Here is a 230,209-nt window from a genome sequence, read left to right as displayed (position 1 = left end):
ACGTCGGTACCTTTGCCTTTATCCTGTCGATGGAACGGGACGGGCAGCCGGTGACGGATATCGCATCGCTGAACATGTATTCGAAAAAGGAACCGGGCCGTGCGCTGGCCATGCTGGTGCTTCTGTTCTCGCTCGCTGGCGTGCCCCCGCTGGTCGGCTTTTTCGGCAAGCTTTACGTCCTGCGCGCGGCCTATGATGCCGGGTTCGCCTGGCTGGCCGTTGCGGGGGTTGTCGCCTCGGTCATCGGGGCGTTCTATTATCTGCGCATCGTGTTCTACATGTATTTCGGCGACGAGACGGACGAAGGTCTGGATTCGGGCGGATCGCCGATGCTCTGGGGGTTTCTGATGGCGTCGGCCTTTGTGATGGTCGCCGGGGTTGTGAACCTGTTCGGGATCGAAGGTGCCGCGGCAGCGGCGGCGGCGACGCTTGTCAACTAAAGCAGACCTCGGGCATTTGGAAAATTGTGACGCGCCGTATGGCGCGTCGCTTTTTCGTTTTACGCCCCTTCGGGGAGGCACCCTCGGCGTGAATTTGCATGGACAGATGAAACGGGGGGCTGCGCGTGGGCTGGCCTGAGGGATACGAACGCCGTGTGCTGGCCGAAATCGACAGCACCAATGCCGAAGCCGCGCGTCTGGCACCAACCCTGAGTGGTCCGACGTGGATTCTGGCCCTGCATCAGACGGCGGCGCGGGGGCGGCGCGGGCGGCCCTGGGCGATGCCAGCCGGGAATTTCGCAGCGACGCTGGTCATGCGCCCGACGGAGACACCCGAGGTTGTGGCGTTGCGTTCTTTCGTGGCGGCGCTGGCTTTGCACGAGGCGTTTGTGATGGCCACGGGGCGGACGGAGGGGCTGTCTCTCAAATGGCCCAACGATGTTCTGCTGAACGGCGGCAAGGTTGCCGGCATCCTGCTCGAATCCCTTGGGGTGCGGCAGGGGGTACAGCATCTTGCCATCGGGATCGGGGTGAACCTCGAGCGCGCACCCACGGCGCAGGAGGTCGAGCCGGGAGCGGTTCCGCCGGTGTCGCTGATGTCCGCGACGGGTGTGGCCATTGCCCCCGAGGCCTTTCTTGATATCCTCGCTGAGTGTTACGCCAGGATCGAACTGATGTTCGTGACCTATGGCTTTGCCCCGGTACGCGAGGCATGGCTGCAGCGCGCCGCGAGACTGGGCGAGACTGTGACGGCGCGCACTGGAACAACCGAGGTCACGGGCGTGTTCGAAACCGTAGACGCCACCGGGCATCTGGTACTGACCACCCCCAAGGGCCGCGAGCGCATCGCCGCGGCGGATGTGTTTTTCTGAAAGGCATGGGCATGCTTCTGGCCATCGACTGCGGCAATACCAACACCGTGTTTTCGATCTGGGACGGGCTGCGCTTTGTCGCGACCTGGCGTACCGCTACGGACCATTCGCGCACTGCGGATCAATACTATGTCTGGCTAAGTACGCTGATGGCGTTTCAGAAGATCGACGCGGTGATAACCGATGTGATCGTTTCCTCCACCGTGCCCCGGGTGGTTTACAATCTGCGGGTGCTGTCTGACCGCTATTTCAACACGCGGCCGATTGTGGTGGGCAAACCGGAATGCGCGTTGCCAGTGGCGGTTCGGGTGGATGCGGGCACACAGGTGGGGCCGGACCGGCTGGTGAACACGGTTGGCGGTTTCGACCTTTACGGCGGCGATCTGATCGTGGTGGATTTTGGGACGGCGACAACATTCGATGTGGTGGCCAGCGACGGCGCCTATGAGGGGGGCGTGATCGCCCCGGGCGTAAACCTGTCGCTGCTGGCGCTGCATCAGGCGGCCGCGGCGCTGCCGCATGTGGATATCTCAAAGCCGCAGAACGTCATCGGCACGAACACCGTGGCCTGCATGCAATCGGGCATCTTCTGGGGGTATGTGGGTCTGGTGAAAGAGATCTGCGCCCGGATCAAGGCCGAACGGGGCGTGCCGATGAAGATTATTTCGACCGGGGGCCTTGCGCCTTTGTTCCAACAGACCGAAGAGCTGTTTGACGACTTCAAAGATGACCTGACGATGCACGGGCTGACCGTGATCTACAATTACAACAAGACCAAAGGATAATTCATGAGCACTGAGCGTATCATCTACCTCCCACTCGGCGGAGCCGGGGAGATCGGCATGAACGCCTATGTCTACGGCTATGGCAAACCGGATCAGGAACGCCTGATCCTTGTCGACCTTGGCGTTACCTTTCCGGATATGGACGGCACTCCGGGTGTCGATCTGATTCTGCCGGACATCACATGGCTGAAGGAACGGCGCGACCGCCTGGATGCGATATTCATCACCCACGCGCACGAGGATCATGTCGGTGCCATCGGGCATTTCTGGGAACAGCTTGGCGCGCCGATCTATACGCGTGCGTTTACGGCCAATATCGCGCGCCACAAGATGGCCGAGCATGGCCATTCCGACCAAACGGTCAAGGTGGTGTCACCCTGGCCCGAAACCACCACGGCAGGTCCGTTCAAGGTGGGGTTCTTGCCGATCTCGCACTCCATCCCGGAATCCTCGGCACTGGTGATCGACACGCCTCAGGGTCGGCTCATCCACACGGGCGATTTCAAGCTGGACGAGACCCCCATCGTGGGAGAAGCCTATGATCCGGCGCTGTGGGCGGAGGTGTCCAAGGACGGCGTCAAGGCGCTGATCTGCGATTCCACCAACATCTTCAGCCCCCATGCGGGCCGTTCCGAAGTGACCGTCGGACCCGAGATTGAAAAGCTCGTGGCCGGTGCCAAGGGTATGGTGGTTGCGACGACCTTTGCATCCAACGTCGCCCGCGTGAAAACCCTGGCCGAGGCAGGCGATCGGGCGGGGCGTTCCATCGTTCTGCTGGGCCGCGCCATGCGCCGGATGATCGAGGCGGCGACGGAAACCGGCGTCCTTAAGGGATTTCCCAAGGTGGTATCGCCCGAGGACGCTCTGTCCCTGCCGCGCGAGAGCGTGATGCTGCTGGTCACCGGATCGCAGGGCGAACGCCGCGCGGCGTCGGCCCAGCTGGCACGTGGCAAGTATCAGGGGATCACGATGAAAGAGGGGGATCTGTTCCTCTTCAGTTCAAAAACCATCCCCGGAAACGAAAAGGGTGTGATCCGCATCATGAACCAGTTTTCTGAACTGGGTGTGGATGTGGTCGATGACAGCAACGGGCATTTCCACGTTTCGGGCCACGCCAACCGGCCTGACCTTGAAGCGATGCACGATGTGGTCAAACCACAGATCGTGATTCCGATGCATGGCGAACACCGTCACCTGCGCGAGCATGTGAAGCTGGCCCAAGCCAAGGGCCGCAGGGGCGTTCTTGCCATCAATGGCATGATGATCGACCTGTCGGGCAATGAACCGACTGTGGTGGAATACGTCGAGACGGGGCGGACCTATATCGACGGGTCCGTGCAGATCGGGGCCATGGACGGCGTCGTGCGCGACCGTATTCGTATGGCGCTGAACGGCCATGTGACAGTGACCGTGATCATCGATGAGGACAACAAACCCTTGGGTGATCCGTGGTGCGACATCATGGGCCTGCCCGAGCAGGGCAAGAGCCGTGTGCCGCTGGTCGATATACTCGAAGAGGATCTGAGCCAGTTCCTTGGTCGCAGCGGTGTCAAGACGATCCGCGACGATGACAAGCTGGAAGAGGGCCTCAAGCGTGTGGCGCGTCAGTCGGCAATGTCCGAAATCGGCAAAAAGCCGGAAGTGACAATTGTGGTCAGCCGTCTGAACTAGTCCGCACCGCTTAAACAGAATGCGCCGCTCCATCAGCACGCGGCGTATTCCGGAGTTCCTGATACAGAGCGCCCCGACGATTTTTCGTCGGGGCGCTTGTACACAGGCCGAAGGTTCAGCGCATTTCAGATATCTCCCAGAGCTGAGCTCCGTGGAAAAGCTATGGGCCATATAGAGTTCGGCGGGATTTCGGTGCCCCTAGTGATATCTTTTCGTCCCGAATTCGGTGCAGGCTCGGCCGCATAGCCGATGTGCGAAGGCCTAGCGCTTTTTCTCTGAATACGCCGACACAAGTTGGCAACTGGCTGAAGAATTCCAGTACCTCCGCGCGCCCCAGTTTCCTGCACACCACCGCGCGACCTGCGCCGCCGATTTCATGAACTTGCTACACATTCTTTGCCAGATTGAGCCCCACTGGAGGCAGCCCCGATATGACGGTCCTCCTTTGTGAAACATTGGTAGACTTACCCTGTAGCTTCGACGCCATGGGGGCACGGTCACATCACCAAAGGCAGATACGCGCTGAAGATTTCGGATTTTCGTCAAATTTGGAGCCTGGCACCTATGAGCTGGGGGGGGCGGCGTCGCTGTACCCCCAGCTTTTAGGCCCGCTGTAAAATCCGCCGAATTTCGCCGCTTCACGGCAGAATACCGAATGCGTTCAGACAGCCGGTAAGAAATTTTTAGCACTACGGGCGCACGCTTGGCATTCAAACAGCTGGGCATGCGGGCGACAATGAAATTTATCCTGATCGTGGTAACGACTCTGGTCCTTATGGTGGATCGTCCGGTCTGGGCCGCAATGGGTACGCCCCCTGTCCAGGGCGCACAAAAAATTGACCTTGCTGGCCGTCAGCGCATGCTCTCTCAACGCATGTCAAAGGCTTTGTGCATGGCCCGTGCGGGCATCCATAAGAATGCTCATCGTGACATGGCTGCCCGCACAATTGAACGGTTCTCTGAGACCTTGCACCAGGTTGCTCACGGCAATGTCAGCTGCGGTATGTCGTCCGAGAGAGACCCGGAAATCCTCGCCAGGCTGAACGACGTTTCGCTGATCTGGGAACCCTTTGCCGCCGCAGCCATGACCGGCACAGACAAAGACATGTCCGATGCAGAGTTTGCCAAAATCTATGAAGGAAATCTGCCGCTCTTGGTGGTCGCCAATGACGCTGTGACCCATTTTGAAAAGGTATACAGCAGCAAGACGATGGATCCTTTGCTTGCCAGCACGATCAACATCACCGGTGCGCAGCGCATGCTGTCGCAGAAGGCGGTGAAAGAGCTGTGCATGGTGCACCTTGGGGTTTCTAAGGACGCTGATCGCGCCGCGCTTCAAAGACGATTGAACAGTTTGACGATGCACTAACCGGGCTCATCCGGGGGGACGAATCCAGGGGCATCAAGGCGCCGCCAAGGCAGGTGATCGCCAGCCAGCTGGCTGTGGTGGCGGAGCATTGGGCCGAGCTCAAACCGATTCTGGTGGGCGTCGCATCCGGCGGTGTGATTGGACACAAGGCTCTGAGCAAGGTGTCGATCCAGTCCGAAGATTTGCTGAGGATGATGAACTACGCAGTGCGGCTTTATAGCCTTTAGGCTCAGCTTATCGGCGCGCCGAGGCGGCTGCGCTCCTCCTATGGTGCCGATCCGGCGTCGTAGCGCGGGGCAATGGACGAATTCGCCTTGCACGCTTGGCCTGCGGCGCATAGAAGACCCCGAAATATGAACACATCGGGGCAGCGGCCTCGCACTGAACTATGGGGTATTGCATGCAGGTCACCGAGACGCTGAACGAAGGTCTGAAGCGCGGTTACGCGATCACCGTGACAGCCGCCGAGCTGGACTCGAAGGTTGTGGAAAAGCTTGTCGAGGCACAGCCTGACATCGAGATGAAGGGCTTTCGCAAGGGCAAGGTCCCGATGCCACTGCTGCGCAAGCAGTATGGCCAGCGTCTACTGGGCGAAGCGATGCAGGAAAGCATTGACGGCGCGATGTCGAGCCACTTTGAATCCTCGGGCGACCGCCCGGCGATGCAGCCCGAAGTCAAGATGACCAATGACGACTGGAAAGAGGGCGAAGACGTCAAGGTAGAGATGTCCTACGAGGCTCTCCCGACGATCCCCGAGCTGGATCTGTCCGTCGTGACGGTGGAAAAGCTGGTCGCCAAGGCGGATGACGCGTCGGTGGAAGAAGCTCTGGCGAATCTTGCCGAGACCGCGCAGGATTTCAAAGACCGCGACGCGGGTGCCAAGGCCGAGGACGGCGATCAGGTCACTTTTGACTTCGTCGGCAAGGTTGATGGCGAAGCGTTTGATGGCGGCTCCGCTGAAGATTATCCGCTGGTGCTCGGGTCAGGCTCGTTCATTCCCGGTTTCGAAGAGCAGCTGGTCGGTGTTTCGACAGGCGACGAAAAGACCGTCGAAGTGTCGTTCCCCGAAGAATACGGCGCGCCGAATCTTGCGGGCAAGGCTGCAACTTTTGAATGCACCATCAAGGCCGTTAAAGAACCCGTCGCTGCCGAAATCAACGATGAGCTGGCCAAGAAGTTCGGCGCCGAAGATCTTGCCGCACTCAAGACCCAGATCACCGAGCGTCTGGAAGCCGAATATACCGGGGCAGCCCGCGCTGTGATGAAACGCTCCCTGCTAGATTCTCTTGATGGTCTGGTAAGCTTTGATCTGCCCCCAAGCCTTGTCGATGCCGAGGCCAAGCAGATCGCACATCAGCTTTATCACGAAGAGAACCCGGACGATCATGGCCACGACCACGGTGATATCACGCCGACTGATGAACACATGAGCCTTGCGGTTCGTCGCGTGCGTCTTGGCCTGCTTCTGGCCGAGCTGGGCCAGCAGGCCAAGGTCGAAGTATCCGACGCCGAGATGACCCAGGCGATCATGAACCAGGCACGTCAGTACCCGGGTCAGGAACGGCAGTTCTTTGATTTTGTGCGTCAGAACCAGCAGATGCAGCAGCAGCTGCGCGCACCGATCTTTGAAGACAAGGTCATCGATTTCATCGTCGAGCAGGCCAAGGTGACTGAGAAAGAGGTCTCCAAGGACGATCTGCAGAAGGCCGTGGAAGCGCTCGAAGACGAAGCGTGATCTGACACACAACGAATTTTTTAAAGGGCTGCCCTTCGGGGCGGCCCTTTTTCGTTTGAGCCTGACCTGGGGTTCAAAAGCGAAAAGCCTGATGACTTTGAAACGAAATCTCAACAGGAACCGGTCAATGTCCAGACAACGCCGCGCCGACGGAAGAGGTTTGGATGATTGTCAGAAGATTTGCTTTGGTTATGGCTACGTTTTGGTCGCTGTTGGTGCCGTTTGTCGCGCAGGCCGAGATTGTCTCGCTCTTTGACACGAACACCTTTCTTCAGGATCGGCGCGCCCTGATCCCGGCATCAGCACCGACGGAGTCGCAGACACAAGAGCCGCGCCGGGTTGCAAGTCTGTTTGCGGGGCAAGCGGGTGGCAGTTTGTTCGCCCCGTGGCCCGATCGGACAGTTGCCAAGGATACACCGTTCCTGCTGGGCCCGGATGCGAGCGTGGCCGAGCGTATCAGGCACCTCATCGGCCAGGCCGAATCCCGTCATCAGGGTTATAACGCAGTCCAGCATGGCGCCAAACGTCTTCCGCCCGCGCGCCCGACCGAGATGACGCTGGCAGAGATCTACCAGTGGATTTCCGACACTCCTGGACAGCCGCATGCAATCGGGCGTTACCAGTTTATTCCCGTGACCCTCAAACGGTTGGTAATCAAGACCGGCACCGACCTGCAGCAGGTATTTTCGCCCCGGTTGCAGGATCGGCTGGCCGATGTCCTGCTGGTCGAGGCCGGGCTGCACACCTTTGGCATGGGGAAGATTGGACGCGAGAAATTCATGAACAATCTGGCCGGAATTTGGGCCGGGCTGCCAACATCCAACGGGAAATCCTACTATCACGGATTTGCCGGCAACCGTGCAACAATGACCTGGGACAGGTTCGACCAGGAGATGGCGCGCATCTTTCCCGGCTGAGCATGCACGATCTGGCAGCGTGAAGGGGCAGGGTGCCCGGCCTTGGCAAGTACAGCGGAAAGAATGCCGCCCCAAACGTCGAGACACAAAAAAGCCGCGCGGGGTGGGCCCGCGCGGCTGACACGCACCCTAAGGCACGTGATGAGACTTCTGTCTCACTTATCTTCGTCGTCGCCTTCGGAAGCATCGGCGCGCGGCTGTTCGCGGTCATCGCCGTATTCGTCCATACCGGCGGCACCGATATCGTCGAACAGTTCCGAAATCTCGAACTCGGCGGCGGCTTCTTCTTCCGCTGCCAGTTCCTGGATGGACTTACCAGCGGCTTGCAGTTCGGCCTCTTCGGGCGAACGTGCAACGTTCAGCTCGATCACGGCCTCGACCTCGGGGTGCAGGTTCACGTGAACTTCGTGAATACCCAGCTCCTTGATCGGGGTCTTGATGATGACCTGCTTGCGGTCGACCGAGAAACCCTCGGCCGTGGCGGCCTCGGCGGCGTCACGGGTGGTGACGGAGCCATAAAGGCTGCCGCCATCGGATGCCGAACGGATCACGACGAACTGCTGACCGTTGAGCTTGTCGCCCAGGGCTTGCGCCTCTTGGCGGGTCTCGAGGTTACGCGCTTCGAGCTGAGCTTTCTGACCTTCAAATGCCTTGATGTTGGCATCCGACGCGGTCAGCGCCTTGCCCTGCAGCAGCAGGTAGTTGCGTGCGAAGCCGGGCTTGACGTCGACGACGTCGCCCATCTGACCCAGCTTGGCCACGCGTTCCAGAAGGATAACTTGCATGTCAGTCTCTCCTTATTTCACGGCGTAGGGCAGAAGGGCGAGGAAGCGGGCGCGCTTGATTGCACGGGCCAGCTCACGCTGCTTCTTTGCCGAAACGGCGGTGATACGGGACGGCACGATCTTGCCACGCTCGGAAATGTAGCGCTGAAGCAGCTTCGTGTCCTTGTAGTCGATCGCAGGTGCATTGTCGCCCGAGAAGGGGCAGACCTTGCGGCGGCGGAAAAACGGTTTTGCAGCCATGGTATAACTCCTTTTCTGACTTTACGGACGACGTTCGCGGCGTTCGCCGCCACGATCACCGCGATCACCGCGGTCGCCACGATCAGAACGCTCGTCGCGTTTCTGCATCTGCACCGAAGGACCTTCTTCGTGGGCGTCGACCTTGATGGTCAGAACGCGCATGACATCGTCATGCAGGCGCATCAGACGCTCCATCTCTTGCACGGCCGTCGCAGGTGCGTCGGTGCGCAGATAGGCGTAATGGCCCTTGCGGTTCTTGTTGATCTTGTAGGCCATGGTCTTCACGCCCCAGTATTCGCTTTCAACGAGCGTGCCGCCGTTGTCCGTGAGTACCGATGTGAAGTGTTCGACAAGGCCCTCGGCCTGTGTGTTCGACAGGTCCTGGCGCGAGATAAAGACATGCTCATACAGCGGCATGTGGTCTCCGATTCCATTGTGGCGCATTTCAAAGAGCAGGCTTTTATCCCTTCGCGCCTGCCCACGAGAGTCTGCGCGGTTCATAACGTGCGAAAGGAACGCCCCATATACACGGATTTCCCTTGTGCGCAAGGGCCGGTGCTGCGGTGGGTGGATAGCCGATCTTCTGTGCGATTCTGACGGCGCGAGTGTTCATCTGTCAACAGGGTCTGTGGGAATACAACAGGTTGAGTTAATAGCCTCGCTGGAACATTTCATGCCGAGTAACGCACCAACCTGGAGAGACGCGTAATGAAAAACCTGATGTTCGCCACGGCCCTTGCCGCACTTCCGCTTGCCGCTTTTGCAGCGCCCGAGAAATACACCCTCGACAGCAGCCACAGCCAGATCGTTTTCACCTACAGCCATCTTGGCTATTCGACTGGTTCGGGCATGTTCTCGGGCTTCGAGGGCGAGATCATGTTTGATCAGGAAGATCCTGCGAACTCTTCAGTCAGCGTTTCGATGCCTGTCACTTCGATGATCACGGGCTGGGAAGCACGTTTCCAGCATTTGATGTCTGCCGACTTTTTCGGTGCGACCGATGACGAGATGGTCACCTTTACGTCGACTGGCATCGAAGTCACGGGCGAGAGCACGGCCAACATCACCGGTGATCTGACGCTGAACGGTGTGACCAAATCCGTGGTGCTGGATGCCACACTGAATCAGGCAGGCAGCCACCCGATGGAGAACAAGCCATGGGCCGGGTTCGACGCAACAACCACCCTGCTGCGAAGCGACTATAATGTCGGCGCCTACGCGCCTTTCGTCAGTGACGAGGTTGAGGTGCATATCTCGATCGAGGCGATGAAGGCCGACTGACCGAGACTGACCAATGCGGGCGGTTGGGAACAGCTGCCCCGCATCCGGATCTATGCAGAACCCCGGTGGCGCGTGCCGCCGGGGTTTTTATATCTGGGAACCGAATGGCCGGCGGTGTCTGTCAATTCGGAAATTACCGCGGCACCACAAGAGCAGAAAGATCGTGGTACGCGCTGAGTTTATGGTGCTACGGGTATGATCACACAGTTTTTTTTGCCCAGTTTCCATCAGAGCCAAGGTGTGGGCGCGACATCCATTTTAATGTTCAAAACCGGACTCGGAAATTACGGCGAAAATGTGTCAAAGCCGCGATTCTGCGTTGCCGCGGGCGACTGTCTTTGGTATTCTGATCCGGTGTCCGCAGGTTTACGCGGCTTTTTAGGATGTGGTTAGAATGATGATGAGTATGCGCGGACTTGCCATTGCTGCAGTTCTTGCACTGGCCCCTGTAGTTGCTTCTGCGGCAACAGTAAAAACCGGTATCTTCGCGGCGGTGACGCCCCCGGTGATATTTGCGAACGGATCTGAACTGGGTACCGTTTCAGAAAGCAAAAACGATACATTTGCCAATCAAACCGCAACTTTTGTTGCGGGTGAGAATCTGAATGGCATCACGATCTCGGTCACGATCAACCCGTATCTGACCGTTACCCCCAGTTCCCCAACTCTGTCCAACAGCATTGCCTTGTCGTACTCGCTCAACGGTGGGGCGACCACGCCTATCACGATCACCAAGTTTGGTGCCGTAGGTGGAGCGACCATTGAGAATTTCATTATGGCGACAAATGATGTCTTCAGGTTCTTCGTGAACGGGGTTGCTGGCAAATCGGGTAACACCGTCACATTAAACGTGCTTGCGCCTGCTGTTCCGCTGCCTGCTGCTGGTTTGCTGCTTCTGGGCGGTATTGCCGGTCTGGCATCCGCTCGTCGCAAGAAGCGGGCTGCTACGACCGCCTGATACAACTGACGCCGACGACGACCAATCGTTGCACAAGCGCAGTATTCAAAAGGCTGGCCAGACATCTGGTCAGCCTTTTGTTTTGGAAGCTACCGATCTGGTGATGCCTTTCAGGACTCTGCCTCCCGCGTAGCGGTCAGATCCACGATCACGTCCACTGTATAGCCGAGCTGGCCGTCATCCTTCATGCTCTCACCAATACCGTAGTTGCGCCTGTCAAGCGTCGTGCGGCCCTGCATCCGGGCCGTATTGCGGTCTAGTGTCAGTTCAAAAGGCAGAGTGACAGGCACTTCTGTGCCGCGCAGTGTCATGGTTCCCTGCGCCTCATATCCTTCGGCAACCTTGATGATTTCCGCCGCAAAGATGGCCGTAGCGAATTGATCGACGGCAAGGAAATCCGCGCCAAGCGCTTGTGACGTGACCGAGCCTAGTGTCAGCGAGCCGATCGCCACGGTCACCGTAACATTGCCGACCTTGCCGGGATCGGCGCGTTCGTCAAAGGTGATATTGGCGGTCCAGTTGTCAAAGCTGCCGGTGACTTGGGAGCCAAGCTGCATCACGGCAATCGACAGGCTGCCCTCTTGCACGGTCCAGTCGCTTTCTACCTGGTCCAGTGCGGCCACGGGGGCGGCGTTGCCGTCGTGTTTGAACACACCTAAACCTGCGCCGACCCCCAGTGCTACGGTCCAGAACGCAACGGCGCTGACCAGCGGCACCAGAAAGCCGTGCCCATGGCGTGGATCACCTGCCTCAGTCGTGCCCGGCAGCATCCGGCGCAGAGTGGAATCACGGTCGATAAAGTGATGCTTGAGCGCGCCGACAACATGCAGAACGACCGAGATCAGCAAAACCCGCTCAAACACGATGTGCAGGGCTGCGGTGACATCGGCCAGACCTTCGGATTTGGGCACATAGGGCAGGGACTGGCCAAAGGGCCACCAGATCGGCGCAAAGCCGGAGGTTGCGGCATGATGCAGCCAGCCGGTCAGGGGCACGAGCACCAGGGAGCCATAAAGCAGCCAATGCACCGTCTCGGCCAGCCAGCTTTCCAGTCGGCGTTCGGGGTGCAGTGGGGCAGGCTTGGGCTGGTTGAGGGCCCACAGAATGCGGAGGATCGCGACGAAAAAGATCGTGACGCCCAAAGTCTTGTGCATCGAGAAAAGCCAGGCCTTTTGTGCCAGCTGCTCCCCGGTGGCATAGGGGGCGTCATTGGCAATGATCCCCAGCGGAATGGCGCAGAGGATGCCGAGGGCGGTCAGCCAGTGCAGCGTTTTGGTTACGCCGCCATATCGGGTTGCGGTGCTGGTCAGGGGCATGTTTGAAAACTCCAGATCTATACTGTGGTTCTGTCTAAAGTATCGGCTGATTCCGGCAACCCGCGCCGCTGCACAGCGCCCCTGCGCGTGGTCAGAGGTGCATGGCACGTTGCACGCCGCGCCAAGGCCGGATAACCAAGGCAGGCACTTAAACTGAGGCAGGGGAGGTCCCAGATGACCCGCGCATTCGTATTTCCCGGGCAGGGCGCCCAGACCATCGGCATGGGCCGCGATCTGGCCGAAGCCTACCCGGCCGCCCACGCCGTTTTCGATGAGGTAGACGAGGCGCTTGGCGAAAAGCTGAGCGCGCTGATCTGGGAGGGCGAGGCCGAGCAACTGCAACTGACGCAGAATGCCCAGCCCGCACTGATGGCGACATCTCTGGCAGTGATGCGCGCGCTTGAAGCCGAAGGGATCGAGGTCTCTTCGGCGGCTTATGTGGCCGGGCATAGCTTGGGTGAATATTCTGCCCTCACGGCAGCAGGCGCGCTGAGTGTGACGGATGCCGCCCGGCTGCTGCGTGCCCGGGGTCGTGCCATGCAAGAGGCTGTGCCGGTGGGTGTGGGTGCCATGGCGGCACTGCTTGGCCTGGACTTTGCCACTGTGGCGCAAATCGCGGACGAGGCTGCGGAGGACGAGATCTGCGCGGCCGCCAATGACAATGATCCCGCACAGGTGGTGGTCTCGGGGCATCGGGCCGCTGTTGAACGGGCCGTGGAACTGGCCAAGGCCAAAGGTGCCAAACGCGCCGTGATCCTGCCCGTCAGTGCGCCGTTCCACTGTCTGTTGATGGAGCCCGCAGCGAGGGTCATGGCCGAAGCTCTCGAAGCGGTCACCATTCGCCCGCCGGTGGTGCCGCTGGTCGCCAATGTGACCGCAAGCGCCGTGTCCGAGCCGGACGCCATCCGCTCGCTTCTGGTGACGCAGGTGACCGGCGCGGTGCGGTGGCGCGAATCGGTCGCCTGGATGGCCGGTGAAGGCGTCACCGAAATCTGGGAAATTGGCGCAGGCAAGGCGCTGGCAGGCATGGTGCGGCGCATCGCCAAGGACATCTCGACACGGTCCATTTCTGCTTCGGCAGACGTCCGCTCCGCAGTCGAGCAATAAATTTTTATGCCCTCGGGGCTCGCGCAAAACTTTTCAAAAAGTTTTGCCAAGAGTTTTCGGAAAACTCTTGGGTGCCCCATGGCAAAGGTTGAGGAAAGGAAATCAAATGTTTGATCTGACAGGAAAGTCCGCGTTGGTCACTGGCGCGTCCGGCGGCATCGGCGGTGAAATTGCGCGTACATTGCATGCTGCGGGCGCCACGGTGGGCCTGAGCGGCACACGCACCGAACCACTCGAGGCTCTGGCGGCCGAACTTGGAGAGCGGGTCTACGTCCTGCCCTGCAACCTGAGTGACCTGCCCGCTGTCGATGCACTGCCGAAAGAGGCGGTCGCGGCTATGGGTGCGGTCGATATTCTGGTGAACAACGCGGGTATCACCCGCGACAACCTGTTCATGCGCATGTCTGATGACGAATGGCAGTCGGTGATCGATGTGAACCTCACGGCGACATTCAAGCTCTGCAAAGGTGTGCTGCGCGGCATGATGAAGGCGCGCTGGGGGCGGATCGTGAATATATCATCGGTGGTCGGCGCCACCGGAAACCCCGGGCAGGGTAACTATGCTGCATCCAAGGCCGGCATGATCGGCATGTCGAAATCTCTGGCTTACGAGGTTGCCAGCCGTGGCATCACGGTCAATGCAGTGGCACCCGGTTTCATCACCACCGCCATGACCGACAAACTGACCGAAGATCAAAAAAGCGCGATCCTTGCCCAGGTGCCGACAGGCCGGATGGGTACACCGGAAGAGATTTCCGCAGCAGTTTTGTATCTTTCCAGCCAGGAAGCCGCTTATGTCACAGGCACCACCTTGCATGTGAACGGCGGCATGGCCATGCTCTGACTTAGCGCCGCCGGGCAAGGTGGAAGGATATGGGAAAGCGTTTGCCAACCCCTTTCCATGTGCTATAGGCGCGTCAGTTCCGGTTCGGGCCGCATTGCGGCGCGGCTCCGGTCCCGCCTAGCGGGCGCACGAACCGCCCGAAAGGGCACGACAGAAGCCACCCCGCTGGGGGCGAGGGCAAATCCGGGTCTGAAAGACCCGACAGTTGGATGAGGATGACAGAATGAGCGACGTCGCAGCACGCGTGAAAAAGATTGTGGTTGAGCATTTGAGTGTGGAAGAGTCCAAGGTAACGGACAACGCTTCGTTCATCGACGATCTGGGCGCAGACAGCCTTGACACGGTCGAGCTGGTGATGGCTTTCGAAGAAGAATTCGGCATCGAGATTCCGGATGACGCTGCAGAAAACATCCAGACCTTTGGCGATGCGGTGAAGTTCATCAGCGAAGCTTCCTGATCCGCAAACGATCAAAATAGAATCAAAAAAACGGCGCGCCCGAATGGGACGCGCCGTTTTTCTTTTGCGGGTTGTTGACGGTGGTTGATGGTCTTCGGGTGCGGGGGTTTTGCCCGCACCCGAAATAGCCTCAGCCGTCGAAGTCGATTTCTTCCATCAGTCGCAGGGCATCGCCGCGCAGCGCCGCAAGCTCGGTCAGATTCACCGGGTCGGGCGTGAATTCCCCCCAGGACGCCACCAGTTCAGAGCGGGGCGCATCGGGCTTGACCGGGAATTCATGGTTTGCCTCGGCGTAAATCGCCTGCGCTTCGGGGGAGGCAAGGAATTCCATGAATTTCAGAGCATCCTCACGATGCGGAGCGGCAGACGTCATCGCCACGCCCGACACGTTCATATGGGTGCCGCCGTCGCGGAACGTCGGAAAGACGATGCGCACGGAATTCGCCCATTCCGTCTGTTCGGGATCTTCCAGCATCTCGCCCATGTAATAGGTGTTGCCGAGCGAGATGTCGCACTCTCCGGCCCAGATTGCCTTGACTTGCGCGCGGTCATTGCCCTGGGGCTTGCGTGCCAGATTGGCCTTGAGACCAAGCGCCCATTCCTTGGCGGCCTCATAACCGTCATGTTTGATCACGGCCGACACCAGGGCGAGGTTGTAGGGGTGGGTGCCAGAGCGGGTGCAGATACGTCCCTTCCATTTGGGATCGACCAGATCCTCATAGGTCGTCACCTCGCCGTCGGCGACGCGTTCTTTGCTGGCATAGACGATGCGTGCTCGGGTCGTGACGCCGAACCACTGGTTGCCGGGATCGCGGAACTCGCTGGGGATGTTGTCGTGCAGAACCGCGCTTTCTACCGGCTGTGTGACCCCAGCCTCAACGGCCTGCGACAGGCGCGCGATGTCCACCGTCATGATGATGTCGGCGGGGCTGCGACTGCCTTCGGCGCTCAGACGTTCGGTCAGGCCCTGATCCAGATAGACCACGTTGGTTTCGATCCCGGTTTCCGCACTGAATGCTTCAGTGATAGGGGCGATCAGCTCGGGCTGGCGTTGCGAGTAGATATTAACTTCGGCGAGTGCGGGCGTGGCCACTAGCAGGGTGGTGAGAATGGGCGTGATACGCATTTTTTAAAATCTCCGTGCGATGTTTTGAGTAAATGAGTAAATCCGACTCTTTTTGTAGGGTCAACGCCTTAAAAAGTCGCGCAATGGCGACGGAGGGATCGAAGCTCAAGGCTTTTGAAAAAAGCCTTGGCAAAACTTTTTGAAAAGTTTTGTGTCTCAGCTCTGGCGTTCGGCGTTTTTGGCTGCGTCCCACAGCGCATCCATCTCGGCCAGATCGCTATCCTTCGGGCTTCGGCCTTGATCGGCAAGTGCAGCTTCGATCGAGCGGAACCGGCGCGTGAATTTGGCGTTGGTGGCGCGCAGGGCTTCTTCGGGGTCGATGTCCATGTGCCGGGCAAGATTGGCCATGACGAAAAGCAGATCGCCAAATTCTTCTTTGGCATGTTCGGGATCCGTCGCTTCGCGCAGTTCCTGGGCCTCTTCGACGATCTTGTCGATGACCTGATCTGTGCTGGGCCAGTCGAACCCGACGCGGGCAGCGCGTTTCTGCAGTTTGACCGCACGCATCAGTGCTGGCAGGCCAAGGGCCACGCCATCAAGGACGCCGCTTTCGGCCTTCTCGGCGCGTTCGGCGGCCTTGATCTTTTCCCAGTCGCGCGTCTGTTGTTCGGCTGATTTCTCGCGGGATTCGTTGCCGAAGACATGCGGGTGGCGCGCGACCATCTTGTCCGAGATACCGTTGGCCACATCGTCGAAGGTGAACATCCCGGCCTCGGTCGCCATCTGCGTGTGGTACACGGATTGCAGCAGCAGATCGCCCAACTCGCCTTTCAACTCGTCCCAGGCTTTGCGTTCGATGGCGTCGGCAACCTCATAGGCCTCTTCGATCGTGTAGGGCGCGATCGAGGCGAAGTCCTGTTCGATGTCCCAGGGACAGCCCGTTTTGGGGTCACGAAGGCGGGCCATGATTTCCAGAAGGCGGGGCAGGCCGCCCTTGGGATCAAAGATCAGGTCGTCGGACATTGCGGGGCCTTTCGATTTGGGTCAGGAACAGGGATGAGCCATGAGAACAGGAGTGTCCAGTCTTGCCAGTCGTGAACCGCATTGCCGAATTTGCCGAGGATATGAAGACCTGGCGCCACCATCTGCACCGTAATCCGGAGCTGGGGCTGGAGTGTCACGCGACGGCGGCCTTTGTTGCGGCCCGGCTGCGGGAGTTCGGTGTGGATGAGGTGCATGAGGGGTTGGCCGTAACCGGTTTGGTCGGCATCATCCATGGTCAAGGCGCGGGGCCGGTGACCGGGTTGCGGGCAGATATGGACGCGCTGCCGATGGACGAGGAAACGGGAGCCGACTGGGCGTCGGAGATGGGCGGGAAAATGCACGCCTGCGGCCACGACGGGCACACCACGATGTTGCTGGGGGCTGCGCGCTATCTGGCAGAGACGCGGAATTTCAGCGGATCGGTCGCGCTGATCTTTCAACCCGCCGAAGAAACCATCGGCGGCGGGCGGATCATGGTCGAGGAAGGCATGATGGACCGCTTTGGGATTACCGAGGTCTACGCCCTGCACACGGATCCCTTTGGCGCGCTGGGGCAGTTCCGCACCCGGCCTGGGCCGATCATGGCGGCTGTGGACGATTTCGAGATCACCGTGACCGGCAAGGGCGGGCACGCGGCCTATCCGCACGAATGCGTCGATCCGATGCCCTGTACGCTGGCCATCGGGCAGGCGCTGCAGACCATCGTTTCGCGCAATGCCGATCCTCTGGCCAGCCTTGTGGTGTCCCTGACGCAGGTGCATGGCGGGTCGGCATTCAACATCATCCCCGAAGAGGTGAGCATGGGCGGCACCGTGCGCAGCTTTGATCCGGCTCTGCGCGATCTGGCCGAAAAGCGTCTGCGCACGATCGTTCAGGGGCTGGCGCTGAGCTATGGGGTCAGCGCGCATGTCGATTATCACCGCAACTACCCGCCCACGGTGAACCACGCGGACCAAACCGGCTATGCCGTTCAGGTTGCGCGCGAGGTCGGAGCCTCGGTCATGGATGATCTGGCACCAGAAATGGGAGCCGAGGATTTTTCCTATATGCTCAACGCGCGTCCCGGTGCCTTCCTGTTCCTGGGGCAGGGGATCGGGCCATCGGTGCATCACCCGAAATTCGACTTTAACGACGAGGCGGCGCCCTATGGTGCATCGTTCTTTGTTCGGCTGATCGAGGCGCGCCAGCCGCTGGGGCAAGCCTTGCACCCGTCCCGCGATGGTGGTTGAGTGCCCGCGAACACACGCCTTTTGACCCGGTGACAGCGGTCACCACTGGGAGAGACCTATGCCTGTTATAAACCGAATTGCTGCCTACGGAGAAGAAATGACCGGCTGGCGGCGGTATCTGCACCAGCATCCCGAACTGGGGCTGGAGTGTCAGGAGACCGCGCGGTTTGTGGTCGAAAAGCTGCGGGAATTTGGTGTTTCCGATATCCACGAAGGTATCGCTACCAGTGGTGTCGTTGCTCTTATCGAAGGCAACAAGCCGGGCCCGACCATAGGGCTGCGCGCCGATATGGACGCGCTGCCGATGGATGAGACGAGCGGCGTTTCCTATGCTTCGACCATCCCTGGCAGGATGCACGCCTGCGGCCATGACGGACATACGACCATGCTGCTGGGCGCGGCGCGCTATCTTGCCGAAACGCGCAATTTTGCCGGACGGGTCGCACTGATCTTTCAGCCTGCGGAAGAGGGCGAAGGCGGCGGCCGGATCATGGTCGAAGAAGGCATGATGGAGCGGTTTGAGATTTCCAAAGTCTTCGGCATCCACAACGCACCGGGCGAACCCTTGGGGCATATTCAAACCGCGCCCGGACCGGTGATGGCGGCGGTCGACACCTTCTGGATCGATATTCAGGGCGTCGGCGGACATGGCGCGATGCCCTATCAGACCCGCGATCCGATCATGGCGGCCGTGGCGATGGTGCAGGCACTGCAAACCATTGTGAGCCGTAATGTCAACGCGCTGGAACGACTGGTTCTGACCGTCACACAGATCCATGCGGGTACTGGCACAAATATCATCCCCGATACGGCGCAGATCGTTGGCACGGTGCGCAGTTTCAACCCAGAGGTTCAGTCGATGGTGATCGAGCGGATGGAAGCCATTGTCCAGCATCAGGCAGCGAGCTTTGGCATGACGGCGGTCCTGAATTACGAAAAGGGCTATCCGGCGACAGTGAACGATGCCGCCGAAGCTGCCTTTGCCGCCGAAGTGGCGCGAGAAGTGGTGGGAGCGGAGCGTGTGAACGATGCCTGCGATCCGATCATGGCAGCCGAAGATTTCGCTTACATGCTGAATGCTCGGCCCGGCGCCTATCTGTTTCTGGGGCAGGGCGACACGGCATCCTGCCACCACCCTGCCTATGACTTTCAGGACGAGATTGCCCCGGTGGGGGCCTCGTTCTTTGCGCGGCTTGTCGAAAAGGCGCTGCCACTCTGATAAAACCGGGCGGTGGCAGACGCCTTTTCCGGCGTCGCCCACCCGCCCAGCCTGACGCCGGAAAGGGCATCCGATATGGCACTGGAAGACGCAAAGACCCAGGTAGATCAGGCGTTTACGCGCACGTCACTTGGTGGTCTGAGTTACGAGAACGCCTTTGGCGGTGCGCCGTCTTTCCTGCGGCGGCGCTATACCAAGGATCTGGGCGGCGTGGATGTGGCGGTGACCGGCATTCCGTTTGATCAGTCGGTGACCAACCGGCCCGGTTGCCGTTTCGGGCCGCGCGCGATCCGCGAGGCAAGCACATTGCAACCCTATGATCCGCCCTATGGCTGGGGTTTTGATCCGCTGGGCGATTTCAACATCGTCGATTACGGCGACATGGCGTTCGACTACGCCAAGATCAGCGCCTTTCCCGCCGCAGTGACCGAACATTTCCGCACCATCCTGAATGCCGGTGCTGCGAGTGTGACGCTGGGCGGCGATCACTTCATCACCCTGCCGATCCTGCGCGCCTATGCCGAGAAATTCGGGCCGGTTGCGCTGCTCCAGTTTGATGCCCACTCCGATTCCTGGGTCGATGACGATGCCGAGCGGATTGACCACGGCACCTTTGTCTACAAGGCGGTGAAAGAGGGGCTGATAATCCCTGAAAAATCCGTTGCTGTGGGGATTCGCACCGAAAATCCCGACACACTGGGCGTGAATATCATCGACGCCCCCGAGGTGCACCGCATCGGGCCGTCGGCGGTTGCCGAAAAGGTGCGCAGGATCATCGGCGACACACCCTGTTATCTGACCTTTGACATCGACGGCCTGGATCCGGCCTATGCACCCGGCACGGGGACGCCGGTCTGGGGCGGGCTGAGTTCGGCGCAGGCGGCGGTGATCCTGCGGGAAATCGCCGGTCTGAACGTCCTTGGCGGCGATGTGGTTGAGGTCTCACCGCCATACGATACAACCGGCGCAACCGCTGTTGCCGGCGCGCATGTGGCAATGGAGATATTGTGCCTCTGGGCCTGGACACGGCGCAAATGAAATCAGGGACGCGTGACAGGATGGGATCCTGTTGCCGTTTCAGCGCGTTGTGCAAACGCGTAGTGAAAGAGAAAGAGGCATCGTGCGTATGATATTCTGGATCATTGTTCTCGTGGTGGTGGGTGGTATCGCCTGGATCCGTCTTGCGCCTTCTGACCCGTCCGTCTGGAACGTTGATCCGATGGTGTCTGCGGATCAGGACCTTGCCGGTGGCGTGCGGCGGCGGCTGGACGGCGGGCGCGATATGTTCGAGGCGCTGGACCGGACCATCCTCGCGACGCCCCGCACCGAGCTTCTGGCCGGGAGCGTGGACGAAGGGCGGATCACTTATGTCACCCGTTCGCAATGGATGGCGTTTCCAGACTACACCACGGTGCAACAGAACGAAGACCAGGTTGAGATTTACGCGCGTGCGCGGTTCGGTCAATCAGACATGGGCGTGAACAAGGCGCGGGTCGAAGGCTGGCTTGAGCAGATTGGCGCGCAGCCCGAGAGCTGAGAACGCGACGGTTCTCGTCGTTGCACCATGCTGAAGGTCCCTCCCTGGTATTTGGGCGAATTCAGCGGCCAAGTCCGAACATGGCTGACATCGCCCAATGCAAGGGGCAGGCACGTTTGGAGGCAGGTTTCCGGGTCCGACATACCTCGGGGTCTTGACCGGCCTTGCGCAATAGGGGACAGAGCGGGCCATGGTTCCCAATGACAGACTTATCCAGATCCGCCAACGTTTCGAGTTTCTCGAAGCAAAGCTTGCTGCCGGTGGCGGCGATCTGGCTGCCCTAGGCCGCGAATACTCCGAACTGAAGCCAGTGATGGAGCAGATCGACGCTTGGGAGGCGTTGAAAGCCGGTATTACCGAAGCCGAGGCCATGCTGCGCGATCCCGAGATGAAGGCGCTGGCCGAGGACGAGCTATATGATCTGCGCGGTGCGGTGCCTGCCGCCGAAGAGGCGCTGCAACTGGCGCTGTTGCCCAAAGATGCCGCCGATGCGCGTCCCGCCATGCTTGAGATCCGGCCCGGCACAGGTGGCGAAGAGGCGGCGTTGTTTGCCGGTGACCTTCTAAGGATGTACCAGCGCTATGCCGAATCCCGTGGCTGGCGGGTCGAGATCATCGAAGAGCAGACGACTGAACTGGGCGGGATCAAGGAAGTGGTCGCCCATATCACCGGAGAGAATGTCTTTGCCCGGCTTAAATACGAATCCGGCGTGCACCGAGTTCAGCGGGTTCCGACAACCGAAAGCGGCGGGCGCATCCATACCTCCGCGGCGACGGTTGCGGTGCTGCCCGAAGCGGAAGACGTCGATGTGAAGATCGACGCCAATGACATCCGGATCGACACGATGCGGTCATCCGGCGCGGGCGGGCAGCACGTGAACACCACAGACTCGGCTGTGCGGATCACGCATATGCCCAGCGGGATCGTTGTGACCAGTTCCGAGAAATCCCAGCACCGCAACCGCGAGATCGCCATGCAGGTGCTGCGCACCAAGCTGTTTGATCTGGAACGGCAAAAGATTGACAGCGAACGATCGGCAAACCGAAAGGCGCAGGTCGGGACAGGCGATAGATCAGAACGTATTCGGACCTATAATTTTCCCCAGGGACGGCTGAGCGATCATCGCATCAACCTGACGCTTTATAAGCTGGATCAGGTGATGCAGGGCGATCTGGACGAAATCATTGACGCCCTGACCGCAGATGCACAGGCCACGATGCTGGCCGAGATGGGGGCATGACAGGCGCAGAGCTGCTGGTACGTGGGGCACGCACACTAAAGTTGGCGTCCGTCCCGGACCCCGCAACGGACGCGCGCCGACTGTTGGCACATGCCCTTGGGGTGCAGACGGGTCGGTTGACTCTGTTCCTGCCTGAAGACGTGTCGGTCAGTCAGACGGAGTTCTATGATGACTTGATCGCGCGCCGCGCACATCGAGAGCCGGTGTCCCATCTGACCGGGAAGCGGATGTTCTACGGCCGTGACTTCCGCGTAACCAAAGATGTTCTGGACCCGCGCCCCGAAACCGAGACGCTGATCGAGGCCGCGCTGGCCCAGAAATTTCAAAGGGTTCTGGACCTTGGCACCGGATCGGGCTGTATCGTGCTGACACTGGTGGCGGAATGCGATGGGGCGACGGGTGTCGGCACGGATCTGTCCGACGCGGCGCTGACAATCGCAAGGTCCAATCGTACCGCGCTTGGGCTGGATGACAGGGTCTCTCTGGAGACGGGCAGCTGGTTCGCAGCGCTCGGGAACCGGGGCGAACGGTTTGACCTCATCGTGTCGAACCCGCCCTATATCGCCGCTGATGAAATGGCCGACCTGGCACCCGAAGTCCGCGAGCATGAACCGCGTATGGCTTTAACGGATGAGGGCGACGGCCTTGCCGCATATCGTGCCATTATTGCCGAGGCACCGGCGCATCTTGCAGCGGGCGGGCGGCTGCTGGTCGAAATCGGGCCGACGCAAGGCGCGGAAGTCAGTGCGATGATGGTAGCTGCTGGTTTGGCGAAAATTACCGTTTTTCAGGATATGGATGGTCGTGATCGGGCGGTTCAGGGCTGTATGCCGAGGGTCTGAGGCTATGCTCGTCGCAAATCCGTCAATTATTTGTGTTTTTTGCTTGTGTGACGTGCCGGGACGTGGTTATTCAAAGGGGTCGAGACGGAGGATGCCTTTGGGCGGTCCCGCTGGACGCTAAGCCACACATGGAAGTGATCTGGTAGGCACGGTGCATATAGCGCCCAAATCGATCACAGGACAGTCACAGATAGGGCTGAAGCTCGGATATGAGATCATCAAAATCACGCTCGCGGTCGAAGAGTAACCGCAACCGCTCCACATCCTCCGTCGGCAATGTCGTCAATCGCGTTTTTGACAGCTCTGGTCCGGATGGAAAAGTGCGCGGCACGCCTCAGCAGATCATTGACAAGTACAACCAGCTTGCCCGCGATGCGCAGTTGTCTAACGACCGTGTTGCAGCTGAAAATTTCCAGCAGCACGCCGAACACTATCTGCGCATGCTGAGCGAAGCGCAGCGCGAACAGGATCAGCGCCGCGAACAGCAGGAACAGGAAAACCGCGAGCGTCAGGCGCAGCGTGACCGGTCTGACAACAGCAATCAGGGCAACAACCCGGGCGGAAACCAGAACAGTGGTGGCCAGAACAACGGCAACCAGAACAACGCTAACCAAAGCGATGGTGGCCAGAATAGCGGCAGTCAGAGCGATGGCGGCAACGGTCAGAACAGCAATGTTCAGGGCGGGGGCAATGAGAGGCGCCCATCCCGTCGCAATCAGAACCGCGAACAGAATGAACAGCCGCGCTATGTGGCTCAGGACGTCGTGGATCTTTCTGAAGGCGCGGACGACGACAGTGGTCTGGTAGAGACGCCCGAGAATGCGGCGCAGACGAGCGCAGTCCCGACGGCACCTGTACAGGACGCACCAACCGAGCAACCCGCTGCCGAGGCCGCTCCCAAGCCAAAGCCCAAGCGCAAGCCGCGTAAGAAGCCAGAGCCCAAGGCGAAGGTGTCTGATGCAGAGGCGCCGACCGCAGTCGAGGTTAACGGGGACAGCGCAGCAGACGCGGCTGAGTAGGCCATCGCGCGATCCATGCCTGAACGGATCGGCAACTTTTCATACCAAAATGAACGTAGCGTGTGCCCTTGGCGGGCCGTTACTGTGACTGCGCAGGGAAATTACACCCTGCGCAGTCATTTTCGTTATGAGGTACGTAGTTTCGCCAGGGCCAGTCCGAAGCCGGACGGCGCAGCATGCGTGCGACAGAACCGTCGGTCACAACAAGGCGACGCAAAGCGCCCTGAACGCCGGTCGCGTCAGGAGAATCTTCCGAATTCAATAAGGTATGTGTTATTCGCGTGCTTCTGCCAGCGCCCGCGCCAAAGCGCAGAACCCCTCAAGCGAGACCTGTTCGGCGCGCTCGGTCGGCGCGATTCCCGCCTTTTGAAGTATTATTTCGATATCCGGGTGCTGGCCCTTTAGTGCGGCGCGCAGCATCTTGCGGCGCTGATTGAATGCAGCGGCCACGACAGCTTCGAGAACTTTTGCATCGGCTGGAAAGCGTGGTTCCGGCAGGGCGGTAAGATGTACCACGGCAGAGGAAACCTTGGGCGCTGGGGAAAACGCCTCGGGCGGCAAGGAGAGCATGATCCGCGCATCTGCCCGCCACTGGGCCAGCAGGGCCAGACGGCCATAGGCCTTGGAGCCCGGGGTGGCGACAATGCGCTCTGCGACTTCGCGCTGGAACATCAGGGTCAGGGTCTGCCAGAACGGCGGCCATTCCTTGGGTGTCAGCCAGCGCACCAGCAGTTCGGTGCCGACGTTGTAGGGCAGGTTGGCCGCGATCGCGATCGGCGGCGTGAGGTGTTCCAGCGGATCGACCTTGAGCGCATCCCCCATCATCACCGTGAGGCGACCGGGATAAGCGGCGCTGATTTCCTCCAGCGCGGGCAGGCAGCGGCTGTCTTTTTCGATGGCAAGCACGTGGCGCGCGCCCTCGGCCAGAAGGCCACGGGTCAGACCGCCGGGGCCGGGCCCGATTTCCAGCACATCCATATTCCTAAGATCCCCGGCCTGCCGGGCGATCTTGGCCGTGAGGTTGAGATCGAGCAGGAAGTTCTGGCCAAGCGACTTGCGCGCGGTCAGCCCGTGGCTGGCGATGACGCGGCTCAGCGGGGGCAGGTCGTCAATGGTGCTCATGCGGCAGTTCCTTGCGCCATCGCCCAGGCCATGCGCAGTGCCGCGATGGTTGAGGACGGATTGGCCAGCCCCTTGCCCGCAATATCAAAAGCTGTGCCGTGGTCGGGCGATGTGCGGATGAAGGGCAGGCCAAGGGTGACGTTCACACCCTGATCGAAATCCAGCGTCTTGATCGGGATCAGGGCCTGATCGTGATACATGCAGACAGCGGCGTCATAGCGCTCGCGGGCGGCGGCATGAAACATGGTGTCGGCGGACATCGGGCCGATCAGGTTCATGCCTTCGGCACGCAGGCTGTCCAGCACCGGGATGATCAGGTCAATCTCCTCGCGTCCCATACGCCCGCCTTCGCCGGCATGGGGGTTCAGTCCTGCCACGGCGATTCGGGGGGCAGGGATGCCGAACTGGGTCTGAAGCGCCCTGTGCGTGATGCGGATGCGTTTTGTCAGTAGCTCCGCGGTCAGAGCCTGCGGCACCTCGGACAGCGGGATGTGGATCGTAGCGGGCACGACACGAAGCTGGGAGGAGGCGAGCATCATCACCACCTCGTCGACGTCGGCAAGATGGGCCAGAAATTCGGTATGGCCAGGGTAGGAAAAACCGGCACCCTCTTGCAGGGCTTGTTTGTGAATCGGCAGGGTGCACAGAGCTGACGCCGCCCCGGAACGGGCCAGAGCTACGGCACGGGCAATCACGTCGATCACGCCCTGCGCCTGCGCCGGTTGCGCCGTTCCGGGGGTGCGATCACCGGCAAAGGCATGAGGCAATACGGGCAGCCCCCCCTTGTGCCCTTGCAGTACTTCATCGGGGCTGTCGATCAGCCGATAGGCAGCCCCGGCTGGCAAATGCGCAGGGTCGCCGATCCAGAAGAACGGCACTTCCCCGCGCAGAATGTCCCACACCGCGACGGCAAGTTCCGGGCCAATGCCGGCAGGTTCGCCACAGGTCAGCGCAATTGGCGCGGGGATCATTGTTCGATGATGCGAGCGTCAGCGCGCAGCTGTGCAAGATATCCATCTGCAAGACCACTAAGGCGCCTGTTGCGCAACCCCAGCACCAGATCTTCGCGCGAGGCGTCTTCGCTGATGCTATTTGTGCGTCCGCAAAGCATGAGAAAGACCAGCGTTTGTCCGTCCGAGCGGGTCAGCGCGGTCGACACCTCGCCCGGATCCAGTTTGGACAGTTCCATCGCGATATCGGTCGGGATCTCTGATGGCGGCAGGCTGCCCCGGTCCAGCACGCTTTCCGGCTGGCCCTTGGCGACACCGTAAAGATCGTCACAGCGGTCGACCTTTGAGGCAAGAACGCGCGCGCGCGCCAGCGTTTCGGCGCTGCGTCCGCCGGGCATATAGTAGGCGGCGTATTCGATTGCGGCCACTTCGGGTGAAGTGAAGCCGGTTTCTTCTATGGCACGCATCTGGAAGAGGGCAACAGCATTGGGGATCGGGATCGGCGCGGTCACCTGTCCGGGCGACAGGGCCATTACCAGAGGGCGCAGGACCGGGGGCAAATCCGTGATGTTTTGCCAGGGCAGACGACCGCCGGCATCGCGGCTTGCGGTGGCGGAGTATTTGCGTGCCTCGGCGGAAAACGCGCTTTCTGAGGTGAGCTGCGCGATGCGATCAGCCTGCGCACGAACGGCGTCAGCCTCTTCCGGGGGAGCGGGAATGATGATTTCAGACAGCAGGACGCGCACGCTGCTGGTACCGGTCCCACCCGAGGACAGGGCGCGGTCCACCTCGGAATCGGTAACACTGCTTTGGCCTGCAAAACGGGCCTGTACCAGTTGACGCCATGACATCCCTGCAAGCACGAAGTCGCGGAAGGTCTGTTCTGAAACGCCTGCGCCGGCGAGGGCCTGAACGAATTCGGCGCGGCTCAAATTGGCGCGGGCAGCAAATTCGTCCATGCCACCAAGAACTTCTTCTTCCGTGGGACGAATTCCAACGTCCTGGCTGGCCTGAATGCGCAGGCGATCCTCGATCAGCTGTTCGCGGGCCAGTTTGCGCGGGTCACCCGGCGCATTCAGCACCTGAAGCATACGCTCGCGCTGTTCCAGTTCGTAAACGGTGATGACCTTTTCATTGACCTGGATTGCCGGGGCAAACAGCCCCTGCGCCTGTGCGGTCGTCGCGGTCGCTGTCAGGCCCGCGGTGCCCAGCAAAAGCGGCATTGCCACGGTCAAAGCGCGGATAAGTCGTGTAAATTCTAGCGGCATGATCGGCGGTACTCCCCGGCGCTGCCGCCTGTGCTGAATCCCTTCAGCGCGACGGTCAGGCCAAACTCTGTCGATGGTACGAGACTATCGGAAGAGGCATAGCTGCGCGAGGCCGAAAAGTTCACAACTGCGCATTCATTCTGGTACTCGATGTCCAGACCGGTCTTTGCAAAGCGCTGATCGGCAAAATCATAGCGCGTTTCCGCCGACGCAGCCCAGTTGTTGGTGAACTGATACTTGCCGTCAAAACTCCATTCCGACTGGGCCTGATCGCGGTCTTCGTCCGGGTCAGTAGGCAAAAGCACATAGGCGGCACCAAGATCCATGAGGCCTTTGCTCCAAATCGCGCGCGCCTCTGCCTTGGCCACACTCTGGTCTGCGGGATCAAACAAACTGCGTGCGGTCAACACGAGCCCGTTCGAGGTGTCGATATGCGCTGCGAGCAGATAGTCCGAGGTTGCCGTGGACAGACCCGAAGAGCGGGTGAAGTCGCTATCGTCTTCCTCGCGCCAGACGCGGCCAAGGGTCAGACCGGCAGTAAGCCCGGCCGGATTGTCACGAAGAATACGCAGGCCCAGTGCACTGGTATATCCTCTCTCGCGCCGGTCAGGTACGGGAAAGCGCGACAGGGACAGCAGGTTGCCTTCGTCGAATTCGGGTCGGGTGCTTTCGTCGTTGGTGACCTGAACCCGTTCACCGCCGATCCATCCGGCCTGTGCTATCGGTTCGATCAGCCAACGGGCGCCATTCACACCCGCCCGTGCCCACGGCCAGCGCAGATCCACCGCGACAGCCGGGGTTAGCTGACTCACATTGGCGGGGCGGGTCGAATCCTGACTGACCCAGAAACGGTCGATCCAGAGTTGGCCCAAGGCTCCTGCGCGGATGCCGCCCGCAAGCGTCCAGCGGTCGCGCCAGCTTATGTCGGCGTTGAGCCGCGTCACGTCCCGGCCATCAACAAGGGTGTCGTCATCGTCGCTGTCCACGTCCAGCGTTGAATAACGAAAGTGGTTGTGCAGCTCGGCGCCCAGCCGGATTTCGCCCCCGAAGCGCGGGAAATAGCGCCGCTCATATTCCGCGGAAGAGATGATCGACGGCTGGGTTGCGTTGCTTTCACTGTCGCTCAGGATTTCATAATGCCGCAGCGAAGCGGAGATCATCTCGTCCCGCCTGAAACGCGATACGGTGAGGTCGCTTTTTAGCCTGTTGGCACCGGAATAGTCATAGTCGTTGAGATAGGCGTCGTCGGTCGTGGTCTTGATGTTGAATTTGAGTTTGAAATCACGGGGCAGCGTAAAGGAGCCGGTTACGAAAAAATACCCACGTGCACCGTCACTGATCAGCGTGTCGCGGGTGATCGCACCATTCAATTCGATATTTCCATATCGGAAGGCCTGCCGGTAACGTGCTTCCAGCGTGCGGGTGACAGGTGAGAGGTACGGTGTAAGCGTGATGTCCTTGTCGTCCCCGATCGGGATGAAATACGGGACTTTGATGCCGAACCCGAGCAGAGTGGTCGAGCGGATCGACGGGATCAGAAAGCCGCGGGCACGATCCAGCGTCGGGTCGGGCAGACGCAGGTAAGGGAGATAGAACACCGGCACGTCAAGAATACGCAGCTGAGCGTTTTCAAAGTAGAGTTGTCGTTCGGTTTGATCGTGCACCACGCGGCTGGCGCGGATCGACCAGAGTGGCGCACTGTTGTTTCCACAGACCTGACACGAGGTGACAGCGACGCGGGACAGTTGCGTATAGCGTCCTTCGACCCTTCGTGCCTCAACCGAGGCGAGCTGAAGCTGTTGATCCAGCACCATACGCGCGCCGCGCAGAAGGCCGTTCCTCATCCCCGAATCGACCTCACCTGTTTCAGCCGACAGCACGTTGCCCTCCGGGTCAGTGATATAGATCGGCCCTTCCAAGGTAAGGGAATCGCTGTCCTGGTCGTAGATGATGCGCGCTGCGGTCAGCCGGGTGCCGTCGTAAAGCGCTTCAACATTTCCGGTGGCAATCAGACGATTGTCATTTTCGACCAGCACCTGATCGGCAACCAGAAGGGCGGCATCCTGGAGGGCTGAGTCGGTCTGCGCGCGGCTTGGTCCCGCGTGCAGGGAAAAGGCCAGAAGCAGGATGAACAGGGCGGGCAAGGCGCGGAACTGGCGCATCAGCCGTCCTCCATATGCAGGATAAGCCCCATTGCCAGCAGAAGAGCGGCGACGGGGGGGACCCAGGCGGCGAGATATGACGGGATCTGGCCGTTCTCACCCATGATCTGGGCGAAGTTACGAATGTAGTACAGGCCAAAGCCCAGCATGATCGCTGCGAGAACAGAAATACCGGTGCGCCCCAGACGACTGTGGCGCATGGTAAACCCAGCGCCGACCAGCAGAAGAGCGACCAGAAACAGAGGGCGCGCCAGCTCCATCTGGAGCCAGACCTGATGGCGGCGGGCGGAAAAGCCGGCCTGTTCAAGATCGCGGATAAAGTCCGGCAAATCCCAGATTGACACTGCCGAAGGGTTGCCGAACCGGTCGCGGATATTATCCTGGGTCAAGGTTGATGGCACGCGCAGTTCATCCTGCCGGGTGGCAGCAGTTTCCGGGTTCACACCGGATTCCAAAGGCCATGTCTTTGCGTTGTGCAGCACCCAGGCGCCGGCTTCCAGCGTCGCTTCGGCGGCTTCGATCCGCCGCATGGGACCGCCTTCGGGCGAGTAGGCCACAAAACTCACGTCATAGAGCGTTGTGGCGTCCGGATTGGCGCGGGCGGCGCGGATCACTGTCTGACCCATGTCGTCGCCCTGACGCAGCCACAGTCCTTCGGACCCGATGGACAGCACGTTGATGCCGCCGTTGTCGTAACGCTCAACCAGATCTGAAAACCGTTTTGAAGTCGCGGCCACGATGGGGTTGGCCATGCTTACCGCAATGACACCGATCAGTGCTGCCACCATCGCCGGGGCAAAAATCGCCGCCAGTCCCGAGCGGCCCGAGGCGCGTGTCACGACCAGTTCCGACGAACGCGACAGCGACAGAAACAGCGCGATCGACGCGAGTATCATCACCAGCGGCAGCATCTGGTACAGCGCCTGCGGCGTGTTCAGAAGTGTCAGTTGCAGGACCTGTCCAAAGGTCACCGAGGCATCGAACCGGCGCATCTGATCAACAAGATCGAGTAGCGAAACGAACAGGAAAAAGATCGCAAGCATGCCCATGAACACCCGCAGAAAACGGCGTGCAAAGTAAAAGTGCAAGATCATGCGGCGCCCTCTGCCATGCTCGGCGGCAGTGATTTTCCGGGTTTGAACGGGCCGGACGCGCGGCGCAACAACAGCCCGCTGATCGCAAGGCCGATGAGTGAGGGCAGATATATCAGCGGCCAGAGCGCCGCATTGTCGCGCACCGGGCCGGTGACGGCACTTTCGGCCAGCTTGATGACGACGAGCATGAAGATGGCAAAGACGATCTGCCTGCCAACGCCAAAACGACTGTAACTACCGATCATCAGCGCAGAATAACCAATCAGCGCCGCCACCACAGCGAGTATCGGCTGCTGAAAGCGGGAGTTGGCCTCTTCGAGTGTTTCGCCGATGGTGTCGTTCGCGGCCTCAGCCACCGCGGCCGTGTCGGTGAGCAGTTCGAGCGTTGGAACAAACTGGATCTTGCGGCGCGGCTGACTGTCGGCAGTGATCAGCCCGCTGATGTCATAGGTGAGGTCGGTGAAATTGGTGGTCGACAGCGTCTCTTTCGCGACATTCAGCGTCTGTGCCAACCCGCTCTGCATCACCAGTTTTGAGCCTACAGAGTCGCGCAAAAGAAAGGCGTTTTCCGCAGTATACGTGACCACGCGTCCCGGCTGGCGGCGATCCGACAGGAACACGTCACGCAATTCTCCTTCTGGGGTGATGTCCCGGATGTAAAAGGTCACGCCGCGCGTGGGATGCAGAAACGTGCCTTCGCGCAATAGCCGCGCGCTGACGGAACCGGAAATCTCGGCTTCGCGCAGGCGCAGTTGTTCCAGGCTTTTGGGCACCAGAAAATGCGTCAGCACTGACATCATCACAGCAACGATCAGCCCGAATACCAGAACCGGGCGTGCCAACCGCCAGGGCGAAAAACCACTGGCCTGCACCACGGTGAGTTCCGATTCCGAACTGAGCCGGTTGGTCACGTAAACAGCTGAAGCGAACGAGGCCATCGGCAACACCATGCGGATCACGTTCGGAAGGCTGAGCGCCGTGAATTCAAGGAAGACCCCGGCCGAATGGCCGTCCGCGATCAGCCGGTCGAACAGGACGACCGCCCGGTTCACCCAGTAGACTGAAATCAGTACCAGGGCGAAAAAGCCGAACAGCACCATGAGTTGCGACAGCACGTATCTGTCGAATCTGGCCAAGGCGATCCCCCAAGAACCTGTTACATCGGGTGTGATCCTACACGGGCCTGATCTGCGGGAAAAGGTGGCTCTGGTCAATGGGCGCTTAGCGCTTTACCTCTTTAGGCAGATCAGGAGAAACTGCACATGACCGAGTTGAGAGAGATCACCTTTGCATCCGTCGATCTGGAGGCGCTTGCCGGCGCCGAAGGGCGGATCGCCGTCTTCATCACCGCCGATGGCAAGATGAGCCCGGGCGCCCGGCGTCTGAACCGGCTGACAAAAGGCGCTGTGGCCCGCGCAGTCGAGTCCGAGCGTTGGGAAAAGCTCAAGGATGGCGATGTGCTGAGCCTTGCCTATCCGGTGGGCATGGCTGCGGAAAGTGTCGATCTGGTGCGGCTTGAACGGCGCGCGGATGCGGGTGCAGCCCGAAAGGCAGGTGGGGCGCTGGCGCGCGCCGCAGGTACAGCGGCGCTTACGGTACTGGCTGAATCCCAACGCGGGACCGAAGATATTGCACTGGGGCTTGCCTTGCGCGGCTATGGATTTGACGCATGCAAGTCGAAAAAGGCCGATCCGCTGGGCGCTGCGGTGTTTATGTGTACCAAGCCGGACGAGGTCGAAGCCGCAGCTATACCGGCGCTTGCTGTGGCCGAGGGTGTCGTCTTTACCCGCGATCTGGTGAACGAACCCGCCAATGTGCTGCACACGGAGGAGTTTGCCGACCGCCTGCTGGCGCTCAGGGATCTGGGGGTCGAGGTCGAGGTGCTGGAAGAAGCCCAGTTGGAAGAACTGGGCATGGGCGCGCTGCTGGCCGTGGGCCATGGATCCGAAAACCCGTCCAAGGTGGTGATCATGCGTTGGAACGGGGGAGAGGCGGGCGTCGCGCCGCTTGCTCTGATCGGCAAGGGCGTGGTTTTCGACACTGGCGGCATCTCGCTCAAACCCGCCGCGGGCATGGAAACCATGACGATGGACATGGGCGGCGCAGGCGTTGTTGCCGGCGTGATGCACGCGGTGGCCCGGCGCAAGGCCAAGGCGAATATCATCGGCCTGGTCGGGCTTGTGGAAAACATGCCGGATTCCAAGGCGATGCGCCCGGGCGACGTCGTGACCTCGATGAAGGGTGACACGATCGAGATCAACAACACCGATGCCGAAGGTCGTTTGGTGCTGTGTGACGTGATGTGGTATACGCAGGAACATATAAAGCCGAGCGCCATGATCGACCTTGCCACCCTGACCGGTGCGGCCATCGTGGCGCTGGGGCATGACCATGCGGCGGTCTATTCCAATGACGATACGCTTTGCGACAACTTCCTGAAGGCCGCTGGGGCCGAACAGGAGGGCGCCTGGCGTATGCCGATGGGCCAGCCCTACGCGGATCTGCTGAAATCCCAGATTGCGGATGTACGCAATTCGGGTGGCCGCCCCGCCGGGTCCATCACCGCGACCGAATTCCTCAAGCGGTTCGTGCAGGATGGCATGCCCTGGATCCATCTGGACATCGCCGGCGTCGCGCACGTCCCGCGCGATCTGACCCTGTCATCCAAAGGGGCGACGGGTTGGGGCGTGATGTCGCTCAACCGCCTTATCTCGGAGCAGTACGAGCGAGATTGATATGGGGGCCGCCTATTTCTATCACCTGACGCAGCGCCCGCTTGAGCTTGCTCTGCCGCAGCTACTGGAACGCGCGCTGGCCAATGGCTGGCGCGTGGTGGTGCGGGGGCGCGATGCAGGTCACATAAGCTGGCTGGATGAACAGCTCTGGCTAAAGCCTGATGACGGGTTTCTGCCGCACGGACTGGCGGGCGGCGCGCAGGACGCGGCGCAGCCGGTGCTGCTGACAACCGGGGCGGATGTTCCGAACAAAGCCGTCTGCCTGATGACGGTGGATGGGGCGGAAGTGTCGGCGCCAGAGGTAGAGACGATGGAACGGGTCTGCGTGGTGTTCGATGGCAATGACGCGGGTGCCGTGCAGGCGGCGCGGGTGCAGTGGAAGACACTGACCGATGCGGGCTGTTCGGCGCAATACTGGTCCGAGGAATCGGGGCGCTGGGAGAAGAAGGCCGAGAAGTGAGGCGAGGGCGCTATCGTTCCAGAAACATCTTTCCGCCCGAAATTTCCAGCCGATCAAAGCGCTGTAGATAGGTCATGCCCAGCAGCGACTGCTCCATCTCGCCATCGTTTACATAGGCGCGCACGTCGCGGTCACTGAACGGCCCCAGCGACACGGTTGCGATCTCGACCGGTGCGGTCTGGACCGGACCATTGGCGGTCATCGCCTGTGAATAAAAGGCCAGACCATCCAGATCCAGCCCGGCCTTTACCGCATCACCGCGCGTAAGAACCATGCCGCTGGCACCGGTATCCACGACAAAACGCACCGGCGCGCCGTTCAGCCCGACCGTCACATAGTAGTGCCCGTCCGGTGCCCGGGGCAGCTCGATCCGGCCCTGATCGGCAAACACCGCCTGTTGCGGAACGACGGTCTGGCGGATGTCATCCCAAAGGCCGATGGCGGCGATGGTACCAAGAAAGATCAGCCCCCAGGCCGCAGCGGCCTGTGCCTTTTTCCCAAGGGATTCGCGGTTCTGTACAAAGAGCCAGAACACTAGAATCGCCCCAAGAAGAAGCAGATAGCCGAGGTTTCCAAGTTGCATTGACGACATTTCCGGTCCTTTGGTGTTGCCCTGAATGTAGGCACGCAATGGCCCGGATGGTAGGGGTCAGCCCGCCAACCCGAAGGCGCGCAGCCCGTCGAGCACGAATTGAACCGAAAGCGCGGCCAGCAGCATTCCCAAAAGCCGGGTTACAACGGTGATACCGGTCTTGCCCATGGCGCGTTCGATCAAACCGGCGCTGAAAAAGAACATCAGCACGATCGCCAGCACCGCGATCAGGACGCCAAGAACCGAGGCCATGCCGACAGCACCTTCGGCCTGTCCGGTCAGCAGGATCACCGAAGCGATGGCGCCGGGCCCCGCGATCAGCGGAATGGCAATGGGAAAGACCGATGGATCTGGATAGTCGGCCTCGGCGCCCGCCTGATCCTCGCGCCGCTTTGAGCGGCGTTCAAACAGCATTTCGAGCGCGGTGAGGAACAAAAGGATGCCGCCCGCAATCCGGAACGCGGGCATGGATATCCCGATGAAACCCAACACCGATTCCCCGAGAAACGCGAACAGGAACAGCACACCCGCCCCGATGACGCAGGACCGTATGGCAACGGAGCGCCGGTGGGCGGTGTCGGTGTCCGCCGTCAACGCGATAAAGATAGGGGTAAGCCCGATCGGGTCGATCACCACAAAAAGCGTGGCAAAGGCGGTGATGAGAAACGCGCTATCCATCCCCATGGCTTAGGGGGAGAGCGTCGATGAGGCAAGCCATCGCGATGGCTGTCGCGCCAGATGACCCCGGAGCAAGGGGCCTGCGGCGCACCCTCGATCCGGAATATTGGCCGCGAGGTTTACTCTGGCAAAACTGGTGCGGGGAAGATGAAGAAGGACGCGCTCCTGCCCTTCTTCTCTTAGTAAATACGCCCGCCGGAGGCGAAAGGTGCACGCAGAACCACGTTTGGGGCGTTTGTCAGCGGTGGATCAGACCGTTTCGGCCTGATCCAGCTTTTCCAGAGCTGCCATCCAGAGGGATTCGGCGCGGCCCAGGGCCTCCATCACTTCGGCATATTTCTTGTTCCAAGTGGCCAACTCACCGGCGCGGCCATCTTCGTAGAGCGCGGGATCGGCAAGCTTTTTCGCCAGCTTGTCGCGCATCTCGTTAAGCTTGTTCACCCGCTCTTCGCCTTTGCGCGCGTCAGAACGCAGGGCAAGGATCGCGTCGCGCGACGGGCGTTTCGGCTTTTCCGGGGCCGGTTTCGAGGATTTGGAGGGCTTTTCCGAGGACAGAAGCAGTTTGCGGTAAGCCTCCAGATCGTCGTCATAAGGCGCGACCGTGCCGTCCTTGACCAGCCAGAGCCGGTCCGCGACCATGCTCAGCAGGTGCATGTCGTGGCTGACCAAAATCACAGCACCGGAATAGGCGGTGAGCGCGTTGACCAGCGCCTCGCGGGATTCGATGTCGAGGTGGTTTGTCGGCTCGTCGAGGATCAGCATATGCGGCGCGTCGATTGTCGCCAGAAGCAGCGACAGGCGGGCCTTCTGACCGCCGGATAGTCGCCCGACCTCGGTATCGGCCTGATCGGCGCCAAGTCCGAAACCTGCCAATTGTGCGCGCAACTTGCTTTGCATCGTGTCGGGGCGCAGGCGCTGCAGGTGGCTCAGCGGGGATTCGTCGATATGCAACTCGTCAACCTGATGCTGCGCGAAATAGCCGATGCGCAGCTTGTTCGAGCGGGTCATCTTGCCGTCCATCAGTGGCAGACGGTCCGACAGCAGTTTCGACAGAGTCGATTTGCCCTGACCGTTCTTGCCCAGCAGCGCGATGCGGTCGTCCTGGTCGATGCGCAGGTCGAGCCGGTTCAGCACGACGGTCTTGCCATAGCCGGTAGAGCCACCTTCGATGTGGATGATCGGCGGTGACAACTCATCCGGCTGCGGGAAGGTGAAGACGCGCTTGGCGGCCTCTTCCGGCGGGGTGATCGTGTCCATCTTTTCGATCATCTTGACCCGGGCCTGGGCCTGTTTGGCCTTGGATGCCTTGGCCTTGAAGCGATCGACGAACTTTTGCAGGTGATCCTTGCGGGCCTGCTGTTTCTTGGCCATCGAGGTCAGCACAGCGCGCTGTTCGGCACGCTGGCGGGCGAACTGGTCGTATGGACCGTTCCAATAGGTGAGTTTGCGTTCCTCAAGGTGCAGGATGCCGCCGACGGCGCGGTTCAGAAGGCCGCGGTCGTGCGAGATGATGATCACTGTGTGCGGATACTTGGCGAGGTAGTTTTCCAGCCAGAGCGCGCCTTCGAGGTCGAGGTAGTTGGTCGGCTCATCAAGCAGCAACAGATCCGGCTGGGCAAACAGCACGCCAGCCAATGCCACACGCATCCGCCACCCGCCCGAAAAGGCCGAGCAGGGCTGAAGCTGTTCGTCGTCATCAAAGCCGAGGCCCTTGAGGATCGAAGCGGCGCGCGCTTCGGCCGACCAGGCGTCGATATCGGCAAGGCGCGTCTGAATCTCGGCGATGCGATGCGCGTCCGTCGCGGTCTCGGATTCGGCCATGAGGCTGGCGCGTTCCGTATCCGCCGCGAGCACCGTGTCGAGCAGCGATGTCTCTGACGCGGGCACCTCCTGCGCGACGCCGCCGATCTTGGCGCGACTGGGAAGCGATATGGTGCCGGTGTCGAGCGTGAGTTCGCCACGTATCAGCTTGAATAGCGTGGTTTTGCCCGCGCCGTTGGCTCCGACGAGGCCCACCTTGTGGCCTTCGGGGATCGTCGCAGAGGCTTCGACCATAAGGGGTCGGCCTTCGACTGAATAGGATATGTCCTGAATCTTGAGCATGGGCGCGCCATAACAGAGGTCCCGGGCGGACGCCAGAGAGGCTGTTGCACAGATGCAGAGGTTCCTTAACCGGTGTGAGGTCCGCGTGGAAAACGGGCAGTTAGTTGGGTGCCCGCGCGAGACATACCTGCCGTTGCAATGTCAGGCTTTGGTGGGCCATCACCTGTTATTGTGCGACTCGTCCTGCGGGGACACCAGATTTTGCCCGGCGCGCCAGAGCCGTGAGTGCTGGATGCAACGTATGGCTGCTAGAGCGGCACCCGCTGCCTGACGGGTGCATATTGGGCCTGGGCCATGCCGCATCAGGCCTTCCCAACGCGATTGGCGCATGTTATCGGGGCGGCAATATGGATTGTGGCCGGGCAAGCAGCCTGGCCTTTGACTATGGAGCACGAAAAATGGCCATTGAACGCACACTCAGCATCATCAAACCCGATGCCACCAAGCGCAACCTGACCGGCAAGATCATTGCGAAATTTGAAGAGGCTGGCCTGCGCGTTATTGCGCAGAAGCGTATCCACCTCACCAAGGCGCAGGCCGGCACCTTTTACGTCGTGCACAAAGAGCGTCCCTTCTATGACGAGTTGTGCGAATTCATGGCATCCGAGCCGGTTGTCGTGCAGGTTCTGGAAGGCGAAGGCGCCATCTCCAAAAACCGCGAAGTCATGGGCGCGACCAACCCGGCCGACGCGGCCGAGGGCACTGTCCGTGCCGAATTCGCCGAGTCGGTTGGCGAGAACTCGGTCCACGGCTCTGACGCGCCCGAGACTGCTGCAGAAGAAATTTCCTATTTCTTCTCGGGTCTTGAGCTGGTCGGCTAAGCTTTCGCTTAACACCGGACACGAACGATCAAGGGCACCTTCGGGTGCCCTTTTTCATGTTCAGGCCATGGTTTGAACTGGCGGAGTGCTGCCGACTGGAACGTTCCGATATGCAGCGCTCGGATTCGGCGCATGACGCTGATCGACGTGCGCGCGCAAGAGGGCGGCGTTGCGAAGGTTGGATTTGAAGCCCACGTCAAAGATGTCGCCCAACAGCGGGATCAGACCGATCAACCAGTCAATGCCGGAATTCACTGCCATTCGTGCCATGGTTTTCCTTGGAACTTCAAGCCTTTGGGCGGTGTGGATGTGATAGGCGAGGGGGAGGAGGGTGACCGTGTCGCCGATGCCGGGGATGAAGCCGAGGATGCTGTCCCAGCCGATCCGGATGCCGGTCAGCGGCACCCGGAAGGCCGAGTCCATGCGGCGGGCGAGCGTTTCGGCCCGGGCCACGGCGCGGTAGTCGGAATCAATGTTCATGCCCGGGCAGGTCCGGTGCGGGCGATGATCCAGATGGCATGCACGATACCGGGGATATAGCCAAGCAGCGTGAGCAGGATGTTGAGCCAGAAATGTTTGCCCAGACCAACCTGGAGAAAGACGCCCAGAGGCGGCAGGATGACGGCGAAAATGATGCGGATCAGGTCCATGTGATTGTGCCCTTCGTGTGATGACAGTTACACAAAGAACGACAAAACAACTGAAAAGTTCCGATTTATCTGGGGGTAGGGGGATTAAGACCCATGTCGCGCAGGAACTTTTTCAGCGCCTCGGGCGGCTGATCCGGGTCTGCGGTGCGGGCGGATTTCAGGGCGTCAAACTGGACACGCAAGGCCGCCTTTTCATCGTCTTTGCAATCGTTCCAGGGGCGTCCCTGAAGGGCCATGTGCAGGACATAATAGCTGATGAAATGGGGCCGCGTACCGGTTGCCAGCAGCCGACGATAGGCTTCGTGCGCGCCGATTTCACGCAGGGTTTCGGCGCTGTCGATCCCGGCGCGGGCGCAGGATGCCTCGACCGCGGGGCCAAGGTTGCGCAAGGAGGAAACCGGCGTTTTGGCCATATGGAACCTGTATGGTTTGCGTATGGAAAGCGTATGGCTGACGTATGGCTGTTTGAAAAGATGGGCACCGGGCAAAATGCACCGCTCTGCGCAGGCAGAGGACCGGTCTGACAGGTGTCAAATCCGAGCCACCGGCCTGCCGCAGAGAGCAAGCCAGCAGAGAGCCAGCCACATGTGATGGCTGACCCGTCTTTCGCCCTGATCGTGCGTCAGGGGGCGACGTTCATTTGGCGACAGAAACCGCGACCGCAAATGGCCCCTTTTCGCCCTCTTGTTCGCGAAACCGCAGGCGTACGTCCTTTTCCAGACTGTCCCAGACATCCGAGGTGAAACTGTCGCGCTGGAAATACACCTCGCGTCCGTCATCCGCCTGAACATAGCCATAGCCCAGTTCGGGTTCGAGCAGTGAGATTTTGCCATGCAGGACAGGTGCGTGATGCTTGACCTCGACCGCCGCCATCTTTTTCTTATGGCGCTTGAGGTGCTTTTCGGCAGCGGAAAAGGCCCGGTTCACCGCAAGGATCAGATCGTCCCGCGCGCTTCCCTGAGCAACCTCACGCGAGACCGAGAAATCGGGCCCCGGTACGTGTACATTCAGGTGCACCCGTATGACGCGTCCGTGGAGCTTGCGTTTTTGCGGCGCGTCCAGCGTGACATCGCAACCGGTGAGATCGTCGCTGATCCGCTCCAACACAGCGATACGGCGATTTACAAGGTCTGCGACGTCCGGGGACGGGTCGATGTTGCTATAGCTGATGATCGGGGCGGTTTGCATCGTCTATTCCTCTGGGAGCACTGCGGGGATTGGCGCGTTACGGGCAGGGCGCGGTGTAATATGTCCCGTCGCCGCGGGCATAGGCGCAGTTGTTTGTCGCGCTGTTCTGCGCAACAAGCGTGCCTGCGGCCGCCCCTGCAAGCGCGGCAATCAAGCGCCAGTTGTTGTCGGCATTCAGTGCTTCGGCTGTAATAAGACCGGCCGCCGCGCCCGCCGTGACACCAACGATGGTCCGTTGTTCAGGCGTGAGGTTTTCACACCCGGACAGCGCCACGATGCCTGCGAGGGCCACGAACTTGAAATTCATGTAAGTCATCCTGATCTCCTTAAAGACGCACAGCTTTGCGTGCCTTGGTCAGCTTCGCATGTTTGGCGGGCACAGGTTGTTGACGTATGTCAAATTTCAACCGCTATGGTGCGCGCTCCGGACTGGTGCGGCGGCGCAGGTCGGCAAGCCCCCCTTTGGGGTGACGGTCTAAGATGACTTTTTTGGAGGTGTCCGATGCGTCCTGTTTGCGGGCCGTCATTTCTGACTTGGCCAGCAATGCCGGACGCCTCGCAGGACCGTGCCCGGTGGGCAGGTGAGACAGGTTTGATACCGGCAATCGTCTGCCCGAGGGAGCCCGCCAAATGCGATGGCGGGGTTGAATGGCTGCGCGGCGAATGGCGGTTTTGCAGCCAGCGGAATGGCCACAAGCGGATCCGGAGCCGCTTTCAGCGCAGATTGGCCAGCCATTGCAGTGTGTGCTCTGTGTGCCCCTGCGGTTTGTATTCCGCCCCCAAGGGGGCCGCGTAGCCCAGATCCGCGATGGTCCGAAAGATATGGGCGTAGTTGATTTCGCCATGGTCCGGGGCACCGCGATCCGGGACCGAGGCGAATTGGATGTGACCGATCCGGGGCAAGAGCGCCGCGATGCGGTGGGTCAGGTCGCCTTCCATCAATTGCACATGGTAACAGTCAAACATCAGCCTGAGATTTGCGGCACCCACCATGTCCATCACATCGAGTGCCTGCGCGGTCGTCGTAAGGAAATAACCCGGCGCGTCATATTTGTTCAGAGGTTCGATCAGGATCGTGATGCCATGCGGTTGTGCCTGTTCACAGGCGTAAGTCAGATTGGCCACGAAGACCTGACGGGCGTCATCGCCATTGGCAAATCCGGCCATGACATGAATGTTGGGCGTGTCGATGGCGCGTGCATAGGCGATGGCCTGATCGATGGCGGCACGCGCCTCGTCCTCGCGTCCGGGAATGGCGGATAACCCGTTGTCACCGGCCGGGACATTGCCCCGGAGGGTGTTGAGGCCAAGCATTTTCAACCCGGTTTCCTCAAGGGCGGATTTCACATCGCTGGGCGGGATATCATAGGGCCAGTGACATTCGACCGCGTCAAAACCGGCAGCCTTGGCGGCGCGGATGGCAGCGGGCAACGGGCGGTCATTCCAGAGAAAACCAAGGTTTGCCGAGAATTTCATTCATCCCACTCCACGTCGAATTTCGTTACCAATGCCCGAACCTGCGCGTCGGTCAGTGCGCGGGGGGCCATGCCCCGGGTCAGCATTGCCAGGCGGGCGGTGTCTTCCAGTTCTTCGATGGCGTTGCAGGCCGCTTCGATATCCTTGCCTGCCACCACCGGCCCGTGGTTGGCCAGCATGACCGCCGTGCGTTTGCCGGCAAGGCCGCGCACCGCTTTGCCCATTGCCGGATCGCCGGGCAGAAAGAAGGGCAGCAATGTCACCTTGCCCAGCTTCATGATTGCATAGGGGGTCAAGGGCGGCAGGAAATTATCGGGGTCCACATCCGGCATCATCGACAGTGCCACCGAATGGCAGGAATGCAGGTGCACCACGGCCCCCGCAGATGATCGGGTGTCATAAAAGGCCGTGTGCAGCGGCATTTCCTTGGTTGGCTGGTCGCCGCCAATCAGGTTTCCGTCGGCGTCGAAATGGCTGAGGCGAGCGGGATCAAGACGCCCGAAACTGGTGCCTGTCGGGGACACAAGCAATTCCCCATCAGAGGTGCGGGCAGAGATATTGCCGGTGCTGCCGCCAGTCAGGCCGCGATCGAACATGGATTTGGCAAGCAGGCAGATCTGTTCGCGCAGCCGGGTATTTTCGGTCATCTCGCCTCCAGTTTTTTCTGGGCGTCGCTGAAAAACGACTCGGTGCCGAAATTGCCGGATTTGAGCGTTAGCGCAATCTGATGTCCGCCCGATTGGCAATAGGTCCATGGCACGCCCGGCGCGATTTCCGCCCCGATGTCGAGCCGTTTGACACCGAGCGCCCGGGTCACGGCCCCCGAGGTTTCACCGCCCGCCACAATCACCCGGCGCGCGCCGGCGTCCCGCGCTGCGACGGCGCAGGCTGAGAGCGCGGCTTCGACAATCTCGCCCGCGCCTGCGACGCCAAGGCTGGCCTGCGCGGCGCGTACGCTATCGGGGTTTGCGGTGGCATAGATCAAGGGTCCGGTGTTCAGATCCTGGCGCGCCAGCCAGTCCAGCGCCTGTTGCGGGCCGTTTTCGGCCAGCGCCAGCGGATCCAGCTGAAAGGCAGGAGCGCCGCGTTTGACGTAGTCGGCCACCTGCGCATTGGTCATCGCTGAACAACTGCCGGACAGCAGGATCGTGCCGGTCCCGATCTGGGGTGGCTGCGCCGATGGGGCATCGGCAGACAGCGTGCCATCCGTCAGATAAAGCCCCGGCAGCGGCATGGCGACGGCGCTGCCGCCCGTCATCAGGGGCATGTCGCGGCAGGCCTCGGCAATGACCTCAAGATCGGAATTCGCCACCGCATCGAGTACGACATGGGCCACGCCCTGTTTCTTCAGCTCGGTCAGGGCCGCGCGCGTGCGCTCGGGCCCCTGCGCAACCGTCAGCCGGTCAACTAGCCCGACCGGCCGCGTCACCTGCGGTTCCAAAAGGCGCATCAGGTTGCTGTCGCGCATCGGCGTGAGCGGATGATCCTTCATCGGGCTTTCCGACAACGGCTGCTGCCCGACAAAGAGATTGCCCATGAAGATCGAGCGTCCGTTTTCCGGAAACGCCGGGCAATAGATTGTCTGATCCGTCCCCAGATCGGCCATAAGGGCTTCGGCCACCGGTCCGATGTTGCCTTGGGCCGTGGAGTCAAAGGTCGAGCAGTATTTCAGAAAGAACCGTTTTGCCCCGGCGGCCTGTAGCCATTTCAGCGCCGCGCGGGATTCGGACACGGCGTCCTTGACCGGTGCGGTGCGCGATTTCAGGACGATCACCTCAAAGGCGGCGGTGTCCGACGGCGGTTCGCAAGGCACGCCAATCCTGAGGGAAACCCGAACGCCGCTGCGCGCCAGCAGACCTGCCAGATCAGTGGCACCGGTAAAATCGTCGGCAATGCAGCCCAGAACGGTTGTCATCGGTTCATTCCTTTTCATTCAGTCCGCCGGATGTGCCGCCCGCAAGGACGCGCATATCGGTCAGCGCGCCCATAGCGAAACGGCGTCACGGGCGATGAGCGCGGTGCGAGCGGTCACGGCGGTTACGTTTCGCCCGGCAGGGTCAGACCCGCGTTGCGCGCATATACCTTCGCCACGGCGGCATCGTCTTCCAAGCCGTGCCCCATGCCCGCGGCGGCCACGAATTGCTGCAAGGCCGCGGCGGTGATCGGCGCGCTGAACTGCGCCGATTTGGCAATATCCAGCACGATGCCAAGGTCCTTGGGCCAGATATTGACCGAGCTATGGGGCGTGTAATCACCGGCGACGATGTGCGGCGCACGGTTTTCCAGCATCCAGCTGGTTCCGGCGCATTTGCTGATGACCTCGACGAACTTGTCCGGGGCCACGCCCTGCGTCATGCCAAAGGTCAGCGCTTCGGCCATGGTGGCGATATGGACACCGGCCAGAAGCTGGTTCACCGCCTTCATGGCGCTGCCGGCACCGGGGGCGTCGCCCAGTTCGAATACGGTTGCGGCGATGCTGTCGAGCACCGGACGCGCGGCGGAAAAAGCCTGAGGCGATCCCGAAGCCATGATCGAGAGCTGGCCATTGGCCGCCTTGAGCGACCCGCCCGAAATCGGTGCGTCAAGGTAGAGCACCCCGACTTCGGCGCAACGCGCGGCCATGTCGCGGGCAAAGGCCGGCGGCACGGTCGCGCAGGCCAGTACCACCGCGCCGGGTTTCAGGGACCGGGCGATACCCTCGTCGCCGAACAGCACGCTTTCGGTCTGGGCCGCGTTCAACACCGCGATGAGCACGGCATCGAGTTCTGCGACCACACCGGCCAGTTCTGTCGGTTCGCCGCCTGCGCTGCGGAATTTGGCGACCTGCCCGGGGTTGATGTCAACGCCCCAGACCATGTGCCCGCCGCGCAGGGCGGAAGCGGCCATGCCGTATCCCATGGACCCAAGGCCAATGGCTGCAACCTTGCAGGGGGTTTTTGTAGCGATGTTCAAGTCAGTCTCCTTTTACCCATTCCGGCAGCCACAGAGCGACGTCCGGAAAGAACAGAACGATTGCGAGCGCCACCACCTGGATGCAGATGAACGGGATCAGTGCCCGGAAAATCTCGGACAGGCTCATGTCCTTGGGGGCGACGGATTTCAGATAGAAGGCGGCCGGTCCAAAGGGCGGCGACAGATAGCTGACCTGCATGTTCATGGCGAACAGAATGCCAAACCATACCGGGTCCATCCCCAGCTTGATGATGATCGGCACAAAGATGGGCATGGTCAGAAGGGCGATGCCGATCCAGTCCATGAACAGGCCCAGAACAATCAGAATACCCATCATGATCAGCACGATGACAAGCGGGGATGCACCGCTGTCAAGGATGGCGGATTCGATGAAACGATTGCCGCCCATAAGGTTGTAAACCCCGACAAGAGCCGCCGCGCCAAGACCGATCCAGATGATCATCCCGCAGGTCTCAAGCGTCTGTTTCAGGCTGTCACGGATCAGGGCCCAGGTGACTTCGCCCCGAATAAGAGCCGAGACAAAGACGCCGATGACGCCCATCGCGGCGGCTTCTGTGACCGAAGCGATGCCCCCATAGATCGAGCCCAATACCGTGACCGCGACCCCCATGGGCAGGATGACGCCGCGCATCTTGACCAGTTTCTCGCGCAGCGGGATTTGCAGTTCTTCGTCCGAGATGGGCGGGCCCATTTCCGGGTTCAGATGGCAGCGGGTCAGGATGTAGATGATGTAGAACGACGCCAGCATCAGCCCCGGCGTGACGGTGGCAAGGAACAGGTCCCCGATCGAAACGCTTGCCGTCAGCCCATAGACGATCAGCACGATCGACGGCGGGATCATCGTGCCCAGCGACCCGCCGGCACAGACTGTCCCGATGGCAAGCGCCCGGTTGTACCCAAGCCGCAGCATCTGCGGCAGGGCGATCAGGCCAAGCAGGACGATCTCGCCGCCGATGATGCCGGAAATGGCCGCCAGAAAGACCGCTGCCACCAGCGTTTGCACCGCGACGCCGCCTTTGAGCCGCCCCGCGACAAGACGCATCGCATCATAGAGATCACGGGCCATGCCGGAACGATCCAGCAGCGAGGCCATGAGCACGAACATCGGAATGGCCACCAGAACGTATTCGTTCACAAAGGAATAGATCCGGCTGGACACCAGCGGCACGCCCATCGGGCCGAACCAGGCGATGGTAAAGATGATGGCAATCAGGCCTGTGACAAAGGCCAGCGGAATGCCGGTCAGGATCAGGATCATGATACTGCCAACCAGCAGGAACGATCCAGTCTGAATGCCAAGGCTCCTGCCATTGCTGAACAGCAGATAGCCGCCGATCAGCAAGAGACCAAAGACCAGGGCAATACCCAGAATCGCCCATTTGCTCGGCGCCTCGCCGGCGCTCTGGCGATATCCGGTGCCCTTCCAGGCGGTCCAGATGTGGCCAAGCGACTGGATCGCCAGGACGATTGCCGTCACCAAAAGCGCCATCTTGACCATGGCCGGCGTGACCGGGTTCCAGGCCGAGCCGGAACGTTCCAATCGCAGGTCGCCCTGCGGTGTCCACCATGCGTTTTCGACCATCGTGTAGGCCGCATAGGCAATGGCCACAGCAAAGAACAGCGCCAGCAATCCGTTGACGAAGTCCAGCAGGCGCCGGGTGCCGCCGCTGGTGCCGAAATAGATCAGCCCGATGCGGATATGCTTGTCAGCAGCAAGACATTGCATGCCGCCATAGAGGTAGCAGACGGCAATCAGGGCGATCACGGTTTCATGGGCCCAGATCGTCGGGGCATTAAAGAAATAGCGCATGATGATTTCGTAAATCGAAACCGCCGTGGCCGCTGCAAAGAGAAAGCTGAAGATGCCGCCAAACGAAATAATGCCTCGATCCAGGGCATTCTGCGGTCCGGCGCTGTCTTCCTCGTGTGCGCGCTTGAGGGCCTCAAGCTGCTCGTTGATTTCGGCTTCACTCAGCCCTGCAATATGTTGTGCCATCGCTTCCCCCGAACGCATGGTAAATTCTGTTAAAGAGGCCTGAGCGGCCTCTTTAATGTTTATCGCGGGTTGCGATCACTCGGTCAGGAGACCGGCCTTGGTCAGGTAGGCCGTGACGCTCTCATAGGCTTTGCCAGCCATTTCCGAACGTTCGGCCCAGTTGGCCCACTGAGTCTTGGCGATGCCGCGGAATTTGGCGCGCTCTTCGTCGGACCAGTTGATCACGGTGATCTTGGGATCGGCGTTGGCCTCGGCGACGGCCACGGCATTCTCGGCATCCAGACGCGCGACCATGTCTTGTGCGAAATCGCGAACCGAAACTTCGAGGATCGCTTTGAGGTCATCGGGCAGGTCGTCGTAGATGACCTTGTTCAGCGAGACTTCGATCACGGGCATCGAATGGAAGCCGGGGTAGAGCGGGTAGTTGGCAAATTCATGCATGCCCTGCGCGTGGTTGGTCGAGAACACGGTGTAATCCGCCCCGTCGATCACGCCTTTTTCCAGCGACGTATAGACTTCGGACCCCGGCAGGTTCACAGGCGATGCGCCCGCGGCGGCAAAGACTTCCTGCACCATGCCTTCGGGGGCGCGCATCTTGAGACCTTTCAGGTCTTCGACACCGTAGAGCGGGCGGGTGGACAGGAAGGCCTCGACACCTGTCGCGGATGCGCCGAGGAACTGGAGGCCATAGGGGTTCACCAGCTCGTTGAACAGATCGATCCCGCCGCCGTAGTTCATGTAGTTGAACATCTGCTGCGGGTCCGACCACGCGCCGACAAGGTTGCCCAGCATGGCAAAGGCCGGGTCTTTGCCCGAGAAGTAGGAGGGGTCGGTGATGTGGCCCTGCAGAATGCCCGCGCCGACCGCTTCGAGTGTTTCATTATGTGCGACAACGGTGCCGACGGGCACAACGGTGATGTCGATGCGTCCACCGGACATTGCATTGACGCGTCCGGCCCATTCTTCCTCGATCGGAAAGAAGTTGTCGCCCGCCTGAGCAGAGGTCTGGAACGTCCACTGATACTCTTGCGCAAACGCCGAGCTGGCGATCAGTGACGTTGCTGCGACCGCACCGCCCAGCACTATGGATTTCAGGTTATAAGTAGTCATGTTTCCTCCCTTAGGCACCCATTCGGGTGCTGTTCTGTACCCTTTGCGAGGTCCTCTTCACTCGCATGATCCGGTTTGGATACGCTACTGGTACCGATACCGGTACTGAGATGAGTAACGCGGGGAAGCCGGACCTGTCAACACGCGCGGTCGCTTTGCCTTCGCGGTCGGAACCGCATAGATTGGCGAAAAGCAGGGATGAGACACCCTTGTTCGGAACAGGCGAGAAGACCGCAAGTACATGAAAAAAAGAAAAACTTTGAAGGATGTCGCCGCCGCCGCAGGCGTGAGCAAGATGACCGCGTCGCGCGCGCTTCGCGGCGAAAAGGATGTGTCTCGGGCCAACGTCGACAAGGTGCGGCAGGCGGCACGCGACATCGGATACTACGGGAATCACCTGGCCGCATCGCTGTCCAGCGCGCGTTCGGATCTGATCGGTGTGGTTGTGCCCAGCCTGTCGAACATCGTGTTTCCGCAGGTCATGTCCGGGGTCACGGATGCCTTGGCAGGAACGGGATTTCAGCCGGTTTTCGGCGTGACCGATTATGATACCGGCAAGGAAAACGAAATCCTTCGCAGCATGCTGTCATGGCGTCCCGCAGGGTTGATCGTGACCGGTCTGGATCAGCCGGATGATACCCGAATGCTGCTGGCCGATGCGGGTATACCGATCGTTCAGATCATGGATTGTGATGGTGATCCGGTGGATGCCTGTGTCGGATTTTCCCATACTAAAGCGGGTCATGACATAGCCGAGGCGCTGATTGCAGAGGGCAGGACGCGATTTGGCTATGCCGGATGCAATATGCACAAGGACACCAGAGCGGCAAAACGCAAAAAGGGTTTCCTAGAGGCGTTGAAGGCACACGGGATCGAACTGAAAGCGATGGTGACAGATGTTGCGCTGTCCTCGGTCGTGATCGGGCGCGACCTGACCGCGCAGTTGCTGGCAAGCCACCCAGAGCTTGATTGCATCTATTATTCGAATGACGACCTTGCTGCCGGAGGGCTGTTCCACTGCATCGACGCCGGTATTTCCGTACCCGAGAGGGTGGTTCTGGCTGGCTTCAACGGGCTGGATATCATCGAGGGATTTCCGGGGAAGATCGCCACCTCCAGAACCTCGCGGCGTGAGATCGGCGAAGCGGCGGCGAAGATGATTCTGGACTCGTTGAAGAACGACAAGATCGAGTCGGGACGAAACGTTGTCGTCCAACCGACAATCTCGCTTGGACTTCTTTCAAAGGGCGGACAAGCCGTAGGTTGACAGGCGGTCAATCAAGCGGCGTTTGTGATGTTCCATGGGCCGGGATTCCCGGTTCGGGCTTAGCCCGCTGGGGCCAGGGTCCGGGCTTAGCCCGCTGGGGCTAACGTCCGGGCAAAGGCGCAGATCGTTCCAAGAGCCGAGGCAAAGGCGTCGTCCGCGACGGTCATGGCAACACGGATGTGTCCGGCGGCCGAGGTGCCAAAGCTTTCGCCCGGCATCACCGCGATACGGTGCCGGTCCAGCAGCGCATTGGCAAAGGCTTCGCCCGACAGGCCGGTACCGCGGATGTCGAGCATCAGGTACATCGCGCCCTGACAGGGGATGTGCCCGACAAGGTTCTGACCACCAAGGATGCCCAGCGCCAGTTCACGGCGACGGCGAAAGGGGGCCATGATCGCATCTTCCAGCGGGTCGCCCTGGGCGAGGGCAAAGACGGCGGCGTCCTGAATGTAGCCGGGCACGCCGTAGGTGGTGTTGGTGGCAAGATCGGTCAGCTTTTCGATCACCGGCTCGGGGGCCACAATCCAGCCGAGGCGGCTGCCGGTCATGGCGTGGCTTTTCGACATGGAGCCGACGACCAGTGTGCGCGCCTCCATCCCCGGCAGGGCGCGCGGAGAGATATGTGTGCCTTCCCAGATCTGGGTGTCATAGACTTCGTCCGAGATCACCCAGAGGTCATGATCCTGCGCCGCCTGAGCGATGCCTTCGAGCGCATCGCGGGGATAGACCGTTCCAGTGGGGTTGTTGGGGCTATTCACCAGCAGCGAGGTGGCATTGTGGGCAATGGCGGCATTGCTGAGGGTTTCGCGATCCGGGAGGAAATTATCCGCCGCGCGGGTCGGGATGGCGTGCGGCACGGCACCGGCGGCGCGGATCGTGCCGGGGTAGGTTGCATAATAGGGGTCGATGAACAGCGCCCGATCACCGGGATCGCAGCAGGCGACATGGGCTGCGAACAGCGCCGCCTGACCGCCGGGGGTGATCAGCACGTTGTCGCGCCCCGTGGGAATGCCGGTGTGCTGCGTTATCCGCGCCGCCACGGAATCGCGCAGCGCTGGGGTGCCGGGAACCGAGGCATAGCCGGTGTGCCCGGCGCGCGCGGCGCGGTGCATCGCATCAAGGATCGCCGGATCGGTGCCGATATCATGTTCGCCGATGGTCAGTTCGATCACGGGTTCACCGGCGGCGACCATGGCGCGGGCACGGTAGAACACATCCCAGCCATCAGAGCCGCCGCCATTGATCGAAGTGATGCGCGAGGAAAGATGGGGCATGGCACGGCCTTTCAGCAGGAGGGGGAACTACCAGCCTTGTGCCAAGCGCGCCGCCCCGGGGCAAGGGGCAGCGGTGTTCTGTGTGAGGTCCGGTCCGTTTGTCCGGGCAGGGGCATGTTGCAAGGGCATGTGAAGTGGCGGGAAAATAGCGCTTGACCTCAAGTGAGCTTGAGGAATTACCAAAGGCGCACATCCATGAAAAACAGGAGTGAGCAATGGTGGTACGTCTGGAACATGTGAACATCACGGTGTCGGACCCGGATGCGACGGCGGCCTTTCTGGCCGATGTCTTTGGCTGGTCCGTTCGCTGGAGCGGCCCGGCAATACACGATGGGTATTCGGTGCATGTGGGGGATGCGTCCGGATACGTGGCGCTTTACCGTCCGGGCGGTGACCGGGTCCGTGGTGGGGCGGAACGCTATGGCGCATGGGGTGGGTTGAACCACATCGGCATCGTGGTCGACGATCTGGCAAAGGTCGAGGCACGGGTCATCGCGTCAGGCCATGTGCCGCACAACCACGCGGATTACGAACCCGGCCAGCGGTTCTATTTCGACGGGCCGGATGGCGTTGAATACGAAGTTGTGTCCTACGGCTGAGCGGGGTCAGCTTTGGCCCCATGCGGGTCTGCGCGCATGGGGTCACGCTTGTCAGGCGATGGGCGGCGTGGTATTCGGGCGGCATGAACACCGCAGCCCCCATCATTTGTTGCATTACCTGCTGAATCTTCGGCGGGCCGGTATTCTGTTTCCTTCTTATGGGTGAATTGCTAAGTCCGCCGCGACCCCTCGTGAGGACGGACCTATGGATATCTTTCTGACCAACACGGCGACACGCAAGAAAGAGCTGTTCGTGCCGATCAATCCAGATGATGTGCGGATGTATGTCTGTGGGCCGACGGTCTATGACCGCGCCCATCTGGGCAATGCCCGCCCGGTCATCGTGTTCGACGTGCTGTATCGGCTGCTGCGGCATGTCTATGGTGCGGATCACGTGACCTATGTGCGCAACTTTACCGACGTGGATGACAAGATCAACGCACGCGCGGCCGCATCCGGGCGCAGCATTGGTGAGATCACCGCCGAGACGACGCAGTGGTTTCTGGATGACATGGCCGCGGTCGGCGCGCTGGAACCCGATCACATGCCGCGCGCGACGCAGTATATTCCGCAGATGGTGGCAATGATCGAGGATCTGATCGCCAAGGGTCATGCCTATGCGAAAGAGGGGCATGTGTTGTTCCGTGTCCGGTCCTATGAGGGCTATGGCAAGCTGTCGGGGCGGTCTGTCGATGACATGATCGCCGGTGCGCGGGTCGAGGTTGCCCCCTTCAAGGAAGACCCGATGGATTTCGTCTTGTGGAAGCCGTCGAGCGGGGATCAGCCCGGCTGGGAGAGTCCTTGGGGCCGGGGGCGTCCGGGTTGGCATATCGAATGTTCGGCCATGGCGTTTGAACTGCTGGGAGAGTCCTTTGACATTCATGGCGGCGGCAATGACCTGATGTTCCCGCACCACGAGAACGAGATCGCCCAGAGCTGCTGCGCCCACCCTGGCGGTGGGTTCGCACGCGTCTGGCTGCACAACGAGATGTTGCAGGTCGAGGGCAAGAAGATGTCCAAGTCCCTGAGCAATTTCTTTACCGTGCGCGATCTGCTGGATCAAGGTGTCCCGGGCGAGGTGATCCGCTTTGTGATGCTGAGCACGCATTATCGCAAGCCGATGGACTGGACCGAGAAGAAGCGCGACGAGGCGGAGGCGACATTGCGCAAGTGGTATGCGCAGGCTGGGACGGCAGAGGATGGCGGCAAGGTCGCGGCGGAGGTGATCCACACGCTTGCCGATGATCTGAACACCGCCGGGGCGATTGCCGAAATGCATCGGCTGTCGTCGGGCGGTGACGCGTCCGCATTGCGTGCGGCGCTGCAGTTTCTGGGATTGATGGGGGACAAGGTTCCGGCATGGTGTGCGGCCCCCGTTGCGGACCTTTCGGTTTGGGAGCTTCGCCTGTTCGAGGCCCGTGCGCAGGCGATGCAGAGCAAGGATTTTTCCGAAGTGGATCGCCTGAAGACCGTGCTGACGGGGGCGGGGGTCGAGGTGCGCATGAGCAAGACCGGCGTTGAACTGGTGCCCGGTGCCGGGTTTGATGCGGCCAAGCTGGAGTCTTTGACGTGAGCGCGGTGGCAACTGGATGCGTGACCGAGGGCAGCGCCGGGCCGTCGGGGGGGCGTGAAGCGCCCGCCCGGGGGGGCGGTCGGGCGCTGCCCGGGACGCTGTCCCGGGCGGAACTGGGGTGGAGCGGAGCGCGCCGTTGCGAAGGTGAGGGCCTTTGCCGAGCAGGGCACGGACAGGCCTTTACCCGCCTGAGTATTGTTGGACAGATGAAGGCGGGGGCGGTGTGATGTCGGACGCGACAACCGGGGCGGCGAAAGAACGCCTGTATCTATACGACACCACCCTGCGGGACGGGCAGCAGACGCAGGGCGTGCAGTTTTCCGTGGCCGAAAAGCTGCGGATCGCGGCGGCGCTGGATGCTTTGGGCGTGGATTACATCGAAGGCGGATGGCCGGGAGCGAACCCGACGGATTCGGGGTTCTTTGACGCGGCCCCTGCGACGCGGGCGCGGATGACGGCCTTTGGCATGACCAAACGCGCCGGGCGGTCTGCGGAAAATGACGATGTGCTGGCGGCGGTTCTGGATGCCGGAACGCCGGCGGTCTGTCTGGTGGGCAAGACGCACGAATTTCATGTGACCACGGCGCTTGGCATCACGCTGGAGGAAAACGTCGAGAATATCCGCGCCAGCGTGGCGCATTGTGTCGCGAAAGGCCGCGAGGCGTTGCTGGACGCCGAGCATTTCTTTGACGGCTATCGCGCCAATCCCGGTTATGCGCTGGAATGTCTGCGCGTGGCGCTGGACTCCGGGGCGCGCTGGGTCGTGCTGTGTGACACCAACGGCGGCACGCTGCCGTCTGAGGTTGGGCGCATCGTGGCCGAGGTGATTGCCGCGGGCGTGCCGGGCGAAAAGCTGGGCATTCACACCCACAACGATACCGAAAACGCGGTTGGCTGCACGCTGGCGGCGGTGGATGCCGGCGCGCGGCAGGTGCAGGGCACGCTGAACGGGCTGGGCGAACGCTGTGGCAATGCCAACCTTGTTTCGATCATCCCGACGCTGATGCTGAAAGCGCCCTATGCCGATCGGTTCGAGACCGGGGTTTCCGAGGAGGGGCTGGCCGGGCTCACACGGCTGAGCCGGATGCTGGACGACATTCTGAACCGGGTGCCGCTGAAACAGACCCCCTATGTGGGCGGCTCGGCCTTTACCCACAAGGCGGGGCTGCATGCCAGCGCCATCCTGAAGGACCCCACGACCTATGAACACATCGACCCGTCGCTGGTGGGCAACCGGCGGCTTGTGCCGATGTCCAATCAGGCGGGGCAAAGCAACCTGCGCCGCCGTCTGGCCGAGGCCGGGCTGGAGGTCGAACCGGGTGATCCGGCGCTGGGGCGCATCCTTGACTCGGTAAAGGCGCGCGAGGCGGAGGGCTATTCCTATGACACCGCCGAGGCATCCTTTGAACTGCTGGCGCGGGCCGAACTGGGGCGGCTGCCCGAGTTTTTTGAGGTCAAACGCTACCGGGTGACGGTCGAGCGGCGCAAGAACAAGCGCAATAAGATGGTGTCGCTGTCCGAGGCGGTCGTGGTGGTCAAGGTCGATGGCGAAAAGAAGCTGTCGGTGAGCGAGTCGATGGACGAGACCGGCAGCGACCGTGGCCCGGTCAACGCGCTGTCCAAGGCGCTGGCCAAGGATCTGGGCCGTTATCAGGAGGTGATCGAGGATCTGCGCCTGGTCGATTTCAAGGTGCGCATCACCCAGGGCGGGACCGAGGCCGTGACCCGGGTCATCATCGATTCAGAGGACGGGCAGGGGCGCAGCTGGTCCACGGTGGGGGTTTCCGCGAACATAGTCGATGCGTCCTTCGAGGCGCTGTTGGACGCGGTGCGCTGGAAGCTGATCCGCGATTGCGGCGAGGTATCATAGGCGGCCACTGGCGTTTTTCACCGGCAAAAGCCTGCCGCCTTCATCGGCCCGAAAGTAATCTTGGGGATGAATGCGCGCAGCACACAGAGGGGGCAGACAGCCCCCTTTTTCGCCACTGCAACACTGGTTGCGCGCGGTTGCTGCGGCGCGAAAGCCGCGCTAGGGGAACACATGGAATTTGACGACGATCTCATCGCCTGTGCGCAACTGGTTGAACGCGCCGACCCAGAGCGGTTTCGGTCGCTCATGGCGGCTCCGGTGCAGGCGCGCGCGAAACTATTCCCGATCTTTGCCTTCAATATCGAGGCCGCGCGGGCGCCCTGGGTCACGCAGGAAACGATGATCGCCGAGATGCGGCTGCAATGGTGGCGCGACGCGCTGGAAGAGATCCGCAGCGGCAAGGTGGTGCGTCGGCACGAGGTGGTGACGCCGCTGGCGCGGGTTCTGGATGCGGCTTCGGCAGAATTGCTGGACCGGGGGCTGGCAGCGCGGCGCTGGGACATCTACCGCGATCCGTTCGAGGATGCCGCGCATTTCGACCGTTACATCGAAGAGACCGGCGGCCATCTGATGGTTGCCTCGGCGCGTGCGTTGGGTGGGACGGATGATGCCGCGGCGCTGAATCTGGGCTATGCGGCGGGTCTGGCCGCCTATCTGTGCGCGGTGCCCGAGCTTGAGTCGCGTGGCCGGGTGCCGCTGGTCGATGGTCGCCCCGATGCGGTGGCAACGCTGGCGCAGCGCGGGCTGGAGCGACTGACACAGGCCCGGCGCGGTGATATCCCGAAGGCGGCGGCGCTGGTGGCCTGGGCGGCTGGTCCGTTGCTGCGCCTTGCCGCGCGCCAGCCCGGGCGTGTGGCTTCGGGGGATCTATATCTGTCGGGGCCGGTACAGCGTCTGCGGCTGATGTGGCAGGCGGCGACGGGACGCTGGTAGGCGGGGCCTACCTGCCGTGCTCATCCTTGGGGTGAAGCCAGAGCCAGATCAGAGCGCCACCCGCCAGCACAAGCGCCGGGGCCATGGCGAGGTTGACCGCTGTCCAGCCTTCCTGCGCCGAGCCGCCCGAACAGTTCATCAACCCGCCCGAGGCCAGTGAGGCGATGGTGACACCGCCAAAGACCAGCAGGTCGTTCATGCCCTGCATCCGGCCGCGTTCGCTTGGTGCATGGGCCCCGGCGAGCATGGTCGTCGCGCCGATGAAGCCGAAGTTCCAGCCGATCCCGAGCAGCACGAGCGCGATGAAAAAGTTTTCAATCTCGACACCGTTGAGCGCCACCACACCCGCCGCGCCAAGGATCACGAGGCCGATCGCGAGGATCCGTTCGACCCCGAAACGGTTGATCAGGTGGCCGGTAAAGAAGGACGGTGCGAACATCGCCAGAACATGCGCGGTGACCACATCCGCCGCATCGCCCTTGTCAAAGCCGCAGCCAACCACGGCAAGCGGAGTCGAGGTCATGACAAGGTTCATCATCGCGTAGGACACCATGGCGCAGATCACTGCAACGGCGATGCGGGGCGTGGTGATCAGCTCCCACCTTGTGCGGCCCTTGGGGGCATCGGCGGCGGGGGCGGTCGGTGTCGGGATATCCAGCATCAGGAACAGCAGCGATCCCACGATGTTCACGCCGATCACGGCAAGGTAGGTGCCAAGGAAGGGGATGACGTAGGCATCGGCGGTGAGTTTAACCAGCTGCGGGCCGACGATGGCCGAGACGAGGCCGCCGGCCAGAACGTATGAGATCGCCTTGGGGCGGAACTCTTCGGATGCAGTGTCGGCGGCGGCAAAGCGATAGAAACCCTGCGCGGACATGTAGATGCCGGTGAACAGGCTGCCGAGCAGGAACAGCGGGAAAGAGGCATGGTAAAGGCCGATGGCGCCGATGATGCCGCCCACGGCACCGCCCAATGCGCCCAGCATGAAGCCCGCGCGGCGGCCATAGCGCTGCATGAACCACGAGATCGGCGTTGCGGTCAGCATGGACCCCAGCACGATCAGCGAAATCGGCAGGGTGGCAAAGCAGATGTTGGAGGCCAGCGACTGCCCCGCGAGGCCGCCGATGGTGAAGATCATCGGCATCTGCGATCCCAGGATGGCCTGCGCCATGACAAGGACCGTGACGTTACGGCGGGTGCGGGTGTCTTGCGTGCTCATGCGCAATGGGTAGGCGGGATGCGGGGGCTTCGCAAGCGGGATATGTGCGGCCCCGTGGCCGGTGCCGGGGTGGGGGTTTTGCAGCCACGGACCCCCGGCGCGTATCTGTAAAGAGAAGAAGCCGGGGCGCGCGTTTGCTGTGGTCTGGGTGCGGTGGGGTCGCTATCACGGGGGTATGAAGGATTTGACGCAGGGCAAGGTTCTTATCGTGGGCGGCGCGACCGAGGCGCTTGCCCTTGCGCGGCGTGTTCCCGGCGCGACCGTCCTGCTGCCAGAGGCCGAGCGCGTGGCGCGGGACTGGGCGGGGCCTGTGCACCGGGGGGCGTTGGCGCCTGCGTGGTTGCGGGACCGGGGCATTGCGGCGGTGATCGAGGCGGCGCATCCCTGCGACAGTGCCACGGCAGCCATGGTCGCGGCGGCGTCGCGTGCGGCTGGTGTGCCGCATCTGCAGTTGGTTCGCCCGGAGTGGCGCCCCGGGCCGCGCGATACCTGGGTGCCGGTGCGGGATGTGGCGCAGGTGGTGGCCGTGGTGCCGCCCACGGCGCGGCTGTTCGTGACGGTCGGACGGGCGGAACTGCCGGGCCTGCGCGCCTTTCACGGAGAGGTCTTTGCCCGGGTCATCGGGCGCAAGACTGGCGTGTTTGCGCTGCGGCGGGGGCGGTTCGTGGCCGGCGTGGGGCCGTTTTCGGTGGCACAAGAGGTGGCACTGCTGCGCCGGTTGCGGATTGATTGGCTGGTGCTGCGCAATGCGGGCGGGCCGGGCGGTTGGCCCAAGCTGGCGGCGGCGCGGCAGCTGGGGGTGCCGGTTGTGATGGTGGCGCGGCCACGCAGGCCCGCGGGTCCGCGTGTCGCAACCATAGAGGAGGCCCTGAAATGGCTGAGCAAGAGACAGATATTGGCCGTGTGATCACCTCGGATGCCTGCGTGGCGGAAGGGGCGGATTGGCTGGCCGGGATCGAACCCCGGTTTGCGGCGGCGCTGGGGGCGACGGGGCCGCTGCCGCTGCGCCTGCGGGCGGACGGGTTTGGCCAGCTGTTGTCGGCGATCATCAGCCAGCAGGTGAGCGTCGCCAGCGCGCGCGCCATCTGGGGCAAGCTTGAGGCGGCGGGCATGGTCACCGGGGATGCGATCCTGTCGGTGAGCGAAGAGGATCTGCGCGCCTTGGGCCTGAGCCGGCAAAAGGCGCATTACGCCCATGCACTGGCAGAGGCAGGGCTGGATTTCGACGCGTTGCGCAGCGACCCGACGGCAGAGGTTGTGCGCAAGCTGACGGCGGTCAAGGGCATTGGCGTCTGGACGGCGGAAATCTATGCAATGTTTTCCTTGGGACGTGCGGATGTCTTTGCCCCCGGCGATCTGGCCTTGCAGGAAGGCGCGCGGTTGTTGTTCGATCTGCCCGAGCGGCCAAAGGACCGTGCGCTGCGCCAGATGGCCGAAGCCTGGAGCCCGTGGAGATCGGTTGCGGCACGCACGCTCTGGGCCTACTACCATGTGGTAAAACAACGAGAGGGGACCCTATGACGCGGGTTTTGCAGGCAGAACGGCGCGAGCCGGTATCGGGAGAGACGCGATCCTGCGTGGTTTTCCTGCACGGCTATGGCGCGAATGGCGCCGATCTTCTGGGTCTGGCCGATCCACTGGCAGAGCATCTGCCGGATACGCTGTTTGTGGCGCCCGATGCGCCCGAAGCCTGCGCCGGTGCGCCCTTCGGGTTTCAGTGGTTCCCGATTCCCTGGCTGGACCATTCCAGCGAGGAAGAGGCCGAGGCTGGCCTTATTCAGGCCTCTGTGGATCTGAACGCCTTTCTGGATGCGCTGATGGTGGACGAGGATCTGCTGCCGGAACAGGTGGTGCTGGTCGGATTTTCCCAAGGGTCGATGATGTCGCTGCATGTGGCGCCGCGTCGCGAAGATCCGGTGGCGGGGATCGTCGCCTTTTCGGGTCGGCTGCTGCAACCGGAACTGCTGGTCGACGAAGTTGTGAGCCGCCCGCCGGTCCTGCTGATCCATGGCGATGCAGACGAAGTGGTGCCGCCGCAGTCGCTGCCGCAAGCGGCCGAGGCGTTGCAGGAAGCCGGATTCAAGGAAATCTTTGGCCATATCATGAAGGGCACCGGCCACGGGATCGCGCCCGACGGGCTGTCAGTGGCGCTGGCCTTCATACGGGACAAATGCGGGTTGTGACCTGCGCCTGATATCTGGGGCGGGTTGGGGCGCTGCCCCCGCCGCCCTTTGGGCGAGACCCCCGGGATATATCGGGGCAGATGAAATGAGCGGGGCCTGGTTCGGATCAGGCCGCGCAGAGCCAGGCGCCGCCGTCGTTGCCGCAGCAGCGGCTGCGGGCGTATGGCAGCATCAGAGCCGTTGCCCCGGCGGATATGCCTGTCATATGGGCGTTACCTCTTGCACTTAATCCTTCGGGCGACACGCCATATTGCGGGGCTTGCCAGATACCTTCCGCGATATATAGTGATCTGAGGCTAGGGCAGGCTGTCCTGTTCTGGTGTCACGGAAACGGGCAGACAGTGCGGGAGAAGAGTCCTCCATGGATGGCGATTTCAGAACAGCATTTGTGCGGGAGCCGGGCGCTCTTCGACAACATCCGGCCCTTGTGCTGAATGCGGATTACCGGCCATTGTCGTATTATCCGCTGAGCCTTTGGCCCTGGCAGGAAGCGGTCAAGGCGGCCTTTCTGGACCGGGTCGACATCGTGGCGGAATATGACGAGGTGGTCCGAAGTCCGTCGATGACCCTGAGAATTCCCAGCGTTGTTGTCCTCAAAGATTACGTAAAACCCCAAAAGCGCGTGGCCTTCACGCGCTTTAATCTTTTTCTGCGGGATGAATTCGTCTGCCAATACTGTGGCGGCAAGGGCGATCTGACGTTTGATCACGTGGTGCCGCGCGCCGCTGGCGGGGTCACCAGTTGGGAAAATGTCGTGGCGGCCTGTTCGCCCTGCAATCTGCGCAAGGGGTCGAAAAGCCTGCGGCAGGCGGGCCTGTCCCTGCGCAAGCCACCGCGCCAGCCACGGGCGGAAGAGTTGCGCAACATGGGGCGGAAGTTCCCACCGAACCACCTGCACGACAGTTGGATGGATTTTCTTTATTGGGACGCCGAATTGCTGGCCTAGGTGCTGCGCGATTGGGCTTTCCGGACCTGCGACCGAACAATGCAGGATGCCGGAACACGAAAAAGCCGCCCCATGGGGCGGCTTTCGAATTTCAGGATCACAGGAAAATCTGCTGTGAAATCAGACGTCCTGCGCGGCCTTGGTCGGCGCGGGCTGCTGAGGGGCGCCGGTGGGCACCGGGCCGCGGCCCTTGCCGGAAAGCGGATCTTCCTGACGCTGAACCGAGCCTTCGAAATGGGCACCGGATTCGATGGCGATGGTCTTGTGAATGATGTCACCTTCGACGCGGGCGGTGGCGGTCAGGCGAACCTTGAGGCCGCGAACACGGCCCACGATGCGGCCATTCACGACAACATCGTCAGCGGTCACTTCGCCCTTGATCGTGGCGGTTTCACCAACGGTCAGCAGGTGCGCGCGAATATCGCCTTCGACGGTGCCTTCGACCTGAATGTCGCCGGTGGTCTTGAGATTGCCGGTGATGTGAAGATCACTGGACAGGACCGATGCCGGCGGCTTTGCCTTGGGGGCAGAGGGCTTGAAATCGCTCTGCGAGGGGCGAGGCATCTCGGGGGCTGCCGGTTTTGCGCTTTCGTCGGCCTTGTGACCGGGCTCATTGATCTTGCTTTTAGAAAACATCGTTTGCAGCCTTGATATAGATCATAGGATTGACGGCTTCACCACCGACGCGCACCTCATAGTGCAGATGCGTGCCAGTCGAGCGCCCTGAATTTCCCATATCACCGATACGATCCCCGCGCGAGACCCTTTGGCCGACCTTCACGCGGATTTTCGATTGATGGGCATAGCGTGTCTCGATCCCGAATTCGTGCTGGATCTTGACCAGACGACCGTAACCGGAGGACCAGCCGGCATGGGTGACGACGCCATCGGCGGTTGCATAGATCGGCGTGCCCATGGGGGCGGCGAAATCGGTGCCTGCGTGCATCCGGCCCCAGCGACGGCCAAAGCCCGAGGTAAAGCGGAACGCATCCTTGAGCGGCGTGGCAAAGGGCGCCTTTTGTGCGGCGATGCGATAAAGGTTCAGCCGGTCCATTTCGCCAAGGATATTATTGGCGCGCAGGGTATCGGCCGAAGAGGTGCTGCCCATGGTCGAGAGTGACAGCGGTGTGAGCGGTCCGCCCTGACCGGAATAGCCGCGGCGCACCTGATCGAGGATGCGGTCGGGGTCCATGCCTGCGGCGGTGAACATCTTGTCCAGCGGCTTGACCGAAACGGTCATCGCCTCTTCGAGCTGACGGAAGATGGTGTCGTTCTGATCTGCCATCTGGCGGATTTCGGAGGCCATTTCGTCGGCGCGTACCAGTGCGTCCTGCGCATCGGCGACGACCTGATCCCGTTCGGCAGCGGTGCGGGCAAGCGCATCGGCAAGGAAATCCATCGTGCTGTCGGTCTGCGCGGTACCGGCGCTGGCCAGTTCGGACGCTCCGTCGGCCTGCAGGGCCTCCATCTGTTCGGTCAGTTCGGCGCGCTTTTTCATGGTGTCGCGCAGGGTGGCCTGAACCACCTCGATGCCGGTTTCCATCTCGCTGCGGCGGGTTTCGGAATCGAGCAGTTGCGACTGCATGATCGAAACCTGCGCCAGTGCGGTGTTGAACCGGTCTTGTGCCGCGGCTGCTTCGGAGGCGCGGGCGTCGCGTTCATGGCTGAGGTCGTTGAGGCGTTGCTGATAGGTCTGCTGGTCGCGCTTGGCCTGTTCGCGGAAGTTACCGCCGCCGATGCTGTCCATCAGCAGGATGGCCGTGGCGATGATCGTCCAACCCAGGACGAGCGACCCACCGGCAAAGACAACGGCCTGTGTTTCTGATTTCAGACGGATAAATCTGGTGTCGGAATCCGACCGCAGAAAAAGCCGACGTTCTGGAAAGTAACGCTCTAGTAGCGCATGAGTTCTAATCGCGAGACGCGTTCTCACCAGTTTTGCCCCTTTTGCCGTCCCTGTTCCGACGCTCGGTTCCCCGTCCGGCGCCTTGCCAAGGGGCTTATCGGTCTGGTGACTTTTTCGCAACGATTTTGGCTCGGTGATTCGCGTCGGGCAGCGCAAAAGCGCCAAAGTGGCAAAAATCCGCCGATACGAAGGGGTTGTCAGTCGGCGGCACCCTCGGTCAGGGGCCAGTAGAAGTCAGGCGGCAGCCCGGCTTCGGCGCGCTTTTCTTCGTTGAAAGGAGGCTTGAGAAAGCCATGAAAGTGCTTGCGCACGAGATCGTGAAAGACCGGTTTCGGGTCTGCATTGTCCCGCCCACACAGGAAGTGGAACCATTTGGAGCCATAGGCCACATGAGCGACCTCTTCGCCATAGATCGTCTCCAGCGCCTCGACCGCCTGCGTTGCGCCGACCTTTTGGAACAGTGCAATCATGCCGGGGGTCACGTCCAGGCCGCGCGCCTCAAGCACCATGGGCACCACGGCCAGGCGGGCGTGCAGGTCTTCGGCGGTGTCTTCGGCGGCGCGCCACATGCCCGCGTGGGCCGGGAGGGCCCCATAAAAGCTGCCTTCAGCCTCGAGGCAGTCACTCATCAGGTTGAAATGCTTGGATTCTTCGTCTGCCGCCTTGACCCAGTCGTCATAGAACCCGGGCGGCATCGGGATATGCGCAAAGCGCGCGATGATGTCCCAATGCAAATCCACCGCATTCAGTTCGATATGCGCAACCGCGTGCAGCAGCGCGATCCGGCCCTGCGGGCTGCCGGGTTTGCGTTTCGGCATCTGGCGCGGGTCGAGCAGTTCTGGCTGATCCGGGCGGGCGGGTTGCATCGGGGGCGTGGCCTGTCCGATCGGCGGCAGGGTGCCAGCGGCGCGGGCGGCGAACCAGCGTGCGGCATGGGCGCGCGACAGCGCGGTCTTGGCACGGCCGTCGGCAGTGGTCAGAACCTCAACCGCCATGTCACAAAGCGTCATCGCGGGCGGGGGTGTTTGGGGGTTTGTCAAGGTAGGGATCACAGTGACTTGACGTAAGCCAGAACCTCCTCGGCATGGCCGGGGACCTTCACCTTGGGCCAGCTTTTGACGATTGTGCCGTCCGCGTCGATCACAAAGGTCGCGCGCTGGATCCCCATGAAGGTCTTTCCATACATGGACTTTTCTTTCCAGACACTGAACTTTTCGCAGACGTCCGAGTTTTCGTCCGAAAGCAGTGGCACGGTCAGAGCCTTCTTGGCCATGAACTTGTCGTGGCTCGCGATGCTGTCCTTCGAGATGCCAAAGACCTTGACCCCGAGGCCGTTGAATTCCGGCAACAGGGCGGAAAACGCCTCGTTCTCTTTTGTGCAGCCTGATGTATCGTCGCGTGGATAGAAGAACAGCACCACCGGCGACGGGCGCAGGGCAGAGAGTGTCACCTCGGCTCCGCCGGTCGCGGGCAGGGTGAAATCGGGGGCGGTTTGCAGCGCGTCGGTCATCGGGAGTTTCCTTGGAGTATTTTGAATTTGCAGCGTTTCGGCATAGAACGCGGATATACACGCAAGGGTCAGTATAACGCGATGGGATCAGGCTTCCAGTGACTGCGCCAGAAACACCGAACCCGCCGCGATCCCGTATGGGGCGCCGCCGAAAGGCGGGGCTGTGGCTGTTGCTGTCGCTGACGTTTTTTACGGCCACTGCTGCCGTGGCGATCTGGGCGGCCATCGGGCGGCCGCTGACCGCGCCGGACTGGCTGCACAACCGGATCGAGGCGCGGCTGGCCATGGCGGTGCCCGATCTGCAGATCCGTTTCGGCACCGTTGGCATGTTGGTGCAGCGCAACGGGCTGGCGCAGGTGATCCTGTCGGATGTGCGGGTGGCCACGGCGACCGGCGTGCCGATTGTCGAACTAAGCCAGGTCAGCGCCGGGTTCCGCCCCGGGGCGCTGTTGCAGCGCAAGATCGAGATGCGCGAGGCGCGGGTGTCGGGTGTCTTTGTCACGCTGCGGCGTGACCTGCAGGGGCGGCTGGGTCTGGCGCTGGGGCCGGCGTTTCAGCAAAGCGATGGCGGTATGCCGGATCTGCCCACGCTGATCGGGCAGGTGGATGATGCGCTGATGCGGCCTATGCTGGCCGGGTTGCGGTCGGTCGAGGTGGATGCACTGACCGTGCGGCTGGATGATGAGCGCGCGCATCGCGGCTGGACCGCCGATGGCGGCAGGCTGCAACTGGTGCGCGATGGCGGTCGGGTGCGGATGACGGCCGGGCTGGCGGTACTGGGGCGCGGTGACACGGCGGCGACGCTTGAGGTGAACGCCGCCAGCGATATCGGGCGGCGTGATCTGTCCTTCGGGCTGAACCTCAGCGATCTGCATTCCGAGGATATCGCGGTCCAGAGCCCGGCGCTGGCCTGGCTGCGGGCGTTGCAGGCGCCGATTTCGGGCGCGCTGCGCGGATCAATGGGCGCGGATGGCGCATTGGGTGAGCTGAATGCGACCCTTCAGATCGGCGCGGGCGCGTTGCAGCCCAATACCCGGACAAAGCCGATCCCGTTCAGCGGCGCGCGCACCTACTTCAGCTATGAGCCCGAGACCGCGACGCTAAGCTTCAACGAGATTTCCGTCGACAGCGAAGTCGGGCAGGTGACTGCCGACGGCACGGCGGTGATTCAGGGGCTGGATACCGGCTGGCCCAGTGCCATGCTGGGGCAGTTCACCCTGTCGCGGCTGGTTGCCAACCCCGGCAATCTGTTTGCGGACCCCGTGCATGTCGCGCGGGCCGAGACGGATTTCCGGCTTGAGCTCGAGCCATTCCGCCTGTCGGTCGGGCGGCTGCGGGTCGAGGCCACGCAAGAACCGATCTATCTGCGCGGATCGCTGGCGGCCGGCGAAGAAGGCTGGAACCTGTCGCTGGACGGGCAGTTGGCGCAAACCAATCCGCAGGAGGTCGCGGAATACTGGCCGCCGGTTCTGGCACCAAAGGCGCGCAAATGGTTTCTGGAACATGTCAAAAGTGGTCAGGTCAGCGATGCACAGTTCGCGCTGCGCAGCGAAAGGGGCGAAAAGCCGTCGCTCTACCTTGATTTCGCGTTTGACGAGGCGACGTCGCTGTTCGCGCGGACCCTGCCGCCGGTCACGGGTGGCTCCGGGCAGTTCACGCTGATCAATCACCGCCTGTCAGTGATGCTGGAACAGGGCACGATCACCCCGCCCGAGGGCGGACCGGTCGATGTCTCGGGCACCAGTTTCGCCATTGCCGATACGCGGATAAAACCGTCTCAGGGCCGGGTTGAGGTAAAGGCGCAGGGCGCAGTCACGGCGGCGCTTTCCTTCCTGGATCAGGAGCCGCTGAAGGTGATGCGGCGCGTCGGCAAGCCGGTCACGCTGGCCGATGGCATGGCCGATGTCACCGGGTTTCTGGAACTGCCGCTGCGCAAGGGCGTGCGCCTGCCGGACATGGATTTCGATTTTCACGGCAAGCTGAGCGATGTGTCGAGCGATGATGTGGTGCCGGGCCGCAGCGTCAGCGCGCAGGCGCTGGATGTGTCGGTCCAGCCGGATCAGTTGCGCATCGCGGGGCGGGCGCGGGTCGACGGGGTGCCCTTTGACGGCAGCTGGACCCAACCGCTGGGCGTGCCCGGCGCCACCAGCACGGTCGCGGGAACGGTCACGCTGAGCGCCGATGCCGCGCGTACCTTTGGCGTGGCCTTGCCGGAGGGGATGCTGAGCGGACAGGGGCCGGGCACGCTCGACATGCAGCTTGCCCGTGGCAAAGCGCCAGAATTCCGGCTGACCTCAAAACTGTCCGGTCTGGGTCTGGCGCTGCCCGCGATCGGCTGGCAACTGTCGCAGCGGGGCACAGGGAGTTTCGAGGTGGCAGGCACGCTGGGCGACGTGCCACGGGTCGACCGTCTGGCGCTGGACGCGCCGGGGCTGCGGACCGAGGGGCAGGTGGTGCTGAACGCCGACCGATCGCTGAACCGCATTGCTCTTTCGCGGGTCCGGGCGGGCGGCTGGCTGGATGCGCCGGTCACACTGACCGCGCGCGGACGCAATGCAACACCTGCCATCACCGTATCGGGCGGCAGGGTGGACCTGCGGTCGCTGCCTGCGCGGATGGGCGGCGGCGGTGCGGGCGGGTCCGGCGGGCCGATCACGGTCAGCTTCGACAAGGTGATCGTGACAAGCGGTATCGAACTGACCGGGATCAAGGGCGACTTTACCACGCAGGGTGGGTTTCAGGGCGATTTCACCGCCATGGCGGGCAAGAAGGCGCCGATTTCGGGGCAGATCAGGCCGCAGGCCGGGGGCAGTGCCGTTGTGATCACCGCGCCGAATGCGGGTCAGGTTCTGGCCGGGACCGGGCTGCTCAAGACGGTCAAGGGCGGTGCAATGACCCTGCGCCTGACCCCGGTGCCGGGGGCGGCGGGAAGCTATGATGGCCTGCTGGACATCCGGGAAGTGCGGCTTCAGAACGCGCCGGTCATCGGTTCGATCCTTGATGCCATCAGCATCGTCGGGCTGCTTGATCAGCTGAACGGCGTCGGGATCTATTTCACCGGTGTGAACGCCGATTTCCGCCTGACGCCGCAACAGCTGATCCTGCGCAGTTCCAGCGCGGCGGGGCCGTCGATGGGGATTTCGCTGGACGGGTACTACAACCTTGCCACCAAGGCGCTGGACATGCAGGGCGTAGTGTCGCCGATCTATATCCTGAACGGCATCGGCGCACTGCTGACCCGCAGGGGCGAAGGTCTGATCGGGTTCAACTTCAACATAACGGGAACAACCACAGTGCCGAGGGTTGCGGTCAACCCGCTTTCGGTGTTCACCCCCGGTATGTTCCGCGAGTTGTTCCGCCGTGCGCCACCAGAGCCCGGCAAGGTGCGGGCAACGCAATAGCCGATCTGACAGACAGGCCCGACGATGAAGTTACAGGATTTCGATTTCGATCTGCCCGAGCGGCTGATCGCCACCCGTCCCGCCAGCCCCCGGTCCTCGGCCCGTCTGCTGGTGGCGAGCGGCGATGTTATCACCGATGCGGTCGTGACCGACATAACCCGCTGGCTGCGCCCCGGCGACCGGCTGGTGCTGAATGACACGCGGGTCATACCGGCGCGGCTGTCCGGCGTGCGGCGGCGGGCTGGCCCCGAGGGCGAAACCGAGTCGCGCATCGAAGTGACATTGCTGGAACCGCGCGCAGACGGCTGCTGGGCGGCCCTGCTGAAGCCGCTCAAGCGGGTGCGCGACGGCGAGGTGATCACTTTTTCCGACGTGTTATCAGCGACTCTGGTCGCGCGTGATGATGGGCAGGGCCTGCTACGGTTCAACCTTACCGGGGATGATTTCGACGCCGCACTGGCGCAGGCCGGGGCGATGCCGCTGCCGCCCTATATCGCGGCGCGCCGCCCCGCGGATGAGCGTGACAAGGACGACTATCAAACCGTCTGGGCGCGCAATCCCGGGGCAGTTGCCGCCCCCACCGCGTCACTGCATTTCGACGCCGCGCTGCTGGCGGCGCTGGAACAGCATGGCGTGAAGTTCAGCCATGTGACACTGCATGTGGGCGCTGGAACGTTCCTACCGGTCAAGGTCGAAGATGTGACCACCCACCGCATGCATTCGGAATGGGGCGAGGTGTCGGAACAGGCCGCGCAGGAAATCATGGAGACCAAGGCCACAGGCGGGCGGATCATTCCCGTGGGCACCACGGCGCTGCGCCTGATTGAAACGGCGGCGCGCGACGGTTTTGGTCCGTGGCAGGGCGATACGGACATTTTTATCTATCCCGGGTTCGAATTTCGGGTGGCCGATGCGCTGATGACCAACTTTCACCTGCCGAAATCGACCTTGATGATGCTGGTTTCGGCGCTGATGGGGGCGGACCGCATCCGCAGGATCTATGCCCATGCCATCGCTCAGGAATACCGGTTCTTTTCCTACGGCGATGCATCGCTGCTGTTTCCCGAACGCGGCTAGGGCGGTTTCGGCGTGTCATCGCCGCCTTTGCGGGGCGGGCGCCACGGGTCATTGACACGGGGGGCATCAGGCGTGAAGAGGCCCGGGAATGTCGTTGGCAAGCGGGATTTTAACGGGTGCATGCGAGAGGATCGCAGAATAACCCGCCGATAGGTATTGGAGAGCGTCATGCTGCAAGTTCTGAGAAGCTCCTGGGCGTTGCTCCTGGGGATGCTGCTGCTGATGCTCGGCAATGGTCTGCAGGGTTCGCTTCTGGGCGTTCGCGGCGGGGCCGAAGGGTTTTCCGCCTTTCAGATGTCCATCGTCATGTCGGCCTATTTCGCGGGCTTTTTGTTCGCGTCGCGCATGACCCCCGCCATGATCCGCCGGGTCGGGCATGTGCGGGTCTTTGCGGCGCTGGGGTCGTTCATTTCGGCCGTGATCATCCTTTATCCGGCATGGCCAAACCCCTGGGTCTGGGCCATCGGCCGCGTCGCCATCGGGTTCTGTTTCTGCGGCGTCTACGTCACGGCGGAAAGCTGGCTGAACAATGCCGCCACCAACGAGAACCGCGGTCAGGCGCTGTCGCTTTACATGATTGTTCAGACTGTCGGCATCATCGCCGCGCAGGGCCTGCTGCTGATCCCGGATCCCAGCGGTTTTCTGCTGTTTGTGATCCCCTCGGTGCTTGTCTCGATCGCCTTTGCGCCGATCCTTCTGTCGATCAGCCCGACCCCGTCGTTCGAAACGACCAAGGGGATGAGCCTCGCGCAGCTATACAAGACCTCTCCGCTGGGCTGTGTCGGCATGTTCCTGCTGGGCGGCGTCTTCGCGGCGCAGTTCGGCATGTCAGCGGTCTATGGGACCGAGGCGGGGCTGAGCCTTGGGCAGATATCGCTTTTCGTGTCGTCGTTTTACGTCGGCGCGATGGTGATGCAGTATCCGCTGGGATACATGTCGGACCGTATGGACCGCCGTCATCTGGTGACGATTGTCGCGGCCATTGGGGGCGTTGCCGCCTGCGCGGCGGTGGTTCTGGCCGGTAATTATTACATCCTGCTCGGCGCGGCGTTTCTGATCGGCGGGGCGTCCAATCCGCTCTATTCGCTGCTCGCCGCCTATACCAATGACTTCCTCGCAACCGAGGATATGGCAAGCGCTTCGGCCGGGCTTTTGTTCATCAACGGGCTGGGGGCGATCACCGGCCCGCTGATCACCGGTTGGGCGATGCAGCAGGTCGGACCTGCGGGCTATTTCATCCTGATCGCGGTGCTGATGCTGACGCTGACCGCCTATGCCCTTTACCGCATGACACGCCGCCCGGCACCGGCAATGGATGGCACCAGCGCCATGGCGGTGCTGTCGCCCACGGGTTCGCCCGTTGCGATGGCCGTGGCGCAGGAATATGCAATCGAACAGGCCGAGGCAGCGGAAGAGGCGCGGGATGCCGCAGCCTGAGCCCTGAGTCTGTGACGTTCTGACACGAAAAGTTACTGTTCAATCAAAGTTCTGCAATTGTAACGTCAAATGGACATTGGCAGAGACTGATGAAGATGGAGGCCCAAAGTGACGCCCGAAGAGATTTTGACTTTCTGGCTCGATGAGGTTGGCGAGAGCGGCTGGTACAAGAGCGATCCGGAGCTAGATGCGACTGTACGCACCCGGTTCGAAGAAACATGGAAAGCCGCCATGGAAGGCCGCTTTGGTTTCTGGCTGACCTATCCCGGCGGTTCGCTGGCCTATACCATTCTCATGGACCAGTTTCCGCGCAACATGTTCCGCGGCTCGGGCGAAAGCTTTGCATCGGATCGCGTGGCGCTGGCCGTGGCGAAACAGGCCATCGGGCGTGGCTGGGACATGAAGATCGACGAACCGGCGCGACAGTTCTTTTACATGCCGCTGATGCATTCCGAAAACCTGAGCGATCAGGACCGCTGCATTCGCCTGATGAACGAACGTATGCCCGAATCCGGTGCCAACAACCTGCTGCACGCCCGCGCGCATCGCGAGGTCATCCGCCAGTTCGGCCGCTTCCCGACCCGCAGCGAGGCGCTGTCGCGTGGATTGACGCGCAACGAACAGGCTTATGTCGCCTCGGGTGGCTATGGGCGCACGTTCCGCGAATTGCAGGAAACCGCCTGAACCCTCGGCCCTCAACCGGCCCAGATTGAACCACCCGGGGGATGCGCCAGCCGTGCCCCGGGCAGGTGATCGGGGGCGGGACTGGCTACGCAAAGCTTTGACATGATGGTGGTTGGCGCCGGGCCGCGCGGCTATGTCGCCATCCGGGGCACGCAACGTGGCCTGCGCGCCGCCGACCCCCGCTGCTAAACCACGGGTCAGCGCATCCGTTCGAAAAAGGCCGCGACGCGCGGTTGCAGCCAATCCCAAAGCATGGGCGCCCCGTGCGCAATCTTGGAACCGACCCGCGCCACAAGCGTGTCGTACTGAACGTCATAGGAAATCCACGACCCGCCACCTGAAGCGAGGTTCTGGTTCGGCGGCTGGAACCGGTCGAGCGCTTTTGCGAATTGCGCGTCGGGGGTGACATTGCCCTCGAACTCGTCCCAGAGCGCGCGCAGGGCACGCCCCTGATCGCCGGGCAGCAGACCAAAGAGCCGCTCAGCGGCGGCGGATTCCTGTTCGGCCAGTGCGGCCGCGTCATGTTCGCCAAAGATCGGCGCGTCGCCCGCATCGATTTCAACCAGATCGTGCAAAAGCAGCATCCGGATCACCCGGTCGGTGTTCACACCTTCTGGCGCATGTTCACCCAGCACCAGCGCATAAAGCGCGACGTGCCAGCTGTGTTCCGCCGAATTTTCAGATCGTGAACCATCGGCAAGGGTCGTGGCACGGCTGACCGATTTAAGCTGGTCAGCCGTGGTCAGAAAATCCATCTGGGCAGAAATGCGATCCGAAGACATCATCCGCATCCTTTCTGACAGACAGCCGCGCTTAGCGCGTCGATTCGGTCAGTCGACGTTTCACGTAATCTGTGACCGTCCCGATCATCGTACCCATGTGCGGCTCTTCAAAGAAATGCCCGGCGCCCTCGATCTGTTCGTGGGTGACGGTGATTCCCTTTTGTTCCTTGAGCTTGCCGACCAGAGTGCGGGTATCGGCAGGCGGTGCCACGCGATCGTTCAACCCGTTGATGATCAGGCCGGAGGCGGGGCAGGGCGCAAGGAAGGAAAAGTCGTACATATTGGCGGGCGGGCTGACCGAAACAAAGCCGGTGATTTCAGGCCGACGCATGAGCAACTGCATGCCGATCCAGGCCCCGAACGAGAAGCCCGCGACCCAGCAATGCTTGGAATTGTTGTTCATCGACTGCAGGTAATCCAGCGCCGATGCCGCGTCGGACAATTCGCCGACGCCCTGATCATATTCGCCCTGGCTGCGCCCGACGCCGCGGAAATTGAACCGCAGCACGGTAAAGCCCATGTTATAAAAGGCGTAATGCAGGTTGTAGACGACCTTGTTGTTCATCGTGCCGCCGAACTGCGGATGCGGGTGCAACACGATGGCGATCGGGGCGTCGCGGTCTTTTTGGGGGTGATAGCGGCCTTCAAGGCGGCCTTCGGGTCCAGGAAAGATGACCTCGGGCATGGGGCGGGCAAGCTCCTTAACAGTGCGGGAATTCTTGACGAATTCTCTCAAGCACCTTAGAACGGTTCTAAATCCGGTTTACACCGGGATGCGCATCTGAGGCAGATAGGCTCAGTTGCGTCCAAGGTCAATCGGTCGCATTGGTGGGGGCACCATGTCATCCGGCAATCCGGATGGAAAAAGGGGGGGCTTATGAAGCTGAGTACAAAAGGTCGTTATGCGATGGCGGCGCTGGTGGATATCGCGCTGCAACCCGAGGGGGACCTCGTGACGTTGAGCGATATATCGCGGCGGCAGGATATCTCATTGCCGTATCTCGAACAGCTGTTCGTCAAACTGCGGCGGGCGGAACTGGTGGCCTCTGTGCGGGGTCCGGGGGGCGGATACCGGCTGGCGCGCAGGACACAAGAGATTCGTGTGGTCGATATCCTGGCCGCAGTGGATGAAACGGTGAATGCGATGCATCAGGGGGCCGGTGCCTCGGGCGGATTGTCGGGCAGCAAGGCGCAGTCCCTGAGCAACCGTTTGTGGCAGGGCCTGTCGGCGCATGTCTATGTGTTCCTGCACCAGACGCGGCTGTCGGATGTGGTGGAAAATGCGCTGGTGCCGTGCCCTGCGGTGCCAACGCTGTTTGCTGTGGTCGATGAGGCGTGATCGCTGATGCGACACGGGGGACGCTGTCTCTCGTGCTCTCTGGGAAATTTTTGGGCAGATGAAGGGAACGGCTGAGTGAAGCGGGTCTATCTTGACTGGAATGCGACGGCGCCTTTGCGCACCGAGGCGCGCGAGGCGATGATCGCCGCCATGGATGTGGCAGGCAATCCGTCGTCGGTGCATGCCGAAGGGCGCGCGGCCAAGTCGCTGGTCGAGGCGGCCCGGGCGCAGGTCTCGGCGGCCTTTGGCGCGGACGGCGCGGATGTGATCTTTGTCTCTGGCGCAACCGAGGCGGCGGCGCTGGCCTGTGCGGGGCGTGGATTGCTGGGCGCGGATGTCGAACATGACGCGGTTGTGGCCTGGGTTGACCCGGTGCTGCCGGTGGACCGGAACGGTGTCGTGACAGTGGCCGACCCCGGGCGTTGCGTGTTGCAGGCGGCGAATTCCGAAACCGGCGTGGTGCAGGATCTGCCCGACGGGCTGGCCATGGTCGATGCCACGCAGGTCTTTGGCAAGATGCCCTTTGCCTTCAACTGGGCGGGTTGTCAGATGGCGCTGATTTCCGCGCACAAGCTGGGCGGCCCCAAGGGAATCGGCGCGCTTGTGGTAAAGCGTGGCACCGACCTGTCGGCGCAGATTCGTGGCGGCGGGCAGGAAATGGGGCGTCGGTCGGGCACCGAAAACGTCATTGGCATCGCCGGATTTGGCGCTGCCGCAGCGGCAGCAGCACGCGATCTGGACGCCGGCGTCTGGGACGGGGTTGCCGAACTTAGAAATATTCTAGAAAAGGTTATTGAGGCTGCGGCCGGAGACACTATTTTTGTCGGGAATGAATCGCTGCGTCTGCCGAACACCTGCTGTCTGGCGGTGCCGGGCTGGAAGGGTGAGACGCAGGTGATGCAGATGGATCTGGCGGGCTTTGCCGTCAGCGCCGGAAGCGCCTGTTCCAGCGGCAAGGTGCGCGCCAGCCGCGTGTTGCGGGCGATGGGATACGACGACGCCACGGCAAGCGGTGCAATCCGCGTAAGCCTTGGCCCGGAGACGACCGAAGAAGACGTGATGCGCTTTGCCGATGTATGGCTGCGCCACTATGAAAAGTTTCGCGCGCGTGCCGCGTGACACGAGGGATTTCGCGCATGCATTGCGTGACGCACACAGGCGCGGTTGCGCCAGACAGATGAGAGTCACGCGCCGATCGCGTGACCAAAACGAAATTCGCGCGCGAACCGCGTGATTAAAAACGAAAGAGGGTCTGACATGGCAGCTTTGGACAATCCGACACCGGACACCGGTGTTATCGTCAAGGAAGGCGTCGACCAGGATACGGTCGACAAGGTTCAGCAGGTCGGCGGCAAGTACAAGTACGGCTGGAACACCGAGATCGAGATGGATTATGCCCCCAAGGGCCTGACCACCGATATCGTCAAGCTGATCTCGAAGAACAACGACGAACCCGAGTGGATGACCGAATGGCGTCTGGCGGCCTATGAACGCTGGCTGCAGATGAAGGAACCCGACTGGGCGATGGTCGACTATCCCGAGATCGATTTTCAGGACCAGTACTACTATGCCCGCCCCAAGAGCATGGCGGAAAAGCCCAAATCCCTGGATGACGTCGATCCCAAGCTGCTGGAAACCTACAAGAAGCTGGGTATCCCGCTGAAGGAACAGATGGTTCTGGCCGGGGTCGAAGGTGCCGATGCATCGCCCGCTGAGGGCAAGGAACCCGAGCGCCGGGTCGCTGTGGATGCGGTGTTCGATTCCGTTTCCGTCGGCACCACCTTCCAGAAGGAATTGCAGAAGGCCGGCGTGATCTTCTGTTCGATCTCCGAGGCGATCCGCGAACATCCCGAACTGGTGAAAAAGTACCTCGGATCGGTCGTGCCGGTGCAGGACAACTTTTATGCGACGTTGAATTCGGCCGTGTTTTCCGATGGCTCGTTCGTCTACATCCCGCCGGGCGTGCGCTGCCCGATGGAGCTGTCGACCTATTTCCGCATCAACGCGGAAAACACCGGTCAGTTCGAACGCACGCTGATCATTGCCGACAAGGGCAGCTATGTCAGCTACCTTGAGGGCTGCACCGCGCCGATGCGTGACATCAGCCAGCTGCACGCGGCCGTGGTCGAGATCATCATCGAAGAAGACGCCGAGGTGAAATACTCCACCGTTCAGAACTGGTACCCCGGAGATGAGAACGGCAAGGGCGGCATCTACAACTTTGTGACCAAGCGTGCCGATTGCCGGGGCGACCGGGCCAAGGTGATGTGGACTCAGGTCGAAACCGGGTCTGCCGTGACGTGGAAATACCCGTCCTGCATCCTGCGCGGTGATGACTCGCAAGGCGAATTCTATTCGATCGCCATCACCAACAACCATCAGCAGGCCGATACCGGCACCAAGATGATCCATCTGGGCAAGCGCACCAAGTCGCGCATCGTGTCCAAGGGCATCAGCGCGGGCGTGGCGCAGAACACCTATCGCGGGCTCGTTTCGATGCACCCCAAGGCAAAAGACAGCCGCAACTATACCCAGTGCGACAGCCTGCTGATCGGGGACAAGTGCGGCGCGCATACGGTGCCCTACATCGAGGTGCGCAACAATTCCTCGCGCGTGGAACACGAGGCGACCACCTCCAAGGTGGATGACGACCAGATGTTCTATTGCCGCCAGCGTGGCATGGGCGAAGAAGAGGCCGTCGCGCTGATCGTGAACGGCTTTGCCAAGGAAGTGCTTCAGGCGCTGCCGATGGAATTCGCGATGGAAGCACAGGCGCTTGTGGCGATCTCACTCGAAGGGTCGGTCGGCTAAGCGCCGGTCCGGCAGGGTAGGGAATTGATCATGGTAACGCTCTTGCTTTTGACGTTGGTTGGAACGGGTTTGCTGGGCGTCTATGCGCAGGCCCATCTGAAAAGGTGCAAGATATGAGCCTGCTTGGCTACCTGTTCGCGAAATCGGCGGGTGTCGGGGTTGGCATCTTTATCGGTTGCCTGATCGGCCTGAGCATCCGCAAGGGCAAGGGCCAGTCCGGCATGCTGGTGGGCGGCTCTGTGCTGCTCACCGCCGTGGTGGCGGCGGCGTTGGCGACGGCGGCCATGATGTTCTTTACCTATCTGGGATTGCCGAAATGATCCTGACCACCACGAACAGCATCGAAGGCCACCGCATCACCGCCTACAAGGGCATCGTGGTGGGCGAGGCGATCATGGGCGCAAACCTTGTGCGTGATTTCTTTGCCTCGATCACCGACATCGTCGGCGGCCGGTCCGGTGCCTATGAATCGAAACTGCAGGATGCCCGTGACACGGCCATGCGCGAGCTGGAACAGCGCGCCGCGGCCCATGGTGCCAATGCGGTTGTCGGCGTGGACTTCGACTATGAGGTGGTGGGCGACACCATGCTCATGGTTTCGGTTTCGGGCACGGCCGTTGTGATCGACTGATGGCCCGCAGAACACTTTATACCCGCCGTAAGGCGCGGATCAAAATCACCCCGCAGGCTGTTGCGCTGCGGATCATGTAATAGACGGCGCGCCCGGGCGCGCGCGCCACGAGACGGAAAAAGGACGAAAACATGTTGGAAATCAAAAACCTGCACGTGAAGCTTGAAGACGAGGATAAGCAGATCCTCAAGGGTGTGAACCTGACGGTCGAGGCCGGTAAGGTCCATGCGATCATGGGTCCGAACGGCTCGGGCAAGTCGACCCTGTCCTATGTCCTGTCGGGCCGTGACGGCTATGAGGTCACCGAGGGCGAAGCCACCCTGCTGGGCGAAGATATCCTTGAGATGGAACCGGAAGAGCGCGCCGCAGCGGGCCTGTTCCTGGCGTTCCAGTACCCGGTCGAAATCCCCGGTGTGGGCAACATGACCTTCCTGCGCACCGCCGTGAATGCTCAGCGCAAGGCGCGCGGCGAGGATGAAATGTCCTCGACCGAGTTCCTCAAGGTGATCCGCGCCAAGGCCAAGGATCTCAAGATCGACGCCGAGATGCTGAAGCGCCCGGTCAACGTCGGCTTTTCGGGCGGCGAGAAGAAGCGCAACGAAATCCTGCAGATGGCGATGCTTGAGCCCAAGATGTGCATCCTCGACGAGACAGACTCGGGGTTGGACGTCGATGCGATGAAGCTGGTGGCCGATGGCGTGAACGCCCTGCGGTCCGAGGGTCGCGGTTTCCTTGTGATCACGCACTACCAGCGCCTGCTGGACCACATCAAACCGGACGTCGTGCACATCATGTACGATGGTCGCATCATCAAGACCGGCGGCCCCGAGCTGGCGCTTGAGGTCGAAAACAACGGTTATGCAGACATTCTGGCGGAGGATGCGTAATGGCCCTGCCGCAAACAAAACAGGATCTGACGGAAGAGCGTATTGCCTCGCTTGACCTGCCATCGGGTGGCTGGGCGGATGTGGCGCGTGCCGATGCACTGGCGCGCCTGCGCATCATGGGCCTGCCGACACGGCGGGACGAATATTGGAAATACACCCGTCCCGACACGCTGACCCAGGCGGAAACGCCCAAGGCCGCAGTGTTCGAAGCCGAAGACACCCCGCTTTTCGGTGCGGTTGACCGGCTTAAGGTGGTCTTTGTCGATGGTGTGTTCGACGCCGATGCCTCCGATGATCTGACCCTTGAGGGGCTCACCATCGAACGCCTCGCGACAAGCACGGTCGATATCCACTGGGCCCGCGATCTCTATGGCAAGCTGGAAACCGACGGTCAGACCCCGGTGAACCGCCCGCTCGCCACGCTGAACACGGCCTTTGCGACGGATGGTCTGCTGATCCATGTCACGGGCAAGGTCAGCAAGCCGGTAAACCTGATTTATCACCGTAAATCAGATACTTCTGACGCGATCCTTCACCATGTGATCAAGCTGGACGCCGGTGCTGAACTGACAGTTCTGGAAAATGGCCCGGCGTCTGCGCGGTTCAACGGTGTGATGGAAGTCGACGTGGCCGACACCGCCCGTTTCCACCATGTCCGCGCGCAGGGTCGCGATCACGAAATTCGCACGGCCACGCATATCTTTGCGCGGCTTGGTACGGAATCGGCGTTCAAGAGCTTTACCCTGACGGTCAACGGCGTGATGACGCGCAACGATTGCATCATCGAACTGACCGGCAATGACGCCATTGCCCATGTGGCCGGCGCCTGCGTCGGGGACGGCGATTTTCACCATGACGACACGATCTTCATCACCCACGACGCGGTGAACTGCGAAAGCCGTCAGGTGTTCAAGAAAGTGCTGCGCAACGGTGCGACCGGCGTGTTCCAGGGCAAGATCCTGGTCAAGAAGGACGCGCAAAAGACCGACGGCTACCAGATCTCGCAAAGCCTTCTGCTGGATGGGGACAGCCAGTTCCTCGCCAAGCCCGAGCTTGAGATCTATGCCGATGACGTCGCCTGTTCGCATGGTTCGACTTCGGGCGCGATCGACGAAGAGGGTCTGTTCTACATGCGCGCGCGCGGCATCCCCGAAGGCACGGCAACCGACCTTTTGACCATCGCCTTTCTTGCCGAAGCGGTGATGGAGATCGAAGATCAGGATCTGGCGGACGAAATCAACGACCGCATCGAAGGCTGGCTCCTTCGTCGGCGCGGCTGACAGCGTGCCCGTCACACGCGATATCGCGGCCACCTACAGGGGGCCGGGCGCTGTCATGCGGCGGCTTCTGTCGCTTGGCAAACGTGAGGATCGCGCGCTTGCGATCCTCATGGCGGCTTGTGCGCTGGTCTTTGTGTCGCAATGGCCCGCGCTGTCGCGTCAGGCCTATCTCGAACAGGTCGAACTGAATTCCCTGCTGGCAGGCGCCTTGTTCGGCTGGATCTTCATCGCGCCGTTGCTGTTATATGGTCTCGCGGCGCTCAGCCATCTGATCGCCAAGGTCTTTGGCGGGCAGGGCGACTGGTACGGCGCGCGTCTGGCCCTGTTCTGGAGCCTTCTTGCGGCAACCCCGCTGATGCTGCTGAACGGCCTTGTGGCAGGCTTCATCGGCCCCGGCGCGGGTCTGAACCTTGTCGGGCTGCTCTGGTGCGCGGTCTTCCTGTGGTTCTGGGCCAGCAGCCTTTTGGCCGCCGAACGTCCGCAGGGGGCGGTGGGGGCATGAACCTGACCGCGTTCTTGCAGCTTAGCTGGAACAGTGTCGTGGCACCGCGCGACGTGGCGCGGCAGTTGATTTCCCTGCGCTTGGGCCAAGAGGCTCTCTTGCTGGCATTTGCACTGGTTGTGGTGCTGAACGCCTTGCTTTTCGGGCTCACGGTTCTTGCGACACCCACTTCGGGCGCGTCGCAATCTCTGCTCAGCAGCCCGCTGTTCTTCATGATTCTGCTTGGCGGCGCGCTGGCGATCACGATTGTGGCGCTGACCTGGGTTGGCAGGATGCTGGGCGGCGCGGGGCGGATCGAAGATATTGCCGTCCTGTTGATCTGGATGCAGGCGCTGCGCGTGCTGGTACAGATTGCCATGCTGGTACTCTTGCCGCTCAGCATGGCGTTTTCGGCAATTCTTGTGCTCGCCGCCTCGGTTGCGGGGGTCTGGATGCTGGTGCATTTCATCGACGAGGCGCATGGCTTTGGCAACCTGCTGCGCGCGCTGCTGGTGCTGATCCTTGCGGTGACGGGCACGGCGCTTGGCCTTGCTCTTTTTATGTCCCTGATTGGGGCCACGACAATGGGACTGAACGGATATGTATGACGTCACAGAAATCCGCCGGGATTTTCCGATCCTGAGCCGCAGCGTCAACGGCAAGCCGCTGGTCTATCTCGACAACGGGGCCTCGGCGCAGAAACCGCAGGTTGTGATCGACGCCATCACCAAAGGCTATGCCGAGGAATATGCCAACGTCCACCGGGGCCTGCATTTCCTGTCAAACCTCGCGACCGAAAAATACGAATCCACCCGTGGCGTCATTGCGCGGTTCCTGGGCGTCCCGGACGAAGATGAAATCGTGCTGAACAACGGCACGACCATGGGCATCAACACAGTCGCCTACGGCTGGGCCATGCCAAGGATGCAGCCGGGCGATGAAATCGTCCTGTCGGTGATGGAACACCACGCCAATATCGTGCCCTGGCATTTCCTGCGCGAACGGCAGGGCGTCGTGCTGAAATGGGTCGACGTGGACAGCACCGGATACCTTGACCCGCAGGCGGTGATCGACGCCATCGGCCCCAAGACCAAACTGGTCGCGGTCACGCATCTGTCCAACGTTCTGGGCACCGTGGTCGACGTCAAGGCAATCTGCGACGGCGCCCGTGCCAAAGGCGTGCCGGTGCTGGTGGATGGCTCTCAGGCCGCCGTGCACATGCCGGTGAACGTCAAGGACATCGGCTGCGACTTCTATGCCATCACCGGTCACAAGCTTTACGGCCCCTCCGGGTCCGGCGCGATCTATATCCGCAAGGAACGCATGGCCGAAATGCGCCCCTTCATCGGCGGCGGCGACATGATCCGCGAAGTCCACAAGGACGAGGTCAGCTGGAACGATCCACCAATGATGTTCGAGGCCGGAACACCCGGCATTGTGCAGACCATCGGTCTGGGCGTTGCGCTGGATTACATGATGGGTCTGGGGATGGACAACATCGCCGCCCATGAACGCACCCTGCGCGACTATGCGCGCACCCGGCTGGACGGGCTGAACTGGTTGCAGGTGCAGGGCACGACCGCCGACAAGGCCGCGATCTTTTCCTTCACGCTGGACGGCGCGGCCCATGCGCATGACATCTCGACCATCCTCGACAAGAAGGGCGTCGCCGTGCGGGCAGGGCAGCATTGCACCGGTCCACTGATGGATCACCTTGGCCTCAACGCAACCTGCCGGGCCTCGTTTGGCCTATATAACACGGTTGAAGAGGTCGACGTTCTGATCGATGCGCTTGAACTGGCACACGAGCTGTTTTCTTAAGTCAATTCGGTCAGTTTTGCGATTGCGAGCGGCGTCTGTTTGCCCTATGACGCCGCTTAGGCACCCGTAGCTCAGCTGGATAGAGCGCTGCCCTCCGAAGGCAGAGGCCACTGGTTCGAATCCAGTCGGGTGCACCATTATTACAACCCCTTGCGAAGTTGATGATCAGGCCGGGCACTATGCCTGTGCTGGCTGCACTCAGCTTTGGCAATCACCCAGACGCATGCAAAAACGCCCCCGGCACAGTGTACCGGGGGCGTTTTGTTTTGTGTCGCTGTTCCGGCCGGGGGGGCGTGTTCAGCCGAAGATCGCGCCAAAGCTGCCACGGTAGAGCGCCGAGAGTGCATCCAGTGGCATCTCGGATCCGCCCATCCGCACCGTGTCGCCGTGAAACTTGCCGACCGCGATGATCGGCACGCCCGCTGCCGTGGCCTTGCTCATCAGCGCTTCGGCCTCGTCAAAGGTGCAGGCCACCAGATAGCGCGCCTGATCTTCGCCGAACAGCGTCGGGGTGTCGTCCATTTCCAGCATGACGCCGACGCCCGATGCCTCGGCCATCTCGAATGCGGCCAGCGCCAGCCCGCCGTCCGACAGGTCCGTGCAGGACTGGATCAGATCGCGGTTATCGCGGATGAATTCACCGTTGCGGCGCTCAGCGGCCAGATCGACATGCGGCGCATCGCCGTCTTCGCGGTTAAACACCTCGGCCAGCAGGGCGGACTGACCCAAGTGGCCTGCCGTATCCCCGATCAGAATGGCGACATGACCATCGCGGGCATAGCCCAGGATCGGCTCTTCTCCGTCGGCAATCAGGCCAACAGCGCCAATCGTCGGGGTCGGCAGGATGCCAACGCCGTCGGTTTCATTATAAAGCGAGACATTGCCCGACACGATCGGCATATCCAGCGCGATGCAGGCCGCGCCGATGCCGCGCAGGGCGCAGACGAACTGACCCATGATCGCGGGCTTTTCCGGGTTGCCAAAGTTTAGGTTGTCGGTGGTCGCCAGCGGTTTGGCCCCAACGGCGCAAAGGTTGCGGAACGCCTCGGCCACGGCCTGTTTGCCACCCTCTTCTGGGTTGGCCTTGACGTAGCGCGGCGTCACATCGGATGTGAACGCCAGCTTTTTGCCGGTGCCATGCACACGGATCACACCCGCGCCAAAGCCCGGAATGCGGACCGTATCGGCCATGACCTGACTGTCGTATTGCTCATAAACCCAGGCGCGGGCACAGTAGTTCGGGCTGACCAGCAGCGCCTTGAGCCCGTCGAGGGCGTCAATCTGCGGCACGTCCGCCAGCGGCTCGGCGGGGGGCGTTTCCTCCCACGGGCGGTCATATTCCGGGGCATTGCCCGACAGCGCCTTGAGCGGCAGGTCGGCCATGACCTCACCATTCAGCATGACAAGGAAACGATCCTCGGCAATGGTTTCGCCGACGATGGCAAAATCCAGATCCCATTTGTCAAAGACCGCCTTGGCCTCGGCCTCTTTGGCGGGGTCCAGAACCATCAGCATGCGTTCCTGCGATTCCGACAGCATCATTTCATACGCGGTCATCGCAGTTTCGCGGCAAGGCACCTTTTCAAGGTCAAGCCGCACGCCCAGATCGCCCTTGTCGCCCATTTCAACGGCGGAACAGGTCAGGCCGGCCGCGCCCATGTCCTGAATAGAAATCACGGCGCCGGTCTGCATCAGCTCCAGCGTCGCCTCCATCAGGCACTTTTCGGTAAAGGGGTCACCAACCTGAACGGTGGGGCGTTTTTCTTCGATGCTCTCGTCGAATTCGGCAGACGCCATGGTGGCCCCGCCCACACCGTCACGGCCCGTCTTCGCACCCAGATAAACAACCGGACGGCCAACGCCACTGGCGGCGGAATAGAAAATCTTGTCCGTATCGGCCAGACCGGCGGCGAATGCGTTCACCAGACAGTTGCCGTTATAGGCCGAATGGAAACGCACTTCACCACCCACGGTGGGCACGCCGAAGGCATTGCCGTAACCGCCGACACCTTCGACCACGCCATGCACCAGGCGGCGGGTCTTGTGGTGCGCCGGTTCGCCAAAGGACAGCGAATTCATCGCCGCCACGGGCCGCGCGCCCATGGTAAAAACATCGCGCAGAATGCCGCCCACGCCGGTCGCCGCACCCTGATAGGGTTCGATGTAGGACGGGTGGTTGTGCGACTCCATCTTAAAGACCACGGCCTGACCGTCACCGATATCGACCACACCAGCATTTTCGCCGGGGCCGCAAATTACCTGCGGGCCAGTGGTGGGCAGGGTGCGCAGCCATTTCTTGGAGGACTTGTAGGAACAATGTTCGTTCCACATGGCCGAAAAGATACCAAGCTCGGTAAAGGTCGGCGTGCGCCCGATGATGTCGAGAATGCGCTGATACTCATCCGGGTTGATCCCGTGGGATGCGATCAGATCGTCGGTGATGGCCGGTTCTTGCATGAAGTCCCCCTTGGCGGTTGCGGGTTCTTTAAAACACCCGAAGAGGCTTGGAAAGGGAGCGGCGCAGTTGCGGGCCGCCTCTGGATGAATTTCTCGCAAAAAACCGGGTGTAGCGGGTGGCTTTGTGGCTGGGCGGTCTGGACCGATTTGCCGACGCACACCTCGGAAGTCGCGGCAGATTTTCGGGGCAGGTGGTTAACGATTCCCTGCGGAAAAACGTCCCGTGCCTGCCATGCCGATGGGCAAAAAAAAAGGCCGAGCTAAATAGCTCGGCCGAAGTCCAACAGGGAGGTATGCAGATGATGCGCTGGTGGGCGCTTCAAACTACATAAGGATGAATTAATAGCCGCCTTGTGAACGATCAAGTCTATTCGTGTCGCAGGCGCAGCATTACGGTTATGCGTGTGGTGCATACCACAGTGTCAAACCTGCCCCATGGATTTGAGATGCTTGCGGTGGGCAAAGATCTCTTCCTGCACAAAGTCGCGGAACGCCGCGATCCGTTTGGACTGCCGCAGCTCTTCGGGGTAGGCCAGAAACACCGGAACTTCGCCGGATTCCAGATCGGGCAGCACGCGCACGGCGCTTGGGAAATCCTCGATGATATAGTCAGGCAACACGCCGATCCCCAGATGCGAGATGACAGCCTGCAACACGCCGAAATAGTTGTTCACCGTCAGGGTCGAGCGGATGTCGTAGGTCATCAGCTCCTGCACAAGGCTCAGGCCGGCCATCACCTGCGCGGACCGCGTGTTCTGGCAGATCAGGCGGTGTTTGGCCATATCCTCAAGCGTTTCGGGCGTCCCATGTTCCGCCAGATATTCGGGCGAAGCATAGAGCCGCATCCGGATCTGCATCAGCCGTTTGCGGATCAGATCGGCCTGAGACGGCTCCTTCATCCGGATTGCCACATCGGCCTCTCGCATGGGCAGGTCAAGAACCCGTTCTTCCAGCATCAGATCGATGTTAAGGTCGGGATACTTCTCATAGAGTTTGGGCAGCCGCGGGGCGAGCCACAAAGACCCGAAACCGGTGGTCGTGGTCACCCGCAACTCGCCAAACACCTCTTCTTCGCTGTCGCGGATCCGCGCGGTGGCAGAATCGATCCGCTTGAGCATCGAAGACGTCGCATCGAACAACAGCTCACCCTGTTCGGTCAGAATCAGGCCCCGTGCATGACGGTGAAACAACGTAGTGTTGAGTGATTCTTCCAGCGATCTGATCTGACGCGAAACAGCGGACTGTGACAGGTGCAGTGAGTCGCCGGCATGGGTCAGGCTGCCGGCGTCGGCGACTGCGTGAAATATTCTGAGTTTATCCCAGTCCATGTAATCAACTTTCTGTTGCTCAGATCCTAATACACGAAACAGCTGCACCTTTAAGGCTAACGTGATGTAAATTTCGTTACCTTGGGAGAAAAGGCTATTCAGGTCAGCTTTTGTGACCTAAAATACAGGCAGGCACGATCATTGAACGACGGGAGACGTTAGATGAGCACCCACCAAATCACACTGAACGACCGCTTTGACCTTACCAAGGATCAGGTGCTGCTGAACGGCACACAGGCGCTTGTCCGCCTGATGCTGATCCAGAAGGCGCGCGATCGTGCCGCGGGGCTGAACACCGCCGGCTATGTGACCGGCTATCGCGGATCACCGCTTGGCGCGGTCGACATGCAGATGAACCGCGCGGCCAAATGGCTGACCGCCGCCGATGTCCTGTTCAAGGAAGGCCTGAACGAGGATCTGGCCGCGACCGCCCTCTGGGGCGCGCAACAGGCCGAACTGCGGGGCGAGGGCAAATATGACGGCGTGTTTGGCCTCTGGTACGGCAAAGGTCCCGGTGTGGATCGTTCCGGCGATGTGATGCGCCACGCCAATATGGCCGGATCGTCGAAACATGGCGGCGTGATCATGGCCATGGGCGACGACCATACCGGCGAATCCTCGACCGTGCTGCATCAATCCGAATGGGCGATGGTCGATGCCTATATGCCCGTGGTGTCGCCGGCCGGCGTGCAGGAAATCCTCGACTATGGTGTCTACGCTTTTGCGCTGTCGCGGTTTTCCGGTCTCTGGGTCGGCCTCAAGACGATGAAGGACACGGTCGAGGCGACATCGGTCGTCGATGGCCGCCCCGACCGGATGCAGCTGCTCCTGCCGGACTTCGACATGCCCGAGGGCGGCCTGAACATCCGTCTGGGCGACACGCCCCATGCCCAGGAGGCGCGGATGATCGACCACAAACGCTTCGCCGCCGAGGCGTTTTCCCGCATCAACGGCATGGACAAACGCATCTGGGGCAAACCCGGCGCCAGGATCGGCTTTGTCGCGGCCGGCAAGAACTGGCTTGATCTGGTGCATGCCATGTCGCTGCTGGGCCTCGACGCGGATGAAGCCGAGCGCCTTGGCATCACCACCTACAAGATCGGGCAGACCTTTCCGCTGGACATGCAGGGCTTTCACGACTGGGCCGAAGGGCTCGACCTGATCGTCGTGGTCGAAGAAAAGCGCAAGCTGATCGAGGTGCAGATCAAGGAGGCGATCTTCAACGACCGCCGTGGCCGCCGTGTCTATGGCTGGCACAAGGGCGGCGGCGCGGGCTCGATGCACGGTCCGGAACTCTTCCCGACACGCGGCGCGCTTGACCCGATCCTGATTGCCGAAAAACTGGGCGAGATCCTGATAGAAGAGGGGCGCGGCACCGATCGTGTCAAGGCGGGCATGGATATGCTCGACCGTGCGCGCCGCGCCGACAACGCCACCGAAATCGCGGCCCGGCTACCGTATTTCTGTTCCGGCTGTCCGCACAACACCTCGACAAAGGTGCCCGAAGGGTCGCGCGCCTATGCCGGCATCGGCTGTCACTATATGGTGCAATGGATGGACCGCGAAACCACCGGGTTCACTCATATGGGTGGTGAAGGCGCGAACTGGATCGGAGAGGCACCGTTTTCCACACGCGGCCATGTGTTCCAGAACCTTGGCGATGGCACCTACAACCACTCCGGCGTCCAGGCGATCCGCGCGGCGCTGCTGGCGGGCACGACGATCACCTACAAGATCCTGTATAATGACGCCGTGGCGATGACCGGCGGGCAAAAGAACGACGGCGGTCTGACCGCGCCCCAGATCGCGCGCGAACTGGTGGCCATGGGGGTCAAAAACGTCGCCGTCGTCTATGATGAGAAAGAGAATGTTGACCTGTCGGACTACCCCACAGGCGTCGAAACCCATACGCGCAGCCATATGGTTTCCATACAGAATACATACGCAAACCATACGGGCGTTTCGGCCATCATCTACGTCCAGACCTGCGCTGCGGAAAAGCGGCGTCGCCGCAAGCGCGGCCAGTTCCCGGACCCCGACAAACGGGTGTTCATCAACACCGACGTCTGCGAAGGCTGCGGCGATTGCGGGGTGCAATCCAACTGCGTCTCCATCGTCCCGGTCGAAACTGAGCTGGGCCGAAAGCGGGCCATTGATCAGTCTTCCTGTAACAAGGATTTCTCTTGCTTGTCAGGGTTTTGCCCGTCGTTCTTGACGTTGGAAGGCGCGGTATTGCGCAAGGGCGGCACAACGCAATTGCAACTGCCGGACCTGCCTGAACCTGTGCTGCCTGTGATCGACGGCACCTGGAATGTGGTGGTGACCGGCGTCGGCGGCACCGGCGTCGTGACCATCGGCGCGGTGCTGGCACAGGCGGCGCAGATCGACGGCAAGGGCGCTGGCATGATGGAAATGGCCGGCCTCGCCCAAAAAGGCGGCGCCGTGCACATCCATTGCCGTCTGGCCGAAAAGCCCTCTGATATCAGTGCAATACGGGTCGCAACGGGGGAGTGCGACGCGCTGATCGGCGGCGATCTCGTGGTTTCGGCCGGGGCAAAAACGCTCGGTCTGATGCGCACCGGCCAGACCGGCGGCGTCGTCAACAGTCACGAAATCATCACCGGTGAATTCACGAGAAATACGGAATTTGCGTTGCCTTTGGACCGGTTACAGATCGCTCTTGAAGCAAAACTACAGGACCGGTTGATCATGTTTGACGCCTCGGAACTCGCCCGGACGACGATGGGGGATTCCATATTCTCGAACATGATGATCCTTGGCGCTGCCTGGCAGCGTGGCCTCGTGCCCCTGTCCAAATCCGCGCTGGTGGCCGCGATAGAACTCAACGGCGCAGCGGTGGAAAAGAACCTGCGCGCGTTTGAGATCGGCCGCTGGGCCGCGCTGCATGGCGATGACGCCGCGCGGCTGAGCGCGCCGAAAGTGGTGGCCTTGCCCAAGACGCCTGAGGAAAAGATCGCCTATCGTGCGGCCCACCTACTAGAATATCAGGGTAAGCGACTGGCGAAGCGTTATCGGCGGCTGGTGGACGGAATCGATGATCCGCGGCTCAAAGAGGCCGTGGCAAAAGGCTATCATAAGCTGTTGTCTCACAAGGATGAATACGAAGTCGCCCGCTTGCTTTTGCAAAGCCAACAGAAGGCGGCGGAGCAGTTCGAGGACGGCTTCAAGATGACCTTCAACCTAGCGCCGCCGCTGCTGAGCAAGATCGGCCCGGACGGCCGCCCGCAGAAAAGGGCATTTGGGCAGGGGATGCTACGCGGCTTTTCCATTCTCCGTCGGCTGAAGTTTCTGCGCGGAACACCGCTGGACCCATTCGGGCGCACAGAAGAACGTCGGATGGAGCGTGCCTTGATCCGCGAATACGAAACGGACATGGCCGAGGTTCTGCCAAAGCTGACACCTGCAACACGTGACGCGATTGTGGCGCTGGCTGAGTTACCCTTGCAGATCAAAGGGTTCGGGCCGGTAAAGCAGGCCAATGCGTTAAAGGCCGCCAAGCGACGCGAAGAGCTTCTGGCATTGATCCGCACGGGCGGAACGCCCGTTGCAAAGGCAGCGGAATGAGCCGTCACACAGGATTTACGCAATTGTTACACTGTCTGGCGAGAACATCCGAACGGCGCTAGACAGGCGCAGATTTCGCAAGGATTCGTCAAAATGCAGGCGACGCGCCAGATTGCCCGGGACATCAGCTATTCCTTCTCAGCAAGCACCCGGGGCGGCCGCGCCCTCATCCGGCTGATGGAAAATGCCACCGGCCGTATCAGCCTGATCAGGCGGGCCCGGGGTTATGAACGCGAGGTGGCCGAAGGACGCGATTTCTGGCAGGTGATGGTGGACCGCTACGGCCTCAAGCTTGAGGTCATCGGCGGCGATCTGGCCGATATTCCCGTAACCGGACCGCTGATCGTCATTGCGAACCATCCCTACGGTATCCTTGACGGGCTGATGTTGGGCCACATCCTGTCGGTGGTGCGCGGCGATTTTCGCATTCTGGCGCACCGGATCTTTCGCAAGGCCGAGGATCTGGAACGCGTGATCCTGCCGGTGTCGTTTGATGAGACGAAAGAGGCCGTGGCGCTGAACCTCGAAACCCGCAAAGAGGCGCTGCGCTATCTGGCGGATGGCGGCGCAGTCGGCATTTTCCCCGGTGGCACGGTATCAACATCCCTGAAACCGTTTTCGCAACCCATGGATCCCGGCTGGCGCAGCTTTACCGCCAAGATGGTGGCCAAAAGCGGTGCGACAGTGGTGCCGATCTATTTCGACGGCCATACCAGCCGGTTGTTCCAACTGGCGAGCCACGTGCACAGCACGCTGCGCATGGGGCTTCTGATCAAGGAATTCCGCAAACGCGTCGACACACCGGTGCGTGTCGTCATCGGGCGGCCAATTCCGGCCGAGGCGTTGCAGGTCCATGCGAAAGACCCGCGCGCGATGATGGATTTCCTGCGAAAAGCCACATATGAACTTAGCCCAAGCCCAATCGCCTCGTATGACTATGGTTTCGAGTTCGAGGAACGGCACAAGATCAAGGCCTGAGAGCCTGCGAGCAGAGGAATTTGTGATGGCGGTTGGGGTATTCGATTCGGGGCTGGGTGGCCTCACGGTTCTGGACGCGGTGTCCAGGCGTCTGCCGGATGTGCCCTTTGTTTACCTCGCTGACAGCAAGAACGCGCCTTACGGCGTGCGCGATGCCGATGACATCTATGAACTGACATGCGCGGCAGTTGAACGGCTTTGGGCCGCGGGCTGCGATCTGGTCATTCTGGCGTGCAACACCGCCTCGGCCGCGGCATTGCGGCGGATGCAGGAAAGCTGGATCCCGCGTGACAAACGTGTGCTTGGCGTTTTCGTGCCCCTGATCGAGGCCATGACCGAACGGCAGTGGGGCGACAATTCCCCCCCGCGTGAAGTGGCTGTCAAACATGTGGCGCTGTTCGCAACGCCCGCGACCGTGCGCAGTCGGGCGTTCCAGCGGGAACTGGCCTTCCGTGCCATCGGCGTCGATGTAGAGGCGCAGGCCTGCGGTGGCGTGGTCGATGCCATCGAAGACGGCGACATGATCCTCGCCGAGGCGCTGGTACGCAGCCACGTGGATGCCCTGATGCGCAAGATGCCTAACCCTCAGGCCGCGATTCTGGGCTGCACGCATTATCCCCTGATGCAGGAGGTGTTCCAGGAGGCTCTGGGGGCGGATGTGAGCGTTTACAGCCAGGCAAATCTGGTTGCTGACTCGTTGGCGGATTATCTGGAACGTCATCCGGCGATGCTGGGGGCAGGGATGGAATCGAAATTCCTGACGACGGGCGATCCGCGCAGGGTGTCGGACCGGGCGACACAGTTCCTGCGACGAAAGATCGTGTTCGAGCAGGCTTGATCAACGGCCGAGACAGGGTTTCCCCTCATACGCATCAGAGATCTTGCCCCGCCTACGTTGCAGATACCTATGGCGACGACAGGGCAAGCCTTTGACCCCACGCGTCAATCCAGTACATAGTCCTACAAAAGCGGTGCGTGACGCCCGCACCCACGGAGAGACGACATGACCCACAAGATCGCGATCATCGGTGCCAGCGGCTATACCGGCGCGGAACTGATCCGCCTGATTGCCACGCATCCGAACATGGAGATCGCCGCCCTTGCTGCCAATTCCAAGGCCGGGCAGAGCATGGCACAGGTTTTTCCGCATCTGCGTCATCTTGACCTGCCCGATCTTGTGACCTGGGAGCAGATTGATTTTTCCCAGATCGATCTGTGTTTCTGCGCCCTGCCGCACAAGACCAGTCAGGAAGTGATCCGCGAACTGCCCAAGACGATGAAGATCGTCGATCTGAGTGCGGATTTCCGGCTGCGCGATCCTGCAGATTATACCAAGTGGTATGGCAACGCGCACGGCGCCGTCGAAATGCAGAAAGAAGCGGTCTATGGCCTGACGGAATTTTACCGCGAGGATATTGCCAAGGCACGTCTCGTGGCCGGGACGGGCTGCAACGCGGCGACGGGTCAGTTCATCCTGCGCCCGCTGGTGGCCGGGGCGGTGATCGACCTGGATGAGATCATCCTCGACATGAAATGTGCCGTGTCCGGCGCCGGGCGGAGCCTGAAGGAAAACCTGCTGCACGCGGAACTGTCCGAGGGATATAACGCCTATGCGGTTGGCGGAACGCATCGGCATCAGGGCGAATTTGATCAGGAATTCAGTGCTTTGGCGGGACGTCCGGTGCAGGTGCAGTTCACGCCGCACCTGATGCCTGCGAACCGCGGGATCCTTGCGACCACCTATGTAAAGGGCGATCCGCAGGCGATCTGTGCGACGCTGCAAAAGGCCTATGCGGACGAGCCGTTCATCGAGGTTCTGCCATTTGGCGAAACGCCCTCGACCCATCATGTACGCGGATCGAACTTTGTCCACATCGGCGTGACCGGTGACCGGATCCCGGGGCGGGCCACTGTCGTCGGGGTGCTGGACAACCTGACAAAGGGCAGTTCGGGTCAAGCATTGCAAAATGCGAATTTGATGTTAGGTGAGGATGAGACAGCAGGACTGATGCTGGTCCCGTGTTTCCCCTGAAGCCGGTCAGCGTCTGTGGGTGAGGAGAGACGTTCATGGCATTGAAATCGCTGAAAAAGAAGCGCCGCATTCAGGTTGTGGCGCTTGCTGCCGTCGCGCTCGTCATCTCGACTGGGCTGATCGGTTACGCGATGCGCGACGGCATCAACTTCTTTCGCTCACCCAGCCAGGTGATGGAGGAACCGCCGCGCCCGACAGAGGTGTTCCGCATCGGCGGGCTGGTCGAGGAAGGGACCCTGCAGCGCGGTCAGGGGCACGAAATTCGGTTCAGCGTTACCGATGGCGGCGCGTCTGTCCCCGTGGTGTTTGCCGGGGTTCTACCTGATCTGTTCGAAGAGAACCAAGGTATGGTCGGCACCGGAAGTTACATTAACGGAATATTTCAAGCCACTGAAATACTTGCAAAACATGATGAAACATACATGCCAAAAGAGGTCATTGACGCACTCAAGGAACAGGGCGTGTATCAGGAAAACGACATCGGGGCAGGTAGTTGACCCTTTGGCCTCACCTCAGGCGGTGAGATCGTACTCGAAATAGCACAGATGCCCCCGGGCGATGTCGGGCACGTCGTAGTATTCTCCGGTTTCACGAAATCCCATGGCGGCATACAGCGCCCGCGCGCCCAGCAGTGATTTCATCGTGTCGAGCCTTGCGGTCGCGTATCCAGCCGTGCGGGAACGTTCCAAAAGTTCCTGCACCATGGCGCGGCCAAGCCCCATGCCACGGGCGGCTTCATCCACATAGACGCGCTTGATCTCGCAGGATGAGGCGTCGAACCGATAGTACATGCCGCAGGCCAGCGCCTGATCGCCAGATTTCGCGATCAGCAGCGCGCCGTCCGGTTCTGCGTGAGCCAGTTCAAGACGGGCAAGAAGCGCGGCGTACTCGGGCTCGGGGTAAAACGTCTCGGTGAGACTGGCTATGGCACCTTCATGGGCCAGCAGATGCGCACGGTAGCGCCAACACAGATCTCGCACTGCGGCAAGGTCACTGGCGGATGTGGCTGTGTGAATTTTGATGTTCGACATCTTGAATTAGGTGGCGCGCGGATCCGAGCCCGCGCGCCAAACTATCATTTCAGGATTGAATTACCCGCGAACTCAGCGGTCTCGCCCAGAATTTCTTCGATCCGGATCAACTGGTTGTACTTTGCCAACCGGTCAGAGCGGGCCAGCGAGCCGGTCTTGATCTGACCGCAGTTGGTGGCCACGGCGAGGTCTGCAATGGTCGCATCCTCGGTTTCGCCGGAACGGTGTGACATGACGTTGGTCATGCGCGCGCGGTGGGCCATCTCGACCGCCTTCAAGGTTTCGGTCAGCGTGCCGATCTGGTTGACCTTGACCAGCATGGAGTTGGCGCAGCCCTTTTCGATGCCCATGGCCAGACGCTTGGGGTTGGTCACGAACAGGTCGTCGCCAACCAACTGGATCTTGTCGCCCAAAGCGTCGGTGAGGGCCTTCCAGCCGTCCCAGTCATCTTCCGACATGCCATCCTCGATCGAGATGATCGGATAGTCGGCACAAAGCTGGGCGAGGTAGGCCACGTTTTCATCCGAGGTGAGCGATTTGCCTTCGCCCTTCATCTCGTATTTGCCGTCCTTGAAGTATTCCGTCGCGGCGCAGTCGAGAGCGAGGCAGATGTCCTCGCCCGGGGTGTAGCCGGCCTTTTCGATGGATTTCAGAATGAAATCAAGCGCGTCACGGGTAGAACCAAGATCGGGCGCAAAGCCGCCTTCGTCGCCAAGACCGGTCGAGAGGCCCTTGGCTGAAAGCTCTTTCTTGAGCGTGTGGAACACTTCGGAGCCCATGCGCACCGCTTCGCGGATGTTCGCGGCGGCGACCGGCATGATCATGAATTCCTGAATGTCGATCGGGTTATCGGCGTGTTCGCCACCGTTGATGATGTTCATCATCGGAACCGGCAGCACACGGGCGGACGTGCCACCGACATAGCGGAAGAGCGGCATACCGTTGAATTCGGCGGCAGCCTTGGCGGTGGCAAGAGAGACACCCAGGATCGCATTGGCACCAAGGCGGGATTTGTTGTCGGTGCCGTCGAGTTCGATCATCGACAGGTCAATGGCGACCTGTTCGGTGGCATCCATACCCAGCAGTTCTTCGGCGATCTCGCCGTTCACGGCAGCAACGGCTTCTAGTACGCCTTTGCCCATATAGCGGGATGTGTCGCCGTCGCGGCGCTCGTTCGCCTCGTATGCACCGGTGGACGCGCCAGAGGGTACGGCGGCACGGCCCATTGTGCCGTCCTCCAGGGTTACGTCGACCTCGACCGTGGGGTTGCCGCGGCTGTCGAGAATTTCACGGGCGTGGATGTCGATGATGATGCTCATGGGTCCCAGTCTCTTTGAGGTTAACGGTTTCCCCTGCGTATAGCAGGGCGATGTAAAAAGTAAACTGCACCTGATAGCGCTAACGAGGGAGTCAGCCCGGGGCACCTGGCCAGCACGGATCGGGAACTGGTGCAATTTTCTTGTAAAGAAAATTGGCAAAAATCTTTAGAAGATTTTTGGCGTCGCCGATGCGGCCAGGTTGCTACCTTCAGGGCTTCTTGAGCGGGACTCCATAAAGTTCGAGCCGGTGCCCCTTGAGTCGATAACCGAGCTTTGCGGCAATCTTTTCCTGAAGGGCCTCAATCTCGGGATCCACGAATTCGATCACCTCGCCCGATTGCATGTCGATCAGATGGTCATGGTGGTCGCGCTCTGCGTCCTCATAGCGCGCGCGCCCATCGCCGAATTCCAACCGATCCAGGATGCCGGCCTCTTCGAACAGCTTCACTGTCCGGTAGATCGTGGCGATCGAAATCCGGTCATCTCGCGCCGAGGCACGAGCATAAAGCTCTTCCACATCCGGATGGTCGGTCGCCTCTTCCAGCACCTGCGCGATGGTGCGGCGCTGTTCGGTCATGCGCAGGCCTTTGGCTTCGCAGCGGCTGGTGATGGTATCTGTCATGGAATCCTCGCGGCCTCGGGTTCACAAGCTTTAGCCAATCCGGGGCAGGGAGGCCAACACCCGAAATGCGCGTTTACGTAGGGATGCATCCTTGACTTATCACCGGTTAGGCGCCATGTGCCTGTCAACGGATCTCTTCTGCCGCGTGAGCAGAATGACCGGCGCAGCATGCGCCGAGGGTCACTGAGACCGCGATTGCTTCCAAAATCACGCGTGGGGCATGGGGTGCAACGCCTATCGGACATTCGGTCTGAGGGCGGTTCTGTGCCTCTCCACCCGATGGGCTGACACATCAGCCTGTCGTGCGGCTGCGATACACGCAGCCCGAAAGGAACTGTTTTGACTGATTTTACCACAATGGGCCTGCCCAAGTCGCTTGTCACTCGTCTGAGCCAAATGGGCCTGACCGAGCCGACACCGATCCAGGCCGGTGCTATCCCATTTGCGATGGAAGGCCGTGATGTGATGGGCCTGGCCCAGACCGGAACCGGAAAAACGGCGGCGTTTGGCCTGCCGCTTGTGGCGCAGATTTCGGGATTGGGCCGTCCGGATCCCAAATCCGTTCGCGGCCTTGTGCTGGCGCCCACCCGTGAGCTTGCCAGCCAGATTGCTGAAACCCTGAAAGAGCTGACCCTTGGTTCGCCGCTGAAGGTTGCGGTTGTGGTTGGGGGCCAATCGCTGAATGCGCAGGCCAAGCGCCTGGAACGCGGCATCGACCTGCTGGTCGCGACCCCAGGTCGTCTGATCGACCTGATTGAACGCCGCGCCGTGCGGCTGAACGAATGCAGCTTTCTGGTGCTGGACGAGGCCGACCAGATGCTGGACATGGGGTTCATCCACGCCCTGCGCCAGATTTCCAAGCACCTGCCGTCCAAGCGTCAGACCATGCTGTTTTCGGCGACAATGCCCAAGCTGATGGAAGATCTGTCGCGCGAATATCTGAACAACCCCGAGAAGGTGCAGGTTTCTCCTCCGGGTAAGGCCGCGGACAAGATTGAGCAGTCAGTTCATTTCATCGCCAAGGCAGAAAAAACCAAGCTGCTGATCGAGTTGCTGGACAAGCATAAGGACGAGCTGGCGCTGGTCTTTGGCCGTACCAAGCATGGTTCTGAAAAACTGATGAAGACGCTTGAGAAGGCGGGCTTTGCAGCAGCGTCGATCCATGGCAACAAAAGCCAGGGGCAGCGTGATCGTGCGCTGAAGGCGTTCCGCGACGGAACTGTGCGGGTTCTGGTGGCGACGGATGTCGCTGCACGTGGTCTGGATATTCCGGCGGTACGGCACGTCTATAATTTTGAGCTGCCCAATGTGCCCGAAAACTATGTCCACCGCATCGGGCGGACGGCGCGCGCCGGTCGTGAAGGTGCTGCAATTGCATTCTGTGCACCGGATGAGATCGGCGAGTTGAAGGCCATCCAGAAAGTGCTCAAGATGACTATTCCAGTCGCTTCGGGCCGCGCCTGGGAAGGTCTGGACACGCCCGCACGGGGCGGCAGCAATGGCGGTCAGCGTCGCGGCAATGGCGGCGGTGGCGGCGGCAAGCCCGGCGGTTCCAAGCCCGGCAGCAACGGTCGTCGTCGGCGGCCTGCGGGCAACAGGTCGGCTGCGAAAGCGGCCTGATCAGGCGATCTGACTGAGCCGTCTGCGGGCGGCGTGGTCATTGGCAAGAAGATAGGCGGCGAGGCTGGTCAGTACCAGCGCGCCGCCTATCAGCATTCTGGGGGTTGGCACTTCCCCGATGCAGATCCAGACCCATAGCGGTCCGATCACCGTTTCCAGTAGCATCAGCAGGCTGACGTTTGCCGCCGCTGTATACCGCGAGGCAAGCGATAGCGCAAAGAACGACACCGGCAGGATCAAGGCACCTGTGAGCGCAATGGCCCAGACGGTCCCGTCCAGCATGCGTTCCGGGCCAGTCCAGATCAACCCGTTTATGCCTGCCATCAGGGCCCCGCATCCGATGCAAAGCAGGATCGGAACGTTCCCGGAATTGCGTAGCGTGACGAAATTCATCGCCAGAGTAAATGCCACGCCCAACCCGCAGAGTGCGCCCACAAAGGCCGAGGTGTTCAACGCCGCTTCGCCCTTGCCGCTGACTGCGATGGCGATACCGATCAACACTGCGACGATGGTGATCCATGTGGCGCGGCTGGTGCGTTCGCTATAGATCACCCGCGCCAGAACGGCGGACCAGACGGGCACCGTGGCAACAGAGACCAGCACAACCGAGACCGGAGCCAAAGCAATTCCGGTGGGAAACAGCGTTGCATTGACGAACTGGCAGGCGACGACGATCAGTCCCGTGCCACTTGCGAGAACGGTCAGATCAACGCGTCTGTGCGCCGAAGTCGCCAGCCAGACCAATAAGAACAGGCTGCCCATGGACAAACCGCGCCAACCCAGCATCTGCATCCCATCCATGCCGGAGATCCGCATGAACAGAGCATCGGGCGTAAGAACCAGTGCACCAAAGGTTGCGAGCAGGAGGCCGAATTGGGGGTGAGCTTTCATCTGCGATGTGTGATCGCAAACGCGTGCCATGGTCAAGGCCGCTTTGATCGTGCTTGCGACGCGGCACAGGACCGGAACATCGGACCCTTGCCGGATTTACGTTTTGCTATTTTTACACCCGCCAAGCGTTCGGGGCAGAATCCAAGGCTCCAATCCGAGCGCAGGCTTGGATTAGGCCTAGTTATATAGCGGTTGAACGCCCATCTGCATGTGCAACATGTTCACCGTGGGTTCATCCAGCGATAAAGCCTGAGCGAGGCTGTCGAGATATTCAGCCTCATCCTGCGTATCGACCCGGATGGTCATGAGCGACGCTGAATAGACCTGCATTCGCTGTGCCTCGGGTGTGTCTGCGGCCAGCTTTTTGACGTCCACGGGCGCGGCAAGTTCGGCTTTGACAAAGGCTATATCGGCGGGATCGGCATCCTCGCCCACGGTTTCAAGGATCTTGGCCTTTTCGGCCTTGTCGATGGCTCCATCCGCCTTGGCAGCCTGGATCATCGCGCGCAGCATCAAGCCGGCGCTTTTCTCGGAGTCAGGCGCGGATTCGGAGGCATTGAACTGATCAAGCAGACCGGCGACCCCTTTCCCCTGCATTGCGGCGGCGCCACCAGCCGCGGCAAGTATACCTGCCAGGCCTGCGCCACCCTGCGCTGCTGACGAAAGCAGGGGACCTTTGTCGGTCGAACCGCCGCTGTTTCCGCCGCCCATGAGGGAAGAAAGATCAAAGCCGCCCTTCTTCAACTGGTCCATCATCGCAGCCATGGGATTTGCCCCGCCGGTTGCGCCCGTAAAGGCCGACATGTCGATGCCAACCTCGGTCATCTTGTCGATCATGCCCTGCATGGTGCCACCGCCCTGTGGCGCCTTGCCAGAAAGCATGTCGCCCATCTGTGCCTGTGCGCTGCTGGCCGGATGCGCGCCCTTGATCTGGGCTCCGCCGCCAAGGAGCCCGCCAAGGCCCTGACCGCCCGCCATCTTGTCGACGCCGCGGGCCGCCGCGTATCCGATTGCCACCTTGGCCAGTGTTCCCATCAGTCCCATGCGTTTATTCCTCCCTAGAATAATTATCCTTTTGTCGGGCAGCATGCCACAAATGTGACCCTGTGACAGGGAAAACCGGCCCCCTTTAGAAGAGCCGCAAAAATCGCAGGATCAGCCAGACCAGCAAACCCATCGCCACAGTGCCAAGGGACAACACGGCAAAGGCATGCGGCATGTCCGTGCCCGGCATACCCGCCACGTTGACGCCGAACAATCCGGTCAGGAACCCCATCGGCAAAAACACCGCCGCCACCACCGATAGCGCGTAGGAATTTTTCGCCAGGCGCACGTTCTGTCGCGATTCCAGATGGTCGGTCAGGACGGTCAGGCGGTCGCGCACGGCGTTCAACTCTTCGACTGCACGCTGTGCGCCGTTGGCAATCTCGCCCAGATTCTCGCGCATGGCGGCGTCAATCAGTGGCAGACGGGTGTCCAGAAGGGCGTGCAGTGCCGCGGCCTGTGGGTTAAGAAAGCGGCCCAGACGGATTGTGGCGCGGCGCAACTCGGGGATACTTTCGGACTCCGGGGCCCGATCATCAAGGAACAGTATTTCCTCAAGATCGTCGAGCCGGTCTTCGAGTGCGACACCATTCTCCTCGATCCGGTCGGTCAGGTTCTCGGCCAGCGAGACAAGAAAGGCCGCAGGCGTGGGCGGCGCATGGTTAGCCTCGATTTTTCGGCGCAGATCCTCGGCGGCAAAGATGCGGCGGATCCGGGTGGTCACGATCAACCGTTCGGAAAACCAGCCCCTCAGGGAGACCATATCATCACGGTCTTCCCCGACGTTGAGGTTGAGCCCACGCAGGATGACGATGAGACCGCCATCATGGGCAAAGGCACGCGGACGGGTTTCGGCCTCCAGCAAGGCGTCTTTGGCGCGTCCAGGCACCTGAGCCGCGAGCCACGCGGGCAGACCGGGATCGCTCAGATCGCAGTGCACCCATCGGTAACCATTGGTCACGGGCGAGGATAGATCAGATGTAGGCGTTGACCGCCCGTCGGGCGAGATGTCCAAGGCAAAAATCGGGTTCATTTGGTCCTCGGGCAAGCAGTCTTTCGGCCAACAATGCAGCACGGGAGTTGGTTACGCCAACGCTTTGATCGCCAAGGGTCAATTAAACCAGGTGCCGACCGCGGTTGGGTAAAAGCGGTTCACGTCCCGCAGAATGTCGCCGGAACCACTTCGGACGGGGTCGGAGGACGGCGCAAATCTTCGGCCTCGGGGTTGTCGGCGAAGGGGTGCGCCAGAACCGCATTCAGGCGGTGGAACGGGGCGTCATCCCCGGCAACGGCGGCGGCGATCATCTGTTCCATGCGGTGGTTGCGCGGGATTACCGCAGGGTTGGTGCGCCGCATAAGCGCCTGCGGGTCGGGTTCGTCGCCAAGGCGGCTTTTCCAGCCGGTGGCCCAGGCATCAAAAGCGGCGGGGTCGGTGAACTGATCCCGCGCCGTTCCATCAGACAGGGCCCGGAACGTGTTGGTGAAATCTGCGCTATTGGCGTGCATCCGGGTCAAAAGGTCGGTGACCAGCTCCTTGTCCCCGGGGCGCGGATCCGAAATGCCGATCTTGGCGGCGAAGCGACGCTCGTACTCCGATTGGATCAGGGCAGGCATGGCATGAACCTGTTCCGTGAACTGCTCTACTGCCGCCTCTGGATCGGGCATCAGCGGGAGGAGCGCAGTGGCAAGCTGCGCCATGTTCCAGACGATCATGTCTGCCTGCGACGTATATCCGTAACGCCCGAACCGGTCTATCGATGAAAATACGGTCTGCGGGTCGTAGGCGTCCATGAAAGCGCAGGGGCCATAGTCGATCGTCTCGCCCGAAAGCGTGCAGTTGTCTGTGTTCATCACGCCATGGATGAACCCAAGGCTAAGCCAGTGTGCAACCAGCGTCGCCTGACGATCAATGACCTTTTGCAGCAGATCGCCCGGATCAGTGGCGTCTGGATAATGTCGCTGGACGGTGTAATCGTAAAGCTGTTCCAATGCGGCACCGTCGCGGCGGGCGGCAAAAATCTGGAACGTTCCGACGCGGATATGACTGGCCGCAACACGCGTCAGTACGGCACCGGGCAGCATGGTTTCGCGGATGACATCTTCGCCTGTGCGCACGGCAGCCAGGGCGCGGGTGGTCGGCACACCAAGGGCGTGCATCGCCTCAGAGACAACATATTCCCGCAGGACCGGCCCCAGCCAGGCACGGCCATCGCCCCGGCGCGAATAGGGAGTAGGGCCAGAGCCTTTGAGCTGGATGTCACGGCGTACGCCGTCCTGCCCGATGGTTTCGCCCAGCAGGATGGCGCGACCGTCACCCAGTTGCGGGTTGAACTGTCCGAACTGATGCCCGGCATAGAGCTGAGCCAGCGGCGCGGCTCCCTCTGGAACGACATTCCCGGAAAAAGTCCGTGCAAGTTCGGTGTCGTCTTTTGGCAGGTCAATCTTCAGGATTGCCGCCAGCTCGCGGTTCACCGCGATCAATGATGGGGCCGCCACCGGAGTCGGCAGCGTGCGTGAATAGAACCCTTCGGGAAGGGCGGCGTAGCTGTTGTCAAAGGGGATGTGTATAGTCATGACTGATAGATAATCATGCAGAGCCGGATTGCGAGAGTGGTTTTTCCATCACTATCGAAGTGATGCGATCATATCCGGGATGCGACCGTTCCGCCGTACGGACAAATCCGAGTGCGGCAAAGGCGGCGTGATTTCCGACCAGTTCTATCCGGGTTTCGAGGCGCAGACGGGGCAGACCAAGGCCGCGTGCCAGAATTTCTGCCTGTTCGATAAAAGCGCGGCCAAGGCCCTTGCCCTGTGCGCCCGAGGCGATCGCAAGTTTGCCAATATACAGCGCACCGGGCTGTTCAGCAAAAAACGCGCATCCGATGAGAGGTGGAGTCGCGAGGTAAAGATGCTCCGTTTTGGATCGTTGCCGCAATGTTTTGGGGGTTAGCGCATGTGCAGATGACGGCGGGTCGATCCTTCCGTCCATGTAAGCAAAACTCGCATGGATAAGGCCAAGAAGATCGTTCCAGTCTGTAAAGTCTGCTGGCGCAAGAGTGGGTCGCATCACAGCTTTCGGGACATGTACATGTAGCTGTCGCGCGCCTTGAAACCACAGCGCTGGTATAGGCTCGTCGCGGCTTCGTTGGAACGATCCACCTCAAGGTGAAGCGCCTTGATCGTGCTCTGTTTCAACGCCTGTGCCAACGCATTAATTGCCTCCCCCGCCATGCCACGCCCGCGCACAGCTGGGCGAATGTACAGTTCGTCAATGATGGCATCCATGCCGCCATATTCAATCGACCAGCCGAAACTGACGACGATGTAACCCACTGGCGCACGGCGAGGACCGATTAGCCAACTCGCGCCATGGGGAGAGCCCTCGAGCAACGGCAAGATAGAACGTTCCTGATGCGCAGCATCCGTCTTGAATCCCAGATCGACGTGTAGCGCCGCCACGAGGGGCAACAGCTTCGGCGCATCTTCCGTGGTGGCAAGGTGCAGAGATTTCACAGCAGACCCAGTCTTTCGGTCAGGAGGACAAAAAATCTTTCTGAATCAATGCCACCCATGAACGTCGCATTGGGTTGACGGCCCGAGACCTTCCACCAGTCGGCGACTGTCATGCCAAGGGTCAGGTCGGAAACAGTCTCGATCTCGACGTTGATATGGCGACCGGTGAAAAGATCGGGTTGAATCAGATAGGCAATCACGCAGGGATCATGCAACGGGGCGCCGTCGGAGCCGTATTTTTCCCGATCAAACCGTTCGAAGAACTCGGTCATCTGGGCGACGGCTTCGCCGACCGGCGTGTTCAGGGCACGGAATGCAGCGTTGCGCTTGGCGGTGACCAGTGCGTGATGGGTCACGTCCAGCGGCATGACGGTGATTGGTGCGCCGCAGGCAAAGACCAGCGCTGCGGCGTCGGGATCGACGTAAATGTTGAATTCTGCTGCTGGAGTTATATTTCCGACCTCGAAATAGGCACCGCCCATGAGGACGATTTCTTGAATCCGCTCTGCGATGTCCGGCGCTTTTTGAAGCGCGGTCGCAATGTTTGTCAGCGGCCCAAGAGGGCAGAGCGTGACGGTTTTTGGATCGTTCCTGCGCAGTGTCTCGATTATGAAGTCGACGGCGTGCTGGTCCTGCAGTGCCATGGTGGGTTCGGGCAGGGATGGTCCGTCCAAGCCAGTCTTGCCGTGCACGTGTTCAGCTGTGACGAGTTTGCGTTTTAGTGGTGTGTCGCATCCGGCAAAAACCAAGGTTTCAGGCCTACCAGCCAGTTCACAGACGATCCGGCTATTTTTTTGCGTCAAAGTAAGTGGCACATTTCCTGCCACGGCGGTGATGCCCAGCACTTCAATTTGTTCAGGCGAAGCAAACGCTAGAAGTATGGCGACTGCGTCATCCTGACCCGGATCAGTGTCGATGATTATTTTGCGGGGTGCCATGCATGCCTCCATTTTTTATCACCCTCGTCGCATGGCACTGTCTGGCGTTCAAGGGGATTGGCAATCTAGGAGGCCCCGTCTCAGCACTGTACGCGTCACAAAAAGGGGCACAAATAGGAAAAGAAACTGATGGGGCATGCTTATAACCGCGGGCTCGCGGACTGTTTAATTGATGTGAAATTCTGTCGCTGGCGGAAAATGCCTTGGATTTTGACGTTGTATGCGAATGCTTTGTGCCTTCGCTGTCTTAAGGTCCTGTTCAGTCGCTCCTTCAGAGGGCATTGTAGTGGCTGCAGTGAATGTTAGACTTTCAGAAAAAGCTGCGGTAAACATATCAAGTTAGCGCTAACGCACGAGCTGTTCACCCTAGATACCCGTGGCGCTCAAGAGACAAGAACGGAGCAAACCTGTCATGGTTTCGCGTGTAATTCCGGTCGATTCTTTCGACCTCGTTATTTTTGGTGGCACCGGCGATCTGGCCCGGCGCAAGATTCTTCCTGGCCTGTTCCGTCGCTTCTGTGCCGGGCAGATGCCGCCCGAAGCACAGATAGTGGGTGCTGCACGGTCCGAGATGGATGATAGCGGTTATCGCGAATTCGTCGCTGAGGCGATCCACGAATTCGCCGGGCCGCTATCTGAGGACGCTGCCCAGGTTGAAGGCTTTCTCGAACGGGTGTGTTATGTCGCCATTGATGCCAAGGGTGAAGCAGGCTGGGAAGAACTCAAGAGCAAAGTGCGGGAGGATCTGGTACACGCATTTTACTTTTCGGTTGCGCCGTCGCTGTTCGGAGATATCGCGGAGAGGTTGCATCTGCACGGCCTTGCAGGGGATGAAAGCCGGATTGTGGTCGAAAAACCCTTTGGCAAGGACTTGGATTCAGCCAGGGAGCTAAACGCCACGCTCGCCAAGCATTTCGACGAGCATCAAATTTACCGGATTGATCACTATCTGGGCAAGGAGACCGTCCAGAACCTGATGGCCGTTCGCTTTGGGAACGTTCTTTTCGAACCCTTATGGAATGCGCAATATGTGGATCACATCCAGATCACCGTTGCCGAGACCGTCGGCGTGGGCGGTCGCGGAAGCTATTACGACGCTTCGGGCGCGATGCGGGATATGGTGCAGAACCACCTTATGCAGTTGCTGTGCCTTATCGCCATGGAGCCGCCGGCCAAATTTGAACCTGACGCGGTGCGCGACGAAAAACTCAAAGTTATTCGCGCACTGGAGCCAGTCGAGCCATACCATATCGTTCGCGGCCAGTATGACAAATCCAAGGATGCGCCAGGATATCGGCAGGATGTGGAAAACCCACGTTCCTTCACCGAGAGTTTCCTGGCGCTGAAGCTGCATATTTCGAACTGGCGGTGGGCTGGCACGCCGTTCTATTTGCGTACCGGGAAAAAGCTGAAGGCGCGCACATCCGAAATTGTGGTGGTGTTCAAGGACGCACCGCATTCGATATTCGGCGCTGACGCGGGTCGCCATAGGAACGTTCTAGCAATCCGATTGCAGCCGAATGAGGGCATGACCCTGGACGTGACGATCAAAGAACCGGGGCCGGGCGGCATGCGTCTTGTGGATGTGCCGCTGGACATGACTTTTGCCGATGCGCTGGGACCGGAGGCCGAGCAGGCGACAGAGGCTTATGAGAGACTGATCATGGATGTGATCCGGGGCAACCAGACCTTGTTCATGCGCGGTGACGAAGTCGAGGCCGCCTGGGCATGGACCGATCCGATCATCGCCGGCTGGACCGCGCGCAGCGATGTACCGAAACCATATGATCAGGGTGGCTCGGGTCCTGAAGATTCGCTGATGCTGATGCATCGGGACGGGCGGCGTTGGCGGGAGCTAAAGGGATGAGTTTTACTCTGCTGGAATATCCGGACAGGGAAATCCTGGCCATGGATCTGGCCAATCAACTGGCTGGTGACCTGCGCGCAGCATTGGCCCAGGGTGATCGTGTGGCCTTTGCCGTGCCCGGCGGCACATCCCCGGGACCTGTATTCGATGACCTCTGCGCTGTAGATATAGCCTGGTCACGAGTCGATGTGCTGCTGACCGACGAACGATGGGTACCCGACGATAGCGCGCGGTCCAATACCCGGTTGCTACGGGAGCGGCTGCTGGTGGAAAAGGCGGCAGCCGCCCAATTGCTGCCAATGTATCTACCCTGCAAGGAGCCGGAAGAACGTATCGACGAACTTGCCGAAATGCTTCGACCCAGTCTTCCTCTGGATGTCGTGTTGTTGGGCATGGGGGCGGATATGCACACTGCCTCAATCTTTCCCGGGGCTGATCTGCTCGTTCAGGCGCTGGCCCCCGGCGCGCCGCTGCTGCTTCCGATGCGCGCGCCCGGCGCACCAGAGCCGAGGGTCACTCTTTCCGCCGAAGTGCTCAACGGAGCGATGCGCAAGCATGTGTTGATCTACGGGCAAGAGAAACGCGATGCTTTGGAACGATCCAAAATCTTGACACCGCTTGAGGCACCCATCGGGGCGGTTCTGGACGGCGCAATAGTACATTGGGCGGAGTGACCACATGTGGGACGACGTAAAGCTACTGGCAGACAGGATCGGGAACCGCCGAATCCTGGATCTGTTCGAGAATGCCAACCGCGCGGGCGAATTCAGCTTGAGTGCGCTGGGGATGCTGTTCGACTATTCCAAGACGCAGCTCGATGATCAAATTCTGGCCGCACTGCTGAAAATCGCTCAGAATACCGGCGTCGAGACGCGCCGAGACGAGATGTTTTCAGGTGCCAAGATCAACGAGACCGAGGGCCGTGCGGTCCTTCACACCGCGCTGCGCAATCTTGATGGCGAACCGGTGCTGGTCGATGGTCAGGACGTCATGCCCGGGGTGTTCGACGGCCTAAAGCGGATGACGGCCGTGGCAAATGACATCCGAAATTCGGACATTACGGACGTCGTGAACATCGGCATCGGCGGGTCGGATTTGGGCCCGAAGATGGCGACGATCGCGTTGTCACCCTATCATGACGGACCGCGCTGCCATTTTGTTTCCAATGTCGATGGAGCCGATATTTCGGACGTGCTGCGCCAGTGCGATCCGTCAACGACCGCCTTTATCGTCGCATCAAAGACCTTCACAACAATCGAGACGATGACAAACGCAGGCACTGCCAAGGCCTGGCTTGCGCATCATGGCGTATCAGATGCGGGTCGGTTCGTAGCGCTTTCAAGCAACGCCAAAAAGGCCGCGGAATGGGGCATTCCGGGCGACAGGGTACTGGGGTTTGAGGATTGGGTCGGCGGACGCTATTCCGTTTGGGGGCCGATCGGGCTGTCCCTGATGGTTGCCATTGGCGCAGATGCCTTCAAGGCTTTCCTGCGTGGCGCACAAGAGATGGACCGTCATTTCTGTGCAGCACCATTGCATGAGAATATGCCGGTGTTGTTGGCCTTGGTCGGGATGTTCCACAATCAGGTTCTGGGCCACGCGACACGCGCGGTGCTGCCCTATGATAACCGTTTGTCGCGCCTGCCGGCCTATCTCCAGCAGCTGGAGATGGAGAGCAATGGCAAGGGCGTGTCGATGGATGGCAAAGCCCTGAAGGTCAATTCGGGCCCGGTCGTCTGGGGCGAACCGGGCACCAACGGGCAACACGCGTTTTACCAGTTGATCCACCAGGGCACCCGTACCGTGCCTTGTGAATTTCTGGTTGGTGCGGCGGGCCACGAAGAGGATCTTCGCCAGCATCAGGATCTGCTTGTGGCCAATTGTCTGGCCCAGTCCGAGGCGCTGATGCGCGGTCGTTCGTTTGAGGAGGCGCGTGATTTGATGCGTGCCAAGGGGTTGGAAGGCGATGAGTTGGAACGGCAGGCGGCGCATCGGGTATTCCCCGGTGATCGTCCGTCCACCACGCTTGTCTATCCTCAGCTAACGCCAGAGCTGTTAGGGCGGATCATAGCTCTTTACGAACACCGTGTTTTTGTCGAGGGCGTCATTCTGGGCATCAATTCCTATGACCAGTGGGGCGTGGAGTTGGGCAAGGAGCTTGCGACCTCACTTGGGCCGGTCGTGACTGGCGAGGTGTCATCCGAAGGAAAGGATGGGTCGACCCGGCAACTGGTTGAATACGTAAGGCTATATCGCTGATATCTCCAGGCGTTTCTGGGGTTTGCGAACGCGTCAGAACGGCTGGAAGTTCCCTGCGATTTTCGAAATAAAAATGCGATATCTCGGGAACGGAAATCGGGGATGTTGGTTTCCTTTGCACAACTTTGAAGCAGTTTGCAAAGGAACGAAAATGACACGTCTGATCACAACTACCGCTCTTGCCCTGACCCTGGCTGCAGGTACCGCATATGCGGAAAGCCACTCCAATGGCGCCAAAATGGAGCAGAACCTGGAGAACGCAGGCGAGAACCTCGAGAATGCTGGTGAAAACGCCGCCCAAGCGACCGAAAATGCTGCAGAGAACGCAGCTGTTGCGACACAGAATGCTGCCGACGACGCGGCCCGCGCTATCGATGACGCGGCGACGTCCACGGCCAGTGCTGTTGACGGCATGACGGAAAATGACACCAACATGATCCGCGCACGCGATATTCTTGGTGGAACGATCTATTCCGCCAACTCCCAGGACGGCGTTGCCGAATTCCAGACCGTCACCTACGACAGCGTGGGTGAAGATTGGGACAAGATCGGCGAAATCGAAGACATCGTGCTTTCTTCCGACGGCAAAATTCAAGGCGTTGTTGCCGAAATCGGCGGCTTCCTTGGGCTTGGCGACAAACATGTTTTCCTAGAAATGGACAGCGTGAAACTCGTGCCGGTCGATGATGCAAGCATTTCGCTCGTCGTTGGGTTCAGCGAAGAGCAGCTGGAAAACATGAAGGACGTTGACGAGGCCTTCTGGGAATAATTTTTCCACCAATAGCCAGGGTTCCGACCATGGTATGTGTCACGCGCGTCCCTTTGCTGGGGCGCGCGTTTCTGTTTGGAGCTTCTGTTTGGATCTGCGTTCAAGTTGTGTTTGGCGTGAGAGACCGAGCGGTGGTGTGAGGTGGTATTAACTGATTTGGCAGACTTTCTGCTCCTAGGTTCAATCGAGCAGGAGACGACCGTTGTCGCGCACCACCATAAGCATTCGTCAGATCGCCGAAGAAATTGTTGCCCGTGAGGGGGGCTTTGTGAATGACCCAGATGATCCGGGGGGGGCAACGAATTTTGGTGTGACAATCCACACGATGCAAAGCCTTGGCTTAGATCTGACCGGGGACGGCCGGGTGACCGAAGCTGACGTGCGCAGTTTGACGCGGGCGCAGGCAGTTCAAATCTTTGTCGATCATTATTTCCTACGGCCCAGGATCGCACAGTTACCCGAGGCGCTGCATGCGTCAGTCTTTGACATGTATGTGAATGCCGGGGCGAATGCAGTGAAGATCCTCCAGCGGCTGTTGAAACAAATGGACCAGATCGTAACGGTGGATGGCGTGATTGGACCACAGACTGTGCGGGCCGCGTCCGCTGCTATGGCGGCGGCACCGTCGCATCTGACGGATGCCTATGGAATCGCGCGGCGCAATTATTATTTGGATATTGCGGATCAGCGGCCTGCGTCGCGCAAATTCGCGCGACGTCGGGACGGAGGTAAAGGCGGATGGATCATGCGTGCTGAAGAATTCATCACGCCGCGCTTTCATCTCAGTGAGCAGCAATTCAAGGCGAGGGTGGCAGGATGGGCTTGATCGAGCGTATGATGGGTTTGGTATTCGGGTCTGGCCGGAACGTTGTGGCTGAGACGGCCGAAGTATTCCGCGTCAATGCCGAGGCGCAGGCCGGTCGCGAAGCAGGCCTTCAGAGCGCGGCACTGCAGCAGTTCGGACAGGAATTTCGCCTTAGCCAGCGCGGCTGGTTTGACCGACTCATGGACGCGCTGAACCGGATTCCGCGCCCGGCAATGGCTTTGGGAACGCTGGCCCTGTTCATAGCGGCGATGGTAGATCCTGTGTGGTTTGCCGCCCGGATGACCGGAATTGCACTGGTGCCGGATCCGCTGTGGTGGCTTCTGGGGGCAATCGTGAGCTTTTATTTCGGGGCGCGATACCAAGCAAAGGGACAGGATTTTCGACGCGATCTGGCCGCTACCATTTCCACAGTACCGCAAGTGGTGCGCACTATTGGTGACATTGACGCGTTAAGAGATGTGACGCCGCGCAATGATGCGTCTGGCACCTTGCAGGGTGAGGAGGCTGAACATGTCGACAATCCGGCCCTGGCGGAATGGCGGCAGGCACGGTCTTGATCCACTGTTGAAACTGGGTTTCGACCTTGGCAGCCATATGGTCCAGTGGTCAACGCCCACCCACTGCGAACGGCCCCGTCGGCAAAGTCCATAAAGTGAACACGCGGGCAGAACGTTTCGAGACAACGTCTGTACCGTTCCATAGACCCGCGACAACGTGATCACTAGGGGCCGCGGAATTCCGTTGGCCCCTCTGGCCTGTCCGCGTATATGTCAGCTCATGATTACAGAGCTTGGCCACTTCGCCCTTATCCTCGCCTTCCTGGTCGCATGCGTTCAGGCGGTTGTCCCCCTCATTGGTGCCCACAAACGGTGGCCCGGCTGGATGGCCGTGGCGGAACCTGCGGCGACCGCGCAATTCTTTCTGACGGCCTTTGCCTTTGGCGCGCTGATGCACGCCTTCATCACCTCGGATTTCAGCCTCAAGCTTGTTGTCGAGAATTCGCATTCGGCCAAGCCGATGCTTTACAAGATCAGCGGCACCTGGGGGAACCACGAGGGGTCGATGCTGCTTTGGGTACTCATCCTGGCGCTGTTTGGTGCCATGGCAGCGTGGTTTGGCGGAAACCTGCCGCCGACACTGCGCGCGCGGGTGCTGGCGGTACAATCGTCGATTGCCCTCGCATTCTTTGCCTTCATCCTGTTCACCTCGAACCCGTTCCTTAGGCTTGTCGTGCCGCCATTTGACGGACAGGATCTGAACCCGCTGCTGCAGGATCCCGGTTTGGCGTTCCATCCGCCGTTTCTGTATCTTGGCTATGTCGGGCTTTCGATTTGCTTTTCATTCGCCGTGGCGGCGTTGATCGAGGGCCGCGTCGATGCCGCATGGGCGCGCTGGGTACGGCCCTGGACACTGGCAGCATGGATATTCCTCACCATCGGGATCGCGCTCGGGTCCTGGTGGGCCTATTACGAACTGGGCTGGGGCGGTTTCTGGTTCTGGGACCCGGTCGAAAATGCATCCTTCATGCCTTGGCTGCTGGCCGCCGCGCTGCTCCATTCCGCCATCGTGGTGGAAAAACGCGAGGCGCTGAAAAGCTGGACCATACTGCTTGCCATCCTCGCCTTCGGGTTCTCGCTGATCGGGACATTCATTGTGCGCTCGGGCCTGCTGACTTCGGTCCATGCCTTTGCCAATGATCCGGAACGGGGCGTGTTCATCCTGATGATCCTCGTGTTCTTTACCGGCGGAGCACTGACACTGTTTGCCGCGCGGGCCGGCGCAATGCAGGCAAAGGGCGTCTTCGGCGTCGTCAGCCGGGAAAGCGCGCTGGTGGCGAACAATATATTGCTGGCAGTCGCGGCCTTTGTGATCTTTGTCGGGACGATGTGGCCGCTGGTGGCTGAGATGTTCTTTGATCGCAAGCTGAGCGTCGGTGCGCCATTCTTCAACATGGCCTTCACCCCCTTCATGATGTTGCTTGGTTTGATCCTTCCGGTGGGCGCGATGATGGCTTGGAAGCGCGGCCGCGTCACCCGTACGCTACAGACACTGATGCCGGCCTTTGTCCTGGCTGTATTGCTGGCAGGTTTGGTCTGGACGATGCAGACGGGCCGCAGCCTGATGGGGCCGATTGGCGTGTTCCTGGGGGTCTGGCTGGTGGCAGGTACAGTCACGGATTTTCTGAGCCGCTTGGGCAAATCTCGGGATTTTTCCCGACTGTTCCGGCTACCGCGCGCAGACTGGGGCAAGCTGCTGGCGCATTCGGGTCTGGGGATCACCATGCTGGGAATTGCCGGTCTGACGGCCTGGCAAGAAGAAGATATCCGCGTGGCGCAGATTGGTGAGACCTTCTCGGTGGGTCAGTACGAACTCCAGCTGCTGAATGTTGAGCAGATCCGGGGGCCGAACTATTTCTCGACGATGGGCACGGTGCGTCTGAGCGAGAGCGGGCATGATATCGCCCTGCTGCATCCGGAGAAACGCAACTATCCGGTGGCGCAGATGCCGACAACCGAGGCGGCGATTGATTATCGCTTTATGCGGGACGTCTATGTTGTGATCGGTGATCCGCAGGACAACGGCGGCTATGTGATGCGGACCTATATCAAGCCGCTGGCAAACTGGGTCTGGGGCGGCTGTCTGATCATGGCGCTTGGTGGGGCACTGAGCTTGTCCGACAGGCGCTATCGTATCGCCGCTGGCGCGCGCAAGACTGTGCAGCCGCAGGGGGTTCCAGCAGAATGAGAGCACTTCTTCTGGTTCTGATGTTGGCGGGCAGTGCGTCCGCCCTGACGGGGGCCTTTGCGGGTGCCGCATGGGCGGTGCAACCAGATGAGGTGCTGGAGGATCCGGCGCTCGAAGCACGGGCGCGGGAATTGTCCAAAGGACTGCGCTGTCTGGTCTGCCAGAACGAGAGCATTGATGAATCCAATGCCTCGCTCGCGCGGGATCTGCGGATCCTTTTGCGTGACAGGCTGATGGCCGGCGACAGCGACGAAGAGGCTGTGGCCTTTATCGTTGACCGCTATGGCGAATTTGTTCTGCTGCAGCCAACCACGGGTGGCTGGAACTGGCTGCTTTGGGCCGCTGGACCGCTGATGTTGCTGGCCGCTGTCGCCGCCGGCGCGCTTTACATCCGGGGCCGTTCAACATCCACGACCGAGCGCGAAGAGGGGCTGAGCCCTGCCGAGCAGAAGAGGCTGGAAGAGATCCTCAAGGAGTGACGCCGCGTTTGGCTTTGCCAACCTGATCTTGCGGTGTTTGATGCGCTTCGAACCAGAGGAGACAGGCACATGATCTACGACACCATCCAGTACGATATCCGTGACGACATTGCCGTGGTCACGCTGAATCGCCCGGATGTGATGAACGCACTCAACACCCAGATGCGCGCAGAAATTACCGATGCGGTGACGCTGGGTGGTCGCGAGGCACGGGTGGTTGTGCTCACCGGCGCGGGACGGTCATTCTGTTCGGGCCAGGATCTGGGAGACCGGGCCAATGCCGCCAATCTGGATCTGGAGCGGACGCTGAGGGACGAGTACGTCCCGATGCTTCGGGCGATCTATGACTGCCCGGTTCCGACGATTTCCGCCGTCAATGGTGCGGCGGCGGGTGCAGGGGCGAACCTCGCACTTGCGGCGGATGTGGTGATTGCCACTGAATCTGCGTTTTTTGTGCAGGCCTTTACCCGCATCGGGTTGATCCCGGATGCTGGCGGCACCTGGTATCTTCCGCGTCAGATGGGTCTTGCAAAGGCGATGGGGGCAGCGCTGTTCGCGGACAAGATCACCGCACGTCAGGCAGACGAATGGGGAATGATCTGGGAGGCGGTGTCGGACGAAGCGTTCGAGGCACACTGGCAGGCGCGCGCCGCGCATCTGGCCAAAGGGCCCACCGCTGCCTATGGCCGTGTCAAGGAAGCCATCCGTGGATCCTTTGATAACGATCTGGAACAGCAGTTGGCGCTGGAGGCGAAACTGCAAGGCCAGTGCGGCAAGACCCGAGATTTCAAGGAAGGTGTTGTGGCGTTTCTTGAGAAACGGCCAGCGCAATACGAGGGTCGCTGACGCCGCTTCGCGAGGCGAGGCGGTCAGGGGCGCGCCTTTGCCAAGTCTCCCGGATTTCATTTAGCACTCCCCAGAGTATTTTGGGAGCGTATGAAGCAATAGTTGGTAGCCGGGTTACGGCGCAGAGAATCGGTTGGGGCGCGGATAAACCCGCGCCCCATTTATTTGCACCCAGATTTCAGCGGGTTTCGATATCAGTATAGTTGCGCGCGGTGGCGCCGAGGTAAAGCTGGCGCGGACGACCGATCTTGAGTTGCGGATCGCTGATCTGTTCTTTCCACTGTGAAATCCAGCCGACGGTGCGGGCAACCGCAAAGATCGGCGTGAACATCGACGTCGGAAAGCCCATCGCCTCAAGAATGATCCCCGAATAGAAATCGACGTTCGGGAACAGCTTCTTGTCGGCGAAATAGGGATCGGCCAATGCGGCTGCTTCCAACTCCTTGGCGACCTGCAGGATCGGATTATTTTCAACGCCGAGCAGATCCAGAACCTCATCGGCGGACTGTTTCATCACAGTCGCGCGTGGGTCGAAGTTCTTGTAAACCCGGTGCCCAAAGCCCATCAGGCGGTATGGATCGTTCTTGTCCTTGGCACGGGCGATGAATTCGGGAATGCGGTCGGGTGTACCGATTTCCTTGAGCATCTCGAGGCACGCCTGGTTTGCGCCGCCATGTGCTGGGCCCCAGAGGCAGGCAATGCCGGCCGCGATGCAGGCGAACGGGTTTGCACCCGAAGACGATGCAAGGCGCACGGTCGACGTCGAGGCGTTCTGTTCGTGGTCCGCATGCAAGGTAAAGATGCGGTCCATGGCGCGGGACAGGATCGGGTTGACCACGTAATCCTCTGCCGGGACGGCAAAGCACATGCGCAGGAAGTTCGACGCATAGTCCAGCGAATTCAGCGGATATACGAAGGGCTGACCAACATGATACTTGAACGCCCAGGCGGCGATGGTCGGCATTTTTGCGATCAGGCGGATAGAGGCAACCTCGCGCTGCCAGGGATCGGTGATGTCGGTGGAATCGTGGTAAAAGGCAGACATAGCCCCGACGACACCGACCATGACGGCCATAGGGTGGGCATCGCGACGGAACCCGCGGAAAAAGTTCTGCATCTGCTCATGCAGCATGGTGTGATTGGTCACACGGTTCTCAAAATCCTCAAGCTGCTTGCCCGACGGCAGTTCGCCGTAAAGCAGAAGGTAGCAGACTTCGAGGAAGTGGGATTTTTCGGCCAGCTGGTCGATGGGATAGCCGCGGTGAAGAAGTTCCCCGAGGTCACCGTCGATAAAGGTGATGGTGCTGTCGCAGGCCGCAGTCGATGTAAAACCCGGATCATAGGTGAACACACCCGCCTGAGCATAAAGCTTGCGGATGTCGAGCACATCCGGCCCCGCAGTGGGCGAGTAGATCGGCAGTTCGAACGATTTGTCGTCAATCGTAAGGGTCGCAGTCTTGGTGGTTTCAGCCATGGAAGTTCCCTTCGTCTCAATCCGCCGGGGCGGGCGCCCTGGCTAAGTATCTTGTTGCAGCTTGAGGAAGCGTTAACCGACGGCGGTTCACGATCCTTCGTAAGCTGCCGCCTGAGTCAGACGAAGAATGGTTTCGTCACGGCCCAGGACCAGCATCATGTCGAACACGCTAGGCGTTACTGTCCGGCCTGCCAGCGCGGCCCGCAACGGACCGGCCAGCTTTCCGAATTTGGTGCCGTTCTCATCGGCCACACGGTTCAGTACCGCCTCCAATTCGTCTTTGGTCCAGCTAACAGTTTGCAGCTGCGGCGTCAACGCGCGCAGTATACCACGGGATACCGGATCAAGCGTCTTTGCCGCTTTCTCGTCCATGGAAAGTGGTGGTGATGAAAGGATAAATTCTGCTTTTTCAAGGAGTTCAGGAAACATCTTCGCGCGGTCTTTCAAGCAGTACATTGCACGAAGTATGCCGTCTTGCTGGTTGCCGGTCAAAGGCGATTTTTCTGCAGCTGCGAGATAAGCCTGTATTTCATGCAGCAGTGCAGCATCTTCGGTCACGGCAATATGCTGCCCACACAGGTTTTCCAGTTTTTTGAAATCCAGACGGGCAGGCGATTTGTTAATTCCCGACAAATCGAACCACTCTTTTGCCTGAGAATCGTCGAAGAATTCATCGTTGCCGTGGCTCCAGCCCAATCGCGTCAGATAATTGCGCATACCCGCCGCTGGATAGCCCATGGCTTGATATTCCTCGACGCCCAGTGCGCCATGGCGTTTGGACAGCTTTTTGCCGTCCGGGCCGTGGATGAGGGGGATATGCGCCCAAACTGGAACGTTCCAGCCCATCGCCACATAGATCCCGATCTGTCGCGCGGCATTGTTAAGGTGATCATCGCCCCGGATCACATGGGTCACACCCATGTCGTGATCATCCACCACCACGGCAAGCATATAGACCGGCGTCCCGTCCGAGCGTAGCAGGATCATGTCGTCCAGCTGGTCGTTCCGGATGGTGACGTCTCCCTGCACCTCATCATGGATGAGCGTGCTACCTATCGTAGCAGTCTTTAGCCGGATGACGAAAGGTTCATCAGGAAAGGTCGAAGGGTCGGCATCGCGCCAAGGGCTTTGAAACAAGGTGGAGCGGTTCTCGGCCCGGGCGGACTCACGGAATGCCTCGATTTCCTCTTGGGTCGAAAAGCACTTGTAGGCGTTCCCCTCTGCCAGCATCTGATGCGCCACCTCGGCATGTCGCGCCGCACCGGCAGCTTGGCTGACGACCTCGCCATCATAGTCCAGCCCAAGCCATTCAAGGCCGCGCAGGATGGCAGCTGTCGCTTCGGGGTTTGAGCGCGCGCGGTCGGTATCTTCGATCCGCAGCAGGAATTTCCCACCTCGTCCCCGGGCATAGAGCCAGTTGAACAGTGCAGTGCGGGCGCCGCCGATGTGAAGATACCCTGTGGGCGACGGGGCGAAACGGGTGACAATCTGTCCGGACATGGGGAGTTTAACCTTTTGATAACCGTGGTGGGGCTAGCGTTGGTCATTCCATACCCATGCTCTTGGGGGAGGACAAGCATCGGGGCGAGGACAGGCATTGCTGCGAGGCGTCAACGCCATGATCGACGGCCTTCTGCTCCAGCGTGGACACCTGTTCCCCTGGACGCCGGTTTGCTTCGCAATAGGGATAGGCTGGTACTTTAGCTTGTTGTCGGAGCCCTCGCCTTGGCTTCTCTGTGCGGCCTTTACTTCCGGTATATTGATTCTGTTGTTCAGCCGCTTTCTGGGGGTTTTGGGAGGACCGCTAGCCTGTGGCACCGCCTTGGTGCTTTTGGGGCTGGCGCTCGCTGGGGCACGGACACATCAGGTTACCGGGCCGGTGCTGGCCTTTCGCTATTACGGCCCGATCGAGGGGCGGATCGTGAATATCGACCGCTCTGCCTCGGATGCGATACGTCTGACGCTTGACCGGGTGGTGCTGGAACGGATGGCACGAGAACGTACGCCGGAACGGGTGCGGGTTTCTCTGCACGGTGACGTACCTTTCGACCCAGAGCCGGGAGCGGTGATCATGACTACCGGTCATCTGTCTGCGCCGAACGGTCCGGTCGAGCCGATGGGCTTTGATTTCCGCCGTAACGCCTGGTTTCAGCGCATTGGTGCCGTTGGATATACCCGCGTTCCGGTGCTCTACCTGGAACGTGACAGCGGTGCGTTGCCGATTTTTTCTGCACGCATGGATTTGGCTTCGCATGTACGTGCCGCCATGCCGGGGGAAAGCGGTGCCTTTGCGGCTGCCATCATGACGGGCGATCGGTCAGGTATGGGGCAGGATACACTGCAGGCACTGCGCGACAGCAACCTGGCGCATCTGCTGGCCATTTCGGGTCTGCATATGGGCCTGCTGGCCGGTTTCTTGTTTGCCGGTTTGAGAATCCTGTTTCTGTTGGCGCCCCCGCTCGCCCTGCGATGGCCGATCAAGAAGCTGGCTGCCCTTGGTGCGCTGTTCGGCGCAGCTGGGTATCTGGCGCTATCAGGCGGCAATATCGCAACAGAGCGCGCTTTCATCATGGTCGCCGTTGCGCTGTTCGCCGCGGTGCTGGACCGGCGGGTGTTATCATTACGCGCGGTCGCAATGGCGGCGTTGATTGTTCTGGTGCTCTGGCCAGAGGCGTTGTTGGGTCCGGGTTTCCAAATGTCTTTTGCCGCCACGACGGCACTGGTGGCGGTCTTTGCCCTGGCAAGGGAAGTGCCGGAACGTTGGCGTGCGAAGGGGTGGCTGGCGCCAGTGCTGGCGGTTTGCCTGTCATCCTTTGTCGCGGGGGCGGCGACCGCGCCCATCGGCATGGCCCATTTCAACCAGATGTCACACTATGGGCTGCTGGCTAACCTCGTCTCTGTGCCTTTGATGGGTCTGGTGGTCATGCCGGCTGCGGTTCTTGCGGCGATCCTCATGCCTTTTGGCCTCGACTGGATTGCTCTTTGGCCCATGCGCTTAGGGCTGGACTGGATACTTGGCGTGGCTCACAGCGTGGCATCCTGGGACGGCGCTGTCGGATATGTTGCGACACCCTTGCCGGTGGTCCTGCCGCTGCTCACTTTGGGCGCGCTATTTATCATCCTCTGGCAAGGCCGCTCGCGTTGGCTGGGCGTGTTGTCCATGATTGCGGCGGCGGTTGTGTGGCAGCAGAGTGCTCGCCCCCTGGTGTTGATATCACAAGACGGCGGGTTGGTCGGTGTGATGACCAATTCGGGACGCGCGCTGTCCAAATCACGCGGCGCGGGTTTCGTGGCCCAGAACTGGCTTGAGAATGACGGGGACGGCGCGGTTCAGTCAGAGGCGGCCGCGCGGTGGAGAACCCAAGGCGGACAAGGCATCGCACGCTATGACCTTGGCGGTATAGAGCTGGCGCATGTGCAGGGAAAGCGGGCGCTCAAGCAGTTCAAGGGATGTGACAAGGGCGATATCGTGGTGGCCAGCACTACCCTTCCGGCCTCACTCCCCTGTCTGGTGCTGGATCCGAAAAAGCTTTCGGCGACCGGAGCGATGGCGCTGATCGACGGGTCGGAGGGACTGCAAATTCTGACCGTCCGCGACGTGTCAGGACACCGTCTGTGGCACGGCAGTGGCCAAGCGCCCGCCGCGCCGAACCCACCTCAGTATGTCCTGATCAGACCCACAAGCTTGCCCTGAACCGAAACATCGCCCATGGGAAGACGACGGGGTTCATACGCGGGATTAGCGGCTTCGAGGATAACGGATACACCATCCTTGCGAAAGCGTTTGAGCGTCGCCTCATATCCGTCGATCTGGGCCACAACAATGTCGCCATTGTCAGCCTGGCTGGTTTCGCGGATCACCACTACATCGCCGTCGTTGATCCCGGCATTGATCATCGAATCGCCCTTGACCTCAAGTGCATAGTGTCGGGACGATCCGGACAGCATTCCGCCTGGCACGGCAATCACGGGGGCGGGATCATTGATCGCTTCGATCGGAACCCCGGCGGCAATGCGCCCCACCAGCGGCAGCTCCATCGCGTGCAGGGTGTTAAATGGCATGGACTCGGGCGGAATGCTATCTGGTCGGTCGCCGTCGATCACGCGGGCGATAAAACCGGCGGGTTTTCCAGACATGCTGTCGGGCAGCTTGACGATTTCAATTGCGCGGGCCCGATGTGCCAGTCGGCGGATGAAACCGCGTTCTTCCAATGCCGTGATCAACCGGTGAATGCCGGATTTGGACCGAAGATCCAGCGCCTCTTTCATCTCGTCAAAACTGGGCGGTACCCCGTCGCGACTAACGCGCTTGTTGATGAACTCCAGCAAATCGAGTTGTTTCTTGGTCAGCATGGCGGCGGCCCTCAGTTTTGTTCCGCTTTGTTCTATCCATGTTCCCGTTTTGTGTCAATGGTTTGGCTTAAGCATTTGTCGATTGGGCGCATCAACGTTTTGCCAAAGAGGGCAAAGAAGGGCCGGGGATTACAGTGGGATATAGGCCATGTGATCGCCGACAGGACGCGCAGGGTCACTCGGGGCACGGACCAGCAACGCGTTGGCCTGTCCCAGCACGCTCAGCAGGGAACTGTCCTGGCGATCAAAGGCCTGCAAACCTTGTGGGCCCAGGTGCGCCCGCATGTAATGTTCACGCGGGCCGTTTGGCCCGATGTCCTGTGCCAGCCGCGCAAGCTGTCGCGGCGCGGCTTCTGCGGGAAGGCCCAGCATGGCGCGCACCACCGGGGCGACAAAGACATGGCCGCAGACCACGGCCGAGACCGGATTGCCGGGCAGGCCGATCATCATCGCGTTGCCATAACGCCCGGCCATGAGCGGTTTTCCCGGTCGCATCGCCACTTTGTAAAAGCAACGTTCCAGCCCAAGTTCCTGAGCCATGCGCCCCACGATGTCATGATCGCCAACGGACGCGCCGCCCACTGTTATAATCAGATCTGCACCATGGGTCAGATCCAGCGCCTGCGTCATAGAGGCGACGGTATCCCGCCCGATCGGCAACAGGCGTGGTTCGGCCCCCAACTGCTGCATCTGGGCATAAAGGCCGAAGGTGTTCGACGCGATGATCTGATCGGGCCCGGGCGCCTCTCCTGGCATGACAAGCTCGTCCCCGGTCGAGATCAGGGCCACAACGGGGCGGCGCGTGACCGTGACTGCGGCGATATTCATCGATGCCAGCAGCGCAATGTCATTCGGGGTCAGCCTGCGCGCGGCCTTCATCCGGAACCCGGCGGAAAAGTCGTTTCCAGCAGGCCGGATATGGTCGGATATGTCCAGATTTCGCCCAAGCGTGATGGTGTCGCCGTCGCGGGTCACATCCTCTTGAATGACCACGCGGGAGGCCCCCTTCGGCACAGGCGCGCCGGTAAAGATACGGACGGCCTGACCGGGTGCCAGCGTGCCGCCAAAGCCATGGCCAGCAGCGGATTCACCGACGACGGTCAGAGCCAGCCCCGGCTCGGCACGCATCACCGCATAGCCGTCCATAGCCGAGGCGGGAAAGGGTGGCTGGTCGCGCTGCGCGACCGCATCGGTCACCATCACACGATCCAGGGCGTGGCAAAGTCCAACCGTTTCCGTGCCCAGCGGGGCCACCAGCGCAAAGAGCTGGTCAAGGGCTTCGCCAACAGAAATCATTTTGCCTCGTAACGCCCTGATTTCCCGCCATCCTTGAGGCGAACACGGATGCCGCCTATCTCCATCGCCTTGTCCACCGCCTTAGCCATGTCATAGACCGTGAGGGCGGCAATGTTTACGGCCGTCAGCGCCTCCATCTCGACGCCGGTCTGGCCGGTCGTCTTGACCGTGGCCTCAATCCGCAGGCCCGGCAGATCGGGGTCCGGCGTCAGTTCGACAGCAACCTTGGTGATGGGCAGCGGGTGGCAAAGCGGAATAAGCTCTGGTGTCTTCTTGGCACCCATGATGCCCGCGATGCGGGCGATACCGATGACGTCACCCTTTTTCGCGCGCCCTTCCGTAATGATATCAAAGGTTTCCATCGCCATCTTGATGTAACCTTCGGCGACAGCCACACGAGAGGTCACCGCTTTGTCCGAGACGTCGACCATATGGGCATCACCCTTGACGTCGAAATGGCTGAGGCCGCTCATGCTGCCACCGGATTGGCAAGCAGGCTGCGCGTGGCCTCGATCACATCCGCCTGCCGCATCAGGCTTTCTCCGATCAGAAAACTGCGTGCTCCGTACCCGGCCATATCCGCAAGATCGGCAGGGGTGGAAAGACCGGATTCAGAAATCAGGATGCGGTCGTCGGGGATGTGTTTCGACAATTCCCGTGTCGTATCAAGAGTGGTCTCGAAAGTCTTGAGATTGCGGTTGTTTACGCCAATGAGGGGGGATTTCAACGCCAGCGCGCGATCCAGTTCCGCGCGATCATGCACCTCGATCAGCGCGTCCATGCCCCAGTCAAATGCACAGGCCTCAAGTTCGGCGGCCAAAGCATCCGAAACGCTGGCCATGATGATCAGAATACAGTCCGCCGCCAGACTGCGCGCCTCGGCAACCTGATAGGGGTCGTACATGAAATCCTTGCGCAGCGCGGGTAACTTGGTCGCGCCGCGCGCCTCGGGGAGAAAGGATTTGGCCCCCTGAAAGCTGGGCGTGTCGGTGAGGACCGAAAGACAGGTTGCGCCGCCTGCTTCGTAAGATGCGGCCAGCGACGCCGGGTGAAAGTCTTCACGGATCAGACCCTTGGAGGGCGACGCTTTCTTGACTTCGGCGATCAGGCCGTAGCCTTTGGACTGCGCGGCGATCAGGGCCTTGGCAAAGGGGCGCACGGCGTCGGCGGCCTTGGCGGCCTCTTCGATCGCGGCGTAGGGTGTTGTCGCCTTGTCCGCGGCGATTTCCTGCAGCTTGTAGGCCTTGATCTTGTCGAGGATCGTCTCGGTCATGGGTCTGTCCAGTGTATCGGGCTATCCCCTCTGGCTTTAAGCCAAGCGTTGATCTGCGAAAAGGGGCGAGTGCCGAAAAAACCCCTGTGTGCGGATAGCGGCGAGGGATGTGCCGTCCGAAGGACCAAGTGATCCGCTCCGGTGACGTATTTGGCAAACCCCTGGGCGTTGTTGCCCCAGAAAACAAAAGCGCGGGGACGATCCGACAAGGCAATCAGAACATCACGGGTCAGATGCGTCCAGCCGACCTTGGCGTGGCCAAGCGCTTTGCCTTCTGGCACGGTGAGCGCCGTGTTGAGCAAAAGCACCCCCTGTTTCGCCCAGTCGGTCAGATCGGTCCGCGTGCGGGACTGGCCAAGATCAGATTCTATCTCTTTGAAAATGTTCCCAAGGCTGTCAAGCCTTCCGCCAAATTCCTGTGGAATGGAAAAAGACAGACCATCAGCCTTGCCCGGCGTGTGGTAGGGATCCTGCCCCAGGATCACGACCCTCGTCTTGTCCGGCGGTGACAGGTCAAGCGCGCGAAAGACCAAGGCCGCAGGCGGATAGACCGTACGGGTTTCTTCGGCCAATTTGCCACGGATGACGGGCAGGTCGCGCTGGAAAAAGGGCAGGTGGGCCCATGCTTCCGGCGCCCTGAGATCAGGCATTCTGCGTGGCGCGGGCCAGGGCATCGATCTTTGCGCGGGCGGCACCGCTATCGATGCTTGCTTTCGCCATTTCAACGCCTTGGGGAAGGCTGTCTGCGTGATCCGCCACCACCAGCGCGGCGGCAGCATTCAGCAGCACTGCGTCACGATAGGCCGAAGGTTCGCCCGCAAGCAGCGCCCTGAACGCGGCAGCGTTGTATTCGGGGGTGCCACCGACGATATCCTCAAAGCGGTGGACCGGCAGCCCGGCGTCTTCGGGATGCAGTTCGCATTCCCTGATCGCGCCGTCTTCCAGTGCGGCCAGCCAGCTGATGCCGGTGATGGTCAGTTCGTCGGTGCCGTCCGATCCGTGCACGAGCCAAGCCCTTTCGGACCCGAGCTGAGCCAGCGTTTCCGCCATCGGGCGGATCAAATCGCGGGTGAACGCCCCAGTCAGCTGACGTTTCACACCGGCCGGATTGGTAAGCGGCCCAAGGATGTTAAAGATCGTGCGCGTGCCCAGTTCTGTCCGTACCGGACCGACATGGGCCATTGCCGGGTGGTGCATGGGGGCCATCATGAAGCAGATGCCAACCTCTTTCAGCGCCTTCTCAACACGGGCGGAATCCAGCATCACGTTGATGCCCATCTGAGTCAGCGCATCCGCAGCCCCGGATTTGGAACTGAGGTTGCGATTGCCGTGTTTGGCCACCGGCACACCAGCACCGGCCACCACAAAGGCTGTGGCAGTCGAGATATTGAGCGTTCCCTTACCGTCGCCACCGGTGCCGACGATGTCCATCGCACCTGCGGGGGCGGAAACCTTGTTGCACTTTGCGCGCATCACTGATGCGGCTGCGGAATATTCATCGACCGTTTCGCCCCGTGTCCGCATGGCCATAAGAAGGCCGCCGATCTGGCTGGGCGTCGCTTCGCCCGCAAACAGGATTCCGAACGCGGTTTCAGCCTCAGACCGGGTAAGTGGACGGTCGGCAGCCGTGCCGATCAGCGGTTTCAACAGATCGCTCATGCGGGGACTTTCAGGATATCGACAAAGTTTTTAAGCAGCGCATGACCATGTTCCGAGGCGATGGACTCCGGATGAAACTGTACGCCATGGATCGGCAAGGTGCGGTGCGACAGGCCCATGATCGTGCCGTCCTCAAGCTCTGCCGTGACTTCGAGGCAGTCGGGCAGGGTGTCGCGGGCGACGACGAGCGAGTGGTAGCGCGTCGCTTCAAAGGGCGTGGGCAGGCCGGCAAAAACGCCGCGCCCGGTGTGGTGAATCATCCCCATTTTACCGTGCACGATCTCGTCATGCTGAACGACCTGCCCGCCAAAAGCCTGCCCGATGGTTTGATGACCAAGACATACACCCATCAGGGGCGTGCCGGTTTCGGCGGCGGCTGTTGTCAGAGCAAGACAGATACCGGCGTGATCAGGATCGGATGGGCCGGGGGATAACAGGATCCCTGCGGGGCGCAACGCCATCGCCTCCTGCACGTTCAGGGCGTCGTTGCGGGCAACTTTCACCTCAGCTCCAAGCTCGCCCAGATAGTGGACAAGATTGTAGGTGAAACTGTCGTAGTTATCGATCAAAAGCAGCATCGGTGTTTCTTTTTTGCGGGGCTGGCCTGCTCGGCCCAGGTCGCGATATACATGCACAGGCAGGGGCCACAGCGTCAAGGGGCGCATGGACGCAAGCGGCACGTAGGAGGGGCAGGCCGCCGGGCCAATATGCCTCTGGGCAGGTAGAAGGACAGGAAGATGGCAACATGGCTGTTGTCAGGGGCCGTCTGCCGCGCAGCGTTTGCATCAACCACGGCCATAGCATTGTCGCTGTTGGCCGAGATGCCTTCGGGGTCAGCTTTGCCGATCGAGGATGCGATGCCGAATGGTGCCGCGCCTTATGGCGAGATGCCGCAAGATCCTGGAATTCAGGCCGAAGTGGTCAAGGTTCCCGCGCCGTGGCGAAGAGGCGATTCCCGAAGACAATGAGCCGCTCACCGCCTCCGACGGCGAGCCAGACGTTCCAGTGACATCTTGGCAATAGGTCATCGTAGCTCTGCGTACATCACGTGTTCGGGTTCGCTGGAAACTTCACGGCCCGCCATCAAGGTGCAGCAGATCGCAGGCGCGACGGCCGCAGACACGGTACCCTTGTCGGCAAGGACAGGGCGCTGACCCGCTTTAATGTTGGTGGCCCCAGTCGCCAGTTCTTCCGTTTTTTGTCGATTGTCATGATGAATGATGCGAACGGGCCAATAGCCCCCGGCGCGCTACCGCCATTCTCTGAGAACCTGTTGCACGTGCCTGAGGTTGTCGCTGTGATGCAGCCAGCGGTTATGCGGCATAGACCCATGCGGCGCAATTTTTACTGATGTCGGCTTCAAAGGCGGCGCTGACAGAAAGGGTGCCGGACTGATAATTACAGTTAGATCATGGCCGATTTCTACAAGTTCATCGAAATCATTGTGGGCTGGGTTTTTAGGTTTGCCCCCAAAGGAATCCTTGCTTCTCGGATGTCTGACACCTCAGTCCAGATCCATTTGTTCGGCCCACTGCGCCATTGATGCCTCCAGATCGCCATAGCCAGTTTGACGCCGCTCGAACGCCAGCCCAAGACGTTCTGCATGGCGTTGGGCCAGAGCCGTCAGCGCCGCATCTTCGGTTTGCGCCTGATAGACCAACTTTTCATAATTGCCAAAATACATTGCGCGCAGATCCGGGTGACGATCCAGGCCAAGTGGTTGCCACACAAAAGCATCGAACTGGCGAACAAGAAAATCTGTGAGATAGAAGGCGCTGATCTCGTCGCGCCCGGCAAACGCCGTGGTCCCCTCGAAGAAACTGTAGCAGTGGGGACCGGGTAACATCTCGAGCCCCATTTCGGCGCAGGCGGCCTGCAACAGCCCACCGGTGCCGCAGTCACCATAAAGGACGTGGATGGTCTCATATCGATCACGGTGCCGGGCGACGGCTTCCCGCACGGCTTGTGTGATTTTTTCCGGATGATTGTGGAGGATCGCCGGGAGACAGGTGAGATCCATGTGGTCCCAGCCGTTCTGCGCCTTAAGATCCATGATTTCGCGCGCAAGCGCGCCGCAGCCGATCAGCAGTATGCGACCGGTGCCCCCAGGAGCATGCCCCTGGCGGGTTAGCACCCTGTCGTCGGGCAGGATCGCAGGTCCGGATGAGGCCGTCTTAGGGGTGGCTGTCATCGTAGGGCACACGGCCCAAGGCCCAGCGGGCGATCAGCACGGCGGCCATCAACATGGGGAGTACTGTCAAAAAACCCCAAACTGTCATCGCCCAAACCGTCACTGCGGCGGCGAAGATCACGGCAAGAATCGTCAAAAAAAACGACGTTACAGGCATTCGAATCTCCTCTCACGCTTAATATGGGGTGGAGTGTGCAAAAGAAAAAGGCCCTGCCGTAGCGGCAAGGCCTTATATATGCGGATTCTTGCGACATTTAGCCAGCTTTGGAGCGATTATGCTTGCGCTGGACATGTTCTTTGGCCGTTTCGACCGCAACGGCAGCGTCGCGGCAATAGGCATCGGCCCCGATCGCCTTGCCAAATTCCTCGTTCAGGGGGGCACCGCCGACCAGCACAATGTAGTTATCCCGGATGCCGCGTTCGATCATCGTGTCGATCACCACCTTCATGTATGGCATGGTCGTGGTCAGCAGGGCCGACATGCCGACAATGTCCGCACCTTCCTTTTCGGCCGTGTCGAGATAGTTGTCGACCGGGTTGTTGATACCCAGATCGACGACCTCGAAACCAGCACCTTCCATCATCATCCCCACGAGGTTCTTGCCGATATCGTGGATATCGCCCTTGACCGTTCCGATCACCATCTTGCCGATCGTCGGCGCACCGGTTTCGGCCAAAAGCGGCTTCAGAATGGCCATGCCGCCCTTCATCGCGTTGGCCGCCAGAAGCACCTCGGGAACGAACAGGATACCGTCGCGAAAATCCTTGCCGACGATGGTCATGCCCCCCACCAGTGCCTTGGTCAGCACCTCGTAGGGTTGCCAGCCGCGTCCCAGAAGGATGTTCACGCTTTCCTGGATCTCTTCCTTGAGACCGTCGTAGAGATCGTCGAACATCTGCTGGACCAGCTCGTCGTCGTCGAGTTCCGACAGGATGATTTCGTCTTCGTCAGACATGAAGCGTTCCTTTGTACCGGCGTCGGTCTCGCGCGCGTATGGGCCCTATGACCGCCAGTTTTGGTCGCTTTCGCCCTGCATCAATTGGCAGATTGCGACATGACCGGCGCGTTCCCCGACTTTGACACTGGCCTAAGCAGAGGCGGGGGCGAAATGCAAGCCTATGGATTGCAGATGTTCGCATTATGTTCTAAATATTCTACATGACAGACCTTACCAACGTGTTCCCGCGTAAACACCGGCCCGGACGCGGCGCATCAAGCGCACAAACCGGGCGGTTTGAAAAACTTGCGCGGGTTACCGAGCCGGACGGCTGGGACACTCCCGAGGAGGTGTCTGTCCTGCGGACTGAAGTATCGCTGGAACGCCCAAGGAGCGTGATCAATTATGTGCGCTCTCCGGATCTGCCGTTTGACCGCTCACTCAATCCTTACCGGGGGTGTGAGCATGGCTGCATCTACTGCTTTGCGCGACCCAGTCACGCCTGGCTGGGTCTGTCTCCGGGTCTGGACTTTGAAACCAGGCTGATTGCACGGCCCGAGGCGCCGGATGTCCTGCGCCAAGAGTTGCGCGCGCGTAAATACAGCGTCGCGCCACTGGCCATTGGAACCAATACCGATCCCTATCAGCCGATAGAACAGAGGCATGGCATCATGCGGGCGTGTCTGCAGGTTCTGTCGGATTGCGGTCATCCGGTCGCAATTACAACCAAGGGCACCCTTATCGAACGGGACATCGACATTCTGGCGCCCATGGCGGCGCGGGGGCTGGTGCGGGTAGGGATCTCGATCACGACGCTGGACCCGGTGCTGTCGCGTCGGATGGAGCCGCGCGCACCCGCGCCACGTCGGCGGTTCGAAATGATCCGGCGACTGACCGCGGCAGGGATCCCGGTGCGCCTGATGGTGTCGCCCGTGGTTCCCGCGCTGACAGATCCAGAACTTGAGGCGATCCTGACAGAGGGGCAGGCGGCAGGAGCCGATGCGGCAAGCTGGATCATGCTGCGGCTGCCGCTAGAGGTCGCACCACTGTGGCGCGCCTGGCTGGATGAGCATTACCCCGACCGCGCCGCACGGGTGATGGCGCGGCTGCGTGAAATGCACGGTGGCAAGGATTACGATCCGTCCTGGCATCACAGGATGCGCGGCGAGGGGCATTATGCGCAGATCATCGCGCAGCGGTTCGATCTTACGGTGCGGCGGCTGGGGCTGGATGTTCGCACGGAGCCGCTGCGCCGCGATCTGTTCCGGCGACCGGAAAGTAAAGGCGATCAGATGGAACTGTTTTAGGCGAACTTTGCACCGACCGATCAGGCAGCAGTGGATTTCATGTGCAACTCGACAAAAAGGCCCTCCGAAGGGGGCCCTTGAGTAATTCTACCGGTCGAAAACCTCAGCTCTTGCGGCGGCCGCGGCGTTCGCGCTTGGGTGCCACATCGTCGCCCGTACCATCGTTATCAGAAGAAAACGGCCCTAACGCCTCGACAATCTTTTCCAACGTCGGACGCTCACCCTTGGGCCGCGTCTCAAGCGCCTCGCGCATGGCGCGCAGGTGTTCGGGCATGGTTCCGCAGCATCCGCCGATGATGCGGGCACCGCAGTTGCGGGCCAGGACCGCGTAATCCGCCATCAGCGCGGGCGTGCCGTCGTAATGGATGTGGCCGTCGTGATATTTTGGGATGCCGGCATTTCCCTTGGCGATGATCGGCATCTCGGTGCCCTGAGCGACAAAGCCCAGAACTGTGCGCAGGATGTCCGACGCGCCGGTGCCGCAGTTTGCGCCAAAGGCCAGCGGCGCATTTTCTATCGACGCGACCATCTGTACCATGTCCGAGGACGTGACGCCCATCATGGTGCGCCCCGCTGTGTCAAAGCTCATTGTGCCGCACCATGGCATGCCCGCCAGCTTAAAACCTTCGGCAGCCGCGCGGTATTCCTCGGGCGCCGAAATGGTTTCGAGCCAGAGCACATCGGCGCCGCCTTCCTTGAGGCCTTCGGCGGTTTCATGGAACATCTCGACCGCGAGCGCATGGCTGAGCGTGCCGACCGGCTCCATGATTTCGCCAGTCGGGCCGACCGACCCGGCAACCACGACGGGGCGGCCTGCCTTGTCCGCGATCTCGCGGGCGAGCTCAGCGGAAAGGCGCGAAAGTTCGCGGGCACGGTGCTGCGCGTTGTGCAGCTTGAGCCGTGAGGCGTTGGCGCCGAAGGAGTTGGTGAGGAAGATGTCGCTGCCCGAATCGACCGCGCCGCGATACAGCGCGCGGATCTTGTCGGGCTCGGATTCGTTCCAGAATTCCGGCGGATCTCCCGCGCCAAGGCCCATGTTGAACAGGTTGGTTCCCGTTGCGCCATCGGCCATCAGCCAGTCGTTGGTTTCAAGAAGTTTGCTCAGGGCATTTGTCATGATCCGGGTCCTGTCTGGCATGCGTCCTCGTCGGGTTCCGTGTCCCACAGATACCGCACTTAGGCAAATTCATTCCGCTTGCTTGGTTATGCGCAAGGCAACGGACGCGCGCCCGAGGGGCGCACGCCAACTCTGGCCACCTGCTGGGGTGGCTCAGGCCTCGTCCATCAGTTGCGTCTTTGCGACGATAGAGAATTCCGCCATCTTGTTGCGGATCTCGTCATCGCTGGCCTTGTCGCCCAGATCGGCCGACACCTTGCGGACCACATCCTCGTGCCCGGCTTCCTCAAAATCGGATTTTACCACTTCCTTGGCATAGGCTGCGGCGTCATCTCCGGATTTGCCCAGAAGCTCAGCGGCCCAGAGGCCCAGCAGCTTGTTGCAGCGTGCCTCAGCACGGAACTTCATCTCTTCGTCATGTGCGAACTTGTTTTCGAAGGCATTTTCGCGGTCATCGAATGTGGTCATGGCGGAGGTTCCCTAAATCAGACTGTCTGAGTGAGGATATGACGCCCCAGCCCCTTGCGCGCAAGGGTTGAGGTCCAAAAGTGCCAACGTAATGTGGGCCATCAGGGCAAAGCGGGACACAAGATCAGGCTTCTTCGGCAACCGCGCATCCGGAAGATGTGCAAAATCTGCGTGGAACCGCTGTTGGTGACAGGCATCGACATGGGCGGCGCTTGCGACAGCGCTGCCCATGGACTATGAGAGCCCAAACGGGCGATTTTTCGACCCCTATGCTCCCTACTGAAAGAGACCTCATGGCACGCCGCAAGAAAATCTATGAAGGCAAGGGGAAGATCCTTTATGAAGGCCCCGAGCCGGGCACGATTGTGCAGTATTTCAAGGATGATGCCACAGCCTTCAACGCCCAGAAGCGGGACGTGATTGACGGCAAGGGTGTGCTGAACAACCGCCTGTCCGAATTTTTCATGACCGGGCTGAACAACATCGGCGTACCGACCCATTTCATTCGTCGGCTGAACATGCGCGAACAGTTGGTACGCTCCTGCGAGATCGTGCCGCTTGAAATCATCGTGCGCAACTTTGCCGCCGGGTCGCTGTCCACACGACTGGGCATCGAAGAAGGCACGCCGCTGCCGCGCCCGATCGTGGAATACTGCTACAAGGATGACAAGCTGGGTGATCCGCTGGTCACTGAAGAGCATATTGCCGCCTTTGGCTGGGCCAGCCAGCAGGATATGGACGATATTCTATCGCTTGCCCTGCGGGTGAATGATTTCCTGTCGGGTGTGATGATGGCTGTCGGTATTCGTCTGGTCGATTTCAAGATCGAATGCGGTCGGGTCTATGATGGTGATTTCCAGCGCCTAATCGTGGCGGATGAAATCTCGCCCGATTCCTGCCGGTTGTGGGATATGGAGACAGGTCAGAAGTTTGATAAAGACGTGTTTCGCCGGGATCTAGGCAATCTTACTGATGCCTATACCGAAGTGGCGCGGCGCCTGGGCGTGATGCCCAAGAACACCACGCAGATGGCGAAGCCAACGCTTATCAACTGAGAGAGCGGGCCGGTTGCGGCGTCGTCTCTTTGCATATTTGGAAAGAAAAAAGCAGGGGCGCTTCCCTTGCCACTACCGGAGACGACACGATGAAAGCACATGTGCATGTCATGCTGAAGGATGGCGTTCTGGACCCACAGGGCGAGGCGGTACGTCATGCCCTGGGCGGGCTTGGGTTTGAGGGCGTCAATGGCGTTCGGCAGGGCAAAGTGATCGAATTGGATCTGGCGGAGGGGACGACCGAGGCCGCCGTGCGTGAAATGTGTGAAAAGCTGCTCGCCAATACGGTGATCGAGAGCTATCGCATCGAGATGGCCTGAGAGGCCATCGGTCACCGGTCGCAAGTGCGCCACTATTTAGCCAAAGGTGCCGTTCTGGCGGTGCCGTGCCGCAAGGAGCCAGTTCAATGAAAGCCGCTGTCGTCGTTTTTCCCGGATCCAACTGTGACCGCGATCTTGCCACCGCTTTCCGCAATGCCGGATGTGATGTCAGCATGGTGTGGCACAAGGATACCGACCTGCCTGCGGACGTTGATATCGTCGGCCTGCCAGGCGGCTTTTCCTTTGGTGACTATCTGCGCTGCGGTGCTATTGCCGCCAATTCGCCTATCTGTCGCGCGGTCAAGGCGCATGGGGACAAGGGCGGTTATGTGCTGGGTATCTGCAATGGCTTTCAGGTCCTCACCGAGACGGGGCTTCTGCCGGGTGCGTTGCTGCGCAATGCCGGGCTGAAGTACATCTGCCGGACTGTGCCGCTGACGGTTGCTACCTCGGACAGCGTTTACACGCGCGGTTACAACGCCGGTGACGTGATCCAGGTGCCTATTGCGCACCACGATGGCAACTATACCGCCGGGGCGGATGAGCTGGCCGCGTTGAAAGCCGAAGACCGGATCGCCTTTACCTACAATGCCAATCCGAACGGTTCGGACAGTGACATCGCGGGCATCCTTTCACCCAATCGCCGGGTGCTGGGGATGATGCCGCACCCTGAACGCGCAGCCGAGGCGGATCAGGGAAACACCGATGGTGCGCGCCTTTTCGCCCATCTGACCGAGGCGCTTGCACAGGCATGACTTGAGCCCGGCGTCGCCGCGCCTTAATCTGCGGCATGTCTGAAGACGAACACCTTCTAGCGCGAAATGTGCGGACTCGACGCGACAGGCGTGCGGGGCCGCTAAGTTGGCGTGTGAGATCTGCACTCTTTACGCTGTTCCTTCTGGCTGTCGCAACCGTTTGGGTCACCAACTCGCTTCTTACCAGTCGTTTTACCGAAACGACGCGCAACCGTGCCGAGCTGCGTCTGGCGCTATACAGCGGCAACCTTTTGTCGGAACTGCGCCGCAATGCCATCGTACCGCAGTTGCTCTCGCGCGACCCGGCACTGATCAGTGCGCTGAATTCTTCGGAATACAGCCAGAGTTCGCAGCGGCTGATTTCATATGTGGACGAAATCGGTGCGGCGTCACTTATGCTGTTGGATTCGGATGGGCGCACCGTCGCCGCAACGGACCGGAACCGTCTTGGCGAATCGCACCGCAATGCGCCTTATTTCGTGGATGCGCTACGGTCTAACGCGACGGTTTTCACCACTCTGCAGCGTGAGGCGGGTGGCTATTCCTTTACCTATTCGCGCAGGCTCGACAGCCAGGGCAGCGCCATCGGCGTGATTGTGGTCGAGGTGGATCTGGCCAAGTTCGAACGTGCCTGGGCCGGTATATCCGACGCGGTGCTGGTGACAAATTCCGAGGGAAATATCATCCTTGCCACCGAGCCGCGCTGGCGGGGTCTGACGCCTGCAACTGCGTTGCAGCGTGAACCACCGGACAGCGCGATCGAACGGGCCATTCAGGCGACAGCGGATTGGACGGCGCTGCCGGCCGACGCCTATGTTCAGGGCGAGGCGGTGATGCGCATCGATGGGCGCATTCCGTTCCGCGGCTGGTCCATGACAAGCTTTACCACGTATTCGAGTGTCCGCGAGCGGGTAAACGGCGTGCTGGCGCTGGAAATCATGGGATTTGCGATTCTGGCGGCGCTGGCCTTCTACGCGCTGTCCCGCAAGACCGCCCTCCGCATGGCGCTGTTTCAGAGGGAGTCGGCGGAACTACGCCAGCTCAACCTGCGTCTACAGCGGGAAATCGCCGAACGTGAACGGGTGCAAGAGACGCTTGCCGTAGCAGAACAGACCCTTGCACAAAGCTCCAAACTCGCCGCACTGGGCGAGATGTCGGCGGCCGTGAGCCATGAGCTGAACCAGCCGCTGGCGGCGATGAAGACCTACCTTGCCGGTGCGCGCCTGCTGTTGCGCCGTAACCGCCCGGACGAGGCGCTGTCGGCGTTCCACCGCATTGATGATCTGATCGAGCGGATGGGCGCCATTACCCGTCAACTAAAGAGCTATGCGCGCAAGGGGCAGGCCGAGTTTTCCCCTGTGGATATGGGCGATGCGCTGGCCTCGGCGTTGTCAATGATGGAACCGCAGCTGAAGTCCCGCAAGGTCAAGATCACCCGAATCCTGCCGGATGAACGGGTGCGCGTGATGGGCGACCGGATGCGTATCGAACAGGTCATGGTAAACCTCCTGCGCAACGCGCTGGATGCCACCAAGATGGTCCCCGATCCACAGCTGGACCTGATCCTGGCGAGCGGTGAAACAGCAACCCTGACAGTGCGCGACAATGGGCACGGGATCGAGGATCTGGGTGCCCTGTTTGAACCTTTCTACACCACGAAACAGCCAGGCGACGGTGTCGGGCTGGGGCTTGCCATTTCCTCGGGTATCGTGAACGACCTTGGCGGTAGGCTGATGGCGCGAAATGCCGAAGCGGGTGGGGCTGTATTTGAAATTCAGCTGCCCATATTAAATGACAAGTCCCAAGCGGCGGAGTGATTGACCTGCGTCGAAGCCGAGCGGAGAGAAAGACCAGATGTCCAAGGCGATGAAAATAGCGATTGTCGATGACGAAAAGGACATGCGCCAGTCCATCAGCCAGTGGTTGGCCCTTTCGGGCTATGACACCGAAACCTTTGCCAGCGCGGAAGAGGCGCTTGGCACCGTCGGGGCCGATTATCCGGGAATCGTGATTTCGGACATCCGTATGCCGGGGATGGACGGCATCCAATTGCTGCGCAAGCTGATGGGGCATGATTCCGCGCTGCCGGTGATCATGATCACAGGACATGGCGATGTTCCCATGGCCGTCGAGGCGATGCGGATCGGTGCCTTTGATTTTCTGGAAAAGCCGTTCAATCCGGACCGTATGTCGGAACTGGCCAAGAAGGCAACCAACGCGCGTCGTCTGACCCTGGACAACCGCGCGCTGCGCCGCGAACTGTCCGACGGCAACCAGATGATGCGCAAGCTGATCGGCAATTCCACGGCGATGGAGCGTCTGCGCGAAGATGTGCTGGATCTTGGGCAGGCCGACGGTCATGTGCTCATCGAAGGCGAGACCGGCACGGGCAAGACACTGATCGCCCATGCGTTACATGCTGTAGGGTCGCGCGCGGGCAAGAAGTTCGTGCTGCTGTCCTGCGCGGCAATGGACGAAGACACGCTGATACAGCGCTTGTTCGGACCGATGCAGCCCGACGACATGCGCCTGCCAGCCATTGAAGAGGCGCGGGGCGGGACGCTGGTTTTAGAGGATGTGGAGTCTCTTTCGGATTCGGCGCAGTCCCGCCTGCTGAGTGTGATCAATGATCAGGGAAACCCGCCCGAAACGCGCATAGTCGCCATTTGTAACATGCAGGACGAAGGGCGCACATGCGAGGACGCCTTGCGAGCAAACCTTTATTATCGGCTCGCCGCGCTTAAAATCACCGTGCCCCCTCTACGCCAGCGCGGCGAGGATATCCTGACGCTGTTCACACGGCTGTCCGAGCAATACGCCGAGGAATACGGCTGCGAAGCGCCGCAGGTAAGTGCACAGGAAGCGGCACAGCTACTGCAGGCGCCGTGGCCCGGGAATGTACGCCAACTGATCAATCTGGCGGAACGTGCGGTTCTGCAGTCGCGGCGCGGTTCGGGGACCATTGCCTCGCTGTTGATGAATGACCATGACGAGATGCAGCCGGTGATGACGACCGAAGGCAAGCCGCTCAAGGAATATGTCGAAGCATTCGAGCGGATGTTGATCGACAACACAATGCGCCGACACAAGGGATCCATCGCAGCGGTTATGGACGAATTGTGTCTGCCACGCCGGACACTGAACGAAAAGATGGCAAAATATACGTTGCAGCGGTCAGATTACCTCTGACTGCGCGGCCAACCCGCCTGACAAGGTCTGAGACTGCGTGGAGGTCCCGCTTAGTCTCAGACTGTCGTGGGTTCGCCCTGTTCGACGACTTCTACAGCGATCCGTGCCATTTCCACGATCGCTTCGCGCGTCTTTGCTACTGCGATGAAACGTCCGTTGTGGCAAAAGCTGGCCCCCTTGACGCCGCTTGCCTGCTCAAGCTCTTCGTTGGTGAGGCCAGCCCAAGTCACAGGCAGGTCGGCGCGCTGTTCGAACCCTTCCTCATGGCGGCGGATGCCCGTCAGTGACCAATCCTCGCCGCGCGGATTGATGACAAACAGTAGATGGTCTGCGCCCGCCTTTACCACGGTGGGACGGAACGGCATGCCCATCGGAAGCTCCAGGATACGGCTGTCACCGGCCCGCCGGATCGCTTGCCGCACCATACCTTCGGCGCGCATCTTGGCAGCGATGCGGGCTATACGCGCCTCCACAAAGCTTTGTGCGATCTGGCAGGCTGCGTGAAAGCCTCGATTTTCTGCATCGGGGTCATTATTATCAAAGACCGGTTTCAGCGACTCAAGCAGGGCAGGAAGGGTCATCCCCGCCATCGGACCAGCAACAGACGGGCTGATCGCGCCGTTGTCCAAGAGGTCGATCAGCAGCACAAAGCCCGCGTCGAAACTGGCATGAACAGTATCAAGGTCTTCCGGTGGTACCGACATAAGCCGCAGATAGTCATGGCCAAAATGCTTCCAGATCAGGCCAAAAGAACTGTAAGGCTGCCCGTCTTCACGCAGCGGTGCATCGCGCTGGTGATGGTCAAAGATGAACTGGTCGGGATCGTAATCCCCACCGACATCATAAACGATGCGGTCTGCGCCCGGAGTAATCCATTCTGGCGATCGGCTGCGCACAATCTTTGCGTCGGGAAAAATTCGGCCAAGAACCGCGCTGGACAGCAGTTCATCAGCATGAAAGCCACCAGAGTGGGTGACGAGATAGTTGGGAGTCATAAAAGATACCTTTGGAAAACCATAAGGGTTCGGCAGTCTTTTGCTGATAGCGGGTTGTTCCGAGAAAGATCAACCTTTGATTATTCAGCGCATTACAGGTTTGGGATGATCTGCGCCACATTGTGCGGCGCCCCTGTCCCCTTGTGCCGTTGCGGATTGTTACGATAGCTGAAGGCTTTGCACCTCAGGAGTCCGCGCCATGATCATTTACGGATTGACTACATGCCCCATTTGTCAGAAGGCCCGCAAGGCGCTGGACGCGAACCGAGCGGGCGTCCAGTTTCGCGACGTAAGGTCAGAACCACTGAATCCCGAGGAACTAGCCGAACTCATTTATGAATTTGGTGACAAACTCGTAGATCGCACATCCCATGACTGGCGGGGTCTAAGCGACTGGCTCAAACACTCCGAAGCTGAGGATCAGATCGCCGCACAGCCAAAGGTGATGGCGCGCCCGGTGATCCGGAATGGTGACAAGCTGTATCTTGGCTGGGATGAGGCAGTGCAGGCAACGTTGCTGACCGATTAAGCGCGGAGTTCACCCGCTGTAAAAGTGTGGTCAACTTATCGTTATTTTCTCGCTTTTACAGTTCCGCCGATTTTCTATCGAACCGGCGGAAAGCAGACTGGCAAACAAAAGAAAAGTAGTCTTGATGTAGCCTGCATGTCACGCAGTCCCGGTCAGGTCCAGTGCTCAACAGATCTGCATTGCCGAGCCTGATTTCGGGTAGGCGTAACCGAGTCAGGGTGTTAAGCGCAGGTTGATCGCGGCGCGGAGGCTGACAGATGAGTGACCTGACCGAAGACGGAAAAAAAACTGTGGCAGAACTTGCCATACGTCATGGCATAAGTGCGAATGCAGTCACACACATGCTGCGTGCGGTTGAGGCCGGGCAGGGCACGCAGGCGCAGTTCAACCATCCCGAAGTTGGCGGCATGGGTCAGTGGTCTCTGGGTGGCATGACGATGATAGGCGACATGTTCAACAACGGCCTGAAGGCGCGTGTCGATAGCTTGTGCACGGAACTGTCAGGAATTCTGCGCAACCAAAGTCCTTTCGCCTCATCACAATCTCAAAGCTCGGGTGAGCGCAGTGGACCCGGGTCAAGCCTTTTTGTGCAGAACACAAACGGATGGCCCGCTGAACTGGGGCAGCCAACATCGGTCGGGGCGCAGAACAACATGCGATATGCCTATTTTCCCAGCCAACGCCGACTTGCCATAGATATGGGCGGGCAGATGACCGTTTACGATACCGGCGATCACCAGATCGGGGGCTTTTCTCAGGCGCAAAGTGGTGGGCAAAGTCTGAGCTTTAACAGCCAACACGGTTTGGTGCGGATCTCTGATCTGCGCATTGTGACCGATACAACTGCGGCCGCGCCTGTCGCACCGTCGTCAGTTCCGACATCTCAGGAAGCAGTCGCGATCCAACCGATAGGAAACGCGCCGGAGGCAGCCAAAGCGCCCACTGACAAGACCCTGCCACCTCTAGAAATCAGCGACGACCAGATTTTTTCCCGGATCGAACGGCTGGCCGATCTGTTGGGAAAAGGGATCATCAATCAGGCGGAATTCGATGCCAAGAAGACAGAATTGCTGGCCCGGCTCTGATCGAACCGCGTATTAAATCGCCTTTCCGGCCTCGTTGAAAAAGCGCAGGTTATCGGGTGTGAAGTGCAGGCTGACGTTTTCGCCGGGTTTGAGGTCGGACTTGCCGATCACCCGCACCGTCACCTGACCCGCACCTTCGCAGGCGATGATGACAAATGTGTCGGCGCCCAGGTATTCCAGAACATCCACCACACCATCCAAATGACCTGCGCCGGGGGAAACCAGTTCGATATGTTCCGGACGGATGCCCAGGTGACGAGCCGATACGGGCGCTGCGACCTTGGGCGCGACGCTGACCTCCATCACGTTCATGCGGGGTGATCCGATAAACTGCGCAACAAAAAGGTTCGCGGGGTTCTCGTAAAGATCGCGCGGTGCGCCAACCTGCGCAATACGGCCCGCGTCCAGCACCACAATCCGGTCGGCAAGGGTCATCGCCTCGACCTGATCGTGGGTGACGTAGATCATCGTCGATTTCAACGTCTGGTGCAGCTTGGCGATCTCATAGCGCATCTCGACCCGTAGGGCGGCATCAAGGTTGGACAACGGCTCGTCGAACAGGAACGCCGTGGGGTCGCGCACGATGGATCGCCCGATGGCAACACGCTGACGCTGCCCGCCGGACAGGTCCTTGGGGCGGCGATCAAGGTAGGAATCGAGCTTAAGAACCCGCGCCGCCTCGGACACCTTGGCATCAATTTCAGCCTTGGGCAGGCCTGCGGACTTCAGCGGAAAGCCAACGTTGTCGCGCACCGACATATGTGGATACAGAGCGTAGGACTGGAACACCATGGCAAGGCCCCGCTTGCTGGGCGGTTCGGCCGTCGCATCCCGGTCACCGATCATGATCTGGCCGCGGCTGGTTTCCTCAAGCCCGGCGATCATCCGCAGGAGGGTGGATTTACCACAGCCCGACGGCCCGACAAAGATGATGAATTCGCCTTCTTCTATGTCGAGGTCCACGCCCTTGATCACCTGGACGTTGCCGTACCATTTTTCGACCGATTTCAACTGGATGGAGGACATCAGGCAGCTCCTTTTTCGGTGACGGGTTGCGGATCCTGTCCGGCCCATGTCAGCCAGATCGCGGCAGTCCATGTGAAATCGGCACCACCACAGGGGGTGGCGTCAATCGGATCGAAATATTCGTAGAACCCGTGTTTCCGGATGAGCGCAGCTGTTTCGGCGCGCAGCCGTTCCATCAGGTCGTGATGGCCGGAATCCTCAAGCCCGATGGCGATCAGGGCATTGACCACAGGCCATGTCGGCCCGCGCCAGTATTTGCGTGGGTTAAAGATCGGGGCCTCGGGATCGGCCGAAGGGATGCCGTAGGTAACCTTGTCCCAAGCACGCATCAGCTGCTTGTCGAGCTGTGGATTTCCGGCGCCCGCCAGATAGGCAAGAAAAGCGCCTGAACCCAGGACATTGGCAAAGGCACCGGTCCGCAGATCCCGCGCGTCGTATGCGCCCAGGGCATCGTTCCAGATCAACGGCAAGGAGGCACGCAGGGCGTTGGCCCAGCCTTCAATCTCGCTCACATCTTCGCCCAATTCACGTCCAATTGCAGCCAGATCGTCATGCGCGCGCAGCAGGATAAAGGTGATGCCCGGGTCTGCCATCAGGAAGGGACCTTCGGCCACGATCTTCTCCGGATTCCAGCCGACAGAGACACCGTATTTCACGATGGCAATGTAGCGGTCGTAATCTTCCTTGGTGGGGCGCATTTCGGGATTAACGTGGCCGGTGTCGCGGCGGGTGTATTCTCCCGCACCTGATCCATCGACATTGACCATGCCGATGTCCCAGTCGGGGCAGTTGTCGCGTCCACTTTCCCAGGGGTGGGTGATGGCGGCAGGCCCGTGGGTGCAGCGCGCCTCGTGCCACCAGCGGTGCCATTTCAAAAGCTTCGGGTATAGCGCGGCAATACGTGTCTGACCGGCATCGCGGTCGCTGTCCCAGATGCGCCGCGCCATGCTAGCGGCAACGGGCGGCTGGGTGATCCCGGAGGTCGCCGGTGACTGTCCCGTCTGCCAGACGTCCGGCCCGGGGAAATAGCCCGGATCGGGTTGGTGAAAGATGATATGCGGCACCATGCCGTCATCCCACTGGCTGGCCATAAGCGTGTCGAGTTCATCCCAGGCGCGGGCGTTGTCAAAGGTCGAAAACCCCCAGGCGGCAAAGGCTGAATCCCAGTTCCACTGATAGGGATACAGGCCATGAGTCGGCAGCGTATAGCCGCCCTTGTCGTTGCCGCGCAGGATCGCTTTTGCCTGATCGTCGAGAGAAGTCATGTGGTTCATCCTTTTACGCCGCCTGCGGTCAGGCCTTTGGTCATGAAACGTTCTAGCCCCAGGAACAGGACCATGATCGGAACAGTCGCAATCACCGAACCGGCCATCAGATGCTGACGCGGGATTTCAGATGAGTTGAGCGACGAGATGCCCCGTGTGAGGGTGAATTTGCTGGGATCGTCCAGCAGCATGAAGGCCAGCAGGAATTCGTTCCAGGCGATCATGAAGACATAGAGCGATACCGACGCCATCGCGGGCAGGGACAGCGGCAAGGTGATCTTCCAGATGACCTTCAGGCGGGACAGACCATCCATCAGGCCGGCCTCTTCGATTTCCGCCGGAAGGCCGCGGAAATAACCCTGAAGCATATAGAGCGCGACCGGAATGGTCGTCACCGGATAGATCATGATGATCCCGCTTAAGGAGTTGCGCAGACCGGTCATCGAGAAGGCAATGTAGATCGGCAGCGCAAGAACGATCATCGGCACCATGTAGATCAGCAGGATTGATCGTGAAAACGCGGCGCGGCCGGAAAACCGCAGGCGGGCGACGGCATAGGCACCAGGTACCGCAAACAGCAGGGTGATGAAGACGGTCAGCACCGAGATGAAGAACGAGTTGAGCAGATAGGTGCCAAAGTTGAACTGACGGAATAGTTCGTCATATGAACGGAACAGATCCCAGCCCTGTGACAGATCGATGGTGAAATCCAGCGGGTTCTGGATCAGTTCGGCCTGATTTTTCAGGCTGGTCATCAGCATCACGTAGAACGGAATGACGACGATCGCGGTAAAGAAAATATAGCCGAACCCGGTGAGGAATCGGATCACCGCCCCTTCGAATTCGTGCCGGTTGAGCGGCCCTGCCGGGCAATCGTCGAGGATCACCCAAAGAGAGACCGCCGCACAACCTGCCAGGATCAGCGCGCCGATCAGGACCGGCATCGTGCCCGCATCCGCACCGCTTAGTACCGGGCCAAAGCCCAGATAGGTCACCAGTGCAATGACCACACCCGCCCCGATCTGGGCCGCACGCAGCGCGGGCAGGGTGATGGCGAATGCGCCCAGCCCCGCGCCCCAGATCAGGGAAAACAGTATCGAGGGGCGGAAGGCATCGCCGCTGGCAAAGGACATCGTGACCGCGACCGTCGTGGCCAGCACAAACATCCACAGCGCACCGAGCAGCGGGCCGGTTACATATCCGTGACGCAGAAAATTCATAGCCCTTCCTCCTGGCTGATGAATTTCAGAAAGAAGATCGAAAAGGCCAGCAGGCAGGCAAAGATCACCACCGCCACCGCCGCCCCCGCGCCTATGTTGGACACAGCAAAGGCCTGTTCATAGACATTCACGGTCAGCGTGCGGGTGCCCGCATTACCGCCAGTCAGCAGGAAAATGTCGTCGAATTTGTTGAAGGTCCAGATGAACCGAAGCAGGAAAAGAACCGACAGGATCCCCAGCAGTTGCGGCACGCTAAGGTACCAGAACTGCTGAAAAGGCGACGCGCCGTCCATGTCCGCCGCTTCGTACATGTCGGTATCGATGCTTTGCATCCGGGCAAGGATGAACAGGAAGGACAGCGGGAAGTAACGCCAGATCTCGAACACCGTGACCATGATGAGCGCGAGCGGACGCTGGCCGAAGAAGTTGATCGCCTCGGTCGTGACACCCATCTGGATCAGCAGCGCATTGGCACTGCCCGAAAAGGGATCAAACAGCAGCACCCATGCAAAGGCCACCGCGATCACGGGCGACACATAGGGAAACAGGTAAAGCCCGCGCAGGATGCCCTGACCCCTGAACGATTTGTTCAGCAGCATGGCGGCGAACAGCCCGAACAGCAGCGCACCGACCGTTCCGAAGACCGCATAGAACAGGGTAACCCCAAGAACGCCCCAGAATTCGTCACCATCAAAAATCCGGGCGAAATTCTCAAATGTGAAATTGCCGCTGGTCAGGACATTGACCGCACGGCCCGCTGTGACAGGATCTGTCTGATCCGGCTCAATACCGTTGTCGAGATAGGTCTGATCCACCGTGACGGGGATCATCAGCGTGTCACGAAACCCACCCTCCCAATCGCCCAGATCACAGGCCAGCGCCGTGCCGTCGAGTGTGCAGCGGGGATCGAGTTCTGTCACCGTCAGGCCGTCCGGCAAAGTATCGCTGAAGCTCACCCCCCGGATCGGCTGTTCCTGCGAAGAGTTACGCAGCCGGTAGCGAATGCTTGGCGTGTCGCCGACCGCCTTGTCATCACCACGGAGATCTTCGCGCAAGACAACCTCGGGCGGACGCAGATCGGCAAGGCTGACGGGTTTGAAACTGATCCAGAAGATGGCGAGCAGCGGCAACAACACAACCAGCGAGACCGCAATGATCGTGGGCGACAGCAGGCCCCAGGCCAGCCGGGCTTCACGTCGGGCCAGGGGACCTGTGCCTTTTGGGGGTACAGCATCAGTCATAGCTGGGCATATGCTCCATCTAGATACGGGGACAGTCATGTTCGGGGCAGGGCGGCTCCGGAAAGCCGCCCCCAAAAGCACACGCTTTATTCGACCGAAGCGATAGCGTCGTTCAATGCAGCCACGGTTGCGGCAGCGTCACGCTGATCGTCGATGTATTCGCGCACCAGACGGTTGATCACCTGGCTGTTGATGATCTTGGAGGCCGTGGCAAGTTGGCCGTCAGCCGCGCCCCAACGCTGTGCTGCGTCCAGACCGGCAACGATTTCATCGATCATGGCCGGATCGTAGAGATCCTTCAGCGGCGCCTTGCGGTCAACACCCACATCCAGTGTGGCCCATAGATCCCGGAACTTGTTGGGCTCTTCTGCGGTGCCGCGGCGGGTGGGGAATTTGCCTTCGGGGGCAATGGCAAGGGTCTGCTCGTATCCGTCACCCAGCGAATATTCGACGAATTCCATCGCTGCATCGGTCTGCGCATCCGAGGTGATACCAAAGAAGCGCAGATCGCCCCAGGCCGCGCCATCCGGGTTGGACGGCCCGGCAAAGGTGGTGACGATGCCGGTGGCTGCAGCCAGATCGCGGCTGGTCGGATCGTCGTTGATCGTGGGCGGAGCGGAATCACGCAGGCCGGCCAATTCGTCAAGAATGAAGGGGGACCAGATGATCATCGCCGCATTGCCCGAGAAGTAGAGCGAACGGGACTGATCCCAGAACAGATCGCCCGGAGGCGATGCCTTGGCGATGGCCTTGTAGAATTCCAGCACCTCGATGGTCTTGGCTTCGTCCAGCGGCTGTACGCCGTCCGGTCCGACAGGCGAGACGCCATTGGCAAGGAAGACATGCTCCAGTACCTGGCTCATGAAGTTTTCGTCCACCTTGGTGGCGGCGACAAATCCATACATCTCCGGCGGGTTATGCAGCGCATCGACGGCGGCCAGCACACTGGCATAGGTGGTCGGTGCGGCAAGCCCGGCAGCGTCAAACAGGTCCTTGCGGTAGATGATCATCTGGGTCCAGCCATCGACCGGCACGGCTGCATAGCCATCGTCCATCTGCGCCATCGCCAGCGCGCCGGGTGCAAAGCTGTCACCGCCCAGGTTTTCGATCACGTCAGTGGCGGCGTCCATGTCCAGGATGCCGGCCTCTGCCCAGGGGAGGGAGTATTGCAGCGTGTGATAGATCACGTCAGGCAGGTCGCCAGCCGCATAGGCAGCAGTGGCACGGGTGCCCAGATCATTTTCGGTTACCGGGATCACTTCGACCGTATGGCCGGACTGTGCAGCGAAATCGGCCGCCATCTGCTGCTGACGCGCCAGACGCTCGGGCTGTTCCTCGGTCGTCCAGAAACGCAGATCGTCGGCGCTCGCCGAGATGCCGGACATCACCAGAGCCGTGGCGGCTCCGGTCAGCAGGATGGTTTTTCTGTTTAAGGTCATGGTCGTCCTCCCTTGGGTGTTGTGTAATTGATTCGTTAAAGGTGTTGCGCGATGGTCTGCGCCATCTGCGTTGATGTCTGTGCGGGTGATCCCGCTGATCCCCGGTTCAGAAACTTGGCCTGAACGGTTTCTCTCAGTGCCTCGGGCGCCTCACCCTTGATCCGGCGGATCAGCAATGCGCTCAGTTTTCGGCCCGCCGTGGTGTAATCCACGGCATAGGTCGCGAGGGGCGGCACCACATGGGCACCGTCCTGAATTCCGTCATAGGCGATGACGGAAAGATCCGATCCGATCCGCAGGCCCAGCCGCGCGGCGGTCCGGTATACCCCAAGCGCTGACATATCGACGGCACACAGGATGGCGGTGGGCGGCTGTTGGGTCGACAGGATCGACATGGCTGCGGCGGCCCCGTCATCCATCGTCACGGCGTCCTGCGCCATATGTTGGGGGATCACCGGCAGACCGGCCGCCTCCATCGCGGCAAGATATCCGTTCAGACGCAGCGGCCCGTAGGTATACTGCATACCGCCGTTGATGAATCCGATAGACCGGTGCCCGAGCCCGACCAGATGCCTCACTGCATCCTGCATCGCATCTTCGCCCAGAACGTCGTGCCAGGCACAATCACTTGGGTCAGGGCTACGACCGAACAGCACAAACGGCACCCGTGCGTCCCGCAGCAAGTCGATACGAGGATCATCAACCTGAGTGCGAGGCAGGATAAAACCGTCTACCTTTCGGTCACGGATCATGCTCTGGAACATCTCGAGCGTCGCTTTTGGGCCGTCAGCAGCTGCGATGGTCAGTGTCCAGCCCAGTGCGCTGGCGCCCTGCGACAGGCCGGACAGGAATTCCGCGAGAAAAGGACGCTGCGCATCATGATCGGCCACCTGGATCACCAGACCCAGAGATTTGGATAGGCCGGTCCGGATGGATTGCGCCGAACTGAGCGGCTGGTAACCCATCTTGTCGGCCATGCGGCGCACCCGATTGCGGGTATTTTCGGAAATATCGGGATAATCGTTCAGTGCCCGAGAGACGGTCGATTTTGTCAGACCCAGAGCCTGGGAAACATCCGAAATCCGAACGCGCGCCCGGTTTTGCACAGCTGCCTTCTGATCCATGTGAATGGCCAAATTCCGTCCTCCCACCTATCAAACTGATCACCGAAACCGGTTTCGGCAAGCGTTTTCGCAAATTTTTTCAGTTCGCTCGCGGTGAGCGCGTGCAGGCAGCCAGCGCACGCCGCAATATTCGGCAGGCCCGGGTGGCAGACCGCATTCTTTCGGGAATGCAGTTTACGGGTCTGACTGAGGGGATTGAGTGGGAACCATTTTGGGCACGTCACCATGCCTCTGCCCATCGGTCAGAGGCAACTCTGCCCCGCCGCTAAAATCAAATTGAAACACAACGGCAGATTTCAACCCGCCGAAAATGCGAATGCGTCAGGAGCGGGCGATATAGCGGTCCCGGCGATGGTTGATGGTAATGATCATATTCACGATGACTGCCCCCATCAAAGACCAGGCCACTGTAACCCAAGGAAACAGAAGCAAGGCGAGCGCAAAGACGAAAAGATCGAACAACAACTGCGTATTGCCGGCCTTGAATCCGTTCCTGTCCTGAAGCCAGAGCGCGACGATTCCAACACCGCCCAGAGTGGCACCGTGCCGGAACAGCGACAGCAACCCGATACCGGCGAGGATGCCGAACAGGATCGCACCAATGGCCGGATGCACAGGGTGGATTTTCAGAACATATGGCATGGCGTCTACAAGCGTGGACATAACCGCCACGGCGCAGAAATTCTTGATCGTGAAGCGCCAACCAAGCTGCTTGATCGCCAGCCAGTAGAACGGCAGGTTCAGCACAAAGAAGGTGATGCCAAAGGTCCAGCCCGTCGGGTAGGATAAGATCAGCGCCAGCCCCGCGATCTGCCCGGTGACCAGTTCGGATGCACGTAAGAACTGGATCCCGAGGGCCACCAGTGTACAGCCTATAAGGATACCCTGCACATCTTCGGAAAGAGTGTGGTTCTCGGCGGGGGGGGAATCGAGTAGCAGCATGACCTTGGCAATCGGCTCTTGCCGTGGCCTTGTCAACGACGCTTGCTTAGCAAACGGCCTGGAATTCCACTATGCTCAAAGCTCTGCACGCAAATTCTACAAGTCCGCTGGTGTGACTGACCTGTACAAAGCATGGATCATTTTTATTTTTGTCTCTCTGTCATGTTAATCATATCAACAAATTCGACCTACGGATCGCAAGATATTCCAATCATCCTTTACATTATAAACTGTCTTTTTGTGTGCGTACCAACATTAGCCTTTTTTTTAGCACAATCTCGATGTATATCCGCCTAAATTATATGTGTAGCGAGTCGCCATGAAACTCAGAATTCTCCTCCGTGCTGTTATTGCCTTTATGGCCATACCTGCTTTCTCCCTTTCCGTAGCTGCTTCGACAGTTAACGAAACTTCAGTTTCCGGCGGAGATTTCTCGGGTTTGTACAATGACGCGACTGTTGTCGGGTTCGGATCTGATACCATTGCCGGGACTTGGTACGGCTCGAATGACTACGACTTTCTCGCGTTCACTGGTCTGGCCGAAGGCTCGCAAACCGTGACGCTGACCTTCAGCCCGATCGGGACACAAGATTATAGTTATTCGGCTGGCGGGCATGTTTTCTGGCAGACGACCGCGTTTGATTGGGCATGGCAGGGGACCAGCCTCGGCCAAATTCAGTTTGGGCATTACAACCAGTCGACGCCGCAGACCCTCACTCTCTCGTTGGGTGAAAGCTTTGACGGCACGCTTTATCTTGCGCTGCTCGGAACCAACTCCGGCATCCTGCAATACGCGATTTCTGCCCCGGGTAATGCCCTTGTAAGCCTGCCTGTTTCTGGCGGCGGTGGCCTCGCATCTGCCGTGCCGCTGCCATCCTCAGTTCTTGGGCTTCTGGCCGGTCTGGCGGCGCTTGTGGGTTTCAGGGCCAGACGGCGCCGCCAAATCGCCTGAAGTCAAAGCTGCTGGATGTCACTCAGAACTGACCCAGCAGCAGTCGAAATTTTCACTGAGAACTGACCCATGTGGAACCTTGCCCCTGACGGGATTTGTCGGGGGTTATTGGAGTGATCGACATGGAGTTTTTAAGCGTCATTCGACGTTGGACATTACGGGACAAGATGGCCATTCGCGATATTTTTCGACGGACCGGGCTGTCTCGCAACACCATCAGGAGGTGTCTGCGCGCGGCACCGCTGAGCCCAAGTTCCAGGCAACATCAAGGCCAAGCAAGCTGGCCCCGATGCCGAGAAGCTGCCAGACTGGCTGGTGACGGAGCAGCGCAAGTCGCGCAAGGACCAGCGCACCGCGAATCAGATGCACGCTGATCTGGTTCAGCTTGGCTATGACGGCTCGTATGAGCGGGTCGCAGCCTTCGTGCGGGTATGGAAGAGGGATCGGCAACGTGCGCAGCAGACCACTGACTGCGGCACCGATCTGTCACTGTCGTTTCGCCCGGGCGAGGCATTCCAGTTCGACTGGAGCGAGGACTGGGGTCGCGCACGATCTGCGCGCCTTCGGCATGGCGTCGGCGGCGAGCGCTACTCTTGCCTGCCAGCTTCGCAAACCGGCCAGTCAGTCTGTACATCGACCCTGAGCTGCTGGTGATCGTCATGCTAAAAGCATGCCTGCGGCATGACGCCGAAGGGCACATGATCTGCGAGCATCAGCGCATCATTGAGCGGTCACACCGGCAACCTGGCCGCGTCATCTATGACTGGCGACATTACCTCGCCGTGGTCCAGCGCAAGCCGGGCGCGCCACGCAATGGTGCGCCCTTCGTCGAGATGCCAGAGGCGTTCCGTCAATTGCAGGGGCAGATGCTGCGCAAGCCCGGCGGCGATCGCGAGCCTCCCGGCGATGCATGCATCGCCTGCCAGCCAATGGATGGTCGAGATCCTGTCCTTGGTGCTGCATCATGACGAACAGGACGTGCTGTGCGCCGTGGAAATGGCTCTGGAGGCGGGCGTGCCGACCAAGACCCTTGTGCTCAACCTGCTCCATCGGCTGGTGGATGGCACACCAACCGACCAGCCCGATGTGAAGCCGCCTTCAAGCCTCGCCCTGAAGAAGGAGCCTGAGGCCAACGTTGCAGGCTACGATGGACTGCGGGGAGGCACACGCCATGCGTCATGATCCCGCCCGTTCAATCCTGCGCGCCTATGGCAGGACGCCGCAATTGTCATCATGCTTCGCAACCTGAAGATGCGTCACGCCGAAGGCGTGCTTCCAGCACGACGCATGGCGCAGGCAGTGCATGACCTCATGGAACAGGGCGCGCCTGCATTTGACGCGGCAATCCCGATTCTGTCGCAACTGCTCAAGGCTGAAATGGCCGAACGCGAGGTGCGCTCCAGCCACTGCCCGGCAGTGCATGTTTACATGCACGAGAGGGGCCTATCACATGAAGGCCGCGCGCTTCCCGGCCTACAAGGTCGACTTCGCCGCCAGCGAGGTCAACGAACCCCTCGTGCGCCAACTGCATCGGTGCAAGTTCATGGACGCGGCCGAGAACGTGGTCCTGTTCGGCGGACCCGGAACTGGGAAAAGCCACGTTGCGGTCGTGCTGAAAGCACGCCTTTGGCGTGACATTGGGCATTCAGGCCATTGAGCATCATCGCAAGCGGGTGCGCTACTTCTCGACCGTCGAACTGGTGAATGCGCTGGAACAAGAAAAGGCCCAGGGAAAGGCTGGAAAGATCGCCGAGGCGCTGGTGAAGACCGAATTGGTGATCCTCGACGAGCTCGGCTACCGCCCGTTCAGTGCCTCGGCGGTGCGCTGCTGTTCCATCTTGTCAGCAAACTATACGAGCGCACCAGTGTGGTCATCACCACCAACCTCCGCTTCAGCGAGTGGGCCAGCGTTTTTGGCCCCTCTCGAACATTGCTTTGCAATGCTCTGCCGGGCAGTGGATGCAAAGATGACCACGGCACTCCTCGATCGCCTCACCCATCGCTGCCACATCCTTGAGACTGGTAATGACAGCTATCGGTTCAAAGCCAGCTCCGAGACAGCAAAAAACAATCAGAAGGAGACAGTGGCATTGACCACGTTAGCAACCGGCAGACACAACAAGCTGCCGGGTCAGTTCTGAGTGGAATCCACCAGTCGAAACCATCGTTTCGTGCAACAGCCGACCTGAGGGTCGGCTGTTTTCGTTTCAATGCAGTGGTGCTGCGCTTTATAGCGACAGCACCTTGTTCAGATTCTCATCTACCTTTTCCAAAAAGCCCATGGTGGTCAGCCAGCTCTGATCGGGTCCGACCAACAGGGCGAGATCCTTGGTCATGAAACCGGATTCGACCGTATCCACCACAACCTTTTCCAGCGTGGTTGCAAAGGTCATCAGCTGATCATTGCTGTCCAGTTTGGCCCGATGCTTGAGCCCACCAGTCCAGGCAAAGATCGACGCGATCGAGTTGGTCGAAGTCTCTTCTCCGCGCTGGTGTTGACGATAGTGGCGGGTGACGGTGCCGTGCGCGGCCTCTGCCTCGACGATAGAACCATCCGGCGTCATCAACTGCGAAGTCATCAGTCCAAGCGATCCGAAACCCTGTGCCACAGTGTCAGACTGCACGTCGCCGTCGTAGTTCTTGCAGGCCCAGACAAAACCACCGGACCACTTCATGGCGCTTGCGACCATGTCGTCAATCAGGCGGTGCTCATAGGTGATGCCTTTAGCCTTGAACTTGTCGGCGAACTCTTCCTCGTACACCTTCTGAAAGATGATCATGAACTGACCGTCATACTGTTTGAGGATCGTGTTCTTGGTCGACAAATAGACCGGCCAACCGAGGTTGAGGCCATAGTTCAGCGACGCACGGGCGAAATCCGTGATGGAATCATCAAGGTTGTACATGCCCATGTAAACACCTGACGAAGGTGCCTTGTAGACCTCTTCCTCGATCACGGTGCCGTCGTCGCCGACGAACTTCATCGACAGGGTGCCGGGCCCGGGGAATTTCATGTCTGTTGCGCGATACTGATCCCCAAAGGCGTGGCGGCCGATGACGATAGGCTTTGTCCACCCGGGAACAAGCCGCGGCACGTTCTTGCAGATGATCGGCGCGCGAAAGACGACGCCGCCCAAAATATTGCGGATGGTGCCGTTGGGGCTGCGCCACATCTTCTTTAGGCCGAATTCCTCGACCCGCCCTTCGTCCGGCGTGATGGTCGCGCATTTGACCGCAACGCCGACTTCCTTGGTTCTTTCCGCAGCATCGATGGTGATCTGGTCATCGGTTGCGTCGCGGTTTTCCATGCTCAGGTCATAATAGAGCAGATCCACGTCGAGATAGGGTATGATCAGCTTTTTCTTGATGAAAGCCCAGATGATCCGGGTCATTTCATCCCCGTCCATCTCGACTATGGGGTTCTTTACCTTGATTTTCGACATCTAAGGGCCCTTTCCTAGGCTCGTCCGATTGCAGCTGATTTAGCCCACTTATGTATTACATGGAAGTGTGGTATGCGATTGTATACCACGCAAGGGGTATTTTTAGTCTTACCTGCTTCGAGATAACCTTTTCTGAACAGTCCTGCGTTTATCACAGGCGTATGAGCTACAAAATGCGCCTGATGATTGACGGGGTCATGTTGACTGCGGCCTGCCTGATTTGTGGCAGCCTGCTGATTTCTGCATCCCTCGGATCCGATATTCCAGTCGTCGGCAAGCCGGTTCTGGTCGTGGCACCGCCGTGGGATGGCGGCGCTGCGGCTATCGTGCGCGCAGTTGGTGGTGTGGCAGTGGGGCCGGTGGCCGCGCCTTTTGCCATGTTTGCGGTGTTTGAACACAAGGGTTTTGCGGAGGCTGCCCTAAAAGCCGGCGCCTGGACGCTGCGCGATGCAGGCGCGCTTTCAGCATTTTGTACAACGGGGGAAACGACATGAATATTGATGCCGCAGGCGACAACGACGCAACTCGCGACTGGTCGTTCGTGCTCTGCCTGCTACTGGCACCTCTGATGCCGCTTGCGGCGCTCTTTGCTGGTAATCCTGCCCTGCCCATCCTTGCGGTCTCGGGCGCTCTGGCGGCTCTGGCAGTCGTATCGCGTAACTTGCAGACGGCGCTTTCACCTTATGTAATTGCGACTTGTGTGATGGGTCAGGCTATGTGCCTGACCGCCGCATTTTCCGGGCATCCCTGGCAGATCGATACACATATGGTGTATTTCGTTCTCCTCGCCGTGGTTTCGACCCGCTCCCATGCCGGTGTCCTGATCCTGGCTTGTGCTGTTACAGCGGTCCACCACCTGTTGCTCAGCATATTGCTTCCCTCCCTGATTTATCCGTCGTTTGATATAGTCGAGAACCTGCAAAGGACGGTGCTGCACGGTCTGTTGGTCGTGCTGGAAGGTGGCGTTCTGACCATGACGATCCTGCAGCGGACCAAGCTTTCCCGCGACATGAAGTCTCAGGCCGAAGATCTTCAGGACAGCAGTCATGCCGCAGCTGAGGCGCAAAAACGCGCCGAACGCGCCCAGTCCGAGGCTGAGGGGGTTGTGTCGGCGTTCCGAATTAGTTTGCAGCGTCTGGCAGACTGCAACCTTGATTGCGCTCTGACCGACAGCTTTCCCGAAAGTTACGAAGAATTGCGCGCAGACTTCAACGGCGCGATCGAGATGCTTCGCGACACACTTCAGAATGCTGCGGCTACCTCGCACGACTTTGACGCTGAGGCGCGTGAACTCTCTGCTGCCACATCGGATCTTTCCACCAGAACCGAACGGCAGGCTGGTGCCTTGTCAGGTGCCGCGGGTGCCATGCAGCACCTGAATGCATCGCTCAGCGAAACCGCAGACGGGGCACGGAACGCTGCCGAAATGGCCGCGGCGGCACGGGAAAGCGCCGAAACGGGCACGGAAGTGACCTTGCAGGCGATCGAGGCGATGAAACTGATCGAGACTTCCTCGAGAGAAATCCTCAAGGTGATCCAGCTGATTGATGACATTTCATTTCAGACCAACCTGCTGGCGCTTAACGCGGGGGTTGAAGCCGCGCGGGCCGGAGAGATGGGTAAGGGCTTCGCTGTCGTGGCTTCCGAAGTGCGCCTTCTGGCCAAAAGCACCTCAGACGCGGCAAATGGGGTCAAGTCGCTTATCCACGACAGCGCTGATCAGGTATCACACGGGTCTCGGCTGGTGAATGACGCTGGTAAGCGGCTGGAAGCCATCGTGATGCAGGTCGTGTCGGTAACGAAGCTGATCGAACACATTTCGGGTGAAAGCCAAAGCCAGGCCACCTCACTCCGCGATCTGAATGGAACGGTGACCACGTTGGACCAGGAAACCCAGAGCACGGCCGGCCTGAGCGAGGAAATGACGGCGATGAGCCTGCGCATTACTGACAACGCCTCGACTCTGGCGCAACGAATGAACGTATTCTCGATGTCCGACGATACGCGCGGCGGCGGAACCAAGTCATTGCGGGCCTGACGCAAGGCATCAATTTTCGGCCCGCGGTCAGATCCGTCGTTAAGGTATACCCCAGCTCTGACTCTAAGAAAGCGCCCCTATCAGGACCTTTTGCGTGGCACAAATTCCGCGTCGTGCGGCAACCAGTGACAGGATAAAAAATGAGATGATGGCGTCGCGAATTGCGACCCCTAATGATTTCGACTAGGAGATTGCGCCGTCACATTCGTCGAGGTTCGTAGGGGGTGTTGACGCACCTGCCGGAACGGCGGGGTGCGCCACTACGGATTAGTCCGCGGCTTCACTCAGTTCCGCCAGAACCTTTATCCAAAGTTCCGTCGGCTGCGCACCCGGTACTGCGTGCTGTCCCGCGACGATAAAGGTCGGCACCGAGCTGATCCCCATGTTCCGCGCAGCAGAGTCCCGTGCCCGTATATCGGCGATATCTGCGTCCGAGCCAAGCAGACGCTGGATGATCGACGCATCCAACCCGATGCCATCAGCAATGTCGCTTAGAACTTCGGTTTCGCCTATATCCCGGCCTTCGTTGAAGTAGGCTCGGAACAGGGCCGATACGGCGGCAGACTGCCGCCCCTCGATCCCGGCCCAGTGGATCAACCGATGCGCGTCAATGGTATTGGGCGTCCGCGCGATATCGTCGAGCTTGAGGTCAAGTCCGGCTTTTTCACCATGCTCCACCACCGGCAGATATGCCTGAACCGCCGCCGCCTTGCCTCCGAATTTGCCTTCGAGATAAGCGCGGCGGTCCATACCCTCGGCAGGCATGTCGGGGTTAAGCTGGAATGGGTGCCATTCAATGGTGAACGGATGGTCCGGCATCTGGGCCAGAGCCCGGTCGAGATAGGTCTTGCCGATATAGCACCAGGGGCAGATCGGGTCGGACATGATGTCGAGTTTCACCATGAAAATGTGCCTTTCGAGGAATTTGCCCCTGTCTAGCAGCACGGACAGGTGATTGCACCCCGATCATTCGTCCGGTTGCGTGCCCAAGGCCCGGCGCATCAGTTTGCCGTTTGAATTCTTCGGGAGCGTATCGCGATGGAAGAAAAATCGCGGCTGCTTGTAACGGGCCAGCCGCTCGGCGACCCAGGCGGTAAGGTCTTCCGGCTCCAGCACTCGGGGGCCGGTATAGTAGGCCGCGATCAGGCGGACATCCGCTTTGACCGCGATATCCGTGACACCGACCTCGGTGATGCCGGGGTGCGAGAGAAGGGCAGCTTCCACCTCGATCGGCGAGACGCGGTAGCCGCCGGCATTCATCATGTCATCGTCGCGGCCCAGATAGGTGATCTGGTCGTCGCCGTGCATCACGCCCATGTCACCGGTCAAGAACCAGTCACCCTGAAATTTAGCAGCGGTTTCCTCGGGCGCGCCGATATAGCCAAGCATCAATCCGGGGTCGGATCGGTGTATCGCGATCACACCGGCCGTACCGCGCGGAACCGGGCCTTGCGGTCCGAGGATGCCCACATGGCGACCGGGCTGCGGACGACCGAGTGCGGGCCCTTCTGCGGGCAGACCGGGAGATGATGACAGGAAGGTTGAACATTCAGACATGCCGAAAGCCTCATAAATTGCTGTGCCCGTCGCAGTTTCCCAGGCGGCACGCAGAGTCGGGCTAAGCTTTTCGCCGGCCGACAGCCCATGGCGCAAGTGGGGCATCCTGGCGGGAGCAGATTTGAGGATATTGCGATAAACACCCGGAGCAGCGGCAAAAATCGTTGTCTCATGGGCGTTCAAAAGTTGGGGGATCTGGCTGTGATCGACTCCGGCGGCAGGGATCAGCGCAGTGGCGCCCATGGTCCAGGGATCCATCAAGCCGGTGCCCAGCGTATAGGTCCAGTTGAACGCCCCGGCGTGCATCAGCCTGTCTTCTCCTGTCAGACCGTACCATCCTTGCATCATCATCTGCCGCGCCCAGATTGCACGGTGCGCATGGCCAACCGCGCGCATCGCGCCAGAAGTGCCAGAGGTGAAGATGATATAGGCCAGCCTGTCGGGATCACCCATGTTGTATGGGGCCGGCGGCAGGCTGTGCCACATTTCCATATCGCGGGTCGAATGAACGGGCAGGTCGGTCTGGGGACAGGGCAGGCTGTCCCCCAGCAGGATGGCCGATGGGGCAAGACCTTCGATGATGGCCTCCACCTCGGGTCCTGTCAGCTGAGAAGAAGTGGGCACGGGAATGATCCCGGCAGCAATGGCCCCCAGATAGGCAATCGGGAAGTCGACAGTATTTCCAAGACGCATCAAAAGGATATCGCCCGGCTGCATTCCTGTTTGCAGCAACCCGGTGGCGGTACCACGGACGGCACCTTCAAGCGCGCCGTAGCTCCAGTTTTCGGCCCCGTCGGGCGAAACCACGCTAAGCGCGGTCTTGTCAGACAGCTCTTGTGAGCGGCCCAACACGAAAGCGGCCAGATTGAAGGGTGTGGGGCAGGGCGCATGTGCCCCGTGATCAAAGACAGACAGCATGATCAGAGGCTTACGCCGCCCCTTGGATTCTTGCAAGCCTGCGCAAGCCGGCCTATGACGTTGCCATGACGTCCAGTGACCCCAAATCTCCGATCCGACTCAGCCGGGACACCGGAACAGAGGAAAGCGCCGAGCCGCTGAACCTTGGCACGCGTGTGCGCGAGTTGCGCAAGGCGCGCAACTGGACGCTGGAGCAGGCGGCGCGGCAGGCGGGGCTGGCACGTTCCACCCTGTCCAAGATCGAAAACGGGCAGATGTCGCCAACCTACGATGCGCTCAAGAAGTTGGCCGTGGGGCTGCAGATTTCCGTGCCGCAACTGTTCACTCCGCCGCAGCGCGAGCAGGTGAACGGGCGCCTGGCAGTTACAAAGGCAGGGGCCGGAACGCACCTCGCGACCACGACTTATGAACATGAGCTGCTGGCCGAGACCTTGACCAAAAAGCAGATGGTGCCATATCGCGCGCGCATCAGGGCGCGCGATATGAGCGAATTCGACGGCTGGGTGCGGCACGACGGCGAAGAATTCCTTTATGTGCTGACCGGAGTGATCCAGCTCTACACAGAGTTTTACGAGCCTATCGAGATGCGTCGCGGCGACAGCGCCTATTACGACGCGACCATGGGGCACAACGTCGTGTCGGTCAGCGAAGAGGATGCCACCATCCTCTGGGTAACATCGCTGCCGTAGGGCGGCAGACGGCGCAGTTGTCTAGAACCAGCTTTGCACGGTCCGCGCACCACCCGATATGTCCTGCCCCACGCCATCCACAGTGGCGCAGCCCGCAAGCAGCGCCAAAACCATCGTTACCGTGATTTTCTTCACCATTTGCTCTTACTCCTCATACCACCAGACATCCGGGTGCCAACCGGACCAGTCGCCGTAGATCGGCAATCTCTCTGGATATTTCAGTTCTTTTGCATGGGCAATCCGGCTCACGTTCCACTGATAGATCGGGATCACATAGCGCCCTGTCGTCAACACCCGGTCAAGCGCCTTTGTGGCCGCGACAAAGTCATCCCGGTCACGGGCGTTCAGCAGCACGTCGATCAACGCCTCTGCCGCCGCAGAGTCCATTCCCATCAGGTTGCGCGAACCCGGCTCTGTCACGCCACGCGCCCCCCAGTAAAGCTTCTGTTCGTTTCCTGGGCTCAGGGACAGGCCGCGCCGGTAATAGGTCATGTCGAAATCGTAGCTGTTCGTGCGCTCCTGATACTGCGCAGGGTCGATGGTGGTGATCGTCGGTGTGATCCCCATCCGCTCAAGCGCCTGCACGTAGAGGTCGATGATCGACTGTTCCTCAGTCATGCCCTGCGGCAACAGGATGTCGAACGCAAAGGGATTGCCATCGCCGTTCACCATCCGGCCCGCATCAATCGACCAGCCAGCTTGCTCCATAAGCTCCATCGCCTTGCCGATATTGGCCCTGTTGCGCAAACTGCCGTCACCAACTGGCAGGGCATAGCCCTCCATCGCGCCGGGCAAAAGCTGGTCAGCAAAGGGCGTAAGCAATTCTTCGACCCGGCCCGTTGCGGGACCATCATCCATACCCAGCACAGAATTCGAGAAATACGAGGTGATCCGTGGCTGTTTGCCACCGGTCATTGTCTCGTTGATGAATTCAAAGTTGAAGGCATGGATCATCGCGTCACGAACGCGCCAGTCCTTGAACGCATCGCGGCGGGTGTTCATCACAAACCCTGTCATGCCTGACGGGCGTTGGTGCGGGATCACCGATTTCACCACATCGCCCTGCTCGACCGCCGGAAAGTTGTACTGGGTGTCCCACTTTTCGGCGTTGTTTTCGCGCAGTGAATTCAGCTCACCGGCCTTGAACGCCTCGAACATCACCTGGCTGTCGCCGTAGAATTCCATCCGGATCTCGTCAAGATTGGCCTGTCCCGCCATGAACGGCAGGTCGCGGCCCCAGTAATCCGGATTGCGCTTTAGCGCGACGTAGCGGCCCGCCTCAAAGCTGTCGATGACATAGGGTGAGGTGCCAATGGGGATCATGTCGATACCCGAGGCGGCAAAATCGTGCCCCTCCCACTGTGCCTTTTTCAGGATCGGACGCATTCCGATGATCAGCGCAAGTTCACGATCCTCGACCCCAAAAGTGAACCGCACGGAACGCGGGCCGGTCTGCTCCATGGACGCAACCTTGGCCCAGGTCCCGGCATAGCGCGGGTGGCCCTTGGTGCCGAGTGTTTCATAGGACCACAGCACATCTTCGATGGTGACCGGGGTGCCATCGGAAAACCTCGCCTCCGGACGCAGGGTAAATTCGGCCCACTCGCGATTCGGCCCGACGTCGATTGATTCGGCCAAAAGACCGTACAGCGTAAAGGGTTCATCCCAGGACCGGCCCATCAGCGACTCGTATCCCAAGGACGCCAGTTGCCATGGAACAGTGCCTTTCAGGATGTGCGGATTGAGGCTGTCAAAACTGCCGACCTCGCCATTTACGATACGCCCACCTGTCGGGGCATCCGGGTTTGCATAGGGAAGGGACACAAAATCCGGTGGTAGGGCAGGATCGCCATACATAGCTATGCCATGCTGTGGTTCAGCCGAGGCGGACGCACCCGTGCAAATGAGTGCGATAACGGCGCAACTGCGCCGGAGGATTGAAAAAATCTCTGGGGCCATTCTGGCAACCGTCCCTGTCTGCTCTTGTTTTCATTGCCAACAGAATAGCCGGGGATTCTTTCCTTTTCAAACTTTTAGCTTGGCCAGCAGCGGAGAAAGGCCTATAACAAGCTCACTGCTCGATAGGTTTCTTGCCTGTATGAAACCTGCCTCAATAACTTAACGCCCGCTTCGCGCGGGCGTTTTTTTTGGCCTGATTTTCATCGGCCGGGGAGCATTAATACTTCATTAACACCTTATTTTGCTAAGTCGGCGTGCTATGCTGCACGTGCACAGTCCATTGGAGCGTCCCACATGACATTGAAAGACAAGACCGCCATCATCACTGGTTCCAATTCGGGAATCGGGCTGGGAATCGCCCATGAGCTTGCCCGCGCCGGGGCGGATATCGTGCTGAATTCGTTCACGGATAGCGACGAGGATCACAAACTGGCCGAAGCGATGGCCAAAGAACACGGCGTAACGGTGCGCTACATCAAGGCCGACATGTCCAAAGGCGCCGAGTGTCGCGCGCTGATCGAAACCGCCGGGCGCTGCGATATTCTGGTCAACAACGCCGGGATTCAGCATGTGGCCCCGATCGAGGATTTTCCGGTCGAAAAATGGGACGCGATCATCGCGATCAACCTGAGCTCGGCCTTTCACACGACGGCAGCTGCCTTGCCGATGATGCGCAAGGCCGCATGGGGCCGCGTGATCAACATCGCCTCGGCACACGGCTTGACGGCAAGCCCGTACAAATCGGCCTATATCGCGGCCAAGCACGGCATCGTCGGCTTTTCCAAGACAACCGCGCTTGAAACCGCGCAGGAGCATATCACCTGCAATGCGATCTGCCCGGGCTATGTGCTGACCCCGCTGGTCGAGGCGCAGATCCCCGACACGATGAAGAAATACAACATGGGCCGCGAAGAGGTGATCAAGAAGGTGATGCTGGACCGCCAGCCCTCCAAGGAGTTTGCAACCGTGCAGCAGCTGGGCGGGACGGCGGTCTTCCTGTGTTCGGACGCAGCGGCACAGATCACCGGCACGACGATCAGCGTGGATGGTGGCTGGACCGCGCTTTGACGCGTGTCGGTGTGGAGGGCAGCGCCCCCGGCACAATTCGAGAAAAAGAAGGACAGGCCGTGGATGATGTAAAACGGATCAATCTGGCCTTGCAGGGCGGCGGCGCGCACGGCGCTTTTACCTGGGGTGTGCTCGACAGGCTGCTTGAGGACGAGGGGATCGAGATTGCAGCGATTTCCGGAACCTCTGCCGGAGCCCTGAACGCGGCCGCGCTCAAGGCCGGGCTCATGTCTGGCGGGCGGGAAGGCGCGCGCGAAAATCTGGACTGGCTCTGGGCACAAATCGGCGCAATCGAACATCCCGGGCTACCCGAATGGCTCAACGCCTGGCTGCCAGAACCATCCTTTGTCAGTCATGGCCTGTCACATTCGCTGCCCTACCTTATTGGCGACTCCCTCGGGCGGAACATGTCACCCTACGCCTGGGGACCACTTTACAAGAATCCGCTTGAACGCATCGTCAGCCAGTTCACCTTTGACAGGGTCTGTTCCGAAACGGGACCCGAGCTACATATCTGCGCCACCAACGTGCGCAACGGCAAGGTCCGTGTCTTTTCCCGCGACGGGATCACCGCGGCATCAATCATGGCTTCGGCCTGTCTGCCGACCCTGTTCCAGGCGGTCGAGGTTGAAGACCCCGAAACCGGGCTGACCGAAGCGTTCTGGGACGGCGGCTATACCGGTAACCCGGCCCTTTTCCCGTTGTTTGCCCGCCATCTTCCAGAGGATATCGTGGTGATCAACATCAACCCGCTGGTCCGCGACCATGTGCCGGTTACCGCGACTGAAATCCAGAACCGCATCAATGAGATCAGCTTCAACTCTTCGCTGTTGCGCGAACTTCGTGCCATCGAGTTTGTCCAGCGTCTGTTGGGGCAGGGCACCTTGCACCATGGGGCGATGAAGCAGGTTCTGGTGCACATGATCGCGGATGATGAGTTGATGAACGATCTGTCTGTCGCGACCAAGACGATCCCGGTGCCTTCGGTGCTTGCCCAGCTGAAAGAGGCCGGGCGGCGCGCGGCTGGCGCGTTTCTAAAGGATCACCGCGCGGATCTGAACGTGCGCCAAACAGCCGATCTGCGGGCCAAGTTCCAGTAGGGCCGGAGCCTAAGACACCAGCCGGGCAGGTGGCTGACTGGGGTCTTTGGCATTCGGATAAACAAGGCCGGCCGAAATCACCAGTTTGGCGGCATCCTCTATGCTCATATCAAGTTCGATCACATCTTCGGCGGGGAAGAACAGCAGAAACCCCGAAGTCGGGTTCGGCGTGGTTGGCACAAAGACCGAAATGAGCTCGCCACCGACCTCGGCCCGACGGGCAATTTCGCCACGCGCCTGTGTCGACACAAACCCGATGGCCCATATCCCCTTGCGCGGATACTGGATCAGACAGGCCTTTTCAAAGCTGCGGTCGGACTGGACAAACACCGTTTCGGCGATCTGCTTGACCCCGCTGTAGATCGAACGGACGACCGGCATCCGGTTTACCAGGCTTTCGGCAAAGCGGATCAGCGACCGACCGATCAGCCCCTTGGCGATCCAACCCACCGCAACAGTGAACACCAGGAAAAAGATCACCCCGATGCCGCGCAGGTTGATGCCGATATATTCTTCGGGATTGAAGCGCGCCGGCACCAGCGGCAGAACAAATCCGTCGATCCAGCCGATCACAGTCCAGATCAGCCAGATGGTAAGCCCTACGGGCGCGATCACCACGAGCCCGGTCAGAAAGCTGGCGCGAATCTTGGCCAGCAGCCCGGGGCGCCGGGGGGTCGTCGGATCGAAGGGAGTGTTCATGCGCGCGCTTTCAAGGATTTACGCGCAATCTAGGGAGTCGCGCGGGCTTCTACAATGGTCGCGCGACCTTCACTTGCATCCAAGGCAGGCAGTTGGTCGTTTCATGTGCAACTCCGCTGGTTTGCGGTGGCAAAGGGTTCAATCCTTGGCAAGTTCGCAGGCGATTTCGGCGCCCAGACGCGCATTGTTTAGAACCAGCGCGATATTCGCGTCAAGCGAACGACCATCTGTCAACTCGTAAATCCGTTGCAGCAGGTAGGGTGTCAGATCCTTGCCGGTGATGCCGTGGTCGGCCGCATCCTGTGTCGCCTTGGCAATCACGGGGGTAAGTTCGGCGCGCGCAATCTCGGCCTCGTCGGGAATTGGGTTGGCAATCAGCTGACCGCCCGGCAGGCCAAGGGCGCCGCGCATCCGATGTGCCCGCGCGATAGCCGCAGCCGAATCCAACCGCAGCGGCGCGCGCAGCCCGGCAGAGCGCGACCAGAAGGCCGGCAGCTGATCCTGACCATAGGCGATAACGGGCACACCCAGGGTTTCAAGCACCTCAAGAGTCTTGGGCAGGTCAAGGATGGCCTTTGCGCCGGCCGCAATAACCGTGACAGCGGTCTGGGCCAGTTCACGCAGGTCCGCAGATATATCAAACGACGATTCCGCCCCCTTGTGAACGCCGCCGATGCCGCCGGTGGCAAAGACCTGAATACCTGCCAGCTGCGCCGCAATCATCGTGGCCGCGACCGTGGTGGCGCCGGTGCGCCCTTCGGCCATGCAGACCGCCATATCGGCCCGGCTTAATTTTGCAACGCCGCGCGCCTGTGCCAGCGCCTCGATCTGGGCATCCTCAAGGCCAATGCAAAGCCGCCCGTCGATCACCGCAATGGTGGCAGGTTCGGCACCGTTCTCGCGCACGACAGATTCGATCTTGCGGGCAACCTCAAGGTTCTGCGGCCAGGGCATGCCATGGGTGATGATTGTGGATTCCAGCGCGACAACGGCGCGCTTTTCCGACAGGGCTGCGGCGACGGCGGGGGAGAGATGGAACAGCGGCATGGATGGGTCCTTTTATCGGCACGCAGAAGTTAAGGGGGGATACCCCGGTTAGTGCAACGGTGTCGAGGTGGCGGATGGTGCCATTTGGCTTGCGGCCTTGCCGACAGCAGAGCCTGTGTGTCAGGACGGTGTATCACCCGAAACATAGGCCGCCGCCGCATCCAGCGCGCGCACGAGCGCCGTGTCGCGGTCCGCTCCGCCAAATTCGGCGGCGATATGCGCGGCCATGAAGGTGTCACCGGCACCGGTGACGCGTGTCACAAGAACTTCGGGCGGGCGGCGCGACAGGATGCCGTCGGGGTGGCCATCGCAGGTGACCTCGCCTCCGTCGGTGACCAGCGCGCGCGCCGCACCGCGGGATAGCAGGGCCGCCGCCGCCTCGGGCGCAGTGTCAAAGCGGTTCTGGCACAGCAGGCCTGCCTCTTCGAGGTTGACATAAAGCGTGCCGCGACCCGAACGCAGAAACGGTAGCAGCCGTTCGGCTTTGCCGGGGGACGCAGGTGCGATGCGCAGATCGGCGGCGCAAAATGCCGGACTGCGGGCGATTTCATCCAGCAGGGATTCGGTGAGGTTCCCATCGAGCGCAATCGGCCCGGGGTAGGGCGCATCGCTGCTGCCCAGCGGGCCATTTGTCAGCGGACGCAGGATCTTGGCCCCGGCCGCCTCCAGCGAATGGGCATCGGCAATGGCAGCGATCAACCCGTTGGCACCCTCGACCGCCATGTAACGGTCAGTCGGCAGATCCTCGGACCGATAGATATGCGCCGTGTCCAGCCCCAGATGCGCGCAGGCGTCGGTCAGCTCGTCACCTTCGGGGTCGCGCCCCACAGCGGACAAAAGACCGGGTCGCAGGCCAAACCGCACCAGTGTCATTGCTATGTTCAGCGCCACACCGCCGGGCAGTCGGATGATGCGGCCGGGCACATCACTGCCCCGGGCCATGACGCTGGCGGATCGGCCGATCACGTCCCAAAGGACGGAACCGATGCAAAGGATATCTGGGGGCTGGCTCATGAGACGGTTTTGGCGCGGATGCCGCCCGCGCGCAAGTCCATCCGTCTGCCAGCCAGTCTCTTGCCCCCCGGCAGGGCTTGTGCCACCAGTTGCGCAAACTTCGAGGAGCCTGCCATGAAACCCACATTGATGCGTCCCGTCGGCCTACCGCTCAGCGCCTCGACCCCCGTGGTCACCCCGCTGATGCCGTCGGTCGTCTATGCCAGCGAAACTCCGGATGCGCTGGATGCGCAGTACGAGGGCCGTGTAAAAGGCTACACCTACGCCCGCGAAGGCCACCCCAATGCCGATGTGCTGGCCCAGCGGATCGACGCGCTTGAGGGCTGCACCGGCGGCATCGTCACCGGTTCCGGCATGGCCGCCGTAACTGCGGCGCTGCTGGGCCTGTGCAAAAGCGGCGATCACGTGGTCGGGGGCGATCAGCTCTATGGTCGCTCACTGCGGATGATGAAGGACGATCTGCCCCGGCTCGGCATCGCAACCACGCTGGCCGATCCGACGGATGTTGCCGCCTTTGCCGCCGCCTTCCGCCCCGAAACAAAGCTCGCGCTCGTCGAAGTCGTGTCCAACCCGACCCTGCGCATCGCCGACCTGGCCGGGATCGCAGAGCTTTGCAAGGCAAAGGGCGTTCTGCTGGTTGTCGACAACACCTTCACCACCCCGGTTGCCGTGAAGCCCTTTGAATGGGGCGCGGATGTGGTCATCCATTCGGTGACCAAACTGCTGGCGGGCCATTCGGATGTGACTCTGGGCTGGGTCGCGGCAAACACCCCGGAACTGACCAAGCAGCTCTATGATTTCATCGTGACCACCGGCATGACGCCCAGCCCGTTTGACTGCTGGCTGGCTGAACGCGGCATGATGTCCTTTGGCCTGCGCTTTGCCCATGCACAGCAGACCGCCCGCAAGCTGGCGGATCACCTCGCCGGGCAAAAGGGGGTCAAGCGTGTGCTGTATCCCACCCGCGACGACCACCCTGACCGTGCCCGCGCGCAGTCTGTTTTGCGTGGCGTGGGCGGCAATATGCTGAGCTTTGAGCTCGACGGCGGGCGCGAACAGGCCAATGCCTTTGCAGCCGCCGCCAAGGGCATCGCCTTTGCACCGACGCTGGGCGATGTAGGCACGACCCTGTCGCACCCCGCATCCAGTTCGCACCGCGCGCTTGGCGCCGAAGGCCGGGCCAAACTGGGCATCACCGAAGGCTTCTTTCGCGTATCAGTCGGGCTCGAAGAAACCGAGGCACTGATGGCAACCTTTGACGACGGGCTGCGCGCCGCCGGTGCCGTAAAATGAGTTTCACGCCGCAGGCGGTGATCGACGCACTGCCCATGCCGGCGGTGATGATCCGGCGCGATGAACGGATCGAAGGCGCGAACGCAGCGGCGATGAAATTGCTTGGGGATGGCATACAGGGGCGACATTTCATCACCGCCCTGCGCCAGCCCGCACTGCTGGATGCGATCGAGGCGACGCTGCGCGACGGCAAGCCGCGCCAATCCCGCTATCTGACCAACGACGGGCGGCAGGACACCACGTTTCAGGTGTCCTGCCGCGCGGTGCCTTTGGCGCAGGGGCCGGGGGCGCTGGTGGTGTTCGAAGATGTGACCCATCTGGAACAGGCCGGCCAGATGCGCCGCGACTTTGTCGCCAACGTCAGCCACGAATTGCGCACGCCCCTGACCGCGCTGATGGGCTTCATCGAGACCTTGAAAGGCCCCGCGCGCAACGATGCCGCCGCCCGCGACAGGTTCCTTGGCATCATGGAAAGCGAAGCAGGCCGCATGAACCGTCTGGTCGGGGATCTGCTCTCTCTCAGCCGGGTCGAGGCGGACGAGAGGGTGCGGCCGACCGAACGGATGGATCTTGGGGAACTGGTCGAATCGACCGTGCATCGCCTTGCTCCGCTGGCAGCCGAGGCAGGCGTTCACGTGAACATGGACCTGCCGGAGCCGTTCGAGATGACCGGCGATTCCGATCAGCTGCGTCAGGTGCTGACGAACCTGCTTGAGAATGCCATCAAATATTCCGGGCACGACTCCGAAGTGACGGTGCGCGTCTCGGCCCCGGGATTCGAACCCCGGGTGCGCGGTCAGGGCGTCACGCTCGAGGTGCGCGACAGCGGTCCGGGCATAGATCCCATCCACTTGCCGCGTCTGACCGAACGGTTCTACCGCGTCGACAGCCATCGCAGTCGCGAAATGGGTGGCACCGGGCTTGGCCTCGCCATCGTCAAGCATATCGTGAACCGCCACCGCGGGCGGCTTCAGATTGAAAGCGCCCTGGGCAAGGGCAGCGTATTCAAGGTCGTGTTGCCGGTCTGAAAACCGGGGGCGCGATCCGGTTGCACACCGCGTCGCAGTATGGAATCTTGGCACCCGTCATTCCCACCGACGGAGTTCAGATCATGCCCCTGACCGCCCGCCCGAATATACCTTTCGACCTTGTCCCCCTGTCCAGACTTCTGACGGACGCGGCAGATCTCGCGCTGGTCAATCCCAATGCCAAGTTCCCCTTCGACCCGCTGGAGTGGCAGGAAAAGTGGCTGGGCGAGATGGACGATGCGTCCTTTTACCTGACAGACGACGCCGGTGCTGATGTCGGTTTTTTCGCGCTGCGGGTCGGGGTCGGACCCGAAGTGCGCCACCTGACCTACGTCTTTGTAGCCGAAGAGGCCCGCGGCGGCGCGGGTGAAGTGCTCGCGAATGAGGTCGAAGCAGCCGCGCGCGCCCTTCAGGCGCTGACCATCACGCTGAAATGCGAAACCGAAAATGACCCGGCGATGAGGGCCTATGCCTCGGCCGGGTATGAAATTCTATCGGAACGCAATGGCATGGCGACGATGCGGCTGGAACTGGACTGATCCTCAGCGCCCGCGCGGCGTCAAACCGGTATGTGGAAAGCCCCCAGCGCGATGGCCCCGTAAAAGCAAGCCGAGGCGCAGACCACGAATCCATGCCAGATCGCTTTTGAGAATTTGAGCGCCTTCCATTTGTAGAACACGACACCAACACTGTAGAGCAGGCCGCCGGACGTGATCAGGATGATCGTAGCAGGCGGCACCAGCGGCCACAGGGACCAGATCAGCAGCGGGCTGAGCCAGCCCATGAACAGGTAAAGCAGCGGATCATAGCGCCCCGGCGCGCGCCAGAAAAAGATCTTTTTGACCACGCCAAAGGCCGCAAGCGCCCAGACCACGCCCAGCACAAGATAGGACCCGAGCGATCCGATCATGACCACCAGCGGAGTGTAAGTTCCCGCGATCTTGACGAAAATGGCGGCGTGGTCGATGCGGCGCAGGGTAGGGCGCAGGGTTTCCCATGGGGTCATGTTATAAAACGCCGATGCCACAAAGGTCAGGACAAGCGCCACGCCATAGACGGCCAGGGCAAGGCTCTGGGAATCGCTTACCCGGTCCAGCGACCACACCATCAGCAGAATCGCACCACAGCAGGCGCCAATGACGCCCAGCAGATGCATGGCACCATCGGCAATCCATTCGGACCGGGCGTAGGCAGGGTAACTCATCAGATCGCCTCCTTCGTATTCCGGGGCCACGTTGGGGCCCGATGGTGAAGATTCTGTCACACTTGGCTGCCAATCACTCTATTCACCCCGGCCTATTGGTGCCAACGGCTATGTACCAAAGCAACGCAGCGTCCCATGCCTGGAAATATGGCGCTCCAGCCTTTCGGCCCATCTTGTGGAAAACCCCCGAAAATCAGGGGTGGCCCTGCCGGAGGTGGCGAAATTTGGCGCGTTCGTAGCGTCACCTTACCGGCTGTCTTAAAACTGTTACACTAACGTCACAAAAGCATAGCGTGGCGTCGATAGGTCGGCGGCAAGGTCATCGCGACGATGATCGTCATTCCGTCTCTAACAGGAGCTACCCATGACAACCGTGAAACTGACCGCCTCTGCCCTGGCGATCGCTGCCGTATCCGCCTCCGCAGCTTATGCCCGTGACAACGTGCAGGTTGCCGGTTCCTCGACCGTTCTGCCCTACGCGTCGATCGTGGCCGAAGCCTTTGGTGAAAACTTCGACTTCCCGACACCGGTCGTGGAATCGGGCGGCTCTTCCGCCGGCCTCAAGCGTTTCTGCGAAGGCGTGGGCGAAAACACCATCGACGTCGCGAACGCATCGCGCGCCATCAAGGAAAAAGAGATCAAGGCCTGCGCCGAAAATGGTGTGACCGACATCATCGAAGTCAAGATCGGTTATGACGGCATCGTCTTCGCCAGCCAGATCAACGGCCCGGCCTTCACGGCCTTCACCCCGACCGACTGGTTCAACGCCCTGTCGCCCAAAGTCGTCGTAGACGGCGCGCTGGTCGACAACCCCTACACCAAATGGTCCGATTTCAACGCCGATCTGCCCGACGTCGAAATCGCTGCCTTCATCCCCGGCACCAAGCACGGCACCCGTGAAGTGTTCGAGGAAAAAGTTCTGGCAGCAGGCTGCGAAGCAACAGGCGCCGAGGCACTGCTCGAAGCTGCTGGTGTTGAAGATGGCTGCATCGCAGTGCGCACCGACGGCAAGTCGGTCGACATCGACGGCGACTACACCGAAACTCTGGCACGCATCGACTCCAACCAGAACGGCGTCGGCGTCTTCGGCCTCGCATTCTACGAGAACAACACCGACAAGCTGAAAGTCGCAACGATGGACGGCATCGCGCCGTCGACCGAAACGATCTCGACCGGTGAATACCCCGTGTCGCGCCCGCTGTTCTTCTACGTAAAGAAAGCCCACATCGGCGTGATCCCGGGCCTCAAGGAGTATGCCGAATTCTTCGTCTCGGATGAGATCGCAGGCCCCGACGGCCCGCTGTCCACCTATGGCCTCGTTTCCGACCCTGAGCTGGCGAACACCCAGTCGATGGTTGCTGACGAGCAGGTCATGGGCTCGAACATGTAAGCCAGCAGGCTTACAACGGGGGCGGCAGTTTCTGCCGTCCCCATTTCTTTTTGGACCTTTAAGAACGAACGGAGCGATCATGCCCACTCTTTGGCTTGTTCTCATCGTGGTTGCGCTTGGTGCCGTCGGCTACGTGCTGGGACGCGCCCGCGCGCTGGCCACCGCCGGTGGGGACAATCGCAAACTGCATTCGCTGCCGACCTATTACGGCAGCAACGTTGCGATGAAGACAATTGTCCCCGCAATGGGCGTCCTGGTCCTCTGGCTGCTGGTGCAGCCTTTTGTCGTCAATTCAACCGTTTCCGGAATGATGCCGGACAATGCCGTGTCTGAGGATACGACGCTGGGTCTGGTCATGTCGGACGTCCGGCGCGTGGCAGACGGTCTGGACGCGGCCGTTGCCAGTGGCATCATGTCAGCAGATGAGGCGCGCAACCTGCGCACCGAATTCACCGATGTGCGCGCACGTCTGGGTGCTGCTGGTGTCGCGCTGGGTTCCGATGTCAGCCCCGAGGTGCTGCGTGCAGCGCAGCGGTTTCGGTCCCTCAACGGAACCGGCCGTCTGTTGATGACGGTTCTGGTGCTAGGTGCGGCCATCGCCGGCGGCATCTGGTCCGTGATGCAGTCGCACATGGACTACCGTGCGCGTAACGTCGTCGAAGCCGGGATCAAGGCTCTGCTGGTCACCGCCGCGTCGCTTGCGGTCCTGACCACCATCGGCATCGTCCTCAGCCTGATCTTCAACACCATCGAATTCTTTCAACGCTACCCCGCCAAGGAATTCTTCTTCAGCCTGGTATGGTCGCCCAGCTTTGGCGGTGGTTCCGAACTTGGCATTCTTCCGCTGCTCTGGGGCACGCTCTATATCTCGCTGATCGCGCTGCTGGTGGCGGTGCCCATCGGCCTGTTCGCAGCAATCTACCTGTCGGAATATGCCGGACCCAAGGTACGCGCGATTGCCAAACCGCTGCTTGAGGTCCTCGCCGGTATCCCCACCATCGTCTACGGTCTTTTTGCGCTTCTGACGGTCGGCCCGCTGCTGCTGTCGGTCTTTGGCGCAGATGGCGCTGGCTGGATGAAGGCCGGGACGGCGGTCATGACCGCGGGCCTTGTCATGGGCATCATGCTGATCCCCTTTGTCAGCTCGCTGTCGGATGACATCATCAACGCGGTGCCACAGTCGATGCGCGACGGCTCTTATGGCCTTGGCGCAACCAAATCCGAAACCATCCGCCAGGTCGTGGTGCCTGCGGCGCTTCCGGGCATCGTTGGCGCGATCCTTCTGGCCGCGTCCCGCGCCATCGGCGAAACCATGATCGTGGTTCTGGGGGCAGGGGCCGCAGCCCGCCTGTCGCTGAACCCGTTTGAGGCGATGACCACGGTCACCGCCAAGATCGTCAGCCAGCTGACCGGGGATGCCGACTTTTCCAGCCCCGAGGCGCTGGTGGCCTTTGCCCTGGGCATGAGCCTGTTTGTCATCACCCTCGGGCTCAATGTCTTTGCCCTCTACATCGTGCGGAAATACCGGGAGCAATACGAATGACCGACGCAACCCTCGCCACACCCGGAGCGAACCCGCCCAAGGGCAAATCGCTGATCACGCTGGATGCGCGCACAAAGAAACGCAACGCCGCAGAGGCCCGGTTCAAGGCCTACGGCATCGCCGCAATCGCCGCCGGGATATTCTGTCTGGTCGTGTTGCTGACTGCGATCCTGTCAAACGGGGTTGGCGCTTTCCAGCAGACATTCATCCACGTGCCGGTCTATCTGGACCCGGCCAAGCTCGATAAGGCGGGCAACCGCGATCCCGAAGAGATGAAAAAGGTTTCAACCTTCGGCTACGCGCCGCTGATCGAAAATTCGCTTTGGGCCACCGTGCAAAAAACCGGCGTGGAAACACCACTTACCAAGGCCAAGGACATGAAACCCATGATCTCGGCCTCGGCTGCGGCACAGGTCCGGGATGTGGTTCTGGCCAATCCCGATCTGGTCGGTGACACGGTTGATTTCCGTATCCTCGCCTCCAGCCGGGTGGATGGCTACCTCAAGGGCCGCGTCAAACGCGACGACGTGGCGCGCGACAAGAACATCAACGTCGAACAACTGGATCTGACCGACGCCCTGCGCGAAAAGGGCATCGTTGTCCGTGAGTTCAACATGGATTTCATCACCGGCGCGGATGCCTCGGAAAGTCGCGCGGAACAGGCCGGGCTTGGTGTGTCCATCCTGGGGTCGTTCTTCATGATGCTGGTGGTGCTGCTGCTGTCGCTGCCCATCGGGGTCGCCGCGTCGATCTATCTCGAAGAGTTCGCCAAGAAGAACCGCTTTACCGATATCATCGAGGTCAATATCTCGAACCTCGCCGCGGTGCCGTCGATCGTCTTTGGTATCCTCGGTCTTGCGGTGTTCATCCAGTTCATGCACCTGCCGCAATCCGCGCCTCTGGTCGGTGGTCTGGTGCTGACCCTGATGACCCTGCCGACGATCATCATCTCGACCCGCGCCTCGCTCGCCTCCGTTCCGCCGTCGATCCGGCAGGCGGCCCTGGGGGTAGGGGCGTCCAAGATGCAGTCGGTGTTCCATCACGTGCTGCCACTGGCCATGCCCGGTATCCTGACCGGCACGATCCTTGGTCTGGCACAGGCACTGGGCGAAACCGCGCCGCTGCTGCTGATCGGCATGGTGGGCTATATCGCCACCAACTATCCCGACGGCGTGGCCAGCGGTTTTCTTGACCCGAACTCGGCCATGCCCGCGCAGATTTACGAATGGGCCAAACGTGCCGACCCCGCCTATTACGAACGCGCCTGGGGCGGCATCATCATCCTGCTCGTGTTCCTCATGATCATGAATATCATCGCTATTCTCCTACGCCGCCGATTTGAGCGTCGCTGGTAATGACAGCCGCTTTGAACGCAGACGGCAAGAAAGGTATACCCATGTACGACGCCCCAAATTCGGAGAGAGACGTGGAAGTCAAGGACATCAAGATCGCGGCCAAGGGCGTGCAGGTCTATTACGGCGACACCCATGCCATCAAGGACGTGAGTGTCCAGATCGAAGACAAGACAGTCACCGCCTTCATCGGCCCGTCGGGCTGCGGGAAATCCACCTTCCTGCGCTGCCTGAACCGCATGAACGACACGATCGACATCTGCCGCGTCGAAGGGGACATTCGCATCGACGGCGAAGACATCTATGACAAACGCGTCGATCCCGTGCAGCTGCGCGCCAAGGTCGGCATGGTGTTCCAGAAACCGAACCCGTTCCCCAAATCGATCTACGACAACGTCGCCTACGGCCCGCGCATCCACGGTATGGCCAAGAACAAGACCGACCTTGACGAGATCGTCGAACGCGCGCTGAAGCGCGGTGCCATCTGGAATGAGGTCAAAGACCGTCTTAATGCGCCCGGCACCGGCCTGTCCGGCGGCCAGCAGCAGCGTCTGTGCATCGCCCGCGCCGTTGCAACCGAACCCGAAGTGCTGCTGATGGATGAGCCGTGTTCCGCGCTTGATCCCATCGCGACCGCGCAGGTCGAGGAGTTGATCGACGAACTGCGCCGCGATTATTCGGTGGTGATCGTCACCCACTCGATGCAGCAGGCCGCACGCGTCAGCCAGAAAACCGCGTTTTTCCACCTTGGCAATCTTGTCGAATACGGCGTTACCGACAAGATCTTCACCAACCCGCAGGACCCGCGCACAGAAGCATACATCACCGGACGGATCGGATAGAGCCATGACAGAGATGACACAGCACATCGCCTCGGCCTTTGACCGGGACCTTGAAGGCATCCAGGCCAAGATCATGAAGATGGGCGGGCTTGTCGAAGCCGCCATTCGTGACGGCGCAAAGTCGCTCGACACCCGCGACGAAGAACTGGCCGAACAGGTCCGCATGGGCGACAAGGCCATCGACCTTCTGGAAGAGCAGCTGAACGACGAAGCCGCGCGCGTGATCGCAATCCGTGCGCCCACGGCGATTGACCTGCGGGTGATCCTGTCGGTCATGCGGATGTCGGCCAATCTGGAACGCATCGGCGACCTGTCCAAGAACATGGCCAAGCGGACCGGTGTTCTGGCCCAGCTCACGCCGATCCAGGGATCGCCCGCAGCGCTGCGCCGCATGGCGCGCGAGGTCGAACTGATGCTGAAGGATGCGCTCGACGCCTATATCCAGCGCGACGCCGAACTGGCCAGGGACGTCATCGAACGCGACCGCGATGTCGACCAGATGTACAACACCTTGTTCCGCGAATTCCTGACCTTCATGCTCGAAGATCCGCGCAACATCACCGCCTGTATGCACCTGCATTTCATCGCAAAGAACATCGAACGGATGGGGGATCATGTGACGTCGATCGCCGAACAGGTGGTGTTTCTGGTCACCGGCGCCAAGCCGGGCCAACCACGTCCCAAGGGCGACATGACCTCGTCTGATCCGCGCTACAGCGTCGACGCCAACAGTGACGAGGACTGAGCATATGTCAGCCGATCAACCCGTGGTTCTGGTGGTCGAGGATGAGGCCGCACAGCGCGAAGTCCTCAGCTACAACCTTGAGGCCGAAGGCTTTCGCGTGGCCCGCGCCGAAAATGGCGAAGAGGCCCTGATGCTGGTCGCCGAGGAACAGCCCGACATCATCGTGCTGGACTGGATGCTGCCGAACGTGTCGGGGATCGAGGTCTGCCGCCAGCTCAAGACCCGCCCCGAAACCCGCGGCGTGCCGGTGATCATGCTCTCGGCGCGCTCCGAAGAGGTGGACAAGGTGCGCGGGCTGGAAACCGGGGCGGACGATTATGTCGTCAAACCCTATTCCGTGGTCGAATTGATGGCCCGTGTGCGCGCCCAGTTGCGCCGCACACGGCCGGCGGCGGCGGGGCTGCGTCTGGAATACGAAGACATCGTTCTGGATGCCGAAACCCATCGCGTGACACGGCATGGGGATTCGCTGAAGCTTGGCCCGACCGAATTCCGCCTCCTCTCCACCTTCATGGAAAAGCCCGGCCGCGTCTGGTCGCGCGAACAGCTGCTGGACCGGGTCTGGGGGCGCGATATCTACGTCGATACGCGCACCGTGGACGTGCATATCGGGCGCCTGCGCAAGGCGCTGTGCCAGCATGGCGGCGGCGATCCGCTGCGCACCGTGCGTGGGGCCGGCTACGCGCTGGGGTAAGCTCAGCGCCGTTGACATCACAGGACCGGGGGCGCTGCCCCCGGAGTGCTTTCAGGTACTTGAAGCAGGTCAGCGCGGAAGGTTTTCCTCTTCTTCCGTCTGAAAGGTCAGCCAGTCGCGGAACTTTGTCACGGCGGGCGTCGCGGGCCTGTCGGCGGGCCAGACCAGATGATAGGCGCCAAGGCTGACCGGGGCCGTGTCCGCCGCACGCACCAGCTGCCCTGACAGCAGTTCACTGTCGATCAGGTAGTCAGGCAGCAGGGCCACGCCCAACCCGTGCAGCGCGCCCTGAATGATCGTGGTGAACTGATCAAAGGTCGTGCCGGGCAGGGCGCCCGGCTCAAACCCCTGCAATGTGAACCAGTTACGCCAGGCTTCTGGCCTTGTCTGGATGTGCAGCAGCGGCATCTTTGCCAGCCGGTCTATCGCTGCCGCGCCATCAGGCAGCAGCGTTGGCGCACAGACCGGCAACACCTGTTCACGCATCAGCACAAGGCTGTCGGTTCCGGGCCAGTCGCCGCCGAAATGTATCGCCGCATCAAAAGGTTCGCTGGAAAAGCTGAAAGGTTTCAGGCGGGTCGTCAGGTTGATCGTCACCTCTGGATGGCGGCGGGCAAAATCCGGCAGGCGGGGCACCAGCCAGCGCATGCCAAAGCTCGGCAGAATGGCAAGGCTCAGGCTCCCCCCGACGGGATTGACCCGCAATGCCATCGACGCATTGGCGATGCTACTCAGCGCTGCGCGGATCGTAACGGCATAATCCTGCGCCGCTGGTGTCAGCCGCAGACTGCGCTTTTCCCGGATCAGCAGCACCGTGCCAAGATGATCTTCAAGCGTCTGCAACTGGCGGCTCACCGCGCTCTGGCTCAGCGCGAGTTCCTGTGCGGCGGCGGTGGCGCTGCCCAGCCGGTCAAGCGCTTCGAGCGCGCGCAGGGCGGCAAGCGGGGGCAAAAGTCGGCGCGCAAGGGGCATGTATGAGGTTTCCGCATGAATACTTGCGCTATTGTCGATTTTACTTGCGCAAGATGCAAGTTAATCTGCGCGCAACAACAGGAGATCCGCTTTGAACGAGATGACAGCAGCCACACCGAAACTGAAACCCAAGGATGCACCGGATATGGGCTCCTTTGACTGGGCCGACCCATTCCGGCTTGTCGATCAGCTGTCCGAGGACGAGCGCATGATCGCCGACAGCGCCCGCGCATATGCGCAGGAAAAGCTGCAACCGCGTATCATCGCCGCCTATAACGAGGAAAAAGTCGAACCCGAGATCTTTCGCGAGATGGGTGAAATGGGCCTTCTGGGCATCACCGTGCCCGAGGAATACGGCGGGCTAGGGTCCTCCTATGTCGCCTACGGGCTGGTCGCGCGCGAAATCGAACGGGTGGACTCCGGCTATCGATCGATGATGTCGGTGCAATCCAGTCTCGTGATGTATCCGATCTACGCCTATGGCTCGGAAGAACAGCGGCAGAAGTACCTGCCCAAGCTTGCCAGCGGCGAATATATCGGCTGTTTCGGCCTCACTGAACCCGACGCCGGATCGGACCCTGCGGGCATGAAGACCCGCGCGGTCAAGACCGACAGTGGCTATCGGATTTCCGGTTCCAAGATGTGGATTTCGAATTCCCCCATCGCCGATGTCTTTGTGATCTGGGCCAAGTCCGAGGCACATGGCGGCAAGATCCGCGGCTTTGTGCTGGAAAAAGGCATGACCGGTCTGTCAGCGCCGAAAGTGGGCAACAAACTGAGCCTTCGCGCGTCGGTCACGGGTGAAATCGTGATGGACAATGTCGAAGTGGGCGAAGACGCACTTTTGCCGCATGTTCAGGGGCTTAAAGGTCCGTTCGGATGTCTGAACCGGGCGCGCTACGGCATTTCCTGGGGCGTCATGGGGGCCGCAGAATTCTGCTGGCAGGCGGCGCGGGGCTATGGCCTTGACCGCAAGCAGTTCGGCAAGCCCCTGGCACAGACGCAGCTTTTCCAGAAGAAACTGGCCGATATGCAGACCGAGATTTCGCTGGGGCTGCAGGCATCCTTGCGGGTTGGCCGGTTGATGGACGAAGCCAAGGGCGCGCCCGAGATGATCTCGCTCATCAAGCGCAACAACTGTGGCAAGGCGCTAGATATCGCGCGGATGGCGCGGGACATGCATGGTGGCAACGGGATCTCGGCCGAATTCCAGGTGATCCGGCACATGGTGAACCTTGAAACGGTGAACACCTATGAAGGCACGCACGACGTGCACGCCCTGATCCTGGGCCGCGCACAGACCGGTCTGCAGGCGTTTTTCTGATCAATTGCAGCGTGATACATGAATGACTGAAAGTGCGGCGCTTGTCTTGGGTGCCGCACTTTGCGTAGTTTAAAAGAGAATAAACGGGGGGCGTTGACATGGATCGGGCAGAGGTGGTGCACGAGGCATTTCTGGCACGCGTGGGTTCGGGGGATGTCCCCGAGGTCACAGCGGGTCTGGAGGAAAGTGGTCTGAGCCTTGCGGATCTGCAAGGATTGTTCCGCGCACAGGTCATGTCACGACAGCTCGACCGGATGGCGCGAGAACTGCAAAGGCGCGGGCAGGGGTTCTATACCATCGGATCGTCCGGGCACGAAGGCATGGCAGGCGTTGCCGCGGCGCTGAAGCCGACAGATCCGGCCTATCTGCATTACCGCGACGCCGCATTCCAGATCGCCCGCGCGGCGCAGGTGCCCGGACAGGACCCATTGTGGGATATGCTGCTGTCCTTCACAGCCGCAGCCGAAGATCCCATCAGCGGAGGGCGCCACAAGGTGCTGGGATCAAAGGCTCTTTGCATTCCACCGCAGACCTCGACCATTGCGTCCCATCTGCCAAAGGCGGTCGGCGCCGCCTATGCCATGGGCCTGAAGCGAGAGCGTGGCGTCGTGATGTGCTCCTTTGGCGATGCATCAATGAACCATTCAACCGCGCAGGGCGCGCTGAACACCGCAGGCTGGACGGCATGGCAGTCTGTGCCTTTGCCGCTGATGTTCGTCTGCGAGGATAACGGCATCGGGATCTCGGTCAAATCGCCCCCGGGCTGGGTCGCGGCGAGCCTGAGCCAGCGCCCAGGGTTGCGCTATCAGCCCTGTGACGGGCAGGATGTGGTGGCGACTTTCGCCGCAGCCCGCGAATTGGGTGATTGGATCCGAAAGCACCGCAAGCCGGGCGTGCTGCATCTGTCCTGCGTGCGGCTTTATGGTCATGCCGGACCGGATGTGGAAAGCGCCTATCGCCCCATGCCCGAGATCGAGGCTCAGGAGGCGCAGGATCCATTGCTTTTCACCGCGTCGCATCTTCTGCACGCGGGTGTGGCTAATGATAAAATTATCGATGTCTATCAATCTGTTCGCGCCGAATGCGAAGCCAAGGCCGACCGTGCGGTCAAGCGGCCCAAGCTGAAGAGCGCGACCGAAGTGATGGCTGCGATCACGCCACCCAAACGCGATATGCCGAAACCCAACGAACCGTCGCCAGCGGACCGCGCGACCACATTTGGCACGGCCGACATGCGTGCGCTGGACCAGCCGCAACCGATGAACAAGCTGGTGAATCTGGGGCTGTCCGACCTGATGATGACCCATCCCGAGATCGTCATGGCAGGCGAGGATATCGGTCGCAAGGGCGGCGTCTATGGCATCACCAAGGGGTTGCAGGCCCGGTTTGGTCCGACGCGGGTGATGGATACGCTGCTGGATGAACAGAGCATCCTTGGGCTTGCCATCGGCCTTGGCCAGAGCGGGTTCATCCCGATGCCTGAGATCCAGTTCTTGGCCTATCTGCACAATGCCGAGGATCAGATAAGGGGTGAGGCGGCGACCTTGTCCTTCTTCTCGGACGGTCAGTTCACCAACCCGATGGTGTTGCGGATTGCCGGTCTTGGCTATCAAAAGGGCTTTGGCGGGCATTTCCACAACGACAATTCCCTGGCCGTTCTGCGCGACATCCCGGGCGTGATTATCGGTTGTCCGTCAGATGGTTGCGAGGCTGTCCTGATGTACCGCGAAGCCGTGAGACTGGCCCGTGAAGAGCAGCGTGTTGTCGTGATGATCGAACCGATCGCGCTGTATCCGATGCGCGATCTACTGGCCGAGGGCGATGGAGGCTGGATGCGCCGCTATCCCGATGCGGGGCTAAACGCGCCGCTGGGCAGCCTGAACGTGACAGGCAAAGGCAACGATCTGGCCATCGTGACTTACGGAAACGGGACGTATCTGTCGCAGCAGGCCAAGGCGGATCTTGAGGCGGCCGGTCATGCAGTGCGCATTGTCGACCTGCGCTGGCTGGCACCTCTGGCCGAGGACGCCATTCTGGCGGCCTGCGAAAGCTGTGGCGCTGTACTTATCGTCGATGAATGCCGCCGCACGGGCTCGCAGAGCGAGGCGCTGGTGACCTTGTTTCAGGAAAGATCTGCACACAGGGTGGCGCGGGTGACGGCCGAGGATAGCTTTATCGCAACCGGACCAGCATACGCCGCAACGCTGCCATCGCGTGAAGGGATTGTTGCAGCAGCCATGTCACTTCTGCAGTGATCCAAAGCCGAAAACAGTATTATATCAGGTAGATACAGGTCATTTCTGGCCATCCCTTTAGGATGCGCAATATAACGTATAATCAGTATTATGTAAAATATAGAGGCGTAGATAAGAACGGATCAAGCTGTTGCTCTGCTGTACCGCAACGAGGCCTATTCAGTTCAAAGCCTTTGTTCGCGCCGCTTGATCATGCCCATGCCCATCAAGGCGAAGAACATGAGGTAACCCCCAGCCGGAAGCGGAACTGACGCCGCCAAATCGGTGTAGATGGTGGTGTAACCAAGGTCTGCAAAGCTCGCGATCGTGGTGGCGGATACTGTGCTTCCCGAGTTGAGCCAGCCGGTCATCAGCTCTTTCTTGCCGCCGGCAAAGAGACCGTCGGCAGAGCCGTTGTTCGCCTCATCCCAGTGCGCGTTTGCCGTTCCGGCCCCACCTTCGAGTTCGACCGGTATAAAGGTGGCCGAAGGCAAACCAAAATCGGCTTGGTATTGCGCCAAACCATAGGCCCCGGTGTACTGGCCTGTTCCGGCCACATAAAGCTCCTGGTAGCCAGAATAGCCCAGCTTGGAGCCGCTCCACAGTGTGCCAAATCCGATCACATGCGCCATCTCATGGGTGATAATGGCAAGCGCGTTGGCTTCTGAAACCGTGTCCAGATCCACCGAGTCAAAATTCATGCTCCCGACACGGGCATAGAGGTAATTCGCCGTGGTCACCCCCAAGGTCGGCCCCGCAGAACCGAGCGCGCCCCCCGAAGCCCCCACAAAAGTATCGGCAGCGATGACAAGACTGGTGATGCCCGGGGCCTGCTTGTACCCTGTGATCACACTTTCCCAAAACGTCTTGGCCACCGTGAAAATGGTTTTCTGCGACTCCGAAATCGACGAGCCAAAGTTGAGCTGAATGTTGAAGGTCGATGCCTCTGCGCGGGCTGACGTCAAAAGAAAGACCATTGCGCATACGTACAGAAATGGTTTTGATTTGACGCCTGTCATGGAAATTTACCCTAAAAGATGCCAATTATTCATATGACAATGATTGTTACTATTTTGTTAATTTCAGGGATTTTTGGCGTGAGGTCAATGAATTACCGACCTGCGCCGGATAATCGCAACGTAAGCCTGAGCAGGTTTGCACGCGTTACCGCCTAGGATGTCCTTTCCCATGACCTTCGCCATAAGGCGAGCCTCGGCATCTGGACACAGGGCAGCTACGCGGTCACTATGAGTGAAAAACCAGGACCAAAAACATGCAGTCGATGCTGATCCTCAACGGACCCAACCTCAACCTTCTTGGCACCCGCCAGCCCGAGATTTATGGAACGACCACTCTGGCGGATGTCGAAGACATGTGCCGCGCCCATGCGGAAAAGATCGGTGTGACGCTGGATTTTCTCCAGAGCAATCATGAAGGTGTTCTGATCGATGCGCTGCACGCCGCGCGCGGGACAAAGGGTGGCGTGATCCTCAATGCCGGGGCGTATACTCACACCTCGATCGCGCTGATGGATGCGATTCGATCTGCCGAAGTACCCGTGGTTGAACTGCATCTGTCCAACATCCATGCGCGTGAAAGTTACCGGCATCTGTCATATATCTCTCCCGTCGCCATCGGGCTGATCTGTGGCTTTGGTGCGCGGGGGTATACTCTGGCCATGGACGCGCTCTTTAGCTATCTTGAGGGAACCGGATGACACCGCAATTTCGCACCGAACTGATCGAGCTGACCAACGCGAACAGCATCGAACAGCTTTGGGCGAAACACTGCGATTATATGGCTCGTTACGGGTTTGACCGGCTGCTTTACGGCTTCACCCGGTTTCGGACGCCAAATTCTCTGGGCGATCCAAACGACTTTCTCATGCTGACCAACCATCCGCCCAGCTATACGGACGTCTTTGTGGGTGAACGTCTGTACTATCATGCGCCCATGGTGAAATGGGCCCTGGAACACGAAGGTTCGTGCAGCTGGCAGGTGCTTGCGGACATGGTCCGGGGTGACGCGCTCACCCGGGACGAACGTCGGGTCTTTGAATTCAATGTATCCCAAGGCGTGACCGCGGGATATTCGATCAGCTTCAAATCCGTTTCCGCCCGTGCCAAAGGCGCCATCGCACTGACAGCGCCCATCGGGGTGTCGCAAAAGGAAATCGATGCGGTCTGGACCCATCACGGCGAAGATATCGTGCTGATGAACAACCTTGTCCACCTCAAGATCCTCACCCTGCCCTACACGCCGCCCAACCAGTCGCTGACCCGCCGTCAGCGCGAGGCGCTGGAATGGGTTGGGGATGGCAAGACCATGCAGGATATCGCGCAGATCATGGGGCTGACGCAGGCCACAATCGAAAAGCATCTGCGCCTGGCGCGGGAAGCGTTGAACGTGGACACCACAGCCCAGGCAGTGATGAAAGCGACGTTTCAGAATCAAATGTTCGTGCTTGAGGCGTGATCTAAGGGTCAACCGCAGTGTTCTGCGTGAATCCACCGTGAAAAACTTAACGCGTCAGGCGCCTTATGTCCAAGTCAGGAAATCCTGACTTCCATCACAGCCCAAATATTGCCACAATCAACATGTTCCGTGAGTGGTGGCAGTTTGCCCAGGAATTCAGATCATTAACCCCTTGTAATTTCAGGGCTCTTTTTGATCTTCGGTACGAACAGTGGTTGGTTTGATGTGGCTATTTTGCTACGGGGATCGACCCGCCTGGTGACGCCCTCCGTGCATCCCCATGTCTCAAGGGGGCGTCTATGGTCTATAACGGAGCTGCTTTAACGGGCAGCTCCGTTTCTTCGTTAATACCCCCGGATGACTAAGGTCAGTAGCGCAAACAGTGCCGTGGAACGAAAATGCGCGCCGACACGGGATGTGCGGCGCGCATTTCTGATATCCGGACAGGGTGTCTGGCACCCTGCCCCATTTTGATCGGGCTTAGCCCTTGGCAGTCTTTGCGACTTCGGCGGCAAAGTCCTCGACGACTTTTTCGATGCCTTCGCCAACTTCAAGGCGTACGTAACCGGTGATCTCGGCACCCGCTTCCTTGGCTGCCGCAGCAACGGTCAGATCGGGGTTGACGACAAAAGCCTGACCAAGAAGCGTGACTTCGGCCATGAACTTCTTCATCCGGCCAACGATCATCTTTTCGATCACGGCCTCGGGCTTGCCGGACTCGCGGGCGATTTCGATCTGAACCAGACGCTCTTTTTCGACAACGGACGGGTCAAGGTCTGCTTCGGACAGCGACGCCGGGTTGGCGGCAGCGATGTGCATGGCAACCATACGGCCGAATGCTTCGTCACCACCGGTCATGGCGACCAGAACACCGATCTTGCCCATGCCGTCAGCAGCGGCGTTGTGCACGTAGGACACAACGGTATCGCCTGTCAGCTTGGACATGCGGCGCACCGACATGTTTTCGCCGATCGTTGCGATCTTCGAAGTGATCTCGTCCTGAACGGTCTTGCCGCCCATGTCCGCAGCCATCAGTGCCTCAAGGCCGTCGACCTTCAGCGCGGCGGCGGAAATGCCCGCAACCATCTTCTGGAAATCGGCGTTCTTGCCAACGAAATCGGTTTCCGAGTTCACTTCGACGGCGACGCCGGTGTTGCCTTCGACGGCGACGGCAACAAGGCCCTCGGCAGCGGTACGGCCGGCCTTCTTGGCAGCCTTGGCAAGACCCTTGGTGCGCAGCCAGTCAACGGCGGCATCGGTGTCGCCGTTGGTTTCGGTCAGCGCCTTCTTGGCGTCCATCATGCCTGCGCCGGTCATTTCGCGCAGTTCTTTCACTTGGGATGCTGTGATCGCCATCTGCGGCTCTCCTCATCTGGAATTGCGATTTGGGACAGCCCGTCCGGGCCATCCCGGGACAGCCCCAGGGGCTGTCCGCTCATGTCACGTCTGCATGTCGCTTTTGCGACACAAGGCCTCAGGCCTCGGCGACGGCTTCTTCCATGGGCGCATCTTCAAGCGCGCCGATGTCAACACCAGCCGCACCCATCTGGGCGGTCATGCCGTCAAGCGCCGCACGGCTGACCAGATCGCAATAAAGCGAGATGGCGCGCGCCGCGTCGTCGTTGCCGGGGATGATGTAGTCAATGCCATCGGGCGAGCAGTTGGTGTCGACGATTGCGACAATCGGAATGCCCAGCTTGTTGGCTTCGGCGATGGCCAGCGCTTCTTTCTTGACGTCGATGACGAACAGCAGGTCAGGTACGCCGCCCATTTCGCGGATCCCGCCAAGCGAGGCCTGCAGTTTGGTCTGGTCGCGCTCCATGCCAAGACGCTCTTTCTTGGTCAGGCCTTCGGAACCGTTTTCCATCTGCTCGTCGATCTGCTTGAGACGCTGGATCGACTTGGAAACAGTCTGCCAGTTGGTGAGCGTGCCGCCCAGCCAACGGTGGTTCATGTAATACTGTGCGCACTTTTCAGCGGCTTCGGCGATCGACTGCTGTGCCTGACGCTTGGTGCCGACAAACAGGACACGGCCGCCCTTGGCGGTGGTGTCGCGGATGACGTTCAGCGCGGCGTCCAGCATGGGGACGGTCTGCGTCAGGTCCATGATGTGGATGCCGTTACGCGCGCCATAGATGAACTCGCCCATACGGGGGTTCCAGCGCGGTGTCTGGTGGCCAAAGTGTACGCCTGCTTCAAGCAGTTGACGCATGTTGAACTCGGGAAGAGCCATGGTCTTATCCTTTCCGGTTTACGCCTTGGCGGGGGTGTGAGAGCGGATGCTCCAACCGGTGGACTGTTGGGGATGTCTCCCCCAATGGCCCGACCCCGCCTGCGGGATTAAGTGGGGCGCTCTTACCGGGGTTTTGATCGGTGTGCAACCCTCGACCTGCCGGCCACTTGGGCCGTACCCCCTACGGCCTGCCTTTTCCATGCCGCCCAAGACAGCAAACGGCCCGCACGCATCAAAGAAAGACCCGCTCAACGAACCAGTAAAACCCGACCAGCGCGATCCCCACCGATACCGGGATCGCGACATAGGTTCGATAGGCCTCCAACCGGTCCACATGGGTGGCCGACAGCACGCAGAACAGCGATACCATCGCGAGCGGCCACAAAAACACCGGCGCAGGTGCGCCCATCACGGACACAAACCCCGGCCCGTCCAGCAGCCAGCCAAGGGCGACAAACGCCAGAGCGAGCACAGTGTAGAACGCCTGGCCAGTGTGTTCGGGCACTTCGTTTTCATCCACCCGCAGGGCCATCCAGACCAGCAGAAAGGCCAGCGCGATCACCGTCAGCTGCCCCAGTTCAACGCCGACGTTGAACCCGATCAGGGCCGGGATGAACTGATCCTGCGGCAGGCCGAACTCCCCCAGGACCGAGGCAAAGCCAAGCCCGTGCAGCAGCCCGAACACAAAGACCACAATGGGGCGCCAGCGGCTCAGCCCGTCGCTCAGGATATTCTCGACCGCGACAAAGACGATCGACGCGGCAATCAGCGGCTCGACGATGCTGGCTGGCACCGTGACCCAGCCCATCGCCCCCAGCGCAAGCGTGACCGTATGCGCCAGCGTAAAGGCCGACACCTGCCAAAGCAGCGGGCGGATATGGGTCGACAGAAAGAACAGCCCCAGCACGAACAGGATATGATCCAGCCCCTTGGGCAGGATGTGATCGAAACCGACCGGGACATAGCTCAGAAACGCCTCTGCCGCCGTGTCCTGCCCGCCACCGCCTAGCGCGATCTCGTCGCTGGGCGTGCCGTTGTCGAGGTACCCCGTATAGGGCTCCTCGACCCCCTGCTGGCGCAGGATCAGCGCGCCATATTCCGCAGGCCAGCGGACCTGCAGGCTGTGCGCCCCCTCCGGGACCGCGCCCGTCAGGGTCACCAAGGTATCGCGCGGCAGATCGACATTTCCGACCGGACCCACGGCGATGCCGCCCATCTCCAGCGGCACGGGCGATCCATCCGCCGTCACGACAACCGCCCCGGCGATCTGCGCGGCGTCAGCGCGCAGCCGTTCGGCAAAGGCGTCAGGTTCCAGCGCACGCAGGGCATCAACCTGTTCGGCCTGCGCGGTTTCGTTGGTGTCGGCCACGCCCTCCAGATCAACGCCCGCCACAATCGCCTCGGCGTTCAGGGTGATGTCCAGCGTCAGGATGCCGCCCGCAACGGTCATGTCACCGATGGCCGGGCGCACTTCATGCGCCCACGCCAAAGCAACACATGTCGCCCAGAACAGGGCCGCCCCCAGAACCGAAATAATTGCGCGCAAGACCCTGTCCCCCTCGTCCGAAGCTACCCGCCAATACTGCCGCTAATCCCGCCCACCTCAAGAGCCACGGCGCGGATTTTCCAAAAGATTTGTGGCCTGCGCTTTCGGCGGCAATGGCCCGCCGACAAATGCACCCTGAACACGCATACGAAAAGAGGCGCCCGAAGGCGCCTCAGTTTCGGTGACAAGGCCCTGATCGTTTTTCACCCGTAATTTCTCTTGGCGGACTTACATGCGTTCGGGGCAGGTACACCGGCCCCGAATATTTTTTTGCCAGTCTTTAGCCAAGATTGTTGCTGTCGCTGCCGTCAGGATTTGAGCGCGGAATGCGTCGACCATCCGGGAGCTTTTGTACGTGATAGTCAGGATGCTGCCCTCGTTCAATTTGATCGGCGAGCCGACCACGAGGAACTTCACCTTGGCCTGGCACAAGGAAGTGCGTATTCAGACCAGTAGCGCTCTCACGGCTAACCGTGATTTTTTTGCCAGCCATAGCTGGTACTCCTTCTATCCACAGGTACCCCCAGATTTCTGTGGGTAAAGCCTGTATTTTCGAGCACGCTATTGATCACCAGAACGTGGCATGTTTCTCCAAAGTCATTCGACCTTTAGAGGTCGATCTGGTCTATCCCGCAGCGTACTAGGCCAATGCGGAAAGGCCGGAGGGAGGTGTTGCAGCACCTCCCTCCAACCCTCAATTTCTTCAGCTACACCCAGACGTTCCGCCGCAGGTGTTGCACTTCATGCAGGTGCCGTTGCGCACCAGCGTGTAGTTGCCGCATTCGCCGCAAGCCTCGCCCTCGTAGCCCTGCATCTTGGCCCGTGACGCCGCGTTGATCGCCATGCCACTGGTCGACGAAGACGTGGTCGTCGAGGTCGCAAAGGCCACCGCCGCGCCGCCACTTGCCACCGCCTGCGGCATCAGCGAATTCAGCGCCGTAACCGAATCTGCCATCCCGCCCTGCAGCACCACCAGATCCTGGGGCAGACGCTTGCGCAGATAGCCGGTCGAGCTGATCTGTTTCAGCACCTCAAGGCTGCGCGACGCCGCCGTATCCGAGATTTCCTTGACGTTGGACACGCCCTCTTCCTCGCCCCGGCCCAGATCGTCAAACGACGCGCCGGACGGTTTCACATGGGCAAGGTCGGTCCGGTCCAGATAGGAAACGGCCAGTTCACGGAAGATGTAGTCAAGGATCGAGGTCGCATTCTTGATGCTGTCGTTGCCCTGCACCATGCCGGCCGGTTCGAACTTGGTGAAGGTAAAGGCATCCACGAACTCCTCAAGCGGCACGCCGTACTGAAGACCAACCGAAACCGCGATGGCAAAGTTGTTCATCATGGCGCGGAAACCCGCACCTTCCTTGTGCATGTCGATAAAGATCTCGCCCAGCTGGCCGTCCTGATATTCGCCGGTCCGCAGATAGACCTTGTGACCGCCGACAACCGCCTTCTGGGTGTAGCCCTTGCGCCGCTCGGGCAGCTTTTCGCGCATCGAATTGCGCACTTCCTTGATGATGACCTTTTCGACCACCTTCTGCGCCAGAACCACGGCCTTTTCCTGCATCGATCCGTTTTCCAGAACCTCTGCCGCCTCGTCGTCATCCTCGACCAGCGACGCCGCCAGCGGCTGCGACAATTTCGATCCGTCACGGTACAGCGCGTTCGCCTTCACACCCAGCGACCAGCTCAGCTCGTACGCCTTCTGGCAGTCGGTGATCGTCGCGTCGTTGGGCATGTTGATCGTCTTGCTGATCGCACCCGAGATGAAAGACTGTGCCGCGGCCATCATGTAGATGTGGCTGTTGACGCCCAGATACCGCTTGCCCTTCTTGCCGCAGGCATTGGCGCAATCGAAGATCGAGTAATGCTCTTCCCGCAGGTGCGGCGCACCTTCCAGGGTCATCGTGCCGCAGACGTGGTCATTGGCAAGCTCGACGTCCCTCTTGGAGAAACCAAGGTGGCGCAGCAGATCAAAGGTCGGATCGTTCAGCTTTTCGGTCGGGATGCCCAGCACGCCGGTGCAGAACTCTTCGCCAAGGGTCCACTGGTTGAACACGAACCGGATGTCGAAGGCCGAGGCAAGCGCGGCCTCAACCTTTTGCAACTGTGCCGGACCAAAGCCGTGACCGGTCAGCGACGTGTGGTTGATCCCCGGCGCATTGCCGATGGACCCGTGACCAACCGCATAGGCGACGATTTCCTCGATCTGGCTGGACGAATAGCCCTGTTTGTCCAGCGCGGCAGGCACCGACTGGTTGATGATCTTGAAATATCCGCCACCGGCCAGCTTCTTGAACTTCACCAGCGCAAAGTCCGGCTCGATCCCAGTGGTATCGCAATCCATCACCAGACCGATGGTCCCGGTCGGTGCAATCACCGATGTCTGCGCGTTGCGGTAGCCGTGCTTTTCACCCAGACGCAGCGCCTCGTCCCAGGCGGACATAGCAAGGTCGATCAGCGTCGCATCGGGGCAGCCGACATGGTCCAGCGGAACCGGACGTGTGGCCAGCCCTTCGTAGCCGGTCATTGCGCCATGGGCCGCGCGCCGGTGGTTGCGGATGACCCGCAGCATGTGATCGCGGTTCTTGTCGTAGCCGGAAAACGCGCCCAGTTCTGCGGCAATTTCCGCCGATGTGGCATAGGCAACGCCGGTCATGATGGCGGTCAGGGCACCACACAGCGCGCGGCCCTCGTCGCTGTCATAGGAATATCCCATGTTCATCAGCAGCCCGCCGATGTTGGCATAGCCCAGACCCAGCGTGCGGAAATCATAAGACCGCTGCGCGATCTCCTGGCTCGGGAATTGCGCCATCGTAACGGAAATTTCCAGCGTCAGCGTCCAAAGACGTGTCGCATGCATGTATTCCTCGGACTGGAACTCGCCGTCCTTGAGGAAGGTCAGCAGGTTCATCGACGCAAGGTTGCAGGCGGTGTCGTCCAGGAACATGTATTCCGAACACGGGTTGCTGCCACGGATCGCGCCATCTTCGGGACAGGTGTGCCAGTCGTTCACGGTGTCGTGGAACTGGATGCCCGGATCGGCACAGGCCCATGCCGCGTGGCCAACATCTTCCCACAGGGCACGCGCCTTGATGGTCTTGGCGACCGACCCGTCGGTGCGACGGATCAATTCCCAGTCACCGTCGTTCTTGACGGCCTTCAGGAAGGCATCCGTCACCCGGATCGAGTTGTTGGAATTCTGGCCTGACACGGATGCATAGGCCTCGGAATCCCAGTCGGTGTCATAGGTCGGGAATTCGATCGACCCATAGCCCTGCTTGGCGTAATCCAGCACGCGCTTGACGTATGTTTCCGGGATCGCAACCTTCTTGGCCGCGCGGATCGCGTCCTTCAGGGCGTCATTCTTCTTGGGATCGCAGGCATCTTCGGCTGTGCCGTCCCACTGGCGGATCGCGGAAAAGATCAGGTTCAGCTTCTGCTCGTGCATCTTGCTGCCGGCCACGATCGACGCGACCTTCTGCTCTTCCTTGACCTTCCAGTTGATGAATTCCTCGATATCCGGGTGGTCGGCATCGATGATCACCATCTTGGCCGCGCGGCGCGTGGTGCCACCCGACTTGATCGCGCCGGCAGCCCGGTCACCGATCTTGAGGAAACCCATCAGGCCAGACGATTTGCCGCCGCCCGACAGCGGCTCGTTCGCGGCGCGCAGGCTGGAAAAGTTGGTGCCGGTGCCGGAGCCATATTTGAACAGACGCGCCTCGCGGACCCACAGGTCCATGATGCCGCCCTCGCCCACAAGGTCATCCTTGACCGACTGGATAAAGCAGGCATGGGGCTGGGGGTGCTCATAGGCGGACTTGGATTTGGTCAGCTTGCCGGTCTTGTAATCAACATAGTAGTGGCCCTGGCCCGGACCATCGATGCCATAGGCCCAGTGCAACCCGGTGTTGAACCACTGCGGGCTGTTGGGGGCCGCGCGCTGGGTGGCCAGCATGTGGCGCATCTCGTCGTAATAGGCCTGAGCGTCGGATTCCTTGGTGAAATAACCACCCTTCCAACCCCAGTAGGCCCAGGCACCAGCCAGACGGTCAAACACCTGCTTGGACGAACTTTCGCCAACGGTCTTGGTCTCAGCCGTGGCCGGAACCGACCGCCACAGGAACTCGGGCACGCCCTTTTCGGCGACCTTCTTCAGCTCGACCGGCACACCGGCCTTGCGGAAATACTTCTGCGCGATGACGTCGCTGGCAACCTGGCTCCACTTGGCGGGCACTTCGACGTTATCAAGGCGAAAGACGATCGTGCCATCCGGGTTCCGGATTTCCGACACGGTCGAAACAAAGTCGATCTCGGCGTAAGCATCCTGCCCGGCCTTGGTGAATTTTCTTTCGATTTTCATAGGTACTGCCCCAATAACTCAGCTTTTCATCGCTCGCCGTTACCCCGACGCGGTTGCCATGTCGCAAGGTCAGACATGCCCACATCCGCACCCTGAAGGCGGATTGCAGGACTATCCTGCGGTGCGGACGCAATGATCTGTATCCCTGCGCGGTCCGGCCACTACATGTTGTGGCTCTCTGCCCGGCCTGCACAATTTGACGTATGTTGCCGGGTTGGGTCAACGAAATTTTTACGCGAATGGCGCTATATTTTGTGTTGACCTACAGGTGCCGCCCATAGCTGTGGGGTTGCCCGCGATTCATGCACAGATAAATTTTCCTGTAATAAAAAGGAAACCGGGGCATATCACGCGGTTGTCCCTGACTTATTCACAGGACTGTCACAAACCGGCCTGCGGTGCCTGCGCGGCGATAGCGCCACAGTTTCCGTTGCGACAATCGCCGTTTGAACGGGCTTTGCCACCGTTCAAACGTTAAAATATCGCATTTTGGACACGATCAGACCGCCACCGCGATAGAATCGCCCCTGCCGGTTTAGTCGTCTGTGCGCGGCAAAAGCATCCCCTGCGCCCAGATCGGCAGATGATCGGACGCAAGCGCCGTCATCGCGTCGTGCATCACCCCGGTATCGATCAACTGCACCAGATCGTTGGTGGCGAACCGGTCCAGCGCGGCAAACGGCCTGCGGGCATGAAACGTCCGCCCCGGCGTGTGGATCTGAAATGTGGGCACCAGCCGCCCCAATCCGACCGAGGTCGAGAATTCGTTCAGATCGCCAGCCAGGATCGTCGGACAGGGCGGCAACTCGGCCAGCCTTTCGCGGATATGCAGAACCTGCGCCCGCCGTGACCGCCGCAATAGCCCCAGATGCGTGCCGACCACCCGCAACGGCCCCGCCGACAGGGCCAGATCGACAATCACCGCGCCGCGCGGCTCAAGCCCGGGCAGATCCATTGTCAGGATATCCGTGATCGAAATACTGGGCCGCGTCAGCACCGCAATCCCGTGCCAACCCAGACTGACGTGACTGCGCGCCAGCGGCACGGGCACCAGACCGGTGTGCGCCTCGATCAGCTCACCGGGCAGGGCCGCCTTGCGCGCGCCCAGACGCAGATCGGCCTCTTGCACGATGACGATATCGGCCTTCAGCGCGGCAATCACCGCCATCACCCTGTCGGGATCACGCCGCCGGTCCGTGCCCAGCGCCTTGCGGATGTTGTAACTCGCAATACGAAAATCTGCCGTTTCCTCAGTCATCACAGGATCGGCGCCCCCAGACGAAACACCCCTTCGACCAGCCTGCGCACCAGCCCCGCGCTGGGGGCACCGGTCTGGCATTCCGGCACAAAGCGACAGACCCAGTCCGCCATCTGCCCGACACTTTTGTCATCATACAGAAAGAGCATCATCTCAAAATTCAACAGCATGCTGCGCACATCGAAATTGGCCGACCCGACCGCCGCTGTATCGTCGATGACCCAGGCCTTGGCGTGGTTCATGCCCGCCTGAAACCGCAGGATCCGGCAGCCCGCGGTCTCAAGCCCGCGCAGATAGGCTCCCCGGGCAAAGTCCGCAGTGTACTGGTTGCTCTTTTCCGGCACCAGAATGCGCACATCCACGCCCCGCCGCGCCGCGATCATCAGTGCATGCCACAGATGGTCGGTCGGCAGGAAATAGGGCGTGACCACCCAGACACGATCTTGGGACGCATGGATCGCCCGCACCAGACCGTCGTGCATCGGATCGTCAACCATGTCCGGCCCCGACGGCACCAGCTGAACCTGCGCCGCGCCATGGTGGGCAATGCAGACCTCGGTTTTCGTGTCGTCCCGGCCGGTCGCCGCCCAGTCGGATTCAAACACATCGACAAAGCTCTGCACCACAGGCCCTGCCAGCGCATAGGACAGATCGATCCAGCGGTGGTCACCCGGCCCGGGCCCAAGGTATTCGGCACCAATGTTGCGCCCCCCCGAAAGAACCCGCGCGCCGTCCGCAATAATCATCTTGCGATGGTTGCGCAGGTTCAGATGCCCCTTGGCCGGCATCTGGATCAGCGGCGAAAAATCATGCAGCAGCCCCCCGGCCTGCCTGAATTCCCGCAGCGCCCTGCCCGGCCGCACAAATCCCCCCAGCCGGTCGATGATCAGCCGGACCCGCACACCGGCCCGCACCCGTTCTGTCAGCGCCTCGACAAAACTCCGCCCCACGCCGTCATTGGCCACAAGGTAAAAGGTGATATCCAGCGTCTGGGTCGCAGTCCGCACGATGCGCAGGGTTTCGTCCCAGCACTCTGCCCCGTCCGCGATAAAATGCACCGCATTCCCCTCCGACGAAGGCGGTATACCGTAATGCGCAAACAGGCTGTCCATCTCGTTGACCGGAACAGGGGCTTCCTTGACCGGGTGAAAGCGCACAGCGGTAAATGTCGACCTGCTCTTGCGGAACCCAAGCGCCAGAAACAACGGCAGCGCCAGATAAGGCGCCAGCAGAAAGAAAGATAGCCAGGCCACTGTCGACTGCGGCGTTCGGCGCTGCTGCAACACAATAACAGCCGAGAACAGGGTCAGCGCCACGGAAATAACGACCGCGATATGGGCTTCAAACCAGATCATTTGACACTGTCTCCCGGCGCTGTCCTGTCGGCGTCATGCGATCCTACGCTGATGCTTTTCCTAGCGGCCAATGCCGTGTGACGCAATGAATGGATAAACTGCGCCCGCGCGGGTGCGCCGCCTTCGGATCCCTGAATCCTCAGCGCGGCGCCAGCCTTATGGCACCGTCAAGGCGGATCACTTCGCCGTTCAGCATCGGGTTTTCGACGATGTGACGTACCAGCGCCGCAAACTCCGCAGGATCGCCCAGCCGGGGCGGATACGGCACCTGCTTGCCCAGCGATTCCTGCACGTCTTCGGGCAATCCCGCGACCATGGGCGTCTTGAACAGCCCCGGCGCGATGGCGCAGACGCGGATGCCAAGTGGTGCCAGATCGCGCGCCATGGGCAGGGTCATTCCGACCACGCCCCCCTTGGACGCACCATAGGCGATCTGCCCCACCTGCGCCTCATAGGCCGCGATGCTGGCAGTGGACAGGATCACGCCGCGCTCACCGTCCCGGCCCTGCGGCGCGTTGCGCGCCATATGGGCGGCAGCCTGCGATGCGACGTTGAAGCTGCCGATCAGGTTGATCGCGATCACCTTGGAAAACAGCGCCGGATCATGCGCCACGCCCCGCGACACGGTCTTGGCCGCCGGCGCGATCCCGGCACAGTTCACCGCGATATGCAACGCGCCGTGGGTCTGCCAGACGGTATCCAATGCAGCGGCAACCGACGCCGGATCAACGACATCGACCTGCAAGAACCGCCCGCCAATCGCCTCTGCCTGGGCGGCCCCGCGTTCCGCGTCCAGATCCAGCAACGTGACCTGCGCCCCGGCCTGCGCCAATGCCTGCGCCGTCGCCGCGCCAAGCCCCGAAGCCCCCCCGGTGACAACCGCCACCGTGTCCTGACTGATCTGCATCCCATACCTCCCGTTGGTCTAATCGCCGTCTCCGGGCACCTCCCCCCGCAGACGCCGCATCCTCTCAACATCACCATCCCACCGCAAGGCACATGCCCAAACGCAAAGCGCCCCCGGCCCGCGTCAGGGCCGGGGGCGTTCGCAATGCCACGCTCAGATCACTTGGCTGCGGCGACCGCGCGCTTGGCCATCACCGCCACCAGATGCGCCCGATAAGCCGCCGTTCCGTGCAGATCCGCAATCATGTCCTGCGCAGGCACGGACAACCCGTCCAGCGCCCCGACCGAAAAGTTCGCGGACAGCGCCGTCTCTGCCGCAGTCCAGCGGAACACGCCGTTGTTGGACGCCCCCGTCACCGCAACCCTCACCCCTTCGGCGAACTTGGCCACAAAGACGCCGACCAGCGCAAAGCGTGACGCCGGCTGCTCGAACTTGATGTAGCAGGATGCCTCGGGGATCGGGAACTTCACCTCGGTGATGATCTCGCCCTCTTCCAGCGCGGTGGTGAACATCCCCTCAAAGAAATCATCCGCCGCAATGGACCGCGTATTGGTGACGATGGTCACGCCCGACGCCAGCGCCGCCGCCGGATAGCAGGCCGACGGGTCGTTGTTGGCAAGCGATCCGCCAATGGTCCCGCGGTTGCGCACCGCCGGATCACCGATATGCGCCGCCAGATCGGCCAGCCCCGGGTAATGCGCCACGGCCCCCTTTGCGACGGTCCCGTGCGTGGTGCCGCCACCGATGCACAAAAGGCCCGCATCGTTCATGCAGATCCCCTTCATCTCAGCAATGCCCGCAAGGCTCACCAACACCGACGGCGCCGCAAGCCGCTGCTTCAGCGCGGGGATCAGCGTCTGACCGCCGCCCAGCGCCTGCGCCTCTTCGCGCCCCAGTGCTGTCACGGCATCCGTCAGGGATGTCGGTCGTTCTATGTCAAATGCATACATGTCTCTGTCCTCCAGAACAGATCAGACCTCTGGTCTTCATCTGCCCAAAAATATGCCCGGGGTCCGGGGGCAGCGCCCCCGAAATCCCCCCTTTCAAATCAGCCCTGCATCGCGGCCCAGACACGCGACGGCGAGGCCGGCATGTCCATATGCGCCACCTTGTGACCACCGGAATTCAGCGCATCGATCACCGCGTTGATCACCGCCGGGGGCGAGCCGATCGCACCGGCCTCGCCGCAGCCCTTTACGCCCAGCGGGTTGTGCGTGCAGGGCGTCTGACAGGAATGATCCACCGTGTAGAACGGCACATCAGTGGCACGCGGCATCGCATAATCCATGTAGGACGCGCTCAGCAGCTGACCGTTTTCGTCATAGGCACAGTTTTCCAGCAGCGCCTGACCAACCCCCTGCGCGATCCCGCCATGCACCTGCCCCGACACGATCATCGGATTGACGATATTGCCGAAATCATCCGCAGCCGAGAAGCGTTCGATCGTCACCTTGCCGGTTTCGGGGTCAAGCTCGACCTCGCAGCAATAGGCGCCCGACGGGTAGGTAAAGTTGCTTGGGTCATAGAACGCCGTCTCCTCCAGACCCGGCTCGATATCCTCCAGCGGATAGTTGTGCGGCACATAGGCGGCCAGCGTCACATCCCCCCAGGCCACGGACTTGTCCGTACCCGCGACGGTGAACTTGCCGTCCTTCAACTCGATATCGCTGTCAGAGGCTTCCATCAGGTGGGCCGCGATCTTCTTGGCCTTGTTGATGATCTTCTCGGTGGCACGCACCATGGCCGACCCACCAACGGCAAGCGAGCGCGAGCCATAGGTGCCCATGCCCATCGGGCCACGTCCGGTATCGCCGTGGACGATGTCGATCATGCTGGCATCAATGCCCAGCATTTCCGCGACAACCTGCGGGAACGCGGTTTCATGGCCCTGCCCGTGGCTGTGGCTGCCGGTCATCACGCTGATGGACCCGGTCGCATTCACCCGCACAGTCGCGGATTCATACAGACCCGCCCGTGCGCCCAACTGCCCGACAAGGTTGCTCGGCGCAATCCCGCAAGCCTCGATATAGCAGTTCACGCCCAACCCGCGCAGCTTGCCCTTTGCGACAGACTCGGCGCGACGTGCGGCGAACCCGGCCAGATCGGCAATCTCTTCCAGCTTGTCCATGGTCGCCGGATAATCACCGGTGTCGTATTCCACCGCAACCGGAGTCGCATAGGGGAATTCGGTGATGAAGTTCTGACGCCGCAGGGCAATCGGATCGACGCCCAGCTCTCGGGCGGCCATGTCGATGACACGCTCCAGCTGATAGGTCGCCTCGGGGCGCCCGGCCCCACGATAGGCATCGACCGGCACGGTGTTGGTGAACACCGCCTTCACGTTCACATAGATGTTCGGCGTCTTGTAGTTGCCGGCCATCAGCGTGCCATGCAGCCATGTGGGAACCGACGGCGCAAAGGTACTAAGGTACGCCCCCATGTTGGCATAGGTTTCCGTGCGGATGGCGGTAAAGTTGTTGTCCTTGTCCAGCGCCAGTTCGATCTTGGTCACATGGTCACGCCCATGGGCGTCCGACATGAACGCCTCTGACCGGGTCGAGGTCCACTTGACGGGGCGCTTGCAGGCCTTGGCGGCAAAGGTGCAAAAGGCTTCTTCGGCATAGTGGAAAATCTTGGTACCGAAACCGCCACCCACATCGGGTGCCACGACGCGCAGCTTGTGCTCGGGGATGCCCAGCACGAATGCGCCCATCAGCAGCCGGATCACATGCGGGTTCTGCGACGTTGTATAAAGCGTGTAGTCGTCGCTGGACTTGTTCCAGTCGCCGACGGCCACGCGCGGCTCCATCGGGTTGGCAACCAGACGGTTGTTCACCAGTTCAAGGGTCGTGACATGCGCGGCGTTCCTGATCGCCTCGTCCACGGCACCCTTGTTCTCTTCGACAAAACCCCAGTCATAGCAAAGGTTGTCGGACAGATCGTCATGCACCTTGGGTGCGCCGGGCTCCAGCGCGGCCTTCATGTTGACGGCGGCGGGCAGTTCCTCGATGTCAAAGACGATCGCCTCGGCGGCATCACGCGCCTCTGCCAGCGAATCCGCCACAACGGCAGCAATCGGATCGCCCACGTGGCGTACCTTGCCCTGTGCCAGCACCGGGTGGGCCGGCTCTTTCATCACCTCGCCGTGGCGGTCAGTGACCTGCCAGCCGCAGGGAATGCTGCCGACGCCCTCAAAATCCTTGCCGGTGAACACCTTGACCACACCGGGCATCGCCGCAGCGGCCGAAGTGTCGATGCTGATGATCCGACCATGCGCCACGTCCGAGCGCAGGAAATGCACATAGGCCTGGCCGTGGATGTTGATGTCGTCAGTGTAATTGCCGTTGCCGGTCAGGAAACGGACGTCTTCGCGCCGCTTCGTGCTGGCGCCGATGCCGGTACCGGCTACCGAATCTTTTGGCATTGTGTTTTCCTCCCTCAGGACGGTGCGCATGAATACGCACCCTACAAACGCTCCGTAGGGCGCGCATTCATTGCGCACCCCGGGTTCAACTCACTCCGCCGCGATCGCCGGGATCTCCTGGCCACTTGCCGCCATGATCGCCTTGATGATGTTGTGATACCCGGTGCAGCGGCAGATATTGCCCTCCAGATACTCACGGATCTCCTGCTCGGTCGGCTTGGGGTTGTCCTTGAGCAGCGCCGTCGCCGACATCACCATACCCGGCGTGCAGAACCCGCACTGAAGCCCGTGATAATCCTGAAACGCCTGCTGCACGGTGTTCAGCGATCCGTCCTCGTTCGCCATCGCCTCGATGGTCGTGACCGAGGCACCCTCGGCCTCGGCTGCGAACATCGTGCAGGATTTGACCGCCTCGCCGTTCACATGCACCACGCAGGCTCCGCACTGGCTGGTGTCACAGCCCACATGCGTGCCCGTCAGGCGCAGATCATCCCGCAGAAACTGCACCAACAGGGTGCGCCCCTCAACCTCGCGGCTTACGGACTTGCCGTTCACCGTCATCGCTACCTTGGTCATGAATCCCTCCCTCGGATTTCTCGATATTCGTTGTTGCCCGGCTCAAACGCCGCAGGTCCGTCAGCCCCGCCAAATCCCCTCAGAACACGCCAATCCGTGCCCTCCGGACACGCATTTCGCTGTCCTCAGGACACCATGCGCTTGAACCAGCCCTTTTTCTTTCCGTCTTCCGCTTCCGGCGCGGCATCGGGGTCGGCAGGACCCTCAACAGCCTCCTGAAAGTTCTGAAAGAACTTGTCGGCCATGTTCTTGGCAAAGCCGTCGATGATCCGGCTGCCCAGCTGCGCCAGCTTGCCGCCAACACTGGCCTCGACGTCATAGCTCAGCAGGGTGCCATTCTCGCTCGGCTCCATCCGCACATCCGCGCCGCCCTTGGCAAAACCGGCAGCCCCGCCCTTGCCCTCGCCCGACAGCTTCAGGCTGTTGGGTTCGTCCCTGTCGGAAATCGTCACCACGCCCTTGAAGGTCGCCTTTACCGGTCCGACCTTCTGGGTCACCGACGCCTCGAATCCGTCATCGGCATTTCCGGCCATATCGGTGCAGCCCGGCACACAGGCCTTGAGCACCTCCGGGTCCAGAATTGCCGCCCAAACGACCTCAGGGGGTGCCTTTATTTCGCGGGAATCGCTCATTTTCATGGGTGTCGTCCTTTATCTCTGGTTGCAGCCTATGCAGTCTGGCACATCGGATATATTAGACCAATGGCCTACGCCCCCCGAACCCCGCGGGGCATCCCGCCCGGACAGGAGACCACCCCATGACGCTGCAATCCGGAACCGATCCCAAACCAGTCGTCGCCGTCACCGGCGCCAGCCGTGGCATCGGCCATGCCATCGTGCGGCACTTCTACAAACAGGGCTGGGATGTGATCACCCTCGCCCGGACCCCGTTTTCCGAAATCTGTCCATGGGCCGACGGCATCGTGCAGCATCTCAAGGTCGATCTGGCCGACACCCAGTCAGTTCTGACCGCCGCCACCGATCTGAAAAAGCTGCTGAACGGGCGCGGGTTGAACGCGCTGGTCAACAACGCCGGGATTTCACCCAAATGCCCGGGCGGCAAGCGGATGAGCGCGATCCAGACCCCCGTCGCCACCTTCCTCGATGTGCAGCACGTCAACCTCGTGGCCCCCTTCATCCTGTGTCAGGAACTGCTGGAACCGCTGAAGCAGGCCGGCGGGTCCGTGGTCAACATCTCCTCCATCGCCGCAGTCCGTGTGCATCCCTTTGCCGGTGCCGCCTATGCGATATCCAAGGCCGGCCTTTCGGCCTTCACCCGCGAACTGGCGCATGAGCTGGGCAATTCCGGCGTGCGCGTGAACACCGTGGCCCCGGGCGAAATCCAGACCTCAATCCTGTCGCCGGGCACCGATGAACTCGTCGAAAGCCAGGTGCCGATGAAACGCCTTGGCCGCCCCGAAGAAGTGGCCGAGGTGGTCTATTTCCTCGCCAGCCCGCTGTCGTCCTACGTGACCGGCACCGAAATCCCGATCAACGGCGGTCAGCACACCTAACGCTCCGAAAGTCGCAACCCGACCCTTGGTTTTCAGGTTTGCCAAACCGCGCCCCCCCTCTATGCTCGGACACAACGGCCGGGGGGGCAGATTGGACAGCGTAAGTAATTCAGGCCTCTCGGTCACATCGGTCAGCTACAGCTACGGCACCAAACAGGCGCTTGACGATGTCTCGTTCGACGTCGCTCCGGGGCAGTTCGCCGCCCTGCTTGGCCCAAATGGCGCCGGCAAATCCACGCTGTTTTCCCTGCTCACCCGGCTGTTCACCACCCGCGATGGCACCATCCGCATTGCCGGTTTCGACATGGCGAAATCGCCAAGGCAGGCGCTGGAAAAGATGGGCGTGGTGTTTCAGTCCCAGACGCTCGATCTTGATCTCACCATCCGCCAGAACCTCAGCTACTTTGCCGCGCTGCACGGGCTTTCCGGGCGCAACGCCCGCACCCGCATCGACCGCGCGCTTGACCGGCTGCAAATCCTCGACCGCGCCGGTGAAAAGGCCCGCAACCTCAACGGTGGCCACCGCCGACGCACCGAAATCGCCCGCGCTCTGATCCACGACCCCTCGGTGCTGCTGCTGGACGAGGCAACCGTCGGCCTTGATGCCGCCGCGCGCCAGTCGATCACCGATCACGTCCACCGCCTCTGCGCCGAAGAAAACCTGACCGTCCTCTGGGCCACGCATCTCACGGATGAGGTGTTCGATACCGACCAGCTTATCGTCCTGCATCAGGGCCGCATTCTGGATCAGGGGCTCTGCGCCGATCTGCGTGGGGATCTGCCGCTCAAGGATTACTTCCTCACCACCACAGGCATCCCGGCATGACCGCCTATCTCACCGCCCTGCGCGCCATCGTCCTGCGCGAAGCCCTGCGTTTCGTGCATCAGCGCGAACGCTTTGTCGCCGCCCTCGTGCGTCCACTGGTCTGGCTGCTGGTCTTCGCCGCCGGCTTTCGCGCCGCACTGGGCCTGTCGATCATCCCGCCCTACCAGACCTACATCACGTACGAGACATACATCGTCCCCGGCCTCTGCGGCATGATCCTGCTGTTCAACGGCATGCAAAGTTCGCTCAGTCTGGTCTACGACCGCGAAACCGGCTCCATGCGCCTGCTGCTGACCGCGCCCCTGCCGCGCGGCTGGCTGCTGTTCTGCAAACTGCTCGGCTCCACGATGATCTCGGTGCTTCAGGTCTACACCTTCCTGATCATCGCCGGGCTGTTCGGCATCCAGATGGACCCGCTCGGCTACCTCGCCGCCCTGCCCGCGCTGCTGATCTCGGGGTTGATGCTGGGCACCCTCGGCCTCGCGCTCTCAAGCTTCATCAAGCAGCTTGAGAATTTTGCCGGAGTGATGAACTTCGTCATCTTCCCGATGTTCTTCCTCAGCTCGGCGCTCTACCCGCTGTGGAAGATGGCCGAAAGCAGCTCCACCCTGCGCGACATCTGCGCGGTGAACCCCTTTACCCACGCGGTCGAACTGATCCGCTTCGCGCTCTATGGTCAGTTCAACGGCTGGGCGCTGCTCTGGACCCTGCTCGCCACGGTGGTCTTCATGGCGCTGGCGCTCTGGGGCTATGACCCTGCGCGCGGGTTGGTGAACCGCAAGGGCTGAACACGCCCGAAACCAGCCATACGCCCAGCCATACGGTTTCCATACCAAAACCATACGCTTGCCATACGCCGCAATCAGCCACTTTTTACCCGTTTCACCGGCCCGAAACTAATCTCGGACCGGGGGGCCGTCAGCCCCCCTTCCACACCCGGATTCCTCAACGTGCCTTGAACAAACTGCCCAGAATCCCGCGCACGATCCGCCGTCCCGTGGTGCCGCTCAGCTCCTTCATCACCATACGGCCCATCGCCTCGCCAAAGCCCTCATCCTTGGCCTTCCTGCTCCGCGCCCTCCGTGTCGGCTGCGACGTCGACCGCCCCACACGCGTGCCGGAATAGCGCCGCCCGGCGCTGTATTCGCGCTCGGCCACCTCCATATCCTCCTGCTGCGCCTCAGCTTTTTCAGCCTCTAGCGCTGCCTTTGCCGCCCGCTCCTTCAGCATCTCATAGGCCGATACCCGGTCCACCGTGGTCGTATATTTGCCCCCCAGATCGGAGGCAGTTATCAACGCCTCCCGCATCGTCGCATCCAATGGTCCCAGCTGCGATGACGGCGGCCGGATCAGCGTCCGCTGCACCACCCCCGGCACGCCCTTTTTCTCAAGCATGGATGTCACGGCCTCGCCCACGCCAACCTCGCGAATGGCGGCCTCAGTATCGAAGGCCGGGTTCTCGCGATATGTCTCTGACGCCATCCGCAGCGCCTTGCGATCCCGCGCCGTAAACGCCCGCAGCGCGTGCTGCACCCGGTTGCCCAACTGACCCAGGATATCCTCGGGGATGTCATCGGGGTTTTGCGTCACGAAATACACGCCAACCCCCTTGGAGCGGATCAGCCGCGCCACCTGCTCGACCTTGTCCACCAGCGCCTTGGGGGCATCGTCAAACAACAGATGCGCCTCGTCGAAAAAGAACACCAGCTTCGGCTTGTCCGGATCGCCAACCTCCGGTAATTCCTCAAACAATTCCGACAGCAGCCACAGCAGGAATGTCGCATATAACCGGGGCGAATCCATCAGCGTATCGGCCGCCAGAATGTTGATCTGCCCGCGCCCGTCCGCGCCGATGCGCATCAGGTCCGCCAGTTCCAGCGCCGGTTCCCCGAACAGCTGCGCCGCGCCCTGGTTCTCAAGCACCAGCAGCCGACGCTGGATCGCGCCCACCGACTGAACCGAGATATTGCCATACCGCAGCGACAGCTCCTCGCGGCTCTCCCCGACCCAGACCAGCAGCGCCTGAAGGTCCTTCAGATCAAGCAGCGCCAGACCGTCTTCATCGGCCAGCCGGAATGCGATGTTCAGGATGCCTTCCTGTGCCTCGGACAGGTCCAGCAGACGCGAAATCAGCAGCGGCCCCATCTCGGCAACCGTGGTCCGTACCGGATGCCCCTGCACCCCGAACAGATCCCAAAACGTCACCGGGAACGCGCTGTAGGCATAGTCCTTGAACCCGATCTTTTCGGCCCGTTCGGTGAATGGCGTGTGTAGCTTGACGGTTTGCGATCCGGCAGCAGCAAGCCCCGAAAGGTCGCCCTTCACATCCGACAGAAAGACCGGCACGCCAGCCGCCGAAAACTCCTCGGCCAGGATCTGCAGGGTCACCGTTTTGCCCGTGCCCGTCGCCCCGGCGATCAGCCCATGGCGGTTGGCGTACTTCAGGCTCAGCCATTGTTTTTCGGTGTAGGCCGCACCGCCGCCCCCGACAAAAATCCCATCATCCATCCACTGGATCCCCTTCCGTATTGCATAGTGACACGCAAACATACTCTTTTAACTATTTCCTGTCAGAGTGAAATGGTTCGATACCACATGTCCTCTTCGGTATCGGGCGGACTTCCTCCCTGTTAGACTGGCCGCGCCAACAGGCGCGGCTTTTTTATGTGGATCGACCTTGCGCAGCGGGTTGCCGGGCATCCCCCCCATTCCGGGCCTACGTCCACTCAATTCACCCATAGGGCGAGTAACCTAAAAAACACTCTCGCAAATGGCAGCGCCGTGAGAATAAAAGTCAGGTAGACCAATACCATATGGCCCAAATACCCTGTTGACCGATTGGGAGAGTTCTCGTAGCTTTCGGATCATAAAATAGTCGGCCGGTCCGACAGGGAGAGACGATTGGGAAAGGGGCCGTATGGTCCCTTTCCTTTTTTGTCGCCTGCCATCTGCGCGCAGGTTTTTGCCACTCCTCCCGCACAGCGGTACAGATTGCCCCTGACACTGCGCTTTGATCATGGTAACCGCCTGACTTGATACTGACCGGGCTCAAGGGGCTTATCTTATGACACGATCCATTCTTCTTCTTTCCACGCTCGCCATCATGGCCGCGCCCATGACATGGGCGCAGGACACAGCCACCCCAGAGGCAGCCGCCACTGAGACAGCCACACCAGAAACAGCCGCGCCAGTGGCAACCGCAGATGTACCAGAAGCCGTACAAATGCCGGCGGAAAATGTGCTGGATACCGGCGAACCCGCCGATGGCGCAACCAATCCGGCACAGAACGACAAAACCTACACCAAAACCACATCCGGTGCCTGGGACGTCCAGTGCCTAAGGGTCGAAACAGGCGAAGAGCCCTGCCAGATGTACCAGCTGCTCAAGGACGCTCAGGGGTCCAACGTGGCCGAAGTCAGCCTGTTCAAGGTCGCCGGTGGCGGTCAGGTTGTGGCCGGCGCCACCTTTGTTGCGCCGCTGGAAACCCTGCTGACGCAGAAGCTGACCATCGCGGTCGATACCGGTCCGGCCAAGCGTTATGATTTCTCGTTCTGCACACAGGTTGGCTGCTATGCCCGCGTCGGGTTCACCGCTGCCGAGGTCGCCGCATTCAAGGCCGGCGCCGAAGGCAAGATCACCATCGTGCCGGCACTTGCACCCGATCAGAAGGTCACAGTGACCATGTCGCTGAACGGCTTCACCGCCGCCTATGACCAGATTTCGTCGCTTCAGCAGTAAGCGCTGAATTCGGCCGGGGCGGTATCACGCCCCGGCCTTTACGATCCGTTCATGCCGTCCAGAACGGCCCGCGCCGCGCGAATACCCGGCGCCTCGCCGCCCAGACCAAGCCGGTCCATCGTCAGCGCCATCGCGCGCGCCTGATCCTGCGGGGCGTCCAACACTTTCAAAAGCGCCTGCGCAATCGGCCCCGGCAGGCAGTCCTTGCCGATGAATTCCGGCACCGCGCGGGTCTGCGACACCAGATTGACCAGCGTCACGGTGTCGACCTTCAGCAGCCGACCGATGATCTGGCGGCTGATCCAGTTCATGTCATAGGCAATCACCATCGGCGTACCCGCTGCGGCCAGTTCCAGCGACACGGTCCCCGACGCCGCCAGCGCCAGATCGGCCGCCGCAAAGGCGCTGCGTTTGATCAGTGCGGCATCGCCCTGCGTATCGCGTGGGTCCAGAACGATGGGCGCCCCCGGCCAGTCGGCCACCAATTCCTGAACAAGTCCGGCAACCGGCCCGGCGGCAGGCAGCACAAAGCGCAGATCGGGCCGTTCTGCGGCCATAATGCGGACGACCTCGCCGAACACCGGTGCCAGCCGCGTAACCTCTGAGCGGCGCGACCCCGGCAGCACCAGCATCATCGGCGCGTCGCCCAATCCATGCGCCGCGCGGAACTGTGCCACATCCTCCGGGCCCGCCTGCGGGTCTGTCACCACCGGATGCCCGACAAAATCACAACGCATCCCCGCCGCTTCCATATAGGGCGGCTCAAACGGGAAAAGCGCCAGCACCTGATCCACATGCGCCGCCATCTTGGCCGCGCGGCCCGGACGCCACGCCCAGACCGTGGGGGCGACGTAATGCACGACGCGAATGTCGCTTGATGCCTTGACCAGCTTGGCCACCCGCAGGGAAAATTCGGGCAGGTCGATCGTCACCAGAACGTCCGGCTTTTCCCTCAATACGGTCTCGGCCGTTTCGCGGATCCGTCGTTTCAGCGCACGGTACTGCGACAGAATTTCCGATATCCCCATGACCGAGATTTCGTCCATGTCGAACAGGCTATCAAGCCCCTCTTCAATCATCCGTGGTCCGCCGATCCCGCGAAAACTCAGCTCCGCAGGACCCACAGCGCGCAGCCCCTGCATCAGCGCCGCACCCAGCTTGTCACCCGACGGCTCTCCGGCAATCACAAAGACACGCATCAGCCACCCGCCTTTCGCGACCACAGGAACAGCCCGGCCCGGTCCAGATCGGCCAGCAACTGTTGCCGATCCAGGACAATCACACTCTCGGCCTCAATCACGATTCCCGCCAGCCCCGCACCCGCCACGGCCCGAACGGTGCCGGGGCCGATGGTCGGCAGATCGGCGCGCCGGTCCTGTCCGGGCTTCGGGCCCTTGAACAGGACGCCCAGTCTTTGACCTTGGCCGGGCGTGCGCTCCAGCCGCGCCAGCATCGCGTCGGTGCCGGCGTCATCCTCGCGCGCGACGACCTGCCCCGCCACAACCACACAGGCCTGTCCCAGATCCGCCCGCCCCATGTCCAGCAGGGCCGCCTCGCCCGCCAATGCATCTGTTTCGGTCCCCGCAGGCGGTTTTTGCGCCGTTGGCACACCAACCGACATCAGCAGATCGGGCGCTGCCTCATGCGCGGCCAGCACGCTAAAACCTGCGGATTCGAACAGGGTAATAACCGCGCGCAAGGCACCATCGTCGCCCGCGCTCAGCGCCTCGTGCAGGACCGGGATCAGGGGCATGGTCAACTTGTCGATCAACGCCGGATCAATCTCAGGCCGACGGATCGATCCGCACAGACAGACCTGTCTGACACCGCGTCGGCGCAGATCGGCCAGCAGACTGCCAAGGGTTTCAAGCCGAAAGGGGATATCCACCGCCAGCCCGTCCGGCGCATGACCATCCAGCGCACAGACCAGCGGCAGCACATCCTGCGCCCCGGCCACTGCGGCCGGCAAGGCCCCGCTCCCTGCGATCAGAGCTAGCAACCGCTCAGCCCGGCGTCAGGAAATGCCGGTCGGTATCGGCGAGGATAAAGCTCACGATCTCGCGGACATAGTCGCTCTGGGTTTCGTCGCCCAGCCGCTGTGCGCGTTCCTGAAACGATCCTTCGCCCTGTGCCAGCATCTGGAACGCCGCCCGCAGCGCGGTGATATCGGCGCGCGACACGCCCCTGCGTTTCAACCCGACAAGGTTCAGCCCATCCAGCACGCCACGCGGCCCCTGCACAAGGCCAAAGGGAATCACGTCGTTCGTCACCATGGTGACCGCGCCGATGATCGCGCCCCGCCCGATGCGCACCCACTGGTGTACACCCGACAACCCGCCGACAATCACGTCATCCTCGATGATGCAATGCCCGGCCAGAGCGACCGAATTCACCAGAATGACCCGGTCGCCGATCATCACGTCATGGGCCACATGGCAACCCGCCATGAACAGGCCATCGTCGCCAACCTTGGTCAGGCCACCACCCGCAGCAGTCCCCGCATGCATCGTGACGTGTTCCCGGATGCGGTTGCGCGCACCGATCACCAGCCGGGTCTTTTCACCCTGAAACTTCAGATCCTGCGGCACCTCGCCGATGACGGCAAAGGAATATATCGTGCAATCGTCACCGACGACAGTGTCACCCGTCACAACCACATGGCTTTTCAGCGTCACCCCGGCGCCCAGACGCACTTCTGGCCCGATGTGGCAGAACGGGCCGATGGTACAGCCGATGCCAATAACGGCCCCGTCCTCGATCACGGCGCTGGGGTGAATACCGCTCATTTCGGCAGATCCATCATGGCGGTGAATTCGGCCTCGCAGGCCAGCTCACCATCAACCTCGGCCACGCCCTTGAACTTCCAGACCTTGCCGCCGGGCTTGCCGCGCAGGGTCGTCAGCCGCATCCGCAGCTGGTCGCCCGGCACAACCTTGCGGCGGAACTTGCAGTTGTCGATGGACATGAAATAGATCAGCATATTCTTGTCAGCCAGATCTAGCGCGACGCCAACCATCACGGCTGAGGTCTGCGCCATCGCCTCGATGATCGTGACGCCCGGCATGATCGGCAGGCCCGGAAAATGGCCCTGAAAATGCGGCTCGTTCATCGAGACATTCTTGATCCCCAGGGACGAGGACGTTCCGTCAATCTCGATCACCCGGTCCACCAGCAGGAAAGGATAGCGATGCGGCAAAAGCCGCTGGATCATCTGGATATCGGCACTCTGAAGCGTGTCGGTCATGCGGTTTCCTTTGCTTTTGGCTGCCCGGCTTCCAGTGCCTAGCAATCCCGCGCCCCGGGGGCAAGCGTGTCAAATGGCCGACCTGTTCAGGGCTCCAGCTCCAGAAGCCCGGCACCGTCGCCGATGGCCGCGTCGATCCGCTCAACCGCCATGTCGGTGATATCCACCGCATCGGCGCTGACGATCACGATACGCCGCTCGACGATCAATGCCGCACCAGTTTCCCGCAGAAGCGCGGAAATCTCGGGGCGCGCGGCCAGGATAAACACCCGGCGCGCCTCTTCGTTGCGGCTGTCAAGCGTGCGCGCCTTTTCATCCTGTTCGTCGCGGAACCGCTGCACCTTTTCGTCAAAGGCATCCGCCAGCACCCGGAACGCCGCCGGGTCCATGCCGCCCCGCCTGTCGGTCAGATTTTGTTCTTCTTCGGTCAGTTCGGCGGTGATCCGTTGGTTCTCGGCCACCAGCGCGTTACGTGCGGCCTCAAGCTCGGTCTGGATGCGTCGGCCAAAAGCGCTCTCGGCAAAAAGCCTGTCGGATTCCAGCGTCAGGATCGGGCTCGCCGCCTCTCCGATCACCAGCGGCGTGTTGATCGGACGGCCTTGCGCCATGGCCGCCACTGGCAGGGCCAGCAGCGACAGCACCAAGGCAAAGCGCGCGCAGAACGCCAGCGGGGGCATCAGAACTCGGTCGAGATCGTCAGCTCGAATTCCTGCGGGATGTCATACTTTTCCTTGACCAACGCCTGGGAAAAGTTGAATCGCAGCGGCCCGATCGCCGTGTTCCAGAACAGCGACACCCCCACGACCTGACGGGCCGCAAAGTCATCATAGATCACGTTGGCGTTGGTCTGGTCCAGATCCCACAGCGATCCGATGTCATAAAACGCACCACCCGATATGCCGTATTCATCCGGCAAGCCCAGTGGGAATTCGGCCTCGAACCGCGCCACGGCAAACAGGTTCCCGCCAAGCGCATCGTCGATATCATTACCGGAATCCCGTTCGCGTGGGCCGATGCCGCCGGCCTCAAACCCGCGCATCACCGAAGACCCCATGAAGAAGCGGTCCGTCACCCGGCTGCCGCCCTTGGAATAGTTCACTGACCCGGCCTCGAAGCTCGCACGCAGGGTGACCTCTTCGCTCAGCACCATCTTTTGCGCCACAGCGCGCAGGTTCGTGCGGACAAAGGTTGTATCACCCCCAAGCCCGCCAAAGTCCTGACCGAACTCCAGCAGCACACCCGCCGTCGGATCAAGGCCCGTCCGCCGCGTGTCATAGCTCAGAGTATAGCCCAGCGAACTGTCCCAACGCGGGCCTTCGGCGGCTTCCGCAGCGACCAGTTCACCGATCTCCGTATCCGTCTCGCTGATATCGGAATACTTGGCGCTGTAGCGCGCGGTCAGCTCGCCATTCTCGGAAATGGGAAAGGACAGCGACGGCGAAAACCGCCCGATGGTCGTGTCGTAGTCGGCGTTATCGTTGTCGGTCTCGGTGTAGGATATCCCGACGCCAAAGCCCAGATTACGGCCCAGCAGGGCCGGTTCGCGGAACCCGAAACTATAGGCCTTGGACGAAGACGCCGTGTTGAAGGCAAGGTTGATGCCCTGCCCGCGCCCCAGAAAGTTGCGCTCGCGGAATTCGATGGCCAGACCAATGCCGCTGGACGACGAATAGGAACCGCCGAAACTGATTGATCCGGTCGGCTGCTCTTCGACGTTCACATCCACAACAACCTGCTGCGGTGACGATCCTTCACGCGCATCGACTTCGGCGTTTGCAAAGAACCCCAGCGCCCGGATGCGTTCGGCGCTCTCGCGGATTTCGCGCGGGTTGAAGGGGTCACCCTCGACGATCCTGAACTGGCGGCGCACCACCCGGTCCAGTGTCGTTGTGTTGCCCTCGATATCGATGCGTTCAACAAAGATGCGCGGGCCACGGGTCAGCTGGAATTCGATATTCAGTGCCAGATTACGTTCGTCGCGGGTCACACGCGGCTCCACCCGGACAAAATTCAGCCCCTCGCGGATCGCCAGCCGTTCCAGCCGGGCGATTTCGCTATCAACCTTTGCGGGCGAATAGACGCGACCCGGGCGCAGACTGATCGCGTCCTGGAACAGATCCACATCGACCTCGGCAAGATCGGACGAAACAGTGACCGCGCCGAATTTGAACTGCTGGCCTTCCTGAACATTGAAGGACAGGAAATAGCCGTCGCGTTCCTGGCTGATCTCTGCATTCACCCCGGTGATGCGGAAATCCACATAGCCGCGCGAGGTGTAGAAATCCGTCAGAACCTGACGGTCGAACTGCACCCGGTCCTCGATGAATGTATCGGACGAGATGATGGCCCGGAAGATACCGGCCTGCTTGGTCCCCAGTACACGGCGCAGGCGTCTGTCGGAATACTGATCATTGCCAACAAAGGCGACGCGCTCGACCTCGGTCACGCCACCCTCAAAAATTTCAAAAACCAGATCGACGCGATTGTCGGACCGGCGAATGATCTTGGGCTGCACCCGCGCGGCCAGACGGCCTTGCTGCGTGTATCCTTCGGTGATCAGACGGGCATCAGCTTCGGCTGTGCGCGGGTTGAATACGCGGCGCGACTGCGACTGCACCAGCGCACTCAGGTCTTCGTCCTTGATCCGGCTGTTGCCCTCGAACGAAATCGCGTTGATCGTCGGAAATTCCACCACCTTGATCACCAGCCGGTTGCCCTCGGGCACGATCTCGACCGACTCGAAGAGGCCAGAGGCAAGAATACGCTGATAGGCATCGTTCAGCTCTGCCGCCGACACGGTCGCGCCACGGGCGATTCCGGCATAGCTCAGGATCGTACCGGCCTCGATGCGCTGGTTGCCCTCGATCTGGACGTTGCTAAAGCTGTAGGACTGGGCCTGCAGCGTTTCCGGCAAAGACGCGAAACCCATTGCAAAGGCCAGAGAAATTGCACCGGCCATCTGCCGGGTGCGGGTCTTCCCACTGTTTTTGCGCTGCTCGAACGCTGCCGTTTTATCGGTCATTATGCCTATCCATCCAAACATCCCGGTTGCGATGTGAGTATCGGGATTGTCTAAAGTTGTCAAAAGCCTCTGACACCAAATCAGGCGCTTTATGCCGCCGGTGCCCGGCGGGCAACGCGACCACCCCCAAAACACTCCCGGGAACGGGGTTGCGCCGCGTTCCCCACTCCCAAATGAACGGCGGTGTCGCAGCCGCAAATGAAAACGCCGCGCCCGTTTTCCGGGGCGCGGCGCAATACCTCTGCCTCAGCCGCAATGGCCTCAGGGGCAGAAAATATCGTTGGAGAGCGAAAACACCATCAGGCCCAGAACAAGCGTCAGGCCAATGGACATCAGCACCCGAAGCGCGCGGTCGCTTGGCGGACGGCCCCGCACGGCCTCGTAGGCAAAGAAACACAAATGCCCGCCATCCAGCACCGGCACCGGGAACAGGTTCAGCAGGCCGACCGCCGTGCTGAGCACCGCGATGAACCAGATAAAGCTTGCCGTGCCCGCACTTGCCATCGCGCCGGATGTTTCGGCGATGCCGATCGGCCCGGACAGGTTGCAGGTGCTGATCGCGCCCGTCACCATATGCCATAGCCCCGAAAGCGACCCGCTGATGATGGTGCCGGTCTGGCCCACCGCGGCTGTCACTGCGTCCCACGCGCCCGGGGTCGTGGTCGCCGGTTCAAAGAAGATTCCCCCGGCGATGCCGATCCGGTAGACCGTGCGAAAGCTGTTGTCGGGCTGCGGTTCGTCCGTGCGGCGCGGGGTCAGGGTCATGTCCAGAACCTCGCCATCGCGCCAGACCTCCAGCGCGAGCGGTGCCCCGTCTGACCCTTCGACCACATCCTTCAGCTCTGCAAAGGCAAAGATCGGCGCGCCGTTGATGCTTTGAATAACGTCCCCCGCCTGCATCCCTATATCGCTTGCAGCAGACCGTGGCACGACCTGACCGGCCAGCGGCGGATAGACATAAGGCCCGCTCACGTCGCGTTCGGATCCCTCGCGCACCACGGTATAGGTCAGCTGTTCCTGCACCGGCAAATTGTTGAGAAAGGAGTTGAACGCCACCGGATCATCGAATGTCGGCGGTGCGACCCCCTCGATTTCGACAATGACATCGCCGACCTGCAACTCCTGAGCCGCCGGAAGCGGGCGCAGATCCCCCACGGTCAGCGGTTCCGACACCACCCCGCGCACCAGAAAGATGCCGGTAAAGACCACGATCGACAGGATAAAGTTGAACACCGGCCCCGCAGCAACCGTTGCGGTCCGCGCCCACAAAGGTGCGCCGTTCATGGTGCGGCGGCGTTCTGCTTCGGACAGTGTCGACATGGCGACCTCGTCCTTGCCGCCGGATTCGTTGCTGTCGCCCTTGAACTTGACGTATCCGCCAAGCGGCAGCAGCGCGAACTGCCAGCGTGTGCCGCGTTTGTCGACCCGCGAAAACAGCACCGGGCCGAACCCCAGCGAAAACACATCCGCGTCGATCCCGGACCAGCGCCCGACGATGTAGTGACCGTATTCATGTATCGCGACGATCACCGACAGGGCCAGAACAAAGGCCAGAAGCGTCCATAGAACGCCCCCGAACTGCGGGATCAAAGTGGTCATATCCAAAACGTCTGCCCTTATCCGTTACGCATGTAGTCGTCGGCTGTCACTCTGGCCAGATGGTCCGCCTGCCGCACATTATCAAGTGAAATCACTGCATTCATGTTACCCGCATGGGCAGAAAGCCGGTCCAGAACCGTCTCGACCACCTCCGCCATCTGCAAAAACCCGATACGTCGGTCGATGAAGGCATCCAGCGCCTGCTCTTTCGCGGCGTTGAACACCGCCCCCGCCAGACCGCCCGCCGCCATCACCTCACGCGCAAGCCGCAGTGCAGGCCAGCGTATCTCGTCCGGGGCGCGGAATGTCAGCTGGCCGATCGCCACCAGATCAAGCCGTTCCACCGGCAGCGCGCGGCGTTCGGGGTAATGCAGCGCATAGCCGATGGCGTGGCGCATGTCGTTGGGGCCGACATGGGCCATCAACGCGCCGTCACGGAACCCCACCAGCGCATGGATGAGCGATTCCGGATGCACCACGGCCTCGATCTTGGCGGGGTCGATCTGGAAAAATTCATGGGTTTCAATCAGTTCCAACGCCTTGTTGAACATCGACGCGGAATCGATGGTGATCCGCTGCCCCATGTCCCAATTGGGATGCGTCGCCGCCTGTTCCGGTGTCGCCTGCGCCAACTGCTCCAGTGGCCAGTCACGAAAGGCACCACCGCTGGCGGTGATGATGATGCGTTCCACATCCTCGATCCGTTCGCCCACCAGCGCCTGAAACACCGCCGAATGTTCGGAATCCACCGGCAATACCGCACCGCCATGGGCGCGCGCCGTCTCCATGATCAGCGGGCCGGCGCAGACCATGCTTTCCTTGTTGGCCAGCGCCAGTGCCGCGCCCTGCTGCAAGGCGACCAACCCGGGGGCGAGCCCCGCCGCACCGACAATCGCCGACATCACCCAGTCGGCTGGGCGCGCCGCCGCCTCTGTCAGCGCGGCCTCGCCAGCGGCCACTTCGATGCCCGTTCCGGCCAGCGCCGCGCGCAGATCCGGCAGGCATTCGGCGTAGGCCGTCACCGCCACCTCTGCGCGCAATTTTATTGCATCTTCAGCCAGTTGCGCGACGTTCCTGCCACCGCTCAGCGCGACGACATGATAGTCGTCAGGCGCCCGTGCGATCAGATCAATCGTATTCTGACCGATGGAGCCGGTGGCCCCAAAGATCGAAACTCGTTTCATGGCGTTCCTGTCGGCAGATCCACAAGCTGCCCCGCGATCACGATGAACAGCGCAGCCCCCAGCATCCCGTCAAACCGGTCCAGCAACCCGCCGTGCCCGGGAATAAGGTTCGAGCTGTCCTTGACCCCGGTGCGCCGCTTGATCGCGCTTTCGGCGATGTCACCGATCTGGCTTGCCATTGCGACGGCAATGCTGATGCCCATCAGCCCCACACCGGCCCCGGTTGTGGCGGCAAAGGCCAGACCGACGAACGCCGCCCCGACCCAGCCCGCAGCCGTGCCGGACCATGTCTTTTTCGGGCTGACACGCGGCCAGAACTTTGGCCCGCCGATGATCCGCCCGGCGAAATACCCGGCCACATCCGTCACCACGACAACCACCACCAGCCAGGCCATCCAGGTCAGGCCAAAATCGTCGCGCAGCGCCATCAGGCCATAGCCCGCCAGCAGGATCACGGCAGTATAGACCGCATAGGTGACCCCGCCGCGTTCCATCCGGCCAAGGCCGACCATCGACGGCAACATGATCAGCGGCAGCGCAAATGACACCGGCACCTCGATCGCCAGCATCAACGCCGATCCCGCCACGACCCCCAGCACAAGCGACGATTTGCTGCGCTTGGAATCCAGCATGCAGACCAGTTCCCAGACCATGACGCCGCTGACCAGAACCACCAGCGCATGAAACACCAGCCCGCCTTGCCAGATCGCCAGCAATCCGACAGCCACCATGATCACCGCCGATATCAGGCGGGGTAACAGATCGTCCCAACGTGATGTGCTCATGCCTTGACTGCTCCGTACCGGCGGTCGCGTTCGCCATAGGCCTTGGTCAGCCGCCCGAATTCTTCGGCGCTGAAATCCGGCCACAGCGTGTCGACGAATTCGTATTCCGCATAGGCCGACTGCCACAAAAGGAAATTTGAAATCCGCGCCTCGCCGCTGGTGCGGATCACCAGATCCGGATCGGGCAAAACATAGGTATCAAGGTACTTTGGCAATGTCTCGACCGTCACGCTGTCGGGGCAAAGTGTGCCCGCAGCCACATCCTGCGCCAGTCGCTTGGTGGCGCGCGCCACCTCGTCGCGGCCGCCATAGTTCAGCGCGATCGTCAGGTTCACCCCATCACAATGTTCGGTCATGGTTTCCATTTCGTCCATCAGACGGATCAGCTTGGCATCCAGCCGCTCCCGGTCACCGATGAACCTCACACGCACGTTCTCTTCGCGCAGGGCTCTGGTTTCCTTGGCAATATAGCGGCGAAACAGGCTCATGAGGCCTGCAACCTCGCTCTGGGTACGCTTCCAGTTCTCGGTCGAAAAGGCAAAGATCGTCAGGTACTTGACCCCGAATCCCGGGCAGGCCTCGACCAGTTCGCGGATACGCTTGGCCCCCGCGTGATGGCCGAACAGACGCGGTCGCCCGCGCTGCCGCGCCCAGCGGCCGTTGCCGTCCATGATGACAGCGACGTGGCGCGGACCATTGCCCTCGCGGATCGGTTTGGCCATCATGGCTCCCCTTTCGGTCAGACCTTCAGGTCGGATCGGCCTCAGACCTGCATGATCTCGGCCTGTTTGACCTCTAGCAGATCATCAACCTTTGAAATGTAGCTGTCTGTCAGATCCTGCACTTCGGATTCCCAGAACTTCTGGTCGTCCTCGGACAGCGAACTGTCCGCTTTGGCCTTCTTGATCTGATCCATACCGTCGCGGCGCAGGTTGCGCACCGACACACGCGCACTTTCGGCATATTGTGCGGCAACCTTGGTCAGCTCGCGACGCCGTTCTTCGTTCAATTCGGGGATCGGCAGCATGATGATCGTGCCGTTCAACTGCGGATTGATGCCAAGGCCGGAATTGCGGATGGCCTTTTCGACCTTGCCGACCAGCCCCTTGTCCCAGACGTTGATCGTGACCATCCGGCTCTCGGGCACGTTCACCGTGCCCACCTGGTTGATCGGTGTCATCGACCCGTAGGCGTCCACCATCACAGGCTCCAGCATCGAGGCAGAGGCCCGCCCGGTCCGCAGACTGGCAAACTCCGTCCGCAGGTTCGCCATCGCGCCATCCATGCGACGTTTCAGATCGTCGGTATCAAGTTCAAAGTCGTCGGCCATCTGCTCTGTATACTCCGGGATTTCCGTTTTGCATGGGTTTAGTGCACCACAAGGGTCATGTATAGACCACGGCTGCATTTCGCCGAACGCAGCCCCCAGAGGCGCCGCGCGGCCCCGGCTCCCCGACCAAAAACCGCGCCGCCTTACTGTTGAGTCCGTTCTCAATATGTCTATCGCACAGCTTTCCGTAGTTTAATTTAGGATTAATTTTTCACCTAATTTACATCAAAGTTGATTTTTGTGCCTATTTTGTGATACCAAAAACTCGTTCTCTATATTTTTAGACAAGTTTGGAGTAGTTATGAAACCTCAAATCCTTTGCTTTGTTGCCGCAATGGCGATTGGCACTTCTGCCAACACTGCACTTGCCGCAACGACGCAGTATTTCGATTTTGCCACCTTTACGTCTGCCGTCGGTCCCGTAAAAGTGCTGGAAGATTTCGACACCGGGGTTGGCCCCGCGCCGGGTCCATTTTCCGCAGGTGTACCTGTTGCCTTCGACGAACTTTCGATCACCTACAACGACGCCCCCAGCAGCCTGCAAACCGTCGGTGTGGCCACCCCGGCGCAGATTGATGCTGCCTCTGGCACCAGCATAAATGCAACAAACCAACTGTCGTGGGGCGAAGAGGACCAGTTCTCCCTCGGCTCACCTTTCGATGGCGACGGTCCCGCGATCACATTCACTTTTGACACGGCGTTAACAGCCTTCGGGTTTGATTTTTCGGATAGTGATTCTACAGACACCTACGAAATCACCCTGGGCGGTGAGACCTTTCTGCTCGACAATGCATCGAGCACATTCATCGGGTTTTTCGGGTTCGTGAGCGACGTCGCTATATCCAGCTTTGTCCTGACTCAGGCCACAACCGGTGGAATAACCGAGACCTTCGCGCTCGACAACATCGTGGCTCCGATTCCGCTGCCGGCCAGCATTGTGCTGCTGCTGGCGGGGCTTGGTGGTCTCGGTTCGCTGCGGCGCTTCAAACGCAGCTGATCGACACCGTCTGACAAACGTAAAAACGGCCGCGCCATTTGCGCGGCCGTTTGCATTTCGGGGGCCGGTTTCAGACCGCTATCAGCCCTGCACCCGCGTATAGGTGCCCTGCCCGGCAAGGATGCCCTTGAACCCGCCGGGTTCATCCAGCGAAAACACGATGATCGGCAGGTTGTTGTCGCGTGCCAGCGCAATGGCCGTCGCGTCCATGACCTTGAGGTTCTTTCCCAGACAATCATCATAACTCACCGTGTCATAGCGCACGGCGTCGTCATGTTTCATCGGGTCCTTGTCATAGACCCCGTCCACCTTGGTGCCCTTGAAGATCGCCTGACAGGCCATCTCGTTGGCGCGCAGCGTCGCCGCCGTGTCGGTGGTGAAATACGGGTTGCCCGTACCGGCGGCAAAGATGCACACGCGCTTTTTCTCAAGGTGGCGCACGGCGCGGCGGCGGATATAGGGTTCGCAGACCTGATCCATCGGAATCGCCGAAATCGTCCGCGTGTGGATCTTCAGCTGCTCCAGCGCGGCCTGCATCGCCAGCGCGTTCATCACCGTGGCCAGCATCCCCATATAGTCCGCCGTGGTCCGCTCCATCCCCTGTGCAGACCCCTGAAGCCCGCGGAAGATGTTGCCGCCGCCGATCACCATGCAGATCTCGACCCCCATATCGTGCACGGTTTGCACCTCGCGCGCGATGCGTTCAACGGTTGGCGGGTGCAGCCCGTACCCCTGGGGGCCCATCAGCGCCTCTCCGGAAATCTTCAGCATGACCCGCTTGAAGGTCGTCTCGGGGGTGTCTAGTTGGGCCATGTTGCGCTCCGTCGGATGTCAGGTTTAGGATCACCGGCATAGATGTCGCAAATCCCGTTCCGGGGCAATGCCGCGCCGCGGCTTGGACATGGAAAACAGGCAAAACCACCCCCGACCCGTCCAAACGACAGGCGCGACACTGGGGAACGGAGGACACCAGAGTGACCGCGCCAGCCACATTCGACCTTTCGCAACTGGATCCGGACCGTCCGGTGCTGATCGCCGGCGCGACCGCCAGCGGCAAATCAGCGCTTGCCCTGCGGATCGCGCGCGAACAGGGCGGCGTGATCGTGAATGCCGACGCGCTTCAGGTCTATGACAACTGGCGCATCCTCAGTGCCCGCCCCTCAGCGGCGGACGAAATTCAGGCCCCCCATGCGCTTTATGGTCATGTCGACGGGAACACGCCCTATTCCGTCGGTGCCTGGCTGCGCGAGGTGGCGCCGCTGCTCCACACATCGCAACGCCCAATCATCACCGGCGGCACCGGCCTGTATTTTTCCGCCCTGACCGAAGGGCTGGCCGACATCCCCGCCACCCCGCCCGATCTGCGCGCCCGGGCAGATGCCTTTCTGCGCGACAGCGGGCTGGATGCCATGCGCGCCGATCTGGACGCCGAAACCCTGTCCCGAATCGATATCCGCAACCCGATGCGCGTGCAGCGGGCGTGGGAGGTGCAGACCCTGACCGGTCGCGGCATTTCGGCCTGGCAGGACGACACACCGCCGCCGCTGCTGCCACTGAACCAGACACAGGCCTTTGTGGTCGATCTGCCCAAGGATATCCTCAACACCCGCATCGCGAACCGCTTTGCCCAGATGATCGACCAGGGCGCGCTGGACGAGGCCCGTGCCAACCTGCCCGGCTACGACCCGGCGCAACCCTCGGCCAAGGCCATTGGGGCTGGCGAACTGATTGCACATCTTAAAGGCGATTTGCCTTTGGATCAGGCGATTGAACGTGCAACAATCGCCACACGCCAGTTTGCCAAGCGACAGCGCACATGGTTTCGCGCCAGAATGTCCACCTGGAACAAGATAACCCCCGACAGGCTAAGCGCATGACCCAAAGACCCGCCTTTCTCAGCCGCTCGCGGATGAATGAAAGCGCCCAGCCCGATAGCCGCAACATCCGTTGCCAGTCGCTGGCGCAATATGCGCAGGGCGCGCCCTGGCGGCTGACCCATCTGCACGATCTGCAACGCAACCTGCTGGTCTGGATCACCCGTGGTCAGGGCCGGGTGATCGTCAACGGCGTGCGTCGCGGCGTCGGCACGCACAATGCGCTCTTCCTTCCGGCGGGGACGCTGTTTGCCATCGACCTTGGCGCGCAGGGCTTTGCGCAGGTGGTCGAAAGCCCGGCAGGCCTGACCGGGCGCCTGCCACAGACCTCGGTTCATCTGCGGGTGCGCGACAGTCTTGCCCAGGCCGAACTCACCGCCGAAATGGAGGCGATGCAGCGCGAATTGTCACGCGAACGCCCCCTGATGCAGGACGCGCTCGAGGCGCATGTCGGCCTGATCGCCGTCTGGATCGCCCGCCAGCAGGCGACCGGCAGCAGCGACATACCCCGCGATACCGCCGCCCAGCGTCTGGTCCGGCAATTCTCGCGGCTTGTCGTGCGCGACTTCCGCACCGACCGGCCGATGGCCGACTATGCCACCGCGCTTGACGTGACGCCGACGCACCTCAGCCGGGTCTGCCGCGAATGCTGTGGCAAGACGGCTGCGGACATGCTGACCGAACGCCGCCTGAACGAAGCGCGCGTGCTGCTTGCCACGCCCGATCCGACGATTCAGGATGTGGCCCGCAATCTTGGATTCAACAGCCCGGCCTACTTTACCCGGTTCATCCAGACCCACACGGGCAAGACCCCCAGCGCCCTGCGCAAGCTTAGCCTTGGCACCTCGACGCGCTGATTTTGCCATGGCGCAGGATTCGGCGCAGCCGCGCGCCACACCTCATTTCCGCGCTGTCCGCTTTCCACCTGATCAGAAACGGAAAAAATCGCACCGCCATGCCTGCTGTGTCGTTTCTGAATGAAACAGATGTCGCAATATGACACGTAAATGCCGAAACCAGCCGTTGACGCGCCGGGTGAACTCGTGCCGAATGTCTGGGCACCCGGCATGCGCGCGACCGCGCAACTGTCGGCGGATAATAACAAAACGGCCCATGCACGAATGACATGGGTCACAGGGAGACTAAAATGTCGAAACCGATGACCAGCCAGCGGATCCACCCCGCGGCACAGATGTATGCAAACGAATTCAAGGCCGGCCAGATGGACCGCCGCGAATTTCTGACCCGTGCCACCGGCCTCGGGATCGGCGTCGCCGCCGCCTATGCCTTGGGTGGCCTTGGCAGCCCGGCGCAGGCTGCGGCCCACGCACAGGAAGGCGGCACACTGCGGATCGAATCCTATGTCCGCGCCGTCAAGGACCCGCGCACCGCCGACTGGACCCAGATCGCGAACTTTACCCGTGGCTGGCTGGAATACATGGTTGAATACAACCGGGACGGCACCGTGCGCGGCATGCTTCTTGAAAGCTGGGAGGCAAACGACAACGCCACCGAATACACCCTGCATGTCCGCCCCGGCGTGACATGGAACAACGGCGATGCCTTCAACGCCGATGACGTCGTGCGGATGATCGACTACTGGTGCGACAAGGACGTCGAGGGCAATTCGATGGCCGGGCGCATGTCCAGCATCATCGACCCCGCCACCAATGCGATCTACGAAGGTGCGGTGCAAAAGATCGATGATCTGACGGTCAAACTCACCCTGCCGGCCCCCGATATAGCCATCGTCGTGAACATGGCCGACTACCCCGCCGCCGTTGTGCATTCGTCGCACAACCCCGACACCATGCTGGAAAACCCCATCGGCACCGGCCCCTTTGTGCCGGAATCGCTCGAAGTCGGGATCAAGGGCGTGTTGGTCAAGGCGCCCGGTCACACCTGGTGGGGCAAAACCGCCGAAGGCATCGGCGGCGCCTATCTCGACCGGATCGAATATATCGACTACGGCACGGACCCTTCGGCCTGGATCGCGGCAATCGAATCCGAAGAAGTCGACATGCTCTATGAAAACGTCAACGAATTCATCGAAATCGGCGACGCCATCGGCTGGGAAAAATCCGAAGTCATCACCGGCTCGACCGTCGTTCTGCGCTTCAACCAGCAGACGCTGGTCGGGGACAAACCGCCCTATGCCGATCTGCGGGTCCGCAAGGCGCTTCAGATGGCGGTGGACAACGCGGTCTGCCTCGAACTCGGCTATGCCGGCCTTGGGGTGGTCGCCGAAAACCACCACGTCGCACCGGTGCACCCGGAATATGCCGATATCGGCGGTACGGAAATCAATCCCGACGGCTCGCTCGCGCTTCTGGAAGAGGCGGGAATGGCGGATTACGAATTCGAGCTGATCACGCTCGATGACGGGTTCACCAAGAACACCGGCGACGCGGCCGCCGCGATGATGCGCGATGCCGGCATTTCGATGAAACGTACCGTGCTGCCGGGCTCGACCTTCTGGAACGACTGGGCGAAATATCCCCTGTCGATCACCGAATGGAACCACCGTCCGCTGGGTGTGCAGGTCCTGTCGCTGGCATACCGGTCGGGCGAGCCGTGGAACGAGGCGGGATACGCCAACCCCGAGTTCGACGCCAAGCTGAACGCTGCCCTGTCCATCGCCGACGCCGACAAGCGCCGCGTTGTCATGGCCGAGGTCGAAAAAATCATGCAGGACGACGCGGTGATCATCCAGCCCTACTGGCGGTCGCTCTATCGCCACTTCAAGCCGGGTGTGATCGGTGCCGAAATGCACCCCAGCTTTGAGATCCACCCCTATAAACTGGGTTACGCGGCCTGACGCGGCCCGGGGCCGCAGCTGACTGTGGCCCCATCCCCGCACCGGGGCAAAAAACGACCTGACTAAAGGCTGCGCAGGCGCGCAGCCTGCAGGCCGACGCATCCCAGAGGGGGACCGCAATGGGCATGTTCATTTTCCGACGCCTCTGGGTCATGCTGCTGACCGCGCTGGCGCTGACCTTTATCGTCTTTTACCTGACCAACCTTGCGCCCAACCTCGAAAAGCTGGCCAAAAGCCAGGGCAACTTCCGCATGACCGATGGCGAGGTCGAAACATGGCTCGGCAACCGTGGCTACATGGAACCCACCGTGTCGAAATATGGCCAGTGGCTTGGCGTCCTGCCCGGCCATGTGATCACCGGCACCGATGGTGAAACCCGCGCCCGCTGCGCCCTGCCCGGTCAGCCCGCATCTGAGGCGCGCGCCTACTGCGGCATCCTGCAAGGGTTCTGGGGCCACTCCACCGTCTTCAAGGATGACGTCATAACGATCGTCGGCACGCGCCTTGGGCTGACGGCCAAACTGATGTTCTGGGTCATGGTGCTGATGGTGCCATCTGCCCTGCTGCTGGGCGTTCTGGCCGGAATGCGCGAAGGGTCGCGCACCGACCGCGCCCTGTCCACGGTCGCGATCACCACCACGGCAACTCCGGAATATGTCTCGGGCGTGATCCTGATCGCGGTCTTCACCTCCTCCGCCGTGGGCCTGAAATGGTTCAAGGGCACCGCGACCAGCGCGATGGACGACGCCAATTTCACCAACTTCTTCCTGCCGGTCCTCACCATCGCGCTCTACGGCATGGGCTATATCGCCCGCATGACCCGCGCCAGCATGGCCGAGGTGATGACCGCGCAATACATCCGCACTGCCCGGCTCAAGGGTGTGTCCTTTCCCAATATCGTGATGAAGCACGCCCTGCGCAACGCACTGATCGCGCCCTTCACGGTGATCATGTTGCAATTCCCATGGCTGCTGAACGGCGTCGTGATTGTCGAAACCCTGTTCAACTACAAGGGCTTTGGCTGGACCCTCGTGCAGGCCGCCGGGAACAATGACATCGAACTGTTGCTTGGCGTCTCGGTCGTGTCCGTCGTCGTCGTGCTGGTCACGCAGCTGATCTCGGATGTGGGCTATGTCTATCTCAACCCCCGCATTTCAGTGTCCTGAGGAGACAACCAATGGACACTCTCACCTGGGCCGAGATCATCTCCCGCATCCTGCTGCAACTCGCGCCGGTCTGGATCGCGCTGGTGCTGACCTTCACGGTCTCGATCCTCTACAAACGCAGGCTTGGCCTTTACGGCAAACTCTTTGATTCCGTCATCGGCATGATCGGCTTTGCGCTGGTGATGTTCTGGGTCTTTACCGGCATCTTCGGCGCGATGGATATGGTGGTGACCCATGACGCCCTGAACCAGATCCCCGCGATGAAGAACAAGGTCCCCGGCACCCCCGTCACCGGCGCTGACGACGTTTACGCCTACTATCTGCTGGGGGGCGACAACCTCGCCCGCGATGTGTTCTCGCGCATGGTCAAAGGGGCCTGGGTGGTGGTGCAGATCGCCCCGCTGGCCACGCTATTTGCCTTTATGGTCGGCATCACCCTTGGCCTGCCCGCCGGGTTTTTCGGCGGCCGTCTGGATACGCTGCTGTCCTTCCTTGCCAACCTCATCCTCGCCTTTCCGGTGATCCTGCTGTTCTACCTGCTGGTCACACCCGAAATCATCGCCACCGGCATTCCGAACTACATGGCGACGGTGCTGTTCATCTTCCCGCTGGTCTTTGTCACCGTTCTGCTGAATTCGCGCTACCATACCCAACCAAAGCTGCGCACACCGCTGATGATCGGCGTGTTGGGCGTGCTGGGGTGGCTCTACCTGTCGCTGATTTCCGAAGTCGGGTCCAAGGTCGATGTGATCCCCGGCTTTGTCGATCTCTTCGATGTGCCCGGCGGCATCCTTGTCGTCTTTGTCTCGGTCGTCTTCGTGAACGCGCCCACGGTGTTCCGCATCGTGCGCGGCCTGACCATGGATATCAAGACGCGCGATTACGTCGCCGCCGCCCAGACCCGTGGCGAAGGTCCGTGGTACATCATGCTCTGGGAAATCCTGCCCAATGCCCGTGGGCCGCTGATCGTCGATTTTTGCCTGCGGATCGGATATACGACGATCCTGCTCGGCACTCTGGGTTTCTTTGGCCTTGGCCTGCCGCCTGAATCCCCGGACTGGGGCACCACGATCAACGATGGCCGTCGCCTGCTGTCGATCTATCTGCACCCGGCCATGGTACCTGCCGTGTCACTTCTGTCGCTGGTGCTGGGTCTGAATTTGCTTGCTGACGGGCTGCGCGAGGAATCGCTCAAGGATTGACCGGCGCCGCTTCTGGGGGCCCGGGCTATTTTGCATATTTGGAAAGAAAAGAAGCAGGGGGTCGGATCATGCACAAGCGCCAAGGGATATGGCCGCCAGCCATACGCGAACCATACGCTTTCCATACGTCTGCCATACGCCGTTTTCAGGTCATTTTTGTAGGAGGTTCGGATGCCCAAGGATAGCTATGACGGCCCGATCCTCGAAATCGACCTGCTGTCGATTTCCTTCTTCACCCGGCTGCGTGAAATCCCCGCCGTGATGGACTTTTCCGTCAAGGTGATGCCGGGCGAAGCCGTTGGATTGGTTGGGGAATCCGGCTGCGGCAAGTCCACAGTGGCGCTGGGCGTGATGCAGGATCTGGGCAAAAACGGCCGCATCACCGGCGGGACAATCAAGTTCAAGGGTCAGGACCTTGGCCAGATGTCCCAGCACGAGCTGCGCAAGATCCGCGGCTCGCAAATTGCCATGATATATCAAGAGCCTATGGCATCCCTAAACCCCGCCATGAAGGTCGGAAAGCAGTTGATGGAGGTCCCGATGATCCATCAGGGCGCTTCTGAGCGAGAGGCATTCGCCCGCGCCCTTCAGGTCGTCACAGACGTCAAACTCCCCGATCCCCGCCGCATCCTGGATGCCTATCCCCACCAGCTTTCCGGCGGCCAGCAACAGCGCATCGTCATCGCCATGGCCCTCATGTCCGAACCCGCCCTGCTGATCCTGGACGAGCCGACAACGGCGCTGGACGTCACGGTCGAGGCGGCGATTGTCGACCTTGTGAAAGAGTTGGGGCGCAAGTACGGCACCTCAATATTGTTTATTTCCCATAACTTGGGCCTCATTCTTGAGACATGCGACAGGCTCTGCGTGATGTACTCCGGCGAGGCCGTGGAACGCGGCAGCATCAAGGATGTCTTTGACGGGACGCGCCATCCCTATACTCAGGCGCTGTTCCGCTCGATCCCGCTGCCCGGCGCAGACAAGAACGCCAAACCCCTGATCGCCATTCCCGGCAATTTTCCCCTGCCGCACGAACGCCCCCCGGGGTGCAATTTCGGCCCGCGCTGCGATTATTTCGAACAGGGCCGTTGCGATGCGCAGACAGTCCATATGGCCCCCGTCGCGGACAGCGACCGGCATGAAAGCCGCTGTCTGAAATTCAAGGAAATCGACTGGAACGCCGCGCCGCAACTGGCTGAAGTCAAACAAAAAGGCGCAATTGGCGACGTGGTCCTCAGGATGCAGGATCTCAAGAAATACTATGAGGTCAGCGCCAATGCCCTGTTCGGATCCTCCGGTGCCAAGAAGGTCGTCAAGGCCAATGAAACCCTGACGTTCGAGGCGCGGGAATCCGAAACCCTGGCCATTGTCGGTGAATCCGGTTGCGGAAAATCCACCTTCGCCAAAGTGCTCATGGGGCTGGAAACCGCGACCTCGGGCCAGATCCTGCTCGACAATGTCAGCATCGGTGACATCCCCATCGAAAAGCGCGACACCAAGACGATCTCGGACGTGCAGATGGTGTTCCAAAACCCATTCGATACCCTCAATCCATCAATGAGCGTCGGCCGCCAAATCATTCGTGCGCTTGAGATTTTCGGGATCGGGTCTAGCGAGGCCGAGCGCCGCGATCGCATGCTCACCCTGCTCGATCTGGTCAAACTGCCGCGCGCCTTTGCAGACCGGATGCCGCGCCAGCTGTCGGGCGGGCAAAAGCAGCGCGTCGGCATCGCCCGCGCCTTTGCCGGGGATGCGCGGATCGTGGTCGCGGACGAACCCGTTTCGGCGCTGGATGTCAGCGTTCAGGCCGCTGTGACCGATCTGTTAATGGAAATTCAACGCGAACATAAGACAACGCTCCTGTTCATCTCGCACGACCTGTCCATCGTTCGCTACCTGTCGGACCGCGTTATGGTGATGTACCTTGGCCATGTGGTGGAGCTGGGCACGACTGATCAGGTCTTCGCGCCGCCATACCACCCCTATACAGAGGCACTGCTTTCCGCAGTGCCCATTGCTGACACGCGCGTGCATAAAAAACGTATCGTGCTTGAGGGGGATATCCCTTCGGCGATGAACCCGCCACCGGGCTGCCCGTTTCAGACGCGCTGCGGCTGGAAATCACACGTTCCGGGAAATCTGTGCGAAACAGAGGTGCCACCAGTGCGCGCGATGGCAGAGGGCCACCAGATCAAGTGTCACCTGCCGGACGCAGAATTCGCCGGGATGGAACCGGTGATCAGGATGGCGGCGGGTTGAGGTCTTGACCTCACAGGCCTGACAGGCGGCTCAGCGCCTTAGCCACCAGAAATGACTTTCACATAGTTTCGCGTCTCGGTGTATGGCGGGATTCCGCCATGTTTTTCAACGGCTTCTGGCCCGGCATTATAGGCCGCCAGCGCCAGTTTCCAGCTTCGGAACCGGGAATATTGCTGGCTCAGGTAGCGTGCTCCGCCCTCAAGATTCTGCTGCGGATCGGCTGCATCGACGCCCAGCCCCCGGGCGGTGCCCGGCATCAGCTGCGCCAGCCCAAGCGCGCCCTTGTGGGATTTTGCGCTGGGATTCCAGCCCGATTCCTGCTGCACAAGCCGCAGGAACAGATCCTCAGGTACGCCATGTTTGCGCGCCGCGTTGCGCGCCATGCCCAGATACACACCCTTGTAGCGACCGCGATAGACCGGCGATGCGCCGTCCGTGCCGGTGTCCCACTTGGTCGGGGTGATCACACGTGCGGGCTGCAAGCGTATGGAATTATTGTATTGTTGCGCCGCGCGGCTATCCAGAACGCGGGTCTGCGTGGAAAACAGATGTGATCGGCTCTTGGTCGACAGCACGTCCGCCTGCGCCGCACCGCAAATGACAACTGACAGGGCAGCCGCAGCTGCTGCACTCATCCCGGTAAATCGCATGTTCCCTCGATCCGTTCTTTTCGTTGTGCGAAACTATATTCATTTTTATGCGTAGCGCCACCCACGGCTGCGATCATCGGCTCACCTATGGTCAACCACGATTGTTTCCCGGCCCGCCCGTGGTGTAGGGTCCCCCAAAGCGCCTGGCGCAGATTCGAGATATCGCGAACAACGAAAGAGGTTTCCATGGCCGGCTCCGTGAACAAGGTCATCCTGATCGGCAATCTGGGTGCAGACCCAGAGGTGCGCACCTTCCAGAACGGCGGCAAGGTGTGCAATCTGCGCATTGCGACCTCCGAAAACTGGAAGGACCGCAACACTGGCGAGCGTAAAGAGCGGACAGAATGGCACACCGTTGCCATCTTCTCCGAACCGCTTGCAAAGATTGCCGAGCAGTATCTGAAAAAAGGCTCGAAGGTTTACCTCGAAGGCCAGCTTGAGACACGCAAGTGGCAGGACCAGTCCGGTCAGGACCGCTATTCGACCGAGGTTGTTCTGCGCCCCTTCCGCAGTGAACTGACACTGCTCGATTCCCGCGGCGGCGGCGGCGCTGGCGGTGGCGACTACGGTGGTTCCAGCGGAGGTGGCTATTCGGGTGGTTCCGGCGGCGGTGGCGGATACGAGGACAGCCGCGGTGGTGGCGGTGGTTATTCCGGTGGCGGTTCCGGCCCCTCGCGCGCCCCTTCACGCGACATCGACGACGAGATCCCCTTTTGAGGACTACCATCGTCAAAAATGTAAGTATTAACGGGGAAGCACATGTGTTTCCCCGTTTTTTTTAAAATACTTCACTTTTCTTGTAAACTGCTGCTATCGTGAACTGACACCACAAAATTCGGTAAACACGTGGCCCTATTCAGAACAAAGAATCTGGTTTTTGACGACGGCGAACGCTACCCGATCCTCTTGGCTCGAGATGGCAAACCGGCATACATGCCAACCCTGTACATCACCACCAGAGTACGGTCGGGAAACTACGCATCAAAGACGCTTGAGCGGCATCTTCGCGCCATAATGCATCTCTACACTTGGGCGATGATCGACTCGATTGATGTCGAAATCAGGCTGGCACAATGCGAAATTCTGAACCTTCATGAAATCGACTCCTTGGTACGAGCTTGTCGCTCCAGCTACGATGTCCTTGTACAGACACAAAACGCCCCACTGAAGAGACAACCGAGAATTGGAAAAGTCGTATCGTATGAGGGAGCAAGAGCGTCTGCACCCAAGAAGACGGACGAGGTCGCCGGACCGACAGCAGCAAATCGTATCCGCGCAATTCGAGACTATCTTGATTGGCTGATGTGTGCCTCTTACAACCGAACATCTAAAAAATCGGGGAGTTTTGACAATTTCGAGACCGCACGGCTCTATATGCGCGACGCATTCACGGCCAGGTTGCCGATAAACCGTGGTCGAGCAGAGCAGGGAAATCGAGAAGGGCTATCCTCCGACGAACTTGATTTACTGCTCCAAGTATTGAATCCCGAAGATCTCAAAAATCCCTGGTCCGATAAATCCCTGGCGCTCCGAAATCAAGTTATTTTTCTGATGCTCTACACTCTTGGCATTCGACGCGGTGAAGTTTTGGGCCTCAAAATATCGAACATCAATTTCCGAAATTTGGAGGTCTCGATTCATCGGAGAGCCGATGATCCAGACGACCCTCGGGTAGACCAACCCAACGCTAAAACAAAAGACCGCATACTTCACCTTGAACCTCCGGTCGCGGACATGATCCACGACTATATAATTAAGCATCGCATCCGCATTCCTGGCGCTAAACAAAACCCGTTCCTGTTTGTCACCCACAAGCCTGGTCCGTACCAGGGTCGACCGCTTTCTACTGCCGGTTATAGCAAAATGATCGAAACACTGCGTAAACGCGTTCCGACATTACCAGATGATCTATCGGGTCATTCGTTGCGTCATTCTTGGAACGACTACTTCAGCAAATTCGTCGATCAGAAACGTCTTGAAGGCAACAATATAACAGCAGAGCGCGAGCAGCAGATGCGATCATACCTTATGGGATGGAGTGAAGACTCCAGCACCGCTGCTACCTACACACGTCGACATGTCCGTGAAGCGTCAAAAAAGATATCTTTGGAAATGCAAAAAAGGTTCATTATGGAACAGGGTAATGAAAGCTAAAGCACGTACTATAACCACTCAAGTTATTTCTCTCCCCGAGGTCGCCTTCACCGCAGAAGGAGCCGAATTTCATCCTCAAGATGACTTCTGGAAGGTAGCGGATTCATCCGCAGTGCATCACTTCAAATTTGATCAAGTGAAAAAACTCTTGACGACCGTCGTCCTACGCGACTTCAAATATGTCGTATCTTGGTATCTTCAAAACCACTCAACCTCACATGCCAAAAATTTGTTTATGCGTTTTTGCCAACTTATTCGAAGCTTCTCTGATGATCGATTTCCCGTTTCAAGAATTGAAACGCTGGATATAATTAATTTCAAATCAAAACTTAACGTCCGAACCGAATATTTACTCGGTGCCCTTGGTGGATTTTTCAAGAAATGGCACGATTTGAACCTCGAGACAGTAGATCCAAGCATTCCAAAGTTCTTCAACGAGGTCCGCATCAGAGGCAATATGAAGGGCGAAGCTGTTAGCACAATGGACCCTGAAACTGGTCCTTTCACAGACCTCGAATTACAGTCCATCTCATTGCGTCTAAATGCAGAGTTTGCAGCTGGAAATATTACTACTGAGGACTACTTGCTGGTGATACTGACCATGATTTTTGGTGTCCGTCCGAAACAATTGGCTTCTCTGAAGATCCAAGACCTATCTGCCTTTCACGCTGACGATGGCTCGCCTCTCTACATATTGAATGTGCCTCGCGCCAAACAACGCAGCACACTCTCTCGTAGTCAGTTGAAACCACGCACCCTGATACCCGAACTCGGCAAACTTCTCGAAGCTTGGTTGCATCACCTGGCGCATAATTTTGAACGCGGTGAAGTCCCAGTTCCAGAACTTCCTTTGTTCCCTCGAAAAGGCAACCCTATGCCACCAAGCCTCGCATATCACGCGACAGCACAACAACTTGGTCATCGGATTATCCTAACATGTAATAGACTAAACGTGCAATCCGAACGTACAGGCAAAAAAGTCAAAATCTTTCCACGTCGGTTCCGTCACACTACTGCCACAAGAGCCGCCGAGGAAGGCCATGGCGAGTTGATTATTGCGGACCTTCTCGATCATTCCGACACCCAAAATGTCGGTGTATATGTCCAGGCAACTCCGGCAATGACCAGGCGGATAGACAAGGCAACTGCGCTGGAATTGGCGCCGATAGCACAGTCTTTTATGGGCCTCATCGTCCAGAACGAAACATTTGCACAACGTGGTGACGACTTCTCCAGCCGGATTGGAAGTCCCGATCTTGGAAGCGTAGGTTCATGCGGCAAATACGGCTTCTGTGATGGCCAGGCACCCATATCGTGCTACACGTGCCGAAATTTCCAACCTTGGCTCGAGGCGCCACATGAAGACCTTCTTGACTCACTTGTGGCAGAGCGAGAAAGGATTCATGCAACCACCAATGATGAGCGGATGGCTGCGATCAACGATCATACCATCTTGGCTGTGGCTGATGTCGTCAACAGATGCAATTTAATGAAGCCAGAAAAGAACATTGACCGTGGTTGAAATCATTCTTTTTTCCGCGAAACCCGACAATGAAGCCGCTCAAAACATTCACGACTTCATTGTGCTCTGCCGTGATCGCTTAACGGTCTTCGGTGATGATTTGGAATGGGATTCTCCATCGTGGGACGTGAGTAATTATATTGACGTGCGGGGGAGAAATGGGCGCTTGCCCTACAGTTGGGTTAACCACGACGCCAAAAAGAGCAACCCTAACGCTCCATTACTGGCAATGCCGTTTCTGAACTTTGCGCGCTCATATATGCGTTATCAGCATGCCATGAAGCCGACAAAAAGCTTCAACAACCGTCTCGCTGCGCTCCGCGCCTTGGAGCGCGCATTAACTTTGGTTCATGAAACCCCCAGTATCGTCGAAGTCGATCCAGAGGTGTTCAACCGAGCACAAGCATTGATCAAGGAAAAATACAACACTTCCACAGCATATCGCACCGCCGGGCAACTCCAGTTGGTTGCCGAATTCTTGAACACCCACAGTCTTGTTCCGGTTCGGTTCCAATGGAAACACAACCTGAAACGCAACAACGACCGCAATAGGGTCGGAAAGAATTTTGACGAAAATAGACTCGACAAGCTGCCCACATCCGGTGCCATCGATGCCCTAGCAAAAGCGTTCCAACTGGCGACCGAACAGAACGACATCATCATTGCTTCAACGGGAGCACTGCTCACCGCAGCACCCAACCGGATTAATGAAATCTTCCGCCTACCTACCAATTGTGTAGTCGAACGAATTCAACCCGATGGATCTGTGGCTTACGGGCTTAGGTGGTGGCCATCAAAGGACGCCGATCCCTATGTAAAGTGGATCGGCACCACTATGAGTGATGTAGCAAAAGAAGCCATAAGAAAAATTCGCAAGGAAACCGACGATGCGCGGTCGATGGCGCAATGGTACGAATCCAATCCTGGTTCAATGTGGTTGCCCCCTGAATACGAATATCTCCGAACGCAAACAATCTCCGCCGTCCAAGACTTCTGTCACGCGCTTGGAATTAAGAATCACTCCACAATCAACCAATGGATGAAAAATAAGGGTATTCCCATCCAAAAGATTAGCAACAGTAACCATGTCAGGTTTGTCGACGTTCAAAAGGCGGTTTTAACCCTGCTTCCTAAGGACTTTCCGGTATATGATCGAGAGACAGGAATGACCTTTAGCGAAGCACTTATGGTAGCCCCATACAGCCTGTTTCATCAAGATAAAGCAACTATCCCCTGCATGATTGAACCGATCAGTTCTGACAAAATATATAACGGCCTGGGTAATGGGACCAATCACGGAAAATCATCTCTGTTTACCCGTCTCCGCCTTCACGCCGACGATGGTTCCTGTATCCAAATCAGAACACACCAGTTTCGTCATTGGCTGAATACCATCGCACAGAGAGGAGGTCTTTCTCAACTCGATATTGCCAAATGGTCCGGACGAAGGGATATTCGGCAAAACCGCGACTATGATCATGTCTCCTCCGACGAAATGTTGATGATTGTTCGGGGGCAACTCGGAACATCAAACATGCTTGGCCCACTGGCCGAGATTATCGGCAAAGTTCCTGTGACGCAGGAGGATTTCCTTCAGATGAAATTTCCGACAGCACACACAACCGAGTTCGGATTTTGCATCCACGATTTCGCCATGCTACCTTGCCAACGGCATCGTGATTGCATCAATTGCACTGAGCATGTTTGCATAAAAGGAGATGCCGCGAAAGCCACGCGCATCCGAGCCTCCCTGGAGCTTGTCAATGATCAAATTGAAAGCGCAAAGGTGGCAATGGAAGATGATTCCTTCGGAGCAGACCGATGGCTTCACCACCACGAGAGGACCGCTGCCCGGCTGCAAAGTCTCATCGAGATTTTTGAAGACCCATTGGTGCAAGACGGTTCGGTTATCCAACTGTCCAACCTTGAGGAATACAGCCCGATTGCCAATGCAATTGACGACCGAAAACTCAGCGACGATGTCGACTCAAGAATTCTCTCCGACTTCCGCGCACTGAAAAGAGGTAGACTATGAAAAAACACCTCACTGACCAGAAGATTGGCATAATCGTTCAGATAATTGATGGTTGGACCGGAAAGCTTACTTGGAATTTACTGATTGCAAAGGTTGAACCTGTCTGTGGTCTCTATTCACGGCAGGGTCTCGAAAAACATAGCCGGATCAAGTCCGCGTTCAACTCTCGGAAATCCCATGTCAGAAATGAACGTGGTAGTTCGATAGCGCATCTCTCTGATGTGGAGGCGAAATTGCTGGAACGTTTGGAACGCGTCGAGGCTGAGAATCGCCGACTCACTAAAGAAAACAATGATTTACTGGGGCAATTCGTACGCTGGCAATACAATGCGTCAGCCAAAGGCTTGGCAGAAAATAATCTCAATGCGGCCCTACCTTCCATTGACCGGGAATTAACCAGTGCTCGAAAACCTAAAAAAAAAGTCTCGGGAATGACAAATTTCAAGCGAGCAAAAGATGAGTAAATCTGGACGTGACCAAGGATCCGACAACGTCAAAAAACTGTTAAGTTATTTGTCCTCTATAGATGCAATCCCGGCCCGTGGAGGCAAAGCTTACATGTCGGGAATTGCTGAAGCCTGCGGATTTGACCGCCAAATACTCTACAAGAATCCTCAAGCCAAAAAATTACTGAATGAAGCTATCAAGCACAAGGGTTTGAAAGGTATTGAAGCTCGAGACGGAAATACCGATGCCGAACGTATCGCCCTTGAGCGCCAAATAACGGCGTTACAGCAAACAAACAGCTCATTGATAGCAGAAGTGTACGATCTGCGCCAAAAATTGAAACGGTTCAAACACATTGAAGAAATGATCGAGCTGGGCATACGCGTCATAATATGACACAAACTGTTGTTATTGAAAATATTCTGTGGGAGGGCGTGCATGGCGGCGCGGTGTTTAACGCGGCCACGCTTTCGCGCCAACGGCACCGATTCCTTGCCGGACGCTCGGTTATGCCTCGCCCTCCGGTGCCTGGTGAAATTTGGAAAATCTCCGGTAAGATCAAAGACCATCCTGACTATGGCAGTCAGATCGTAATCGATAAAGCCGTTTTGCAGAAGCCTTCGGGCAATCTCATTATCTCAGCAATTTCCAAGTCAAAACTATTTCCGGGTATAGGTCCGGCTCGAGCTGGAAGTCTATGGAATGAGTTCGGCGAAACCATATATGAAATGCTTGACCTCGGCAATGTCGAGGCCTTCAAAAGAATTATCGGCATCGAACTCGCTAAAGTTATGGTGGACGGCTGGAGGGCGCTATCTATCGAAGCGGACGTTTATCGATATTTGGACTGCCACGGCTTGCCGATGGAAATTTCACACAAATTAATTGCCATCTATGAAAATAGTGTCATTGAAAAACTCGATGAGAACCCATATCGCCTCTTGGCTTTTACCACATGGCGTCAGGCAGATCGGGTTGCTTTATCCATTGGCGTTGATCACCACGATGAGCGTCGGCTGGTAGCTGCTGCAGAAGCCGTCGGTTATCAACGCCTTCAATCCAGCCACACCGTGACGAAGAGGCCGAGTTTCCTTGCGCACGTTCGCCGGTTGCTTGGATGTGGTGATGAGACCGCTGAGCGAGCCCTCAAATTAGCTCTTGCAGATCACGCTGTTGTCGAAGTCGCAGTGGGGCTGCAGGGTGTTGGACCGGCTGCAATGGAGCGGTTCATTTCCGAACGTGTTAGGGCAATGAACTGCGGGGGGGAGGAATCCAGGCAACCAACTCTCCCAATGAACGCTGACGATGGTCTGGACACAATACTGACCACTTTCGAGGCGAAGGAAAAAATCTCCCTCAACAAAGCCCAGCTCGCAGCAATTAGGATGGCACTCAGGGCTCCCGTGAGCGTTATTACCGGGGGTGCGGGCGTCGGTAAGACAACCGTACTTAAAGCCATCCACGAAATGTCTGAAAGACGTGGTGGACACATTCACCAGATGGCCCTTGCTGGTCGTGCGGCAAAACGAATGACAGAGGCAACCAGTCGTCCGGCCAAAACAATCATGAGTTTTTTGCATGCCGTAGACACGGGACAGATAAAACTCGGCGCTGAATCGACTCTGATCATCGATGAAACGTCGATGGTCGACCTACCGATGATGTATCGCATCCTGAGGCGGATGGATCCAGGGTGCCGTTTGTTGCTCGTCGGTGATCCTGCGCAACTTCCGCCGATTGGATTTGGTCTCGTTTTTCATGCTCTATGCGAGACTGAGAGCGTTCCTCATGTTAAACTCACGGAGGTCCATCGGCAAACTGCATCAACCGGTATCCCTCAAATTAGCGCTGCCATCCGGAACGGGATCGTGCCATCCCTGAACAAATACAAGGGTATGGACGTCGGCGTATCATTTATCGACTGCGTCATGGACCATATTGCCGATACCGTCTTAGACGTCACGAATGACCTTGGTGGTATAGGTGACACCCAGATCGTCGGGGCCGTAAAGAATGGTCCTGCCGGCACAAAGACGATCAATGACCTGTTCCACCGCTTGCTGTCACCGGCTCGACCGGAGCGTCTCAATTACGCGGAGGGAGAGCCGGTGATTTGGAACGTCAATGACTATGATATCGGTCTGATGAATGGGTCCCTGGGTATCGTTCAGAAAGCTACTGTCGGCCTTGAGATCGAATTCGACGGTGAACTAAAGACAATCCCTGACGAGGCTATAGGCAATATTGACCACGCCTATGCGATAACATGTCACAAGAGTCAGGGAAGCCAATTTAAAAGGGTAATCATCCCTGTGGTTAGAAGTCTAATATTAGACCGGACGTTACTCTATACCGCGATTACTAGAGCTCAAGAACAAGTTGTGCTTGTCGGAAACCGGAGCGTATTCGAAGAGGCTGTAATGAGTCGGCCCAACCCTGATAGAAGGGAAACTGGTTTATTTTCCTTGCTTGAAAATTAGGCGCAGGCAGAAGTGTTCGCCTTGCGGTCTGGAGTTACTGCTATGCATAGTAATGCGGTCCACGATTTCGACCTAACCAGATTTTGGGGTCGACAATTTTGTATTTCAATAGTGGTAATTTGCATTTTTGGGGACGAGCAGTGGTACTTGACCGGTGACATATCGTAGTGCTGTGTTTAACGGGCTTTAAGGCATGAAACCGGGCTGATAAGTTTTTCCCAATATCTTAAAGCCTACATCACCGATGGTGTGAACACTAAGTATAGCTTCCGCTGGCAATACGGCTTCAATATAAAGGTCGAATTCCCTCGGATCCGCGGGACAACCAAGAGATCGGCCAAAGGTCGCCACGACGGCTTGCGCAGCGGAGATGCTATGCTTGGTTGCCGAGAGAGGGACAGAGATCTCGATTACGCGTGGCTGACCAATCATTGCAAGCCGTTCAAGAAGATCTTCGTCCGTAAGGTGAAATGAGGCAACCTCCCCACCCCAGTATTCCAAAAGGCGATCAACGCCACTATTTTCAATCGGAATAGGATGTGATGCCATCCAAAATTTTCCGCATCTCGCATGCATCTGGGTGTGAAATGGACTTTCAGATTCCATCATCTCTGCATCTTCGAGAGCGAGTGCTCCGATCCGAACTAATGCGCCAATCCTGTGGCGAAGACTCTCAGGGGTCGATAGTTGGATCCCATTTTCTAAAATTTGAGTTACTTCAAAGTCGGTCATCCTGGTATAGTGGAAAGCCCGCATCCGGCGTTCCTCCATCGGCGCAATAAGGTTTTCGTTCAGTCGAATAAAATCCGGAGCCAGCCTATTTGGTGGTCGGAAAGATGGTCGATCAATGCCTTGGGCAAGATCATAGGTCTCGAAGACTACACGTTCCCGCAAAAAGTAATCCCGGATCAGGTCAGCTCTCTCGTCGAGTATCAAGCGCAAATCTTCGTCGAACGTGCCAAGATCCCAAACATCGATACACGGCCCTTCGGTCACAGAAGCTTCTCCTTTCTTGATCTATCATAGCAGTGAAACCTACATCTGTGCTACGTTGCGTTCGGATTACTTTTAGGGGTTTCTGGAGCTTCAGAATTGGTTTTCTACATTCGCGTGTTGATTTCCACCCAGAAGTGACCCGGGTAGCGGCATAATTTCCATTGAGATTTGACCCATGTGAGCCTTCCCCCAGCGCCATGCGCAGCGGGGGACACTGGAGTGATACACATGGGACTTTTGAACATCATACGGAAGCTACGGTTACGGGATAAGCTGCCGATCCGTGAGATTGCGCGGCGGACCGTGACGTTGCCCCCAACTTTTATCCAGCGTGAGCGAGACTCCGGGTTTGAGTTGATCCGACCCCCAACGTTGGACCGCCCGAAGGCAGAGTTTCCCGGCTTCGATCAGGGTGACAGGCTGGTAATGTCCCCCGATTTCGTCAGCGTG

Annotated in this window: 215 protein-coding genes, 1 tRNA gene and 2 pseudogenes (1 of these 218 cut by a window edge); 112 read left to right on the top strand and 106 right to left on the bottom strand. The window is 60.3% G+C overall.

The features are described 5' to 3' along the window. From nuoN to CHB75_RS06740, 8 genes are all read left to right on the top strand, one after another. Positions 1–440: the end of an NADH-quinone oxidoreductase subunit NuoN gene (gene nuoN / locus CHB75_RS06770; protein WP_089269771.1), read on the top strand. Its footprint begins 1,006 nt before the window's first position; only the last 440 of its 1,446 coding nucleotides appear in the window; its start codon lies beyond the left edge, outside the window; its stop codon occupies positions 438–440. A gap of 125 nt (positions 441–565) precedes the next feature. Further along, positions 566–1,312: a biotin--[acetyl-CoA-carboxylase] ligase gene (locus CHB75_RS06765; RefSeq protein ID WP_089269770.1), complete on the top strand. Its 747-nt coding sequence runs from the start codon at positions 566–568 to the stop codon at positions 1,310–1,312. A gap of 11 nt (positions 1,313–1,323) precedes the next feature. Then, positions 1,324–2,097 (top strand): type III pantothenate kinase, encoded by a 774-nt coding sequence (locus tag CHB75_RS06760; RefSeq protein ID WP_089269769.1) that lies wholly within the window; start codon positions 1,324–1,326, stop codon positions 2,095–2,097. Between the two features lie 3 nt (positions 2,098–2,100). After that, positions 2,101–3,768: a ribonuclease J gene (locus CHB75_RS06755; RefSeq protein WP_089269768.1), complete on the top strand. Its 1,668-nt coding sequence runs from the start codon at positions 2,101–2,103 to the stop codon at positions 3,766–3,768. A 703-nt stretch (positions 3,769–4,471) separates the two neighbouring features. Continuing rightward, a complete protein-coding gene (locus CHB75_RS06750; RefSeq protein ID WP_089269767.1) occupies positions 4,472–5,137 on the top strand; it encodes a type IV pili methyl-accepting chemotaxis transducer N-terminal domain-containing protein in 666 nt (221 codons plus the stop codon). A 53-nt stretch (positions 5,138–5,190) separates the two neighbouring features. After that, positions 5,191–5,364 carry a hypothetical protein gene (locus CHB75_RS21280; protein ID WP_176439072.1) on the top strand — a complete coding sequence of 58 codons (174 nt, stop codon included), beginning with the start codon at positions 5,191–5,193 and terminating at the stop codon, positions 5,362–5,364. Between the two features lie 173 nt (positions 5,365–5,537). Beyond that, positions 5,538–6,872 carry a trigger factor gene (tig, locus tag CHB75_RS06745; protein ID WP_089269766.1) on the top strand — a complete coding sequence of 445 codons (1,335 nt, stop codon included), beginning with the start codon at positions 5,538–5,540 and terminating at the stop codon, positions 6,870–6,872. 191 nt (positions 6,873–7,063) lie between these two features. Beyond that, positions 7,064–7,789, top strand: a complete 726-nt coding sequence (locus tag CHB75_RS06740) for a lysozyme family protein (RefSeq protein ID WP_245840751.1) — start codon at positions 7,064–7,066, stop codon at positions 7,787–7,789. Positions 7,790–7,944: 155 nt separating this feature from the next. Here the strand turns inward: CHB75_RS06740 and rplI are convergent, their stop codons facing one another. From rplI to rpsF, 3 genes are read right to left on the bottom strand one after another with little or no spacing between them, the layout of a single operon-like run. Then, on the bottom strand, positions 7,945–8,574 hold the full coding sequence (rplI, locus tag CHB75_RS06735) for a 50S ribosomal protein L9 (protein WP_089269764.1): 630 nt from the start codon (positions 8,572–8,574) through the stop codon (positions 7,945–7,947). Between the two features lie 12 nt (positions 8,575–8,586). Beyond that, positions 8,587–8,814 carry a 30S ribosomal protein S18 gene (gene rpsR, locus CHB75_RS06730; protein WP_073249614.1) on the bottom strand — a complete coding sequence of 76 codons (228 nt, stop codon included), beginning with the start codon at positions 8,812–8,814 and terminating at the stop codon, positions 8,587–8,589. Positions 8,815–8,835: 21 nt separating this feature from the next. After that, positions 8,836–9,231: a 30S ribosomal protein S6 gene (gene rpsF, locus CHB75_RS06725; RefSeq protein WP_089269763.1), complete on the bottom strand. Its 396-nt coding sequence runs from the start codon at positions 9,229–9,231 to the stop codon at positions 8,836–8,838. Positions 9,232–9,522: 291 nt separating this feature from the next. Between rpsF and CHB75_RS06720 the strand changes: the two genes are divergently transcribed. After that, positions 9,523–10,095, top strand: coding sequence for a YceI family protein (locus CHB75_RS06720; protein WP_089269762.1), 573 nt, complete (start codon positions 9,523–9,525; stop codon positions 10,093–10,095). 394 nt (positions 10,096–10,489) lie between these two features. Further along, entirely contained in the window at positions 10,490–11,053 is a 564-nt protein-coding gene (locus CHB75_RS06715) for a VPLPA-CTERM sorting domain-containing protein (protein WP_089269761.1), read from the top strand. A gap of 110 nt (positions 11,054–11,163) precedes the next feature. Here the strand turns inward: CHB75_RS06715 and CHB75_RS06710 are convergent, their stop codons facing one another. Continuing rightward, positions 11,164–12,369: a cytochrome b/b6 domain-containing protein gene (locus CHB75_RS06710; protein ID WP_089269760.1), complete on the bottom strand. Its 1,206-nt coding sequence runs from the start codon at positions 12,367–12,369 to the stop codon at positions 11,164–11,166. A gap of 174 nt (positions 12,370–12,543) precedes the next feature. Between CHB75_RS06710 and fabD the strand changes: the two genes are divergently transcribed. The 3 genes from fabD (at position 12,544) to CHB75_RS06695 (ending at position 14,777) form a co-directional block, all read left to right on the top strand. Continuing rightward, positions 12,544–13,476 carry an ACP S-malonyltransferase gene (fabD, locus tag CHB75_RS06705; RefSeq protein WP_089269759.1) on the top strand — a complete coding sequence of 311 codons (933 nt, stop codon included), beginning with the start codon at positions 12,544–12,546 and terminating at the stop codon, positions 13,474–13,476. A 106-nt stretch (positions 13,477–13,582) separates the two neighbouring features. After that, complete coding sequence (gene fabG, locus CHB75_RS06700; protein WP_089269758.1) at positions 13,583–14,320, top strand: 3-oxoacyl-[acyl-carrier-protein] reductase; 738 nt, start codon at positions 13,583–13,585, stop codon at positions 14,318–14,320. A gap of 223 nt (positions 14,321–14,543) precedes the next feature. Next, complete coding sequence (locus tag CHB75_RS06695; protein ID WP_089269757.1) at positions 14,544–14,777, top strand: acyl carrier protein; 234 nt, start codon at positions 14,544–14,546, stop codon at positions 14,775–14,777. A 130-nt stretch (positions 14,778–14,907) separates the two neighbouring features. Here CHB75_RS06695 and CHB75_RS06690 read toward each other — a convergent pair whose 3' ends face one another. Beyond that, entirely contained in the window at positions 14,908–15,903 is a 996-nt protein-coding gene (locus CHB75_RS06690; RefSeq protein ID WP_089269756.1) for a Fe(3+) ABC transporter substrate-binding protein, read from the bottom strand. 156 nt (positions 15,904–16,059) lie between these two features. Next, positions 16,060–16,866, bottom strand: coding sequence for a nucleoside triphosphate pyrophosphohydrolase (gene mazG, locus CHB75_RS06685; RefSeq protein WP_089269755.1), 807 nt, complete (start codon positions 16,864–16,866; stop codon positions 16,060–16,062). A 62-nt stretch (positions 16,867–16,928) separates the two neighbouring features. Here mazG and CHB75_RS06680 point away from each other — a divergent pair, with 62 nt between their 5' ends. The 7 genes from CHB75_RS06680 to CHB75_RS06650 all read left to right on the top strand — a co-directional run bounded on the left by CHB75_RS06680 (position 16,929) and on the right by CHB75_RS06650 (position 23,973). Further along, the gene (locus tag CHB75_RS06680) at positions 16,929–18,116 is read left to right on the top strand and encodes a M20 aminoacylase family protein (protein ID WP_089269754.1); all 1,188 of its coding nucleotides are present in this window, start codon (positions 16,929–16,931) and stop codon (positions 18,114–18,116) included. A 58-nt stretch (positions 18,117–18,174) separates the two neighbouring features. Continuing rightward, positions 18,175–19,335 carry a M20 aminoacylase family protein gene (locus CHB75_RS06675; RefSeq protein WP_089269753.1) on the top strand — a complete coding sequence of 387 codons (1,161 nt, stop codon included), beginning with the start codon at positions 18,175–18,177 and terminating at the stop codon, positions 19,333–19,335. Positions 19,336–19,410: 75 nt separating this feature from the next. Next, positions 19,411–20,373 carry an agmatinase gene (gene speB / locus CHB75_RS06670; RefSeq protein WP_089269752.1) on the top strand — a complete coding sequence of 321 codons (963 nt, stop codon included), beginning with the start codon at positions 19,411–19,413 and terminating at the stop codon, positions 20,371–20,373. Positions 20,374–20,461: 88 nt separating this feature from the next. Continuing rightward, on the top strand, positions 20,462–20,872 hold the full coding sequence (locus tag CHB75_RS06665; RefSeq protein ID WP_089269751.1) for a DUF1499 domain-containing protein: 411 nt from the start codon (positions 20,462–20,464) through the stop codon (positions 20,870–20,872). Between the two features lie 190 nt (positions 20,873–21,062). Further along, the gene (gene prfA / locus CHB75_RS06660; RefSeq protein ID WP_089269750.1) at positions 21,063–22,112 is read left to right on the top strand and encodes a peptide chain release factor 1; all 1,050 of its coding nucleotides are present in this window, start codon (positions 21,063–21,065) and stop codon (positions 22,110–22,112) included. Continuing rightward, positions 22,109–22,954, top strand: a complete 846-nt coding sequence (gene prmC / locus CHB75_RS06655; RefSeq protein WP_089269749.1) for a peptide chain release factor N(5)-glutamine methyltransferase — start codon at positions 22,109–22,111, stop codon at positions 22,952–22,954. Before prfA ends, prmC begins: the two co-directional genes overlap by 4 nt. A 209-nt stretch (positions 22,955–23,163) precedes the next feature. Continuing rightward, entirely contained in the window at positions 23,164–23,973 is an 810-nt protein-coding gene (locus CHB75_RS06650) for a DUF4167 domain-containing protein (RefSeq protein WP_089269748.1), read from the top strand. A gap of 273 nt (positions 23,974–24,246) precedes the next feature. On the opposite strand, the gene rsmA is transcribed toward CHB75_RS06650, so the two are convergent. Genes rsmA through lptF form a run of 6 tightly spaced genes read right to left on the bottom strand, consistent with a single transcriptional unit; the run spans position 24,247 to position 31,705 of the window. Next, entirely contained in the window at positions 24,247–25,095 is an 849-nt protein-coding gene (gene rsmA, locus CHB75_RS06645) for a 16S rRNA (adenine(1518)-N(6)/adenine(1519)-N(6))-dimethyltransferase RsmA (protein WP_089269747.1), read from the bottom strand. Then, entirely contained in the window at positions 25,092–26,066 is a 975-nt protein-coding gene (pdxA, locus tag CHB75_RS06640; protein WP_176439071.1) for a 4-hydroxythreonine-4-phosphate dehydrogenase PdxA, read from the bottom strand. Before pdxA ends, rsmA begins: the two co-directional genes overlap by 4 nt. After that, a complete protein-coding gene (locus CHB75_RS06635) occupies positions 26,063–27,313 on the bottom strand; it encodes a peptidylprolyl isomerase (RefSeq protein WP_089269746.1) in 1,251 nt (416 codons plus the stop codon). The genes pdxA and CHB75_RS06635 overlap by 4 nt, the downstream gene beginning before the upstream one ends. Next, complete coding sequence (locus CHB75_RS06630) at positions 27,304–29,475, bottom strand: LPS-assembly protein LptD (RefSeq protein WP_089269745.1); 2,172 nt, start codon at positions 29,473–29,475, stop codon at positions 27,304–27,306. Before CHB75_RS06630 ends, CHB75_RS06635 begins: the two co-directional genes overlap by 10 nt. Continuing rightward, entirely contained in the window at positions 29,475–30,569 is a 1,095-nt protein-coding gene (lptG, locus tag CHB75_RS06625) for an LPS export ABC transporter permease LptG (RefSeq protein ID WP_089269744.1), read from the bottom strand. Before lptG ends, CHB75_RS06630 begins: the two co-directional genes overlap by 1 nt. Further along, positions 30,566–31,705, bottom strand: a complete 1,140-nt coding sequence (lptF, locus tag CHB75_RS06620) for an LPS export ABC transporter permease LptF (RefSeq protein WP_245840749.1) — start codon at positions 31,703–31,705, stop codon at positions 30,566–30,568. Before lptF ends, lptG begins: the two co-directional genes overlap by 4 nt. Before the next feature lie 126 nt (positions 31,706–31,831). Between lptF and CHB75_RS06615 the strand changes: the two genes are divergently transcribed. Both CHB75_RS06615 and CHB75_RS06610 read left to right on the top strand, forming a co-directional pair. Beyond that, positions 31,832–33,304, top strand: coding sequence for a leucyl aminopeptidase (locus CHB75_RS06615; RefSeq protein WP_089269743.1), 1,473 nt, complete (start codon positions 31,832–31,834; stop codon positions 33,302–33,304). Between the two features lies 1 nt (position 33,305). Then, positions 33,306–33,764, top strand: a complete 459-nt coding sequence (locus CHB75_RS06610; protein ID WP_089269742.1) for a DNA polymerase III subunit chi — start codon at positions 33,306–33,308, stop codon at positions 33,762–33,764. A gap of 10 nt (positions 33,765–33,774) precedes the next feature. Here the strand turns inward: CHB75_RS06610 and CHB75_RS06605 are convergent, their stop codons facing one another. From CHB75_RS06605 to abc-f, 3 genes are all read right to left on the bottom strand, one after another. Then, positions 33,775–34,356 carry a retropepsin-like aspartic protease family protein gene (locus tag CHB75_RS06605; protein WP_089269741.1) on the bottom strand — a complete coding sequence of 194 codons (582 nt, stop codon included), beginning with the start codon at positions 34,354–34,356 and terminating at the stop codon, positions 33,775–33,777. Between the two features lie 57 nt (positions 34,357–34,413). Then, entirely contained in the window at positions 34,414–35,034 is a 621-nt protein-coding gene (locus CHB75_RS06600; RefSeq protein ID WP_089269740.1) for a MarC family protein, read from the bottom strand. Positions 35,035–35,283: 249 nt separating this feature from the next. After that, positions 35,284–37,137 carry a ribosomal protection-like ABC-F family protein gene (gene abc-f, locus CHB75_RS06595; protein ID WP_089269739.1) on the bottom strand — a complete coding sequence of 618 codons (1,854 nt, stop codon included), beginning with the start codon at positions 37,135–37,137 and terminating at the stop codon, positions 35,284–35,286. 398 nt (positions 37,138–37,535) lie between these two features. Here abc-f and ndk point away from each other — a divergent pair, with 398 nt between their 5' ends. Then, positions 37,536–37,958 (top strand): nucleoside-diphosphate kinase, encoded by a 423-nt coding sequence (gene ndk / locus CHB75_RS06590; protein ID WP_089269830.1) that lies wholly within the window; start codon positions 37,536–37,538, stop codon positions 37,956–37,958. A 60-nt stretch (positions 37,959–38,018) separates the two neighbouring features. On the opposite strand, the gene CHB75_RS06585 is transcribed toward ndk, so the two are convergent. The 12 genes and pseudogenes from CHB75_RS06585 to CHB75_RS06535 all read right to left on the bottom strand — a co-directional run bounded on the left by CHB75_RS06585 (position 38,019) and on the right by CHB75_RS06535 (position 47,351). After that, positions 38,019–38,438 (bottom strand): DUF4112 domain-containing protein, encoded by a 420-nt coding sequence (locus tag CHB75_RS06585; protein WP_089269738.1) that lies wholly within the window; start codon positions 38,436–38,438, stop codon positions 38,019–38,021. Beyond that, positions 38,435–38,608 carry a YqaE/Pmp3 family membrane protein gene (locus CHB75_RS06580; protein WP_089269737.1) on the bottom strand — a complete coding sequence of 58 codons (174 nt, stop codon included), beginning with the start codon at positions 38,606–38,608 and terminating at the stop codon, positions 38,435–38,437. Before CHB75_RS06580 ends, CHB75_RS06585 begins: the two co-directional genes overlap by 4 nt. A gap of 65 nt (positions 38,609–38,673) precedes the next feature. After that, positions 38,674–39,021: a TfoX/Sxy family protein gene (locus tag CHB75_RS06575; RefSeq protein WP_089269736.1), complete on the bottom strand. Its 348-nt coding sequence runs from the start codon at positions 39,019–39,021 to the stop codon at positions 38,674–38,676. A 223-nt stretch (positions 39,022–39,244) separates the two neighbouring features. After that, positions 39,245–39,796, bottom strand: a complete 552-nt coding sequence (locus tag CHB75_RS06570) for an HPF/RaiA family ribosome-associated protein (protein WP_089269735.1) — start codon at positions 39,794–39,796, stop codon at positions 39,245–39,247. Between the two features lie 37 nt (positions 39,797–39,833). Beyond that, positions 39,834–40,112: a glycine zipper 2TM domain-containing protein gene (locus CHB75_RS06565; protein ID WP_425439491.1), complete on the bottom strand. Its 279-nt coding sequence runs from the start codon at positions 40,110–40,112 to the stop codon at positions 39,834–39,836. 398 nt (positions 40,113–40,510) lie between these two features. Next, the gene (locus tag CHB75_RS06560) at positions 40,511–41,272 is read right to left on the bottom strand and encodes a hydroxypyruvate isomerase family protein (protein ID WP_089269734.1); all 762 of its coding nucleotides are present in this window, start codon (positions 41,270–41,272) and stop codon (positions 40,511–40,513) included. Beyond that, positions 41,269–41,919: a 3-oxo-tetronate 4-phosphate decarboxylase gene (gene otnC, locus CHB75_RS06555; RefSeq protein ID WP_089269733.1), complete on the bottom strand. Its 651-nt coding sequence runs from the start codon at positions 41,917–41,919 to the stop codon at positions 41,269–41,271. Before otnC ends, CHB75_RS06560 begins: the two co-directional genes overlap by 4 nt. Continuing rightward, a complete protein-coding gene (gene otnK, locus CHB75_RS06550) occupies positions 41,916–43,187 on the bottom strand; it encodes a 3-oxo-tetronate kinase (RefSeq protein WP_089269732.1) in 1,272 nt (423 codons plus the stop codon). Before otnK ends, otnC begins: the two co-directional genes overlap by 4 nt. 122 nt (positions 43,188–43,309) lie before the next feature. After that, positions 43,310–44,170, bottom strand: a complete 861-nt coding sequence (gene ltnD / locus CHB75_RS06545; protein WP_089269828.1) for an L-threonate dehydrogenase — start codon at positions 44,168–44,170, stop codon at positions 43,310–43,312. A gap of 55 nt (positions 44,171–44,225) precedes the next feature. Beyond that, entirely contained in the window at positions 44,226–45,503 is a 1,278-nt protein-coding gene (locus tag CHB75_RS21990; protein ID WP_245840759.1) for a TRAP transporter large permease, read from the bottom strand. Positions 45,504–45,677: 174 nt separating this feature from the next. Next, positions 45,678–46,241 (bottom strand): annotated as a pseudogene (locus CHB75_RS22340) (TRAP transporter small permease subunit); the annotation flags it as partial. 75 nt (positions 46,242–46,316) lie between these two features. Next, positions 46,317–47,351 carry a TRAP transporter substrate-binding protein gene (locus CHB75_RS06535; protein ID WP_089269731.1) on the bottom strand — a complete coding sequence of 345 codons (1,035 nt, stop codon included), beginning with the start codon at positions 47,349–47,351 and terminating at the stop codon, positions 46,317–46,319. Positions 47,352–47,592: 241 nt separating this feature from the next. On the opposite strand from CHB75_RS06535, the gene CHB75_RS06530 reads away from it, so the two are divergent. After that, positions 47,593–48,618: a LacI family DNA-binding transcriptional regulator gene (locus tag CHB75_RS06530; protein ID WP_089269730.1), complete on the top strand. Its 1,026-nt coding sequence runs from the start codon at positions 47,593–47,595 to the stop codon at positions 48,616–48,618. An 86-nt stretch (positions 48,619–48,704) separates the two neighbouring features. On the opposite strand, the gene CHB75_RS06525 is transcribed toward CHB75_RS06530, so the two are convergent. Next, positions 48,705–49,892 (bottom strand): pyridoxal phosphate-dependent aminotransferase, encoded by a 1,188-nt coding sequence (locus tag CHB75_RS06525; RefSeq protein ID WP_089269729.1) that lies wholly within the window; start codon positions 49,890–49,892, stop codon positions 48,705–48,707. A 215-nt stretch (positions 49,893–50,107) separates the two neighbouring features. Here CHB75_RS06525 and CHB75_RS06520 point away from each other — a divergent pair, with 215 nt between their 5' ends. From CHB75_RS06520 to CHB75_RS06505, 4 genes are all read left to right on the top strand, one after another. Further along, the gene (locus tag CHB75_RS06520) at positions 50,108–50,491 is read left to right on the top strand and encodes a VOC family protein (RefSeq protein ID WP_089269728.1); all 384 of its coding nucleotides are present in this window, start codon (positions 50,108–50,110) and stop codon (positions 50,489–50,491) included. Positions 50,492–50,696: 205 nt separating this feature from the next. Further along, positions 50,697–52,064, top strand: coding sequence for a cysteine--tRNA ligase (cysS, locus tag CHB75_RS06515; protein ID WP_089269727.1), 1,368 nt, complete (start codon positions 50,697–50,699; stop codon positions 52,062–52,064). A gap of 226 nt (positions 52,065–52,290) precedes the next feature. Further along, complete coding sequence (gene cimA, locus CHB75_RS06510) at positions 52,291–53,934, top strand: citramalate synthase (protein ID WP_089269726.1); 1,644 nt, start codon at positions 52,291–52,293, stop codon at positions 53,932–53,934. A gap of 171 nt (positions 53,935–54,105) precedes the next feature. Beyond that, a complete protein-coding gene (locus CHB75_RS06505; protein ID WP_089269826.1) occupies positions 54,106–54,867 on the top strand; it encodes a squalene/phytoene synthase family protein in 762 nt (253 codons plus the stop codon). Positions 54,868–54,874: 7 nt separating this feature from the next. Here CHB75_RS06505 and CHB75_RS06500 read toward each other — a convergent pair whose 3' ends face one another. Next, on the bottom strand, positions 54,875–56,086 hold the full coding sequence (locus tag CHB75_RS06500) for an MFS transporter (protein ID WP_089269725.1): 1,212 nt from the start codon (positions 56,084–56,086) through the stop codon (positions 54,875–54,877). Between the two features lie 175 nt (positions 56,087–56,261). Here CHB75_RS06500 and CHB75_RS06495 point away from each other — a divergent pair, with 175 nt between their 5' ends. From CHB75_RS06495 to CHB75_RS06480, 4 genes are all read left to right on the top strand, one after another. Further along, positions 56,262–56,993 carry a precorrin-6A/cobalt-precorrin-6A reductase gene (locus CHB75_RS06495; RefSeq protein WP_089269724.1) on the top strand — a complete coding sequence of 244 codons (732 nt, stop codon included), beginning with the start codon at positions 56,262–56,264 and terminating at the stop codon, positions 56,991–56,993. Next, the gene (locus CHB75_RS06490; protein ID WP_089269723.1) at positions 56,960–57,607 is read left to right on the top strand and encodes a DNA-3-methyladenine glycosylase family protein; all 648 of its coding nucleotides are present in this window, start codon (positions 56,960–56,962) and stop codon (positions 57,605–57,607) included. The genes CHB75_RS06495 and CHB75_RS06490 overlap by 34 nt, the downstream gene beginning before the upstream one ends. Continuing rightward, positions 57,604–58,269: an alpha/beta hydrolase gene (locus CHB75_RS06485; RefSeq protein WP_089269722.1), complete on the top strand. Its 666-nt coding sequence runs from the start codon at positions 57,604–57,606 to the stop codon at positions 58,267–58,269. Before CHB75_RS06490 ends, CHB75_RS06485 begins: the two co-directional genes overlap by 4 nt. A gap of 361 nt (positions 58,270–58,630) precedes the next feature. Beyond that, entirely contained in the window at positions 58,631–59,215 is a 585-nt protein-coding gene (locus tag CHB75_RS06480; protein ID WP_089269721.1) for an HNH endonuclease, read from the top strand. Positions 59,216–59,335: 120 nt separating this feature from the next. Here CHB75_RS06480 and CHB75_RS06475 read toward each other — a convergent pair whose 3' ends face one another. The 4 genes from CHB75_RS06475 to CHB75_RS06460 form a co-directional block, all read right to left on the bottom strand. Continuing rightward, positions 59,336–59,851 (bottom strand): bactofilin family protein, encoded by a 516-nt coding sequence (locus CHB75_RS06475; protein WP_089269720.1) that lies wholly within the window; start codon positions 59,849–59,851, stop codon positions 59,336–59,338. After that, positions 59,841–61,148 carry a M23 family metallopeptidase gene (locus CHB75_RS06470; protein ID WP_089269719.1) on the bottom strand — a complete coding sequence of 436 codons (1,308 nt, stop codon included), beginning with the start codon at positions 61,146–61,148 and terminating at the stop codon, positions 59,841–59,843. Before CHB75_RS06470 ends, CHB75_RS06475 begins: the two co-directional genes overlap by 11 nt. 170 nt (positions 61,149–61,318) lie before the next feature. Next, entirely contained in the window at positions 61,319–62,131 is an 813-nt protein-coding gene (locus CHB75_RS06465; RefSeq protein ID WP_425439492.1) for a ferritin-like domain-containing protein, read from the bottom strand. A gap of 38 nt (positions 62,132–62,169) precedes the next feature. After that, positions 62,170–62,631 carry a peroxiredoxin gene (locus CHB75_RS06460; protein ID WP_089269717.1) on the bottom strand — a complete coding sequence of 154 codons (462 nt, stop codon included), beginning with the start codon at positions 62,629–62,631 and terminating at the stop codon, positions 62,170–62,172. Between the two features lie 137 nt (positions 62,632–62,768). Between CHB75_RS06460 and CHB75_RS06455 the strand changes: the two genes are divergently transcribed. From CHB75_RS06455 to CHB75_RS06440, 4 genes are all read left to right on the top strand, one after another. Continuing rightward, positions 62,769–66,032: a YhdP family protein gene (locus CHB75_RS06455; protein WP_089269716.1), complete on the top strand. Its 3,264-nt coding sequence runs from the start codon at positions 62,769–62,771 to the stop codon at positions 66,030–66,032. Positions 66,033–66,056: 24 nt separating this feature from the next. After that, positions 66,057–67,109, top strand: coding sequence for a tRNA preQ1(34) S-adenosylmethionine ribosyltransferase-isomerase QueA (queA, locus tag CHB75_RS06450; RefSeq protein WP_089269715.1), 1,053 nt, complete (start codon positions 66,057–66,059; stop codon positions 67,107–67,109). Between the two features lie 168 nt (positions 67,110–67,277). Beyond that, entirely contained in the window at positions 67,278–68,546 is a 1,269-nt protein-coding gene (locus tag CHB75_RS06445; protein WP_089269825.1) for an MFS transporter, read from the top strand. Positions 68,547–68,654: 108 nt separating this feature from the next. Further along, on the top strand, positions 68,655–69,230 hold the full coding sequence (locus CHB75_RS06440) for a DUF924 family protein (RefSeq protein WP_089269714.1): 576 nt from the start codon (positions 68,655–68,657) through the stop codon (positions 69,228–69,230). A gap of 197 nt (positions 69,231–69,427) precedes the next feature. On the opposite strand, the gene CHB75_RS06435 is transcribed toward CHB75_RS06440, so the two are convergent. Together CHB75_RS06435 and CHB75_RS06430 are read right to left on the bottom strand one after the other, a co-directional pair. After that, positions 69,428–70,012 (bottom strand): HD domain-containing protein, encoded by a 585-nt coding sequence (locus tag CHB75_RS06435; protein ID WP_089269824.1) that lies wholly within the window; start codon positions 70,010–70,012, stop codon positions 69,428–69,430. A 31-nt stretch (positions 70,013–70,043) separates the two neighbouring features. Beyond that, complete coding sequence (locus CHB75_RS06430) at positions 70,044–70,697, bottom strand: alpha/beta hydrolase (protein ID WP_089269713.1); 654 nt, start codon at positions 70,695–70,697, stop codon at positions 70,044–70,046. A 192-nt stretch (positions 70,698–70,889) separates the two neighbouring features. On the opposite strand from CHB75_RS06430, the gene iscR reads away from it, so the two are divergent. The 11 genes from iscR (at position 70,890) to CHB75_RS06375 (ending at position 79,399) form a co-directional block, all read left to right on the top strand. Beyond that, positions 70,890–71,351 carry a Fe-S cluster assembly transcriptional regulator IscR gene (iscR, locus tag CHB75_RS06425; protein ID WP_089269712.1) on the top strand — a complete coding sequence of 154 codons (462 nt, stop codon included), beginning with the start codon at positions 70,890–70,892 and terminating at the stop codon, positions 71,349–71,351. A 75-nt stretch (positions 71,352–71,426) separates the two neighbouring features. Beyond that, entirely contained in the window at positions 71,427–72,470 is a 1,044-nt protein-coding gene (locus CHB75_RS06420; RefSeq protein ID WP_089269711.1) for a cysteine desulfurase family protein, read from the top strand. Between the two features lie 138 nt (positions 72,471–72,608). Further along, positions 72,609–74,162, top strand: a complete 1,554-nt coding sequence (gene sufB / locus CHB75_RS06415; protein WP_089269710.1) for a Fe-S cluster assembly protein SufB — start codon at positions 72,609–72,611, stop codon at positions 74,160–74,162. 113 nt (positions 74,163–74,275) lie between these two features. Beyond that, positions 74,276–74,482, top strand: coding sequence for a hypothetical protein (locus tag CHB75_RS06410; RefSeq protein ID WP_089269709.1), 207 nt, complete (start codon positions 74,276–74,278; stop codon positions 74,480–74,482). Further along, entirely contained in the window at positions 74,479–74,793 is a 315-nt protein-coding gene (locus CHB75_RS06405; RefSeq protein WP_089269708.1) for a heavy metal-binding domain-containing protein, read from the top strand. Before CHB75_RS06410 ends, CHB75_RS06405 begins: the two co-directional genes overlap by 4 nt. A gap of 131 nt (positions 74,794–74,924) precedes the next feature. After that, on the top strand, positions 74,925–75,680 hold the full coding sequence (gene sufC, locus CHB75_RS06400; protein WP_089269707.1) for a Fe-S cluster assembly ATPase SufC: 756 nt from the start codon (positions 74,925–74,927) through the stop codon (positions 75,678–75,680). Continuing rightward, complete coding sequence (locus tag CHB75_RS06395) at positions 75,680–76,960, top strand: SufB/SufD family protein (RefSeq protein WP_089269706.1); 1,281 nt, start codon at positions 75,680–75,682, stop codon at positions 76,958–76,960. The genes sufC and CHB75_RS06395 overlap by 1 nt, the downstream gene beginning before the upstream one ends. 4 nt (positions 76,961–76,964) lie before the next feature. Continuing rightward, the gene (locus CHB75_RS06390) at positions 76,965–77,462 is read left to right on the top strand and encodes a YIP1 family protein (RefSeq protein ID WP_089269705.1); all 498 of its coding nucleotides are present in this window, start codon (positions 76,965–76,967) and stop codon (positions 77,460–77,462) included. Beyond that, positions 77,459–78,049, top strand: a complete 591-nt coding sequence (locus CHB75_RS06385; protein WP_089269704.1) for a YIP1 family protein — start codon at positions 77,459–77,461, stop codon at positions 78,047–78,049. The genes CHB75_RS06390 and CHB75_RS06385 overlap by 4 nt, the downstream gene beginning before the upstream one ends. After that, the gene (locus CHB75_RS06380) at positions 78,042–79,262 is read left to right on the top strand and encodes a cysteine desulfurase (protein WP_089269703.1); all 1,221 of its coding nucleotides are present in this window, start codon (positions 78,042–78,044) and stop codon (positions 79,260–79,262) included. Before CHB75_RS06385 ends, CHB75_RS06380 begins: the two co-directional genes overlap by 8 nt. A 60-nt stretch (positions 79,263–79,322) precedes the next feature. Continuing rightward, positions 79,323–79,399 (top strand) — tRNA-Arg (locus CHB75_RS06375). A 160-nt stretch (positions 79,400–79,559) separates the two neighbouring features. On the opposite strand, the gene purL is transcribed toward CHB75_RS06375, so the two are convergent. Next, on the bottom strand, positions 79,560–81,719 hold the full coding sequence (purL, locus tag CHB75_RS06370) for a phosphoribosylformylglycinamidine synthase subunit PurL (protein ID WP_089269702.1): 2,160 nt from the start codon (positions 81,717–81,719) through the stop codon (positions 79,560–79,562). 422 nt (positions 81,720–82,141) lie between these two features. Continuing rightward, on the bottom strand, positions 82,142–83,047 hold the full coding sequence (locus tag CHB75_RS06365) for a LysR family transcriptional regulator (protein WP_089269701.1): 906 nt from the start codon (positions 83,045–83,047) through the stop codon (positions 82,142–82,144). Positions 83,048–83,209: 162 nt separating this feature from the next. Here CHB75_RS06365 and CHB75_RS06360 point away from each other — a divergent pair, with 162 nt between their 5' ends. From CHB75_RS06360 to ccmE, 5 genes are all read left to right on the top strand, one after another. Then, entirely contained in the window at positions 83,210–86,632 is a 3,423-nt protein-coding gene (locus CHB75_RS06360; protein WP_089269700.1) for an indolepyruvate ferredoxin oxidoreductase family protein, read from the top strand. A gap of 93 nt (positions 86,633–86,725) precedes the next feature. Then, positions 86,726–87,610, top strand: coding sequence for a lysophospholipid acyltransferase family protein (locus tag CHB75_RS06355; RefSeq protein WP_089269699.1), 885 nt, complete (start codon positions 86,726–86,728; stop codon positions 87,608–87,610). 25 nt (positions 87,611–87,635) lie between these two features. Then, complete coding sequence (gene murI, locus CHB75_RS06350; RefSeq protein WP_089269698.1) at positions 87,636–88,448, top strand: glutamate racemase; 813 nt, start codon at positions 87,636–87,638, stop codon at positions 88,446–88,448. A gap of 165 nt (positions 88,449–88,613) precedes the next feature. Beyond that, positions 88,614–89,642 (top strand): N-acetyl-gamma-glutamyl-phosphate reductase, encoded by a 1,029-nt coding sequence (gene argC, locus CHB75_RS06345; protein ID WP_089269697.1) that lies wholly within the window; start codon positions 88,614–88,616, stop codon positions 89,640–89,642. Positions 89,643–89,677: 35 nt separating this feature from the next. Next, positions 89,678–90,139, top strand: a complete 462-nt coding sequence (gene ccmE / locus CHB75_RS06340; protein ID WP_089269696.1) for a cytochrome c maturation protein CcmE — start codon at positions 89,678–89,680, stop codon at positions 90,137–90,139. Between the two features lie 15 nt (positions 90,140–90,154). Here the strand turns inward: ccmE and CHB75_RS06335 are convergent, their stop codons facing one another. The 3 genes from CHB75_RS06335 to CHB75_RS06325 form a co-directional block, all read right to left on the bottom strand. Beyond that, positions 90,155–90,673, bottom strand: coding sequence for a GNAT family N-acetyltransferase (locus CHB75_RS06335; protein ID WP_089269695.1), 519 nt, complete (start codon positions 90,671–90,673; stop codon positions 90,155–90,157). A 44-nt stretch (positions 90,674–90,717) separates the two neighbouring features. Next, complete coding sequence (eno, locus tag CHB75_RS06330) at positions 90,718–91,992, bottom strand: phosphopyruvate hydratase (protein ID WP_089269694.1); 1,275 nt, start codon at positions 91,990–91,992, stop codon at positions 90,718–90,720. A 208-nt stretch (positions 91,993–92,200) separates the two neighbouring features. Continuing rightward, on the bottom strand, positions 92,201–92,614 hold the full coding sequence (locus CHB75_RS06325) for a Fur family transcriptional regulator (RefSeq protein WP_089269693.1): 414 nt from the start codon (positions 92,612–92,614) through the stop codon (positions 92,201–92,203). 339 nt (positions 92,615–92,953) lie between these two features. Here CHB75_RS06325 and CHB75_RS06320 point away from each other — a divergent pair, with 339 nt between their 5' ends. Next, complete coding sequence (locus CHB75_RS06320) at positions 92,954–94,234, top strand: DEAD/DEAH box helicase (protein ID WP_089269692.1); 1,281 nt, start codon at positions 92,954–92,956, stop codon at positions 94,232–94,234. On the opposite strand, the gene CHB75_RS06315 is transcribed toward CHB75_RS06320, so the two are convergent. The 7 genes from CHB75_RS06315 to CHB75_RS06285 form a co-directional block, all read right to left on the bottom strand. Further along, positions 94,235–95,125, bottom strand: coding sequence for a DMT family transporter (locus CHB75_RS06315; RefSeq protein WP_089269823.1), 891 nt, complete (start codon positions 95,123–95,125; stop codon positions 94,235–94,237). Positions 95,126–95,302: 177 nt separating this feature from the next. Continuing rightward, a complete protein-coding gene (locus CHB75_RS06310) occupies positions 95,303–96,169 on the bottom strand; it encodes a tellurite resistance TerB family protein (RefSeq protein ID WP_089269691.1) in 867 nt (288 codons plus the stop codon). An 85-nt stretch (positions 96,170–96,254) separates the two neighbouring features. Continuing rightward, a complete protein-coding gene (locus CHB75_RS06305; RefSeq protein WP_089269690.1) occupies positions 96,255–97,202 on the bottom strand; it encodes a zinc transporter ZntB in 948 nt (315 codons plus the stop codon). 119 nt (positions 97,203–97,321) lie between these two features. Then, on the bottom strand, positions 97,322–98,743 hold the full coding sequence (locus CHB75_RS06300) for a protein adenylyltransferase SelO (protein ID WP_089269689.1): 1,422 nt from the start codon (positions 98,741–98,743) through the stop codon (positions 97,322–97,324). 13 nt (positions 98,744–98,756) lie between these two features. After that, complete coding sequence (locus CHB75_RS06295) at positions 98,757–99,236, bottom strand: GNAT family N-acetyltransferase (protein ID WP_089269688.1); 480 nt, start codon at positions 99,234–99,236, stop codon at positions 98,757–98,759. After that, positions 99,236–99,682, bottom strand: coding sequence for a GNAT family N-acetyltransferase (locus tag CHB75_RS06290; RefSeq protein WP_089269687.1), 447 nt, complete (start codon positions 99,680–99,682; stop codon positions 99,236–99,238). The genes CHB75_RS06295 and CHB75_RS06290 overlap by 1 nt, the downstream gene beginning before the upstream one ends. Then, positions 99,679–100,620 carry a nucleoside hydrolase gene (locus CHB75_RS06285; RefSeq protein ID WP_089269686.1) on the bottom strand — a complete coding sequence of 314 codons (942 nt, stop codon included), beginning with the start codon at positions 100,618–100,620 and terminating at the stop codon, positions 99,679–99,681. The genes CHB75_RS06290 and CHB75_RS06285 overlap by 4 nt, the downstream gene beginning before the upstream one ends. A gap of 412 nt (positions 100,621–101,032) precedes the next feature. On the opposite strand from CHB75_RS06285, the gene zwf reads away from it, so the two are divergent. The 9 genes from zwf (at position 101,033) to CHB75_RS06240 (ending at position 110,411) form a co-directional block, all read left to right on the top strand. Continuing rightward, complete coding sequence (gene zwf / locus CHB75_RS06280; RefSeq protein ID WP_089269685.1) at positions 101,033–102,487, top strand: glucose-6-phosphate dehydrogenase; 1,455 nt, start codon at positions 101,033–101,035, stop codon at positions 102,485–102,487. Beyond that, complete coding sequence (gene pgl / locus CHB75_RS06275) at positions 102,484–103,161, top strand: 6-phosphogluconolactonase (protein ID WP_089269684.1); 678 nt, start codon at positions 102,484–102,486, stop codon at positions 103,159–103,161. The genes zwf and pgl overlap by 4 nt, the downstream gene beginning before the upstream one ends. 4 nt (positions 103,162–103,165) lie before the next feature. Continuing rightward, positions 103,166–104,746 (top strand): glucose-6-phosphate isomerase, encoded by a 1,581-nt coding sequence (gene pgi / locus CHB75_RS06270; RefSeq protein ID WP_089269683.1) that lies wholly within the window; start codon positions 103,166–103,168, stop codon positions 104,744–104,746. A gap of 151 nt (positions 104,747–104,897) precedes the next feature. Further along, on the top strand, positions 104,898–105,515 hold the full coding sequence (locus CHB75_RS21980) for a PRC-barrel domain-containing protein (RefSeq protein ID WP_245840747.1): 618 nt from the start codon (positions 104,898–104,900) through the stop codon (positions 105,513–105,515). A 202-nt stretch (positions 105,516–105,717) separates the two neighbouring features. After that, a complete protein-coding gene (locus CHB75_RS06260; RefSeq protein ID WP_245840744.1) occupies positions 105,718–106,341 on the top strand; it encodes a holin-associated N-acetylmuramidase in 624 nt (207 codons plus the stop codon). Continuing rightward, entirely contained in the window at positions 106,332–106,898 is a 567-nt protein-coding gene (locus CHB75_RS06255) for a holin family protein (RefSeq protein WP_176439070.1), read from the top strand. The genes CHB75_RS06260 and CHB75_RS06255 overlap by 10 nt, the downstream gene beginning before the upstream one ends. A 220-nt stretch (positions 106,899–107,118) precedes the next feature. Then, positions 107,119–109,086, top strand: coding sequence for a heme lyase CcmF/NrfE family subunit (locus CHB75_RS06250; protein WP_089269682.1), 1,968 nt, complete (start codon positions 107,119–107,121; stop codon positions 109,084–109,086). Further along, positions 109,083–109,565 carry a cytochrome c-type biogenesis protein gene (locus tag CHB75_RS06245; protein ID WP_089269681.1) on the top strand — a complete coding sequence of 161 codons (483 nt, stop codon included), beginning with the start codon at positions 109,083–109,085 and terminating at the stop codon, positions 109,563–109,565. The genes CHB75_RS06250 and CHB75_RS06245 overlap by 4 nt, the downstream gene beginning before the upstream one ends. 69 nt (positions 109,566–109,634) lie before the next feature. Then, positions 109,635–110,411, top strand: a complete 777-nt coding sequence (locus CHB75_RS06240; protein WP_089269680.1) for an enoyl-CoA hydratase-related protein — start codon at positions 109,635–109,637, stop codon at positions 110,409–110,411. Positions 110,412–110,589: 178 nt separating this feature from the next. Here the strand turns inward: CHB75_RS06240 and gltA are convergent, their stop codons facing one another. Further along, a complete protein-coding gene (gltA, locus tag CHB75_RS06235; RefSeq protein WP_089269679.1) occupies positions 110,590–111,885 on the bottom strand; it encodes a citrate synthase in 1,296 nt (431 codons plus the stop codon). Positions 111,886–111,972: 87 nt separating this feature from the next. After that, a complete protein-coding gene (gltX, locus tag CHB75_RS06230) occupies positions 111,973–113,385 on the bottom strand; it encodes a glutamate--tRNA ligase (RefSeq protein WP_089269678.1) in 1,413 nt (470 codons plus the stop codon). A 118-nt stretch (positions 113,386–113,503) separates the two neighbouring features. Between gltX and CHB75_RS06225 the strand changes: the two genes are divergently transcribed. Next, positions 113,504–115,579, top strand: a complete 2,076-nt coding sequence (locus CHB75_RS06225) for a ComEC/Rec2 family competence protein (protein WP_089269819.1) — start codon at positions 113,504–113,506, stop codon at positions 115,577–115,579. Here CHB75_RS06225 and lexA read toward each other — a convergent pair. From lexA to CHB75_RS06190, 7 genes are all read right to left on the bottom strand, one after another. Beyond that, on the bottom strand, positions 115,543–116,238 hold the full coding sequence (lexA, locus tag CHB75_RS06220) for a transcriptional repressor LexA (RefSeq protein ID WP_089269677.1): 696 nt from the start codon (positions 116,236–116,238) through the stop codon (positions 115,543–115,545). The two genes, CHB75_RS06225 and lexA, sit on opposite strands and share 37 nt — an antisense overlap. 129 nt (positions 116,239–116,367) lie before the next feature. Next, positions 116,368–117,534, bottom strand: a complete 1,167-nt coding sequence (locus tag CHB75_RS06215) for a molybdopterin molybdotransferase MoeA (RefSeq protein WP_089269676.1) — start codon at positions 117,532–117,534, stop codon at positions 116,368–116,370. Further along, positions 117,531–118,007, bottom strand: a complete 477-nt coding sequence (gene moaC, locus CHB75_RS06210; protein ID WP_089269675.1) for a cyclic pyranopterin monophosphate synthase MoaC — start codon at positions 118,005–118,007, stop codon at positions 117,531–117,533. The genes CHB75_RS06215 and moaC overlap by 4 nt, the downstream gene beginning before the upstream one ends. Then, positions 118,004–118,807: an indole-3-glycerol phosphate synthase TrpC gene (gene trpC, locus CHB75_RS06205; RefSeq protein ID WP_089269674.1), complete on the bottom strand. Its 804-nt coding sequence runs from the start codon at positions 118,805–118,807 to the stop codon at positions 118,004–118,006. Before trpC ends, moaC begins: the two co-directional genes overlap by 4 nt. Beyond that, positions 118,804–119,457 (bottom strand): uracil-DNA glycosylase, encoded by a 654-nt coding sequence (locus CHB75_RS06200; protein ID WP_089269673.1) that lies wholly within the window; start codon positions 119,455–119,457, stop codon positions 118,804–118,806. Before CHB75_RS06200 ends, trpC begins: the two co-directional genes overlap by 4 nt. Next, entirely contained in the window at positions 119,450–120,466 is a 1,017-nt protein-coding gene (gene trpD / locus CHB75_RS06195; protein ID WP_089269672.1) for an anthranilate phosphoribosyltransferase, read from the bottom strand. Before trpD ends, CHB75_RS06200 begins: the two co-directional genes overlap by 8 nt. Continuing rightward, the gene (locus CHB75_RS06190) at positions 120,463–121,044 is read right to left on the bottom strand and encodes an anthranilate synthase component II (RefSeq protein ID WP_089269671.1); all 582 of its coding nucleotides are present in this window, start codon (positions 121,042–121,044) and stop codon (positions 120,463–120,465) included. Before CHB75_RS06190 ends, trpD begins: the two co-directional genes overlap by 4 nt. A 159-nt stretch (positions 121,045–121,203) precedes the next feature. On the opposite strand from CHB75_RS06190, the gene CHB75_RS06185 reads away from it, so the two are divergent. Next, the gene (locus CHB75_RS06185; RefSeq protein WP_089269670.1) at positions 121,204–121,434 is read left to right on the top strand and encodes a hypothetical protein; all 231 of its coding nucleotides are present in this window, start codon (positions 121,204–121,206) and stop codon (positions 121,432–121,434) included. 536 nt (positions 121,435–121,970) lie between these two features. On the opposite strand, the gene CHB75_RS06180 is transcribed toward CHB75_RS06185, so the two are convergent. Both CHB75_RS06180 and CHB75_RS06175 read right to left on the bottom strand, forming a co-directional pair. Next, on the bottom strand, positions 121,971–122,657 hold the full coding sequence (locus CHB75_RS06180) for a DUF1638 domain-containing protein (RefSeq protein ID WP_089269669.1): 687 nt from the start codon (positions 122,655–122,657) through the stop codon (positions 121,971–121,973). Between the two features lie 254 nt (positions 122,658–122,911). Then, the gene (locus CHB75_RS06175) at positions 122,912–123,613 is read right to left on the bottom strand and encodes a corrinoid protein (protein ID WP_089269668.1); all 702 of its coding nucleotides are present in this window, start codon (positions 123,611–123,613) and stop codon (positions 122,912–122,914) included. Between the two features lie 203 nt (positions 123,614–123,816). Between CHB75_RS06175 and CHB75_RS06170 the strand changes: the two genes are divergently transcribed. Beyond that, complete coding sequence (locus tag CHB75_RS06170; RefSeq protein ID WP_089269667.1) at positions 123,817–124,902, top strand: PA0069 family radical SAM protein; 1,086 nt, start codon at positions 123,817–123,819, stop codon at positions 124,900–124,902. 103 nt (positions 124,903–125,005) lie between these two features. Here CHB75_RS06170 and bmt read toward each other — a convergent pair whose 3' ends face one another. Both bmt and CHB75_RS06160 read right to left on the bottom strand, forming a co-directional pair. Next, positions 125,006–126,019: a betaine--homocysteine S-methyltransferase gene (gene bmt, locus CHB75_RS06165; RefSeq protein WP_089269666.1), complete on the bottom strand. Its 1,014-nt coding sequence runs from the start codon at positions 126,017–126,019 to the stop codon at positions 125,006–125,008. A gap of 153 nt (positions 126,020–126,172) precedes the next feature. Further along, the gene (locus CHB75_RS06160) at positions 126,173–126,487 is read right to left on the bottom strand and encodes a DUF1476 domain-containing protein (RefSeq protein ID WP_089269665.1); all 315 of its coding nucleotides are present in this window, start codon (positions 126,485–126,487) and stop codon (positions 126,173–126,175) included. A 293-nt stretch (positions 126,488–126,780) separates the two neighbouring features. Here CHB75_RS06160 and purC point away from each other — a divergent pair, with 293 nt between their 5' ends. From purC to CHB75_RS06135, 5 genes are all read left to right on the top strand, one after another. Continuing rightward, positions 126,781–127,542 (top strand): phosphoribosylaminoimidazolesuccinocarboxamide synthase, encoded by a 762-nt coding sequence (gene purC, locus CHB75_RS06155; protein WP_089269664.1) that lies wholly within the window; start codon positions 126,781–126,783, stop codon positions 127,540–127,542. Between the two features lie 89 nt (positions 127,543–127,631). Then, complete coding sequence (purS, locus tag CHB75_RS06150; RefSeq protein ID WP_089269663.1) at positions 127,632–127,862, top strand: phosphoribosylformylglycinamidine synthase subunit PurS; 231 nt, start codon at positions 127,632–127,634, stop codon at positions 127,860–127,862. An 86-nt stretch (positions 127,863–127,948) separates the two neighbouring features. Continuing rightward, positions 127,949–128,617 carry a phosphoribosylformylglycinamidine synthase subunit PurQ gene (purQ, locus tag CHB75_RS06145; protein ID WP_089269662.1) on the top strand — a complete coding sequence of 223 codons (669 nt, stop codon included), beginning with the start codon at positions 127,949–127,951 and terminating at the stop codon, positions 128,615–128,617. Between the two features lie 35 nt (positions 128,618–128,652). Next, the gene (locus CHB75_RS06140) at positions 128,653–130,434 is read left to right on the top strand and encodes a sensor histidine kinase (protein ID WP_089269661.1); all 1,782 of its coding nucleotides are present in this window, start codon (positions 128,653–128,655) and stop codon (positions 130,432–130,434) included. 37 nt (positions 130,435–130,471) lie between these two features. Next, a complete protein-coding gene (locus CHB75_RS06135; protein ID WP_089269660.1) occupies positions 130,472–131,806 on the top strand; it encodes a sigma-54-dependent transcriptional regulator in 1,335 nt (444 codons plus the stop codon). A 56-nt stretch (positions 131,807–131,862) separates the two neighbouring features. Here CHB75_RS06135 and CHB75_RS06130 read toward each other — a convergent pair whose 3' ends face one another. Beyond that, a complete protein-coding gene (locus CHB75_RS06130; RefSeq protein WP_089269659.1) occupies positions 131,863–132,801 on the bottom strand; it encodes an MYG1 family protein in 939 nt (312 codons plus the stop codon). Between the two features lie 199 nt (positions 132,802–133,000). Here CHB75_RS06130 and CHB75_RS06125 point away from each other — a divergent pair, with 199 nt between their 5' ends. Next, positions 133,001–133,330, top strand: a complete 330-nt coding sequence (locus tag CHB75_RS06125; RefSeq protein WP_089269658.1) for an arsenate reductase family protein — start codon at positions 133,001–133,003, stop codon at positions 133,328–133,330. A 257-nt stretch (positions 133,331–133,587) separates the two neighbouring features. Continuing rightward, the gene (locus CHB75_RS06120; protein ID WP_089269657.1) at positions 133,588–134,415 is read left to right on the top strand and encodes an SHOCT domain-containing protein; all 828 of its coding nucleotides are present in this window, start codon (positions 133,588–133,590) and stop codon (positions 134,413–134,415) included. Positions 134,416–134,427: 12 nt separating this feature from the next. Here the strand turns inward: CHB75_RS06120 and CHB75_RS06115 are convergent, their stop codons facing one another. The 7 genes from CHB75_RS06115 to CHB75_RS06085 all read right to left on the bottom strand — a co-directional run bounded on the left by CHB75_RS06115 (position 134,428) and on the right by CHB75_RS06085 (position 142,672). Then, positions 134,428–135,441 carry an ABC transporter ATP-binding protein gene (locus CHB75_RS06115; protein ID WP_089269656.1) on the bottom strand — a complete coding sequence of 338 codons (1,014 nt, stop codon included), beginning with the start codon at positions 135,439–135,441 and terminating at the stop codon, positions 134,428–134,430. Then, positions 135,441–136,706, bottom strand: coding sequence for an MGH1-like glycoside hydrolase domain-containing protein (locus CHB75_RS06110; protein WP_089269655.1), 1,266 nt, complete (start codon positions 136,704–136,706; stop codon positions 135,441–135,443). Before CHB75_RS06110 ends, CHB75_RS06115 begins: the two co-directional genes overlap by 1 nt. Positions 136,707–136,711: 5 nt before the next feature. After that, positions 136,712–137,926 carry a carbohydrate ABC transporter permease gene (locus CHB75_RS06105; protein ID WP_089269654.1) on the bottom strand — a complete coding sequence of 405 codons (1,215 nt, stop codon included), beginning with the start codon at positions 137,924–137,926 and terminating at the stop codon, positions 136,712–136,714. Continuing rightward, entirely contained in the window at positions 137,923–139,167 is a 1,245-nt protein-coding gene (locus tag CHB75_RS06100; RefSeq protein ID WP_089269653.1) for a carbohydrate ABC transporter permease, read from the bottom strand. The genes CHB75_RS06105 and CHB75_RS06100 overlap by 4 nt, the downstream gene beginning before the upstream one ends. A gap of 86 nt (positions 139,168–139,253) precedes the next feature. Further along, a complete protein-coding gene (locus CHB75_RS06095) occupies positions 139,254–140,606 on the bottom strand; it encodes an ABC transporter substrate-binding protein (protein ID WP_089269652.1) in 1,353 nt (450 codons plus the stop codon). A 35-nt stretch (positions 140,607–140,641) separates the two neighbouring features. Further along, positions 140,642–141,730, bottom strand: coding sequence for a LacI family DNA-binding transcriptional regulator (locus CHB75_RS06090; protein ID WP_089269651.1), 1,089 nt, complete (start codon positions 141,728–141,730; stop codon positions 140,642–140,644). Between the two features lie 321 nt (positions 141,731–142,051). Next, entirely contained in the window at positions 142,052–142,672 is a 621-nt protein-coding gene (locus CHB75_RS06085; RefSeq protein ID WP_089269650.1) for a YitT family protein, read from the bottom strand. Between the two features lie 319 nt (positions 142,673–142,991). Here CHB75_RS06085 and CHB75_RS06080 point away from each other — a divergent pair, with 319 nt between their 5' ends. The 4 genes and pseudogenes from CHB75_RS06080 (at position 142,992) to CHB75_RS22450 (ending at position 145,765) form a co-directional block, all read left to right on the top strand. Further along, a complete protein-coding gene (locus tag CHB75_RS06080) occupies positions 142,992–143,624 on the top strand; it encodes a PEP-CTERM sorting domain-containing protein (RefSeq protein WP_141135082.1) in 633 nt (210 codons plus the stop codon). Between the two features lie 113 nt (positions 143,625–143,737). Further along, positions 143,738–144,806 (top strand): annotated as a pseudogene (locus CHB75_RS06075) (IS21 family transposase). Positions 144,807–145,074: 268 nt separating this feature from the next. Then, positions 145,075–145,281: an ATP-binding protein gene (locus CHB75_RS22455; protein WP_425439490.1), complete on the top strand. Its 207-nt coding sequence runs from the start codon at positions 145,075–145,077 to the stop codon at positions 145,279–145,281. Further along, positions 145,256–145,765: an ATP-binding protein gene (locus CHB75_RS22450; RefSeq protein ID WP_425439489.1), complete on the top strand. Its 510-nt coding sequence runs from the start codon at positions 145,256–145,258 to the stop codon at positions 145,763–145,765. Before CHB75_RS22455 ends, CHB75_RS22450 begins: the two co-directional genes overlap by 26 nt. Positions 145,766–145,852: 87 nt before the next feature. Here CHB75_RS22450 and CHB75_RS06065 read toward each other — a convergent pair whose 3' ends face one another. Then, complete coding sequence (locus tag CHB75_RS06065; protein ID WP_089269648.1) at positions 145,853–147,067, bottom strand: NADP-dependent isocitrate dehydrogenase; 1,215 nt, start codon at positions 147,065–147,067, stop codon at positions 145,853–145,855. 173 nt (positions 147,068–147,240) lie between these two features. On the opposite strand from CHB75_RS06065, the gene CHB75_RS06060 reads away from it, so the two are divergent. Both CHB75_RS06060 and CHB75_RS06055 read left to right on the top strand, forming a co-directional pair. Continuing rightward, entirely contained in the window at positions 147,241–147,561 is a 321-nt protein-coding gene (locus CHB75_RS06060) for a hypothetical protein (protein ID WP_176439069.1), read from the top strand. After that, on the top strand, positions 147,558–149,105 hold the full coding sequence (locus CHB75_RS06055) for a methyl-accepting chemotaxis protein (protein WP_089269646.1): 1,548 nt from the start codon (positions 147,558–147,560) through the stop codon (positions 149,103–149,105). The genes CHB75_RS06060 and CHB75_RS06055 overlap by 4 nt, the downstream gene beginning before the upstream one ends. Positions 149,106–149,372: 267 nt before the next feature. Here the strand turns inward: CHB75_RS06055 and CHB75_RS06050 are convergent, their stop codons facing one another. Both CHB75_RS06050 and CHB75_RS06045 read right to left on the bottom strand, forming a co-directional pair. After that, the gene (locus CHB75_RS06050; protein ID WP_089269645.1) at positions 149,373–150,008 is read right to left on the bottom strand and encodes a DsbA family oxidoreductase; all 636 of its coding nucleotides are present in this window, start codon (positions 150,006–150,008) and stop codon (positions 149,373–149,375) included. A gap of 63 nt (positions 150,009–150,071) precedes the next feature. Beyond that, entirely contained in the window at positions 150,072–151,580 is a 1,509-nt protein-coding gene (locus CHB75_RS06045) for a class I adenylate-forming enzyme family protein (RefSeq protein WP_089269644.1), read from the bottom strand. A gap of 65 nt (positions 151,581–151,645) precedes the next feature. Here CHB75_RS06045 and CHB75_RS06040 point away from each other — a divergent pair, with 65 nt between their 5' ends. Continuing rightward, the gene (locus CHB75_RS06040) at positions 151,646–152,269 is read left to right on the top strand and encodes a helix-turn-helix domain-containing protein (RefSeq protein ID WP_089269643.1); all 624 of its coding nucleotides are present in this window, start codon (positions 151,646–151,648) and stop codon (positions 152,267–152,269) included. A 21-nt stretch (positions 152,270–152,290) separates the two neighbouring features. Here the strand turns inward: CHB75_RS06040 and CHB75_RS06035 are convergent, their stop codons facing one another. Next, positions 152,291–152,407: an entericidin EcnA/B family protein gene (locus tag CHB75_RS06035; protein WP_089269642.1), complete on the bottom strand. Its 117-nt coding sequence runs from the start codon at positions 152,405–152,407 to the stop codon at positions 152,291–152,293. A gap of 6 nt (positions 152,408–152,413) precedes the next feature. Continuing rightward, positions 152,414–154,228 carry an extracellular solute-binding protein gene (locus tag CHB75_RS06030; protein ID WP_089269641.1) on the bottom strand — a complete coding sequence of 605 codons (1,815 nt, stop codon included), beginning with the start codon at positions 154,226–154,228 and terminating at the stop codon, positions 152,414–152,416. Positions 154,229–154,522: 294 nt separating this feature from the next. Here CHB75_RS06030 and CHB75_RS06025 point away from each other — a divergent pair, with 294 nt between their 5' ends. Together CHB75_RS06025 and CHB75_RS06020 are read left to right on the top strand one after the other, a co-directional pair. Then, the gene (locus CHB75_RS06025; protein ID WP_089269640.1) at positions 154,523–155,296 is read left to right on the top strand and encodes a 3-hydroxybutyrate dehydrogenase; all 774 of its coding nucleotides are present in this window, start codon (positions 154,523–154,525) and stop codon (positions 155,294–155,296) included. Between the two features lie 59 nt (positions 155,297–155,355). Next, complete coding sequence (locus tag CHB75_RS06020; protein ID WP_089269639.1) at positions 155,356–156,396, top strand: patatin-like phospholipase family protein; 1,041 nt, start codon at positions 155,356–155,358, stop codon at positions 156,394–156,396. A gap of 9 nt (positions 156,397–156,405) precedes the next feature. Here CHB75_RS06020 and CHB75_RS06015 read toward each other — a convergent pair whose 3' ends face one another. From CHB75_RS06015 to CHB75_RS06005, 3 genes are all read right to left on the bottom strand, one after another. Continuing rightward, the gene (locus tag CHB75_RS06015) at positions 156,406–157,095 is read right to left on the bottom strand and encodes a DUF502 domain-containing protein (protein ID WP_089269638.1); all 690 of its coding nucleotides are present in this window, start codon (positions 157,093–157,095) and stop codon (positions 156,406–156,408) included. 138 nt (positions 157,096–157,233) lie between these two features. Beyond that, positions 157,234–158,142 (bottom strand): pseudouridine-5'-phosphate glycosidase, encoded by a 909-nt coding sequence (locus tag CHB75_RS06010; RefSeq protein ID WP_089269637.1) that lies wholly within the window; start codon positions 158,140–158,142, stop codon positions 157,234–157,236. A 120-nt stretch (positions 158,143–158,262) separates the two neighbouring features. Continuing rightward, positions 158,263–159,156 (bottom strand): PfkB family carbohydrate kinase, encoded by an 894-nt coding sequence (locus CHB75_RS06005; protein ID WP_089269636.1) that lies wholly within the window; start codon positions 159,154–159,156, stop codon positions 158,263–158,265. Between the two features lie 114 nt (positions 159,157–159,270). Between CHB75_RS06005 and CHB75_RS06000 the strand changes: the two genes are divergently transcribed. The 3 genes from CHB75_RS06000 to CHB75_RS05990 all read left to right on the top strand — a co-directional run bounded on the left by CHB75_RS06000 (position 159,271) and on the right by CHB75_RS05990 (position 162,016). Next, entirely contained in the window at positions 159,271–160,449 is a 1,179-nt protein-coding gene (locus tag CHB75_RS06000) for a trans-sulfuration enzyme family protein (protein ID WP_089269635.1), read from the top strand. Beyond that, on the top strand, positions 160,446–161,477 hold the full coding sequence (locus tag CHB75_RS05995) for an ATP-binding protein (protein ID WP_089269634.1): 1,032 nt from the start codon (positions 160,446–160,448) through the stop codon (positions 161,475–161,477). Before CHB75_RS06000 ends, CHB75_RS05995 begins: the two co-directional genes overlap by 4 nt. Before the next feature lie 83 nt (positions 161,478–161,560). Continuing rightward, complete coding sequence (locus CHB75_RS05990) at positions 161,561–162,016, top strand: GNAT family N-acetyltransferase (protein WP_089269633.1); 456 nt, start codon at positions 161,561–161,563, stop codon at positions 162,014–162,016. Positions 162,017–162,036: 20 nt separating this feature from the next. On the opposite strand, the gene trhA is transcribed toward CHB75_RS05990, so the two are convergent. Then, entirely contained in the window at positions 162,037–162,681 is a 645-nt protein-coding gene (gene trhA / locus CHB75_RS05985) for a PAQR family membrane homeostasis protein TrhA (RefSeq protein ID WP_089269632.1), read from the bottom strand. 364 nt (positions 162,682–163,045) lie between these two features. On the opposite strand from trhA, the gene CHB75_RS05980 reads away from it, so the two are divergent. The 6 genes from CHB75_RS05980 (at position 163,046) to phoB (ending at position 169,247) form a co-directional block, all read left to right on the top strand. After that, positions 163,046–164,071 carry a substrate-binding domain-containing protein gene (locus CHB75_RS05980; RefSeq protein ID WP_089269631.1) on the top strand — a complete coding sequence of 342 codons (1,026 nt, stop codon included), beginning with the start codon at positions 163,046–163,048 and terminating at the stop codon, positions 164,069–164,071. A gap of 79 nt (positions 164,072–164,150) precedes the next feature. Continuing rightward, on the top strand, positions 164,151–165,614 hold the full coding sequence (gene pstC / locus CHB75_RS05975; protein ID WP_089269630.1) for a phosphate ABC transporter permease subunit PstC: 1,464 nt from the start codon (positions 164,151–164,153) through the stop codon (positions 165,612–165,614). Next, positions 165,611–166,969, top strand: coding sequence for a phosphate ABC transporter permease PstA (gene pstA / locus CHB75_RS05970; protein ID WP_089269629.1), 1,359 nt, complete (start codon positions 165,611–165,613; stop codon positions 166,967–166,969). The genes pstC and pstA overlap by 4 nt, the downstream gene beginning before the upstream one ends. Positions 166,970–167,010: 41 nt before the next feature. Continuing rightward, positions 167,011–167,808 carry a phosphate ABC transporter ATP-binding protein PstB gene (gene pstB, locus CHB75_RS05965; protein WP_089269628.1) on the top strand — a complete coding sequence of 266 codons (798 nt, stop codon included), beginning with the start codon at positions 167,011–167,013 and terminating at the stop codon, positions 167,806–167,808. Between the two features lie 4 nt (positions 167,809–167,812). Further along, entirely contained in the window at positions 167,813–168,553 is a 741-nt protein-coding gene (phoU, locus tag CHB75_RS05960; RefSeq protein ID WP_089269627.1) for a phosphate signaling complex protein PhoU, read from the top strand. A 4-nt stretch (positions 168,554–168,557) separates the two neighbouring features. Further along, the gene (phoB, locus tag CHB75_RS05955) at positions 168,558–169,247 is read left to right on the top strand and encodes a phosphate regulon transcriptional regulator PhoB (protein ID WP_089269626.1); all 690 of its coding nucleotides are present in this window, start codon (positions 168,558–168,560) and stop codon (positions 169,245–169,247) included. A gap of 69 nt (positions 169,248–169,316) precedes the next feature. On the opposite strand, the gene CHB75_RS05950 is transcribed toward phoB, so the two are convergent. Continuing rightward, positions 169,317–170,219 carry a LysR family transcriptional regulator gene (locus CHB75_RS05950; RefSeq protein ID WP_089269625.1) on the bottom strand — a complete coding sequence of 301 codons (903 nt, stop codon included), beginning with the start codon at positions 170,217–170,219 and terminating at the stop codon, positions 169,317–169,319. 100 nt (positions 170,220–170,319) lie between these two features. Between CHB75_RS05950 and CHB75_RS05945 the strand changes: the two genes are divergently transcribed. Further along, entirely contained in the window at positions 170,320–171,543 is a 1,224-nt protein-coding gene (locus CHB75_RS05945) for an acyl-CoA dehydrogenase (protein WP_089269818.1), read from the top strand. Between the two features lie 98 nt (positions 171,544–171,641). Then, positions 171,642–173,798, top strand: coding sequence for a dehydrogenase E1 component subunit alpha/beta (locus tag CHB75_RS05940; protein WP_089269624.1), 2,157 nt, complete (start codon positions 171,642–171,644; stop codon positions 173,796–173,798). 164 nt (positions 173,799–173,962) lie between these two features. On the opposite strand, the gene CHB75_RS05935 is transcribed toward CHB75_RS05940, so the two are convergent. Further along, on the bottom strand, positions 173,963–174,742 hold the full coding sequence (locus CHB75_RS05935) for a leishmanolysin-related zinc metalloendopeptidase (RefSeq protein WP_176439068.1): 780 nt from the start codon (positions 174,740–174,742) through the stop codon (positions 173,963–173,965). 308 nt (positions 174,743–175,050) lie between these two features. Here CHB75_RS05935 and aroQ point away from each other — a divergent pair, with 308 nt between their 5' ends. Then, positions 175,051–175,494, top strand: coding sequence for a type II 3-dehydroquinate dehydratase (aroQ, locus tag CHB75_RS05930; protein ID WP_089269622.1), 444 nt, complete (start codon positions 175,051–175,053; stop codon positions 175,492–175,494). Beyond that, positions 175,491–176,252: a LuxR family transcriptional regulator gene (locus CHB75_RS05925; protein ID WP_089269621.1), complete on the top strand. Its 762-nt coding sequence runs from the start codon at positions 175,491–175,493 to the stop codon at positions 176,250–176,252. Before aroQ ends, CHB75_RS05925 begins: the two co-directional genes overlap by 4 nt. Positions 176,253–176,732: 480 nt before the next feature. On the opposite strand, the gene tsf is transcribed toward CHB75_RS05925, so the two are convergent. From tsf to CHB75_RS05865, 12 genes are all read right to left on the bottom strand, one after another. Beyond that, a complete protein-coding gene (gene tsf / locus CHB75_RS05920) occupies positions 176,733–177,608 on the bottom strand; it encodes a translation elongation factor Ts (RefSeq protein WP_089269620.1) in 876 nt (291 codons plus the stop codon). Between the two features lie 118 nt (positions 177,609–177,726). Further along, positions 177,727–178,485, bottom strand: a complete 759-nt coding sequence (gene rpsB, locus CHB75_RS05915) for a 30S ribosomal protein S2 (protein WP_089269619.1) — start codon at positions 178,483–178,485, stop codon at positions 177,727–177,729. Between the two features lie 232 nt (positions 178,486–178,717). Then, positions 178,718–180,031 carry a HupE/UreJ family protein gene (locus CHB75_RS05910; protein WP_245840740.1) on the bottom strand — a complete coding sequence of 438 codons (1,314 nt, stop codon included), beginning with the start codon at positions 180,029–180,031 and terminating at the stop codon, positions 178,718–178,720. Between the two features lie 280 nt (positions 180,032–180,311). Beyond that, positions 180,312–180,524, bottom strand: coding sequence for a DUF3892 domain-containing protein (locus tag CHB75_RS05905; protein ID WP_089269618.1), 213 nt, complete (start codon positions 180,522–180,524; stop codon positions 180,312–180,314). Between the two features lie 210 nt (positions 180,525–180,734). Then, positions 180,735–184,397 (bottom strand): vitamin B12-dependent ribonucleotide reductase, encoded by a 3,663-nt coding sequence (locus CHB75_RS05900; protein WP_089269617.1) that lies wholly within the window; start codon positions 184,395–184,397, stop codon positions 180,735–180,737. 535 nt (positions 184,398–184,932) lie between these two features. Further along, complete coding sequence (locus tag CHB75_RS05895) at positions 184,933–185,655, bottom strand: endonuclease/exonuclease/phosphatase family protein (protein WP_089269616.1); 723 nt, start codon at positions 185,653–185,655, stop codon at positions 184,933–184,935. Beyond that, complete coding sequence (locus CHB75_RS05890; protein WP_089269615.1) at positions 185,655–187,010, bottom strand: phospholipase D-like domain-containing protein; 1,356 nt, start codon at positions 187,008–187,010, stop codon at positions 185,655–185,657. Before CHB75_RS05890 ends, CHB75_RS05895 begins: the two co-directional genes overlap by 1 nt. 139 nt (positions 187,011–187,149) lie before the next feature. Further along, positions 187,150–187,917: an SDR family NAD(P)-dependent oxidoreductase gene (locus tag CHB75_RS05885; protein WP_089269614.1), complete on the bottom strand. Its 768-nt coding sequence runs from the start codon at positions 187,915–187,917 to the stop codon at positions 187,150–187,152. 158 nt (positions 187,918–188,075) lie between these two features. Then, positions 188,076–188,867 carry an FAD binding domain-containing protein gene (locus tag CHB75_RS05880; protein WP_089269613.1) on the bottom strand — a complete coding sequence of 264 codons (792 nt, stop codon included), beginning with the start codon at positions 188,865–188,867 and terminating at the stop codon, positions 188,076–188,078. A 98-nt stretch (positions 188,868–188,965) separates the two neighbouring features. Beyond that, complete coding sequence (locus CHB75_RS05875; protein WP_089269612.1) at positions 188,966–191,341, bottom strand: xanthine dehydrogenase family protein molybdopterin-binding subunit; 2,376 nt, start codon at positions 191,339–191,341, stop codon at positions 188,966–188,968. Positions 191,342–191,431: 90 nt separating this feature from the next. After that, a complete protein-coding gene (locus CHB75_RS05870) occupies positions 191,432–191,917 on the bottom strand; it encodes a (2Fe-2S)-binding protein (protein WP_089269611.1) in 486 nt (161 codons plus the stop codon). Positions 191,918–192,042: 125 nt separating this feature from the next. Beyond that, on the bottom strand, positions 192,043–192,555 hold the full coding sequence (locus CHB75_RS05865) for an SRPBCC family protein (protein ID WP_089269610.1): 513 nt from the start codon (positions 192,553–192,555) through the stop codon (positions 192,043–192,045). Positions 192,556–192,674: 119 nt separating this feature from the next. On the opposite strand from CHB75_RS05865, the gene CHB75_RS05860 reads away from it, so the two are divergent. The 3 genes from CHB75_RS05860 to CHB75_RS05850 all read left to right on the top strand — a co-directional run bounded on the left by CHB75_RS05860 (position 192,675) and on the right by CHB75_RS05850 (position 195,044). Next, a complete protein-coding gene (locus CHB75_RS05860; protein ID WP_089269609.1) occupies positions 192,675–193,430 on the top strand; it encodes an SDR family NAD(P)-dependent oxidoreductase in 756 nt (251 codons plus the stop codon). A gap of 91 nt (positions 193,431–193,521) precedes the next feature. Then, on the top strand, positions 193,522–194,256 hold the full coding sequence (locus CHB75_RS05855) for an ABC transporter ATP-binding protein (protein ID WP_245840739.1): 735 nt from the start codon (positions 193,522–193,524) through the stop codon (positions 194,254–194,256). After that, positions 194,253–195,044 carry an ABC transporter permease gene (locus CHB75_RS05850; protein ID WP_089269607.1) on the top strand — a complete coding sequence of 264 codons (792 nt, stop codon included), beginning with the start codon at positions 194,253–194,255 and terminating at the stop codon, positions 195,042–195,044. The genes CHB75_RS05855 and CHB75_RS05850 overlap by 4 nt, the downstream gene beginning before the upstream one ends. A gap of 157 nt (positions 195,045–195,201) precedes the next feature. On the opposite strand, the gene CHB75_RS05845 is transcribed toward CHB75_RS05850, so the two are convergent. Next, a complete protein-coding gene (locus tag CHB75_RS05845; protein WP_089269606.1) occupies positions 195,202–196,764 on the bottom strand; it encodes a helicase HerA-like domain-containing protein in 1,563 nt (520 codons plus the stop codon). A gap of 556 nt (positions 196,765–197,320) precedes the next feature. Here CHB75_RS05845 and CHB75_RS05840 point away from each other — a divergent pair. Beyond that, positions 197,321–197,995, top strand: coding sequence for an invasion associated locus B family protein (locus CHB75_RS05840; RefSeq protein WP_089269605.1), 675 nt, complete (start codon positions 197,321–197,323; stop codon positions 197,993–197,995). A gap of 38 nt (positions 197,996–198,033) precedes the next feature. Here CHB75_RS05840 and lpxB read toward each other — a convergent pair whose 3' ends face one another. The 11 genes from lpxB to frr all read right to left on the bottom strand — a co-directional run bounded on the left by lpxB (position 198,034) and on the right by frr (position 209,159). After that, entirely contained in the window at positions 198,034–199,194 is a 1,161-nt protein-coding gene (gene lpxB, locus CHB75_RS05835; protein WP_089269604.1) for a lipid-A-disaccharide synthase, read from the bottom strand. Beyond that, positions 199,194–199,994, bottom strand: a complete 801-nt coding sequence (locus CHB75_RS05830) for an LpxI family protein (RefSeq protein ID WP_089269603.1) — start codon at positions 199,992–199,994, stop codon at positions 199,194–199,196. The genes lpxB and CHB75_RS05830 overlap by 1 nt, the downstream gene beginning before the upstream one ends. Before the next feature lie 4 nt (positions 199,995–199,998). Continuing rightward, the gene (lpxA, locus tag CHB75_RS05825) at positions 199,999–200,781 is read right to left on the bottom strand and encodes an acyl-ACP--UDP-N-acetylglucosamine O-acyltransferase (RefSeq protein WP_089269602.1); all 783 of its coding nucleotides are present in this window, start codon (positions 200,779–200,781) and stop codon (positions 199,999–200,001) included. Continuing rightward, on the bottom strand, positions 200,778–201,239 hold the full coding sequence (gene fabZ / locus CHB75_RS05820) for a 3-hydroxyacyl-ACP dehydratase FabZ (RefSeq protein WP_089269601.1): 462 nt from the start codon (positions 201,237–201,239) through the stop codon (positions 200,778–200,780). The genes lpxA and fabZ overlap by 4 nt, the downstream gene beginning before the upstream one ends. 86 nt (positions 201,240–201,325) lie before the next feature. Further along, complete coding sequence (locus tag CHB75_RS05815; protein WP_089269600.1) at positions 201,326–201,916, bottom strand: OmpH/Skp family outer membrane protein; 591 nt, start codon at positions 201,914–201,916, stop codon at positions 201,326–201,328. After that, the gene (gene bamA / locus CHB75_RS05810; protein ID WP_425439488.1) at positions 201,916–204,261 is read right to left on the bottom strand and encodes an outer membrane protein assembly factor BamA; all 2,346 of its coding nucleotides are present in this window, start codon (positions 204,259–204,261) and stop codon (positions 201,916–201,918) included. Before bamA ends, CHB75_RS05815 begins: the two co-directional genes overlap by 1 nt. Positions 204,262–204,522: 261 nt before the next feature. After that, a complete protein-coding gene (rseP, locus tag CHB75_RS05805) occupies positions 204,523–205,866 on the bottom strand; it encodes an RIP metalloprotease RseP (protein ID WP_089269599.1) in 1,344 nt (447 codons plus the stop codon). Positions 205,867–205,877: 11 nt separating this feature from the next. Then, on the bottom strand, positions 205,878–207,044 hold the full coding sequence (gene dxr, locus CHB75_RS05800) for a 1-deoxy-D-xylulose-5-phosphate reductoisomerase (RefSeq protein ID WP_089269598.1): 1,167 nt from the start codon (positions 207,042–207,044) through the stop codon (positions 205,878–205,880). After that, positions 207,041–207,829, bottom strand: coding sequence for a phosphatidate cytidylyltransferase (locus tag CHB75_RS05795; protein ID WP_089269597.1), 789 nt, complete (start codon positions 207,827–207,829; stop codon positions 207,041–207,043). The genes dxr and CHB75_RS05795 overlap by 4 nt, the downstream gene beginning before the upstream one ends. Further along, complete coding sequence (locus CHB75_RS05790) at positions 207,826–208,551, bottom strand: undecaprenyl pyrophosphate synthase (protein ID WP_089269815.1); 726 nt, start codon at positions 208,549–208,551, stop codon at positions 207,826–207,828. Before CHB75_RS05790 ends, CHB75_RS05795 begins: the two co-directional genes overlap by 4 nt. A gap of 41 nt (positions 208,552–208,592) precedes the next feature. Then, positions 208,593–209,159 (bottom strand): ribosome recycling factor, encoded by a 567-nt coding sequence (gene frr / locus CHB75_RS05785; RefSeq protein WP_089269596.1) that lies wholly within the window; start codon positions 209,157–209,159, stop codon positions 208,593–208,595. Positions 209,160–209,460: 301 nt separating this feature from the next. Here frr and CHB75_RS05780 point away from each other — a divergent pair, with 301 nt between their 5' ends. After that, on the top strand, positions 209,461–210,156 hold the full coding sequence (locus tag CHB75_RS05780; protein WP_089269595.1) for a VPLPA-CTERM sorting domain-containing protein: 696 nt from the start codon (positions 209,461–209,463) through the stop codon (positions 210,154–210,156). An 81-nt stretch (positions 210,157–210,237) separates the two neighbouring features. Here CHB75_RS05780 and pyrH read toward each other — a convergent pair whose 3' ends face one another. Then, the gene (gene pyrH, locus CHB75_RS05775; protein ID WP_089269594.1) at positions 210,238–210,969 is read right to left on the bottom strand and encodes a UMP kinase; all 732 of its coding nucleotides are present in this window, start codon (positions 210,967–210,969) and stop codon (positions 210,238–210,240) included. A gap of 161 nt (positions 210,970–211,130) precedes the next feature. On the opposite strand from pyrH, the gene miaA reads away from it, so the two are divergent. The 6 genes from miaA (at position 211,131) to CHB75_RS05745 (ending at position 219,475) form a co-directional block, all read left to right on the top strand. Then, positions 211,131–212,033: a tRNA (adenosine(37)-N6)-dimethylallyltransferase MiaA gene (gene miaA / locus CHB75_RS05770; protein ID WP_089269593.1), complete on the top strand. Its 903-nt coding sequence runs from the start codon at positions 211,131–211,133 to the stop codon at positions 212,031–212,033. Next, positions 212,030–212,887, top strand: coding sequence for a helix-turn-helix domain-containing protein (locus tag CHB75_RS05765; protein WP_245840738.1), 858 nt, complete (start codon positions 212,030–212,032; stop codon positions 212,885–212,887). Before miaA ends, CHB75_RS05765 begins: the two co-directional genes overlap by 4 nt. A 290-nt stretch (positions 212,888–213,177) precedes the next feature. Then, a complete protein-coding gene (locus CHB75_RS05760) occupies positions 213,178–214,848 on the top strand; it encodes an ABC transporter substrate-binding protein (RefSeq protein WP_089269592.1) in 1,671 nt (556 codons plus the stop codon). A 119-nt stretch (positions 214,849–214,967) separates the two neighbouring features. Next, positions 214,968–216,014 carry an ABC transporter permease gene (locus CHB75_RS05755; protein ID WP_089269591.1) on the top strand — a complete coding sequence of 349 codons (1,047 nt, stop codon included), beginning with the start codon at positions 214,968–214,970 and terminating at the stop codon, positions 216,012–216,014. Between the two features lie 11 nt (positions 216,015–216,025). Then, positions 216,026–217,216 (top strand): ABC transporter permease, encoded by a 1,191-nt coding sequence (locus tag CHB75_RS05750; protein ID WP_089269590.1) that lies wholly within the window; start codon positions 216,026–216,028, stop codon positions 217,214–217,216. A 171-nt stretch (positions 217,217–217,387) separates the two neighbouring features. Further along, entirely contained in the window at positions 217,388–219,475 is a 2,088-nt protein-coding gene (locus CHB75_RS05745; protein WP_089269589.1) for a dipeptide ABC transporter ATP-binding protein, read from the top strand. A gap of 38 nt (positions 219,476–219,513) precedes the next feature. Here CHB75_RS05745 and CHB75_RS05740 read toward each other — a convergent pair whose 3' ends face one another. Continuing rightward, complete coding sequence (locus CHB75_RS05740) at positions 219,514–220,110, bottom strand: lytic transglycosylase domain-containing protein (RefSeq protein ID WP_089269588.1); 597 nt, start codon at positions 220,108–220,110, stop codon at positions 219,514–219,516. Positions 220,111–220,311: 201 nt separating this feature from the next. Here CHB75_RS05740 and ssb point away from each other — a divergent pair, with 201 nt between their 5' ends. The 7 genes from ssb to CHB75_RS05705 all read left to right on the top strand — a co-directional run bounded on the left by ssb (position 220,312) and on the right by CHB75_RS05705 (position 228,763). Further along, positions 220,312–220,842, top strand: coding sequence for a single-stranded DNA-binding protein (gene ssb / locus CHB75_RS05735; RefSeq protein WP_089269587.1), 531 nt, complete (start codon positions 220,312–220,314; stop codon positions 220,840–220,842). Between the two features lie 129 nt (positions 220,843–220,971). Further along, positions 220,972–222,279 (top strand): tyrosine-type recombinase/integrase, encoded by a 1,308-nt coding sequence (locus CHB75_RS05730; protein ID WP_089269586.1) that lies wholly within the window; start codon positions 220,972–220,974, stop codon positions 222,277–222,279. Continuing rightward, entirely contained in the window at positions 222,269–223,801 is a 1,533-nt protein-coding gene (locus tag CHB75_RS05725) for a site-specific integrase (protein ID WP_176439066.1), read from the top strand. The genes CHB75_RS05730 and CHB75_RS05725 overlap by 11 nt, the downstream gene beginning before the upstream one ends. Further along, positions 223,794–225,836 carry a hypothetical protein gene (locus CHB75_RS05720; RefSeq protein ID WP_089269584.1) on the top strand — a complete coding sequence of 681 codons (2,043 nt, stop codon included), beginning with the start codon at positions 223,794–223,796 and terminating at the stop codon, positions 225,834–225,836. The genes CHB75_RS05725 and CHB75_RS05720 overlap by 8 nt, the downstream gene beginning before the upstream one ends. Continuing rightward, complete coding sequence (locus tag CHB75_RS05715) at positions 225,833–226,300, top strand: hypothetical protein (RefSeq protein ID WP_089269583.1); 468 nt, start codon at positions 225,833–225,835, stop codon at positions 226,298–226,300. The genes CHB75_RS05720 and CHB75_RS05715 overlap by 4 nt, the downstream gene beginning before the upstream one ends. After that, positions 226,293–226,679, top strand: a complete 387-nt coding sequence (locus CHB75_RS05710; protein ID WP_141135079.1) for a DUF6262 family protein — start codon at positions 226,293–226,295, stop codon at positions 226,677–226,679. The genes CHB75_RS05715 and CHB75_RS05710 overlap by 8 nt, the downstream gene beginning before the upstream one ends. Continuing rightward, positions 226,676–228,763 carry an AAA family ATPase gene (locus CHB75_RS05705; RefSeq protein ID WP_089269581.1) on the top strand — a complete coding sequence of 696 codons (2,088 nt, stop codon included), beginning with the start codon at positions 226,676–226,678 and terminating at the stop codon, positions 228,761–228,763. The genes CHB75_RS05710 and CHB75_RS05705 overlap by 4 nt, the downstream gene beginning before the upstream one ends. Before the next feature lie 186 nt (positions 228,764–228,949). Here CHB75_RS05705 and CHB75_RS05700 read toward each other — a convergent pair whose 3' ends face one another. Continuing rightward, positions 228,950–229,759 carry a hypothetical protein gene (locus CHB75_RS05700; RefSeq protein WP_089269580.1) on the bottom strand — a complete coding sequence of 270 codons (810 nt, stop codon included), beginning with the start codon at positions 229,757–229,759 and terminating at the stop codon, positions 228,950–228,952. Positions 229,760–230,209 lie beyond the last annotated feature (450 nt).

It is taken from the genome of Puniceibacterium sediminis, from assembly GCF_900188035.1.
Classification (GTDB): Bacteria; Pseudomonadota; Alphaproteobacteria; order Rhodobacterales; family Rhodobacteraceae; genus Puniceibacterium; species Puniceibacterium sediminis.
Note: the sequence above shows the minus strand (reverse complement) of the source record. Positions and strands in the feature narration are given on the sequence as shown.

Coding starts and splice junctions, on each gene's coding strand:
- trhA (WP_089269632.1), bottom strand. CDS start 162,681: ATGAGTTACCCTGCCTACGCCCGGTCCGAATGGATTGCCGATGGTGCC.
- CHB75_RS06175 (WP_089269668.1), bottom strand. CDS start 123,613: ATGTCTGACGAAGACGAAATCATCCTGTCGGAACTCGACGACGACGAG.
- CHB75_RS06650 (WP_089269748.1), top strand. CDS start 23,164: ATGAGATCATCAAAATCACGCTCGCGGTCGAAGAGTAACCGCAACCGC.
- CHB75_RS06095 (WP_089269652.1), bottom strand. CDS start 140,606: ATGACCTTAAACAGAAAAACCATCCTGCTGACCGGAGCCGCCACGGCT.
- CHB75_RS05990 (WP_089269633.1), top strand. CDS start 161,561: ATGCCCCTGACCGCCCGCCCGAATATACCTTTCGACCTTGTCCCCCTG.
- otnC (WP_089269733.1), bottom strand. CDS start 41,919: ATGACCGAAAATACCCGGCTGCGCGAACAGATCTGCCTGCTTGCCAAA.
- CHB75_RS05890 (WP_089269615.1), bottom strand. CDS start 187,010: ATGATCTGGTTTGAAGCCCATATCGCGGTCGTTATTTCCGTGGCGCTG.
- CHB75_RS05905 (WP_089269618.1), bottom strand. CDS start 180,524: ATGGCTGGCAAAAAAATCACGGTTAGCCGTGAGAGCGCTACTGGTCTG.
- rpsF (WP_089269763.1), bottom strand. CDS start 9,231: ATGCCGCTGTATGAGCATGTCTTTATCTCGCGCCAGGACCTGTCGAAC.
- speB (WP_089269752.1), top strand. CDS start 19,411: ATGGCACTGGAAGACGCAAAGACCCAGGTAGATCAGGCGTTTACGCGC.
- CHB75_RS06090 (WP_089269651.1), bottom strand. CDS start 141,730: ATGGATCAGAAGGCAGCTGTGCAAAACCGGGCGCGCGTTCGGATTTCG.
- CHB75_RS06065 (WP_089269648.1), bottom strand. CDS start 147,067: ATGTCGAAAATCAAGGTAAAGAACCCCATAGTCGAGATGGACGGGGAT.
- CHB75_RS06120 (WP_089269657.1), top strand. CDS start 133,588: ATGAGTGACCTGACCGAAGACGGAAAAAAAACTGTGGCAGAACTTGCC.
- CHB75_RS06485 (WP_089269722.1), top strand. CDS start 57,604: ATGACGCGGGTTTTGCAGGCAGAACGGCGCGAGCCGGTATCGGGAGAG.
- CHB75_RS05755 (WP_089269591.1), top strand. CDS start 214,968: ATGGGCATGTTCATTTTCCGACGCCTCTGGGTCATGCTGCTGACCGCG.
- CHB75_RS06305 (WP_089269690.1), bottom strand. CDS start 97,202: ATGAACCCGATTTTTGCCTTGGACATCTCGCCCGACGGGCGGTCAACG.
- sufB (WP_089269710.1), top strand. CDS start 72,609: ATGGCAGCTTTGGACAATCCGACACCGGACACCGGTGTTATCGTCAAG.
- CHB75_RS06160 (WP_089269665.1), bottom strand. CDS start 126,487: ATGACCACATTCGATGACCGCGAAAATGCCTTCGAAAACAAGTTCGCA.
- CHB75_RS06560 (WP_089269734.1), bottom strand. CDS start 41,272: ATGAAATTCTCGGCAAACCTTGGTTTTCTCTGGAATGACCGCCCGTTG.
- CHB75_RS05900 (WP_089269617.1), bottom strand. CDS start 184,397: ATGAAAATCGAAAGAAAATTCACCAAGGCCGGGCAGGATGCTTACGCC.
- pstB (WP_089269628.1), top strand. CDS start 167,011: ATGTACGACGCCCCAAATTCGGAGAGAGACGTGGAAGTCAAGGACATC.
- queA (WP_089269715.1), top strand. CDS start 66,057: ATGAAGTTACAGGATTTCGATTTCGATCTGCCCGAGCGGCTGATCGCC.
- CHB75_RS06135 (WP_089269660.1), top strand. CDS start 130,472: ATGTCCAAGGCGATGAAAATAGCGATTGTCGATGACGAAAAGGACATG.
- CHB75_RS06240 (WP_089269680.1), top strand. CDS start 109,635: ATGATCTACGACACCATCCAGTACGATATCCGTGACGACATTGCCGTG.
- CHB75_RS06395 (WP_089269706.1), top strand. CDS start 75,680: ATGGCCCTGCCGCAAACAAAACAGGATCTGACGGAAGAGCGTATTGCC.
- CHB75_RS06225 (WP_089269819.1), top strand. CDS start 113,504: ATGATCGACGGCCTTCTGCTCCAGCGTGGACACCTGTTCCCCTGGACG.
- moaC (WP_089269675.1), bottom strand. CDS start 118,007: ATGAGCGGCCTCAGCCATTTCGACGTCAAGGGTGATGCCCATATGGTC.
- CHB75_RS06170 (WP_089269667.1), top strand. CDS start 123,817: ATGACAGACCTTACCAACGTGTTCCCGCGTAAACACCGGCCCGGACGC.
- CHB75_RS06310 (WP_089269691.1), bottom strand. CDS start 96,169: ATGGGACTGATGGGAACACTGGCCAAGGTGGCAATCGGATACGCGGCG.
- CHB75_RS06085 (WP_089269650.1), bottom strand. CDS start 142,672: ATGCTGCTACTCGATTCCCCCCCCGCCGAGAACCACACTCTTTCCGAA.
- zwf (WP_089269685.1), top strand. CDS start 101,033: ATGGTTTCGCGTGTAATTCCGGTCGATTCTTTCGACCTCGTTATTTTT.
- CHB75_RS06315 (WP_089269823.1), bottom strand. CDS start 95,125: ATGAAAGCTCACCCCCAATTCGGCCTCCTGCTCGCAACCTTTGGTGCA.
- fabZ (WP_089269601.1), bottom strand. CDS start 201,239: ATGACCGACACGCTTCAGAGTGCCGATATCCAGATGATCCAGCGGCTT.
- CHB75_RS06695 (WP_089269757.1), top strand. CDS start 14,544: ATGAGCGACGTCGCAGCACGCGTGAAAAAGATTGTGGTTGAGCATTTG.
- lpxB (WP_089269604.1), bottom strand. CDS start 199,194: ATGCGTGTCTTTGTGATTGCCGGAGAGCCGTCGGGTGACAAGCTGGGT.
- rpsR (WP_073249614.1), bottom strand. CDS start 8,814: ATGGCTGCAAAACCGTTTTTCCGCCGCCGCAAGGTCTGCCCCTTCTCG.
- CHB75_RS06060 (WP_176439069.1), top strand. CDS start 147,241: ATGCGCCTGATGATTGACGGGGTCATGTTGACTGCGGCCTGCCTGATT.
- lpxA (WP_089269602.1), bottom strand. CDS start 200,781: ATGAGCGGTATTCACCCCAGCGCCGTGATCGAGGACGGGGCCGTTATT.
- eno (WP_089269694.1), bottom strand. CDS start 91,992: ATGAGCATCATCATCGACATCCACGCCCGTGAAATTCTCGACAGCCGC.
- CHB75_RS06570 (WP_089269735.1), bottom strand. CDS start 39,796: ATGCAAACCGCCCCGATCATCAGCTATAGCAACATCGACCCGTCCCCG.
- aroQ (WP_089269622.1), top strand. CDS start 175,051: ATGCAGTCGATGCTGATCCTCAACGGACCCAACCTCAACCTTCTTGGC.
- CHB75_RS06015 (WP_089269638.1), bottom strand. CDS start 157,095: ATGAACACTCCCTTCGATCCGACGACCCCCCGGCGCCCCGGGCTGCTG.
- murI (WP_089269698.1), top strand. CDS start 87,636: ATGGCGGTTGGGGTATTCGATTCGGGGCTGGGTGGCCTCACGGTTCTG.
- CHB75_RS06380 (WP_089269703.1), top strand. CDS start 78,042: ATGTATGACGTCACAGAAATCCGCCGGGATTTTCCGATCCTGAGCCGC.
- fabD (WP_089269759.1), top strand. CDS start 12,544: ATGACCCGCGCATTCGTATTTCCCGGGCAGGGCGCCCAGACCATCGGC.
- rplI (WP_089269764.1), bottom strand. CDS start 8,574: ATGCAAGTTATCCTTCTGGAACGCGTGGCCAAGCTGGGTCAGATGGGC.
- CHB75_RS05850 (WP_089269607.1), top strand. CDS start 194,253: ATGACCGCCTATCTCACCGCCCTGCGCGCCATCGTCCTGCGCGAAGCC.
- CHB75_RS06630 (WP_089269745.1), bottom strand. CDS start 29,475: ATGCGCCAGTTCCGCGCCTTGCCCGCCCTGTTCATCCTGCTTCTGGCC.
- CHB75_RS05795 (WP_089269597.1), bottom strand. CDS start 207,829: ATGAGCACATCACGTTGGGACGATCTGTTACCCCGCCTGATATCGGCG.
- purQ (WP_089269662.1), top strand. CDS start 127,949: ATGAAAGCCGCTGTCGTCGTTTTTCCCGGATCCAACTGTGACCGCGAT.
- otnK (WP_089269732.1), bottom strand. CDS start 43,187: ATGACAACCGTTCTGGGCTGCATTGCCGACGATTTTACCGGTGCCACT.
- bmt (WP_089269666.1), bottom strand. CDS start 126,019: ATGACAAATGCCCTGAGCAAACTTCTTGAAACCAACGACTGGCTGATG.
- lptG (WP_089269744.1), bottom strand. CDS start 30,569: ATGATCTTGCACTTTTACTTTGCACGCCGTTTTCTGCGGGTGTTCATG.
- CHB75_RS06080 (WP_141135082.1), top strand. CDS start 142,992: ATGAAACTCAGAATTCTCCTCCGTGCTGTTATTGCCTTTATGGCCATA.
- phoB (WP_089269626.1), top strand. CDS start 168,558: ATGTCAGCCGATCAACCCGTGGTTCTGGTGGTCGAGGATGAGGCCGCA.
- CHB75_RS06585 (WP_089269738.1), bottom strand. CDS start 38,438: ATGAACATTGATTCCGACTACCGCGCCGTGGCCCGGGCCGAAACGCTC.
- CHB75_RS06710 (WP_089269760.1), bottom strand. CDS start 12,369: ATGCCCCTGACCAGCACCGCAACCCGATATGGCGGCGTAACCAAAACG.
- pdxA (WP_176439071.1), bottom strand. CDS start 26,066: ATGATCCCCGCGCCAATTGCGCTGACCTGTGGCGAACCTGCCGGCATT.
- CHB75_RS06580 (WP_089269737.1), bottom strand. CDS start 38,608: ATGGACCTGATCCGCATCATTTTCGCCGTCATCCTGCCGCCTCTGGGC.
- CHB75_RS05740 (WP_089269588.1), bottom strand. CDS start 220,110: ATGAGTGCAGCAGCTGCGGCTGCCCTGTCAGTTGTCATTTGCGGTGCG.
- CHB75_RS06460 (WP_089269717.1), bottom strand. CDS start 62,631: ATGACCGACGCGCTGCAAACCGCCCCCGATTTCACCCTGCCCGCGACC.
- CHB75_RS06035 (WP_089269642.1), bottom strand. CDS start 152,407: ATGGTGAAGAAAATCACGGTAACGATGGTTTTGGCGCTGCTTGCGGGC.
- CHB75_RS05745 (WP_089269589.1), top strand. CDS start 217,388: ATGCCCAAGGATAGCTATGACGGCCCGATCCTCGAAATCGACCTGCTG.
- CHB75_RS06500 (WP_089269725.1), bottom strand. CDS start 56,086: ATGAGCACGCAAGACACCCGCACCCGCCGTAACGTCACGGTCCTTGTC.
- CHB75_RS06185 (WP_089269670.1), top strand. CDS start 121,204: ATGGCAACATGGCTGTTGTCAGGGGCCGTCTGCCGCGCAGCGTTTGCA.
- trpD (WP_089269672.1), bottom strand. CDS start 120,466: ATGAGCGATCTGTTGAAACCGCTGATCGGCACGGCTGCCGACCGTCCA.
- abc-f (WP_089269739.1), bottom strand. CDS start 37,137: ATGCTCAAGATTCAGGACATATCCTATTCAGTCGAAGGCCGACCCCTT.
- CHB75_RS06610 (WP_089269742.1), top strand. CDS start 33,306: ATGGGGGCCGCCTATTTCTATCACCTGACGCAGCGCCCGCTTGAGCTT.
- gltX (WP_089269678.1), bottom strand. CDS start 113,385: ATGTCCGGACAGATTGTCACCCGTTTCGCCCCGTCGCCCACAGGGTAT.
- CHB75_RS06665 (WP_089269751.1), top strand. CDS start 20,462: ATGATATTCTGGATCATTGTTCTCGTGGTGGTGGGTGGTATCGCCTGG.
- CHB75_RS05705 (WP_089269581.1), top strand. CDS start 226,676: ATGACACAAACTGTTGTTATTGAAAATATTCTGTGGGAGGGCGTGCAT.
- ccmE (WP_089269696.1), top strand. CDS start 89,678: ATGGCATTGAAATCGCTGAAAAAGAAGCGCCGCATTCAGGTTGTGGCG.
- CHB75_RS05710 (WP_141135079.1), top strand. CDS start 226,293: ATGAGTAAATCTGGACGTGACCAAGGATCCGACAACGTCAAAAAACTG.
- iscR (WP_089269712.1), top strand. CDS start 70,890: ATGAAGCTGAGTACAAAAGGTCGTTATGCGATGGCGGCGCTGGTGGAT.
- argC (WP_089269697.1), top strand. CDS start 88,614: ATGACCCACAAGATCGCGATCATCGGTGCCAGCGGCTATACCGGCGCG.
- CHB75_RS21980 (WP_245840747.1), top strand. CDS start 104,898: ATGACACGTCTGATCACAACTACCGCTCTTGCCCTGACCCTGGCTGCA.
- CHB75_RS05925 (WP_089269621.1), top strand. CDS start 175,491: ATGACACCGCAATTTCGCACCGAACTGATCGAGCTGACCAACGCGAAC.
- lexA (WP_089269677.1), bottom strand. CDS start 116,238: ATGCTGACCAAGAAACAACTCGATTTGCTGGAGTTCATCAACAAGCGC.
- CHB75_RS06530 (WP_089269730.1), top strand. CDS start 47,593: ATGAAAAAAAGAAAAACTTTGAAGGATGTCGCCGCCGCCGCAGGCGTG.
- CHB75_RS06715 (WP_089269761.1), top strand. CDS start 10,490: ATGATGATGAGTATGCGCGGACTTGCCATTGCTGCAGTTCTTGCACTG.
- CHB75_RS06405 (WP_089269708.1), top strand. CDS start 74,479: ATGATCCTGACCACCACGAACAGCATCGAAGGCCACCGCATCACCGCC.
- CHB75_RS06615 (WP_089269743.1), top strand. CDS start 31,832: ATGACCGAGTTGAGAGAGATCACCTTTGCATCCGTCGATCTGGAGGCG.
- CHB75_RS06295 (WP_089269688.1), bottom strand. CDS start 99,236: ATGCGACCCACTCTTGCGCCAGCAGACTTTACAGACTGGAACGATCTT.
- CHB75_RS06565 (WP_425439491.1), bottom strand. CDS start 40,112: ATGACTTACATGAATTTCAAGTTCGTGGCCCTCGCAGGCATCGTGGCG.
- CHB75_RS06050 (WP_089269645.1), bottom strand. CDS start 150,008: ATGGTGAAACTCGACATCATGTCCGACCCGATCTGCCCCTGGTGCTAT.
- CHB75_RS06760 (WP_089269769.1), top strand. CDS start 1,324: ATGCTTCTGGCCATCGACTGCGGCAATACCAACACCGTGTTTTCGATC.
- pgl (WP_089269684.1), top strand. CDS start 102,484: ATGAGTTTTACTCTGCTGGAATATCCGGACAGGGAAATCCTGGCCATG.
- CHB75_RS06125 (WP_089269658.1), top strand. CDS start 133,001: ATGATCATTTACGGATTGACTACATGCCCCATTTGTCAGAAGGCCCGC.
- purL (WP_089269702.1), bottom strand. CDS start 81,719: ATGCAAGAACCGGCCATCACCGACGATCTGATCGCATCCCACGGGATC.
- CHB75_RS05885 (WP_089269614.1), bottom strand. CDS start 187,917: ATGCAGATCAGTCAGGACACGGTGGCGGTTGTCACCGGGGGGGCTTCG.
- CHB75_RS06480 (WP_089269721.1), top strand. CDS start 58,631: ATGGATGGCGATTTCAGAACAGCATTTGTGCGGGAGCCGGGCGCTCTT.
- rsmA (WP_089269747.1), bottom strand. CDS start 25,095: ATGAGCACCATTGACGACCTGCCCCCGCTGAGCCGCGTCATCGCCAGC.
- CHB75_RS21990 (WP_245840759.1), bottom strand. CDS start 45,503: ATGATCCTGATCCTGACCGGCATTCCGCTGGCCTTTGTCACAGGCCTG.
- cimA (WP_089269726.1), top strand. CDS start 52,291: ATGTCGGACGCGACAACCGGGGCGGCGAAAGAACGCCTGTATCTATAC.
- CHB75_RS06190 (WP_089269671.1), bottom strand. CDS start 121,044: ATGCTGCTTTTGATCGATAACTACGACAGTTTCACCTACAATCTTGTC.
- CHB75_RS06325 (WP_089269693.1), bottom strand. CDS start 92,614: ATGACAGATACCATCACCAGCCGCTGCGAAGCCAAAGGCCTGCGCATG.
- pgi (WP_089269683.1), top strand. CDS start 103,166: ATGTGGGACGACGTAAAGCTACTGGCAGACAGGATCGGGAACCGCCGA.
- rpsB (WP_089269619.1), bottom strand. CDS start 178,485: ATGGCTCTTCCCGAGTTCAACATGCGTCAACTGCTTGAAGCAGGCGTA.
- CHB75_RS06410 (WP_089269709.1), top strand. CDS start 74,276: ATGAGCCTGCTTGGCTACCTGTTCGCGAAATCGGCGGGTGTCGGGGTT.
- CHB75_RS06040 (WP_089269643.1), top strand. CDS start 151,646: ATGACGTCCAGTGACCCCAAATCTCCGATCCGACTCAGCCGGGACACC.
- CHB75_RS05790 (WP_089269815.1), bottom strand. CDS start 208,551: ATGGCCAAACCGATCCGCGAGGGCAATGGTCCGCGCCACGTCGCTGTC.
- CHB75_RS05725 (WP_176439066.1), top strand. CDS start 222,269: ATGAAAGCTAAAGCACGTACTATAACCACTCAAGTTATTTCTCTCCCC.
- CHB75_RS05980 (WP_089269631.1), top strand. CDS start 163,046: ATGACAACCGTGAAACTGACCGCCTCTGCCCTGGCGATCGCTGCCGTA.
- CHB75_RS06215 (WP_089269676.1), bottom strand. CDS start 117,534: ATGATTTCTGTTGGCGAAGCCCTTGACCAGCTCTTTGCGCTGGTGGCC.
- CHB75_RS05845 (WP_089269606.1), bottom strand. CDS start 196,764: ATGGATGATGGGATTTTTGTCGGGGGCGGCGGTGCGGCCTACACCGAA.
- dxr (WP_089269598.1), bottom strand. CDS start 207,044: ATGAAACGAGTTTCGATCTTTGGGGCCACCGGCTCCATCGGTCAGAAT.
- CHB75_RS06525 (WP_089269729.1), bottom strand. CDS start 49,892: ATGCCCCATCTTTCCTCGCGCATCACTTCGATCAATGGCGGCGGCTCT.
- CHB75_RS06495 (WP_089269724.1), top strand. CDS start 56,262: ATGAAGGATTTGACGCAGGGCAAGGTTCTTATCGTGGGCGGCGCGACC.
- CHB75_RS05940 (WP_089269624.1), top strand. CDS start 171,642: ATGGATCGGGCAGAGGTGGTGCACGAGGCATTTCTGGCACGCGTGGGT.
- purS (WP_089269663.1), top strand. CDS start 127,632: ATGAAAGCACATGTGCATGTCATGCTGAAGGATGGCGTTCTGGACCCA.
- CHB75_RS05840 (WP_089269605.1), top strand. CDS start 197,321: ATGACACGATCCATTCTTCTTCTTTCCACGCTCGCCATCATGGCCGCG.
- gltA (WP_089269679.1), bottom strand. CDS start 111,885: ATGGCTGAAACCACCAAGACTGCGACCCTTACGATTGACGACAAATCG.
- CHB75_RS06430 (WP_089269713.1), bottom strand. CDS start 70,697: ATGCCCGAGGTCATCTTTCCTGGACCCGAAGGCCGCCTTGAAGGCCGC.
- CHB75_RS06130 (WP_089269659.1), bottom strand. CDS start 132,801: ATGACTCCCAACTATCTCGTCACCCACTCTGGTGGCTTTCATGCTGAT.
- CHB75_RS06740 (WP_245840751.1), top strand. CDS start 7,064: ATGGCTACGTTTTGGTCGCTGTTGGTGCCGTTTGTCGCGCAGGCCGAG.
- CHB75_RS05865 (WP_089269610.1), bottom strand. CDS start 192,555: ATGAAAATGAGCGATTCCCGCGAAATAAAGGCACCCCCTGAGGTCGTT.
- CHB75_RS06055 (WP_089269646.1), top strand. CDS start 147,558: ATGAATATTGATGCCGCAGGCGACAACGACGCAACTCGCGACTGGTCG.
- CHB75_RS06455 (WP_089269716.1), top strand. CDS start 62,769: ATGGGGCGCCGCCGAAAGGCGGGGCTGTGGCTGTTGCTGTCGCTGACG.
- CHB75_RS06000 (WP_089269635.1), top strand. CDS start 159,271: ATGAAACCCACATTGATGCGTCCCGTCGGCCTACCGCTCAGCGCCTCG.
- CHB75_RS06045 (WP_089269644.1), bottom strand. CDS start 151,580: ATGCTGTCTGTCTTTGATCACGGGGCACATGCGCCCTGCCCCACACCC.
- cysS (WP_089269727.1), top strand. CDS start 50,697: ATGGATATCTTTCTGACCAACACGGCGACACGCAAGAAAGAGCTGTTC.
- tig (WP_089269766.1), top strand. CDS start 5,538: ATGCAGGTCACCGAGACGCTGAACGAAGGTCTGAAGCGCGGTTACGCG.
- CHB75_RS06300 (WP_089269689.1), bottom strand. CDS start 98,743: ATGACTATACACATCCCCTTTGACAACAGCTACGCCGCCCTTCCCGAA.
- CHB75_RS05715 (WP_089269583.1), top strand. CDS start 225,833: ATGAAAAAACACCTCACTGACCAGAAGATTGGCATAATCGTTCAGATA.
- frr (WP_089269596.1), bottom strand. CDS start 209,159: ATGGCCGACGACTTTGAACTTGATACCGACGATCTGAAACGTCGCATG.
- CHB75_RS06355 (WP_089269699.1), top strand. CDS start 86,726: ATGCAGGCGACGCGCCAGATTGCCCGGGACATCAGCTATTCCTTCTCA.
- CHB75_RS06005 (WP_089269636.1), bottom strand. CDS start 159,156: ATGAGCCAGCCCCCAGATATCCTTTGCATCGGTTCCGTCCTTTGGGAC.
- CHB75_RS05880 (WP_089269613.1), bottom strand. CDS start 188,867: ATGTATGCATTTGACATAGAACGACCGACATCCCTGACGGATGCCGTG.
- pyrH (WP_089269594.1), bottom strand. CDS start 210,969: ATGGCCCAACTAGACACCCCCGAGACGACCTTCAAGCGGGTCATGCTG.
- CHB75_RS06475 (WP_089269720.1), bottom strand. CDS start 59,851: ATGTTTTCTAAAAGCAAGATCAATGAGCCCGGTCACAAGGCCGACGAA.
- CHB75_RS06505 (WP_089269826.1), top strand. CDS start 54,106: ATGGAATTTGACGACGATCTCATCGCCTGTGCGCAACTGGTTGAACGC.
- bamA (WP_425439488.1), bottom strand. CDS start 204,261: ATGACCGATAAAACGGCAGCGTTCGAGCAGCGCAAAAACAGTGGGAAG.
- CHB75_RS06720 (WP_089269762.1), top strand. CDS start 9,523: ATGAAAAACCTGATGTTCGCCACGGCCCTTGCCGCACTTCCGCTTGCC.
- sufC (WP_089269707.1), top strand. CDS start 74,925: ATGTTGGAAATCAAAAACCTGCACGTGAAGCTTGAAGACGAGGATAAG.
- CHB75_RS06030 (WP_089269641.1), bottom strand. CDS start 154,228: ATGGCCCCAGAGATTTTTTCAATCCTCCGGCGCAGTTGCGCCGTTATC.
- prfA (WP_089269750.1), top strand. CDS start 21,063: ATGGTTCCCAATGACAGACTTATCCAGATCCGCCAACGTTTCGAGTTT.
- CHB75_RS06600 (WP_089269740.1), bottom strand. CDS start 35,034: ATGGATAGCGCGTTTCTCATCACCGCCTTTGCCACGCTTTTTGTGGTG.
- CHB75_RS06110 (WP_089269655.1), bottom strand. CDS start 136,706: ATGACTTCTCTCGACGATCAGGCAAAAGCGATCCTGCGCGGCAACGAC.
- CHB75_RS06360 (WP_089269700.1), top strand. CDS start 83,210: ATGAGCACCCACCAAATCACACTGAACGACCGCTTTGACCTTACCAAG.
- CHB75_RS06365 (WP_089269701.1), bottom strand. CDS start 83,047: ATGGACTGGGATAAACTCAGAATATTTCACGCAGTCGCCGACGCCGGC.
- CHB75_RS06435 (WP_089269824.1), bottom strand. CDS start 70,012: ATGTCTTCGGATCGCATTTCTGCCCAGATGGATTTTCTGACCACGGCT.
- fabG (WP_089269758.1), top strand. CDS start 13,583: ATGTTTGATCTGACAGGAAAGTCCGCGTTGGTCACTGGCGCGTCCGGC.
- CHB75_RS06675 (WP_089269753.1), top strand. CDS start 18,175: ATGCCTGTTATAAACCGAATTGCTGCCTACGGAGAAGAAATGACCGGC.
- ssb (WP_089269587.1), top strand. CDS start 220,312: ATGGCCGGCTCCGTGAACAAGGTCATCCTGATCGGCAATCTGGGTGCA.
- phoU (WP_089269627.1), top strand. CDS start 167,813: ATGACAGAGATGACACAGCACATCGCCTCGGCCTTTGACCGGGACCTT.
- CHB75_RS06250 (WP_089269682.1), top strand. CDS start 107,119: ATGATTACAGAGCTTGGCCACTTCGCCCTTATCCTCGCCTTCCTGGTC.
- CHB75_RS06465 (WP_425439492.1), bottom strand. CDS start 62,131: ATGACGCTTTGTGACATGGCGGTTGAGGTTCTGACCACTGCCGACGGC.
- ltnD (WP_089269828.1), bottom strand. CDS start 44,170: ATGGGATACGGCATGGCCGCTTCCGCCCTGCGCGGCGGGCACATGGTC.
- CHB75_RS06755 (WP_089269768.1), top strand. CDS start 2,101: ATGAGCACTGAGCGTATCATCTACCTCCCACTCGGCGGAGCCGGGGAG.
- prmC (WP_089269749.1), top strand. CDS start 22,109: ATGACAGGCGCAGAGCTGCTGGTACGTGGGGCACGCACACTAAAGTTG.
- CHB75_RS05815 (WP_089269600.1), bottom strand. CDS start 201,916: ATGCCCCCGCTGGCGTTCTGCGCGCGCTTTGCCTTGGTGCTGTCGCTG.
- CHB75_RS05780 (WP_089269595.1), top strand. CDS start 209,461: ATGAAACCTCAAATCCTTTGCTTTGTTGCCGCAATGGCGATTGGCACT.
- CHB75_RS05860 (WP_089269609.1), top strand. CDS start 192,675: ATGACGCTGCAATCCGGAACCGATCCCAAACCAGTCGTCGCCGTCACC.
- CHB75_RS06255 (WP_176439070.1), top strand. CDS start 106,332: ATGGGCTTGATCGAGCGTATGATGGGTTTGGTATTCGGGTCTGGCCGG.
- CHB75_RS06605 (WP_089269741.1), bottom strand. CDS start 34,356: ATGTCGTCAATGCAACTTGGAAACCTCGGCTATCTGCTTCTTCTTGGG.
- CHB75_RS05750 (WP_089269590.1), top strand. CDS start 216,026: ATGGACACTCTCACCTGGGCCGAGATCATCTCCCGCATCCTGCTGCAA.
- CHB75_RS06690 (WP_089269756.1), bottom strand. CDS start 15,903: ATGCGTATCACGCCCATTCTCACCACCCTGCTAGTGGCCACGCCCGCA.
- CHB75_RS06010 (WP_089269637.1), bottom strand. CDS start 158,142: ATGCCGCTGTTCCATCTCTCCCCCGCCGTCGCCGCAGCCCTGTCGGAA.
- pstC (WP_089269630.1), top strand. CDS start 164,151: ATGCCCACTCTTTGGCTTGTTCTCATCGTGGTTGCGCTTGGTGCCGTC.
- CHB75_RS06180 (WP_089269669.1), bottom strand. CDS start 122,657: ATGACAGCCACCCCTAAGACGGCCTCATCCGGACCTGCGATCCTGCCC.
- CHB75_RS05765 (WP_245840738.1), top strand. CDS start 212,030: ATGACCCAAAGACCCGCCTTTCTCAGCCGCTCGCGGATGAATGAAAGC.
- CHB75_RS06635 (WP_089269746.1), bottom strand. CDS start 27,313: ATGCCGCTAGAATTTACACGACTTATCCGCGCTTTGACCGTGGCAATG.
- CHB75_RS06520 (WP_089269728.1), top strand. CDS start 50,108: ATGGTGGTACGTCTGGAACATGTGAACATCACGGTGTCGGACCCGGAT.
- CHB75_RS05760 (WP_089269592.1), top strand. CDS start 213,178: ATGTCGAAACCGATGACCAGCCAGCGGATCCACCCCGCGGCACAGATG.
- purC (WP_089269664.1), top strand. CDS start 126,781: ATGGCACGCCGCAAGAAAATCTATGAAGGCAAGGGGAAGATCCTTTAT.
- CHB75_RS22455 (WP_425439490.1), top strand. CDS start 145,075: ATGAAGGCCGCGCGCTTCCCGGCCTACAAGGTCGACTTCGCCGCCAGC.
- CHB75_RS06575 (WP_089269736.1), bottom strand. CDS start 39,021: ATGGCCAAAACGCCGGTTTCCTCCTTGCGCAACCTTGGCCCCGCGGTC.
- CHB75_RS06200 (WP_089269673.1), bottom strand. CDS start 119,457: ATGCCTGATCTCAGGGCGCCGGAAGCATGGGCCCACCTGCCCTTTTTC.
- CHB75_RS06285 (WP_089269686.1), bottom strand. CDS start 100,620: ATGGCACCCCGCAAAATAATCATCGACACTGATCCGGGTCAGGATGAC.
- CHB75_RS06385 (WP_089269704.1), top strand. CDS start 77,459: ATGAACCTGACCGCGTTCTTGCAGCTTAGCTGGAACAGTGTCGTGGCA.
- CHB75_RS05950 (WP_089269625.1), bottom strand. CDS start 170,219: ATGCCCCTTGCGCGCCGACTTTTGCCCCCGCTTGCCGCCCTGCGCGCG.
- CHB75_RS06115 (WP_089269656.1), bottom strand. CDS start 135,441: ATGTCCTCCATCCAGTTGAAATCGGTCGAAAAATGGTACGGCAACGTC.
- CHB75_RS05945 (WP_089269818.1), top strand. CDS start 170,320: ATGACAGCAGCCACACCGAAACTGAAACCCAAGGATGCACCGGATATG.
- CHB75_RS06490 (WP_089269723.1), top strand. CDS start 56,960: ATGGCTGAGCAAGAGACAGATATTGGCCGTGTGATCACCTCGGATGCC.
- mazG (WP_089269755.1), bottom strand. CDS start 16,866: ATGTCCGACGACCTGATCTTTGATCCCAAGGGCGGCCTGCCCCGCCTT.
- ndk (WP_089269830.1), top strand. CDS start 37,536: ATGGCCATTGAACGCACACTCAGCATCATCAAACCCGATGCCACCAAG.
- CHB75_RS06025 (WP_089269640.1), top strand. CDS start 154,523: ATGACATTGAAAGACAAGACCGCCATCATCACTGGTTCCAATTCGGGA.
- CHB75_RS06335 (WP_089269695.1), bottom strand. CDS start 90,673: ATGTCGAACATCAAAATTCACACAGCCACATCCGCCAGTGACCTTGCC.
- tsf (WP_089269620.1), bottom strand. CDS start 177,608: ATGGCGATCACAGCATCCCAAGTGAAAGAACTGCGCGAAATGACCGGC.
- trpC (WP_089269674.1), bottom strand. CDS start 118,807: ATGACCGAGACGATCCTCGACAAGATCAAGGCCTACAAGCTGCAGGAA.
- CHB75_RS06245 (WP_089269681.1), top strand. CDS start 109,083: ATGAGAGCACTTCTTCTGGTTCTGATGTTGGCGGGCAGTGCGTCCGCC.
- CHB75_RS06100 (WP_089269653.1), bottom strand. CDS start 139,167: ATGACTGATGCTGTACCCCCAAAAGGCACAGGTCCCCTGGCCCGACGT.
- CHB75_RS05995 (WP_089269634.1), top strand. CDS start 160,446: ATGAGTTTCACGCCGCAGGCGGTGATCGACGCACTGCCCATGCCGGCG.
- CHB75_RS06445 (WP_089269825.1), top strand. CDS start 67,278: ATGCTGCAAGTTCTGAGAAGCTCCTGGGCGTTGCTCCTGGGGATGCTG.
- CHB75_RS05895 (WP_089269616.1), bottom strand. CDS start 185,655: ATGACTGAGGAAACGGCAGATTTTCGTATTGCGAGTTACAACATCCGC.
- CHB75_RS06140 (WP_089269661.1), top strand. CDS start 128,653: ATGTCTGAAGACGAACACCTTCTAGCGCGAAATGTGCGGACTCGACGC.
- pstA (WP_089269629.1), top strand. CDS start 165,611: ATGACCGACGCAACCCTCGCCACACCCGGAGCGAACCCGCCCAAGGGC.
- CHB75_RS05875 (WP_089269612.1), bottom strand. CDS start 191,341: ATGCCAAAAGATTCGGTAGCCGGTACCGGCATCGGCGCCAGCACGAAG.
- CHB75_RS06535 (WP_089269731.1), bottom strand. CDS start 47,351: ATGACTACTTATAACCTGAAATCCATAGTGCTGGGCGGTGCGGTCGCA.
- CHB75_RS05870 (WP_089269611.1), bottom strand. CDS start 191,917: ATGACCAAGGTAGCGATGACGGTGAACGGCAAGTCCGTAAGCCGCGAG.
- CHB75_RS06105 (WP_089269654.1), bottom strand. CDS start 137,926: ATGAATTTTCTGCGTCACGGATATGTAACCGGCCCGCTGCTCGGTGCG.